We start from the raw sequence: 230686 nt of genomic DNA, 5'->3' as shown, positions 1-230686 counted from the left end.
CCCGTGACCGGATGGAAGTCATGACCAACGGAGTTCCGCACCCCGTATGTATAGACTTCGCGGGCGGTGCCATCGGTATTGATGCGGATGATGCCGCCAATCCCGACTTCGCGATACAGATCAAGCTTGTCTTCCGGTGCCACGTTAAACGGCTGACCGAGCGAGATATAAAGTTTCCCGTCCGGGCCGATTTTGCAGACACGCGCGGTATGGTTATAGCTTTCCTCAGTCGGTGGGATCAGGTCACCCTGCTTGACCACGTTAAAGGCCGCAACATCCGGGCTTTCATAGAAGAACTCGGCTGCCGGGAATACCAGAACGCGGTTCTGTTCGGCGATATACAGGAACCCGTCGGACGAGAAACACGGACCATTGGGAATGGCAAAGCGTAGCGACGGGGCAAAGTCCTTTACCTCGTCGGCGACCCGGTCCTTGTTACGGTCGGTTACGGCCCAGACCTTGTCCTTGCGCGTGCCGACAAAGGTCACGACCCCTTGGGGGCCGACTGCGATATGGCGGGCATCGGGGACAATGGCATACAGACCGATCTTGAACCCGTCAGGAAGCTTGATGCGTTCAAGGGTCTTTTTGATCCCCTCGGCATAATCCCCGCCCTGTTCGATGACGGTGAATTCTGTTGTCCCGGTTGATTGGAAGCTTGAGAGTTTTTCAAGATTGTCCGGAGCAGGTGCTTGCGCATAGGCGGTACCGGACATGGCAAGCGCAATGCTCGCCACTAGAAGGCGTTTCGTCATTACGTAGTCCTCCCGATTGTAGCGGATGCCATTGACCGGCATCCGTGCCGCGCGAATTTCCATATCCGCACGGCTTGTTCATAAGCATTGCGCCTAATCGGAATGAACGTCTAGGTTGATTTCACTATGTGGAATTGTGATTAATTGTTTTTGGTGGCAATGGCGGCTTCGTATTCCGCGGGTGTCATGGTTTTCAGTGCAAGCGCATGAACCCGGTCCTTGAGCAACGCATCAAGCGCGCCGTAAACAAGGCGCTGGCGGTTAACCCGGTTCTCGCCTTCGAATTTATCGGACACCACAAGAACGGAAAAATGGGACTCGCCGCGCGGGTCTGCACCGGCATGACCGGCATGTTTGGAGGAATCATCATTGATCTGTAGTTCGACCGGGGCGAATTGTTCGGTCAGGATGTCACGGATCTGATTGGCGACCTGCATGGTAAGGGCCTCTGTTCTATGGTGATGTTCGCAATGAGCTGCGAATTTGATGCGTGCGAACAAGTTCTGTCACGCGATGGCCGTTTTTCAAGCCTTTTATCGCATTTAAAGCGCCCGTATGATATTGCGCGCATCGAATTTTCAGAACATATAGACGCAAATGAACCGAGGACACCGCAACAAGCGCAAGACGCTTTACCACAATGAACCCGTTCTGCCGGCATGTGACTGGCCGGAATGTGACGGGCATGGGGAATTCCGTGCGCCCAAGGATCGCAAGTTGCGCGACTACTACAAGTTCTGTCTCGAACATGTCCGCGAATACAACAAGTCCTGGAACTATTACGAAGGCATGAAGGCCGAGGATATCGAAAGCGACATGCGTCGCGATACCCACTGGCAACGCCCGACCTGGCAGTTCGGCCATATCCGTGGTTCGAAAAAACCGTTCAATTTCAAATTCAAGGACGGGTTCGGCTTCTTTAACGAAGACGGCGATCAAACCCACCATGGCCCCGGCGCCGAGGACAAGGCGCGCGCAGAACGCCAACGCAAAACCGAAGAATCCCAACGCCGTGCTGGCGCACTTGGCATGCCTGCCGAACAGCAACAGGCGATGGCAACACTTGATCTCGGCTGGCCGTTTACCCGCGATGAGCTCAAGGCCAAATACAAGGCGCTTTCCAAAAAGTACCATCCCGATGCCAATGGGGGGGACAAGGCGGCCGAGGAACGCTTCAAGCGTATCAGTGCGGCCTATACGTCGCTTACCCAGTACATCCGTGATCTCGAAGCGCGGGTGACGCTTTAGTTTCCCGGCTAATTTTCTGCGAAATTCGATGAAAACCGGTCTATCTGGTTGCAGTTTGCGTACCGGTTAGGTCTTATCGAGTAAACCTTTTGCGATAATAGAGATTTTTTGCGCATCTTCCCTTTGTGTGATGCGCCATAACCGCTATTAATGAGCAAGTTTAACGAAACGACCGCGCCACCAGCGCCGGTCCGAAAAATGCGCGAGTACTTATGAGCCAAGGTTACGAAGCGAGCGGTGTAGCAGCTGAACATCCGCTCGATACACCCGATACCACCATTTCCGTGCGTGAAACGTTCGGGATCGATGTTGATATGGACGTCCCGGCCTTTAGCCAGGGTAGCGAACATGTACCGGCGATTGACCCAACCTATCGCTTTGACCGCGACACGACGCTGGCGATCCTGGCGGGCTTTGCCTATAACCGCCGCGTGATGATCCAGGGTTATCACGGCACCGGTAAATCGACCCATATCGAACAGGTGGCCGCACGCCTTAACTGGCCGTGCGTGCGTGTGAACCTTGATAGCCATATCAGCCGTATCGACCTGATCGGCAAGGATGCGATTGTGCTCCGCGATGGCAAACAGATCACCGAATTCCGCGAGGGCATTCTGCCGTGGGCGCTCAAACGTCCGGTCGCGATGGTGTTTGATGAATATGATGCCGGTCGCCCGGATGTGATGTTCGTTATTCAGCGCGTTCTGGAAGTTGATGGCAAGCTGACCCTGCTTGATCAGAACAAGGTCATCCACCCGCATTCGCATTTCCGCCTGTTTGCGACGTCAAACACGGTTGGTCTTGGCGATACCACGGGCCTCTATCATGGCACCCAGCAGATCAACCAGGCGCAGATGGACCGTTGGTCGATCATCGCGACACTGAACTATCTGTCGGTCGAAGATGAAACCAACATCATCGCTGCCAAGGTTCCGGCATTCGATGACGCCGAAGGCCGTCAGAAGATCGAGGCCATGGTTGCCCTTGCCAACCTGACGCGTCAGGGCTTTGTTGCCGGTGATATTTCCACCGTTATGAGCCCGCGTACCGTCATTACGCTTGCCGAAAACGCCAAGATCTTTGGCGACGTTTCCTATGCCTTCCGCGTAACGTTCTTAAACCGTTGCGATGAAGTCGAACGTCCGATCCTGGCGGAATACTACCAGCGTTGCTTTGGCGAAGAACTGCCCGAGGAAGCCATCAATGTGATGGTCCGCTAAGGCGTGACCCTCAAACAGATTGGTGAACTGGTTCCACAAGCGAGTAGTGCAATGAAGAATGATGAGGCTCTTTCCGGCTTCTTGCGCGGTACGGCAGCGACGTTTCGTGCGCTTGCCGGGCGCAATGATCTGGAAGTCGGCTTTGTCAAAGGCGGGCGTCCGGGGGGCTACGGTGAACATGTGCGTTTGCCAATGCCCAAACAGGCCATGCCCAAGGATGAAGTCGCCGATCTGCGCGGCATTGCCGATGGCTGGGCGCTTAAGATGCGCCACCATGACGCGGCCCTGCACGCCAAGCGCATGCCCGAAACGGCCGAGGCTCAGGCTGTTTACGATGCGCTTGAAACCGCCCGTGTCGAGGCGGTGGGATCACGCTATTTCCCCGGTGTGCGCAAGAACTTGCGCGATCATGCCGAACAGGATTGCCACGCCAAGAACTATCACCGTGTGACATCACGCGATGACGCCCCGTTTGCTGATGCGATCGGGATGTTGGCGCGTGAAATCTTTACCGGTGAAAAGGCGCCTGAATCTGCCGGGCCGCTGATTGATTTGTGGCGCTCGCATATCGAAGAAAACGCCGGTTCTGACCTGACCAATCTTCGTGATGTCATGGATGATCAGGATGCCTTTGCGCGCGGTATGCGCAAATTGCTCGATCACCTGTCGCTTGAAGACGACCTTGATGATGCTCCGCCCGAACAGGAAGGCGAGGACGAAGATCAGCAGGAAGGCGAAAACGATCCCGATCAGGAAGACATGGAAAGTCAGGGCGGCCAACAGGGCCAGAATGACGATTCAGATCCTGATGGCAGCGATGATCAAACCGATGCCGGTTCCGAAGAAGCCGAGGCTGGCGAAGGCGACATCGATGATCAGCAGCTTGAAGCCATGTCGCAGGAAGAAAAGCCTGCCGGCCCGGGCGAGCAGCCAGAGTTTGACGGCCGCAACGAGCCGGTCGAGCGCGGTTACGAGCCGTTCACGCGTGAGTTTGACGAGGTCGTCACGGCAGATGATCTGTGCGAAAATCTTGAACTGTCTCGTCTGCGTGCGATGCTTGATAAGCAGCTCGCCAATCTTCAGAACGTGGTGTCACGCGTTGCCAACCGTCTGCAACGTCGCCTGATGGCGCAGCAAAACCGCGGTTGGGACTTCGACCTTGAAGAAGGCATTCTCGATGCCGCAAAGCTTGCACGTATCGTTTCCACGCCGTCGACTTCGCTGTCATTCAAGCAGGAACAGGACACCGATTTCCGCGATACGGTGGTGACGCTTCTGATCGATAATTCCGGCTCCATGCGCGGTCGTCCGATCACGATTGCAGCCCTGTCGGCAGACATTCTGGCGCGCACGCTGGAACGTTGCGGGGTGAAGGTCGAAATTCTGGGCTTCACCACCCGCCAGTGGAAAGGTGGTCAGTCGCGTGAAAGCTGGGTCGAGGCAGGCAAGCCGCCGAAACCCGGTCGCCTCAACGATCTGCGTCATATCATCTATAAGGCCGCCGATACGCCGTGGCGTCGGGCGCGCAAGAACCTTGGCCTGATGCTGCGCGAAGGGCTGCTTAAGGAAAACATCGATGGCGAAGCACTGCTTTGGGCGCATGAACGTCTTCTGGCGCGGAGCGAACAACGCCGGATCATGATGGTGATTTCCGATGGTGCGCCGGTCGATGATTCGACCCTTTCGGTGAACTCCGGAAATTATCTGGAACGCCATCTACGTGAAGTGATCGAATGGATTGAAACCAGATCACCGGTCGAATTGCTGGCGATTGGTATCGGTCATGACGTAACGCGCTACTACCGTCGTGCGGTGACGATCAACGATCCGGAAGAGCTCGGTGGCACCATGTTGCGCGAACTTTCCGACCTGTTTGACGAGGAAGGCGCACGCCCGCCAAAACGCCCGATGCGTCATGTGCCTGCCGATACCGCGCAGGCCCGTGATCACGCCGCGGGTGACCGCGACCGCTGGTAAAGGCCAAGGTGTATCGAGGATGACCACCATCACCCGCTTTGCACCCAGCCCGACCGGATATCTTCATCTCGGCCATGCGGCCTCTGCCTTGTTTTCTGCAAAACAGGCCGGGCCGGATGGCCGTTTTTTTTTGCGGATCGAAGATATCGATCAGACCCGGTGTCGCCCGGAATATCTTGATGCGATCTATGAAGACCTTGCCTGGCTTGGGCTTGAATGGGAACAGCCGGTCCGGGTGCAGTCCGACCATTTTGCCGATTATCAGACGGTGCTGGATCGCTTGTCCGACATGGAATTGCTGTATCCATGCTTCTGCACGCGCAAGGACATTCAGGCTGAAATTGAACGTATCGGTAATGCGCCGCACGGCCCCGATGGTGCGCTTTATCCCGGCACCTGTCGGCATTGTTCATCATCTGAACGCGAAGATCGCATTGCAGCGGGGGAAAGCTATGCGCTGCGTCTTGATATGGCCGCTGCGATCAAACGGGTGGGGTGCGAGCTGACCTGGTTTGACAGGGCTGCCGGCAAACAGATCGCGACACCGGAAATCTTTGGTGATGTGGTGCTCGCGCGCAAGGACACCCCGACCAGTTATCATCTTTCCGTCACCCATGATGATGACTTGCAGGGCATCACCCTTGTGACCCGTGGTGAAGACCTGTTCTTTGCCAGCCATCTGCATCGCCTGTTGCAGGAACTTCTGGGCTATGACGTGCCGGAATATCATCATCACGGGCTTTTGACCGGCCCGGACGGCAAACGCTTTGCCAAGCGTGACAAATCCAAAACCCTGCGCGCGATGCGTGAGGAGGGGCTTGCACCCGAAGATGTCATCAAACTGGCCGATCAGTTTTGACCCGGCATTCTTGGGGCGGGTATTCCTGCGCAATATGACGGATCAGACATATTCCCGTTGGCTTAGGTTATTACCTATGTATAGGATATGTTGATCGTAGGACGATGTCAGAGGCACAAGACCAGATGAAAAAAAACGCTGGCTTGGTCAGGAGGATCGGTAAACGCGTTCTCGACCCGGGCATAGAGATAAATACCGGCGAAGAATTGGCCGGAAAGGTTCAGCGCGACCTGCTTGATCTCGCCTATCGCAATAATTGGGCAAATATTCTCGTCAATCTGGCCGCCGGGGTCAGCATGGTTGCGATGTTCTGGCTGCGCGGTGATTTGCGCGCTGAAACCGTGATCTGGCTTCTGGTCGTCACCGTGATTTGCTGTGTTCGCCTTTGGGGCGGCTATCTTTATCACCTGACGCGCGAAAACAGTACGGAGCTCTCTTCTGAGCTCCTGCGTAAATGGCGTTTTCGCTATCAGATCGGGGTGATCGTCACCGGTCTGTTGTGGTCTGTGGTCGGCGTGATTGAAATCCCCGCCGTCCAGGGCGAAAGCCAGTTTCTGACCATGATCATCATTGCCGGCATGGCGGGTGGTGCCACGGGTATTTTGGCCCCGGTGTTTCTCGTCGGGCGGTTTTATCTGTGTGCGTTGCTGTTACCACCAGCGGTGATTTTGTCGGTGATGGGGGATGCGAACTACATCCTGTCCGCTTTGGCGCTGGTGTTCCTGTTGGTGATGCTGGTTACCCATCGCAACAATCACGCGGTTTTGTTCCGATCCTTCGTCCTCAAACATCAAAACCAGGGCCTGATTGAGGACCTCAAACAGAAGAACCGGATTACCGAAGACTGGAACGCCACTCTTGAAGCACGTGTAGAGCAGCGCACCGAAGAACTGCAAAACCTGGTGGAGCATGATGCCCTGACCGGGGTGCTGAACCGTGACGGGATTGTTGCCTGGTTCGAGCGCAAGAAGCGCTCGGACGCGTTATTGGATTACGCGGTTTTGTTCATCGATCTCGACCGGTTCAAGCAGATCAATGATGGCCTTAGTCACGCAATCGGCGATGAAGTTTTGCGATCTGTGAGTATGCGGCTTAGTGAATGTGTGGATGATCATCACGCATTGGGGCGCTGGGGCGGCGATGAATTCCTGATCGTTCTGGCCGCATCAAGTGCCGAACTTCATCCTCTGGTCGAAACCGTTGTCGAACAGGCCCAGGAAGCGGTTAGCCAGCCGATCAATATTGTCGGCCATACGCTACATGTCGGGTTTAGTACCGGGGTTGCCTTTTCCTCTGGCCGGAACCCGTCAATCTCCGAGCTGATCCATTGGGCCGACCTTGCCGCGGCCGAGGTCAAGCGTTCCGGGCGGGGCAGTGTGCACAGCTACGACAAGACGCTGCTGCTTGAGCAGGAACGTCGTCTGAGTGTTACGCAGGCGCTTAGACGCGCCATGAGTGCTGACGAGTTTGATATTGAATACCAGCCGGTCATTGATGCCCATACAGGCGACATCATCGCCTATGAGGCGCTTTTGCGTTGGAACAGTGCCGTTCTAGGGCCTGTCGTGCCCGATGAATTCATCCCGATTGCCGAGGAAAGTGCACTGATTGTCGATATCGGCGAATGGTGCATGCGCAAGGCCTGCCGAACCATACAGGACGATGCCGACATCCCGGAAAGCACAAAGATCGCGATTAACGTTTCGATCCGCCAGATCGTCATGCCGAACTTCGCCCATATGGTGTCACGGGTTCTGACCGATACCGGGCTGGCATCGGGTCGGCTTGTTCTGGAAGTGACCGAATCAATTTTCGAAAAACGCCAGACAGCTCAGATCGCCACCGTGCTCGATCAGCTGCACAATATGGGGATCGAAATCTATATTGATGATTTCGGGACCGGCTATTCGTCCCTGTCGCGCCTGCATGAAATCCGCATTGATGCGGTCAAGATCGACAAGTCCTTTGTCTTGTCGATGGACGAGAATGCTCGTGTCGTGATCGAGGGGGCGATCCTGATTGCCCATCGCTTCGGGCTCAAGGTCATTGCCGAGGGGATCGAGACGTCCGAGCAGCGCGCCGAGCTGATGGCGATGGGGGTTGATGCCTATCAGGGATACTTCTTTGCCAGACCGGGCCAGATCCCCTGTCGTGACATTCACTGGAAAAACGAGCCCGACCAGCCAGCCTGATCGCGTATTTGAAATGCGCGCAAAAAAAAACGGCCTGTCGCAACAAGTGGCAGGCCGTCTCAGTACTGTTCTGCGGGGGGAGGCAGAATCAGCGGCTAAAATCGATCAGTACAAGGAAGCTGACCGGCACAAGCGCCAGCGCGACATAAATCCAGAAGGACGCGACCGGAACGCCGAGTGCGGCAAGAACATAACCGGCAAGGTAAAGTGCCAAGCCAATTACAGCGACCAGCAGAATGCCCAAAAGCGGCAGAGAAACTTTGCTATCTGATTTGAATTCCATGTCCCGTCATGCTCCCGAAACGGATTTTTTAACTCATGGTGTCGAACCTAGCATGCTGTGCACGTATGCGTTTTGATCCGTATCAATAAAGGATGCAGATTGAATGCGCATGGGGGCGCAAAGGCGATGACATTATATATATGTGCGGAGAATCGGTCGTGATAAATGGGTCGAACGCGCGCAATTGCCTGTAAATCGGGTCTTTGTTATTGTCGCCCCGGTTTGAAAAGCCAAAGATTCCGTGCGGTTGAGTTGGGCAAATACCGGCCCAAACCACGGATTATCGCCAAAACCGCTCGGATAAGCGTTTTTGTCGCGGTTTTCGGTTGATGAAGGCTTGACGACATTGGTCATAGGCAGTATTAACCCGCTTCCAAGCGCGGGCCTGCATGTTCAGGCCAAGCGTCCTTTTGCGAATTTATAGACCAGGAGATCAGGTCATGGCACGTCGCTGCCCGGTATCCGGCAAAGGCGTTTTGGTCGGCATGAATGTGAGCCACGCCCACAATCGTACCAAACGTCGTTTCCTCCCGAACCTGCAGCCGACCTCGCTGCTTAGTGAGTCGCTCGGTCGTTCGGTGCGTCTGCGTCTGACCACCAATGCTGTCCGCACCATCGAAAAACGTGGTGGTCTGGATGCATATCTGCTCAGCACTGCAAATGCAAAGCTGCCGGCAGATTTGGTGAAAATCAAACGCCAGGTCGCCAAAGCTGTTGAAGCAAAAGCTGCCTAATTCAGGCTTCTGCTTTACAGACAGAATTTACGAAGGCTCGCTTTTTAGCGGGCCTTTCGTTTTTCCAGGTCACCGTAATCGGTTGCGTCAGTTGTGACGCATAATCCATGCTGCCAGACAGGGTCGGGCGGCTTTTTTTGTGCCGGGCAGTATCGCATATGCCTAGGGGTTCCAAGGGTTGCGCAACGATGGCGCGGGATGAAACGCGACTCGGCGGAACACGGGCTTTGCGCTTTTGGAAATTTGCTCTATACTTTGCTCTATCAGTGGTTTACGTCGCCGTGTCGCCCGGTTTGGTGAAACGTCATGATATGTTCATCAACAGCGATTCCCGGACCTGCTAAATAAAGCTAGCGACTCGGTAAACACGGTGGAGCGGATGGTATGCATTTATCGCCCAATGCGTGTCCGGCACTTGTTCTTAACGCCGACTTTCGGCCGTTGAGCTACTTCCCGCTGTCTCTTTGGTCCTGGCAAGATACGCTCAAGGCGGTCTTTCTTGAACGCGTCGATGTTCTTTCCGAATACGACCGCGAAGTACGTTCCCCATCCTTTAAAATGCGCCTGCCCAGCGTTATCTCGCTCAAGGAATATGTCCCGCTCAAAAGCAGCCCGGCCTTTACCCGGTTCAACGTCTTTTTGCGGGATGAATTTTCCTGCCAGTATTGCGGCGATCGCCTGCCGACCAACGAGCTGACCTTTGATCATGTTATTCCGCGTGCGCGCGGCGGCCGCACGAACTGGGAAAACATCGTCACAGCCTGTTCTGACTGTAACCTTTATAAGGGCAGTCGATCGGTGCGCGAGGCGGGCCTGCGACTGCGCAGGACGCCGGGACAGCCCTCGATGCACGAACTCCAGACCACAGGACGCCGTTTCCCGCCAAACTATCTTCATGAAAGTTGGCGGGATTTTTTATACTGGGATACCGAACTGGAATACGACTTCTAGGCAGACGGTTTCAGGCCGACACAAACCAAAGAAAAAGCCGACGGCGATATCACCGTCGGCTTTGCTGTGTTTGGCGAACACGTCGCCAAGATCGTCAGATGATCAGAAATCCGCAGTCAGGGAGAACGTCGCGGTTAGCGGCTTGCCAACGGTCAAATACGTCCATTCGGTGCTGGCCGATTCCCAATAGTCATTATCGGTCAGGTTTTCGACATTGGCGCGGAAGGTTACCGGATAGTCGTAAAGTTCCGTCACGTAGCGTGCGCTCATATCGAACCGCGTCCAGGACGGAATTTCAACCGTGTTGCCGGTATTGACATATTGCGAGGCGGTATGGATCAGGCGACCGCCCACTGTCGCACCATCAAGGAATGGCAGGTCATATTCAGCCCCAAGCGTTGCCTGATATTCCGGGACACCCGGTGCGGTGTTGCCATCGTTGGTGCCGTTCTGGGTTTTAGTCAGTTCAGCATCAACAAAGGTAATTCCGCCCAGAATGCGGGTGCCAATAACCGGCTCACCGAATGCGGTCAGTTCAAGGCCACGGTTACGCTGTTCCCCGTCGGTGGTATAGACGTTGCTGGAATTCAGGAAGGCCGATGGCTTTTCAGCCTGGAACAGGGCAATACCACCGCCAAAGGTGCCAAAGTCAAACTTCGCGCCGATCTCCATCTGCTCGGTCTTGAAGGGGGCAAGAACCTCGCCACGGTTGACGGCCGTGCTGCTGGTAACAGTCTCGCCCTTTGCCAATCCTTCGATATAATTTGCATAAAGCGAAATTTGATCCGTGACATTGCCAACAATCCCTACCATCGGAGAGTTGGCAGAAGAATCATAGTTGGAGGTTTTTGCTCCGGTTGAGACGTCGTAGCCGCGTGATTTGACATTCTGTCGACGGACCCCGCCCGTCAAATGGATTTTGTCATCCATGAAGCTCAGGGTGTCGGCGATGAAGTAGCTGGTCAGGATGGTGCGCGCGTTGAGTTCGGCATCTCCGGCATTGCCAAAGGTAACTGTCGACGGACCACTATTATAGATGTTCCCCGCGACGTCAGAGCCGGAACTCCAGTTCGTTCGTTCTTCCTGCCACATTGCTGTTGTTCCGGCATTTAGTTCGTGTTTAACCGGGCCGGTTTCAAATTTCTGGCGAATTCCGGCAACACCGCTGACATCATCGCGCTCATAAACCGAGGCGAGACTGCCGAAATTGCTTGAACCATCCGTACCGGTCAGAGTGACAGATGAATAATCACCGATTTCATCGGAATTATGTGCGCCGATAGCAGTATACAGCATCGTGCTATCGGTAGCGTCATGTTCAAAACGGAGCTGAGCAAACTTGTCTTCGAGATCGCTATAGGTGCCATCTGCGGCAAAGTTGTGCGAACCGGAAGGTGCATCAGGTAAAGAAGTCAAAGTGCCGGTCCTGACGGTCGGCCGGCCTTCCTCAACACGCAGCTTGTTTAGAGCAGCATCAAAGGTGATGCGAGTGTCGTCACCGCGAAAATCAAGGGCGACTGAGCCAAGCGAGGTTTCGCGATCTTCGTCCTCGATGGAAGCTTCACCGGCCCTGTGCATGATATTGGTGCGCACGCCAAACTGATCATCAGCACCAAAGCGACGACCAAAATCAAAATGCCCACCAAATTCGCTGGTTGCGCCATAGCTACCGGTGAAGCTGGTGACAGGACTATCTCCCGCCCGTTTCGGTACAAGATTGATGTTGCCCCCAAGCCCGCTGGCACCAGGTGCCATACCATTCAAGAAGCCCGAAGCACCCTTGATGACTTCTACACGATCAAACATTTCAATTGCGACCGACTGGCGTGGTGCAGTGCCATAAAGTCCGTCAATAGAGACGTCGTCAGATTTTAGGTCAAAGCCACGAATGGTGAAGCGGTTGGCAAAGGTGCCAAATCCGTTGCCGTTGATCACCGATGGGTCGTTATCCATCACATCGGAAATGTCGCGTGCCTGTTGGTTCTTGATCAGCTCGCTGGTGTAGCCGGTCGCAGCAATCGGCGTGTCCATGGTGTCCTTGTTGCCAAACGCACCAAGACGCGTGCCGGTGGCAACCTGTCCTCCCGCATAAGCCGGCGGGGTTGGGTCACCGGCCTCGACTGTGGCTTCGCCTTCGATGATCAGTGCTTTAGTGGTTTCGCCTTCGCTTGCTGTCGCATCATCTGCGGACTGCGCCAGTGCAAAATGAGGGGCGGCAAAAACCAGCGCCAGTGCCGTACCCAGCAAAAGGGTTGAAGACAATTTCTGTCCTGTAAAACGCATTTGGGATTCCCTGTATCGGTTGTCTTTGACGACGACCTGTCGGGCGGGAACCGGCGGGCCATCTCTGATGATGGCCACTCGATATCACGCGGTGGGGGATGGAATATTGAACCGGATTTCGGCGTATTGAACGGATTTTGGCTTAATTTACGCGATCTGTTCCTTGCGCCAGGCACCGGGGGTGGTGCCAACGACTTTGCGGAACACACGTGTTAAATGCGCCTGATCGGCAAAGCCAACCCGAAGGGCGACTGACGCCAGCGGTGTTTCGCGATCCTTAAGCAGGCTTTTGGCCCGCTCGACCCGGGCTTTCATCTGCCACTGTTGCGGCGGCATGCCGGTGCTTTCGCGAAAGGCTGAGCAGAAATAGGACTGCGACAAACCGGTCAGTTGCGCCAGTTCATCAAGGCGGATGGTCCGCCCGCAATTCTGTTCAATATAGTCGACCGATTTCCGCAGGTGATAGGGGGCCAGTTTGCCGCGTCTGCGTTGCGGTTCCATGACTTCGCGCGGTTGCAGAAGGGCTGCGGTCAGAGCGCTGATCAGACCTTCGCCATAAATCTGCGAGCTCGGGTGATCGCTTTCGAGATCATCGGCAAGCAGTCGCACAAGCGTATTTATACGCGGGTCGCAAAACCCGATACGTGGGGTTGCTAGAACCGAGCGATCAAGCGTTTGCCCCATCATGTGTTCAAGGGCATCGACATCAAGATGGATATCGAGATGGCGCAAGCGGCATTCGCCAAGCACCTTTGACGAAACCTCCATCCCGGCTGGAATATAGGACAGGCAGCCTTGGCTGCGGCGTTCTGGCTGGGGCTTGCTATCGGACGAGCTTACCTCAATCCGGCCATCACCCACGCAATCAAGGATCGCCACCAACCTTGGTGCCTGCGAGGTATAAGTTCCCCCGGCCTGGGGGCCACATTCGACATGCCACAGATCCGAGATCGCTGCGTTCCAGCGTCGGAAGCGCAGCTCATCAAGAAGGGAAATACCTTCGATCCGGCTGGTCATATGCGGATGGAATGCCATGGCAGTCACGACAATGGGGTCCTTCGTGCAGAGGGAAGTTGGTGGTGCGAATGGATCTCAATATAACCGGGATTTTTCTGCAAACAATAACAATTCTCATTATCAGGCGAAGAATTGTTGGATTCCTGAACAATTGTTCGCCTGAATGGCGAGGTGTGGAAAAGCAAAAACCGCCTGACGTGTCAGACGGGCTTTGGGAAAAGCTTGAGCAGGGCGGGATCTGCAGTATTCGCCGTTATTTCTTCATCCAGCGCGATGGTGCGATCAGGCAGAAAACAGTCAGTGCTGCCGAGAAGAAGACGTTCACCGTCGGCATGGTAATGCCAAACAGGGTCCAGTCGATCTTGTCACAACGAATGATCGGTTGGGCCATCAACTGCGCCTTGAGATCGGCAATCGATCCAGCCCCGCTTTGAACCCCGCCACACATGGCAGGCCCTTCCCACCACAGTTCCTGTACGCCAACATGATAGAACGCGATGAATGTGCCAACCGCGAAGGTTGCGGCACACAGGTAAACCACGGCCCGTGCCGCCGCCGGAAAACGGATGAGCAGAAGTGCAATCACCGAAAGACCGGCAACCACATAGAACGGTACGCGCTGATACAGGCACAGCACACAAGGCAGCAGCTTCTGGACATATTGCGCATAAAAGGCAAAGCCGATGCTGCCCGCTGAAATCAACAGCAGGGCGAGGGGCGGAAAGGCCGGGATGAAGCGGGGGCGCAGCAGTTTGAACATCAGACGGTCCGTTTATCTTCTTCCATAAAACTTTGGGTGCGAATCACCCATGCGGGATCAGCTTGAGTGCGGCAAACCCACCAACAAGAACCACGATAAATATGGTGAAAACGAGGCCCAGTCGCTTTTCGATGAAGTCGCGGATAACCGGGCCGAATTTCCAGATAAGGGCTGTGATAACAAAGAACCGTAAGCCACGCGCCAGGATCGATGCAATCGTGAAGACAATCGGATCAAGCGCGGTCACACCCGACAGAATCGTGATCACCTTATAGGGGAATGGCGTTACGCCTGCGATAAAGACGGCCCAGGCACCCCATTCATTATAATAGTCGCGGAACTGATCAAATTTGCCTGCATAGCCATAAAGCTCAAGCACCGGACGGCCAACCGTTTCAAACAGGAAGAAGCCGATGCCATACCCGACCAAGCCGCCCAGTACTGATCCGACAAGGCAGATCAGCGCATAACGCCAGGCCCGCGTCGGGGCTGCGATAATCATCGGGATCAGCAGAATATCTGGTGGGATCGGAAAGACAGAGCTTTCAATAGCGGCAATGAAAAATAATGCCCAGCCAGCATGACGGTGGCTGGCAAGGGTCATGGTCCAGTCATAAAGGCTGCGGATCACGGCAAGGACGCCTTATCGATAAAGTTTGCGGTTGGAGTGCGGCGCTTGGCCTTGAAAACAGGCCAGATCAAACCCCATTTTGCCCGCAATCGCAATGACGCAGTTTATCAGGCTTTGTAGCAACGCATTTTTGCACAAAGCCCCATTGACCCGGCGAAATTTACAGCTATTATCCCGCCCGTCGATGGACGGTGCGCACATGCACCCGTATTGCCTGCCCCTGTGGCGGAATTGGTAGACGCGGCAGACTCAAAATCTGTTTCACTTAGTGAGTGGGAGTTCGATTCTCCCCGGGGGCACCATCGATTTTCCATTGTTTTATAATGACTTAACGAACGTTCAAAGTTGGTTGTGTACCTATTGTGTGTACCAATCAGGTGTTCCTTATGTCATTGGCTACAAACGTAGTTAGGATTGCTGGCAGATATTATTTTCGTTGCCGCATCCCAGAAGACATCAAACCTTACCTAAAACGTCAGACTTACAAGATTGCATTGCGAACAGCAGAACCTTCCAGTGCAAGGCGAAAGGCTGCTATCGTATCTCGACACATGTTGATGTTTTTTGATGAGATACGAATGTCTGACAAATCAGAGAAAGAACAACTCCAAGCCAAATTGGAAGAAATGCTTGATGAGAAGCATAAAGGGCTTGCTAAAATTCTGGCTCAGAAAATTATCATGGATGAATATTCAGCAGAAATGCAGCTACGAATAGTTGAGTTGAAAAATCTCGATTTGTATCTTCAGAACGTCCTTCAGGATGCGGAGCTCAAGCGGCAAACATATTACAGCAATCAGAAATCCAGAAAATTAGAAAAGGTTGGTGATGACCTGAAATATGAAAAGAGAAAGCTGAAAGAAATTGAAGACGGAAAACTGGATATAAAAAAGAGAAATCCAGAGGCAAACCAGAAGCTGATGTACTTTGTTGATAAGGTTGAAAAAAACAAGAAAGGCAAAATTCTAGACCATAGCCTGCCTCAATATCGAAGGGCGGTAAGCCTCTTTACAGGTCTGGTTGGGGACAAACCAGTTCATGAATATAAACTGTCAGACTTTGAAGAGTATCAGTCCCTCTTTCTGAGGGTGCCGCTAGACTACCAGAAAATTGCGTCAGGTAATCCGCTGAAAGCAATTGAAGTTAATGACAATTTACCTGATGGGCAAAAATACGACACTTATAAATGGAAAACATTTAAAGGTAAGCATGCTAGCTCTATCAGGGTTGTTTTTGATTATATTAAAAAACATAAAATATTGGAATATAACCCAATGAATGACTTTAAGTTGGAGGAGCCAGTATATGATTATACAGCTACCAGAAGAAAGCCTAAAAGGTCATTCAAGAATGAAGAGCTTGTTAAAATATTTAACGTTCCTCTTTTTCATTCCTGCCTGAATTCGGTTAACTGGATGACACCGGGGAATTATCCAATCAGGGACTTTAAGTTTTGGGGGATATTGATTGGATTATTTACCGGAGCACGTTCAAGTGAAATCGGTCAACTCCTTGTCATGGATGTTGTCAATTATAATGATATGCCCCATTTCCATATCGTGGATAAATATACCTATGAAGATGTTTTGGATTATGATTTGAATATCAGCGAAGAGGAACTGGATGAAATAAACAAGAGAACCAAGAACAAAAAGTCAGTTCGGTTGGTTCCAGTTCATAACGAATTAATTAAAATGGGTTTTCTCGATTATTTAGAAAAACGGAAATCAGAATGTCAGAGCCATTCGGAGCAGTTATTTCCCGATTGGTACGCAGACAAGTATGGTAGGCATTCTACCTTGATGGCTGAAAGGTTTTCATATCTTCTTGATAAATCGGGAATAAAAACACAAGCTATTTCATTCCATAGTTTCCGTCATACTTTCAAAGACGCAATGAGGCGTGCAGATTTGCCCTATGGTGTTCAGAGGAAATTCATGGGACATTCTTTGAATGATGTTAATGAGGAATATGGAATTGATAAACTTCAGAAAAAGCATTCTGAGGAAATAAATAATATCAGCTATGATATGCTGGATTTTTCCCACCTTTATATGAAGTAAAATACTCTACATCGGATTCTCCGGCAGGTGTAATTTCTGAAACCCAATGCATATAAGGGGGCCAGAAGCTTAATATGTTTTGTTGTTATATTGTTGCTTTTTGCATTTATTTTTATTAATTTTAAATAAACATTAAAAAAGGAAAATATAATGGCAAGTATCAGAAAGAGGAAAGGTAAATTTACAATCACAATTAATGTACCGAAAGATTACCCATATAAGGTATATGCAAAAACTTTCTCAAAAACTTTTAATAGTAAAAAAGATGCCCTGTTTTGGGCAAGACACACTCATGATTCAATGAAGTTGGGTTCTTGGAGAGATCCAAGGCTTCTTGATGAAGATAAAGAACAGGATACCTTGTTTAAGGATGTTCTGAACCGATACCTCAAAGAGGTCAGTGTCCATAAGAAGGGGCATGATAAAGAAATCGGTCGTATCAAGAAATATATGGCTCATCTGATTGGGCAGAAATTTCTATATAAAATTAAATCTTCTGACATTGCTGATATTCGTGATGAATTGCTCAAGCAGGGCAAAGCAGCATCAACCGTCAGAAATGAAATTTTCATTCTGTCCAATGTGTTTCAGGTGGCCAAGTTTGATTGGGGCTATTCCAGTTTGGAAAATCCTGTCGAGATATTACGACAAAGAAAGAATAGCTTGCCCAAACCGGCTCCAGGCCGTGAGAGAAGGCTTGAAGGTGATGAAGAGTATCGTCTCATGGAAGCCATCGAGAAGGGGCATGATAGCCATGAAATGAAGGCTATCATCATAGTTGCCCTGGAAACCGGAATGAGACTTGGAGAAATCCTTGGGGCCAAACGAGCATGGCTTAAGGGTGATGTTTTATCCCTACCGGATACCAAGAACGGCACCAACAGAGATGTCATACTCTCACCCAAGGCATTAGATGCTATCCAAAACCTTCATTTAAGGCTCTCTGGTGACATCTTTGGCTTGAATAAGGACAAAGTGGAGTACAGATGGAAAATGGCACTCAGAGAGGCTGAAATCAGCAATCTGAGAATTCATGACCTGAGACACGAAGCTCTAAGCCGTATGGTTGCCAAAGGAGCAAACCTCAAAATCATCATGAGACAGTCAGGACATAAATCCGTTGATATGCTCATGAGATATACACATCCAACCAATGACGATGTTAGGAAGATGTTGGTGGGGTGAGCTATTGAATGCAGTCTTATGCGCTTTGTTTATTCAAATTATTAAAACACACTTAGAAAATTTTTCTTTTTTTTCTTGTTCCAATGCTCTTCGACGAGCCAGTAATAATTTTCGAATGCTTCGTTGTCACTATCACGATACGTGCATATTATACGGGAGAGTTTATTGTATGTTGACTTGAAAACATCCTCCAATGTTTCCCGCATAAGGGCGTCATCTAAATCACCTTCTTTGATGGCTGAAGCCAGAAACTCATAATAATTACAGACGTAAATTATGGATTCAGCCAGTGGGAATTTTATTTTGTCACAATCATCACCTATAGAGTAATTATCTTTGTTTAATCTTTCGTCCATTATTTGAGAAACATCTTGGTCTGGTATTTGATGCGTATGGGGATATCTGCTAAAAATATTTATTCGATGTTTGTTGAAAATCTCACTGTGTCGCATTTGAGTTAATACATTTAGAGTATGCTGTTTTCGGCTGATTTCTAATGCGACTTGCCTCTGGGACAGCCAGCCTATGGTCGCGAGACTTGCGGTAATGCAAGCGATAAACGCAGTTTTATTTTCGAAGACGTAGATAGATCCAGCTACACCCAAAAATATTATAATTGGGGAAATGTATTTGGCGCTATTAATTCTTTTCCTAGTATTCTTAGTGGATCTCTCGTAAATATCTACAATTGATAGCGGGGCTATAAATAAGAGAACTATTGCGGTTATAGCTTCAAGCTTTTGTTCTACAAAAAATGCTAAAACTTCAGAAAAGGAGAATTGGTATAAGAAGAATATACTAACTGATAATAAAAAAACTATTTGAACAACAATCATTTCCCTGCCCCCGCAACCAATTGTTCAAAATAGAAAAGGCCCGCGAACGGGCCTTTTCGTCTTGGGTGTATGTTAGATAACACCAACGATATGTCGTTTCATGCTTATCTCCTTCCCGTAGAAATACGTAGTATAGACTATCTATTTTGACGGTGTTGTCAATAAGAAAATGAGTTTTCCCAATGAGCAAAGATATTCAAAACCAATAAGTTACGGCGATTGTTATCTGGATCATTATGTTGAGCGATTAATGTTCTGCCTTATGGGCATCATAGTTCGGATGCTCAGGATTCAGGTACTCAGGGTCGTTCTTGATATCTTCAACAGATACACCCTTTTCCTCTGCTACACGTAGCACCCAAGCGATAACGCGACCACGACCAGTCCAGGTTTCATCATGGTTATCTGGATTGCGATATTTGGGGGTTATCGACTGTTTGGCTTTGGGGCTAGATACCGAAGTCGTGCCAGAGAATTTGAAAATCTCAGGATAGAGTTCACGAATTGAGAAACCGGCATCATGGAGTTTCTGGTCAAATTCTCCACGAAGGTCTTTAATCGCTTGTTCCTTACGATTTTCGACTTCGTTCTCAGCTTGTTCCATTAAATCTTTGAGTTCCTGGTAGCTGAGTTTTGAAATATCAACTTTAGTCATGATTTTCTCCAAAAATAACTAATATACGCTAAGATTTATTGTTTTATATTATCATTTCTCACAGTTCAATGTTGGATTTCTCATTAGATTTTGCTGCTGCTGGATATTTAATCCAGAGCGTTCTCTGTGAGTAAAATAGACTGAATATCCAGGGCACGGTTAACGCTAGGCTTCCCAGGAGAAATAATTGTGAGATTATAATGCTGATATAGGAGTGCTGCTCATCAGCGAGAGAAAAGCTATTCCAAAAAGAGATTTTCAGGGAGCTCTGCTGTTCTGGGATTATCAAGTGTAGAAAAATCAAGATTAAGCACGAAAATGATAAGTATGATGCCTTCTGCATGTTGGAATGTTCGTTTTCGTGTGTTTCCTTTTCCTTTTCTAGAATCTGAAAAGCTATGCTGTCTTGAGTTTTCTGAGCATAATCCAGAAGCTCATCTTCGTTGACATAGGAATATTTTGATGGGCGGTCATGTAGAATGAGTGGTATTTTAAAAATCATGAAAATCGAAATGGCAAACCAATCAACTATCACCTTTGTCACGCTGACAAAACACGACATAAAAATCGAGTATCCGATTATAAATAAAATTATATAGCCAATATTTAGGGATGTTCCAAAATCATCCAGTCGCAGAGCGGCCAAGTTTCCTTTGCCGGTTATTGCCAAAGTCAGGTCGCTAAAAAGAGCCAAGCTGGAGAGCGCCAGGCAGAAGGAAAATTTTGTTGATTGTTCTGTGAGGCCGATAAAGCCTTCGTAAGTTTTTTGTATCAGTGACATTTGCTCTGCCGTTGCACGTGAACTCATACATATCAATCAAATAATTGATATAAATAGTAAATTTAGAAATGCATTGCTGTCAAACTTCTTTGGATAGAATGGTTCAAGCCGAGAAATTGGGATAAATTGAACCTATCGAAGGGTTACAGCTTGTCCAGTGCCTCTGCCAGCTTCTTGATATCGGTCGTCATGCTGTCCAGTGTCTCGTGTAAATCAGTGTATGTATCCTCGTCAGTTTGCTTCCAGCTTCCATCATAAAACTTCATTTCGAATTTGTTGGTTGTGCTCCTTAAGGAAAGAACTAGAAGCTCAACCTCATGTTCAAATCTTTTAATTCTCTTTTTTGAAAATATATCCATATTATTTTATCCTTTTTTATTAATTGATTTTTATTATAATTTAATATATGATTAAATCAATAATAAAAAGGAGCTTTAAATGGTCGCGTTATTAAAATCAGAAAATGTGTTGCAAATAGAGGACTTTAAGTATCCAGAAGGTGGTATGTTTGCAACCCTGCAAAAAACACAAAAGGGAATGTTTCAAAAATTTTACCATATGAAACAGATGCCTTTCATATATGAGAACAAGCAGAATTTGAATGATTTCTATATCACTCAAAGTGTATTTGACGGGAAAAGCAGGAAGAAGATAAATCTGAAGTATTTCAATCACGCTTGGGTGGATATTGATTATTATAATGTTCCGATGCTTTTGGGGTTATCCAAGGACCAAGTGGTTGGGCAGATTATCGATTTTATCCGTGATGAAGCTATTCCTTTTCCTACGAGCATTATCGATTCCGGGAGGGGGATATATTTGAAATGGGCATTTTCTAGCTATATTCAGAAACAGGCTGGCAGAAAGCTGGAGGCCCTCAATAAGGCATTAATTAAAAAATTTTCACAATTCGGTGCGGACCCAGCGGCATTTGATGTGTCCAGGGTTCTTCGTGTCGTTGGAAGTATCAATACGAAGACCGGCGCTGCAGTCAGAATTCTTCATCAAACTTCTGAATTCCATGATTTTGAAATGTTTTGTGACGAGGTTTTTGAGCCATATGAGGCTTCTTCAGAGTCGAAGCGTTGTAAGGTTGTTTCCTACAAGAGTGAAAAGGCCAAAAGACGAGTTATTTCTGCCGGGAATTTCACACGACAAGACTTCGCGTGGAAGGTTTTGTGCGATATTGAAAGCTTGATTAAAGCCCGTTTTGGAGGGGCTACGGTTCCCGAGAGATACAGAGACCTCTATGGTTTTACCGGGGCCTGTCAGATAGCTACAGCCCTTGCTGACGACAAGGCGGCTGACGTTAAGCAAGAAATACTCACTTGGGCTAAACAGTGGCTTTCTTGCAGTTATGTTGATGATGAGTTTCAACACTATCTGTCCAGTCTTCTTGACCGAGTGTCTCGTCATAGAAGAGGCGAAAAAGTCGAGTTCAGGGGTAGGTTAATTACGCCGGTTTACACCTACAAGAAGGATACTCTGATAGATAAACTTAAGGTCGAAAGCTCTGAAATGAATGGGCTTAATTTAAATGTTTTGATTGATACCAGAACAAAATACGAAAGAAAAAATCTGAAAAGAAGGAAAACAAATAACATTGAGCTTATAAGGGCGGCTGTTGGCAGAATTATTGCAAATGGTGGAGACGCTACTGTGGATGCTATTGCAGCGGAATCAGGCGTATCAAAAAGCACCGTTATTAGAAATATCGATAAATTATTATAAACCGTTTTGATTTGTTTATGATATTTAATTGTTCTGTATGTGTTGGTTTTGAATGTTTTCAGCGTATTTATTTTATCACATGTTATGTTTGTGGTGTCAAATATGGCCTGTAACTAATAAATATGCGAAGCATAGGAGGAGAATAACCTCCGGTGGTTACGTAATAAATATCAAGATATGATTTGTTGTTTTTAATTGTTTGATTTGAATCCTGATATAAAATAATGATGATTCCAATGTTGTGGTAAATGTTTTAGAAAATGTTTTAGGAAATATAATTAGGTAACCATTGTTTGTCTAATTGGGTTTTTGAAAGGGAGGTTCCGGCCTCCTCTTCAGGGTAGGGGTGTTAGTCCTGCAACGGGGCATGTCAGCAAAACAGAGTGAGATAACGGATAACCGGTATCTTTTAGGTTGCAAAGACTGTCTACGTTATGATGCTGTCATCTTATCTTTCGAATAGAGAGAGCAGACCGTTTCAAGGTCATACTATTATCTGGGGAAGATTGAAGCTCTCCAATACCCTTAGTTCTGTGACACCTTATTCTTTAAGAAGCATCAAGCTCACCAAGGACCAAAGAAGAATGAATATTGCTGAAATTGAAATGGCTCTGGCTACCATCGCAGAACACGAATTTGATAAGGCAGGGTTCCCATTTCAGTTCATCGAGTGTTTTAAGGTCCCAAAAGCAACTGTCACGAAGCTCAAAGGAACCATGAATAAGGCTGCGGGGCAGGGGGAGCTCCTGTGGCCCAAGAAGCTGTACTGCAAGCCCTGTAAAGAAGGTGATGTAGAACAAGCGCTCGATGCCATGATGGATGAAGGTCTGACCAAGACCCATAAGCCACAGTATCTTTTGGTGACCGATGGGGTGAAATTCTCTGCCTATGACCGGAGTAGAGAAATTTATCAACATGGTGATTTTTCGGCGCTGAATGAGAGTTTCGACTTCTTCTTGTCGCTTGCCGGTATTGAGCGATACGAAGCTGTTGAAGAAGCTCTGGCGGATATCAGGGCCGCAGGCCGCCTGGCAAAGTTCTATGACGCTGTACTAGCCGATAATCCTGATTGGAACGATGAAGGACACGTTCACACGATAAACCTGTTTCTGACCCGGGTTCTGTTTTGCATGTTCGCAGAAGACACGGGGATTTTTGAGCAGGATTTATTCTCCAAATCGTTGAATGAATATACTGATATTAATGGTGGAGACGTAGGCCATTTTCTTGACCAGATTTTCACGGTCATGGATACGTCTGACAAAGAAAGAGTAAATCTTCCGGGCTTTGTATGTGCCTTCCCCTACGTAAACGGAGGATTGTTCAAAGACCGTATTGAAATTCCAAAGTTTACACGGCTGTCTCGCCGCCTACTGATTGAGGCAGCACGCCTAAACTGGCGGGAAATTAATCCAGATATATTTGGTTCCATGATTCAGGCGGTTGTTGAGCCTGGAATGCGTGGTGACTTGGGGATGCACTACACCTCTGTCCCCAATATTATGAAGGTGCTTCAGCCCTTGTTTTTGCTGGATTTGGAAAAGCAATTTGCAGACAGCCAGGACAGTGTAGGCAAGCTGAATAAGTTGCATCAAAGGTTGGCAAAAATACGAGTATTTGACCCCGCCTGTGGCTCTGGCAACTTCCTTATTATTGCCTATCGGGAACTCCGTAAGCTTGAATTGCGAATTTACAAGCGCCTCAGAGAATTAACCGGTGAACTGGGTTGGAAATGGTCAGAGGTTAAGCTTTCCAACTTTTATGGTATCGAATTTGCCGATTTTGCCTCTGAAACAGCAAAGCTGTCGCTCTGGATAGCTGAATATCAAATGAATCGGAAATTTGCTGATATCTTTGGGGATGCTCCTCCTGCTCTTCCTTTGACTGAAAGTGGCAATGTTTTTCATGGGAATGCATGCTTTCTTGATTGGGCAGAGATTTGCCCACCATCTGACATTCATGAAACTTATATAGCAGGTAATCCACCTTTTTTGGGGGCGAGAGAGCAAAAAACAGACCAAAAGAAAGATATTCGTCATGTTTTGAAGGGATACACAGGTGTAAATAGTCTGGATTATGTTTGTGCGTGGTTTGAAAAATCTGCCAAATATTTGCAGATTTCTGATGGGAAAGCTGCGTTCGTGGCAACGAATTCTGTGTGCCAAGGGCAGTCAGTATCTTTGTTTTGGTATGAATTATTTAAGCATGATGTTGAAATCGACTTTGCGCATACAACCTTCCAATGGAGTAATAATGCTAAGAAAAATGCTTCTGTTAAATGTGTGGTTGTTGGAATAAGAAGAAAATCTACGCAACCTAAATATCTTTACTGTGACGGTCAGAAATCATTGGTGGGTAATATATCCCCTTACTTGACAGCATCTGACACTATATTTGTCGGTAAAATTAGTGCCGCTCCGCCTGATAGACCCGAATTGGTTATGGGAAATCAGGCAATTGACGGGGGATTTTTAATCCTAGAATCAGACGAAAAGGATAATTTGGTTTCTGAATATCCAGAATCCGAGAAATACCTGCGCCCTGTCCAATCTGCTAATGACTTTATGTCTGGTATATCGAGATACGTTATTTGGTTAAATAAAGATGATTTAGCGGAAGCATTACTTATTCCACCAATTAAAAGAAGAGTCTTGTCTGTTAAGGAATATAGAGAGAATGGTGGAGAGGTTGCTCGGTCACTTGCCCACATTCCGTATCGTTTCAGATATATACATGAGGCTACAGACTCGATGATTGTTGTTCCTAGAACAACATCGGAAAACAGATTTTATCTTCCAATTGGGTTAGTGTCTTCAGAGACAATATTAACCGATGCACTTCAAGTGATTTACGACCCGGAAATATATATCTTCTCTGTATTGTCTTCGAAAATTCATATGGTTTGGACATTAGCAGTTGCTGGACGCCTTAAATCTGACCCTAGGTATTCGAATACACTAGTTTACAATACCTTTCCTCTCCCCAAACTCTCAGAAGGAGAAAAGGAGACTCTTGAAGGCTTGGCTTGGGAAATTATCGAAGCGAGAGGTGCTCATGCAGGAAAAAACCTGAGAAGCTTGTATGACCCTAAGAAAATGCCTGAGGACTTACTGAAGGTGCATCGAAAACTCGATGAGGTTTTTGAGGCTATGTATCGGGACGAGCCATTTAAAAACGATACGGAGCGCCTTGAGCACCTTTTCAAGATGTATGCGAAAATGACCAGGAAAAAGGCTGGATAGATGCAGGATTTCGTCAGAGTGAATTATGCCAGGTCTGGAGAAAGCCAAGCCTCTAATAAGATGGGCATGAGGGCAATGCAGGCCAGAGTTTTTCAAAACAGGCATTCCCAGTATCTTCTCGTGAAAGCCCCACCTGCATCAGGCAAATCCCGTGCATTGATGTTTATCGGTCTCGATAAGCTTGAAAATCAGGGCATTCGAAAAGTTATTGTAGCTGTTCCCGAGCGTTCCATTGGTTCTTCGTTCAAGAATACCAACCTGACTGAGCATGGATTTTTTAGGGATTGGCAAGTTGAAGATGAATGGAACCTTTGCAAGGCAGGCGGTGCAAAGGGCAAAGTTCAGTCATTTCTGAGTTTTATGGAGTCAGATGATGAAATTCTAGTGTGCACCCATTCGACACTGCGTTTCGCCTTTGAAGAAATCATAGCAACAAAAGGTATTGGTGCTTTTGATGATTGCTTGCTGGCAATTGATGAGTTTCATCATGTGTCAGCAGATGCGACCAGTAAGCTGGGCGAACTGGTAAGATTGCTTATTCAGGCAGATAATGCTCATCTGGTTGCAATGACAGGTTCTTATTTCCGGGGCGATGCTACGCCTGTTTTAAGGCCAGAGGACGAAGAAAAGTTCAATCGGGTTTCCTATACGTATTATGAGCAGTTGAACGGCTACAAGCACCTTAAAACGCTTGGAATAGGCTATCATTTTTATCGAGGCCGATATATCGACGCGATTAATGAAATTCTGGACCCGGACAAGAAAACCATAGTGCATATTCCTCATGTTGGTGGTGCAGCCGCATTGGGGGATAAATACTTTGAAACAGACAGTATCATTGACCATCTGGGAAAAATCCTGAGCCAAGACCCTTTGACCGGGTTCTACAGCGTTCAGACCAAGGATGGGGTTGTTATCAAAGTTGCTGACCTAGTTACGGAGGATGGGCGAGAGCAGGTTATTGAAGGCCTTCGGACAATTGAAAAGCGTGAAGACCTTGACGTTATTATTGCCTTGGGGATGGCAAAGGAAGGTTTTGACTGGATATGGTGCGAACATGCTCTGACCATTGGCTATAAAGGGTCGCTGACTGAAGTAATTCAGATTATCGGGCGAACCACCCGTGATGCCCCTGGTAAAGAACATGCACAATTTACCAATTTGATAGCCGAGCCTGATGCGACCCAGGACAGGGTGACTGATGCTGTTAACAATATGCTGAAGGCGATTGCAGCATCCTTGTTGATGGAGCAGGTGCTTGCGCCGAATTTCAAGTTCAAGACCCATAAAGGCGATGATGAAATTGATGGTTCCAAGCCCGATGTTGATGTTTCGACAACTGGTGATGGGCCGGAAATTGCGATTAAAGGCTTTAAGGAGCCAAGCAGTGACAAGGTGAAGCAAATCATTGAAAGTGATATTGCGGACCTTACAGCAGCAATTTTCCAGAATGAAGACGTTCTTCGGGCTGCGATGAATCCCGATGAAATTGCCCCGGAAGTTGTCAATCAGGTGTTCATTCCAAAGGTGATTGAGCAGAAATACAAAGATTTGACGGAGGAAGAGATTGAAGAAATCCGTCAACATGTCGTTGCCAATGCCGTTTTCACGAACACCAATGATGAAATTGATGATGAGGAAGCCAAGGCAAAGAAAGACCTTGGTTTCGTGCGGCTAGCAGAGAAATTTATCAATCTTGATGACCTCGATATTGATTTGATTGATAGCATCAATCCGTTCCAATTGGCCTATGAGGTCATGTCCAAATCTGTAGACGCTGCGGTTCTAAGTCGAATCCATCAAACTATTACTGCAAAGAAAATAGCAATGTCTAAGGAGGAAGCAGAAGTCCTCTATCCACGTATCAAAAAGTTTCACGCAGAGCATGGTCGTGAACCGGATTTGGCTTCGCAAAACCCAATGGAAAAGCGGATGGCTGAGGCCTTGGCCTGGATTAGGGAGGCCAAGCGGAAGAAGAAGGCTGCTGAGATGGCTGCAGGTTTGAACAATGCCTAAGATGTCTCTTGATGACATATTTGACGATGAGCTTGTTGGTGAGGTCGAGGTCAAGGTTAAAGAAGTTGACCCCGAAGCAACGCGGATTCTGTCAAGTTTCGAAGAGATAAACCGGTTTATTGACCGGTATGGCCATGTTCCTGGTGCAGGTGCAGTAAAGCCCTCTGTCTCGGAGAGAAATCTGCAGTTGCGCTTAAAAGGGCTTCTGAAAGACAGAAACGCACTTGAGATACTTGCATCTCATGACCGGCATAATCTGTTGAAGGATGTTGAAAAAAAAAATGCTGAAGTTCCTTCGGTAGGCTCGCCTGGCGAAGTTGAATTTCCAGCAATGAGTCTTGACGAAATTCTTGATTCTGATGACGAGCTTTTATCTACGGAATCAGATGACATTTTTAATATAAAAAATGTTCCAACCAGTGAGCAGAAAAAAGTATCCAAGGCTGATTGGAAATCGGAGCGTATAAAATGCGAGGATTTCGACAAATTCGAACCGCTGTTTGATGAGTGTATGAAAGACCTGAAGTCGGGTCGCAGAAAGGCCATTGAGTTTCAAAAAGAGCAAGAAATTCAAGCGGGCGAATTCTTCATTCTCAATGGGGTTACTGTCTTTGTCGCAGAAGTCGGTGAGACCCAAATCCGAAACGGAAAAAAAAACGCGCGTTTGCGTGTGATTTTTGACAATGGGATGGAGGGAAACAACCTTCTCCGGTCACTTGCTACCGAGCTTTACAAAGACCCGAATGGCAGGCGTATATCTTCACCCGTCAGTGGGCCACTTTTTGAGGATGTGGATGACACTGAAAAAGGTGTCCTGACTGGCGTTGTCTATGTCGTAAGAAGCCTCTCAAATGACCCGTCTATCAAGGCATTGGACGGAAATTTGTTCAAGATTGGTGTTACCAAGGGGACGCTTGAGGACAGGATTAGAAATGCGGTTGAAGATCCAACATTTTTAATGGCTCCAGTACATCCTTTGCGCAGTTTTGCGTTGATGGATGTTGACCCGATAAAGGTCGAAAACCTGCTGCATCGCTTTTTCAGCGAAGCAAGGCTTGATATCGAAATTCAGGACCGATTTGGCAGGTTTGTGAAGCCAAGGGAATGGTTCCTGTTGCCATTGCCCGTAGTGGAAAAAGCAATCCGGTTGCTGTTCGCGGGGACCATAGTTGATTATGAATATGACCCTGGAAATGGGGTAATTGTGCTTCGTAAAACTTGAGTTGTTCACTCTTGTTTTTGCTTCGCAAAGAACTCGACAACTTCGACATTTAAAGCCCCGGCAAGGGCGGCGAGTGTGGTTATTGTAGGGCTGCGTTTGCCGTTTTCAATCTGGCTTAAAAAGCTCGGGGCAAGGCCTGCCCGATGCGAAAGAGCCTCCTGACTCATACCGCTTTTAAGCCTTATCCGACGTAAGTTTGAGCCAACCGTCTCTCGTATGTCCATCGCGAGACGGTAGTGTTTTCAGTGGCCTTTAACCATTTACTATAGTAAAAGATTTGTGCTTTCTGATTAGATAATGAGTAACAATCTCAGAGGAGTATGAAGGTTGGAAAATGCGAGTGAATTTATCCCAGAGAAACGTAGTTGGTTGAAAAACCGATTGGTACTGCAGGTGATATTTCTTGTGGTGGTTGGTCCTCTGATGATTTTTCTTCTGGGGGGGCTATACGCTGAGATGCGCTGGTCACAGAGGTCTTTCTATGAGGCACCATTTACACCTTGGTTGATTACCGCCGCGCTGGTTTTATGGATGCCGTATCGACTGACCAGAAAGCCTTTGGAAAACAAGGTAGCCAATGACCCGCTTGCTAAAGTCGTAATCAGGGCAACCAAGCTCCATTTCGAAAAAGATATGAAAGGAAGTGGTGTTATTTTATGGGCGATGGCTGCGCTATTGGGCGGGCTTCTGCCGAGTTTGATACTTATCCCGATTACATCTCCAAACACCGAGATGGTGTGGTTTTTTGCCCTTCCAATGGTTTTGGGTTGGCGTTTCTTCATTCCCCAATGGTTGGAAAACCGCGAGGTCAGAAATGCTCTTACGGTGACAGCAAAGCTCAGAGAATTTCTTGGTGACGATATCGGCTACTACGTTGCCGGTGATAGAGGCGGCATAGCAATTTCTAGAGATAATCAGACGTTTGCATTTGTGCGCATGGACAAAAAGAAAATAGCCAAGTCTGGAACAGTCGCTTGGAATGACATTAGAAAATGGGGAGAGCGAGAGAGTGTTGCAAATACCATTCGGGCCATCGGCAGAACAACCACAACCGAAGCGATTGATGTTATGAGCTATAATGGTCAGGAGCATAACAAAGCGGCGCAGAACACTGGTTTGTATCTTGAATACGACCTTTCTGACCTTGAAAATGACCGCGTCGTAATACCCCTGAAAAGTTATCAGGCCGCAACTTGGAGTAAGATAATGAGCCGCTTGAAAAATGGCGAACTTGCAAGTGTTGTGGAGCCAGAGTTTGTTCCTGCCGCTCGGGTATCGTAATAAAAATAGGTGCTTATTTTAATGGAGCTCCCTTCTATTTGAAGGGAGCTTTTTTATTTCTTGTTCTATGCATAGGTTTTGCAATCCTAGCAAAATTAAGGTGCCTATTTTTGTAAGCCAGCCGTGTTAATCGTGCCCACGGCACTCAAACATTCTGGCAAGGGGCTCTGCCCCGTTGACCCCGAGTAGACTCCTTAAAACCAATAATAATAATGGAGGTACGTATTATGGTCGCAAGAAATAGGTTTCTAAAAATAAGGGTTAGTGAACAAGAAAAGAAATTATTCAAATCAGGGGCGAACACCTCTGGGATGAATTTATCAGTATGGGCCAGACAGTCTTTGGCCTTGGCAGCACGCAAGAAAACAATTGAGAGCTACAGGGAACTCATCCAAGCAATTTACTCAGTACAGACAGAGTTAAATTGTGTTGGCAACAACATCAATCAGCTTACCCGCTACGCACATAGCAAACATGAACAAGCTGACCTTGTATATATCAAATCCCAGCTTCAGGGGATGTCTGAAAAGATAAACAATCTGAGGTGACCTGATGATTTTGAATACGACGAGAATCAGGACTTCAGGCGGTTTTCGAAACCTCAAGAACCATCTGCTTCACAAAGGCTTGGAGAATGAGCGTATTGAGCTTCTTGCTGGGTGGGAGGGAGATTTTGAAAAGTTCCATCGAGAAGCAGAGTTTGATGGTTGCAAGTTCTCTATGAGGCACATTTCTATCAACGCTGGGCGTCCGATGGGCAATGAGAACGAGCATAGGGCCGTTGAACTTATCCTGAGTGAGTTTAATGCAAATGAAAGGCCTTACATCCTGGTTCGTCATACAAAGAAGTTGTCTGATGGAAGTCCTAACAATCATCTTCATCTGATTGTGCCGGAGAGATTTTTGGGAAGAACTATGGATTCAAAATTTTTCAAAGTGAGAAACGAAAAGATATCTAGGCTACTGGAACTGGAATTCGGACATCAGTTGACGGTTGGCAGGCATAACCGCGCTGTTGCGCAATTTCTATCATCTCAGGGGGATTGTTCAGCATCCCTTCTTCACATTGCAGAAACACCTCGCCCAGTGGCCTCTTTTGGGGCCGCAGAACATCAAGAACTTAAAAGGAAAGGTTTGCATCTTCCTGCCCTCAAACAAGAGGTAAAGCAGGCGTTCAGGGATGCATCTGACATCAGTGTTTTCTCAGAGAAACTGGGTGAAATGAATCTTGTGCTTAGGCGGGGAGAGAAAGCCTTTGTCATTGAGCATGAAAACGGCACGTTTGTTGGTGCCTGTCACAGATTACTAAAAATAAGAAAAATGGAGTTCGACAACTTAATGGAGGAACACAATGGCTCAATTGCAAAACGTCACAGGCACAATACAGAAGACGAAGAAAAATACAGACGACATTCTAAAAATCTTGGAGCAGGAAGATGGCGAGAGCCCACTCAATCTCATGATGGACCTGCTTGCCGAAATCGTCACAGGGCAAAGAATGATTTGTCAAAGGTTGGACTTAATCGAATCACAGATAGAAGGCTTGAAAAGAGGAAGAAGGAAATAGTTCGGCTCTTTACCTCATTGGGTGATAGGTCCCCTTTAGACGAGGAAACGTATCAAGCGGACTACGCCAGTTTTCAAGAAACATCATCTAGAGTTTTGGCAACTTACCAGAGTTTTAAAGATAGCCAGGGAAAGGGGGAGGTGTATCGGCTTATCAGGAATGTTGAGAATGCTATACGGGCTAGCGCGTTTCCTCTTGCTTCGTCGCAAGATAGTGCATCCCTTCAAGCGGAAACAACCGAGGATAAGGTTAGAACGATAAAGCCAGCCCCGAAGTTCTTGCCGCCATTTTGACCTTGCTATGCGTATCGGATGTGTGTACCAAAGACTCAATGAGCCGCACAAATCGGCTTTGAGTGTCGTTTAAATCGTTGTGAAACAACGAACATGATTGGTGTATAATATACTCATAGGGAGTTCGATTCTCCCCGGGGGCACCATCGCTTTTTTCCTGAATGCACAATCGTTGATCTGCAATCCAACTTTACGCTTCCGTCCGCCCAATGCCATGACATGTTTCTCAACATTTGCGGCCGAAGCAAAAAAAACGCCCCGGAACAGTCCAGGGCGCTTTCGTATCTTGTTTGGCGTTTTAATCAGAACACCACACTCGGCAACCAATTGGCGAGTGACGGCCAGAGCCAGATCACGAAGATGCCAAATAGCTGCAGGGCGATGAACGGGACCACACCCTGATAAATCTGGCCGGTGGTGATTTCCGGCGGGGCGGCACTGCGCAGGTAGAACAGCGAGAAGCCAAATGGCGGGGTCAGGAACGATGTTTGCAGGTTGATCGCAATCAGGATCGCCAGCCACACCGGATCGTGGCCCATCATGATCAGGCCCGGCGCAATCAGCGGCAGCAGGATCACCGTGATTTCAACGAAATCAAGGAAGAAGCCGAGAACAAAGATCAGCGCCATGCAAAAGATCAACGCACCCGTCGGACCGCCGGGCATGGATTCCAAAATCTCTGCCACATGGTCCTCACCACCCAGCCCGATAAACACCAGCGAAAACATGCTGGCTGTCAGGATGGTGGCAAAGATCATCGAGCTGACCGTCATGGTCGAGGTCAGGGCTGATTTCAGAATGTCGGTTTTCCATGCCTGACGCAGGCAGGCCAGGATCGCAACGATCCCGATGATCGCCAAGATGACGTAGCCAACACCAAGGGCATAATCAAAACCGGTCAAATCACTGCGCTGGAACCGCACCGGTGCTACCCCGGCCATGACGGCCAGGATTAAAAGTGCGACGGTTCCGGTCAGGACCAGATTGCGGTTCGCCCCCTGACGGACACCGGCCATCAGGATCGCACCAATCGCGCCGACCGATGCGGCCTCAGTCGGGGTGGCAACCCCGCCCAGAATGGCACCCAGTACGGCAATGATCAGAAGCACGGGCGGCAGAACCGCACCGACCACTTCGCCAAGGCTGGGCCGGCCATCATCACTTTGCACCGGCGGCATATCGGCCGGGCGGAACACGCCGCGCAGCAGGATATAAAGGATATAGATCGCAACCAGCGTCAGGCCCGGGGTCAATGCCCCGGCAAAAATCTGTCCGACCGAAATGGTTTCGATCGTGAACTTGCCCTGCTCATATTGCGCCTGCTGATAGGCCGACGACATCACGTCAGAGAGAATAATCAGAAGCGTTGAGGGCGGTATGATCTGACCCAAAGTACCTGCAGTACAGACAAGGCCAGACGCCATTTTGGGATTGTACCCCGTGCGCAACATGGTCGGCAGGGCAATCATGCCCATGGCAATCACGGTGGCACCAACGATGCCGGTCGAGGCCGCAAGCAACGCGCCAACCAGCACAACCGAAATGCCCAAGCCCCCGCGCAACTGGCCAAACAGACGCCCCATGGTATGAAGCAAATCTTCGGCAATGCGCGACCGTTCAAGGATCACACCCATGACAACAAACAGCGGAATGGCGATCAGAACATCATTGGTCAGCGTGCCGAAAACGCGCTGCCCGAAAGCCCCCATCAGGCCGATATTCATCGTATCGGTCAGCCAGCCGAGATAGCCGAAAATAATCGCCGTTCCGGCAATCGAAAATGACACCGGAAAGCCGAGCAGGATGCAGCCCATCAGGGCGGCAAACATCAAAAGATCAAGATATTCCATTACTTCGCACCACCTTGATCTTCAATATTCCCGCGCAGCAAAATCACCTGCCTCAGAAGACAGGCCACGGACTGGATAATCAGCAGAATACAAAAGGCCGGGATCAGCGATTTCAAAAGCCAGACAGCCGGAATGCCGCCGACCGAAATCGCCCCTTCCATCATCGAGATCGAATTGATCACCGACGGCCAGGTCCAGTAAAGCAGGGCCAGCATTGATGGAATTGCCAGAAACAGATAGCCAAAGGTATCAATCCGCGCCTTGGTCTTGTCGGTGGCAGCGGCATAGAAAATGTCCACCCGGACATGGCCATCAACCAACAGCGTATAGCCCGCCCCCAACATGAACAAAGCGGAATGCAGGTAAAGCACGCTTTCATTCAGCGCGATTGAACTGAACCCGAAAACATAGCGCAGCAAGACCACGGTAAACTGCAACAGAACCATCAGAAGTGCGAACCAGCGCACGGTCATTCCGGTCCAGGTGTTTATCTGGTCAAGTGCATCAGCAAGGCGTTGCATGACATCTCCCCGCGAAAGGCACGCCTGAAAAAAGTAACCGGTGCCGGATATTTCCAGCACCGGTCATAACGTCTATCAGAAGCCGAGCGCTTTGGCGCGTGCATTCATCTGACCGTTATCGGCATAGGTCATGTAACCACCGATCAGGTCACGATAGGCAACAAAGCTTTCGGTGACTTTGCGGGTCAGTGCATCGTCGCTTTCGCGAAGCTCTGCAATCACCTCTGCACCGGCGACAGCCATAGCTTCGACAACTTCATCCGGAAGCTTGCGAACCTGAACACCCTGTTCAGCAACAAGCTGTTTCAGTGCCATGGCGTGCTTGGTTTCGTACTCGGTCCAGACTTCGTTATAAAGGCTGTCTGCTGCGAACTTCACAACCGCCTGCAGGTCTTCCGGAAGGTCGGCGAAGGCTTTGGCATTAACCGCGCATTCCTCGGCCGAGGACGGTTCGCCAACACCCGGCCAGTAGTAGTTCTTGGCAACCTGATAGAAGCCAAGTGCGCTGTCACTCCACGGACCGATGAACTCACCGGCATCAAGGGCACCGGACTGCAGGGCCTGGAACATGTCACGACCGCCCATGGCCTGAACCGCCATGCCGAGTTTCGCACACATTTCCGAAGCCAGACCGGTGGTACGGAACTTAAGACCCTTAAGGTCATCGACCGAGTTGATTTCGTTGCGGAACCAACCTGCCCACTGCGGGCCGGAGTTGCCGCACAGGAACGGCTTCAGGCCGAACTGACCATAGATTTCGTCATAAAGCTCCTGACCACCGCCATAGTTCAGCCAGCCAACCTGTTCATCTGCACGCAGACCAAACGGCTGGGAGCCGAACAGAAGGATGCCTTTGGATTTCGAACCCCAATAGGCCGGAACCGCGTGATAGATCTCGGCCGTGCCTTCGGCAACTGCATCAAACACGCCATTGCCCGGTACCAGTTCGCCAGCGGCATGGAGTTTGACTTCAAGACGACCACCCGAAAGGGTCGTAATACGGTCTGCCAGTTTCTGCGCAGCGACACCCGGCCCAGGCAGGTTTTTCGGCCATGCGGTGACCATGTTCCACTGGCGCTTGTCCTGTGCGATGGCAGGGGTTGCGAATGTTGCAGCGGCCGCTGCACCTGCGCCGGCAACACCGGCGGTCAGAAATTCACGTCTTTTCATGTTAAGAAGCCTCCTTGAATGTACCCTGATAGGGCGATGTAAGGGCAATCGTCATTGCCCCTACGTGAAAGTTCGACTTATTTGCCGAGAATCCCGGGCAGGTTCAGCCCGTGTTCCCGTGCGCAATCCAGTGCGATGTCATATCCCGCATCCGCATGACGCATCACACCGGTTGCCGGATCGTTCCAAAGGACGCGTTCGACCCTGCGTGCGGCATCTTCCGTGCCGTCACAGCAAATCACCATGCCGGAATGCTGCGAAAAGCCCATTCCGACACCGCCGCCATGATGCAGCGAAACCCAGGTTGCCCCGGACGCCGTGTTCAGCAGCGCATTCAAAAGCGGCCAGTCACTGACCGCATCCGAGCCATCTTTCATAGCTTCGGTCTCCCGGTTCGGACTTGCAACCGAACCGCTGTCAAGATGATCACGCCCGATCACGACCGGGGCTTTCAATTCATCATTCTTGACCATTTCGTTGAACGCCATGCCAAGGCGATGGCGCTGCCCCAGACCGACCCAGCAAATGCGTGCCGGCAGCCCCTGGAAGGAAATGTGCTCGCGTGCCATGTCCAGCCAGTTATGCAGGTGCGGATCATCGGGGATCAGTTCCTTGACCTTCTGGTCGGTCTTGTAGATGTCCTCCGGATCACCCGAAAGGGCTGCCCAGCGGAACGGACCAATGCCCTTGCAAAACAGCGGGCGGATATAGGCCGGAACGAAGCCCGGGAAGGCAAATGCGTTCTCGAACCCTTCTTCAAGCGCCATCTGACGGATGTTGTTGCCGTAATCGACTGTCGGAATGCCCGCGTCGTGGAAGGCAACCATGGCTTCGACCTGAACGCGCATCGATGCGCGCGCGGCTCTGGAAACTGCCTTGGGGTCGGATTCCTGTTTTTCGCGCCATTCGGCAACGCTCCAACCCTGCGGCAGGTATCCATGTACCGGGTCATGTGCTGAGGTCTGGTCGGTCACAATATCCGGGCGAACGCCACGCTTGACCAGTTCCGGGAAGACATCGGCTGCGTTACCGATCAGGGCAACGGACTTGGCTTCGCCTGCCTTGGTCCAGCGCTCGATCATTTCAAGCGCCTCATCAAGCGAATGGGTTTTCTCATCGACATAGCGGGTGCGCAGGCGGAAGTCGGCACGGGTTTCATCGCACTCGACCGCAAGGCAGCAGGCACCAGCCATTACAGCTGCCAACGGCTGTGCGCCACCCATGCCGCCAAGGCCACCGGTCAGGATCCATTTGCCGGTCAGGTTGCCGTCATAATGCTGGCGGCCAGCCTCGACAAAGGTTTCATAGGTGCCCTGAACGATGCCCTGTGACCCGATATAAATCCACGACCCCGCGGTCATCTGGCCATACATTGCCAGACCCTTTTTATCGAGTTCGTTGAAATGGTCCCAGTTGGCCCAATGCGGGACAAGGTTGGAGTTCGCAATCAGAACACGCGGCGCATCCTTATGGGTGCGAAACACGCCAACCGGCTTGCCCGACTGCACCAGAAGGGTCTGGTCGTCTTCGAGTTCCTTGAGGCTGGCAACGATCTGATCGAAGTCTTTCCAGGTGCGCGCAGCCCGGCCAATGCCGCCATAGACAACCAGCTCATGCGGGTTTTCGGCCACATCCGGATGCAGGTTGTTCATCAGCATGCGCATCGGCGCTTCGGTCAGCCAGCTTTTCGCGGAAATTTCGCTCCCGGTGTCGGGATAAATATCACGCTGATTGTGACGCGGATTGTTGGTCATGACTTGCCTCTTAGTGCTGGGGCCAAATCGGCCAGTGTCTTCAGGATTTCGGTAAGATGCGTGCGCAGTTTTGCCGCACGGCTTTCGTCATAGGACCAAGGGGCTTCCTCGGCCGTCAGATAGGTGGATTGCGCCAGTTCCATCTGGATGGCGTGCTGATTGATCTCCGGGCGGCCATAATGACGGGTGGTCCAGCCCCCCTTGAAACGACCGTTCAGAACCGCACTGTATCCTGGGGCCTGCGAACAGATTTCGGATGTCAGCGTCTCGATCATCGGATCGCAGGTCGTGCCCAGATTGGTGCCGACATTGAAGTCCGGCAATGTGCCGTCAAACAGGAACGGAATGTGCGATCGGATCGAATGGCAATCATAGAGGATCGCCACACCATGCTTGGCGCGCACACGTTCAAGCTCGGCCGCCAGTGCCTTATGATAAGGCGTATGGAAGTTTTCTGCCCGATAGGCGATGTCATCTTCGGTCGGCGCCACGTCCCAGATGTTTTCGCCGTCAAAATCGGTTAACGGCACAAGGGTCGTGGTGTTCTGGCCAGGATAAAGGCTGACGCCTTCGGGATCGCGATTGGCATCAATCACATAACGATGGAATGTCGCACGCACCGTCGTCGCACCATCCAGTACCCCGTCATACAGGGTATGGATATGCCAGTCGGTATCGGCCAGTTCGCGGCCACGGTCATTCAGCTTTGTGGCAATATTATCGGGCACATAGGTGCCGGTATGGGGCAGGCCCAAAACAATCGGGCTATCACCGCGTTTGATTTCAACCGGGTTGGTCATGATTATGCAGCCTCTCCGACGACAAAGCCCGACAGCTTGGCGGCAGCCACAAGTGCGCCTTGACTGACAAGCTCGGCGGCCTTCGCCAAGTCTGGCGCCATGTAACGGTCTTCCTTAACGGTCGGGATATCGGCGCGCACGGATTTCAGAACATTCAAAAGCCCCGGGCTGGTCTTAAGCGGTGCACGGAATTCAACGCCCTGTGCGGCACAGATCAGCTCGACACCAAGGATGTTTGAAAGGTTGGCATTCATCCGTGCCAGTCGGCGTGCGCCGTGGGCGGCCATCGATACATGGTCTTCCTGATTGGCGCTGGTCGGTGTGCTGTCGGTCGAACACGGATTGGCCAGATGTTTGTTCTCACTCATCAGCGCTGCCGTCGTGACCTCGGCGATCATCAGACCGGAATTCAGGCCCGGCTCCGGGGTCAGGAATGGCGGCAGATCATGCGACAGGGTCGGGTCGACCATCAGTGCGACACGGCGCTGGGCAATCGCCCCGATTTCGGCAACGGCAAGTGCGATCTGATCGGCGGCAAAGGCGACCGGTTCGGCGTGGAAGTTGCCGCCCGAAACGATGCGGCCATCTTCCTTCAGAACCAGCGGGTTGTCGGTGACGGCATTGGCTTCGATTTCAAGCGTCTGACCGGCAAAGCGCAGCAAATCCATCGCCGCCCCGGTGACCTGCGGCTGGCAGCGGATGCAATAGGGGTCCTGAACGCGGGTATCGCCTTCACGATGGCTTTCGCGGATTTCCGATCCGGTCATCAGATCGCGCATCGCACGCGCGACATTGATCTGGCCCGGATGACCGCGAAGGGTATGGATTTCATCAACCAGCGGGGCGGTCGATCCCATGATGGCATCGGTCGAAAGCGATGCGGTGACGATTGAACTTGCCGCATTGCGCCATGCTGAAAACAGCCCGACCAGCGCGCAGGCAGTCGAAAACTGTGTGCCGTTAATCAGGGCCAGCCCCTCTTTCGGGCCCAGAACCACTGGCGTCAGCCCCGCTTTGGCGAGCGCTTCATTGCCAGGCAGGGTTTCGCCATCATAGTGGGCTTCGCCAGCCCCGATCATGACGGCTGCCATATGGGCAAGTGGCGCCAGATCGCCCGATGCGCCGACCGATCCTTGCGACGGCACAACCGGCGTCACGCCCTTGGCAAGCATACCCTCGATCAGTTCGATCAGGTCCCAGCGCACACCTGATGCACCGCGGCCAAGCGACAGCAGTTTTAGTGCCATCATCAAACGGGTGGTTGCGATATCAAGCGGTTCCCCCACGCCACAGCAATGGCTCAGGATCAGGTTGCGTTGCAGGGTTTCGGTATCTTCCGGGGCAATCTTGACTGAGGCCAGTTTGCCAAAGCCCGTATTCACACCATAGACCGCCTCACTGCCCTCGGCTGCCTTGCGGACCATCTCGCTTGCGGCTTCGACACCGGCACGGGCTGCGGGATCAAGTTTGACTGCGACCTGATCACGCCAGATGCGTTCAAGCTCTGCCAGTTTGACCGAAGCGGGGATAAGGGTGACAGTCATAATCTATCCTTAAGGGCACAGGTTGATGCGGTAGCGCAGGTGTCTTTGGGCTCAGACGGCGGTGCTTTCCCCGCCAACAATGCGTTCGAACAGCGGGTTGAAGCCGATGCGATATGAAAGCTCGGCCGGGTGTTTGGCGTTCCAGATGGCAAGATCAGCACGCAGGCCTGGTTTGATCCGCCCGGTATCGGACAGGCCAAGGGCGCGTGCGGCATGGGCGGTTGCGCCAACAAGCGCCTCTTCCGGGGTCAGACGGAACAGCGTGCAGGACATGTTCATGGTCAGAAGGATCGATGCCAGTGGCGATGTGCCCGGGTTGCAGTCGGTTGCAACAGCCATCGGCACGCCGTGTTTGCGAAACGCTTCAATCGGCGGCAGTTGGGTTTCGTGCAGGGTGTAAAACGCACCGGGCAGAAGGACTGCGACCGAGCCTGATTTGGCCATGGCAATCGCGTCTTCCTCGGTCGCGTATTCGACGTGATCGACGGAATGCGCGCCATACTCGGCGGCCAGCTTGGTGCCGCCGATGTTGGACAACTGTTCGGCATGCAGCTTGACCGGAATGCCAAGGGCGCGGGCAACCTCAAATACGCGTTTGATCTGATCGGTATTAAAGGCAATGCGTTCGCAGAAGCCGTCAACCGCATCGACCAATCCCTCGGCGTGGGCGGCTTTCAGGGTCGGAATGCAGACCTCATCAATATAGCCGTCCGGATTGTCTTTATATTCGACCGGCACGGCATGGGCGCCAAGGAAGGTGGTCTTGATCCGGACTGCGCGATGATCGGCAATCTTGCGGGCCGCGCGCAGCATGTTGAGTTCGGTCTCTTCGTTCAGGCCATAGCCCGACTTGACCTCGATCACCGACACGCCCTCGGCCAGCAGCGCATCGACGCGCGGCAGGGCAGATGTCAGAAGCTCATCAATCGATGCTTCGCGGGTGGCCTTCACGGTCGAAACAATGCCGCCGCCGGCACGGGCAACTTCTTCGTAGCTTGCCCCCTTCAGGCGCATTTCGAATTCGACCGCGCGGTCGCCGCCATGCACGACATGGGTATGGCAATCAATCAGGGCCGGGGTGATCAGGCGACCCTCAAGGTCGCGGATCTGATCATTTGGGGTGTCTTCAAGATATTGGGCGGGGATGGCGTCATCGGCACCGACCCAATTAATCAGACCATTACTGATGGCAATCGCGCCGCACTCGATCAGGCCATAGCTGTCCTGATCCTCAATCGTGACGATTTTTGCGTTTCGAAGCAGCATCGCGAAGCATCACCCCTTGATAAGTTTGTTATTAAAGATAATATGTACGTACATAATATTTCTGTCAAGACGGGTAGAGGCAATGAAGGTTCTTTGGGCAAATCAGGCACTTACGACAGCGGGCTGGCAAAGCAATGTCCGGATCGAGATCGATGAGAATGGCAGAATTGCTGCGATTCAGGCCGATTCTGCGGCCCCGTCAGATGCCACAAGTAAAACCGATATCCTTCTTCCGGCGATTTCAAACCTGCACAGCCACGCGTTTCAGCGCTCTATGGCTGGCCTGACGGAACGGCGTGGGCCCGATCCGCGCGATACCTTCTGGACCTGGCGGCAATTGATGTTCCGCTTCCTCGATCAGCTGACCCCGGATCACGTGGAGGCGATCGCAGCTTTCGTTCAGATGGAAATGCTGGAAGCCGGTTACGCTAATAATACCGAGTTCCATTACCTGCATCATCGCCCCGGCGGGCATTTGTATGACAATATCGCCGAGATGGCCGAGCGCATTGCCGCCGCCACCGAAATCACCGGCATCGGCCTAACCCTGTTGCCCGTACACTATCAATATGGCGGGTGTGACAAACGCCCGCTCGGCCCGGGCCAGATCCGCTTTGGCAATGATCCCGACCAGTTCATCAAATTGTATGAGGAGTCTGTTCGCGCGGTTAAAAACCTTCCCGCTGATACGGTGATGGGGGTTGCACCGCATTCTTTGCGTGCCGTTGGTCGCGAAGATCTGATTGCCACCAGCCTGCTTTCCAAGGACGGGCCCATTCATATGCATCTGGCCGAACAGCTAGCCGAGGTTGATGAGGTCCGTGACAGCTGGGGCAAGCGCCCGACGGAATGGCTGCTTGAGAATGCTGATGTGAACGCAAATTGGTGCCTGATCCATTGCACGCAGATGGAAGAACACGAAACTCTTGCTCTGGCCAAAACCGGCGCAGTTGCGGGCCTTTGCCCGATCACGGAAAGCAGCCTGGGTGACGGTATCTTTGATGGTGTGCGTTATCTCAATGCCGGGGGTGTGATTGGCGTGGGATCGGATTCCAATATTCGTATCTCGCTTTCGGAAGAACTCCGCACGCTGGAATACAGTCAGCGCCTGCGGGATAATTCCCGCGCGGCTTTGGCAACCGAACAGAAATCAACCGCACGGCGCATTTATGATGCGGCGGCCAAGGGCGGTGCACAGGCGGCCGGGCGTGACGCCGGCCGGATCGAGGTCGGTGCACTGGCCGATTTGATGGCGCTGGATGGTTCGGCGGTTGACCTGATCGGCCGGACAGGCGATACGATCCTCGATACATATATCTTCGCCGGAGATGATCGCATGGTGCGTGATGTCTGGTCGGCCGGTCGCCACGTCGTGACCGAGGGCCACCACATCGCCCATGACGCGATCACCAGCCGGTATCGCAAAGTGATGAAACAACTCAAGGAAGCAGTGTGAGCAGCCTGGAACAGCAAAGCTGGCAATCGGTCCATGACGAGGTTCTGCGCCGCATTCACACCCGTGAGTGGAAACCCGGCGATCTGATCCCCAAGGAAGTCGAACTTGCCGAGCAACTTGGCTGTGCACGCGCCACGGTAAACCGTGCGCTGCGTGAACTGGCATCCGAAGGTTTCCTTGATCGCAGGCGTAAGGCTGGCACACGCGTGGCCGCCCACCCGGTGCGCCGTGCGAAACTTGATATTCCGGTGATCCGCCTTGAGATCGAAGGGCGCGGGCAGAAATATGCCTATGGCCTGCTGTTTAGCGAACGGCGCACACCGCCGCCGGAAATCTGCGCCAATCTGGGCGTGACGGCGGAAAGTGATATGCTGCATATCACCTCGCTCCATCTGGCCGATGGCAAGCCGTTCATGTTTGAAGATCGCTGGGTATCCATTGCGGCAACCCCGACCATCCTTGATGCTGATCTTGATAAAATCAGCGCCAATGAATGGCTGGTTCTGCATGCGCCCTACACGCGCGGGGATATCTATTTTTCCGCGGTCAATGCCAGCGAGACCGAGGCCAAGGTGCTGCGCACCGATCCCGGCACATCGCTTTTCCTGATGGAACGTACCACCTGGGAAAATAATACCGGCATTACATCGGCCAGACTTCTGTTCGCGCCGGGCTATCGCAAGCATTCTGCGATTTAAAACTTCTCCGGCAAGTAAGCATGGTTGTTCCTAGCTGCTACGGCGTGATCACCCGGATCGGTTTGGCTTGTTGCCAAGCCAGAATGGCGTCGACCGTCTGGCCATAAAACACCTTCCAGGTGTTGCGGATGACATAGCCGAGATGCGGACTGAGCAGCAGGTTCTCGCAATGGCGCAGGGGATGGTCGGCGGGTAGAGGTTCCTCGACATACACATCAAGGGCGGCGCCAGCAATCTCGCCGGTATTGAGGGCCTTGATCAGAGCGGTGTCGTCAATGATTGGACCGCGGGATGTGTTGATGAGATAGGCCGTCGGCTTCATAAGCTTGAAATCCGGTTCACTGATCAGCCCGCGGGTGCGATCCGACAGGCGTTGGTGGATGGTGATGAAGTCCGAGGCTTGCAGCAAATCTTTCTTGCTGGGCATGAAAGTTACGCCGAGTTCTTCGCAGCGTTCTGGTGTCAGGTTGGCGCTCCAGGCGCAGACATTCATGTCAAAGGCTTGAGCCATTTTGGCGACCTTCGCACCCAAACGGCCAAGGCCGATAACGCCCAGGGTCGACCCGGCAAGGTCCTGACCGATCCCGACCTGCCAGCCGCCCGCGTGCATGGAAGCGTTTTCGGCAACGATGTTGCGCGCAAGGGCGAGCATCAGGGCAAAGGTGAGTTCCGGCGTTGCGGTGGACGGGGATTCCGTGCCGCAGACCGTAATGCCCAACTCGCTTGCAGTCGCGACGTCAACGGCATCATTGCGTTTGCCGGTGGTGACGATCAGGCGCAGGTTTGGAAGAGCACGCAGAAGATCGCCCGGAAGCGGGGTGCGTTCGCGCATGACACATAGGATCTCAAACGGTCTAAGACGCTCGATCAGCGCATCACGATCCGTAAGGGGGTCGTTGAACACCGTGATCTCGCCGAATTTCTGGACTTCGGACCAGTCGTCGGATTGCAGGGCGAGGTTCTGACAGTCGTCGAGGATGGCAATGCGCATGGTGGCGTGTGTCCTGAAGGATGAAGGTCGATCCCGGTTGTGTTAACCCGCCAGATGTTGGGCCAGGAATTCAACGGTGCGGGCATGCGCCACTTCGGCGGCCGATGCGACGTAGGAGGGGCGGGCTTCGTTGGCAAACGCATGGCCGGCTTCGTACATGTGAACTTCCATGCCGGGCAGGGCAGCCTTGGCTTCCTCAATCATTTCGACCGGGACATGATCATCGGACAGGCCAAAATGCCCAAGGAACGGAACCGAAAGCGGTTTATCAAGATACTGGTCCAGGCGCGTGCCATAAAATGAAACGCCTGCTGCGACATCAAGGGTTTGCGCCGTACGAAGAGCCAGCCCGCCACCCCAGCAAAAACCGATCACCGCGACCTTGCCACCATTTGCAGCCAAGGCCTGAATGGCGGCACCAATATCCTTGAGATTGTTGGAAAGATCGGATGCCATCATCAGGCTGCGGGCGCGCTCAAAATCATCAAACGCCACGACCGACCCGCGCTCGATCCGGTCAAACAGAGCGGGGATGGCGACTTCATAACCAAGGGCGGCATATTTCCTTGCAACGTCCTTGAGTTGATCGGTGACGCCAAAGATTTCCTGAAGGATCACGATCCCGCCGAGCCGTTTGCCAACCGGCGCTTCAAACCAGCAATCAAGAATGTGGCCGTCTGAGGCGGTAATGATCTGCATCATGTCTTTATCCTTTGGGGCGTGGTGGGCTTTGTGGTGATGATATCTAATTGCGGGGCCAGAACAATCATGATGGTTGCAAGCCGGTATGATTTTCCAATTGGCTTGCACTTTGTCAGCCGGATGTGACATCACTATGGTATGAGGAATAAGTCATTCTTTTTGCGGGATTTGCACAGTTGCAAGGCCGGAAGTGATTACGCCACGCCATCAGGAGAAATCAGATCATGAAGCTTTTGCGTTATGGCCCCAAGGGGGCGGAAAAACCCGGGCTTTGTGATGCGGGTGGTGTCATGCGCGATCTGTCAGGGGTGATTGGTGATATTGATCCGACCACAATTTCGGACGAAACGTTCGCACGCATTGCCGCAATTGATCCCGAAAGCCTTCCGGTGGTTTCAGGCGATCCGCGCATCGGGCCCTGTGTCGGGCGTCCGGGCAAGTTCATTTGCATCGGGCTTAATTATTCCGACCACGCCGCAGAGGCCGGGATGGAGCTGCCGCCCGAACCGATCGTGTTTTTCAAGGCAACCTCAGCCGTGTGTGGGCCGAATGACAATATTGAAATCCCGCGTGGCTCGACCAAGACTGACTGGGAGGTCGAGCTTGGCGTGGTGATTGGCAAGCAGGCCAAGTATGTCGATGAGGCCGATGCGCTTGATTATGTCGCAGGCTATTGCCTGACCAATGACATCTCCGAGCGGGCCTTTCAGCTTGAGCATTCCGGTCAGTGGGTGAAGAAGGGCAAAAGTGCCGATACTTTCGGCCCGATTGGCCCGTGGCTGGTGACCCGTGACGAGGTTCCTGATCCGCAAAACCTTGCCATGTGGCTTGATGTCAATGGCAAGCGCTATCAGGACGGCAGCACCAAAACCATGGCCTATGGCGTGGCATTCGTGATCAGTTATCTGTCCCGTTTCATGAGCCTGCAGCCCGGTGATATCATTTCGACCGGAACGCCCCCGGGTGTTGGCATGGGACAGAACCCACAAGTCTTCCTCAAGCCCGGTGACGTGATGGAATTGGCAATCGACGGGCTTGGGGCACAGCGCCAAAGCGTCGTTCAGGGCTAAGCAACCCAGCCATGCAAATAGCGGGAAGCATAAAGCAGGGCCATTTCACACCAATGTGATCTCGGACACATGCCTTTGTAAGTGCGAGGTTTTCTGTCGAAATTTGCGTAATTCTGCGGATGTACTGCTGAGAATTTAGGAAAATCTCAGCCGGAAGACTTGCAGCTTGCCCGATTTCTAACATTTTTGTCATCACAAAGTGCATTGACGTTGTCCTGAGTTGTGCAATAAATGACCAATATTCATTATTGTTCAGCGCTGTAAGCAATGTGAAATGCGTGTCCAAGGGGTATGGGGATACCGTGCGCATATTGCGCCCTTAAAGGATTGGTGATGCACATGTCTAACCTGGCGATCAAAGTGAACGACGCTTGGCCCGATGCGGTCAAATCATTGGATGTTTCGGGTGATCAGACCTCCCCTGCTGCCCATACGTCCAAACAGCAGAGCGACGCCGATAGCTTCGCATTCGCGGATATCTATCTGCGCAGCGCGCCCTGCTACCTCAAAGGTCTGATGCTGCAGGCACGTAGCGAAGACGTAAAAGCAACCCTGCGCAAGCCCGATGCCGGAATTCTGGCGTTTGAAAAAGGCGCATGCGAGCTGAGCGCGACCTCGCTGTTTCTGACTGTCGCAATGTCAGCAGCCGACGAAGACAGCCTTGCTGAAATGCAGGCCTATTTCGAAGACAAGCTTCGGACCCTGTCGCCGAAGACCAGTTTCGAAATTGATTGGCGCAATAAGTGACCGATGGTCAAGTATTGTTGATTTAAAAAGCCCGTTCAGAACTGAACGGGCTTTTATTTTGTTTGCTCGGTCGGAAATTGTTGCTGATTACGCCCCGTTCCGGGCGATCAGGATATTGTTTAAAAACGCACTGAGCGCCCCATAGGCATCAAGCGGCAGGACATGGGAAATATACTGATCCGGACGGACCAGAACCATGCAGCCGTGATCATGATCAATGCCGCGCATGTCAAAGATGTCGTCCCCTGATTTCAGATCCGGGCAATAGATCTTTTCATAATCAACCAAGCCATATTTGCCTTTGCGCGGCAGCAGTAGCTTTGGCATGGCTTCGATCGCAAGGCTACGGTGGGGCTGTTGGAAGATCGCGCGGACATCAAGAACGCCGTCTTGGTCATCACCCTTGCGGTTGAACTTCACCATTGGCGAAATCGGGGCGGTTTGCAGGAAATCACACAGTGCATGAATATCTGATCCCGGCTGCCCCCGATCATCCTTGCTGGCAAAGGCATAAAGACGCCAGCGCCCGTCGGCCTTGGCGCAATGTCCAAGATGTACCGGCTTGGCATCCGACAGGCGTACGACCGGTGCGGAGTGGAAACGCATGCCAATGACAAGCCCTTTTGCCAGCTCCTGATGGGTATCCGGCCCGGTCAGGACGGATGGCGTATATCGGGTGGCGGTGCCGGCGGTAAAGCGGCCCTGCTGGACGAAGTATTTCTGGAATTCCTTCGGATCAACGCCATTGCTATCAGCTTTGCCATCCTCGTTCGGACGGGCGCTGAACATCTTGGCGAACTTGCCGTCAAAATCGATTAGTTCCTTGGCGATCGTTTGGCGTTCCTCGGAATAGCTGTGGAGGATTTCCGGCTTGATCCGGCCTTCCAGAACACCCGCCAGTTTCCAGCCAAGATTAAAGGTATCCTGCATCGAAACATTCATGCCCTGACCGGCCTTGGGGCTATGGGTATGGCAGGCGTCACCGGCAATAAACACATTCGGAATGCGGGTGGCGGATGCCTCGCCATTGAGGTTGTCGAACTTGTCACACAGACGCTGCCCGATTTCGTAGACCGACCACCAGGCGATTTCCTTCACATCAAGCGTATAGGGATGCAGGATGCGCTGGGCGGCAGCAATCAGATGGTCTGATGTGATGTTGCGGCTGGCAACGCGTTCGCCCTCGGTCAGTTTGTCGAGCTCGACATACAAACGCACCAGATAACCGCCTTCGCGCGGGATGATCAGGACGTTGCCCTCATTGGCGGAATGAATGGTCGCCTTTTTGCGGATGTCGGGGAAGTCGGTGACGCATAACACATCCATAACCCCCCATGCCTGATGGGCGGAATCCCCGCGCAACTCGCGGCCCAATGATTTGCGCACGGCACTGCGCGCCCCGTCACAGCCAACAACATAGCGCGCCTTGACGGTTTCGCGCTGCCCGGCGTGATCGGGATCGGTGCGCTCCAGAGTCACAGTTACCGGGTGGCTGGGGCTGCTTTTGGTGCCCGCCTTCGGATCAATGGCAACATCAATCACCTGGCGGGAATAATCCGGCTCCAACCGGTTTGGGGCATTGCGCATGACATCAAGATAGAAATCATGCACGCGCGCCTGGTTAAGGATGAGATGCGGGAACTCCGAAAGACCATCTTCGGTGTCCTGAATGGTATCAGTTCGGGTAATCTTGCTGCGATCTGCCGGATCGGGCTTCCAGAAGGAAACCTCATTGACCCAATAGGCTTCTTTCAATACCCGCTCGGCAAATCCGAAGGCATTGAACATCTCGATCGTGCGACAAGCAATGCCATCGGCCTGACCCAATTCCATCGGACCATCTTTCTGATCAACGATACGGGTCGTGATGTTGGGGAAGGCTGCCAATTGCGCGGCAAGGGTCAGGCCCGCCGGGCCGTTGCCAACAATCAGGACATCCACCTCCTTGGGCAGGGCGTCGCCTTGCAACGCATTGCTTTGCGTGTTGACCGGTTCGATGGTCGGGTCACCAGCGCGAAAACCGTCGAGATGGAATTGCATGATTGTTCCTCCGAATTGGACAAATCTCCGAAGTTGCGAAATAACAGGCACTACGGATTGTTATATAATTTGTATACTAATGATAAGTATGCTTACTATTAATCGGGCTGTCAAGTTAACGGCCCGATCAGGAGGTGCGCGTGAGTGAAGTGGATCAGATGCCAGGCCATCTTATCCGGCGTTTTCAACAGATTGCTGTGGCAATCTTCCACGCCGAGGTCGCCAAGACCGGGGTCGACCTGACGCCGGTGCAATATGCCGCCATGGCCAAAATCGCCGAGATTGATGGTGTGGACCAGGCGACTCTGGCTGGCCTGATCGCCTATGACCGCGCGACCATCACCGGCGTCGTCGACCGTCTGGTGCAGAAAGGCTATATCGAACGCGTTGTTAGCACCCGCGACCGCCGTGCCCGCGAACTCCATCTGACCGACACGGGCTGCGACATCTTCGCCAAAGTCAGCCCCGCCGTCCTGCAAGCCCAGAAAAGCATGCTGGCCGGTTTGGATGGGGCAGAGCAGTCAGAACTGCTGCGTTTGATGGCGAAGGCCATTGCTGCAGGGAATGAGCAGAGCAGGGCGCCACTGAAGACTGATTGAGCTGCTGGAGGGTTTTCGCCTGCAATTGGAGCTATGTAAATCTAGGGTTTGAATCCTGTCCCGACACAATCATCTAGTTTTCGATGGAGTAGCGAAATCAGAGACAAATAGTCGGCTGCATCATCTTCGCCTTTCCAAAGCAGTTTTGGTTCGTGAGCTAAGGGGTTTCGCACGGCGGCAAAGCAGCCCTTCAACAGGGATGCAAATCCTTTATGTTCTGATTTTTCTGTCTCAGAAGTAAGTGTGTTGAAAGCTAATATCGGGCGCTCTACCGAGAATACTTTGTCAACTAGCGCGGCCCCATCACCATCTATACCGGAAAGCTCTCTTATCCGTTGAGCTAGTCCCTTAGAGGCTTCAAACACCGCGTGAAAATAATTTTGTTGCAGGAGTTCTGGGCGGCAATATTTCTCTACCTCTGCATGAATCCGTCGTCCGCGAAATTTACCCTGCAATGTTTTGGCTCGTTGGTGAGCCTCATCAATCGTCTTTGCAGCGGTGGTATGGTGAAAATCTCCTTCTTGGGTGTAGTGCGGGCCAGAGAACGCCAAGACTGCATTTAGTTTTTGTCGGGTATCTTCAAAAAGATCAGAGTCATCTACGAAGCCAGCAGGGTTCAAGACACTGCGAACATAATCAATAAGCTTACTCCCAGCTCCATCTCGCCGTTTGTAGTGCAGAAAAATATGATTGAGCCTTCGCCATTTTGTGCTTTCTGACGACGTGTCTTCTATTCCGAGTGCTGTCAGAGTAGACGTAATTTTGGAGCCTGAAGAGATGTCTCCCAAGATGCGACTAATTTGTTCAATTTGGTTTGCAGAAAAGTTTGGAACTGACGCCATCGGGGTAAACTCCAGATTTTACAATCTCGACTATATTGATGGTATCCTTGGTCGCTGCCAATTGGTGCATGGTATGGTTTCGTATAATGACGGGCTTAGCCTATCACAAACCTATCACGTGCCCCACGCACGACCCGCGTTATATGCTCGGCAATCGCAGCAACACTCCGCGTGTCCTTGGTATCGGGGTGCTGGAGCATCCAGTAGTTGCGGGTAAAGCGGATTTCGGGGAGCAGGCGGACTAGGTCGGGGATGCCTTCGGTGGCGTAGTCGTGCAGGATGCCGATGCCATATCCGTTGCGCACAGCCTCCATCTGGGCGACCACGCTGCCGCATTCAAAGCGGCGTTTCATCAGCTTGCCAAGGCGGGCGGCGTAATCGAGCGCACGGCTGTAAATCAGGTCTTCGATATGGGTGACAAACAGGCGGTCTGTCAGATCGGCCTCGGTTTCAACCGCGCCAAAGCGTTCGATATAGGATTTGGTGGCATAGACGCTAAGCGTGTAGTCGGTGAGTTTGCGGATCACCAAGCGGCCCTGTTTGGGGCGATCAAGGGTGATGGCGATATCGGCTTCGCGTTGGGATAGTGAAAATGTCCGGGGCAGCGGCACCAGCTGAATGACAAGGTCCGGGTGGTTGGATGCAAAGTGAGCCAACTCACTTGCCAGAAAATAGTTACCCAATCCATCAGGGACGCCGACGCGGACGGTGCCACTGATGAGTTCGGACTGGTTTGAAACGGCGGTGCCAGCACGCAGGAAGGCAGATTCTGCGGCCTCTGCCGCCTGCATCAATTCCTGTCCTGCCGGGGTCAGGTCCGATCCGGTGGTGCGCCGTTCGATCAGCTTGGTGCCAAGTTCCTTCTCAAGGGCGGTCAGTTGGCGGCCCACTGTTGCGTGGTTGAGGCCAAGCTGGCGGGCCGCCGCCAAAATCTGACCATGTCTGGCGACAGCGAGGAAGATGCGGAAGCGATCCCAATCCATGACGGGTGTGGTCCTGCGGTGACTTTAATTTCTGCACATCGAATTTGCGGAAATGATAATTGATGTGCATCCCTGTGCATAGTCATAATGCGATCAGGTTATTAGGGTCAGGACCTATTAATTTGATTTGAATGGCAGACGTTATATTTGCGAAATCCAAGGAAAAGCCCGCCGGTCGGGTCGGCATCCCGGACAAGGGGTTTGACGCTGGAGTTTGCAAATATAACGTCTGTCCTCCGGATTAATCGGATTTGCACGGGCTGCTTTGTCGTAAAACTTTGAAAGATAAATATCTTCCTGCAGTTTTACTCCGCGTATCCGCACAAATCTGTTTAACCATTCAAACCAAATTAATAGGTCCTGACCCTAGGGGAAAAGCCCCCACTTATATTAAGATCGTCCCACTGATCATCAGGTTTATCGGGAGAAACCCAATGGCAACCCAACTTACCCATTATATCAACGGCAAACGCGTTGCCGGCACGTCCGGCCGTTCCGCACCGGTCTTCAACCCGGCAACGGGGGCAGAGAGCGCGACCGTGGATCTGGCATCCAAGGCCGAAGTCCGTGCCGCTGTTGAATCCGCATCGGCTGTTGCAGCCGAATGGGCCGCAACCACGCCGCTGCGCCGTGCGCGAATTCTGAATAAATTCCTTGGTATCCTCGAAGAGCGTTCCGAAGAACTTGCTGCCGCCATTACGGCCGAGCATGGCAAGGTTCTGTCCGATGCGCTGGGTGAAGTCACCCGCGGGATCGAGGTTGTTGAGTTCGCAACCGGTGCACCGCAGTTGCTTAAGGGTGAGTTCACCGAGAATGTCGGGACCAAGGTTGATAGCCACTCAGTCCGTCAGCCGCTTGGCATCGTTGCCGGTATCACGCCGTTCAACTTCCCGGCCATGGTGCCGATGTGGATGTTCCCGGTCGCCCTTGCGTGCGGTAACTGCTTTATCCTGAAGCCGTCGGAACGTGATCCGTCTGCGTCGCTTCTGCTGGCAGAATGGCTGACCGAAGCTGGTCTCCCGGATGGCGTGTTCAACGTTGTTCAGGGTGACAAGGAAGCCGTTGATGCGCTTCTGTTTGATCCGGACGTATCAGCCATCAGCTTTGTCGGCTCCACCCCGATTGCCAAATACATCTATGAAACTGCGACAGCCCAAGGCAAACGTTGCCAGGCGCTGGGTGGTGCGAAAAACCACATGATCATCATGCCGGATGCCGACATGGATCAGGCGGTTGATGCCCTGATGGGCGCTGCTTACGGTTCGGCTGGCGAGCGTTGCATGGCGATTTCGGTTGCCGTTCCGGTCGGTAAGGAAACCGCCGATACCCTGATCGAGAAACTGGTTCCGCGTATCAATGAACTGCGCGTCGCACCGGGTACGGATCCGGCGGCTGAAATGGGCCCGCTGGTGACTGCCGCACATCGCGACAAGGTTGTTGGTTATATCAACAAAGGTGTCGAAGAAGGTGCCAAGCTCGTGGTTGATGGCCGAGACATCAAGCTGCAGGGCTATGAAGATGGCTACTTCGTTGGTGGCACGCTGTTTGATGACGTCACCCCGGATATGAGCATTTATAAGGAAGAGATCTTTGGCCCGGTTCTGTCGGTTGTTCGTACCGACGACTTCGAAACCGCTGCCAACCTTGTTGATGACCATGAATATGGCAACGGTACCGCGATCTTCACCCGCGATGGTGACACCGCGCGTGAATTTGCGGCCCGTACCCAGACGGGCATGGTTGGCATCAACGTGCCGATCCCGGTCCCGATGGCCTTCCATTCGTTTGGTGGCTGGAAAGCATCGCTGTTTGGCGATCATCACATGCATGGTCCGGAAGGTGTACGCTTCTATACCAAGCTTAAAACCATCACTTCGCGCTGGCCGACCGGCATTCGCAAGGGTGCTGAATTCGTCATGCCCACCATGAAGTAAGTGATGAAATAAGCATTGCGATCATCGCAATAAGGAAAGGCGCGCAAGGTTTGCTTTGCGCGCCCTTTTTGATTCGGAAAGCCAAATTACTTGGCGAAGCTATCGGGCTTGGCAGGATCAACCGCCTCCATCATCTCGCCGGGGATGAAGACGCGGAAGGTGGCACCATGGCCTGCCGGGCTTTCGGCCCATATCTTGCCCTGGCAATGTTCCACGACATGCTTGGCGATTGCCAGACCAAGGCCAGAGCCAGACGGCTTTGGTTTGTCATCGGCGTATTTGCCGCCGCGCGAGAATTTGTCAAAGATGATCTCAAGCTCGTTGGCAGCCACACCCTTGCCGTTATCGGTGATCGACACCAGATAGCCGCCATCCATAGCCTCACCGCGTACAGATACCTCGGGATGATCGGGGTCGGAGAATTTGGCGGCATTTGACAGCAGGTTGATAAAGACCTGTGTCAGCCGGTCGCGGTCGACATGCAGCAACACCGAATTGCGGGAGTATTCCTTGGTCAGCACGACACCCTTGGCGTCAAATACGCCTTTGACAGCCTCAATGCTTTCATCAAGGACGGTACGCGGATCGACGTCCACGGCGCGCCAGTCGGAATGACCGGCTTCAAGGCGGGCAAGGTCGAGATGATCATCGATCAGGCGCGTCAGACGTTCGCTTTCACGGACAATGATTTCAAGGAAACGGTCGGTCTGTTTCGGATCAAGGTTCGGGGAATCGACCAGAATTTCCGAAAATGACCGGATCGAGGTCAGCGGTGTTCTGAACTCATGGCTGACCATGGTCAGGAATTCATCCTTGAGCCGGTCCAGTTCCTTGAGCCGTTCGTTGGCAGCGCGCAGTTCGGCAGCGGCCTGTTCAAGCTCATGGGATTTCTGCTCAAGGCGTTGGGAATATTCGATGACGTGCGATGTTTCTTCAAGGATCTCAAGCACTTCATCAAGGCTGACCATTTCGCCCTTGGCAACAGATGACACCATCACACGTGCCGATGCTGCACCGATTGAGCCAGCAAGTAACCGTTCGGTAAAGGCGATCATGTCGGCATTGGCTTCGCCCTTGCCGCGCCAGGTGGGATCAATGCTTTGATCAAACTGACGGAAGGATTGATAGGCACGATCGCGGCCCAAAAACCGTTCGACCAGTTCATAAAGATCATTGGCCGATGCCGAGGAGCGCCAGATGACGGTATCCTGACCTTTGCGCGAAAAGGCATCGACAAACAGGGTTGCCTGAATGCGTTCCAATGCGCTTGGTTCAGTAAACAGACTGATCACGACATATGCCGCCGTGTTGAGTGAGATCGACCAGATCAACGCATGGGTCAGAGGGGCGAAATCGGTCAGGCCAAACAGGCTTTCGGGACGCAGCCATGGATGACCAAAGGCGCCATTGAGAATAAGCGACGGGTCCATCCATCCACTATCGGCAAGCGAGGGTAGCAGAAGCGTATAGCCCCAAACCGCAAACCCGATGGTGAGTGCCACCTGCGCGCCGGTGCGGGTCCCGCCCTTCCAGTAAAGTCCGCCAATCATGATCGGGATGAATTGGGCGATTGCGGCAAAGGAAATCAGACCGATTTCAGCCAGGGCATCACTGGCCCCGGCGGAGCGATAATAGGCAAAGCCCATAAACACCACGACAACGATGGAGGCGCGTCGGATGAAAATCAGAAGCCCGGTCAGATCATCGCGTTCGGTCAGGCGTAGCGGGCGAATGCGCAAAAGCGCCGGGACGATCAGGTCGTTACAGACCATGGTCGAGAGCGCAATGGTCGCGACAATCACCATGCTGGTACTGGCCGACAGGCCACCAACATAGGCCAGAAGGGCCAGCATCGACTGGTTTTCAAAAAGGGGTACGGAAATCACAAAGAAGTCCGGGTCTGACCAGACCGGAAGCGCCCCAAGCCCAGCCAGTGCAATCGGCAGGACAAACAGGTTCATCGCCAGAAGATAAAGCGGAAAGGCCCAGCTTGCGGTGGCGAGGTGACGTTCATCGACATTTTCAACAATGATGACCTGAAACTGGCGCGGCAGACACAGGATGGCGGCCATGGAGAGCATCATCAGTGTCAGCCAGCGCGAACTGCCATCTTCAGGCAGGACCAGCAGTTTTGCCGTATCCGCATTTGCAGCAGACTGGGCAAACAGATCCCCAAGCCCGTCATACATGATAAAGCAGACAAAGAACCCGACTGCCAAAAGGGCGAAAAGTTTGACTAGGCTTTCAAAGGCGATGGCAGCCACCATGCCTTCGTGATGTTCATCGGCATCAATGAAGCGCGTGCCAAACAGAATGCCAAACAGCGTCAGGCCAACGGCGGCCCAAAAGCCACTATCGGAAAAGATGCTGACGGTTTCGCGCACCGGTTCGATCATGCCGTGATCCCAGACCGTCAGGACGGTGTAACTGGTGGCAATCGCCTTGAGCTGAAGCGCGATATAGGGCGTGGTGCCGATCACCGCGATCAGGGTGACAAGGACGGAAAGCTGCGTGCTTTTGCCGTAGCGTGAAGAGATAAAGTCGGCGATCGAAGTAATGCGATGCGCCTTGGAAATGCGCAGCATCTTGCGTAGCAGGAACCACCAGCCCAAAAAGATCACGGTCGGGCCAAGATAGATCGTCAGATACTCAAGCCCGTTGCGTGCGGCCGTGCCGACCGCGCCATAAAACGTCCAGGACGTGCAATAGACCGCGATGGACAGGGTATAGACCGTCGGGTTGCGGACCCAGGAATGGCCATCGCGTGCGCGCTTGTCACCCCACCATGCAATCGCATAGAGCAGGCCGACATAAATCAGCGAGACAAGGATGACCAGTTCCGAGGATAGCATGGGCTATTTCCTCTCGGTCTGGGCGGCGTGGCGAAGTGCGCTTGTCAGAATGGCGCATAGCGCGATCAGGATGCCCCAACCGGCAAAGAAATAGACAAACAGGATCGGCAGGCCAAGGATGGTGCCATCGAGTGAAAACATCCCCACAATCGGCGGCAGCCAGATAATCAAGGCCACCAGCATCAGCGCAAGGGCGCGTTCGGTAAGTCTGCGTGGTGGTGTGATGGGGGCCTCCTGCCGGTTGGAGAAGAACGCGAAACCGCGTTTCAGTTTGCCGCGCGTTCAAGCAGGGCCTTGACCCGGGAAACGACGTCGCGGGTCGAAAACGGCTTGGTGACAAAGTCATCCACGCCAAGTTCAAGCCCCTTGCGGCGGTCGACTTCGCGGGTTTTGGCGGTCAGCATCATGATTGGAATTTGCCGGGTATTGGGATCGTTACGCGTTGCGCGCACGACTTCAAACCCGTCACAGACGGGCATCATGACATCGAGCAACACCATATCCGGGATGTCGCGCGCGATCATGGAAATCGCCGTGCGGCCATCGGTGGCAACGCTGACGTCATAGCCTTCCTTTTCCATCAGAAAGCTGAGTGATTCGACAATGGTTTCCTCGTCTTCGGCAATCAAGACCTTTGGTCTCTCATTCAAGGACGTTCTCCCGATTTTTCGGATTGTTATATTCCCAATCCTAACGGCTTATGACCCGAATGATAATGCTACTTTGGGGTTGTATACATAAGGCAACGCTTGTGATCGCCTTTGCGGACCAATTGCGGCTTATTTCGAAACTGTTTTCGGCGTGCCATCGGACATTTCATAGGCGCGTTGGGCACAGTCATCGCGCGGGCACTGACGGCATGAAATCCCGACGGGAACAGCGGATTCCGGGCGATCAAGCGATAACCGGTCGCCATAGACCACATCACTTGAAAAGGCCGTGTCACAGCCGATCATCACCGAATGGACCGAGCGTGGTACGCCATACCCGCCGGCACCTGATCGCAGGGCACGGGCGACAAACAGATATTCGCTGTTGTCGGGCAGGCGGACAAATTGCGGGATCACACGTTCTGGCGCGGTATAGGCTTCATGCACGACCCAGCGCGGGCAGGCACCGCCATAACGCGGCAATTGCAGGCCAGATGCCGAGAACCGTTTGGAAATGTTACCGGCAATGTCGGTGCGTACAAGATGGAATGGAATGCCTTCTGCCCCTGGACGGCGGAGTGTGGTCAGGCGGTGGCAGATCTGCTCCCAACTGGCGGCGTAACGTTGCTGCAGAAGTTCGATGTCATGGCGCATGCTGCGTGCATCATCCAAAAACAGGTCATAGGGCAGCAACAAGGCGGCCGCGGCATAGGATATCAGGGCCTCCGACGCACGCACGCGCCCGGCCTTGCTGCCGATCTGGACGCGATCAAGGATTTCATTGATCGGATCAGCTGCCTCAAGTCGGCAGATGGTGCGCGCCGCCTGAAAGCGGGCCGAGGTGATCGGCAAGGCACGTGAAATGCGCAGGCTGTTACGTTTGGCATCCCATTGATAGCCGCTTGTCAGGAAGTCCTCGGACGGCAGGCGTTCGATCCGTGTCTTGTGCGTGTCTTCGAGGTAATTGATCAGATCGGTCAGATAAAGCCCGCCCTCAGGATCAATGATCGGGCGCATCTTGTTGGCGTGGTCTTCGAGTGTCGGGAAATGGTTGGCATTGTCATAGAGCAGATCATCGACTTCCTCGGCCGGGCTGGCGGCCGGACGGCCGGCCTCGCCACGTTCTAGGAAGTTGAAAATCTCGGTCGCGGATTCTGCAAGGCGCTGGGATTCCCGCACCAGTGTCGCGTTAAAGCGTGCGCGCTGATCGGGTGACAGATCATCATAATCATCGAAAATCTCGGCCACCGTGCGGATGGAGGTAATGCGCGTCAGGATTGAATGGCTGGCCTCGGTCAGGAAGGGATCGTGGCTAAGCCGTTCTGACAAGGCATCGATATCATCAAGACCACTGCGATAGGCGCGATAGAGCGACAGGAAGGCCGTGATCATACCGGGGGCGGCGGCGATCATGGCCGGGAATTCGCGGCTTTCAACCGGGGTGGTGCGAAACACCGGGTCCGAGACGGCCTCGGCCAGATCAGACAGCAATCGGCTTTCCTCGGAGCCTGATAATGAGTGCGGGTGAATTTCAAGCGCCTCGGCAATCCTCATCAGCAATCCGCCCCCGATCGAGCGGCGGTTATGTTCGATCAGATTAAGGTAGGAGGCCGAGATCCCCGCAGCTTTCGCCAGGGCATTCTGGGTCATTCCGATGTCTTTTCTGCGACCGCGAATGCGGTGTCCGATGGGGGCCTGGCGCGCCATACTAAAGTGTTACCTGTTGACAAGATTTACTAATTTTCACATTGCTCATCTATATATTTACAAAAAAGTTGTTTTATATCAACTAGGTGTTGATTCATTTTCAATTGCTCCTCATTGTTTTGACAGGTCGACAAAAAAACGAACCAGAAAACAGGCCTCAGATTTCTCTGAAACAGATCCCAAGACATTGGGGAGGAAAACCATGTCGGAGACTAAGCTTATCGGAAATGTATCTCGTCGTACGATCCTGAAGGGATCCGCGGCAACTACGGGTGCAGCCCTCATTGGCGGCACTTTCCCGATGCATTTCATCAAGAACGCGCATGCCCAGACCTTCCGTGGCGATCCGGGCAGTGCTGCCAGCGTCAAACTCGGTTTCAACGTGCCGCAGACCGGCCCGTATGCCGATGAGGGTGCTGACGAATTGCGTGCCTATCAGCTTGCAGTCAAGCACATCAACGGCGAAGGCGACGGTGGTATGCTCAATACCATGAAGCCGCTTGAGCTCAAGGGTAACGGCATCCTCGGCAAGAAGGTCGAGTTCGTGACCGGTGATACCCAGACCAAGTCCGATGCTGCGCGTGCTTCTGCCAAGCGTATGATTGAAAAAGACAATGTGGCGATGGTCACCGGTGGTTCGTCCTCTGGTGTGGCAATTGCCGTGCAGGGTCTTTGCCAGGAAATGGGCGTCATCTTCATGGCGGGTCTGACCCACTCGAACGACACCACCGGTAAAGACAAAAAGCGTTATGGCTTCCGCCACTTCTTCAACGCTTACATGTCCGGTCAGGCGATCGCGCCGGTTCTGCTTGATGAGTACGGCAATGAGCGCCGCGCTTACCACCTGACGGCCGATTACACCTGGGGCTGGACCCAGGAAGAATCGATCAAGGCCGCGACCGAGAATATCGGTTGGGAAACTGTGAACACCGTTCGTACCCCGGTTGGTGCAGGTGACTTCTCGCAGTACATCACCCCGGTTCTGAACTCTGGCGCAGATGTCCTAATCCTGAACCACTATGGTAAGGACATGGTCAACTCCCTGACCCAGGCCGTTCAGTTCGGTCTGCGTGACAAGCAGGTGAATGGCAAGAACTTCGAAATCGTTGTTCCGCTGTATTCCCGCCTGATGGCACAGGGTGCTGGCGAAGCCGCAAAAGGTATCCTTGGTACCACCAACTGGCACTGGTCGCTGACCGACGCCGGCTCGCAGGCCTTTGTCAAATCGTTCGGTCAGGAATACGGCTTCCCGCCGTCCCAGGCTGCCCATACCTGCTACGTTCAGACGCTGCTTTATGCAAACGCCTGCGAAATGGCCGGTACCTTCGCACCTTGGGAAGTCATCAAGCAGCTCGAAGGGTTCGAGTTCGATGGCGCGGGCAACGGCCCGACCCTGTACCGTGCAGAAGACCACCAGTGCTTCAAAGACGTTCTGGTTGTGCGTGGTAAAGAAAACCCGCAGTCCAACTTCGACCTTCTTGAAGTCGTTAAAAACGTTCCGCGTGCTCAGGTCGAATATCCGGCCGATATGTTCGGCGGGGAACTGGGTCCGTATCAGGTCTGATACTCCCGACATTGATGCAAGCAGGGCCGGCCATCTCCCAATGGTCGGCCCGTTTGCCCTCTGGCCTCGGCCTGTACGACTTTTGACTAAGTCCCCTTACGAATACGCGGCGGATAACTGATGGACGCTATATTTCTTCAAATCCTGAACGGTCTGGACAAGGGCGGTGCCTATGCACTGATTGCGCTTGGCCTGACCCTGGTGTTCGGCACGCTTGGCGTGGTGAACTTCGCGCATGGCGCCATCTTCATGATGGGCGCATTCTGCGCGGTAACCCTCGAAAAACTTTTGACCCTTTCGGTCAAGGTCAAGGATGAGTCGGTCACCTTCTTTGATGCCTACAAGGAAACGCCTTACCTCGAACTGTGGTTTGGCGATACCGGTACGGCGATCATTGACTGGTCGGTGCCGTTATCGATCATCCTGGCAATACCGGTGATGTTGCTTATCGGCATTGTCATGGAACGTTTCCTCATCCGACATTTCTACAAGCGTCCTCACGCCGAGCAGATTCTTGTGACCTTTGGTCTGGCCATTGTTCTTCAGGAAGTGGTCAAGGCCGCCTTTGGCGCAAACCCGATCCCGCAAGGGGCACCTGATATTGTGTCGGGTTCTGCAGCCGTTGGTGCGCTGTTTGGTCTTGGTGAAGCCGTGGTCTATCCGTGGTGGCGTCTGATTTATCTGGCGTTCTCGCTCATGACCATTGGTCTTGTGTTCTCGTTCCTGCATTTCACCACCTACGGGATGGTGGTGCGCGCCGGGATGGCCGACCGCGAAACGGTCGAACTTCTGGGCATCAATATTGAACGTCGCTTTACGATTGTGTTTGGCATCGCGGCCGTGGTCGCGGGTCTGGCAGGCGTGATGTACACGCCGGTTCTGCCCCCGGATTACCATCTGGGCATGGACTTCCTGGTGCTGTCATTCGTCGTGGTTGTTGTGGGTGGTATGGGCTCTTTGCCCGGTGCGGTGGCCGCTGGCTTCCTGCTGGGGATCCTGCAGTCCTTCTCGTCCATGACCGAGGTGAAAGACATCTTCCCCGGGATTGACCAGATCATCATCTACCTTGTTGCCGTCGTCATTCTGCTGACCCGTCCGCGTGGTCTGATGGGACGCCGGGGCGTGATGGAGAGCTAAAAAATGTCAAATACAAAAATCGTCTCGCCCAAGAAAGATATGATCTTCATGGCCATCCTGTCGGCCGTGGTCCTGACCATGCCGCTGTGGCTGCAGCCCTTCGGGGCGGCCTATCCCGATCTGATGCAGAAGTTCATGATCTTTGGCATCTTCGCCATCGGCTATAACATTCTGTTTGGTCTGACCGGCTATCTGTCCTTTGGTCACGCAGCCTTTCTGGGTGTCGGGTCCTACACCGCCGTCTGGTCGTTCAAACTGCTTTCGATGAATGTCATTCCGGCATTGATCTTTGGCACGGTCCTTTCGGGTCTGTTTGCACTGGCGATCGGCTTTGTGTCCTTGCGTCGTTCGGGGATTTACTTCTCGATCCTAACACTGGCCTTTGCACAGATGTCCTATAACCTGGCCTATTCGGTGCTGACCCCGATCACCAATGGTGAAACCGGTCTGCAGCTTGAACAGGCTGATCCGCGTGTTCTTGATCGTATGTCGGGCATCGTTGCTGATGGATCGCTTCCGACACCGAACCTGTTCGGGATTGAAGGCATCGGTTACTCGGGCTTCTATATCTGTGCGGCCCTGATGCTGATTTCGTTCTTCATTTACTTGCGTATTTTCCGCTCGCCCTTCGGGCTTAAGCTGCGCGCGATCAAGTCGAACCAGAACCGCATGGGCTATACCGGGTTCAGCACCCGTCCGTATCTGATGACCGCCTTTGTCATCTCTGGCATGTATGCCGGTTTGGCCGGTTCGCTTCTGGCGGTGACCGATCCGCTGGCAGGGGCAGAGCGCATGCAGTGGACTGCATCGGGCGAGGTCGTTCTGATCACGATCCTTGGTGGTGTCGGTACGCTGATTGGTCCGCTTCTGGGGGCTGGTATCATCAAGTATTTCGAGAACATCTTCTCGGCCTTCAACGATACGGTTCTTTTGAATGCCTTTTCCTTCCTGCCGGACTGGCTAGCACATCCGGTGGCATCACTGGTCGGCCTGTTTGTCGGCGAAGGCTGGCATTTGACCCTTGGCCTTGTCTTCATGCTGATCGTGATCTTCCTGCCGGGTGGCATCATGGAAGGTATCAGTCGCCTGTCGCGCCTGGTCACCAACCGTGGCAAATCCGACAGCCATGAAAACAAAGAAAAAGAACAAACATCGGCGGGGGAGGTCTGATCCATGTCCGAATACATTCTTGACGTCACCGACGTCGACAAGAACTTTGGCGGTCTGCAGGCGCTTTCCGATATCAACCTTCGGGTCAAGGAAGGCACCGTGCACGCGATCATCGGGCCGAACGGTGCTGGCAAGTCGACATTGCTCAACGTGATTGTTGGCCGTCTGGCACCAAGCCGGGGGCGTGTGCTTCTTGGCGATCAGGTTCTGACTGGCAAAGAACCGCACGAGATCAATCAGCTTGGTGTTGCGCGTGTTTTCCAGACGCCGGAAATCTTCCCGGAGCTGTCGCTTCTGCAAAACGTGATGGTCCCGGCCTTTGCCAAGCGTGAAGGCATCTTCAAGATGAACTTCATCAAAAGCCTGTTCTCGGAAAACGAAGTCCGCGAGCATGCCGAACACCTTCTTGAGGATGTCGGGCTGATTGACCACAAGGATCATCTGGCCGGTTCCATGTCGCGTGGTGACAAGCGCCGTCTGGAGCTTGCCATGTGCCTTGGTCAGCATCCGAAACTGTTCCTTCTTGATGAACCGACGGCGGGCATGGCGCGCCATGACACCAACCGCACGATTGATCTTCTCAAGCGGATCAAGGAACGCGGCATGACCAAGGTGATTATCGAACATGACATGCATGTTGTGTTCAGCCTGGCAGACCGCATCAGTGTTCTCGCACAGGGGGCCATCATTTGCGAAGGTACCCCGGAAGAAGTCCGCAATGACCCACGCGTCAAGGAAGCCTATCTCGGAGGGGAAGCAGAATGAGCCCGTTGCCAAAACAGGAACCCGTCCGTAAACAGGGTGGCGATCCGGCCTTTTTCTCGGTCTATGACATCCACGCCTATTACGGCGAAAGCTACATCGTTCAGGGGCTGTCCTTTGACATCCGCGAGGGCGAAATTCTTGCCCTTCTCGGACGTAACGGGGCGGGCAAGACATCAACGCTTCGCACCCTCGCGCGCATGGGCGACCCGGAACTCAAGCATGGCGAGATCTGGCTTGATCACCAGCCATTGCACGAAATGAAGGCATGGCAGGCAGCCCGTCTGGGCCTGCAGCTTGTGCCAGAAGATCGTCGCATCATTCCGGGCATGACGGTTGAGCAGAACCTCGAACTTGCTCAGATCGCCGAGCCGCATGGCTGGTCGATCCAGCGCATCTATGAACTGTTTCCGCGCCTTGGCGAAAGGGCGCAACAGGAAGCGATCACGCTTTCAGGCGGCGAGCAGCAGATGTTGGCCATCGGGCGCGCACTTGCCCGTGACATCAAGATCCTGCTGCTTGATGAACCGTATGAAGGCCTCGCACCGGTCATTGTTCAGGAAATTGAAAAGACCCTGCAAAACGTCAAGAAGCTCGGCATAACGACGATTATTGTCGAGCAGAATGCGATTGCAGCCCTGAAACTGGCCGACCGCGCGATCATCATGGATAGCGGCGAGATCGTCTTTGACGGGACCGCGCAGGCTGTTCTCGATGACGAGGAACTGCGTGACCAGTACCTTGCGATCTAGATCCATCTAGCATCTTTTGCATGGGGGGAGTTTCCGGAGCTTAATTGTAAGGGGAGCTTCGGAACAGGTAAGGCCGTGCCTATGGGGCGCGGCCTTTTCCGTTGTATGGGCAACGGCTCAGACGCCGATAGCCATACCATCGCTGCGCGGATCATGCGCCCCGTCGACAAATCCATCCCGATCAATGCGGATGATCCCGGCTTGACCGGCAAGCGCACTTTGCGGCTCAATCGCGCGCAGGATATGACCGCGTGCGGCCAGCTCATCAAACACATCATCACCGGCATCAACTTCAAGCTTCAGGCTGTCATTGGTATCGGAAAACGTCTTGCCCAGCAGGAAACGCGGCTTGGTAAGGGCGCCTAGCGGGGACAGGCCAAAATCAAGCATGCGGGTGAGCAACATGGCAAGGGTTTGTGGTTGTCCATCAGCCCCTTGCGTCCCATAGAGCAAGTGCGGCTTTCCGTCCTTGAGTGCCAGACCGGGGTTGAGCGTATAGAAGGGAAGCTTGCCCGGTGCGAAGGCATTCGGATGGTTTGGATCGGTGCTGAACGCGGCCCCGCGGTTTTGCCAGACAATGCCGGTGTCACCGGCAACAACCCCACTTCCCCAGTCGAAATAGGTGCTTTGCAGGACACTGGCGCAATTGCCATTGGCATCCTTGGCGGCAAGAAAGACCGTATCGCCATGGCGGAAGGGATGCGGCCAATCAAGCGCTTTGCTGGTTGAGATGTCTTTGGCATCGGCTGCCAAGGCGGCTTGATCGAGAAGGGCTGTGAAATCGGTGCTGGTGAAGTCAGGGTCGGCAATCTGATCGCGCTTCAGAAACGCGCGTTTGATGGCCTCGACCACCAGATGATAGTGATCGGCTGTGCCTTCGGCCCATTCCTTTGCGCCCAGTTCGCGCAAGACGCCCATGGTCATCAGGGTTGCCAAACCTTGCGTCGGGGCCGGCGGGGCGAACAGGGTGACATCCCCATACTCAAGCGATACCGCATCGACTGTCCGGGTGCGGGTTTTCGCCAGATCCGCCTTGGTGATCGGGGAGCCGACGGCAGACAGGCCTTTGACGATTTGGTCGCCAAGGTCACCTTCGTAAAAGTCACGCGCGCCAAATTCAGCAATACGTTTCAGGCTGCTGGCCAGTTGTGTTTGACGGAAGATTTCACCGGCATGGGGCATGCGCGCATTCGGGGTGAAAATTTCCATGAAGCCCGGCCAGTTGGCGATTTCTTCCTTGCGGAAATCAAGCCAGAAACACTGCGACGGGCTGATGGAAAAACCGTGTTCTGCCAGATCAATTGCCGGCGTGATCAGGTCTGCCAGGGTTTTGCGCCCACCCCAGTGTTTTGTGGAGTGATCCAGCGCATGCTGCCATGAATCCACCGTGCAGGCGGTCGTCAGGGTTGAGCCCGGACCGCGCAGCGGGATCGGTTTGTTGGCGGTAAAGGTCTTCTCACCGTTTTCAGCCGCCTGACCGATACCGAGGAAAGATTGCACCTTGCCGCTGTTATCGGAAACCATCCAGACTGCATCGCCGCCAATGCCGCAGAAATGCGGATAGGTCACCGCCAGAACCGAGGCGGTGGCAACCACGGCTTCGATCGCGGTGCCGCCATCACGCAGAACCTTGGCCCCGGCTTCGCTGGCTGCGGTGCTCGGGCTTGTGACCATGGCGCGGTATTTTGAGGCAGTCTGGTCTTCGGTCATAGGTATGGGTCTTTCAGCCAGGATGGTTGATTTCAAATGGTTTCGGGCTTTGCATGCATCGGTTGTGGCGAAATTGCATGCAATCCTTTATACAAGCGTAAAAGATAAACGGATCCAAACAAGAAACTCGGCGGGCAGGGATGAAAGCAGCGGACAAGGCAAAACATCGCACAGACATGATCAGTTCGGCATTGCGTTCGGCAATTCTCGAACGTGTTCTGATGCCCGGCATGAAGCTGCCAGAAGATTCCCTTGGCGAGCGGTTTGGCGTCAGCCGTACCCTTATTCGCCAGTCGCTTGAACGGCTTGCCGCCGAAGGACTGGTTGAGCTTAGGCGTAACAAGGGCGCGATGGTCGCCAGACCCAGCCTTGAAGAAGCCCGCGATCTTTTTGAACTGCGCACCCAGATCGAAGACCTGGTCATCAGCCGAGTGGTCAAGAATATGAGCCCGGAAATTCTTGGCGAGCTTGAATCCCACCTTGCCAAGGAAGTCGAAGCCGAACACGCGTCCGAGCCTATTTCGATCCGGCTTGCTACCGAATTCCACATCCTTCTCGCACGCCTTGCCGGAAGCCCGGTTTTGCTGCGCTATGTCGAGGAAATCGGTTATCGCTGTGGTCTGACTCTGTCGCTTTATGCTCGCCCGCATTCGACCGATTGCGGCATTCAGGAACATCGCCAGATTATCGATGCCCTGGCCAAGGGGGACGAGGACACTGCGCGCAAACTGATGCGTCATCACCTGACCGCGGTTGCCGACCGGGCCCTGTTCCGGACCGAAGAAGGTGGACCGCTTTTGTATCTTGATGCGCTTGAACCCTATGCCAAAAAGGTGCGCGACGGCGGCGCCTGACGCAGGCGGCGCATCATGCGAAGCTCGACGCCCACACAGATACAGGACGGTGCGCGTCATAAACTGATGCCGGGCGGGTCGTCCTGACTGCATGGTTCGGGTTCCTGCGGAAATCAGGCCTTGATGCCCTTGCGGATCAAAATGCGTTCCGCACTTTCATTCCAGACATCCATTTTGACGATCTTGCCGTTTTCAATCACGAAACGGTCAATGTAACGGTTGCCTTCAAACGGGGTGCCGTCCGGCCATTCGCCGTACAGCCAGCCGGTGCTGTAAACAACGGTCTGGCCGTTGGTGTGGGCGACGTCAAACTGACCGAACTTCTTTTTCACCCATTTATAGCGCGCGGCATTGAATGCCGTGGTGCCCGACGGATGGTCGTATTTCTGACCGTCGGTAAAGGTGATGACGACATCATCGGACATGAAAGTCGCCGCCAGTTCCGGGTCGGGCTTCATGGATGCATCAAGAAAATCACGCACGGTTTGGGCCTCGGGCGGCAAGGTGTCGAGCACATTTTCCGTGGTTTGGTCGGTCATTTGGAAACCCTCTGTTCGCAGGAATTGATCTGTCTAAAGCATAAACGGTGCGCATAAAATTTGCATGCATTAATTTTATGCAAAAATTGCATGCAATCTGCGTATACATGAGGCAATCACGGCTTTAGAGATGGCAGGAAATCTTCTAACTATCTGATTTTTAATGTTTCTGATTCTTGGCACGTCCCTTGCTGCAGTGCGGTGACTATTTGGTGCGCATCACGAATATGCGACGCCGGACGACGCAGTCACATAATCAGGGAGTCTCACATGCCTATTTCTTCGCCTTTCCCGAAAATAACACGCCGTGCTGCCCTTCTCGGGGCTGCTGCGGCGCTGATGTTTTCGGCCGCCTTGCCTGCCCATGATGCCCGTGCAGATGACACCGTGAAGCTTGGCCTTGTTGCCGCGCTGAGCGGTCAGTCGGCCAAATCGGGTGAAGCGATCACGCGTGGTATCACGCTTGCGATTGACAAGATCAACGCCGAGGGCGGCGTTCTTGGCAAGCCGCTTGAACTTGTTTCGCGTGATGATGAAAGCAACCCGGGCAAGGGGCTGGTTGCGGCTCGTGAACTGACGCAGCGCGAAGGCGTTGCCGCACTGATCGGTGGTCTTGATACGCCGGTCTCCTTTGCCATCGTGCCTTATGCCAACCAGCAGAAAATTCCGTTCATCGGTCCGTGGGCTGCTGGCACCGGGATCACCAAAAACGGTGCAGAGGAAAACTATGTCTTCCGCGTTTCCGCCGTTGATGAATATGTCGATGAAGCAATCACCGAATATCTGATTGCCAATTACGGTGCCAAGAAGCCGGGTATGATTCTGATTAACAACCCGTGGGGTGAGTCCAACGAGAAGGGCTTGCTCAAGGCGCTTGAAAAGCGTGGCATGGAACATGCCGGGATTGAGAAGTTTGAATCAAACGACGTTGATGTTGTCCCGCAGCTGACCCGTCTTAAGGAAAACGGTGCGGACTCCCTGTTTGTTGTTGCCAACGTTGCCCCGACCGCACAGGTGATCAAGTCGCTTGATCGTATGGGCTGGGATGTTCCGATTTCATCGCATTGGGGTCCGGCCGGTGGCCGCTTCACCGAACTTGCTGGCAAGTCGGGTGAAAAAGTCCACTTCATCCAGACCTATCTGTTCACCGACCCGGCAAACCCGATGTTTGTCAAACTTCAGGAAAAATTCCCGGAAATCGAAACCCTTGCCGACGTGACCCCGGCAACGGGTATTGCCAACGCCTATGACGCGACCCTTCTGATTGCAGCGGCGATTGAAAAAGCCGGTTCGACCGAAGGTCCGGCCATCCGTGAAGCGATGTACGAGATCAGTGGTGTCGAAGGCATGATCAAAACCTATGACACGCCGTTCACCCCGGACGATCAGGATGCGCTTGGTCCGGAAGATTACACCTTCGCGCATTTCGTCGAAGGTCAGATCATTCCGATCAAATAAGCGATCTATTCAACCCGAATGGCGTGTTCCCAATGCGCGCCATTCGGTGATTTATCCATTTTAATGATGCACTTACGTGCACGGCATAAGCAGGCAACGGGCAATGACGTTATTTATCGCAGCTCTGATTACCGGGATCGGTCTGGGCAGTATGTACGGGCTGATCGCGCTTGGTTTCCAGATCACCTATTCAGTGTCCTCAAAGGTCAACTTTGCCCAAGGATCGATGGTGATGCTGGGCGCTGTTCTGGGTTTTGTGTTCTGCGAACGATATGGTTTTCCCGTCATTGTCGGTTATCCGCTGGCTATTCTATGCTGCGGGCTTGCCGGTATTCTTGTTGAATTTTTCCTTGTCCGGCCCTTTGCCATTCGCAATTCCGAAGCCTGGCTGATGGCGACTGTTGCGGGCGGCATTTTGCTTGATAACGCGGTCCTGTTCACCTTTGGCAATGAGCCCCGCACCCTGCCATCTGCCTTGGTTGGGGAAAGCTGGAATGTGTTTGGCACGGGTGTTTATCCGCAACAAATTCTGATCCCGGTTGCTGCCATTGGCGTGGCACTCGCACTTCATGCTTTGTTCCGTCATACCCGTCAGGGGCGTGCGCTTCTGGCTGTGGTGCAAAACCTTCAGGCGGCCAAGCTGATGGGGATCAACACCACCTTGATGGTGACCGGATCCTTTGCCATCTCATCAATGCTGGCCGGCTGTGCCGGGCTTTTGATTGCGCCGCTGTTTTCGGTGCATTCCGATATGGGCACGCTTTTCGGGCTTAAGGCCTTTGCAGTTGCCATTCTGGGCGGGATGACATCGGCCTATAGTGTGATGTTGGCTGGCTTTATCTATGGTCTGGTTGAGGCCGGCGTGACCACCTATCTCGGATCTTCCTACACCTTCATCGTCGTGTTCGCGCTTGTGATCGCGGTTCTGACCGTCAAACCAAGCGGCCTGTTTGGCCGTGCTGCGATCAAGAAGGTCTGATGATGAAACGCGATATGAAATTCAAAAATCCGATGCCCAAGCTCAATAAACCTGTCGCCCTTGATGGTGTGATCCTGGTGGCCATCATCGCCGGTTTGATCGGTGTGACGATGACGGGCGGCTATACCCAGTTCGTCATCGGCCTTGTCGCCATCACCACGGTTTTGTGCGTGGGACTGAACGTTCTATACGGGCTGACCGGACTGGTTTCGCTGGGCCAGGTCGGCTTCTTTGCCATTGGTGCCTATGCCAGTGCGATCCTGACCTTGGCCGGGCTTAATTTCTGGTTCGCGCTGATTGCAGCAACCGTGATTGCCGGATTGGCCGGGTGTGTTTTGGCACTGTCGGCTGTACGGATGGCGGGGCCATTCCTTGCCATGGTGACGATTGCCTTTGCCTTTATTGTCGAACATGGCGCGATTGAATGGCGGGCGTTGACCGGCGGGCAAAACGGCCTGATGGGCTTCCCGATGCCCGAGCTGTTTGGCTATATGTTTAGCGAGCGCGATCTGGTGATGCTGTGCGTCGTTCTGGCCGGTATTGCGCTGTTTGCCTTCCGCCGTCTGGCGACAAGTGGCTGGGGCATGGCAATGACCAGCATGCGTGATGCGGAAATTGCCGCAAGCTCGCTTGGCTATAACGCCTTTGCCGTCAAGGCATCAGGCTTTGCAATTGCGGCCGCCATGGCCGGTCTTGCCGGGGCATTGTTTGCGCCGCTTATGATGTTTATCGCCCCTTCGAACTTCCCGCTCAGCCAGTCGATCCTGTATCTGTTTGCCGTCATTCTGGGCGGTGCAGGCACGGTTCTGGGGCCGCTGGTCGGCGCATCGGTTTCGGTGCTGCTGCCGGAGCTTCTGGCCGACTTTGCCGAATATCGCCTGCTGATCTTTGGTGCGCTTTTGATCGTCGTGTTGTTGATCGCACCGCGCGGGATTGTTGGCGTGATTGAACGTTTCATCCCGCTTGCCAAGCGCGGAGTGACGGCAATCCCGGCAGCCGAAATCGAAGCCGGGCTTAAGGATTACGCCAAATCAGATGGTCTGGTGGTTGAAAACCTGTCGATTGCCTTTGGCGGGGTGAAGGCGGTCAATTCCGTCTCCTTTACTGCCAAGCCGGGTGATGTCACATCCATCATCGGTCCGAACGGGGCCGGTAAAACCACCCTTTTGAACATCATCAGCGGTTTCTACAAACCGACCGAAGGAACGGTGCACATCGGCGATCAGGACATCGCCGGCAAGCCGACCGATTTTGCTGCGCGTAATGGTATCGCGCGCACCTATCAGGCGACCCGTCTGTTTGAAAACATGTCGGTGATTGATAACGTGATTGCCGGTATCCCGGTTGGCCGGTTTGGCAAACCGTTCAGTGCGATTGCATCGGACGCAAACCGCAACCACGCTGCCGGGCTTCTGGCCTTTTGCGGCTATCACGGCGATATCGATGCCCGCGCCGGTGATCTGCCGCATGTGGACCGCAGGCTTGTTGAAATTGCACGGTCGCTTGCGACCAAGCCCGGTGTGCTGTTGCTTGATGAACCGGCCGCTGGTCTGATGCATGCCGATAAGGTGTCGCTGGCCAAATTGCTGCGCCAACTGGCTGATGCAGGTATCACGGTGGTGCTGGTCGAACATGACATGGAAATGGTCATGGGCATTTCCGATCAGATCCTGGCTGTGGATGCCGGCACCCCGATCATCTTTGATACCCCGCAGGCCGTGCAGAGCGACCCGCAGGTCATCGCGGCCTATCTTGGGGACGGCGAAATGAAAGCCCGCCCGCGCCCGATCCCGTTCGAGGCCGGGGACTCACCAGTCATCGAAACCCTGCGCCTGACCGCGGGCTATGGGGCGGCACCGGTTCTGCATTCCATCGACCTTAAGGTCCGTCAGGGCGAAATGGTTGCGCTTCTGGGGGCCAACGGTGCGGGCAAGTCGACCTTCCTGACAGCACTTGCCGGCTTGCTACGCCCGGTAGACGGTAAGATCGTTTTGAATAACGAATATATCCATGACCTTGCCCCGCATCAGATCGTGGAACAGGGTTTGGTTCTGGTGCCCGAAGGCCGTCAGGTCTTCCCGGAACTGACCGTGCGCGAAAACATCGAACTGGGGGCTTACAAGCAACCCAAGCCGGTCAGTTCTGATGAGCTTGAAGCCATCCTGAAACGTTTCCCGCGTTTGCGCGATCGCATCAACAGCCCGGCTGGTCTTCTGTCCGGCGGCGAGCAGCAAATGATGGCGATTGCCCGTGGTCTGGTTGCCAAGCCAAAGGCGCTGTTGCTCGATGAGCCGTCCCTTGGTCTGGCGCCTGCCATGGTCGAGGAACTTTACGCCATTCTGGGCGAGTTGCGCGATGAGGGTGTGACCATCCTTCTTGTGGACCAGATGGCAACCATGGCGCTTTCGGTCGCCGATTATGCCTATGTCCTTGAGCAGGGGCAGGTGGTTGCCGAAGGCAAGGCATCGGACCTTCGTCAGGATGAACGCCTGATTGCGGCCTATCTCGGCGGTGCAGAACAGGGTGACAAAACCCCAAAAGACAAAAAACCGGAACAGGGAGCACATGAGAATGCTTGATTATCTGGTGAGGAACGCCTGCCTGCCTGGTGAGAATACGCTTGTCGATCTTGCCGTTGCAGACGGAAAGATTGCTGAAATTGCCCAGTCGATTGCCGGTGATGGACCAAGCTTTGATGCTGCCGGTCAGCTGATCAGTTGCGGCTTTGTTGAAAGTCACATCCACCTTGATAAGGCCTGCATCCTTGATCGTGCCAAGAATGAGACCGGTACGCTGCAGGGGGCGATCAGTGCGGTCGCCAATGCCAAAAGCGGCTTTACCGAGGATGACATTTACGCGCGCGGTGCCCGCGTGATTGAAAAGGCAATTACCGAAGGCACCAACGCGGTGCGCACTCATGTCGAGATTGATCCGGGCATCGGTTTGGCGGGTTTTAACGCCATCAAGCGGCTGAAGGCCGATTATGCCTGGGCGATGGATATCGAGATTTGCGTCTTCCCGCAGGAAGGGCTGTTTAACTATCCCGGGACAGAGGAGCTTCTGCGCGAGGCGCTTGATAACGGTGCCGATTTGCTGGGCGGCTGTCCTTATATGGATACTGATCCGAATGGGCAGATCCTGCGTCTGTTTGAAATGGCGCGCGAGTATGACGTCGATCTGGATTTCCATCTTGATTTCGATCTTGATGCCAGCTGGCGTCATCTTGATGAGGTTGCCAAACAATCCATCGCCTTTGGCTGGCAGGGCCGGGTGATGATCGGGCATGTGACCAAGCTGTCGGTCCTGCCGAAATCCGATCTTGAGGACACGATTGCCATCATGCGTGATGCCGGGATTGGTTTGACGGTACTTCCGGCGACCGATCTTTTCCTGACCGGGCGCGATCATGATCATTCAGTACCATGTGGCGTGGCCCCGGCGCACAAGCTGGCCGCACACGGTGTGTGCTGCACGATTGCGACCAATAATGTGCTCAACCCATTCACGCCTTACGGCGATTGTTCGCTGTCACGCATGGCAAACCTGTATGCCAATGTCAGCCAGCTCGCGACCGAGGCCGAACTAGAAAACTGCTTTGCCATGGTGTCCGACGCCCCAGCAAAACTTCTGGGCCGATCGAACAAGATCGCGGTTGGCGAAGCCGCAAGCTTCATCGTCCTGCCAGCTCAAAGCCGGGCACAGGTAGTTTCCGAAATCAGTCGCCCGATCTGGGGTATGAAAGACGGGCGGGTAACCTTCGAACACCCGGCCGCAAAGCTTATTCGGCCATAAGTCAGACCATTAAAAAAGGGCAGCGTATGGGCTGCCCTTTTTGTCTGATGATTGAGTTGCGATCAGCCGTGCGCGATCATGATGTGACGGGCAGCGGTGTAATCCTCAAGCGCGTAATGCGACATGTCCTTGCCATAGCCGGACTGTTTCAGGCCGCCATGCGGCATTTCATTGACCAGCATGAAGTGGGTATTGATCCAGGTGCAGCCATAGCGCAGACGCGCACTGGTTTGCATGGCGCGCGAGATATCCTTGGTCCAGACCGATGACGCCAGGCCGTAATCGGAATCATTGGCCCAGGTGATGGCTTCTTCGACATCGGTAAATCGGGTGATGGATGCAACCGGTCCAAAGACTTCACGCCGAACGATTTCGTCGGTCTGCAACGCACCGGCAATCACGGTCGGCTGATAGAAGAAGCCGGGACCGTCATGCAGTTTTCCGCCGGTGGTGATTTCCATGTGTTTTTGTTCGGATGCACGCGCGACGAAGCTTGCCACACGGTCACGCTGGCGTTCGGAAATCAGCGGGCCGATTTCGTTTTCACTGTCATCGGCACGGGCGTAAGCAATGCTTGAAACCGCAGATGACAGATCCGCGACCAGCTTGTCATGGATTTTCGGGCCGGCATAAATCCGGCAGGCCGCAGTGCAGTCCTGACCAGCATTGTAGTAGCTAAATGCGCGCAAGCCTTCGACGACAGCATCGACATCGGCATCATCAAAGACGATCACCGGGGCCTTGCCGCCCAGTTCAAGATGGGTGCGCTTGACCGATTTCGCGGCAGCCTGAAGCACCTTCTTGCCTGTTGCGACATCACCCGTGATCGAGACCATGTCGACCTTGGGATGGTTGATCAGGGCATCGCCCACGGTCGCACCGCGCCCGAGCACGATATTGACCACACCTTCAGGCAGGATGTCGGCAAGAATGGTCGCCATCTTAAGTGCGGTCAGCGGGGTCTGTTCGGATGGTTTGAAGACGACCGTATTGCCACCGGCAATCGCCGGGGCCAGTTTCCAGGCCATCATCATCATCGGATAGTTCCACGGCGCGATGGAGCCTATCACCCCGATCGGATCGCGACGGATCATGGAAGTATGGCCTTCCATATATTCACCGGCAATCGATCCCTGCATGCAGCGGACAGCGCCGGCAAAGAAGCGATAGCAATCAACGATAGCGGGAATTTCATCGTCGCGGACCGCATTGATCGGCTTGCCGCAGTTCAATGATTCCAGTTTGACGAATTCTTCGGCTTCGGTCTCGATCCGGTCGGCAATTTTCAGAAGGTAGTTTGACCGTTCTGCCGGGGTGGTGCGCGACCATGACTGGAAGGCGTGTTCGGCCGCGCTGACTGCACGGTCGATCTGTTCCATGGATGCTTCGGGCAGCATCATGATGGTTTCGCCGGTCTTGGGATTGATGATGTTCTCTTCGGCTTCGACGCCCATTTCAAGGCTGCTGCCGATCAGCATCTTGGTATCCATAGTAAGCTCTCCCGTTGGTAGCGTTATCGCGTGCTGTTATTTCCCCGATCCGGCCACCTGATCGCCATCGCGTGTCAGGTAATAGGCCGCCAGGATCGGCAGGACAGTGACCAGAACCACCACCATCGCCACCACGTTGGTGACAGGGCGCTGGCGGGGTCGAACAAGTTCTTCAAGCATCCAGATCGGCAGGGTCGACTGCTGTCCGGCGGTAAAGGTTGTGACAATCACCTCGTCAAAGGACAGGGCAAAGGCCAGCATGCCACCGGCCAAAAGGGCCGTGCCGATATTGGGCAAAATGACATGGCGGAAAGTCTGAAAACTGTTGGCGCCCAAATCCATCGACGCTTCGACAAGTGATCCCGACGTCCGTCTGAACCGCGCAACTGCGTTGTTATAGACAACCACCACACAAAAGGTCGCGTGACCCAGAATGATCGTCCAGATCGAAAACGGAATGTCGGCGATGCTAAATGCCGAGCGAAGGGCAATACCGGTAATGATGCCCGGAAGCGCAATCGGCAGGATCACCAGAAGCGAGATGGTCTCACGGCCAAAGAATTTGGTGCGTGATACCGCCGCCGCACAGAGTGTTCCCAGAACCATCGCGATCAGGGTCGAAACAGTTGCGGTCTGCAGCGACAGTTTCAGTGCTTCCCACACATCCGGTCGGTTCCAGGTCACTTCAAGCCATTTCAGGGTAAAGCCGGGCGGTGGCCACTGATAGGATTTGTCTTCTGTCGTAAAGGCATAGACAAAGATCAGCGCGATCGGCAAATGCATGAAGGCAAGGCCAAGACCGGCGGCAAGTTTCAAACCCCACGGGGCGCGTTGTTTCCCATCAGAGCGCATCGAAAGCCCCCATCCGTTTGGCACCCCAAAGATAGAAGCCCATGATGACGATGGGTACGACCGTAAAGGCCGCCGCCAACGGAATGTTGCCCGCCGTTCCCTGCTGGGCATAGACCGCCTGACCGATAAACAGTCGCGAGGATCCGACGATCTGCGGAATGATGTAATCGCCCAGCGTGAGTGAGAAAGTAAAGATCGAGCCTGCAACAATGCCCGGCAAGGCCAGCGGGAAAATCACATGACGGAATGTCTGACCCGGTGTGGCACCAAGATCGCCGGATGCCTCGATGAAGCTGCCGGGGACGCGTTCAAGGGCGGCCTGCACGGGCAAAACCATGAACGGCAGCCAGACATAAAGGAATACAAGGAAGGTTCCGGTATAGCTGACCGAAAGCGAATAGCCGCCAATGATCGGGATCGTCAGCCACGCTTCAAGCAGCCAGGTCAGATGCAGTTTGGTGAAAATCCAGGTCAGGATGCCTTCCTTGGCCAGGATCAGCTTCCAGGCATAGACCTTGACCAGATAACTTGACCAAAGCGGCAGCATCACCCCGATGTAAAACAGGGCCTTCCATTTGCCGCGCGCATAGCGGGCAGCGAAATAGCCAATCGGAAACGCAACGCAAGCGGCGGCAAGTGTCACGATGACTGCCATCGAAACCGTGCGAATGATGATGTCGAGATTGGCCGGGCGGAACAGTTCGCCATAGGTTTTCAGCGTCAGTTCATATTGAACCATGCCCGAAAACTCATCGATCGAGAAAAAACTTTGCGCGAGCAGCGCGAACAAGGATCCCAGATAGATGATACCAAGCCAAAGGGCCGGTGGGGTCAGCATCAGGATCAGAAGAAGTTTCGGATTGCGCCAGAACTTGTCAGACAAGGCGCCGGTGATGCCGCCCTGTCCGGGAAGAACAGCACTTTCTCTTTGAACCGTTGTGGCGGGTGACGCGCTTGTCGTCATTGCGCCCCCTCCATCAGATGCAGGTCGCTTTCCTGCCAGCTGATCTGAATAGTACTGCCGGTTTCCGGAACATTCTGATCAGCCGGGATCAGCGCACTGATCCGGATATCGCCAAGGGCGAGGGTGATGCGCGTGTTGCCGCCGAGATAACTGTTGCCCGTGACCGTTGCGCTGTGACCATCGGCGGCAACGATGCGGATTGCCTCTGGTCGCAGGCTGGCGAAGCTTTCCTTGCCAGTCAGTTGTTTGACAAAATCCGGTTCCAGCACGTTGGATGAACCGACAAAATCGGCGACAAAGCGGCTTTGCGGACGTTGATAGATATCTTGCGGGCTTCCGACCTGCTGGATTTTACCGTCATTGAAAACGGCGACACGGTCAGCCATCGAAAGCGCTTCGCCCTGATCATGGGTGACGAAAACAAACGTGATGCCAAGCTTGCGTTGCAGGGTTTTAAGTTCTTCCTGCATCTGTTCGCGCAGTTTGAGATCAAGCGCGCCAAGTGGTTCATCAAGCAACAGCACTTTGGGTTTGTTGACCAGTGCGCGGGCCAATGCGACGCGCTGGCGTTGACCACCGGAAAGCTGGCCCGGGCGGCGTTCGCCGTATCCCGGCAGGGCGACGAGTTCAAGCGCCTCGTTCGCAGCGGCATGACGGTCGGCCTTGTTCATGCCGCGGATCATCAGGCCATAGGCGACATTGTCGATGATGTTCATGTGCGGGAACAGGGCGTAGTCCTGGAACACCGTATTAACGTTGCGGCGATAGGGCGGGACATGTTCGACCGTGGTGCCGAAAATTTCGATATGGCCGCTTGTGGGTTGTTCGAAGCCGGCAATCAGGCGCAGACAGGTGGTCTTGCCCGATCCGGACGGGCCAAGCATGGCGAAAAATTCGCCCTCGGCAATGGACAGGTCGACATCATCAACAGCGCGAACCGCGCCGAAATGTCTTGAAACCTTTGCGAAGGAAACTGCAGTCGTCATGGATCAACCAGTTGTTTGAAATCCGCGCTTCAGTCGGATTTCGGGAAGCAAGGAATGTTGGCGGGTATTTGGGCAGATGGGCGTTGGCGATTGATCAGCGGCAATGACACCTTCCGGGTCCCCCCGGAGTCCGGAAGTCACGTGACATTGCCACCGATCAGTTTGGGGGCGCATTTCGCGTTGGGTGTGGCAACACGCCATGCGCATCCCCTTGCCCGATCAGGCTCACAAGGGTGGGGGAGCCTGATCGCAGGGTCGCTTAGCGGCCGCCAATCACGCCGATATAGTCGGAAACCCAACGATAATAGGGCACGCATTCACCCTGGCTTTCGCATTTCGAAACCGGGGTCTGCCAGAAGCTGACACGTTCGAAATCATCAAAGCCGTTGGTCGCACAACCTTCATCGCCCAACAGGGCATTACCGGTGCAGGCTGCCGGAACAGCCGGGTTGGAACCAAACCAGGCGGCAAGGTCACCCTGCACTTTTGGCGACAGGGAATGTTCCATCCAGAGATAGGCGCAGGTCGGGTTTTCGGCCTCGGCATGGAGCATGGTGGTATCTGCCCAGCCGGTCACACCTTCTTCGGGGATGGTCGATGCAATCGGAAGGCCTTCGGCCTTCAGAAGGTTGACCTGGAACGGCCAGGAACCGGATGCGACCACGCCTTCGTTCTTGAAATCATCCATCTGGATGAAGGCATCATGCCAATAGCGCGATACCAGTTCGCGCTGCCCGCGCAACAGATCAAGGGCGGCGGCATATTGATCGGCATTCAGCTCATACGGGCTTTTGATGCCAAGTTCAGGCTTGTGCGCCATCAGATATTGCGCGGCATCGGCAATGTGGATCGGGCCATCATAGGCCTGAACGCGGCCCTTGTTCGATTTGCCATCGGCGAGGGTCATTTCCTCGAACACGACGTTCCAGCTTTTCGGTGCTTCGGCAAAGGCTTCGGTGTTGTACATCAAAACGTTCGGGCCCCACTGATAGGGGGTGCCGTAATGAACGCCATCAACCGTGTGCCAAGGCGCGCTTTTCAGGCGGTCGTCAACCGTGCTCCAGCTTGGGATCAGGTCGGTATTGATCGGCTGAACGCGCTTGCCGGCAATCATGCGAAGCGATGCGTCGCCAGATGCAGTTACAAGGTCAAAGCCGCCTTCGTTCATCAGGGCGACCATTTCATCGGACGTGTTGGCGGTTTTGACATTCACCGCACAGCCGGTTTCCTTTTCAAAGGACGTCACCCAGTCAAAATTGGCGTCAGTCTCGCCGCGTTCGATATAGCCCGGCCAGGCAACGATATTCACAGAACCTTCTGGCGTGCCAAGTTCGGTCATCATGTCAGCGGCAGCCGCCTGACTGGCGGCAAAGGCAAGCACGACCATCACGGACGTACCTGATTTTAGTAGCGATTTCATTGTGATGTCTCCCAGTTGCAGGACGTCAGTTCGCGTGACTTTTATTTCCCAACGGCAAGCGTACGCCGATCCTGAGCATTCACAATTTCATTTATCAGAAATACGTTATCGGTTTTTCCGATATCTACCGCAGCGCAGCAAAAATGCCGGGTTTACGGTGGGTTTCACGTTTTGATGGAAGCGGGGCTGATTTCTTAGCGCAGACGCGTGGCGCGATGGGCCTGTGCCAGGCCGATAAAATCACGTGCTGCCTGTGACAAAGGGGATCCTTTGCGCCAAACGACACCGACCTGAACCATCGGAAGGGTGCCCGAGACATCACGACTTTCAATCCGGTCACCCTCAAGCGACCAGGGACGATATACCAGATCGGGCAAAAGCGATAATCCGGCCCCGGTGGCAACAAGGCTTCGCACTGCTTCCACCGATCTTGTCCGGAAGGCGACCCGTGGACGGGTGCCAAGTGCGCCCAGCAATTTACCAGTTGCTTCCTCGATCTCGTCGATGGTCAGCATGATCAGCGGTTCGGATGTGACGTCGTCAAGGGTGATGCTTTGCGCGGTGGCAAGCTTGTGACCAAGTGGTAGCCATAGTCGATAGGGCGAGACTTCAAGAATTTCAGATTGGAGTGCCAAACGATCCCGCAGGTTGGAAATCACCATGACAGCAACGTCGATCTCGCCACCGATCAGAAGATGTTCAAGATAATCGCCATTATCCTCGGTCGCACTGACCGTGATCTGCGGATAGGCACGGCGATAGCGTGCGAGAATATCGGATAGCACGTAACCCGCGACCAGCGATGTAACGCCCAGATGCAGCTCGCCCTTCTGGGTTTGGGCGGTTTCCTCAAACGCCTGCTTGGCGTCCGAGACACTGGCAAGGATGGTGGTGGCATGGCGCAGGAACTGATGGCCGTTATGGGTGATGTTAAGCCCGCGCGAATGGCGATCAAACAGGGCAACACCCAGATCTGCTTCAAGTTCCTTGATCGCCTCGGTCACGGCTGATTGCGAAATCGACAGAATATGCGCCGCCCCCGATACAGTTCCCTGTTCGGCCACGGCAACAAAATACTGAAGCTGTCGAATGGTAAAAGCCATGATGCCATCACGATAGGTGATACCAGATAGCTTGTCGCGGTTTTTTCGATAGTTTCTTTGCCGGACCGCAAGGTCGACCTTAGCTTTGGCGGCCTTCCCGGCAAATGATATCGATATCCCGGCGCTCGATCCCGATGTCTTCAAGCCTTTCGCGTGGGGCTGCGCGGAGAAATTCCATATCACGGGACAGTTTCCGGGCATTGACCCATTTGCGGGCAAAAAGGGCAAGCCAGCGCCAAACAGATGCGCCCGAAACCGGCGCGATATTGGTGGTGGCGACGAGGGGGGTATGTGTCATCTGTGCTGGCATGATGCTGGCTCGCGAGTTTGTTTTGCTAAAAGGGACCAATGTTTCCTTCGAACCCATAGACAATCTACGCTTCAATTGTGTGAAACAGCGCGCAAATTTCGCAAATCCGTGCGAAATTTTCGCAATGATTTGACAAAAACGATTTTCTTTCGCGGGCCGCATCGGTCATGTTTATCCGAAGGATATTACAGCGTGGTTTGGGATATTAGACCTTGGCGGAACTCGATAAATTTGATTATCAGCTTCTTGAATTGTTGCAGGAAAACAGTCGCTTAACGGGCAATGATCTGGCTGAAAAGGTCGGGTTGTCGTCGGCGGCCTGTTTGCGCCGGGTGCAGCGCCTGCGTGAAACCGGGGTGATTGAGCGCGACGTGGCGATTGTGTCGCCCAAGGTATTTGGCAAGAAGATGATGGTGATCGTGCTTCTGACCATGGAGCGCGACCGACCGGATCGTTTTATGCTGATGCGTGATGAATTCGGCAGAATGCCTGAAGTTGTGCAGTGTCACCATGTGACAGGCGCACATGATTTTGTGCTGCGCGTTCAGGTCAGTGACATGGAAGAATACAGCGCATTTGTCGAGCGGGTGTTTCATGTCCCATATATCAAACGCTATGAAAGTCTGGCGGTTTTAGGGTCGTTGAAATAGCCGCAAAAGGGGCTTTTGGGGTGTTCACTTAAAATGAATAACCAAGACCATTATTCAGCATTGGTGAAAAATAAGACAGCAGGTTGATCGCCCGATGTTGGACGCCATTTTAATTGTATGAGGATTGAAATGACGTCCAAGTCGGAATACCGGCATGGGCGTTTCATCATGCCGGGATGGTTTTTTCCGAGGCGTCGAACAGGTGAACATCGCGTGACGCAAAATGCAGGCCGACCGTGTCGCCCTCGACCGCGTCGGAATGGCCGACGATGCGGACCGTGAACAGGCCGACATCGGGCACATTGACATAGGCAAAGCTGTCGGAGCCGAGATGTTCCATGACATCGATCTGGCCGGTCAGGATGGCCTTGGTGGTATTACTGGTGTCATTGGCGTCACAAAGCGCCATATGTTCCGGGCGAATGCCCATCTTGGTCGCCCCATCTGTATTGCGGGCAATATCGGATGTGTTGCCGTTGCCAAATGTCAGTGACGTGCCTGTGCCCGTGCAATCGACCACATTCATTTTCGGCGAGCCGATAAACTGGGCGACGAACAGGTTGCCCGGATGGCGATAGAGATCAAGCGGAGAGCCGATCTGTTCGATCTGACCTGCCTGCAGAACGACGATCTTGTCGGCAAGCGTCATGGCCTCGACCTGGTCATGGGTGACATAGACCATGGTGGCACCGAGTTTTTGATGCAGGCGGGCGATTTCAAGGCGCATCTCGACACGCAAGGCAGCATCAAGGTTAGACAGCGGTTCGTCAAACAGAAAGGCCTTGGGTTCGCGCACAATCGCACGGCCAATGGCGACGCGCTGGCGTTGGCCGCCCGACAGGGCCTTGGGTTTGCGATCCAGATAGTCTTCAAGTTTCAGGGTCGCGGCGGCTTCATCGACCTTTTGGGTGATTTCCGCCTTTGGCATGCCGGCCACGGTGAGCGCAAAGCCCATATTTTCGCGCACGGATTTGTGCGGATAGAGCGCATAGGACTGAAACACCATCGAAAGCTCGCGCTCCGCCGGGGGCTTGCCGGTGACGTCATCGCCATCAATCAGGATCTGGCCGTCGGATGCCTCGACAAGACCCGAGATCAGACGCAAAAGCGTTGATTTGCCGCAGCCGGACGGCCCGACGAAGATCACCAGTTCGCCTTCATTGATTTGAAGGTCGATGCCCTTGATGACGTCAACACCACCAAATGATTTGCGGATGCCTTTAAGTTCGATCTGGCCCATTTTATGTGTTCTCCTGATCTGCGGTGCCGGTTTGCGAAAGGTGCGGGGCGATTGGCAAGATTTCGGGACGGGCGGCCCAATAAAGCGACATGGATGCCGTCCACGAGAAATCAGTACCACCCCCGCCACGGCCGGTTACCGGGCAGAAATATTCACGAAAATCGGATTGTTCGATAAGTGCCTGTGTATTGATGCGGATACGTTCGGCAAGTTCGGTTTTGCCATGTTCTGTCAGTCCAGTGGCGATCATCCAGTTGATCATGGCCCAAACCGGCCCCCGCCAATAACGGATGGAGTCAAACAGTTCATGTTCTGGATCGAAGCTGGGAACGCCATGTTTGACCTGCGACAGCCAGTGGGTGAGGGTTGCCGCCATCTTGCCCGCACGGGCCGGTTCGACAGGCCCGGCAAACATCGCAAGCCAGCTTCCCGATGTCAGGCCGGTGGCGTGTTCATCCCGCCTGAGATCAAGCGTGACATAGCCACCAACCGGTTCAGACCAAAGCAACTCAAATCCGGCATCGAGACGGGCGAGGCGGGCGGTGGCGCGGTCGGCGATATCATCCTGACCCAGAAGCCTTGCCATATTGATCAGGTCGCGTTCGGCCCGGCGCAGGATGGCATTCATGCCCGGTTCAGCGACCCAGAACGGGCAATCGCGGGCAATGATTTCTGTATCCCAATTGCAATCACGACCAAACCTGACCAACGCCATGTAGTGATCATAGTCGTTGTTTTTCGGGCGTTCGTCCTGATTGACGATATCGGTGTCGCGGCGGTGATAGGTACCAATCCCGGTGGTATCAACAAACGATAGCGGGCGATCCCAATCGGGCAGGTTATCGCGGCCACTTTCCCACGGATGCATGATCGCAACCACACCGCGCCCATCCGGGTCACGGGCATCGAGAAACCATTGATGCCAGCGATCAAGTTTGGGCAGAAGTTTTGCCGCGCGATCGCGATGGGCATTGATATCCGCCGCCAGAAGCCGTTCCATCACGGTTGCGGCAACGGGGGGCTGGGTGATGCCCGATGTTGGCGGGCTTTTGGCGATGTCGGTCGTGCCCCACTGTTCCGGTCCGGGGAAGTAGCTTTTTTCCTCTTTCCAGAAAATGATGTGCGGCACCATGCCGTTGTCCCATTGCGCGGAAAGCAGACTTTCGACTTCCTGCCAGGCGCGATCAGGATCAAACACCGAAAATCCAAGCGCCACCAGCGCACTGTCCCAGTTCCACTGGAACGGATAGAGCTTGGCACTGGGCACGGTATAGCCGCCGCGATCATTGCCGATAAGGATGTCGGCCGCACGTCTGTTAGTACCCGTAAGCTGATCGAGTGAAAGGCTGATCTGACTCATCCCTTGACACTCCCGGCGGTCAGGCCCTGCACAAGGAAGCGTTCAAACCACAGGAAGATAACAAGGATCGGAACGGTTGCGATCACCGCACCGGCCATCAGATGTTGACGCGGGACTTCGGATGAGTTGAGCGACACCACCCCACGTGACAGGGTGAAGATGTCGGGATCATCAAGGAACATGAAGGCAAACAGGAATTCGTTCCAGGCGATCATGAAGACATAAAGCGATACCGATGCCAGGGCTGGCAAGGCAAGTGGCAGGGTGATTTTCCAGATCACGCCAAGGCGCGACAAGCCATCCATCAAACCGGCTTCTTCCAGTTCGGCCGGAAGACCGCGGAAGTATCCCTGAAGCATGTAAAGGGCAACCGGGACCGTGGTGGCGGGATAGACGATCAGAAGGCCAACCACCGTATTGCGCAGGCCAAGTTGGCTAAACACGGCATAAAGCGGGATGACCAGAACGATCATCGGCACGAGATAAATCAGCAAGATCGAGCTTGAAAGCACCGTTTGTCCGGGGAATTTCAAACGCGCCACCGCATAGGCACCGGGGATCGAAAAGGCCAGCGTGATCAGAACCGTGGAGACCGAGACGATGGTTGAAATCAGAAGGAAGCGGCCAAAATTGAACTTGGTGAACAGTTCGACATAGCTGTCAAACAGGCTTGCTGCACCCTGTGTCAGATCAATCGACAGATCGAGCGGGTTCAGGAACAGATCCTGCTGGTTCTTGAGGCTCGTCATCACCATCACATAGAAGGGCAGGATGACGATCACGCTAAAGAACACAAAGCCAAAGCCCTTGAGTGTTCGGACAATCACCAGATCAATCGCATACCGCTTGAGCATGCCCGACTGAATGTCGATCAGGACTGCGCGGTTGGCAAAGGTCACGGCAAGCGCAATCAACCCGACGCCGAAGGCCTGAATAAGCGAACTTTCAGAGAAGGCCAGACTGAACGGTGCGCCAAAGGAGACCAGCATCATGGCTATGATGACGCCAGCAAAGGCGACAAGGTAAAGCCCCGGTGTGCGATCGGCGGGTGCGCGCAGCAAGATGATGGCGGCATTGACGGCCCCGCCAAGTGCACCTGCCGATATGATCGGTGTTGCCGGAAGGCCGGTGATCAGGGTTAGGGAAATGCCGGTGAGGGCAACCGCAATCGTGCCCCAAAGCAACCCGGTCAGCAGACCCAGAAGAAGACCCGTACCGATACGCATTACGAATCCTCCCGATGGACGAATTTGAAATAGAACACGGCAAACACCAGAAGCAGGATGAAGATGGCAACCGCCACCGCCGCCCCGGCGCCAAGATTCGACAGGGCAAAGCCCTGTTCATAGACATCGACCGTGAGTGTGCGCGTACCTGCCGCCCCGCCGGTCAGAAGGAAGATGTCGTCAAACTTGTTGAACGTCCAAATGAAGCGCAGCAGGAATAGCGTGGACAGAATGCCCAGAAGTTGCGGCAGGGAAATGTGCCAGAACTGTTGCAAGGGCGTGGCACCATCGACCTCGGCGGCCTCGTACATGTCTGATGAAATCGACTGCATCCGGGCCAGAATGAACAGGAAGGACAGCGGGAAATAGCGCCAGGCTTCAAAGGCAATCACGGTTGCCAGTGCAAGCGGGAAATCGATGGTGAGCCCGAAAACATCAATGGGAATGTCGCGCTGACCAAAGAAGTTTACGCCCTCGTCGGCTATGTTCATGCGCTGCAAGATGGCATTGAAGGTGCCGTTGAACGGATCAAGCAGGATCACCCAGGTAAAGGCGACCGCGATCACGGGTGCCACATAGGGAAACAAGAAAAGCCCGCGAATGATCGACCGCCCGGCAAAGGGTTTGTTGAGCATTTGCGCGGCAAACAGGCCCAGCACCAATGCGCCCAGCGTGCCAAAAACCGTATAGGTAATCGTCACCCACAGCACCGACCAGAATTCGTGGGAATCAAATATCCGCGCGAAGTTATCAAGGGTGAATTCACTGTTGGTCAGGATGTTGTCGGATGTGCCGGTGATGGTGGGTTCGCTATCGCGCGGGGAAACCGGATTGGCGGCAAAGCTTTCATCTGAAACAGCCGTCATTTTAAGCCGGGTGCGTTCGCCAGCCGGAAGACCATCAAGGGTACAGCGGACCTCGGCCCCCGTGACCGTACAAACATCCCCCGGATCAATGACCGTAATGCCCGCGGGCAATGTATCGGTCAGGACGACGTCGGTGATATCGCCGTCGCGCGATGAATTGCGCAGGCGATACTGGATTTCAAATTCCTGCCCGGCAATTTCAAAATCGCCCCGGACCCGTTCGGACACCACCGGGGTTGGCGGGCGCAAATCCGACAGTGTGACCGGCTTGACCGAAATCCAGAAATTGGCCAGCAACGGAAACAGGACAATGCCCATGACAATCAGAAATGTCGGGGCCAGCATCCAAAGGGCAAGCCGTGCTTCGCGCCGGGCCATCGGGCCCAGTTTGCCTTTGCGCGGCGGGCTGGTTGCCGGGGTTTGAGCGGTTGATTTGGAAGGGGCCATCGTCTTGAAATCCGTTGTGAAAGTCGGAAATCCGGGGCGCGGCGAAAAAGCTGCGCCCCGGATCAAGATCGCTTATTCGATGTTGCTGATTTCTTCGTTGATCAGATCAGCAGTTGCATCGGCATCACGTTCGCCATCGATGAATTCGCGCACACGGCGGTTGATGACCTGACTGTTGATGATGCGCGATGCCTTGGCCAACTGACCTTCGGCAACACCCCAACGGTTTGCGGTTTCAAGACCGGAAACGATGTCAGTGATGACGGCCGGGTCATAAAGCTCTGACAGCGGCTTTTTGCGGTCCACACCGACCGGCAGGGTGGCCCATGCCTTGACAAATTCATCCGCATTGTCGGCGGTGCCATGACGGACCGGGAATTTACCCTCTGGCGCGATGGAAAGGGTGCTGGTGTAACCTTCGCCCATCGAGAATTTGACAAATTCCTCTGCCGGGTCGGTATCGGCATCGTTGGTGATGCCGAAATAGCGAATGTCACCCCAGGCGGCCCCATTCGGATTGGACGGGCCCATCAGACGGGTGACAACACCGGTTTTCGAGGCCAGTTCACCCGAGGTCGGGTCATTGTTGATGGTGGGCGGGGCGCTGTCGCGCAGGCCCGCCAGTTCATCAAGGATGAAGGGCGACCAGATAATCATCGCTGCTTTGCCCGCGAAGTAAACCTCGCGCGACTGTTTCCAGTACAGATCGCCGGGGGGCGATGCATCGGCGAGTTTTTTATAAAACTCAAGCGCCTCGACGAGCTTTGCCTTGTCAAAGCCGACCGAGCCATCGGCGGCCACCGGGGTTGCGCCGTTTGCCAGGAAGACATGCTCGAGCACCTGGCTCATGAAGTTTTCATCGATCTTGGTCGCGGCGACAAAGCCATACATTTCTGGCGGGTTGTGCAGTGCCTCGATCGCCTTGACGATATTGGCATACGTGTTGGGGGCCTCAAGACCGGCTTCGTCAAACAGGTCCTTGCGATAGAGCACCATCTGGGTCCAGCCATCAGACGGGACCGCGGCAACTTCGCCGTCGAAATCAGCCATGCTAAGCGCTGCCGGGGCGAAAGTATCCCTGCCCAGCTGGTTGACAACTTCGTTGTTTGCTTCGGTATCCAAAATGCCGGCCTCTGACCAGGGCAGGACATATTGCAGGGTTAGGTAAATGACGTCTGGCAAGTCACCGGCGGCGTAGGCCGCGGTGGCACGCGTGCCAAGTTCGGTTTCAGTGACCGGAATGACTTCGACGGCTGTGCCGGTTTTGGCTTCGAACTCCTTGGCCATTTCTTCTTGTTTGGCCAGTCGTTCGGGTTGTTCTTCGGTGGTCCAGAACCGCAGTTGCGCACTGGCGATGCTGGTGGAAACCAGCAGACCAGCGGCAGCGAGCGTTAAAGCACGCGTAAACCTTGTTTTCATGAGATGCCTCCCTTGGCATTGGCGGCCAGCTTTAATGCTGGCGGGTTGGCTGACCCACGGACGGTCAGCGATGCTTCCCACAGAATTTGGGAAAACTCGGATGAAGGCGAATTTGCCTCGTTTGTCTTGTTTGCTTGGGCAACAACGATCCGGCCGACTTCGCGGCCGATCTGATAGCTGGCCTGGCTCATGGTGGTCAGGCCGGGATGGATGGCCTCGCCCATGGGCAGGCCATCAAAACCAATCACGGACATTTCCGATCCGACGTCGATACCGGCATGGGCCAGCGCATGGATCGCGCCGATGGCAACCGCATCGGTGACGCACAAAATGGCGGTCGGATGATCGGGGAGTTTGAGAATTTCCAAAACGGCTTCGCGGGCGGCCAGTTCGTTGGTGATGCCGTCATGCATATAGCCCGGCAGAATGTCGCAGCCCTTGGCCTTGGTCGCGGCAAGATAACCGGCACGCCGTTGCCAAGCGTAATTCAGCTCCGGATCGCCGCCGAGAAACGCGATCTTGCGATGGCCAAGGCCGACGAGGTAATTCACCGCATCGACAAAGGCCTTTTCATTGTCTATATCAAGCCATGCGTAATCATCGCAGTTTTCGGTGCGGCCTTGCGCGACAAACGGGATGTGGGATGTGCGCAGGAAATCGATGCGCGGGTCATGGCGTTTGGTGCGGGCAACAACAAAGCCGCCAACCTTGCCCGATTGGATCAGGCGGTCCATGACTTCGACCTCGTCATGACCATCGGGGACGGCGGAAACCAGCAAGTCCCAGTCAGACAGGGCCAGTTCGGTGGCAAGCCCGTCGAGAATTTCGGCCAGAAACGGATCAATCTGATGACCATCACGCGCAGGCAGGACAAAGCCGATGGTTTCAACAACACCACGTGCAAGACGTCGGGCGGTGGTTGATGGGCGATAGCCCAACTCATCAGCGGCCTTGCGCACACGGGCAACGGTCTTTGCAGCGATATCGGGATAATTGTTGAGCGCGCGCGAAACGGTTCCCTCGGACAAACCAAGATGTTTGGCCAGCCGGGCAATCGACATGGTTTCGTTTTGCTTCCGAACGCGCGGCACGGAACCTCCCTGAGTGTCTTTCTTGTGCTTTTCACCGCCTTTTTGACGGTGTTTGGTGTTCCGAAACCGCTTTCGGAACAGGGAAACGCTATCCGAAACCGCTTTCGGTTGTCAAATAGTTGATTTTTAAGGGGTTGTTTTTGCGGTGCGGTGGCAGGTTGAGGTTGCTCGTAAGTATGGGAAGTGATCTGCTGTCCACCTTGTCCTGAGGCCGACATGCATAAATCCACCAACCAAAGGTATAGTTCTTTGCGAGGGTGACTTTTTGCGATGCACATGAGTTCGGCAATATGTCAATAAGACAGAATCCTCACCATAAGGTCAGTACGCGGATATAAAAATGGCGGGCAAAAGTGCCCGCCATTAACCAGATGATTATGTTGCCGGTTAAGGCCGCTTAGCTGAAATCAAGGGCGCGGTCGCCATTGGCATCCTTGATGCGGGTCGGAAGGCCCATACCGTTGAGCAGGTTCAGGAACGGTTTGGCTGGCAAGTCTTCAACGTTTGCCATCTTCTTCACATCCCATTCACCGGTCGCGATCAGCATGGCTGCTGCAACCGGCGGAACGCCGGCTGTATAGGAAATGCCCTGGCTGCCGACTTCATTGTAGGCATCCTTATGGTCCGCCACGTTATAGATCAGGACTTCGGTTTCCTTGCCGTCCTTCGTACCCTTGACCAGATCACCGATGCAGGTCTTGCCGGTATAATCTGGTGCGAGCGAGCTCGGATCGGGCAGGCAGGCCTTAACAACCTTGAGCGGTACGACTTCAAGACCCTCGGCGGTGGTAACCGGTTTCTCCGACAGCAGGCCAATGTTTTTCAGAACCGTGAACACATTGACGTAGTGATCGCCAAAGCCCATCCAGAAGCGGACATTGGGAACATCAAGGTTCTGGGAAAGCGAATGCACCTCGTCATGGCCGGTCATGAAGGTCTGGCTTTCACCGACAACCGGCATGTCCCAGATCTTTTTGATCTCGAACATCTTGTTGGACTGCCATTTGCTGTCCTGCCAGGAATAGACCGTGCCGGTGAATTCGCGGAAGTTGATTTCCGGATCGAAGTTAGTGGCAAAGTATTTGCCGTGGCTGCCAGCATTGATGTCGATGATGTCGATCGAGTCAATTTTGTCGAAATAGTCTTCAACCGCCAGCTTGGCATAGGCGTTCACCACACCCGGGTCAAAGCCGACACCCAGAATGGCGGTCGTGCCGGCGGCTTCGCATTCCGCGCGGCGCTTCCATTCATAGTTGGCATACCATGGCGGGTTCTCGCAGATTTTGTCCTGCTCTTCATGGATGGCGGTATCAAGATAGGCGACACCGGTTTTGATGCAGGCCGACATGACCGGCATGTTGATGAAGGCAGATCCGACATTGATGACGATCTCGACGCCGGTTTTTTCGATCAGGGCCGCAGTTGCATCCACATCGGTGGCATCCAGTGCATGACCTTCAAGAACGCCGGGGTTTTTGAGGTTTTTCTTTTCATGGATGCTGTCGATGATTGCCTGGCACTTCGATGCCGTCCGCGATGCGATATGAATATCGCCAAGCACGTCGTTATGTTGTGCGCATTTATGTGCAACGACCTGGGCGACGCCACCTGCGCCGATAATCAGAACATTCTTTTTCATGTCGGGCCAAAAACTCCCCTGTTTTGAGAGGTGGAGCACATCGTGCTCCGGTTCGCTATGAAAAGTGCCTTTTCGTATTTTTACGAAAGGCTCGAAACGTAGTCGTCAAAGGTGAACTCACGCACAACGCGCTCTGTTCCGTCGAGTTCCCGGATCACGATGGACGGCATGCCGACCCCGTTAAACCAGTTCTTTTTGACCATGGTGTAACCGGCCGCATCGTCGATGGAGATGCGGTCACCCACCTTGATCTCGTTTTCGAAATCGAATTCGCCAAAGACATCACCCGCAAGGCAGGACTTGCCACAGATCATATAGTGATGATCACCTTTGTTCGGCAGCACCTTGGCATTTTCGCGATAGATCAGAAGATCAAGCATGTGCGCTTCGATCGAGCTATCGACGATGGCAAGGTTCTTGCCGTTAAACAGGGTATCAAGCACGGTGACCTCAAGGGTGGTGCTTTTCGTGATCGATGCTTCGCCGGGCTCAAGATAAACCTGCACACCGAATTTCTCGGAAAACGCCTTGAGCCGCGCACAGAACTTATCAAGCGGATAGTCATCACCGGTGAAATGGATGCCGCCGCCGAGGCTGACCCATTCAACACGCGATAGCAGCGATCCGAACTTTTCTTCGATATTGCCCAGCATCTGATCAAACAGATCAAAGTCGGCATTTTCGCAGTTATTGTGGATCATGAAACCGGAAATACGGTCCATTACCGCTTCGACCTTGGTGACGTCCCATTCACCCAGTCGCGAAAACGGGCGGGCCGGATCAGCAAGATCAAAGCTTGAGGTCGAGACCTGCGGGTTCAATCGAAGCCCGCGCACAATACCGGATGCCTGATCGGCAAAGCGGGTCAGCTGGCTGATTGAGTTGAAGATGATCTTGTCGGCATTCTCGATGACTTCGGAAATCTCGTCATCGGAATAGGCGACACTATAGGCGTGAGTCTCTTTGCCGAATTTCTGACGGCCCAGCTTGACCTCATGGAGCGACGAGGAGGTCGTGCCATCCATATAGTCCGACATGAAGTCAAACACCGACCAGGTCGCAAAGCATTTCAGCGCCAAAAGTGCTTTTGCGCCAGAATGTTGGCGCACATATGCGATCTTTTCCATGTTGCGCAGCAGCTTGGACTTGTCGATCAGGTAATAGGGCGTTGCGGGCATGGGCGGCTCTCTACAACTATGTCAGGGGAATGCGGATGAACTCGGAATGCGCGATCAGGCGTCTTTCGTTCCGGGTTTGGGCAAAATCACCATCAAGGTGGAAGGCAAGCGGCTTCTAGTGGTCAGCCTGGCGGTGCGTCATCCAATAGACGGAGACAGATAAACTGTATTCATTCATCAGATGCCTCCATCCTTCGGGTTGTTGCCAATGGCGCAGGCCATCATGTGTGGCGTGCGCGTGATCTTGCATGTTTGCCGCGTCCCAATAGCAGTGCGGGTGGGGACGGTCAATACTGCAATGTCGCCTTTATTAGGCGATTTTCGATATCTCTGCATGTTGTGGTTTCATGACGCTTTGATCAAGGGGCAATCGCATTGATTTTCCCGCGCGATTTACCCATCTGTTTATCACGGGCAGCGTGCAACCGGTTGATGCCCTGCCCGAAAACGAGACCCGGATCGTGCGCTGTTTGGGGCCGGTTGCGAAGGTGCCAATCAGTGCAGATATGGATCCGGCGATAGGATGTTAAGGATCAAACCTGACGGAGGAGCCCCATGTCACCTGCACCTGTAAGTCGGGCCGTACCCGGATGATCCGGAAATGCCAGATGATGTGTTTCATATCGGGCTGCGCTGTGCCGCCCCGCGTGATGTGATCGCCTGGCAAAACCACCTGTTCCAGCACAAGGTCGTTTACCATAATGAGGATGACGGCAAATCCCGGCGTCTGTTCGTTCGTGATCCCAACGGTATCCGGTTTGAAATCTTTGCATCCGAGCAGGCCCGTTCAAGTGAAGATCACTAAGAAAAGGCACGCGCAGTCATGGGCGAATGGCATAGGTGACGGGCCGCAAACACTACGAACACTGCGGCGATCATGTCACAAAGATCGTGCATTCAGCAAAAGGTTGAATTACCAGAGACACACACCTTTCGCTGATAGGAGCCCCCATGCCCAACTTCAAAAAAATAAACCGCCGCCTTCGTCTGGGTATGGTTGGCGGTGGGCAAGGGGCCTTTATTGGCGCTGTGCACCGGATCGCCGCCCGGCTGGATGACCGATATGAGCTGGTTGCTGGTGCGCTGTCCTCAAAGCCCGATGTTGCAGCGGCCTCGGCTGCTGAGCTTTTTATTGCGCCGGACCGAAGCTATGACAGCTTTGAAGACATGGCCAAGCAGGAAGCTGCGCGCGAAGACGGCATTGATGTCTGTGCGATTGTCACCCCCAATCACCTGCATTTCCCCGCCGTGATGGCGATGCTTGATGCCGGTATTCACGTGATTTGCGACAAGCCGCTGTGCCTGACTGTGCAAGAGGCCGAACAGATCGAAGCCAAAATTGCCGAGACGGGCCTTCTGTTTGCGCTGACCCATAACTACACCGCCTATCCCATGGTGCGCGAAGCACGCCAGATGGTGGCGGATGGCAAGCTTGGCAAGATCCGCCTTGTTCAGGTGGAATATGCCCAAGGATGGATGGCCACAAGGGTCGAGGATACCGATAACAAGCAGGCCAGCTGGCGTGCTGATCCGGCAAAGGCCGGTATGGGCGGGGCGCTGGGTGATATCGGAACCCATGCCCATAACCTTGCCAACTTTGTTTCCGGGCTTGAGATCAGCGAGCTGTGCGCCGATGTCGATGCCATCGTTCCAGGCCGCAAGCTTGATGACAATGTCCAGATCCTGCTGCGCTATGCCAATGGGGCGCGTGGGATGTTATGGGCAAGCCAGGTCGCGGTTGGTCATGAAAACGGTCTGCGTCTACGGATCTATGGCGATAAGGGCAGCATCGAATGGGGGCAGGAACAGCCCAACCAGCTGCTTTTCCGCAAACTCGATGAACGCCCGGAACTGATCACGCGCGGCGGACCGGGTAATGGTGCTGATGGACAGCGCAATATCCGCGTCCCGTCTGGTCATCCGGAAGGCTACCTTGAAGGCTTCGCCAGCCTGTATACAGACTTCGCTGATCAGCTGACGGCACATCTGAGCGGGGCAAAAATTGACCCGGCCAGCTGCCTTGTACCCGGTGTTCAAGAGGGGGTTGATGGCATGAAATTCGTCGAGGCCGTCGTGCGATCCGGTCAGGATGGCGCGGTTTGGGTTAAAATGTGAGGATTCCTCACAATCTACAATGCGGATGACCGAGCTGTCTTCGAATATTGTCGGGTTCTGAAATTCTTTGAGTTTTTGGCATGGCCGCTGTCTTTTGATGGCGGCCATTTTTCTTTTCTGGTGACCCCATCAAATACCGATTTTATGAATTAAAATCAGTATATTAGCAAACCAAATGCGCGTGTGATGGTGTTCACGTTTAATCATTGGTTTTCCACGAAGTGAAAAAGAGTTGCGGCTTGGTTGATCGCCTATTGATGGATTTTCCGTATAGGTGTTTCCTTAGGGTCAGTACCCATTACTTTGATTTGAATGGCAGACGTTATATTTGTGAAATCCAAGGAAAAGCTCGCAGGGTCGGCTGGGGCCCGGGCAAGAGGTTTGACGCCGAAGTTTGCAAATATAACGTCTGTCCTTCGGATTAACCGGATTTGCACGGGCTACTTTGTCGTAAAACCTTGAAAGATGCATATCTTCCTGCGGTTTTGCTTCGCGTATCCGCACAAATCCGGTGAACCATTCAAACCAAAGTAATGGGTACTGACCCTAGACCATAAAAAATAACACTACTTTCAGGGAATTCACCGGGAGCGTCCGCATGCCCGAGAAGCCAAAGCTTCTGATAACGCGACGATTGCGTGATGCCGTTCAGGCACGCGCCGCGCGGGACTACCAGGTTCTGACCAACGCCGAGGACCGCGTTTTCACGCGCGCGGAACTGATCGAGAAATGCCAGCAGGTCGATGCTGTCCTGCCGTGCCATTCCGAGCATTTCTCGGCTGATGTCATTGCGAAACTGCCCAAAAGCCTCAAGATCATTGCCAACCATTCGGTTGGTGTCGATCACGTGGATCTGGCTGCTGCCAAGGAGGCCGGGATTGTCGTGACCAATACGCCCGATGTGCTGTCCGATGCCACGGCCGAGATCGCCATGCTGTGTATGCTGGGGGCTGCACGGCGCGGGGCCGAGGGCGATGCCATGGTGCGTGCCGGCAAGTGGGATTTCTGGTCACCGGCCTTCATGGTTGGTCGGCAGGTGTCTGGCAAACGGTTTGGTGTGCTGGGCATGGGCCGGGTTGGTCAGGTCGCCGCAGAACGCGCGCGCGGATTTGGCATGGAAGTCCATTACCACAACCGCAAACCATTGCCGGATCATCTGGCCAAGGGTGCTGTTTTCCACGACACGATTGAAGACCTGTTTGCCCATTCAGATGTGTTGTCGCTGCATTGCCCGTCGACCCCGGACACCAAGGGGATCATCAATAGCAAGACCATCGCGATGCTGCCCGATCGGGCTATCCTTGTGAATACAGCGCGCGGTAATCTGGTTGATGAGGATGCGCTGGTAGCGGCCCTTGAAAGCGGCAAGCTGTTTGCCGCCGGGCTTGATGTGTTTTGCAATGAACCTGGTGGAAATCAACGCATTAGCGCGTTGAATAACGTCTTTCTGTTACCACATATAGGCTCTGCAACCGAAGAAACGCGCGATGCGATGGGCTTTCGCGCACTTGATAATCTTGATGCTTATTTTCAGGGAAAAGAACCGGGCGACCGGGTGGCATAAAAGGCGGGAAAACCGCCGGAATTCAGTTCGTTCAAGTCTTTAGGGTCAGGGCCTATTAGTTCGATTGGAATGGCAGTGCTTATATTTGTGAAATCCAAGGAAAATACCGCCAAGCGGGTTGGTATCCCGGTTAAGGGATTTGACGCGGGAGTTTGCAAATATAAGCACTGTCCTTCGGATCACTCAGATTTGCACGGGCTACGTTGTCGCAAAACCTTGAAAGATGAATATCTTCCTGCGGTTTTGCTTCGCGTATCCGCACAAATCTGAGCGACCATTCAAAACGAAGTAATAGGTCCTGACCCTAACAATAACAAAATGCGTGCCGTTTTTTTAGGGTCCCGGAACGGGGCAAGCGCATCAAAAATGGTCTTGGATATCAAGATCAGGGGCTTTTGAAGGCTGACAGTTACCGCTTGTTTCCCGCCAATGGTTGGCGGCAAGCGACGGTATATCTGGGAGGAAAAATGGAAATGAAAACCAAATCTGAAGACGTGAAGTCCAAGGAAGTATCCCGTCGTTCGTTCCTGACCAAAGGGGCGACTGGCGTGGTTGCTGGTGGTGCTGCGGCAGCAGGCGTTTTTGCTGCACCGGCTGTTCATGCACAACCGGCACCGATGGTGCTGAAAATGCAGACTTCCTGGTCGTCGTCCGACATCTGGATGACCTTTGCCCAGCAGTATGTTGATCGTGTTGAAGCGATGTCCGGTGGTCGTCTGAAAATCGATCTTCTGCCGGCAGGTGCGGTTGTTGCGGCATTCCAGGTTCTGGATGCTGTCAATGATGGTCTGATCGATATCGCCCATTCCGTGCCGGTTTACTGGTACGGCAAGAACAAGGCTGCATCGCTGTTTGGTACCGGTCCGGTCTTTGGTGGTTCTGCAACCACCATGCTGAGCTGGTTCTATGCCGGCGGTGGTGAAGAGTTCTATCGCGAACTGACCCAGGACGTGATGGGCCTTGACGTTGTTGGTCTTCTTGGCTTCCCGATGCCAGCACAGCCGTTTGGCTGGTTCAAGGGTCAGGTCAACACCGTTGCCGATATCGAAGGCTTCAAGTACCGCACCGTTGGTCTGGCAGCAGACCTTCTGCAGTCGATGGGCATGTCGGTCGCACAGCTTCCGGGCGGCGAAATTGTGCCTGCCATGGAACGTGGCGTGATCGACGCGTTCGAATTCAACAACCCGTCTTCTGACATGCGCTTTGGCGCACAGGATGTTGCGAAGAATTACTATCTGTCTTCGTATCATCAGGCATCTGAAAGCTTCGAATTCCTGTTCAGCAAATCGATGCTTGAAGATCTTGAGCCGGACCTGCAGGCGATCCTGCGTCACGGTGTCGAAGCTGCTTCGACCTCGAACACCGCACTCGCCATGGATAACTATTCGTCCGACTTGCAGAAACTGCAGTCCGAAGGTGTCGAAGTACACCGTACGTCGAAAGAAATCCTCGCTGGTCAGCTTGATGCCTGGGACAAACTGATCCCGACGCTTGAAGAAGATCCGTTCATGAAGCGTGTTCTTGATAGCCAGCGTGCCTGGGTCGAGCGCGTGACCTACTACGAACTGATGAACTCGCCTGACTATGTGCTCGCATATAATCACTACTTCCCGGGCAAACTGAAACTCTGATCACCCGACCGGGTTTAGAGTTTTGATGATCCTGACTGCTCCGTTGGTTCTCGCTTTTGAACTGGCGGAGCAGTCAATACGCGAACGGACAGGATTTCATGATCGGATTTATTGAATTCGCGGACAAACTGTCAGCCTGGTTTGGCAAGGCCTTTGGCTGGCTGATCATCCTCATGACGCTTGGCATGAGCTATGAGGTGATCTCGCGATACCTATTTAACGCACCAACCACCTGGTCACTTGATGTGTCCTTTATCATGTATGGCACGCTGTTCATGATGGGTGGGGCCTATACCCTGTCACGTGGCGGGCATGTCCGCGGCGATTTCCTTTATCGCCTGTGGAAGCCGACGACCCAGGCCAAAGTCGACCTGGTTTTATATATCTTCTTCTTCTTCCCCGGTGTGACCGCACTGATCCTGGCAGGCTGGAAATATGCCGCCCGGTCATTCGGATACGGGGAAGTCAGTGTGAACAGCCCGGCGGGTGTTCCGATCTTTCAATTCAAGGCGGTGATTGTCGCGGCCGGTATTCTTTTGTTCATCCAGGGCATCGCACAGGTGATGCGCTGCATTCTGTGTATCCGTGAAGGGTACTGGCGCAATGCGGATGACGATGTTGAAGAAACCGAAGAGCTGCTGATGAAGCAGCGCGTGACCAAGGAAGACTGATCTCATGACAGTTCCTGGTTCATACGCGAAACACGCCCTCGAACGGAGCAGCCAAAGTGATTGACGCACATGTCGCCCTGATGATGCTGGGCATCTTTATTTTACTGGTATTTCTCGGTTTTCCGGTTGCCTTTACCCTGATGGCGCTGGGGATCGGATTTGGCTATTACGCCTATTTCGATGCAGGCCGCATGTGGCGGGCCTTTAACCGGCTGGCCGAAGACAGCGATACGTTGACCTCGGCGATAACCTGGTTCGAAGGGGCATTTAACAACCGAATATTCGATCTATTTATCAACCAGACATACACGGTGATGTCCAACGAGGTCCTGACAGCGGTGCCGCTGTTCCTGTTCATGGGCTATATCGTTGAACGTGCCAACATCGTGAACCGTCTGTTTTCCACCCTTAACATTGCCGCACGCAATATCCCCGGGTCGCTTGGTGTTGCAGCCCTGATTACCTGTGCGCTGTTTGCGACCGCGACCGGGATTGTGGGTGCGGTTGTGACCCTGATGGGGATGCTGGCGCTGCCCGCGATGTTGAAGGCCCGCTATGACAAAAGCTTTGCGTCGGGCATCATTTGTGCCGGCGGTACGCTTGGCATTCTGATCCCGCCATCGATCATGCTGATCGTTTATGCAGCGGCCTCGGGTGTTTCGATCGTGCGTCTTTATGCCGGTGCGCTTTTGCCGGGGCTGACGCTTGTTGGATTGTATCTTCTCTATGTCATGGGCCGTGCGATGTTGCAGCCCAAGGCGGCCCCACGTCCGAGCAGTGATGAAATTCCCGAAGTGCCGCTGCCCAAGGTTCTCTGGATGCTGGCAACCTCGTTCTTCCCACTGGCTTTCCTGATTTTGGCGGTGCTTGGTTCGATCCTGTTTGGTCTGGCAACCCCGACCGAGGCGGCATCGATCGGGGCGCTGGGCGGTATGGTTCTGGCGGCTGCCTATCGGGCGCTGACCTTTGATCGACTGCGGGAATCGGTTTATCTGACGGTGCGGACATCGGCGATGGTGTGCTGGCTGTTTGTCGGGTCCTACACCTTCTCGTCTGTGTTCTCCTATCTTGGAGGGGAGCATGTGATTGCCGAGTTTGTCGGTGGTCTTGACCTGACACCGCTGCAGTTCCTGTTGCTCGCACAGCTGATCATCTTCCTGCTGGGCTGGCCGCTGGAATGGTCGGAAATCATCATCATCTTTGTTCCGATCTTCCTGCCGCTGCTGCCGCTGTTTGATATTGATCCGCTGTTCTTTGGCATTCTGGTGGCGCTGAACCTGCAGACCTCGTTCCTGACTCCACCCATGGCCATGTCGGCCTATTACCTCAAAGGGGTGGCACCTAACGGGATATTGTTGACCGATATCTTCAAGGGGATCATGCCGTTCCTGTTCATGGTGATTGTCAGCATGGTTTTGATGTACGCTTTCCCACAGATCGTGTTCCATCTGCCGGATCTGTTCTACGGCGCACGCTAAGGGGATTGCCTGAATGAGTAACATCAACCCGTTACTGACACTTGATGTCGTCGAGTTGCGTGACCGCCTTGCCAGCGGGGCGGTCCGCGCAGTCGAATATGTCGAGGCCTGTCTGGAACGTATTGTCGAAGTCGAACCCCAGGTTCAGGCATGGGCGTGGCTTGATAGCGATCATGCCATTGCCCAGGCCCGGGCGCTTGATGCAAGGCGTCAGGCCGGGGCACCGATTGGCCCGCTGCATGGTTTGCCGGTCGGTCTGAAGGATGTGATTGATACGGCCAATATTCCGACCGCCAACGGCACGGTGCTTGACGAAGGCCGCGTGCCAAGCGAAGACGCGGTCCTGGTATCGCGTCTGAAGGCGGCCGGGGCGATCATTATGGGCAAGACGGTTTCGACCGAGCTTGCCTTCATGCATCCGTCCAAAACACGCAATCCGCACAATCCGGATCATACACCCGGTGGATCATCTGCCGGATCGGCCGCCGCCGTTGCCGCAGCCATGATCCCGCTTGCAGTGGGTACGCAAACTGGTGGGTCGGTGATCCGGCCAGCCTCGTTCTGTGGGGTGGTTGGTTTCAAGCCAAGCTTTGGCGCGATTGCCCGGACCGGTGTTCTTAGCCAAAGCCCGACCCTTGATACCATTGGTGTATTCGCCAATTCGGTCGACGGGGCGGCGATGGTGGCCGAAAGCCTGTTTGGCTATGATGCGGGTGACCCGGCAACCACGCCAAGCCCGACGCCACGCTTGCTCGATACCGCCAAGGCAACCCCGCGCGTCACGCCGACCTTGGCCTTTGTCCGTCCGCCGCAATTTGACGAACTTGCTGACGAAGAAACCGTAATGGCGTTTCGCGAGATCACCGACATGCTCGGTGATCAATGTTTCGAGGCACCCTTGCCAAATGCGTTTGACGATGCAGCCGCATTGCGGGCCCGGATCAATTTTGCTGAAATGGCCAAGGACTATTACGGCTATGAAAAGCGGGGCCGGGATCAGTTGTCACCAGAAATTCGCGAGGCCCTTGATAAAGGCAATGACGTCAAGGCGCGTGACTATCTCGCCGCCCTTGATTGGCGCAAGGTTCTGAATGCCGGGTTGGAAGAGGTGTTTAAACGCTGTGATGCGATCATTACACCGGCGGCACCCGGACCGGCACCGGCCAATCTTCAGACCACCGGCAATGCGATCTTTAACGGTCTTTGGACATTCTGTGGCACGCCAGCTGTGACCATCCCGTTGTTATGGTCACAAAGCGGGATGCCGATGGGAATTCAGCTTGTCGGGCGGGTTGGTGATGATGCGCGGCTGATGCGCACGGCAAACTGGCTCAAAACATATCTTGGTAATCAGGAGGACGCGTGATGGAAAACGTTCTTTTAAATCGTGCGATGGCCTTGTTGGCCTTTATCGTCCTCGCGGCATCTGTCGTAACGCTTGTGGTCTATGTCCCGCGTTGGGACCTGGCGATCATGGTCGGGTTCACCCTGCTTCTGGCAGGCTGGGACATGTGGCATGTCGCCATGGGCCACAAGGAAGACACACACTGATCCAACGGGGGCAAACCCCTGTGGATGCAAGCCGAACTTCGGGGCAGGAAGCACTTCCTGCCCCATTTTTCTTAGCCCTTCCAGGCAATCAGGGCGGCTCCGCCACCGATCATCGTGACACCAATCCAACTGATCATAGTCAGTTTTTCACCGAGAAAAATCGCACCGAACACTGCGACCAGAACGACGCTAAGCTTGTCAATCGGGGCGACTTTGGCGACTTCGCCAATCTTGAGCGCACGGAAATAACAAAGCCATGACGCCCCCGTTGCCAATCCCGACAAGATCAGGAAGTACCAAGTCTTTGCGGGAATGCTTGAAGGGCTTTCCCATGCACCTTTGGCAAGCACGATGATCCAGACCATAAGCAGGATAATGATGGTTCTGATGAAGGTCGCAAAATCGGAATTGATATTGGCAACACCCACCTTGGCAAAGATCGCGGTCAGTGCTGCAAAACATGCTGCCAGCCCGGCCCAAAGTTGCCAACTGTCGATCAGTTCTTTCATCTTACCGTCCTGTCAAAAGGCATATGGCGAACAGTCCATACGGAACTGTCCGCCATATTATAGTGCCTGTTCGTTAAGACGGCTCAAACGCCGCTATTTGCGTTCGGGCGGAGCAACAAGGTTCTCGATCGGCGGGATCGGTGTGGTTTTGACCTTTTTGGTGACGATATAGGTGAAATACCGATCAATCCCGATATTGGACACCAGAAGGCCGTCAATCATGCGCTGATAGGCATCAACGTCATGACACAGAACCTTGAGCATGTAATCCACGCCGCCGCCAAGGGCATAGCATTCGACGATCTCCGGGATGTCCTGGACCGCGCGTTCGAAAATCTGGAAGTCATCATGCTGGTGATGACGCAGGGTAACTTCGGTCAGAACCAGCGTCGGTTTGACCAGCTTTTCCAGATTGATATGGGCGTGATAGCCCGAGATGACGCCAAGATCCTCAAGCCGTTTGAGCCGTTCCCAACACGGGCTTGGCGAAAGGTTCACCGCCTCGGCCAGTTTGACCTTGGTAATGCGCCCTTCGCGTTGCAGGGTTTTGAGGATTTTCAGATCCAGCTCATCAAGCCTGATCATGATCAGAGCACCTCGGCAATCACAATCAGGCAGTCGCCCGTTTTGATCAGACCCTGGAAGTGTCGGCAGGACACAATGCCCGCGCGTGGGGCGTAATATTCACGCGGCGGGGTGCCGGTGCGTTCCACATCATAGATACGCGCAATCAGATCGCCTTCCTTGACCAAGTCGCCCAGATCAACGCAGGGCTCAAACAGGCCGCTGGCCTCGGACGCGACAAAGCAACGGTCATCAGGCATATCAAGCATGGTCGTGCCGGTCGGAGAAGGTTCAATCTCGCCCTTAAGGATGCCTGCATGAATAAGGATGTTGCGCACACCGCGATCGGCAATCGCCACACGTTCTGCGGTGGTTGATCCGCCACCACCGAGTTCTGTGGTGACAAAGGTTTTGCCAGCTTCCTCGACCACGGTGTCAAACATGCCAACCGCATCGAGTTCAAGCATCATCATCGAATAGGGCGCGCCAAATGCCTTCATGGCCGCGACACAGCGTGCTTCCTGCTCCTTGTCGGGCAGAACGTGGGCGGCTGAGAACGGAATGAAATCAAGCGTCTTGCCGCCGGAATGGATATCCAGAACGATATCGGCCTCAGGCACCAGATACCGGAAAATGTAATCGGCGATCTTTTGCGTGACGGTGCCATCGGGTTTGCCCGGGAAGGACCGGTTCATGTTGCCCGCATCAATCGGGGATGTGCGGGACGCATTGCGAAACGCCGGGTAGTTCATGGCCGGCAGAATGATCACGCGGCCATTGATTTCACCAGCCGAGAGCGATTCAGCAAGTTTGAACAGCGACACCAGACCTTCATATTCATCGCCATGGTTGCCGCCGGTCAGAAGCGCCGTCGGGCCATTGCCATTGCGGATCACGGTGATCGGGATCATCACGGCACCCCACGCGGAATCATCACGCGAATAGGGCAGCTTTAAAAAGCCGTGGTGAATGCCATCCTGATCAAGCGGGATCGTCGGGCTGATGGGTGATGGTTTTGTCATGGTCGTATCCTTAAAAAGCCTGACTTCGCGACCGTCGTCGTCAGGCTGTGGCATCTGGCAGCGCCCGACATGATCCAATGCCATGGCGGGCGCTGCGGTTTTGGGCAGGGCTCAGTTTTTGACAAACAGCTGTCGTGGATAGCTGGTCAGGGTTTTCGACCCGGTTTCGGTGATCATCATGCTTTCGGTGATCTCGATCCCCCAGTCATCGAACCAAAGGCCCGGCATGAAGTGGAAGGTCATGCCCGGTTCAAGAACCGTGCGGTCACCGGGGCGCAGGCTCATGGTGCGTTCGCCCCAGTCCGGCGGATAGGAAAGCCCGATCGGATAGCCACAGCGGCTGTCTTTTTCGATGCCGAATTTCTGCAGGACCCCGAAGAAGGCCTTGGCGATGTCTTCGCAGACATTGCCCGGTTTGGCAGCTTCGAGACCGGCCTGAAGACCTTCGATCAGGGCACTTTCGGCATCCAGGAAGCGTTGATCCGGATCGCCAAGATAGATCGTGCGTGACAGCGGCGCATGATAGCGGCGGTAACAACCGGCAATTTCAAAGAAGGTCCCAGCATTGCCCGGAACGGGTTTTTCATCCCAGGTCAGATGCGGGGCACCTGCATCCTGGCCGGACGGTAGAAGCGGCACAATGGCAGGATAGTCGCCCCCAATGCCATCAATACCGGCGATCCCGGTACGGAAGATTTCCGCAACCAGTTCGTTCTTTTTCATGCCCGGCTCAACGATTTCGAAAATGCGTTCATGCATGTTTTCGACAATGCGGGCGGCTTGGCGCATATAGAAAATCTCGGTCTCGGATTTCACCGCACGCTGCCAGTTCACAAGTGCGGTGGCGTCGGAAAACTTGGCGTTCGGCAAATGGGTCTGAAGCTGCAGGAAGGCCTTGGCAGAGAAATAGTAGTTATCCATTTCCACACCAATGCGGCGCGATGCCCAACCGCGATATTCAATCACCTCGGCGAGGTAGTCCATCGGGTGATGGGTGGTCGATTGCACATAGTAATCCGCATACGGGATGATGCGGTCATGCGGCATATAGACCGTGCGTTTGGCCCCGTTGGCATCCTGCGAACGCCCGAACCAGATCGGGTCGTCTTCTATGGGTACCAGTACACATTGATGGACATAGAACGACCAGCCGTCATAGCCGGTCAGCCAGGCCATGTTTGACGGATCGGTCACGATCAGAAGATCGATGCCCTTTTCCACCATGGCTTTTTTGGTTTTCTCCAGGCGTTCGGCATATTCCTCACGCGTGAAATTCAATTCTACCTGGCTCATCGCAGGCCTCCAGAAAAAGGTGGGTCCAGACCCTGTTTCCCTTTGTTGTTACGAGATGACCTCGGTTCCGGCGGATGCTGCTTCGCAGCGTCCCCGGGCGAGGGTGGCGATTGCGGTGTCCTGAACACCGGTTCCGGTCAAATCACAGACCGTAATCTGACCCGCAGTTGTTCTGCCGGTCAAGGATTTGGCGATGATCTGGCCGAGTTCGGGTAATGTCGCGTCAGCAGCAACAATACCGGCATCAATAGCGTGATGAAGTTCGCCAAGAATGCGGGTCTGTGCCTGACTGTCGCTGACATAAAGGTCGGCCTGCCCGATCAGGGCAGGTTCAATTTCGTTTTTGTGTTCGGCATCCGATCCCATGGCGGTCACATGCGTGCCCGGTTGGACCCAATCGGCCATCAGTACCGGTTCGCGCGCAGGCGTCGTGGTGACGATGATGTCAGCCGTTGCAGCCGCATCCTTGCCATCCGTTGTCGCACTCACCGGAATGCCCAGTTCAAGCGATGCCTTTTTCGCGCAGGCCTCGGCCTTGGCAAGGTCACGTGCCCAGATGGTGGCGGACGTAATATCGCGCACCAGTGTCAGCGCCTTGAGCTGCAAGCCAGCCTGCACACCGGCACCATAGATCGCGGCATGTTTGGCGTCGTCGCGGGCGAGATGTTTGGCGGCAACACCGCCCGCAGCCGCTGTGCGCACATCGGTCAGATAGCCGTTATCAAGCAACACGGCCTCAAGCAGGCCGGTCTTCGATGAAAACAGGTTCATCAAGCCGTTGACGGATGGCAGGCCGAGTTTAGGGTTGTCAAAAAAGCCCGGGCTGATCTTGATCGCGAAGCTGTCGATGCTTGGCACATAGGCGGTTTTGACATCGACCTCACCATTAAACTCGTCAATATCGAGACGCAGGATCGGGGGCATGCGGACATCCTGCGTGGCAAGCGCCTTGAAGGCGCCCTCGACGCAGTCAATTGCATCCATGTCCAGATCAATGACCTTGCGCAGGTCGGTTTCGGTCAGAATTCTGATCGAGGGCATTCAGGTTACTCCGCCATCAGGTCGACGTCTTCGCCGCCAACAATGCGTTTATGCAGATCCATGTCGATATTGCATCCCGTCGTCAGGACAACCGTACGGCCCGGGTTATCGACCAGACCGGCCCGAAGGGCGGCAATACCAACCGCACCGGCCCCCTCGATCACCTGTTGGTCGTCAAGATAGGCTGCGCGGATGCCATCGGCGATTTGGGCTTCGTTGACCAGAACGAAATCGTCTGTCAGATCGCCGCACATATCAAACGTGTACTGGTTGTTCTCACCAATGCCGCCGCCCAGACTGTCGGCCAGTGTCGGCAGTTCCTTGACCGCGGTCGGTTTGCCTTCCTGAAGGCTTGTGATCATGGCACAGCCACGTTCCATAGTGATGCCGACAACCCTGATCATCGGATTGACCGACTTGGCGACCAGTGCCACACCGGCCAGCAACCCGCCACCGGACAACGGCACCAACAAGGTGTCCACTTCGGGAAGGGCTTCTATGATTTCAAGACCAAGTGTGCCTTGCCCGGCAATGACATCGGCATGGTCAAAGGGCGGCAGCATGGTCATGCCGTCTTCTTTGACCAGGCGGTCGACTTCATGCTGGGCCTCGTCCTGTGACTGTCCGATGATGCGGACTTCCGCCCCCTGGGCACGGATGCCATCGACCTTGTTCTGGGGCACCAGTTCTGACATGCAGATCACCGAACGCACACCTGCATTGCGCGCGGCATAGGCAAGCGCTCGGCCATAGTTACCGGTCGAAACACCAACAACACCCTTGGCTTTTTCCTCGTCGCTCAGGCGCAGAACCGCATTGGCGGCACCGCGCAGCTTGAAGCTGCCGGTATATTGTTGCTGTTCGCATTTAAGCCAGACGGGGCTTCCGATAAGATCCGTCAGGCTTGCTGACGGGCGCAATGGCGTGTGGATCACATGGTCCGCAATGGTTTTACGGGCAGAAAGAACATCAGCAAATGTGATGGGGTCTTTCATGGGACCTCGACTTCGTTCGTTGGTTTCGGGGCCTGATCAAACAGGGTACCAAACCCCGTGATCGGTTTTTTGTACTCAATCAGGTTCAAGGCGTGCCAGACCAGTGCCTGATTGCTGGTGATGACAGGCTTTTTAAGCTGGCGTTCGGCTTCTGCGATGATTTCGGCTGACCGGATCGCCGTGCAGGAAATAAACACCGCATCGGCATCTTCTGTATCGACCTTGAGTGCGCCTTCAAGGATCGCCCTGGGCGGCAGGGCGGTCATGTCGAAATCATTATCCAGACCAAAGCCCATCACATTGGTGACCTCAAAGCCCTTAGCGGCAAATCCGTCGGCAACGGATTGGGTCACGGCCGGAAGATACGGGGTCAGGATGGCAATTTTTTGCGCACCAATAGCCCGCAGGGCAAGTTCACTTGCCAGCAGCGGATTGGTGACCTTGGTGCCGGGCATGCCTTGATTGATCAGTGCGGCGATTTTGTCAGATCCGGTCACAGCCGTCCCCGATGTACAGCCGAAAATGGCAACATCAACGCCATAGCCGGGCAGAAGGGTTTTGGCCGCGCGCGGCAAATCTGCCGCCATGGCCTGCAGGTTTTCGACCGTCACAGGATTGGCGTTTTCAATGCGCGTGGTGAACAGGCGCAAATCACCCGGCAGGATGGTGCGCAGATCATCCTCGCTATTGAAATCGGTTGCCAGTGTGATGAGGCCGATCCGTCCTGCCGGTCCGACCGGGTCAGGGGAATAGGGCACATCCACCGGCTCTGGCGTGACCGCACGGGATACGGACATTATCCTGAACTCCAGAGGCGGGCCGTCCCGATGATGATCAGGACGACCCGGTCGTTTTAATTTTCAATATGCTTCCGGGCTTACCCGGAAATTGTGGGCCAGTGCTTGCTTAACGGAAGGCAAGCTCTGGCAGGAACAGTGCGATCTGCGGAACGAAGATCAAAATCACCGCTGCCAGCAGCAGCATGAAGATGAAGGGCGGCGTTCCACGGATCACTTCGGCATAGGGCCGCCTGAAGATTGCGATGGCTGTAAAGATGTCACACCCGAAAGGGGGCGTGGCAGAGCCAATGGCAACCTGAAGCGTCACCAACGTACCGACAAGAACCGGGTCCAGACCGGCCGAATTCACAAGCGGCATGAAGATCGGGGTCAGAACCAGAATGACAACAATCGGGTCAACGAACATGCAACCGATAAAGAAGGCAATGCAGATCGCCGCCAGAATGATGTAGGGGTTTGCGCCTTCGAGCCCCAGCGCACCAATCACGTGCTGCGGGATCTGGGCAAAGGAAATCACGAACGAGAATGTCGTGCCGGCACCAACCAGAATGAACACAACAGCGGTGATCAGGCCGGTTGAGCGCGCAATCGACAGCAGTTCGGACCATTTGACCGACTTGAAAACCAGCACTTCAAGAATGACGGCATAGACGACGGCGACTGCGGCGACCTCGGTGGGGCTGACCCAGCCCAGATAGATGCCACCGACAATCAGAACCGGGAACATGATGGCCGGGCCGGCATTGATTACGGCCTTGCCGCGTTCAGCCCAGGTCATGCGCGGGATGGTCGGGATGTCGTTCTTCTTGGCGTAGTACATGCAATAGAGCGAGAACATCACCAAAATCAGGATGCCCGGACCGATCCCGGCCAGGAACAGCTCCCCGATCGAGACTTTGCCGACCACGCCAAACACGATCATGCCGATCGAGGGCGGGATCAAAAAGGCGATGTCGCTGGCATTGATGATCAGTGCCATGGCGAATTTGTCTTCATACCCCGCCTTGAGCATCTTGGGGCGCAGCGGACCGCCCATGGCAACCACGGTCGCCTGTGTCGAGCCCGATACCGCACCAAACATGGTGCAGCCAAGTGCGGTGGTGACGGCAAGGCCGCCACGGACATGCCCGACAAAAGTCATGGCAAGGTCAATCAGCCGGTTGGCCGTATGCCCCTTTGTCACGATATCGGCGGCAAAGATAAACATCGGCACCGCGATGAGGGCCACGGGCGAAATGCCCGTTACCATTTGTTGGATAAGGATGCGTTCGGGGATGGGCATGTAAAACATGAAGGCGACGACGCTGGCGGTTGCCAGCGGCACCATCATCGGGAAGCCCAGCACCAGCAGGACCAGCATCACCAGAAGGATTGAAGTACCTAAATCCATTTTTCCATTCCCCCTTACAGATGATGCTCGTCGGCGTCGTCAAACGTATCCTCAACCTGATAGGACAGGTGCGTCCCGGGTTTGAGGATGTTGGTCAACGCGGCCAGAACAAACTGGATGCCGGTAACGCAAAGGCCAAACGGCACGATCAGAACAGTCAGGTAATAGGGGATGCGCAAGGCCGGGGTCAGCCGGTTCGATGAGATCAGCGACGAGACGTAATCAATCGAATACCAGGCGAGCAGGAACAGCAGGCTGGCCGTGCCAAGCGTAATGATGATCATCATGATCTTGCTGGCGCGGGGCCCGAGCATATCGGTAAAGGCCGACATGCGGATATGGCGCCCCATGCGGGCAGCCTCGCTGATGCCGACAAATGTCACGAGAATGATCAGAAACTGATTGAGCTCTTCGGAAAAGAAGATGCTCGAATTGAAGCCGAGCCGCATGATCACATTGGCGACGGTGTTCACCGCCATGACCACGATGCTCCATCCAAGAAGCTGCCTTTCGACAACGGACAAGCCGTGGTCGAGTTTTCTCAGAATACCTAACGCCCCGCCACTCGGAGCGGGGGCCTCCCCGTTTGAACCTGACATAGAACCTCCTTGATGCGCGTGCGAGACATTTTTATGGAACGTTCTGTGTGGATGTTTGGTTCCCTCCCACACATGCTGTCATTCGCTTCACGCCGGTTCAGTCAGAATAAAAACGCTTTGTGATGGTTCAATCAGATTTTTGTCATGACACAAAATCAATACATCACGTCGAAGGCGTGAACGCCCGGCATCTGATCCATGGTATGGCGAATTTGGATCAGGGCATGTTGTACGGACGGCGTATCTGGCGCGCCGCCAAGGCAGATCCGCATGGCGTTTGGCCGGGGAACCTTCACGGTCATGAACGGGTCGGAAATCGTTACGGCAACGCCATTTTTCCGCAGTTCAGAGGCAAACCATTCCTCCTGCCAGTGTTCGGGAATGCGCACCCAGGCGGAAAGTGACGTCGGATGATGACGCACAACCGCATCGCCCAAAATCTCGGCGACGAGGGCCTGACGTTCGCGCATCAGGGCGCGCTGGACAGTGACGGCCTGATCGACCGTGCCATCGGCTATCCAGCGTGCGCCGATCTCTGCCATCAATGGAGTCCCCATCCATCCGGTGACACGTAAAACGCTGCTGGCGCGAATCGACAAATGCGCGGGAACCGTTAAAAAGCCGGTTCGAAGACCGGGCATAACCACCTTGGTCAGGCTTGAAACATGGAAGCCGAGCTTTGGCAGGAAGCTCGTGATCGGTGGCAGGTTTTCTTCAAGAAGCGGGCGATAGACATCATCCTCGATGACATAGACGCCGTAATGTTCGGCGATCTCAGCAATCCGTTTGCGCCGCTCCAGCCCCATCAGACAGTTGGTCGGGTTGGTAAAGATCGGTGTGACAACAAGTGCGCGGATCTGTCGGGTCTGACATTCGCGCTCAAAGGCATCGGGCAGGATACCTTCATCGTCGGTGGGAAGTGCACCCAACTTGAAGCGCAGAATGCTGGCCGATCCGATTACGCCATGATCGGTCAGGCTTTCGGTCAGGACAACGTCATCGGGCTGAATGACAGTGGAAAGGGCGGTAAAGACGCCTTGTGCCGCACCATTGGTGATCAGAAGGTTGGGGATATCTACATCAACCCCCATGCCGCCAAGCCAGTTGCGCCCGATTTCGCGATGATATTCAAAACCGGCGACCGGTCGGCAGCTTTCCATCCAGCTGTGATGGGGTTCCTCAGCCAGTTTGGCATGCATCTGGCGCGACAGGTCATTGTGAAAATCGGTATAAGCCGCGCGCACGATCGACAGATCGATCAGATCGGGTTGGCGGCTGTCGAGGATAAAGGACGAGGCACGGTCGGTCAGGCGGGCCTGGACAAAGGTTCCGCGACGGCGTTCGGATCGCAAATAGCCCTGGCGTTCGACCTCCTTGTAGGCGGCACTGACAGTCTGAACGCTAACTTTCAGGCGATAGGCCAGTTCACGGTGTGTTGGCATCCGGACATCGTGGCGCAGTCTGCCTGATTCAATGTCGGTAATGATCGCTTCGACCAGTGCCTTGTATTTCGGACCTGTTTCGCCGCTAAGGTCGATTTCAGGTAACCACATGATTTTGTTTCCATCCCTGATGTTTGGTCTGACCCTAACATGCCGGGCGGGGTCTGTGTAGGTGTTCGGGTTAATTTGTCATGAGACATAACTAGCATTGACCTGATGCAGGAACATTTCAAAACTTCGCTCGTTCATCACAGTGATGTTGAAATCAAGCGTTCCGATCCGCGCGCCATCGAAAGCGCTGGTGCAGTTCGTTGAGCGCGATAACACGGGAGACTTCGATATGAGTCTGAACAAACTCCTTAAAGCGACACTTTCTGCCGCTGCCCTGTTTGCAGTGGCCGGGACTGCTGCCCATGCCGAGGAATGGAAATTCGCCCACGAAGAAAGCCCGGGTGATGTTCAGGACCTGTATGCACAGGAATTCAAGCGCCTGGTCGAAGAAAAGACCAATGGCGATGTGAACGTAACCATTTACACCTATGGCCAGCTGGGCACCGAGAACGACATTACCGAGCTGACCGCAGCCGGTGCCGTTCAGTTCTCGAACGCGTCCCCGGGTCACCTTGGTACCTTTGTGCCGGAAATTCAGGTCTTTGGCGTTCCCTACCTGCTGTCGCAGGATAACGAGGTGAACAAGAAAGTTCTGTCGTCGAGCCCGACCATTTACGAAGGCCTTTCCCAGGATTTCGAGTCCAAGGGGCTGAAGCTTTATACCATGTATCCGGAAGGCGAAATGGTCTGGACCACCAAGAAACCGGTCGAAAAGCCTGCTGATTTCGATGGTGTGAAATTCCGCGTGATGACCTCGCCGATCCTGATCGAAACTTATGAATCTTTCGGTTCCGACCCGGTTGCCCTGCCGTGGGGTGAGGTTTATTCCGGTCTTCAGACCAGCGTGATTGACGCACAGGTTAACCCGATCTTCTTCGTTGAAAGTGCGAAATTCTACGAAGTGACCGATTATCTGGTCTATGCCGGTCAGCAGCAATACACCACCACCGTGGTATCGAACGCGGCCTTCTATGACGGTCTGTCTGACGAACGCAAAGCAATGCTGGCAGACGTGAAGGCTGAGCTCGATGACTTCATCTATGAAGCCCAGACCAAGGCCAATGAAGAAGCCCTTGCTCGCATCAAGGAAGCCAAGCCGGAAATCGAAGTCATTCGCCTGAGCGAAGAACAGCGTTCGGTCTTCAAGGAAGCGTCCAAAGGCGTTGGCGCAAGCCTTGTTGAAGAAGTTGGCGGTGACACCGAAGAAGTGCTGAAATCGCTTCGTGAAGAATTCGGTACCGCGATGTAATCGAAATTTCCCGACTTTAACGGGATTTCGCAAAACCCCCGCAGGCGATGCTTGCGGGGGTTTTGTTTGTTCTGAAAGGCTGCGTTTCCAAATCAAGGCTGAGCTCACAACTTCGGGCGTTCTGCGTCACCTACGTGCCCTGTTCGATGACTGGACGGTGGCGTTGAAACTGACGTGAAAGGATCTGGCTGTGAATATTTTCAACTTGCTTCAGGGGCTGCGCGATGCCCTTTTTCCGGCAATCATGTTTGCTTTGCTGTTGCTCGGCTCTGTTGTGACCTCGCCAAAAGCGGAAGTTTATCAGGGAGACGGGCGTGCCCCATTATCTTTGCTCAAGCAAACCGCTTCTGACGGCAAGATCACCGTCATTGACGTGCTGAAAGGATCGGCAGATCAGGACGTGGTTAAAGGTGCAACTAACCCAGGAGGAGAGCAGGGCAACAGCTATGATCTTGTCTTAGCCAATGGCGACGCGTGGCAAAAAGACAGTGATGGTGAGTTTGTCGTCGTGAAGGTTCTCTATATGGGATCCGTACAGAAAACATGCTCTGTCTATGCCGTTAAGGACGGTAGTGCCTATAAAACTAAGTGTCAGTAATCCTTGCTGTATTGGGGTGCAATGCAGCCGGGTGACACAATAAAACAGGGGCCGGTCATGGGCCCGGCCCCTGTGAACCGCCTGCGTCGGGAAGAAGGTATGACGCTGGCGGCAATATTTAACTGTGAGGTCAGGCTAGCTTATTTGCCAGCAGCGACTTCGTCGGCAACCGCATCAACAGCCTGTTTGGCAATGTCGATGACCTTGTCGACCTCGGCCTTGGTGATGCAAAGTGGCGGTGCAAAGCCAAGGATGTCACCATGCGGCATGGCGCGCGCAATCATGCCACGCTCAAGGCAGGCTGCGGAAACGCGCGGACCGATTTTCGCATTCGGATCGAAACGTTCCTTCTTGGTTTTGTCTGCGACAAACTCAAGTGCTGCCATCAGGCCAACGCCGCGGGCTTCGCCAACTAGCGGATGGTTGTCAAAGGTTTCATGCATCCGTTTCTGGAAGTAGCCACCGGTTTCTGCCGAGTTTCCGGTCAGATTTTCGCCATCAACGATATCGAGGTTTGCGTTGGCTGCTGCGGCGCAAACAGGGTGCGCTGAATAGGTCCAGCCATGGCCGATCGGGCCCATCTGATCTGAACCTTGTTCAAGAACTTTCCAGACGCGTTCGCCGATGATCACACCCGAAAGCGGCAGGTAGCCCGACGAGACACCTTTGGCGATCGTGATCAGGTCTGGCTTGATGCCGTAGTGCTGGGAACCGAAATAGGATCCGGTACGGCCAAAGGCGGTGACAACTTCGTCGGCAACCAGAAGAACATCATATTTGTTCAGAACCGCCTGGATGGCTTCCCAGTAGCCTTCCGGCGGGGTGATGATGCCGCCCGTACCCATGACCGGCTCGCCAATAAAGGCAGCAACGGTTTCCGGACCTTCGCGGAGGATCATTTTTTCCAGATCATCGGCACAGCGTTTGGCGAATTCTGCTTCGGTTTCGCCGGCCTCTGCATTCCAGTAATGGTGCGGGCAGGTGGTGTGCAGAACCGGACTGCGCGGCAGATCAAATGCGTTATGGAAGGCAGCAAGGCCAGTCAGGCTGCCGGTCATGATGCCCGAGCCGTGATAACCACGCCAACGCGAGATAATTTTCTTTTTCTGCGGCAGGCCGCGGATGTTGTTGTAGTACCAGATCAGCTTGATGTTGGTTTCGTTCGCATCCGAACCGGACATGCCGTAATAGACGCGCTGCATGCCTTCGGGTGCACTTTTGACGATACGATCGGACAGGCGAATGATCGCTTCGTTACTGTGACCAACATAGGTGTGGTAATAGGCCAGTTCCTTTGCCTGCGCATAGATCGCATCGGCAATTTCGGTACGGCCATAACCAATGTTGACGCAATAGAGGCCAGCAAACGCATCGAGGCTTTCCTTGCCTTCGGTGTCGTGGATATAGATGCCTTTACCGCCATTGATGATGCGGTTGGGGGTTTCACCCGCTGCGTGCTGACGCATGTGGGTCGAGGGGTGCATGAAATGCGCCCGATCCATTTCCTGAAGATCGGCTGTGGTGTTTTTGATGACATTCATTTTAATTCTCCCATGTGAATGCGGTTGATGCCTTTTGCGCGCTTTACGCTTTGTAAGCAGCGCAGACGTATTTCAGTTCGGTAAATTCTTCGAGGCCATGGCGCGATCCTTCGCGACCCAGACCGGATTGTTTCACACCGCCAAACGGGATCGGTGCACCGGTGATTTTCACGCAGTTCAGTGCGACCATGCCGTATTCAAGGGCGTTGGAAACGCGTGCGGCGCGGTCATAATCCTTGGTCATCAGGTAGGCAGCCAGACCATATTCGCTGTCATTGGCCTTGGTGACGACTTCGTCCTCGGTGTCAAAGGCCATGACCGGGGCGACCGGGCCGAATGTTTCTTCGCGGTAGATCTGCATGTCGTCCGTGACATCGGCCAGAAGGGTCGGGGCATAGAACAACCCGCCCATTTTCTTGCCGCCGGTCAAAACGCGAGCGCCCTTGGCGCGGGCATCTGCGACATGGTCTTCGCATTTGGCAACGGCACGGTCATGCATCAGCGGACCGATTTCGACATATTCCTCGATACCGTTGCCGACCCGCAATTCTGCGATGGCCTTGGCATATTTATCAAGGAAGTCGTCATAAATATCGCGCTGAACAAAGATGCGGTTGGCTGCCAGGCAGTCCTGCCCGCTGGTGGCGAATTTGGCATTCACCGCATGGGCAACCGCCTCGTCGAGATCGACGTCATCAAAGACGATGAACGGCGCATGACCACCCAGTTCCATCGACATTTTCTTGATCGTCTGCGCGCCCTGCGACAGCAGAAGACGGCCAACCTCGGTCGAACCGGTAAAGGACAATGCGCGAACTTCGGTATTGCCGCAAAGCTCGCCAACAACCGGGTTCGGATCACCGGTCACGATGTTAAACACGCCAGCCGGAATACCCGCACGCTCGGCCAGTTCAGCCAATGCGGTGGCCGAGAACGGCGTTTCGGTTGCCGGGCGGACAATCATGGAGCAACCAGCGGCAAGTGCAGCCGCAGCCTTGCGCGTGATCATCGCACACGGGAAGTTCCACGGCGTGACCGCAGCGGTGACGCCAATCGGTTCGCGCTTGACGGTCATGTTACGGCCGGGCAGGTGGGATGTGATGTTTTCGACATTCACCCGTTTGGCTTCTTCGGCGTAAAAATCGATGAAGCTTGCCGCATAGTCGATTTCACCGCGGGCTTCATTGATCGGCTTGCCCTGTTCAAGGGTCATCAGAAGGGCCAAGTCTTCCTTGTTTTCGATCAGAAGATCATGCCAGCGACGCAGTGCGGCGCCACGTTCCTGCGGCAGAAGGGCGGCCCATGCCGGGAAGGCTTCCTTGGCGCTGGCGATGGCCTTGCGGGTTTCGGAAACACCCATGTTCGGAACGGTGCCGATGAAGCTGCCGTCAAACGGGTTGGTGACTTCGATCACCTGAAGATTATCAGCCGAACACCAGCGGCCATCAATATAGGCATGTTCGCGCAGCAAACGCAGATCGGAAAGCTGGCTTAGCGATACGCAACGCTGTTCCTTTGATTGTGCCGTCATGGGGGCCTCCTTCCTTGGGCCTCGCGCGGGTTGCGCAAAGCGTGTCATGTGAACTGGAAGGAAGGTATCAATACCGGCTCAGAGGAGGTGTCCGAACTCCATGCCATTTGATGCGTTTTTTTTGGCAAGTAGTGGCAAAAAACGAATGTTTTTTCTGCCAGCGGTCAAAACCCGCAGAAAATCAGTCTTCTGCGCGATCAAGATATTTGCGCATTTCGCGTTTCTGGCGGCGTTTTTCGATGACGGTGCGGATGATGATGACCGTAAAGAACAGTACAACGACGCTGGTCGACATCGGGAAGGCGACCGGGATGCCAATGACAAAGACAAGCGCACCAATGACACTGCCGCCGACAAGGGCGATAAAGCCGCCCAGCATGACAATGGCAAGCAGTCCGGCAAGCAGGATGGAGGCGATTTTGTTCATCAGGCGCAGTTCATAAGGTAAGGCAAGGGCGGAAGGACGGAGCAGCCATGATGATGGTGCCCCGTCCAGATCGTTATTTATTGTCGTTATTGCGGTTGGTCAGCTGTTTGGTGGTCTGATCAAGCCGTTCGGCAAGAACACGGATCAGCTGGTTGGAGACCGCCTGGTCCTGTCGGACAAGACCAAGGAATTCGGCCTTGTCGAGTTTCAGGACCGTCATGTCCTCGACCGCACGGATGGTTGCCGAACGCGGTGCGTCGACCAGAAGCGCAATCTCGCCAATGACTTCCTTGGCATGGACGTCACGCAGTTTGAGCGTCTGGTGTTCATCGGTGGTCAGCCAGATTTCACCGCGCCCGGAAATGACGATAAAGGCCGCATCGCCCGGATCCCCCTGTTTGACGAGAACCTCGCCATGTTTGAAGGTCAGGCGCGGGCTGGTAAAGGCCAGCAGCTTGACGACACTGGGGTCGAGCCCGGCAAACAACGGAATGGTGCGTAGCAACCGGACTTCCTGATCGATGTCGCCACTTGCCAGTGCGGCTGCATCGTCTTCGCCGTCATCTGTGGTGGTTTCGCTGTCATCGGCCATGCTGCGGCGTTTGACCAGCTTGCCATTCGACATATGCAAAAGTGTGTCGAACTTTTCGCCGGCGTGATCATCGTCATCGACCCAGATCAGACTGGTATGATCGCTTTCACCGGTCAGATAGTTGATGATGCTTTCGCGGGTTTCGCGATCAAGTGCCGACAGTCCTTCATCGACCACAAGAAGATCCGGGTTCTTGATCAGTGCACGGACAAGGGCGATTTTCTGACGCAATGTCTGGGACATGCGACTACCGCCGACACCGACCTGACTTTCAAGGCCGAGTGCCACAAGCCCCTCGTAAAGTCCGCCTTCGTGGGCAATCTCAAACAGGACCTCGCCCACGCGTTCCTCAGAATTTGCACGGCCATAGGCAAAGCGACCAAACAGCAAGTTATCAAGGATCGGTGCGGCCGGGGCATAGCCATCGGCCTCGAAGAAGTCGATATAGCCTGCCAGTTCTTTGGGCAGGTTTGCGCGCACCTTGGGGCGGGCCTTCAGCACGAGGTCACGGAAATCGTCATCAATCACGCGCAGACGATGTCGGGCCGGGGTCAGATGCATGGCAACATCAAGAAGACGCAGCTGGTCTTCCTTGCGCATGTCATCGACCGCGACGCCTTCGGTCCGGCGCAGGATGTTTTTGACTTCGGGCATTTCATCGGCCGAGACAAAGCTGTATCGGTCAAAGAACTCATGCCCCGGGGGCAGGCCGGTAAACAGTTCGATCATCAGATCAAGCGTTTCACGGCCCATCTTGACCATCTTGTCGTACAGGCCGCTGTCGCGCAGGCTTTTCTGAATATAGGGATGCGACAGGAAATCAAACCGCTTGAATTCCGTGCGCGACGGTGTCCCGAACATGATGTTCACGCCGACCGGCGCGTTATCATTGTACTTTTCGAAATCATAGGGCTCGACAAGGTCAGACAACTGCCGTTCTGCAAGGATTTCCTTAAGACGCGGGCGCACGGTCAGAACCGACTGGACCAGTTCCGGGCGTTCTTCCGGGCTGATGCGGCGCAAAAGACCGATACGGTAAATGTCTCGATCAAGACCGACGACCTCAAGCAGGCGCATCAGTTCCTTTTGCAGGTCTTCGCGCGATGCAAAGCCCGGCCCGACATAATCAATCCACTCGGCCGACGGATCATAGGGGATATTCCCCGACATCTTGATCTCGTCATACATCTCGCGGGTCAGTTTCCACGGCAATTCGGCAGGATCGGCAAGTTCGATCACATCGACGAATTTTGGATCCGGAAAATGTTTTACCGCTTCGTGTTCCGCATTGGCGGGAACGACGTCTTTGCCGGTTGCGGTTTCTGATGGTGCCTCGTTATCGTTATCCTGTTCGAGCAGGACCGGACGATGTTTCAGGCCATAGAACAGGTTATCGGATATGCTGCCGTTAAACAGATAGGCATCGGCCCCGACATAGGCCAAACGTTGCCCGACGACTGCCGAGGGAAGGGTTGTGGCATCGAAATCGGCGAACTGGATCCGCCCGGTCGTCGGGTCAAGAATATGAGCAAGCAGGCGTGCAAGTTGCGATTTGCCGCTGTCAGAGGCCCCGGTCAAAAGGGCATTGCCCGGCAATTCCATGTTAAACGAAACGTTTTCGACAACGCGGGTGCCATCCTCGTCAGTCCATGACAGGGCACTGACATCAAGCGGGCCTTTCAATTTCGGTGAAAGCGGCGCAATAAGCTGGTGCTCGGGGGACAGATCAGGCAGCTCGAACTGTTCGTGCAACTGTTCGTACTTGATGTTGGCGTCTGCAAGGCGCTGATAATACGCAAGAAGCTCTTTCCAGGGTGCCGACATGTCCTTATAGGCGGCAAGAGCCGCGACAAGTGCCCCGAAGCTCAGATCACCGGTAATCACAAGATAGCCACCGATCGAGTAGAAGAAGAACGGTGTGATCTGGGCGATGAAGTTATTCAGGAACTTGATAAAGAACTTCCGGAAATAGATTTCCTTGCGGATCTCGAAAATCCGGCCAAGCCGCTGTGTGAAGTGGGTAAGCTCGAAGCCCTGCGTTTCATTGGCACGAATGTCTGTGGCACCGCCAACAGTTTCACCGATATGTTCGGACATGCGGCGCACGTTTTGTACGCGCTGTTTGCCAAGCAAATTGACACGACGCTGCAGCTTCGGAATCAGGTAGGCCTGTAACGGATAGAATGCGACTGCCGCCATCCCCATCAGAGGGTCCTGAATAAAGATAAAGGCCGAAATCGTGATCAGGATGCCGCCCTGATAAAGTGGTAGGGCATAAGCCTCGCCAAAGAAGCCACCCAGCGGTTCGGCTTCGGCGGTGATCATGGAAACGATTTCGCCCTGACTTGTCTTGCGGAAATGCGGCAGCGGGAAACGCAGGACGCGATCATAAAGCTCGTAACGCATGCGACGCAGCATCCGTTCGGCCATTACGCCCTGATAGACGTTGATGAAATATTTGAAGCCGCCATTCACAAACACAAGCGACAGGAAAATCGCCGAAAGTGCGAACAGATATTCGATCTGGTTGAGGTCAATACCCATGATGTCATAGGGCGACCCGGCACCACCGATGGCTTCGTTGACGATCTGTTTGGGCAGATCAAGCGAGTAATACAGGAACGGGAAAGAGGCCAGCGTGATCAGTGTGAGAATGATCTGCTGGAGGCGGCTATGACGCCAGATATAGGCAAAAACCGATTTTGGCATTCGCACGTCCCGTTTTGTGGATCTGGAACATTTTTGTCCCGTTTGCTCGTTTTATTGTTTGGGTAGTGTGCAGATTATGCGCCGGATGTCCGATCAACCAAGATCAAAACTTTGTTCCGGCTCAATGAATCCGCAAAATCCGTCTGCCACGGCGTCGGGCTTGTCATATGCCTGATAGTGATACAGCCACATCTTTGCCTTTACGTCGTCGGGCAGGGTCAAAAGTTCGTCGTAATGTGCATGCACCCCGGAATGACGGGGGCCAAGTTCGCAATCCTGAAAGATGATATCCGCCTTTTTGTAGAACGGCATATGGTCTTGTGGATTGAAAATCGCATCCGTGCTGAGGAAAAAGGACTTGTTCTTGCCGTGCCCGAACAGCGCATAGGAAAACATCGTGCTTTCCGGGGTGACGACATGGGGTACGGGGATGACATCGAAATGCATGCCGTTCCAGTCAAATCCGTCCTTGGTGGTCAGCGGTACCACATCGAAATAGGATGACAGCTTGCTGTTGCCATGGTCGCTGGTTTCAAGCCCGCCGCGCAGCGAATGTTCCCAAAGCGGGTCGAGCAGTTCATTGACAGCAAACAGTTCGACGCGATGGCCTTCGAAGACAAAGTAATTGGCCAGCGCCATCCATTCCAGACCACCGATATGGTCCGAATGCAGATGGCTGATATAAACGCCATGAAAGTCGTTTGGCATATAACCAAGATTGCGCAGCGAATGGCGCGCGTCCGAACCACAGTCAATCAGCAGGCGCTGTGGCTGGTCATTGCCCGACGGGGTCGTTTCCAGAACCATGTTGCTCTGAAAATTGTCGGCGGCCATACAAAAGGCCGAGCCTGTCCCCGCAAACGTTAGTCTCATTCCCCGATCTCCCGATATTTTGTCGAAAGATTAGACGAGGTTCGGGGCGTTTAACCACCCCCTTTTATAAGGAAAGTTCCAAATTTTGCAGGCAAGCCAATCCTGACCGGTCGATCAGGTGGTTTCTTTTGACCCGTTTTCGTCTGACGGTGTGGTGCCTGATTGCGGGTTCTGTGCTGCGGCCAGTTTGCTCATTTCTGCCCGAAGTGCGCGGAGTTCCGTCATGATTTCGCGGTGATCAAGTTCGATGACATCGCGTGTCTGGGTTTCTTCAACGTCAACATGGGTCGACATCGCATCCACCACGATTGCGATAAACAGGTTGAGCACCGCAAAGGTCGTAATCAGGATGAATGGCACGAAGAACATCCATGCCAACGGATAAGACTCCATCACCGGACGGACGATCCCCATCGACCAGCTTTCCAGCGTCATGATCTGGAACAGGGAATAAAGCGACGCGCCAATATTGCCAAACCAGTCGGGGAAACCCTGCCCGAACAGTTTGGTCGCCATCACGGCTGAGACATAAAACACCAGCGACAGCAGGGTCAGAACCGAAATCATGCCGGGAATGGCGCGCATCAGCGCTTCGACAACCTTGCGCATGGAAGGCACGGTTGAAATCAGGCGGAAGGCACGCAGGATACGCAGCGCACGCAGGACCGAAACCCCTTGGCCCGCAGGCAGCAGGGTGATGGCAACAATCGTGAAATCAAAGATATTCCAGGCGCGCTTGAAAAAGGCCAACCGGTAGACAACCAGTTTCATCAGAAGTTCGACGACAAAGATCGCAACGGCGATCTGATCAAGCGCATGCAGGAGCGTACCCGCAGCATCCATCACGGTCGGGGATGTTTCAAGCCCGAGGATGACGGCATTCAGCGCGATGACGGCGGTGATGAAATTCTGAAAACGGCTGGATTCAACGATCCGGCGAAGAAAGTTCATGATGCCTCCCGACCAAGTCGGAAAAGGGCGCTTCATTGTGCCGGATGTCACCGACGGACAGACTGCGCCGGAAAATAACAACAGGGCGCAGCATCGCTTTCGATGGTCTGCGCCCTGAATGGAAAATCAGTTCAGGCCTTTGCGGCCCATTTCAAGGAACTTGTCACGACGGCGGGCCTTGAGAACACCACCTTCGACATCGTCCATGCTTTCAAGGGCCTTGATGATCGCATTGCCAACCCGTTTGCAGGCTTCCTTGGCATTGCGCTGTGCACCGCCAAGCGGCTCGGGCACGATTTCATCAATGACGCCAAGCTGTAAAAGATCCTGTGCGGTCAGACGCAGCGCCTCGGCAGCTGTTTTGGCTTCATCGCCCGAACGCCACAGAATGGATGCACAGCCTTCCGGCGAAATCACCGAATAGATCGAGTTTTCAAGCATCAGTACCGAGTTTGCGACCGCAAGCGCAATCGCACCACCCGATCCGCCTTCGCCAATGATCACGGAGACCAGCGGTACCTTGATATCAAGGCAGGCTTCGATCGACCGTGCGATGGCTTCGGACTGGCCGCGTGCCTCGGCATCGGCACCCGGGAAGGCACCGGCGGTATCAACAAGGGTGACAACCGGAATGTTGAATCGTTCGGCCATGCGCATCAGGCGGATCGCCTTGCGATAACCTTCTGGACGGGCGGAACCGAAATTGTGTTTCACGCGGGTTTCGGTATCGCGGCCTTTTTCATGGCCAATCACCATCACCGTGCGGCCCTGCAAACGACCGAAACCACCGATGATTGCGGCGTCTTCGCCAAACTGGCGGTCACCGGAAAGCGGGGTGAAATCGTCAAACAGGTTGGCGATATAGTCGGTGAAATGCGGACGATCCGGATGGCGCGCCACCTGGGTTTTCTGCCAGGGGGTCAGCTTGCCATAGGTGCCCTGCAAAAGCTTGGTCAGCTTTTCCTGCAGGCGCGAGACTTCGTCTGCGATGTTGACTTCGTCATTGCCCGTCAGGTGACGGAGCTCTTCGATCTTGCCTTCAAGTTCGGCGATCGGCTTTTCAAAATCGAGGAAGTTATGCATCAGTGCATCATATCCGACTGGGAAACAATGGGGCGGAACATAGTATATCGACCCGCTACGTCAAGGGCGGAGCTAAGAGCAGTCCATATTTTCCGTTTACGTAAGAATTATGGCGTAGTGTTCACACATCACACCCGACAGTTTGCACGTGGAACCCCATGACGTCCAGTATCGAGATCACACTCATCGAAACCGCCGATGAAGTTTCGTTTGAGAGGCTTGTTGAAATTCTGCTTGCCGCCTTTGCCTTTCAGGACGGCATCGTTGATCCGCCAAGCTCGGCCAAATCGGTTTCGGTTTCCGAACTGCAATGGCGTTTCGCCCGCGACACGCTGTTTGTCGCCCGCGATGCCATGGGCAATGTCATCGGCCAAATCTGGATCGAGGATGTCGGCAAGGATGCCTATCTTTACAAGCTTTCGGTCGATCCGGCGCTAATGGGATCGGGTACAGGCAAGGCATTGGTCGAGGCAGCCTGCGCTTTTGCGCGAGATCGCGGTAAACAGAATATGCGCCTTCATGTGCGGATCGAGCTTGAAGACAATATCGCCTTCTTTAAATCGCGCGGCTTTGAAATTGCCGGCGAAGGTGTTCATGAGGGCTATGACAGAACGACCTTCTGGAAGATGGCGCGCAACCTTTTGCCTGCCTGAACAGAAAAGGGGCGCAGTTGTAATCTGCGCCCCTGCTAACCCGTCTTGGATCGGTTTGGAAAATCAGCCCGCGTCGCGTGCGGCGATGGCTTCGGCCTGGCGGACCATGACTTCGGCCTGTTTGATCGATGCGATATCAATCAGGCGACCATCAAGGGCGACGGCACCGGCACCCTCGGCCTGGGCCTTTTCCATGGCTTCGAGGATGCGTTTGGCCTTGGTGACTTCTTCTTCCGACGGTGAATAGACCTCGTTCGAAAGAGCGATCTGGCTTGGGTGAATGGCCCATTTGCCCTCACAACCCAGCACCATGGCGCGGGCTGCCTGTGCGCGGTAGCCATCAGGATCGGAGAAATCGCCAAACGGACCGTCAATCGGGCGCAGGCCATTGGCGCGTGCCGCGACCACCATGCGGGCGATGGCATAATGCCACATATCACCCCAGTGATAGTCACGCGGATTGTCGCCATCCTTGTCGGTCAAAACGCCGTAATGCGGGTTCGGGCCGCCAATACCAGTCGTCATTGCCTTGGTCGAGGCGGCGTAATCGGCCACACCGAAATGCAGGCTTTCATTGCGCGGGGAAGCCGCGGCAATTTCGTGGATGTTTTGCATGCCAAGGGCGGTTTCAATGATCAGTTCAAACCCGATGCGTTTTTTGCGGCCCTTGGCCGTTTCGATCTGGGTTGCCATCATATCAAGGGCGTAAACGTCGGCCGCCGTTCCGACCTTCGGGATCATGATCAGATCCAGTCGATCACCGGCCTGTTCAAGAACTTCGACAACGTCCCGATACATATAATGGGTATCAAGGCCATTGATGCGGACTGAGAGAACCTTGTCACCCCAATCGATGTCATTGATGGCGGCGATGATGTTCTTGCGTGCCTGTTCCTTGTCGCTGGGCGCAACGGCGTCTTCCAGATCAAGGAAAATGGCATCGGCCTTGGATTTTGCGGCCTTTTCAAACAGTTCGATCCGGCTGCCGGGAACAGCAAGTTCGGACCGATTCAGACGTGCCGGGGCCGGGGTCGGTGTGGTGAAGCTCATGGTAACGTTTCTCCAGAACCTGTCATTTCAATCAGTGCGTCGCAGGCGACGGATCATCAAGGGATCATCGCGCGAAGCATGTGGCGTATTATTGCGTCCCGTTTTCGGGATCGTACCGTGGCCGCCGTGACAGTTATGTGGTCTGCGAACATTGTGCGTCGCAGTAATCCTGTGGCTAATTTATGGTGCGGATGCGAATGGTGGCAAGTCTTAAAACGGGTATCGTTCTAGTGCTTTCGACGCAGACGCGTGGAACGGCATGGCTACTTAGGGTCAGAACTCATTCAGATAACTGACCCGGCAACTGATATGAGAGAAAAAGCTAGGAAAATGCCGAAGAGCGGGGTGATCCCCGGTCAAGGAATTTGACGACGAGGCTTTCTCTCATATCAGTTGTCCTTCGGATCACCCGGATTTGCACGGGCTATTTTGTCGCAAAATCTTGAAAGATATAGATCTTCCTGTGGTTTTGCTCCGCATATCCGCACAAATCCGGGAGACCGGGACAATTATGTGAATGAGTTCTGACCCTAAGAAAAACTCGAGATAAGCCGGATAAAGCAATAGCCCCTTAACCGGACTGTCGTTAGATTACCGACGATATCGGGAGCGCCGCCAACCGCGCGCCCGAAAGACCCCATCAGCAGGTAGTATCAAACGGCCCATGCGTCGCGCTTATTCCATCGTTGTTTCTGCCGGTCTGGCGCCTGCGCTTATCATGGGGGCGTGCCTTGTGCTGGCCGTTTCACCGACGCTGGTGCCAGCTGAGCTGTCTGGGCTTGTGCGATACGGGCCGTTTTTGCTGGCGGTTCTGGGCGGGGCGATTGGCTGGTGGTTTAACCGCGGACGTGCGGTTTTCGTCATGCTGTTGTTGCTGATTTGTTATTGGCTTCTGGTTGGCAACGGGGCTGGTATTTCGGCGGAGGGGCTGGCGTTCCTTCGGATCGCGACACTTTATCTGATCCCGATCAATCTGCTTTTGCTGGGCTTTACCGCAGAACGTGGCGTTTTGAACCCGCGCGGCATTGCCCGGATGCTGGTTCTGGGGTTGCAGATATTTGTCATGCTGATGCTGGCGGGGCAGCCCGATGTCGGATCGGCCCTGCATCGTGTGCTTGATACGCGTTTTTTTGTCAGTACCGGCATTCTTGGGGCGATGCCTCATCCGGCAATGATCATTTCGGTTGTCGCGGTGGTGTTGCTTTTAATCCGACACAAGCCGCTTGAGACCAGCTTTGCCGCCGCGATCATTGCGATTGATGTGGCAACCGTGATGGGGGCCGGGGTTATTCAATATGGATATCTGGCGGCGACCGGTGTGGTTCTAGCGGGTCTGGCGCAGGAGGCCTGGCGGATGGCGTTTGTTGATGATCTGACCGGGTTGCCGGGCAGACGCGCGTTGGGGCATGCGATGGCCGAGCTTGGCAATCAATATGCGATTGCGATGCTGGACGTTGATCACTTCAAAAAGTTCAACGACACCTATGGCCATGATGTTGGCGATATCGTTTTAAAAAAGGTGGCGCGTGAGCTGGCCCGTGTTGGCGGGGGTGGCAAGGCATATCGATATGGCGGCGAGGAATTTGCCGTGCTGTTTGCCGGACGCACAGCAGAACGCGCGCAAGAACCACTTGATGCCCTGCGTCAGAGGATTGCGGATAACAAGATCACTCCGCCGGAAAAAAACAAATCCGTTTCGGTCACCATTTCGGTTGGTGTGTGCGAACGCGACGAAGATACCACCGACCCGTGGGCGGTGCTAAAAAGTGCCGACCAGAAGCTTTATCAGGCAAAGCAATCCGGCCGAAATCGGGTTGTGATTTAGCCGGGTCTAAAGCTCATCAAACTTGAAGACGAGGCGCATCGATCCTGCGGTATTGGCAAGGGTCGCAAGGCAGTTCGCAGCCCGTTCCGGTGGGATGGCAACGGCGAAGCGCAGGGTATAGATCCGGGCATCCTTTTCATCGGTTGCTGATGCCGCCAGACGGACGATATTGGCGTTATATTCGATGAAGATTTCTGACAGACGGGCAATCAGGCCCGGCTGATCAATCCCCGAGCATTCAATAAGATGGGTTGCATCCGGTGCGGTCTTGAGTTCCGGTGCGGCCGCGATCGCCTCAACCGTGATATCGGCATTTTCCAGGGACAGTTCCCGAAGGCCGGTTTCACATTCAGTGATTGGGCAGTCCTCGGGCAATTCGCAGCTGGTTTCGAATTTGGCGGTGCCGCCATTTAGTGCAAATGAAGTCGGGCCCAGATTGGCACCGATATCAAAAAGCCGCCCGGTGATGTCAGAGACCAGTCCAACGCGGTCATTGCACGACACTGTAATGCGGGTATTGGCTTTCATCGCGGCACTCCTTGGAACGTGTTCGTCTTTTTGTGGGGTAAACGTTCAGAAGCTTAGCACCCTGAAATCGATGTTCCCATGTCTTTTGGTTGTGCAGCACGTCAAGCGGTTGTGTGCGAGGACTTTTGGCGATGAACATGGCCGGAAACGAACAAAGACCCGACGGATAACGTCGGGCCTTTGACTGGCGCGCCCGGAAGGATTCGAACCTCCGGCCTTCTGATTCGTAGTCAGATGCTCTATCCAGCTGAGCTACGGGCGCTTTTACGCTTGTATAAATGGTAAAGGCCCGACGCGGTGACGTCGAGCCTTTCACTGGCGCGCCCGGAAGGATTCGAACCTCCGGCCTTCTGATTCGTAGTCAGATGCTCTATCCAGCTGAGCTACGGGCGCTTTGCCTTATTTTCCGGCGGTTTGCAAAGGACTGCTCCCCGTCGGCGGAGCGGAACTTATGCAAACGAGCATGTCATTGCAAGCAGTAAATTTGAATTTTTGCCATTTTTTCGTAAGGCGCGGTTTACCTGACTGCTACGGCCCTGTTTTGCCCGGCTTTGTCCGGTTTGAAGTGAATAAGGACAAGACTCGGCAAAAAAGGGGCAAATGCGTCTTGTTCCATAAGTGGTCGTAGACTAAGATGCTTTCAATCCCGGGGGAGCAGGGGCTTGTTTCACCTAGATAAAAAGGCAAGCCCAGGGAGATTCGCATATTTCTACTTAGGTAATAGATCGAAATGGCCGTTCGTAAAACCTACCTCGCCGTAATCGGCACCGCCCTGATGCTGGGGGGATGTTCTTTTTCTTCTGAGGCCCTTTGGCCGACACTTGCCGGAGAAGAGGAAACGACGCAGGAAAACGTCGTTGCTTCCCAACCGACCGGTGCGACTGCCACCACCAGCTATACCGCTGCTGCTAGCACGGAACCGCTGACCGGTGTGTCTCAGACCGGAACCTTTGTCGGTTCCAAAGTCGAGAACATGCAGCAGGAGCTCAACCGTCTTAAGGGCGCTCTGAACCAGCATAACAACGAATTGCAGCAGCTTCGTGCACAGACTGTCGCGCATTCGCAGGCCTATCATGGCACTGTGGCGGCGATCAGCGCACGTCTGCAGGTTGGCACGACCCCGGGCAACCCGGTTCTGGTGCAGCAGTGGAACACCGCACAGGGTGAACTCGATCGTGTGAACGACGATATCGCCGCGCTGAACTCGCTGGCCAACAAGGTTGCTGCCGACAGCACGCTGTCGACCTTCCTGCTTGAGTCGGTTCGTTCGGCCTATCAGGTTTCCGGTGCTGTTGACGAAGATCACCGTCAGCTGGCCCTTCTCGAAGACGAAACCAACCGCACCACGGTGCTGATTGACCGTCTTCTGAACGAAATCAGTGAAAGCCTTGCCCGTCAGACGTCTTATGTCAGCACCGAGCGCGCAAACCTCAATGCGCTGGCTCTGGCTGTCAAAAACGGCGAAATCTTCGGGGATTCCCTTTCCAAACGTGTTTTCCAGTCACAGGCTGCGCCGGCATCGTCCGGTCAGCGTATGGCTGCCGCACCGAGTGAGCGTCCGCTTGTCGTGATCCGTTTCGATACGGCCAGCGTCAAGTACGAGCAGGCGCTTTACAATGCGGTTAACCGTGTTCTGGAACGTCGCCCGCAGGCAAGCTTTGATGTGGTTGCGGTGACGCCGAATCGTGGTACCCCGGCGCAGGTTGCGCTGAACGCCAACAAATCCAAGCGTAACGCGCAGGCAGTTCTTCGGTCCCTGACCGATATGGGCATGCCGAGCTCGCGTGTGCGTGCTTCCGATGCCACCAGCGCATCTGTTTCGGCTAACGAGGTGCACGTTTTCGTGCGCTAGTCCTGCCGGACACCAACGGATTTTAAGAACGGCTAACGGGTGCTTCGGGTTTCGAAGCGCCCGTTTTTTATTTCGGGTTTTGGTTCCCTCAGACTGACCGGTCAGGACGGCCTGTCTGGCAACAGAAGTGTGATATGGGCGATCTCGTCAATCTGCGTCAGGCACGCAAACGAAAACAGCGCGATGAAAAGTCCCGCAAGGCCGATCAGAACCGGGCCCTGCATGGTCGCACGCGCGGTGAACGCCAGCTTTCCGATCACGAACGCAAGAATGCTGACAAGCAGCTTGATGGGCACAAGCGTGTTGATACCGCGGCACCAGGCGCGGATGAAGCTGCCGACGAAGTCGCATCAGTGGCGGGGAGCGATGATGACGCCAAGTCGCCCGACAATGCCAAAAACAATGTGATTTCGATCTTTGCGCCGGACCGTCCGTCCGAGACCTGATTTCCCAAACTATGTTGATGATGATCCTGCATTGAGCGCCACGCTGCAGCCATAACGCGCGTGGAGAGCCCTTGCGTTGGCAAAAAGGGCGGGCGGTTCTAGGTGTTGGGATCAGGGGGTAAGGGTTCGCTGTCCATGATTGTAGCCCAGTGACAATGGCTTGATGCCATCGTTGCGGGTCAAACGGACAGGCTTTGGCCGTTGCACAAGCGGGCACGGCAACACCGGCGGGGCCGGGTCTTCAAATCACAGCACCAAAGTTCATGTTTCGGTGCCGGTCGCATATCTTTTGCGCAAGGCCGATTGGCCGGGCGCGGATCAGTTCAGAAGCGTTTCGGCTTCGCGTTTGGACTGATCAAGGGCCTCGTCCCAACCCATCAACCAGTCTTCATGGTCACGAGAGTCAGAGGGATAGGGGTTTTCCGTCAGGCGGTGGGCTTCGATACCGGCCGAGAAACCGGAACCATAGGCCGAGTTCGGCAGATGGCGTTCCTGAACCACCGGGGCATGGGTTTCATAGATGCTGTTGCGGAAAGCAGGCAGGGAGCAGAGCACACCATCATCAATGCCAAGCGGGTAAGCCAGCATCATGGCGGTGCCAAGCGAGGTAATTGAAAGTTCGTCCCTGGCTGTCATGCGGATCAGGCCAGCCAACTCAAGATGGGCAATGGCGTTATCAATCCGGCGCTGCAGGTCAGGGCCATCTTCAACGGCAATCTGGTTGCCATAGTCATCAGTACAGAAAAGAGACAGGACACGGCGCAGCAACATGCTGCGATCAAGATTTGCTTCCGCACTGCGAAGCACGGTCAGCATCAAGGCGGGATCGCCAGGCGCGAAATCCATAGAACTGGACATTCATGGGCCTCCGTTCGGGTCTAAACGAATTCCCTCCCAAGTCGGCAGCGGTTTGATCTCTCTCGGCCTTGCACGAGGGGCAAAGCCCTGCTGCCTTTTTCTTATTATAGTTTGCAGATATGTTGCCAACTTGTGAAGACAAGATTTCGCTTATGCGGAATTTTTTGTTCTTCGCAGTGAACAAAAACACTTTGCGCGGCTAATAAACTGAAATCCCCCGACAGATTGAGGGTGTTGCGTCGCAATAAAACTCAGCGAAAATTTTTCATGATCGGGGGGCAAATTCCAGCGGTGTGGGAAATTTGGACGGTTGTGCGACGTTCAGGTCGCATCCTTGCCGGTTTTTGCCGCTGTGGCGGGTGTCTTGCCATCCGGATTGCGCCAGACGCGCACGCGGTTACGTCCGCCTTCCTTGGCCGCGTAAAGGGCCTTGTCGGCTTTTTCGATGATTTGCTCTGTCGTGCGGCTTTTGGTCATTGGGGCCGCGCCGATCGACGCCGTGACCGGCAGGATGGTGTCGTCGCTGACGGTAACCGGGGATGCCTCGATCACGCGGCGCAGACGTTCAAGCACGCGCGCGCATTGCTTCATATCGGCATTGGGCAGGCAGATCAGGAATTCCTCGCCGCCATAACGATAGACCTTGTCAAAGGGGCGCACATGCGACTGCAGGATGCCTGCAACCGTTTGCAGGACCATGTCGCCAGCCTGATGTCCATAGGTGTCGTTAACCGACTTGAAGTGATCAAGGTCAACCAAGGCGATGGCAGTGGGGACTTCGGTACGGATCGCACGTTCGCGTTCGGCGTTAAGATCGCCCATCATGGTTTGCCGGTTATATGTGCCCGTGAGCGGATCGACATCCGACCGTGCCGTGCGGAAGGCGCGTTCAACACGGCGCAACTGGGCAAAGAACGATTCTGCACGCAGCGCCATCATGTCAAACTCGGCCGAATCGACTTCGCCGTCGACTTCACGTGCGGATAAAAGCCGCTTTGCCGAATCGTGAAGTTGCTGATGGGTTGTCGCCAGCGCATGCATGGCGGGCTGGTCAATCAGCCGGTTATGGCGATTAAGCGCGTACCAGGCCCCGAAATCGCAATCATGATCGTCATCGTCCGCATCCGGATCGACTGGCGAATCCGGCAGGGCCAGTTTGCGATTCCAGCGCAGCAACAGGGCGATATGTTCGCCAAGTGCCTTTTCAAGTTCGGCAAGAATATCGCGTTCGGCATCGGCCATCCCGCCATCGGCAACACTTTCGGGCATCTTGTGGCTTTTGGATTTGCCTTTGGCAGGACCCGCTATGGGCGCTGGTTCTGCCTTGGCCGGTTGCGACTTGTCACTCATGCGGAACGCCCGGGACTGGTGTTACGAAAATATTTCGCCAAAGGTCTGTTTTAACAGGCGATCCAGTTCGGCCATAGGAATATCGACGCCAAGATCGCGCAGGCTGGTGACACCATGTTCGGAAATGCCACATGGCACGATCCCACCAAAATGTGACAGGTCCGGGGCGACATTGATCGCAATGCCGTGGAACGTCACCCAGCGACGCACACGAACGCCAATGGCGGCGATCTTGTCTTCGCGCCCGTCATCGCGCACGACCCAGATGCCCACACGGCCATCCCGGCGTTCGCCCTTGATGCCGAGTAACGCCAGGGTGCGAATCACCCATTCTTCAAGGTTATGGACATAGGCACGCACGTCGCGACCGCGATTCTTGAGGTCCAGCATCAGATAAACCGTCCGCTGACCCGGTCCGTGATAGGTATATTGCCCGCCACGGCCGGCGTCATAGACCGGAAAGCGATCCGGGTCGACAAGGTCTTCGGCATGCGCGCTGGTGCCTGCTGTATAAAGTGGCGGATGTTCAAGAAACCAAACAAGTTCATGGGCTTCGCCAGCATGAATCGCTTCGGCGCGGGCTTCCATTTCGGCAAGGGCTTCGGGGTAGGAAACCAACTCCGGGGTGGTGCGCCACTCGGGGTTTTGCGCGGTTGGGGCGTTGCTTTGCATTTTTCCTGTCAAATAAGTGAAATGAGCCCTTGATCAGGGGATACCAATTTGCTATCTCCCTTTCCGCACCAAGGCAAGCCCACTTAAATACCTCAAGGGCTTTGCTGCAAAACATATGCGGTCGTGGCGGAATTGGTAGACGCGCAGCGTTGAGGTCGCTGTGGGCTAACCCCCGTGGAAGTTCGAGTCTTCTCGACCGCACCATTATCTGGCCTCCCGGCCAATCGGGAAGGTCACGAAAAGAGCCCGCCAGAAATGGCGGGTTTTTTCGTTTCTGGACCTTCCCCATATATCCCCTACAATGGTTTGCATCCGACACAGAATCGGTCGGCAGGTTGCATGACGCGCTTGCGGCATAACCGATTGATTTATTGTGCGGTGCGGCGTTGAAAATTACGCAATGCAGCCCATTGGCAGAGAATGACACTGAGTGCTTCAATCGCGGGCCAAACTCATTTAGTCTACCGGTCCCGCTAGAGTGAATTATCAGGATTTAACCGGTTAACGGTTAATTTATGTAAATACCTGAAATCAAAGGTATTATAATGGCAAATAGAAATGACAAGCTGCGCGAAGCAGCTTTGGACTATCACCGGTATCCCACCCCGGGGAAATTGTCCGTAACGGCAACCACCACCCTTGCCAACCAGCGTGACCTTGCCCTGGCCTATTCGCCGGGCGTTGCGTTCGCGTGCGAGGAAATCGTCAAAAACCCCGATACTGCCGCCGATTACACCGCACGCGGCAATCTGGTTGGTGTGATTTCCAACGGCACGGCGGTGCTGGGCCTTGGCCCGATTGGCCCGCTGGCCTCCAAGCCGGTGATGGAAGGCAAGGCGGTTCTGTTCAAGAAGTTCGCCAATATCGATGTCTTCGATCTGGAAGTGAACGAAACCGATCCGGAAAAATTCATCGATATCGTTGCCGCCCTGGAGCCGACTTTCGGGGGTGTTAACCTCGAAGACATTAAGGCGCCGGAATGCTTCATCATCGAGAAGGCATTGCGTGAACGCTGCAACATTCCGATTTTCCACGATGACCAGCATGGTACAGCAATCTGTGTGGCTGCTGCGGTCCTTAATGGTCTGCGCGTTACCGGCAAGGATATCAACAAGGTCCGCCTTGTGACATCGGGTGCCGGTGCGGCCGCACTGGCATGTCTGAACCTTCTGGTGTCCATGGGCCTGCCCAAACACAACATCACGGTCACCGACCGGTTCGGTGTGGTCTACAAGGGCCGGGCCGAAGAAATGGATCCGTGGAAGGCCGAATACGCGATTGAAACCAACGCGCGTACATTGAGCGACGTGATCGAGGGTGCTGATATCTTCCTGGGTCTGTCCGCTCCGAACGTCATGGGCGAGGAAGAGCTTCGCAAGATGGGCGAAGGCCCGATCATTATGGCGCTGGCCAACCCGACCCCGGAAGTTTCCCCGGAACTGGTTAAAGAAATCCGCCCGGATGCCGTGATGGCGACCGGTCGTACGGATTACCCGAACCAGGTGAACAACGTTCTTTGTTTCCCGTTCCTGTTCCGGGGCGCGCTTGATGTCGGTGCGACCGAGATCAACGAGGAAATGAAAATTGCCGCGGTCGAGGCGATTGCCGACCTTGCCAAGGCCGAAGTTTCCGACGTGGTGGCAACCGCCTATGGTGGAGAGGAGCTTAAATTCGGTCCGGAATATCTGATCCCGAAGCCGTTTGACCCGCGCCTGATGCTTGAAATCCCGCCGCGTGTTGCGAAGGCCGCGATGGATAGCGGCGTTGCCAAGCGCCCGATTGAGGATTTTGACGAGTATCGCCAGCAGCTTGAAGGCTTTGTCTTCCGCTCCGGTCTTGTCATGAAGCCGGTCTTTGACGTGGCACGGTCGCACAAGAAACGCGTTGTCTATCCCGAAGGCGAATCGCGTCGTGTTCTGCAGGCCTGTCAGGTGCTTGTCGATGACGGCATTTGCCATCCTGTTCTGATTGGCCGTCGTGAGGTTATCCTTGAACGGATTACCGAGCTTGGCCTGCGTCTTGTCCCGGACGAGCAGATCGAAATTCACGATCCCGATGATAATCCGCATTTCGAACAGGATTGGCAGGACTTCCACAACATCATGGGTCGTCGCGGGATCAACCCGGAATATGCCCGTGCGATTGTCCGTACCCGTCCGACCGTGATCGCGGCGCTGATGCTGCGTCGTGGGGAAGTCGATGCGATGCTGTGTGGCTGTCAGGGCGGTTTCCTGCGCCATCTGCGCTATGTCCGCAATCTTGTGGGCCTGCGTAAAGGTGTGACCGATTTCTCGACCGTCAACATGATGATCATGAAGCAGGGGACGTTCTTCCTGACCGATACTTATGTTTCGGTGGACCCGACCCCGGAACATGTGGCGGAAACCGCGATCATGGCAGCCGACGTGGTCAAGCGTTTCGGCATTACGCCAAAGGCCGCTTTGATTTCGCATTCCAACTTCGGCAGCCACGAAAACAAGTCGGCGTGCAAGATGCGTGATGCGCTTCAGCTGATCCGAACGCAGGCGCCTGATCTTGAGGTCGAAGGTGAAATGCATGCGGATGCGGCAATTTCCCAGCCGATCCGTGACCGAATCTTCCCGCATTCGATGCTGAGCGGTTCGGCCAACCTTCTGGTCATGCCGACCCTTGATGCTGCCAACATCTCCTATAATATGGTCAAGATGCTGGGTGATGGACTTCCGGTCGGGCCGATTCTGGTTGGTGCGGCCAAGTCCGCCCACGTTGTCAGCCCGTCGATTACCGTGCGCGGTATTGTCAACATGACGGCGATTGCCGTTGTTGATGCCGTAACGCGCAATCAGGAAGGCCAGTAAAACATAACGCCATCCCTGTTCCGTTTGCGGGGCAGGGATAGTGATTTGCCATCGGGCCCTTGACCGGGGCAATGGGATGGCGCAGAAACAGCCGTGTCGGGCATTGGAACCAAAAGCCCGGCACGGCGTTTGATATTTTGCAGGAAACAGCGGCAGCGCGTTAAGCAGGGAGGGGCAGATGACAGGTCAGGTTGAAGAACTCGACCGTCCGGCAGATACGTCTTCCGGCGATGAATATGTCGATCTTACTCCCGAATATGCCCGCGAAGTTTTCGATGCCCTCGGCGACGAGGATAGCAGCAAGGCAGCCGACCTTCTGGGCGAGCTGCACTTTGCCGATATCGCCGACCTTCTGGGTTGGGCCAGCTCCAATCAGCGTGAACAGCTTGTCGATCTGATCCGTCCGGATTTTGATCCGGAATTCCTTACCGAACTTGATGACGAACTTCGGGAAGAAGTCATTGGTCTTCTGGGCACCGACGTGGTGGCCGAGGCGATCACGGAACTTGATTCGGATGACGTCGTCGAGGTCATCGAGGACTTTGACGAAGAAGAACAACGCGAACTTCTTGGTGCGTTGTCCGATATCGAACGTGCCCGTGTTGAAGAGGCGCTTTCATATCCGGAATATACCGCCGGTCGTATCATGCAGCGCGAGCTGGTGGCGATCCCGGATTACTGGTCGGTCGGGCAAACCATTGACTTCCTGCGTTCGGCCAAAAGCCTGCCGGAAGATTTCTATGACATCATTGTCGTTGATCCGCGTTATAGCCCGGTTGGGATCGTGCCGCTGTCGCGTGTGATCCGGACCAACCGTCCGGTGCTGATTCGCGATGTCATGGAATCGGATGAAATGCGCACGGTCGTCGTGACCGAGGAACAGGAAAACGTCGCCCATTTGTTCCGTCAGCGTGACTTGATTTCCGCCCCGGTCGTTGATGATAGCGGACGACTGGTCGGTGTGATCACGGTCGATGACGTCGTTGACGTTATTGACGAGGAATACGAAGAAGACATGATGCGCCTTGCCGGTGTTGGTGAGGAAGATGACCTTTCAAGCGCCATTCTGGCGACCACGCGGTCACGCTTTACATGGCTTCTGGTTAATCTGGGCACTGCAATCATGGCATCGCTTGTGATCGGGCTTTTTGAAGGCACGATTGAAAAACTGGTGGCACTTGCGGTTCTGATGCCAATCGTCGCCTCCATGGGCGGGAATGCCGGTACGCAGACCTTGACCGTTGCGGTGCGTGCCATTGCCACCCGTGAACTTTCCAGCACCAACGCATGGCGCGTTATTCGCAAGGAAGTGGCGGTGTGTGGCCTCAACGGGATTGCCTTTGCCATTCTGTCGGGCGCTGTCACCTGGCTTTGGTTTGATGATATTCTGCTGGGGGCGGTCATCGGTGTTGCGATGATTATTAACCTGCTGTTTGCCGGATTGTTCGGGGCGTTGATCCCGCTTGGGCTGGAGCGCGCCGGTATTGACCCGGCGGTGTCGTCATCGGTCTTCCTGACAACGATTACCGATGTGGTCGGCTTCTTTGCCTTCCTCGGATTGGCGGCGGCGTTCCTGCTTTAGCATTGCCGTCTGATCGTTTAGACGTCGTCATGAAAAACAAAACCCCGCAGCCAGTTTGGTGCGGGGTTCTTGGTTTTCTGAACGGCAGGTCATCGCCGTTGGTATTTTAGCCGGACTTCTTGTCATCCGCCGGACCGGACGCCTTTTTCGGTGCTGGCTGGCTTGGCGCTTGGTGGATCAGAAGTTCTTGCGTATCTGCCGCATCGCGCGGGGCCGACAGCAGGAAGCCCTGGATCTCATCGCACTCGGCGGCCTGAAGTGAAGCCATCTGTTCTTCGGTTTCAACGCCGACGGCCACGACCTTGCGGTTGAGGCTTTTACACAGGCGGATGGCAGGTTGTAGCACGCTGTTTTCCGGCTGTTCATCAAGTGCCACGTTAAACAGCGACTTCGACAGCTTGATGCGCTGAACCGGGAAGCGTTTCAGATAACGAAGCGACGTGTTGCCCGCTGCAAAGTGATCGAGCGTCAGGCCAATACCGGCTTCGGAGAAGCGATAGAATTGACCAAGGGCGCGTTCCGGATCGCGCATGGCGATTTCTTCGGAAACCTCGATCTCGATCATCGCCGGATCAATTTCATGTTCGGCGGTCAGATCGGTGATGTTCTTGATCAGGTCGGCCTGAATGAACTGGCGGCTTGAAACGTTCAGCGCAATCGGTACCGGGACATAGCCCTGGCGCCGCCAATCGGCGACCTGCTTGCAGACGGTTTCAATGATCCAGTGACCCAGCGGGGACAGCAGACCGGTCCGGTCGGCAACCGCGATGAAATCGGGCGGCAGGCGGCGCTTTCCGCTGTCATCAATCCAGCGCAGCAGGGCTTCGAACCCGGTCAGCATGCGATCCGATGTGCGATAACGCGGCTGATATTCCAGAACAAAGCGCTTCTCATCGACCGCACGCCGAAGCTGCGTTTCCATCGACAGACGCGCATGCATGACGTTGTTCATCGTCTCGACAAAGAAGCAATAAGACGATTCTGCCGACTTCTGGGCGCGATACATCGCTGCATCCGCATTGGCCATTAATTGCGACGGCGCACGCGCATCATTCGGATAAAGCGCAACACCGACACTGACATGCAGGCGGATTTCATCGCCCGTGGTGGTCAGGATCGGTTGTGACATGGCCTCAACCACGCGTTCGGCAACCAATGCGGCACCCTCTGCTTCCGACAGGTCGGTCGCGATAATGGCAAACATATCGCCCGAGAACCGCGCACAGGTGTCCTTTTCACGTACTGTAGCGCGCAGACGACCGGAAATGGTGCGCAGCGTTTCATCGCCGACATCGGCACCGAACCGGTCATTAATCGCCCGGAAGTTGTCGATATCAACGACAAGAACCGACAGCAGCTTTTCATAACGTTTGGCGTGCGCCACCGCCTGATTAAGGCGATCCTCAAACAGGGCATGGTTGGGAAGACCGGTCAGCGGATCATGGGTTGCCAGATAGCGCAGGCGGTTGGCCGATGCATTGGCCGCCGGGTTGTGATGCAGGGTAATGTCAACGCAATCGGGATGGGTTGCCGACGGCTTCATCGCCAGATTGCAGACAACGTGAACGCCTTCGGCACTGCGGACAATCCACTCGCGCCGAAGTTCGTCATCACCACGGGTGATCGCAAGCAGCATCTTTTCCTGTGATCGGCGTGATGCGGTGCCATCGGACTGGAATTCCGGTGCGAGGTTATAGAACCGGATAAAGCCGTAATCCTCTTCGCGGAGGTCGAAGAACTCGGCGGTTTCCGGCGACATCGATTTCAGATGACCATCAAGCTTGGTAATCGAAAGCGACAGGTCATTGATGTCATCGCCGGCATTGATGTGATGAACCGTCCGGCGCAGGGCGGCCTTTTGCCGGTTGGTCAGCAAGAAGACGATGGTGGTGAACAGAACCGTCGTCAGCGCACCGAACATTACGATCAGTTCGGGATTTACTGTGCTTTGCGCCAGTTTGGGATCGGCAATAACGTCAACCTGCCATTGGCGACCGACCACATCAAACGGCACCGTGTGCTGCAGGGTTTCGTCATCCCCCTCGCCACGGATTTCAAATAGCACCGTGTCGCCTTCGCGCACACGGACGGTGTAATCCTCGACCTGTTCGGTATTGATGACCGAGGCCAGCATGGAGCGAATTCGAAACGCCCCGTTGATGATGCCGATAATCTCGCCATCGCGGCCCAAAACCGGGCTATAGGCCGCAAAACCACGCCCGCCCTGCATCAGCTCAAGGGTCGGGGTGATTTGTGTGCGGCGCTGATCAAGCGCAATATCGAGAACCGGACCGGCCAGCGGATGACGTTTAAGATCCGCCCCCATGGCCGGGACGTTGCCCTTGATCGGGGCGACATAAAGAATGATGTAGTTTGGCGTGATCCAGTTGATCGCCTGCAGGGCGGGGAACCGGCTTTCCAGCGGGGTCGCAACAGAGAGATATTCGCTCTCGTCCTCGGGCGGGCCGCCCTGCCAGTTGTCGGCAAAGCTTTCAAGAACAGCGAGGTTGTTGTTCACAATGCCTTTGACCTGCTGGGCGACGGCGTTGGCCGTGATCTGCCCGGCAGATTGCAAAATGGCCCGGCGGTTGTTTTCAACCGTTTGCCAGATCAGGAAAGTGGCTGTGACAAAGAAAGCCGCCGTCAGAAAACCCGCCGCCAAAGCCCGCTTTTTCAGGCGCGACGTTTGCTTGTTTGCGTTTTCCTCAGCCTGCTTTGTTTCTTCTTCCATGTCTCCCCCAACATAGTGACACGTCCTGATCCTCCCCGATCAGGCGGCGTGCCGATATCTGGCAATACCAGTTTCCACCAATGTTTTTCTGTCATTGATGGATGAAAAAAGGGCGCTGTCACTCTGATTGATCAAAATCGCTACCATTCTTTTATGGTGTTATTCTTACACGACTTTAAGGGGTTGGTCGCCTTCATTTACGCATTAATTTTCCCGCGTGATGACCAAAAAGCATTCCGTGACAGTGTTTTGAGGCAGGTTTGGCGATAATAAATCCGCTTAGCCCCTGTTCTGAAAACGTGAAGTGGTGTATCTCAGGCGGTAACCCGACACCCCGCAGACATCGTCGGTTTTCGTGTGACAAAGATCACCCCCAGAGAGAGTTCATGAAACACCATCACCGCAATCCCCGTGCCCGTGGGGGACGCAAACGTCAACCATCCCGTCGTGATCCACTGATCGGGTTTGAAGCAGACGTAACCATCGAACAGATCGGTGCGCGCGGCGATGGTATTGCCCATGTCACCGCGCCTGATGGCAAGTCGGTGCTGATCTATGTTGATTGCGTCCTGCCCGGCGATGAAGTGCGGGTCGCACTCCGCCAAAAGCGCGGCGATGGGTATGGGGCTGAGGTCGTTTCGGAAATTGCGCGCGCTGATGGCTATAGTGCGCCGCGCTGCGCGCATTTCAAGGAATGCGGTGGTTGCGCGCTACAGCACATGAACGATGATGATTACCGCACCTGGAAACGTGACAAGGCGCTGATCGCCCTTCAGCGCGCTGGCCTTGACCCCGAAGACGCCGACGATCTGGTCGGGGATGTTGAAATCTCGCCACCGGCAAGTCGGCGGCGCGCTGGGTTTTCGGTGCATGTCGGGGCGACAGGCGTTTTTGTCGGCTTCCATGGCCGGTTCAGTCACACCGTTCTGAATGTGCCCGATTGTGCGGTTCTGCGCCCGGAACTGATGGCGTTTCGCGAAGCATTTGTGATGTTTCTGGAAAACTGTCCGCCCGAGCATGCGCGCGATATCAAGGAAGTCTTTGTTACCCTGACCGATACCGGTCTGGATGTGCTGGTCCATGCCAGCAACGACCCGGACCTTGATATGCGACAGAATCTGGCGGAATTCGCCGATCATCAGAATATCGCCCGGCTAAGCTGGAAGAGTGGCGATCGTGCCGATGAGCCGGTTGCAGCCCGCCATACCCCGTTGGTCCGGTTTGAAGGGATCGATGTGCCGATTGCGCCGGGGGGCTTTTTGCAGGCAACCTGTGAAGGCGAACAGGCACTGGTTCGTGCCATCACCTCGGCCGTTTCTGATATTGCGCCCAAAAACGTTGCTGATCTTTTCTGTGGTGTTGGCAGTTTCACATTTTCACTGGCCCTGTCAGGCAAGCGCCGTTCGGTCACGGCGGTTGAAAGCGATCCGCGCGCGGTTGAGCTGCTGCAATATGCGGTGGGGCAATCAGGCAGCCCGATCAAGGTTGTGCGCCGCGATCTGTTTCGACAGCCACTTAGCGGGGATGAACTGCGCGGATTTGATCTGGTGGTGTTTGACCCGCCGCGTGCCGGTGCCCTTGCCCAGTGCGAGGCGCTGGCCGTTGATGGACCGGAGTGGGTTCTGGCGGTGTCATGCAATCCTGCGACCTTTAGCCGCGATATGCGCGTTCTGCGCAATGCCGGTTACGAGATCGAAAAAGTCGTGCCGGTCGATCAGTTCCTGTGGTCATCGCATCTGGAATTGTTCGCGGTCTTACGCTGTACGTCCAATGGCTAAGACCTAGTTCGCGCACTGGTTCGCTTTGGGGCTTAATTTTTCTTCACTGATATACTATACTAGTGGCTGGTATTTCCGCCGGACACCAGGATGGTCAGGTGGGCAATGGGTCGAAGACAATCGATCCGTTGTCCGTGCAGCACGTAGTTGCCTTGCCGGCTTGTTTGAGCGGAAAAGCAATGGAACCACTGGCCAGTCAGCTGCCGATCTATACCAACACTGCGCGTGCAATCGCACCGCAGAACAGGTTGATTGCGTCTGAAAGCAGCCAGTTTTCTGCTGACAGCCAGAGCTCAAACCGCAATTCCGACTCGGTTCGCAATGCCGGGTACACCAGCGCACAATTAAACGGCTCGCTTGGCAATGCGGGTGCACTTCTTGATCAGGCATCAACGGATCTTTCGCGGATCGGCAGTGCCTTGGACGAGATTGATGCGCTGGTCACGATTGCCGAAGAAAATACAGATCTTTCGACGCAGCAACGCGCGCAGCTGAATGCGCAGATCGAAGATTACCTGACCCAGATCGACGATATTGCCGCCAACAGCAATTTTGAGGGCCGTGACCTTCTGGCGTCTGATCAATCGATCACGTTGCAGGTTGGTACCGGCACATCATCGGACAATCGCATTGATATTGATCTGTCGGCATCAAGTGCCGAGGACCTGGCGACCGGTCTTTCGAACATTGATGTTTCCGACACTGCCGGTGTTACGAATGCGCGCACGCTAGTGGATGAAGCCCAACAAGCGCTGCGTGATCACGAAATCTCGCTGGCGGCGGATCAGGGCAGCCTTGGCACCGCACAGGATCAGAACCGGATTTCTCAGGTCGCGGGTGAGAACATCCTGCAGGCGCAACTGGCCGCATCTGAAACATCCGGTCGTGAAGATGCGCAGGCACGTATTTCGGAAAATCTGCAGGCGTATCTTGGCGACGTTTCGTCCCAGCTTGCCAGCCAGACAGTCGCCGTTGGTGGCATTACCCTGCCTGAACCGCGTCCGGACCCTGTTCCGGAACAGGAAGAAGATCCCTTCCTTGATGCGACAGCCGAAGAAGATGGCACCAATCCGGGGCAGGACTTCCTTGGCCAGTCGATTCCTGGCAGCGGGGCAGCACAGCCGTTCGCAACGCCAGCCTTTGGTGGATATGACAGCGGCGGCAATGGCACATTTGGCAGCAGCGGTGGCACAGGTGGTGCGGATCGTCCGACCAACCGGGTTTCTGTCGACGCCTGATTCCGGCTTTGAAATGATTTAGGGCGGCAAACCCGAAGGATATTATCCTTCGATGTTCTCGCCGTCATAGATACCCCAGAAGCCATGGCGGGGCGCCCAGCCTTCGAAATCACCAAAACGCAACTGACACCAGTCAACTGTTGTCGGGCAATCTTCGATGCGGCCGATCACGCTTGCCGAAACCAGTGCAATCTTGCGGGCGTTTTTGTCGGCTGCGGAATACAGCGTGATGTTTTCATCGGTAACGATGACATGGCGCGACCCGATCAGAAGGCTTTGATGCACCCAGCCTTCGCTGCCTTCCCAGTCGCGTACCTTGCGCCAGGTATCAAATTCCGACACCACTTCCATCGGCATGTTGCGACGATGATAAATCCAGACTTTCGGATACCGAAGGCCGGGGCCGGAGCGCAGGAACACCTTGTCAGAACGCAGTGCGACAAATCGCGGGATCGGCAGGCCCGATTCCTGTGCGCTGGCCACGATCGGCGTGGTCAGGCTCGTCAGAATCGCCAAGGCCATGAAGCGATACAGAAATTTGCGCAAATTCTGCGGCATCTTGTTGGTATTCCCTCGTTTATTCTCATTACGCGGCTTTTGTAAAAATTCGCGATTGCGAAATAAAATTACAAAAATTGCGTCAAAATCCTTGCTTTTGTACCTTGCGGCATGGCATCACTGCAGTGCGGCAGGGCACCAAAGTGCAACATGCCTTATTTTGTCTGAAAAAGAGTTAAAAGACCGCATAGGATCGGCACATGACCAAGAAAAAACCGCTTGTCGTCGTGACCCGGAAGCTGCCGGAAGCGATTGAAACCCGCATGATGGAACTGTTTGACGCACGTCTGAATATTGACGATGCGCCGATGAGCAAGCAGGAACTGATTGATGCGGTCAAGGAAGCCGATGTGCTGGTGCCGACCGTGACCGACAAGATCGACGCCGCGGTTCTGGCGCATGCTGGTCCGAACCTGCGTCTGATTGCCAATTTCGGCACCGGTGTTGACCATGTCGATCTGCAGACCGCACGGTCGCGCGGCATCACCGTCACCAACACGCCAGATGTCCTGACCGAAGACACCGCCGATATGACCATGGCACTGATTCTGTCGGTATCGCGCCGACTGGCTGAGGGCGAGCGTCTTATTCGCAAGGGCGAATGGGCTGGTTGGGGGCCGACGCTGATGCTGGGTCATCGTATCTGGGGCAAGCGTCTTGGCATTGTTGGCATGGGCCGTATTGGCCGGGCACTTGCGCGCCGGGCAAAGGGTTTTGGCCTGTCGGTGCATTACCATAACCGCCGTCGTGTGCACCCGGATATCGAAGAAGAACTTGATGCGACCTATTGGGAAAGCCTGGATCAGATGTTGGCCCATGTCGATGTCATTTCGGTCAACTGCCCGCATACGCCAGCGACCTATCACCTGCTGTCTGCGCGTCGTCTGAAACTGATGCAGCCGCATGCCATTCTGGTCAACACTGCGCGTGGCGAGATTGTTGACGAACCGGCGCTGACCCGGATGCTGGCGGACGGGGAAATTGCCGGTGCCGGTCTTGACGTGTTTGAGCACGAACCGGCGGTGAACCCGAAGCTGCTTGAGCTGCAAAATGCTGTTCTGTTGCCGCATATGGGATCGGCCACCATCGAGGGCCGCGTTGATATGGGCGAGAAGGTCCTGATCAACATCAAGACGTTTGTCGATGGTCACACCCCGCCAGACCGGGTAATCGAAGGATTGCTGTAATCCACAATTCATAACGATTTTAAAGGGGTGATACGGGTTGTATCACCCCTTTTTTCTTAAAGCATGTTGCATTCAATCTGCCTCATTTTGCCGGAGATAACCTTCCGTCTGGCAAGGAAAGGGCCGCCGAACGTAGCGGGGCTACGTTCAAGGGGCTTGACGCTGCGGGGCGGAAGGTTATCCCGGCCCGAAGGGTTTGTTTTTGGCGGCGTTTCGCAGCGTTACAGCGTTTGACCGATGCGCCGCATCGCTCTGCACACTGTGCCTTGCCAAACTGCACGCCAAAAACAAACAAAATGAAGCAGATTGAATGCAATATGCTTTTACTCCCCATATGTGGATATCGAAGTTCATCCGATATCGGCATTTTCCCCGGCGTTCACACCGAGCGATTTCGATTTCGGGAAATGCACACATGGTAAGACTGTCAAATACGATTGCTGCTGATCACGTTCTGGCGACCCCGGCCAATGGCGATGTTGCATCCTGTCTTGCGACCCGCGAAGTCGCGCTGCAGGGCCCTTGCGTGGTATCAGGCGTTCAAAGCCGCCATGCCGAGGAAATCGTGTTTATGCGTTCCGGAAATGTCGAGATTTCGGATGGTGACGGCAATGTGTTTGAAGGCCATGACAGCTGCATTTCGATCCTGCAGGGGCAGCGATACCATCTGCATGTCAATGCGGGTGAAACGGCACGGCTTCTGATCCTGTCTGTACCGCCGCTTCATGATCCGGAAAAGTTTTCTGTTCTTCAGGCCGCCAAGACCAAGGTCCGCGACATGATCCTGGACGAGAACTGGTGCTGATCGGATCGAATGACAGGCTTCCTGCAAAGCCATAATCGGCCCTCCTGACAATTCCTGACAATTCCTGACAGCAGAAGCGTTCCAACGCGTTTTGGTCGTTTCTTTCTGACCCGTGCTTGTTTATGACTGTGGGACAGTTTGAATAAACAACATGGGGTCATCATGAGTTTGATCTTTGACGCACCTGCACCGACGACCATTCCGGTTCAGGGCACGAACGACGTTTTCCCGGTAAATCGCATTTTTTGCATCGGCAAGAACTACGCCGAACATGTCCGCGAAATGGGATCGGATCCCTCTGACACCCCGCCTTGTGTGTTTATGAAGCCGACCGACTGCCTGGTTGTTGGCAATGGCGATCTGCCATATCCGTCGGGCACCGAAGATTTGCACTATGAAGGTGAACTGGTCGCAGCCCTGTCCAAGGGGGGCAAGGATCTGGATCGTGCTGCTGTCGAAGACGCCATTTTCGGTTATGCTGCCGGTCTTGATATGACCCGCCGTGATGTGCAGGCGGGCCTTAAGGAACGTCGGCTGCCATGGGATATGGCGAAGTCCTTTGATGGTTGTGCGGCCATTTCCGCGATCCAGCCCAAAGCCGATGCCGGCAACCCGCATGCGACCAATCTGAAATTGTCGGTTAATGGCGATGTCCGCCAGAACGACACCACGGAGAAGATGATCTGGCCGGTGGTCGATGCGCTGATGCATCTCTCGACCCTGATTGAACTGAAACCGGGCGATCTTCTGTTTACCGGAACGCCCGAAGGCGTTGGTCAGGTCGTGCGCGGCGATCGCATGGATCTGGTGATTTCCGATGTTGCGGAACTGTCCGTCACCCTGAAATAGGAACTTTCAGGGGATTGCGGGTCAGGAGCCCAACCTGAAAAGAACGAAAACGGAGTCCGTTTTGAAAATCGTAAGCTGGAATATCAATTCCGTTCGACTGCGCATTGAACAGGTCATCAAGTTCCTTGAAGACCAGCAGCCTGATGCGCTGTGCCTGCAGGAACTGAAATGCCCGGATGAACATTTCCCCCACGATGCCTTTGAGGCGGCGGGCTATGTTCATCGCCATAACCACGGCATGAAAAGCTATAACGGGGTGGCGATCATTTCGCGGCTGCCGTTTATCGAGACCGACATCAAGCATTTCTGCGGCAAGGAAGATCGTCGTCACTGCATGGCGAAGTTCGAAAACGGTGTCGAGCTGCATAACTTCTATATCCCGGCTGGCGGTGATGAACCGGACCCGGCGATCAACGAGAAATTCGCCCACAAGCTGTCCTTCATTGATGAAATGACCAGCTGGTGGGGCGAACGTCGCGCCGCTGATCCGGACCGTAAAGCGGTATTGGTCGGGGATTTCAACATCGCACCGTCGGAAAACGATGTCTGGTCTCATAAGCAGCTTCTGAAAGTGGTCAGCCACACACCGGTCGAGGTCGAAATCCTCGAGAAATTCCGCCAGTCCGGCGATTTCATCGACGCCGTGCGCGAAGTTGTGCCTGAACCCGAAAAGTTGTTTAGCTGGTGGAGCTACCGCGCACGCGACTGGCGCGCGAGCAACAAGGGCCGGCGTCTTGATCACGTCTGGATGACGCCGAATATGGCTGGAACGGTCCGCACTGCATCGGTTTATGACCTTGCCCGTGATTGGGAAAAGCCATCCGATCATGCACCCGTTGTGGTCGAGTTCAGTCTTTGAACCATCGATAATTGAAGACATCAAAACAGCGGATCAGGGAAACCTAATCCGCTGTTTTGTCATGTGAAATAACTTGATTGTCAGTCCGATCAGCGCAACTCTTCTGGTTGAACGAAACCGGACGCGTGCCCATTTGCCTTTCATGGCATAAAATTCGCGCAGTTTCGATGGCTCATTACGCAGGATACGGGCAATGAAAAAGATACTGATTGGTCTGGCCGCGATCATCGTTTTGGTCGTTGGCGGGCTTGTATATGTTTACGTCAATCTAGATGACATCGTGAAATCCACCATCGAAGAGGCCGGCACGCGTGTGACCCTGGCCGATGTCACGGTTGACGGGGTATCGATTGAAACAACGCAAAACACCGCCGCTATCAACGGGCTGGTGGTCGGCAACCCTGACGGGTTCAATACCGATTATGCGTTCTCGCTCGGCAATATTTCGGTGCGCCTTGATGGTTCGACCCTGACCAGCGATACCATCCGGATCATCGAAGTGGTGGTTGATTCACCAAGCGTAATTTACGAGCTGGGCAATGGCAGTTCAAACATCGCGACCATCCAGCGCAATGTTGAGGCATTTGTTCAGCGCGTCTCGGGCCCGACCGGTGCCGGTGGCGCGGATAGCGAAGCATCCGGTGATGCTGCCGACGAAGGCGGAACCAAGATCATTATTGATAATGTCTATGTCCGGAATGGTGATGTCGGCGTTTCAGCTGGCTTCCTGCAGGGCAAGAAGCTTTCGACCAACCTGCCTGAAATTCACCTGACCGATGTTGGCAAGGATGATGGCGGTGCGACCCCGGCCGAAGTAGCCGGTGAAATCCTGACCGCGATCAACACCTCTGTCTTCAAGGCGGTTTCCAGCCTGAATGTTGATGGGTTGCTGCAGGGTGTTGGCGATCTTGGCAAGGGTGTCGTTGGTGCCGTTGGCGGAGCTGCCAGTGGCGGTGGTACCAAGCTTAAGGAAGGGGCCGACGCGCTTGGTGGCGCGGTCAAGGGCCTGTTTGGTGGTTCTTCGGACTAAGCCATCATCTGATGGCAATCGCCTGAACTGATCTTTGGCCCGGCGGATTGACCATGATCCGTCGGGCCTTTGTGTTTGTGGGGCAAACCCACAAATTTTTTCTGTTGTTGATGCAGCGGGATGTTAGCGGGTTATGAATTTTCTCTATCCCACTGCTTTTTTTCATGAATTTGACTTCTATATATTTCTGGATAGGGATAAGTATATCCACAATCTGTGTTGTCTTGGGGGACTAGTCCAAGGACTTGGGACGGGTCAAAATCCGGGGTCAGGTCTTCTGATCTGATTGATGACAAGAGTGACATGGAAAAGACGGGCCAAAAGGCCTGCCATTTTGGCCAGACAAGACATTGGGAACAAATGTCGGCATGGCCAAAACATAATGGGATTGGGATCCCGACAGTCGGTCAGACCAAGGAGTAAAACCGATGAAAGCTAAACTGCTTGCCGTTGTATCCGCCGCTGCCTTTCTGAGCGCGTGCGCAAACATGAACATCCCCGGAGTACGCGAGATGGCCGACGAAGGGTCGGCTTTTGACGCGGCTCTTCACCAGAATTATGCCGACCTTGCCCAGGCAGAATATGACGAAGCCGATTGGTCGGATGCGCGTTATTTCACCAACCGTTCCAAGACCGCAGCCATGGGCATGGATGCCGGCCCGCAGGCCATTGCCGAGCGTAACCTTCCGGAAGGTTCTGTGGCCGAAGTCGAAGTTGCACGTGCTGATTTGATGTCGGCCCTTGAGGCCGGTGGTCGTGAAAAGGCTGCAAGTGCTGCTGCCCGTGCGCAGACCGGTTTTGATTGCTGGTTGCAGGAACTCGAAGAAAACATCCAGCAGGAAGACATCGATAACTGCCGTTCGGCATTCTATCAGGCACTGGCCATCGTACAGGCCGAACTCGACACCGGTCCGGCCCCGATGGCAGCAATGCCGATGCCGGTTCCGATGAATGTCTATTTCGGTTTCGACAGTGCCGCAATTGACGGCAAGGCGATGTCGGTCGTTGATGGTATCGTCGAGGCCTATGGCCGTTACGAGCCGAAAATGATCAGCCTTGTTGCCTATGCTGACCGTGCCGGTGATGCGATGTATAATGACATCCTTGCCAAGTCGCGTGTTGATGCGGTCGTCAAGGCACTGCGTGACGGCGGTGTTCCGGCAAGCAAACTTGCAATCAGCATCAGCGGCGAAGCCAATGTACCGGTTTCAACCGCAGACGGTGTGCCGGAGCAGGGCAACCGCGTTGTGACGGTCACTTTCGAAGACGGCATGTAAGCACGTCGAACCAAAAAGGGGATTTCATCCATGCGTCTATTGATCGCACTTATTCTGCCCTGGTTGCTTTTCTTTACCATCGGGCGTCCGATTGCAGGTGTTATCTGCCTGATTTTGCAGATCACCCTCGTCGGTTGGGTTCCGGCGGCAATCTGGGCGGTTTACTCGCTCAGTCAGTATAACACTGACAAGAAAATCAACAGCGCCATGGGTGGTGGTCAGGACTAACTGTCTGACCCTGTTCACCAGATCGGTGGACACCACAAACCCGAATAGCAAAGGCAGGCTTTTTAGCCTGCCTTTCTTTTTGCCTTGTATGTTCTTTACTGAAGTTTGCGCCTTACACCACCGATGAACCGGCGAATCAGGCGTGAGATAACAAAGCGCGTGATGAAAAAGGTCACGGCACTGGCAACGGACGGCCAATACCATGCTTCGATTTCCGGACGTGTGCTTTGATCAACAAGGCCATAGATGATCGCGGCCAACGCCCCTGCGCCCAGAAAGGCAGTGCGACGCTGGTAACGGTAAATAAAGTGACCAAACAACCACATGGCTTAATGCTGTCCGCCGCCGATATCACGCGCAAGGCGTGCGGCGAAATCATCGGTCATGCCCGATACGTAATCAAGAATGACCAGATACAGATCATAAAGCGGCGCCCCGATGGGCATCGCATCATTACCGATCAGTTCGCGCACCCGGCCAGTGCGATAGGATATATCGGCTTCCGACTTGGCATGATGGACATCAAGGGCGGTCTTGCAGAACGTTTCAAGCAGGGTTTCAAGATGGGCAAAGGCGCCGACCTCGATCTGGACCTTGCGCCGGTTAAGAATGATCTGCTTTTCCGAGAATGACTTCGCCTGCGTGATCAGATCGTTATAGGGGCCCTCAGCACAGGCCAGAAGATCGCCTTTCCATTCCCCGGCCAAAAGGGCTTCTTCGTTGGCGACAAACGCGTTGACCAAGGCGTCCAGAAGCCCGGTCATGATCTTGCCACGCAGGAAGGAAATTTTGCGGCTGGAATTAGGTTCGCGATGGTATTCGGCCGGAATTTCATCGGTGATGCAGGGCAGGAGCATCTTTTCCAGAACATCGAACTCGACCAGTTCAAGTTCCACGCCATCCTCGATATCGATCAGGGCATAGCAAACATCATCGGCCGCCTCGACCAGATAGACCAGCGGATGACGACAGAACGATTGATCACCGGTGCGGATCAGGCCGGTCGCATTGGCGACCTCTTCGAGCAGGGCGAATTCTTTTTGAAACGCCCCGAACTTCTTTTTCTGCGGGAAGGGACTTCCGGCTGCCGACCAGGGATATTTCAGGAAACTGGCCAAAGTCGCATAGGTCAGGCGCATTCCGCCGTCATACAGACCAGTCCGTTTGTTGGTGAGAAGGCGGAAGCCCTGGGCATTTCCCTCATATGTCGTCAGATCGGCGAACTGCTCGGCATTCAGGCTTTGGGTGAATTCCGGGGCGGCGTCGACGAACCACTGACGGATGGCGTACTCGCCGGCATGGCCAAAAGGCGGGTTGCCGATATCATGACAAAGTGCTGCTGCTTGGACGATGGCGGCCATGTGATCGGGCTCGATCGCGTCGGGCAGGCTGCCCTTTTCGTGCAGGCGATGACCAACCGTAAGCCCCAGTGATCTTGCAATGCAGGAAACCTCAAGACTATGGGTCAAGCGGGTATGGACATTGTCATTTTCCGGAAGGGGATGGACCTGCGTCTTGCGCTGCAGACGGCGAAAGGACGCCGAAAAGATGATGCGGTCATAATCCTTGTGGAAGTCAGATCGGCCAAATTGCCCGACACTGGAATGACGGGTGCCAAGGCGCGCCGGTGAAAGCAGTTTTTGCCAGTTCATCATCGCTGTCATCGTGTTTTGTGCCTTCCCGCCCGACTTCGGTTCTCTGATATCTGGGATGTTTATGCCGCTTGTTGGTAAATAAGCATTTTAAATTTTGCGCAAAACCAAAAGAAAACGGCGCATCTTATGATGCGCCGTTTTGCAAAGATCGGATCTTTTGGGGTGATTATGCACCCAGACCCTTTTCCATCACCAGATCAAGGCGACGGGCAAAGCTGACCGGATCGGGCAAGGCTTCACCTTCGAGAATGCGGGCCTGATCAAGTAGCAACAGGGCTGCGTCATTCAGGATCGGTGCCTTGGCATCCTTGGTGGCAATGTCAGACAGCTTTTTGATCAGGCTGTGCTTCGGATTGATTTCAAGGATGCGCGGGCTGATTTCATCAACACGGTTGTGCTGTTTCATCAGGCGTTCCATACGCAGATCCATGCCCATTTCATCGGCAATCAGACAGCAGGCCGAACTGGTCAGGCGATCTGACTCCCGAACGTCTTTTACACCATTGCCAAGGGCCAGTTTGATTGCGGCAATCAGGGCAGATGCATCGCTTGCGGCGTCATCCTTTTTGTCGTCCTTGTCGGCTTCCTTGTCGTCAGACTTGATGTCATTGAGGTCCGCACCGCCACGGGTGACCGATTTGAAGTCTTTTTCTTCAAACTGGCCAACCGACGGCATCCAGAATTCATCCACCGGATCGGTCAGAAGCAGAACCTCGATCCCCTTGGCGGCAAAGCCTTCAAGCTGTGGGCTGCGTTTAAGGGCGTCAATATCCTCGCCGCTGATGTAATAGATCGCCTTCTGGCCGTCCTTCATGCGTTCGACATAGTCGGCAAGGGTCGTCCAGCCATCGCCATGGGTCGAGCGGAACCGCGCAAGTTTCAGGATCCGATCACGGTTGGTCTGGTCTTCATACAGACCTTCCTTGACGACCGAGCCGAAGTTTTCCCAGAAGGTTTCGTAACCCTCAGCATCTTTCTTGGCTGCGGTTTCAAGTTCGGACAGGACCTTTTTGGTCAGACCGTTCTTGATCTTGGTCAGCAACGGATGGTCCTGAAGCATTTCGCGCGAGACGTTCAGCGGCAGGTCCTGACTATCGACCACACCGGAAACAAAACGCAGCCACGGCGGCAGAAGCTCATCAGCGCCTTCGGTGATGAAGACCTTGCGGACATAAAGCTTCAGATGGCCTTTGCGCTGCGGATCATAGAGATCGAACGGGCGCATGGTCGGCAGATACAGAAGGCCGGTATATTCAATCGCGCCTTCTGCCTGATAGTGGATGGTCTTCCACGGATCATCAAATGCGTGCGAGGTGTGCTTGTAGAATTCCTTGTACTGTTCGTCGGTGATTTCGCTTTTCGGGCGGGTCCAAAGTGCGGATGCCTCGTTCAGCGTTTCATCACCATCCCCCTTCATCAGGACCACCGGAATACCAATATGGTCGGAATAGGTTTTGACGATATGACGCAGACGATGCTCGTCTGTGAATTCCTTGTTGTCGTCGGTCAGGTGCAGGGTGATCTGCGTACCGCGACCTTCCATCTCGGCCTCGGAGATGGTGTATTCGCCCTTGCCGTCAGATGACCATTTCCATGCTTGGTCCTCACCCGCCTTGCGGCTGACGACTTCGACCTTGTTGGCAACCATGAAGGCGGAATAGAAGCCGACACCGAACTGGCCGATCAGATCGACATCCTTGGCATTGTCGGATTTGGAAACGGCATCCAGGAACTTGGCGGTGCCGGAATTGGCGATGGTGCCCAGGTTATCGACCAGATCTTCCTTGTTCATCCCGATCCCGTTATCGGCAATCGTCAGAACATTGCGGACATCATCTGTCAGAAGGCGCACCTTGAAGTCGGCATCACCAGCGAGCAAATCCGGTTTGGCAATCGCTTCATAGCGCAGCTTGTCGCACGCATCCGAAGCGTTCGAGATCAGCTCGCGCAGGAAGATGTCCTTGTTGGAATAAAGTGAATGGACAACGATATCGAGCAGTCGGCTAACCTCGGCCTCGAACCGCATTTTTTCTTCCGTCATGACCTCTTTTTTCTCCTTTGTTTCAAGCGTCTGTCAGTCTCCTCCGATATTGGCAGAAGAACTGACTCCTCAACGGGTTAAAGTTTACGTCCTTAAACTAAACCGAGCTTGATATGCGTCAACGCATCTTGCAGCGCAAGTCTTGTATCCTAAGTATAAAGAAAGACGGTTTTATTACAGGGGCGCAGACAGAATTTTGGAAGCGTTCCTGAAAGTCCCCGAGCCGTTAAAAAACAGGCCGGGTTAATCGGCAGGGTGCAATGCCCTGTCTTGCGTCCAAGGCTTTAAACAGGAGGCCGTACCATGAAGGTTCCCGTTCAAATCACCTACCGTGATGTTGATCAGTCTGATGCGCTGGATGAGCGCATCCGTTTCAAGGTGCAAAAACTGGAAGAAACCTTCGACCGCATGACCAGTTGTCATGTCGTGGTGGAGCGCCCACAATCTTCTCATGCGCATGGAAACCGCTTTGCCGTGCATTTCGGCATCAATGTACCGGGCAAGGAAATCATGGTGAAACGCGATAGCGCCGATCATGCCCATGAAGACGTCTATATCGCGCTGAAAAACAGTTTCCAGGCCGCACGTCGGCAGCTCAAGGAATATGCAGACAAGATGCGAAACCACTAAGGTTTCAGAACGTCTGAAAGACAAAGAAAACGGGGTGACCATCTGGTCACCCCGTTTTGCGTTAATGGCCCTTAATCGGGGAGCAAAGAGTGGTGCATCAGCCCGTCCCTGTCAGGGGTGGGGGGGCTGTTCAAACAGCGACAGGCTGATGCAAGGCCGACGGGTGTGACGCCGGTCAGGACGCGGTTCAGGACGCGATGGCTTCAAGCAATTGAAGCTTGGCATGCGGATAGCGGGCTTCACGAAGGGCACCGGCCCACCATTTCAGATCCGTCATCATGTGATGCAGGGCGGCATTGGTGCCTTCAAGATCCTTGGGCCGGCCCGTTTCATCGAACTTGTCATGGGCGTGGGCAAAGCTGATGACGTCGCGCATGGTGACAACATGCAGTTCGGCAAAGACAAGCCGCAGCTGCTCGACCGCACGCAGGCCACCCGACATCCCGCCATAGGACACAAAGGCAAGCGGTTTGCGCTTCCATTGCGGTTTGGCGGCATCAATCAGCAGCTTTAGCTCGCCCGTGAAGCTGTGGTTGTATTCCGGGGTGACGACGACAAAGGCATCGGCCTCTGCCAGTGCCGTTTGAAGTTCTGCAACACCGGGGTGTTCGGCCCCGACATGGCGGGATGGCAGATCAAGTTTCGCCGGATCGATCAGATCAACGGAAAGCTCCTGATCAGATCGCAGCGTTTCAACCGCCCAATTGGCCACTGTTTCGCCGAAGCGCCCTTCGCGGGCGCTGCCAAGGATGACGGCGACATTGTATGTCTCTTTCACAACGCTCACTCCTATTGTTTTCTTTTCAATGGTTCTTGTTCTAGAACCTCAACAAAGGTTAAGGTCAACCGTGAAAACGAAACTTTCTGATATGCCGTGCCGGGAGAGGGAAAATGGCGGAAAAAGGGGCGCTACAGCGTTATCTGAGCGTTGGTGAAGTCGCGAAAAGATGCGGGATTGCGGTTTCGGCCGTGCATTTTTATGAGCGCAAGGGCCTGATCAGTTCCATCCGAACGGATGGCAACCAACGCCGTTTCCATCGTGGTGTGTTGCGCAAGCTCGCGATCATCAAGGTCGCGCAGAAAACCGGTATCCCGCTTTCGGAAATCGGGGCGGCGTTGGATAAGTTGCCGCGCAACACCGTACCAACCGTCAAGGATTGGGAGCATCTGTCATCGCAATGGCGCGATGACCTGAACGAACGGATCGACCAATTGACCCGTTTGCGTGACCAGTTGGGGCAATGCATCGGGTGCGGCTGTTTGTCGATTTCGGCCTGCCCGCTTTATAACCCGAATGACGCACTTGGCGGCGATGGCCCCGGGGCCAGATTGCTCGAACTCGAAGATGAATAGGCAGCTTTGCGCGGGGCCCGGTGATCTTTAGGTTTTGAACCGCTTTGAGTGGGGCCTTAGATCGTGGGTAGAAAGCTTGACATCGCGCCGGATCGCGTGTTGAAAGGCCCAATGATTGCGATGGCCCGGATCATTGGGCTGTCGATTGGAAAAGTTTGATGCAGATTTCAACCCGAACCGGTCCTCGTATCCTTGCCATATTGGGGCCGACCAACACCGGCAAGACCCATCTCGCTATGGAACGGATGTTGGCACATACGACCGGGATGATCGGGTTCCCGCTCAGGCTTCTTGCACGTGAAAACTATGATCGCGCGGTCGCCAAGGTCGGCAAGGGCGCGGTGGCATTGATCACCGGCGAAGAACGCATCCTTCCCAAAACAGCCCGCTATTTCCTGTGCACGGTCGAGGCAATGCCGGTCGCCAAGCAGGTCGATTTTCTGGCGATTGATGAAATCCAGATGTGTGCCGATCCGGAACGCGGCCATGTCTTTACCGACCGGCTTTTGCATGCGCGCGGGCGCCATGAAACCATGTTCATGGGAGCTGAAACCATCCGTCCGGTGATCCGCAAGCTGGTGGATAATGTCGAATTTGACCGCCGGGAGCGTTTTTCGACTCTGACTTACAACGGGGCCAAGAAAATCCAGCGTCTGCCAGCCCAGTCGGCCGTGGTGACGTTTTCCGCCCAGGAAGTCTATGCCGTTGCCGAACTGGTTCGACGCCAGAAGGGCGGGGCGGCTGTGGTGCTTGGCGCGCTAAGCCCGCGTACGCGAAATGCCCAGGTCGAGATGTTCCAGAATGGCGAGGTCGAACATCTGATCGCGACCGATGCGATCGGCATGGGCTTGAACCTTGATCTCAACCACGTTGCCTTTGCGGCGATGACCAAGTTCGATGGCAAGTTCAATCGCGGCCTGACCGCGGCTGAAACTGCACAGATTGCCGGTCGTGCCGGTCGTCACATGAATGATGGCACGTTTGGGGTGACGGGGAACCTTTCGGGGATCGATCCCGACATTATCGAACAGATCGAAGAACACGAGTTCGAACCGCTTGCCAAGGTTTTCTGGCGTAATGCACGGCTTGATTTCCGAACGGTGGACGCGCTGCAGAAATCGCTGCGTCGGCGATCAGACGATCCGACCCTTATTCTGGCGCGCGAGCCGGTGGACGAGATCATGCTCGATCATCTGGCGCGCAACGAGGATGTCGCACGCATCGCAACCGCACCCGATCGGGTACAGTTATTGTGGGAAGTCTGCCAGATTCCCGACTTCCGAAATATCCATACCGATGCCCATCCGAGGCTGCTAACATCTATCTATCGCTATCTTGCGAAACCCGGAAGCAAACTGCCCATCGATTGGCTGGGCGAACAAATCTTGCGTCTGGATCGTTATGATGGTGATATTGATCAGTTGTCATCACGTTTGGCAGGTATTCGCGTCTGGACATATGTGTCGCACAAGCATCACTGGCTCGAAGATGCCAATCATTGGCAGGAACGCACGCGGGCCATTGAGGACAAGCTCTCAGATGTGCTACATGAACGCCTGACCCAAAGGTTCGTTGACAGACGAACCTCGGTTTTATTGAAAAGTCTCAAGGACAAGTCTGAACTCATGTCTACCATCACTGCGAATGGTGAAGTACAGGTCGAAGGTGAATTTGTCGGCCGTCTTGACGGATTCCGTTTCATTGCTGATGAAACCGATGCTGCTTTTGAAGGCAAGGCAATCGCCAGTGCCGCACGTCGCGCGTTGACCGGCGAAATTGCCCAACGTGTCAAACAACTTGAAACTGACGAAGACGACAAGTTCGCAGTTAACGGACAACTCGATGTGCTGTGGAACGGCGCACAGGTTGGTGTGCTGAAAAAAGGTGACACGGTGCTGTCGCCTGAAGTTCAGGTCATCGATAGCGAGTTCTTTGACGGTCCGACCCGTGAACGGGTGCGTACCCGCCTGCAGAATTTCATCAATGCCCATATCGAAACGCGTCTGAAGATGCTGACCCGCCTGCGTGATTGTCAGCTGTCCGGACCGATTCGCGGTCTTCTGTTCCAACTGAACGAAGGTCTGGGCTGTGTGCCGCGTTCGGAACTCGAAAGCCTGGTCAAGGACCTGTCTGACGAAGACCGTAAGGCACTTGCCAAACTTGGCGTGCGTCTTGGTGTTGAAACCGTCCATGTGCTTGATGCGCTCAAACCCGATCCGGTTGAGCTGCGCGGCATTCTTTGGGCCGTTGCACGCGAACTCGATGCGCTTCCGGAATTGCCACCGGCAGGCCGGACCTCGGTCCCGAACGACCGTGCGAATTCCAAGGGCTTCTACCTTGCGGCCGGTTACATGCCGGTAGGCCCGCTTGCCGCACGTGTGGATATGTTGGAGCGCTTTGCCGCTCTTCTGCGTCAGAAGGCGCGTGAAAACGATGGCAAGGTACGTCCTGATCCTGATCTGCTGTCACTTCTGGGCTGCACGGTCGAGCAGGCCGAAGGCGTGTTCACCGCCCTTGGCTGGCGCGCCGAGGTAACCAAGGTCAAGAAATCCGAACTTGATGCCAAGGAAGCCGAGAAAAAGGCCGAGGAAGCTGCCAAGGCAGCCAAGCCTGAGGCCGACAAGGCAGAAGGTTCTGAAGCCGCAGCAACCGAAGCCAAGGCAGACGCCCCGGCGGAGGAACCTGTACCAGCGGAAGCAAAGGCAGAACCGGCTGAAGCCGCTGCTGAAGCATCTGCGGCCTCGACCGAAGAAACAGCTGCTGAAGCCCCGGCGGTTGAAACCGATGCCGATGGTGACGAACTGGTCGAAGTCAAATACTTCGTCCGTGTCGATCGTCGCAAACGCGGTGGCGGTCAGAACCGTGGTCAACGTGGTGGCCCGCGCCAGGAAGCACGTGGCAAAGGCGGCCCGAAAGGCAAGGGTGGCAATCGTCCGAACCAGGGCGGCAAAGGTGGCCGTGGTGGCAAGCCGCGCGGTGGTCGCAATCAGGCACCGGAAAAAGCCAACCAGATCAACGAAGATTCGCCGTTTGCCAAGCTCAAGGAAATGCTTGAAGCCAAGGGCTGATCGTATCGGACTTTATGCATTGAACGGCGACCCTTGCGGGTCGCCGTTCTGCTTTCCAAGTGTATAATATCGTGTTGTTTGCAGGAATTCGGTGATCGTGACGGAACAGGCAGAGAAGCTTCGGATTGATAAATGGCTGTGGCATGCGCGGTTCTACAAAACCAGATCGCTTGCCAGCAAGGCATGCCAGTCCGGCCATATTGTCCTGAACGGTCAATCGGTATCAAAGGCCAGTGTTACAGTGGTTGCCGGTGATCGCCTGCAATTCTTTCAGGGGCCGCATTTGCGCGTGGTCGAGGTCGTCGCCCTTGGCGAACGTCGCGGTCCAGCGCCCGAGGCACAGACGCTTTATGTTGACCATTCCCCGCCGAGAGTTCCGAAAAAGGATGTCGCATCCGATATTCGCACCGCACCGGTTGGTGAACGCGAAGCAGGTGCCGGGCGGCCAACAAAGGCCGAACGTCGTGCGCTCGACCGGTTGCGCGGCGAAGACAGCAATGCATAATATGCGCTGGTATAGATAATCTTTATACCGTAACTGATCCAGACCCGCCGAGGCGGGGGTAAGATGGTTCACATCAGGTTGTATTTTCGCCACGATCTTCTTGCTTTGGATGGGGCGATCCGGTATGTATCCTATCTCATTGTATATGCCCTCCACTTTGGGGTGGTGGATTTTGTGAGGTTCGGGAGCTCGCCAGCCTGATGAGACGTCGGTCTCGATTGAATATCGGTACATTGTCGCACCTGCGTACAGGGCGGTTTGCGCTGTTGATCACGGCTTTGGTGATCAACCTGCTGACCCTTGCCTTGCCGATTACGCTTTTGCAGGTCTATGACCGTGTCCTGCCGCACAGCTCCATCCCGACGCTGACCCTTCTGATTTTCGGGGTTCTGGGCGCGCTTGTGCTTGAGGCGATCCTGCGTCTGGGGCGTGCTTATATCTCCTCGCTTTCGGCGGCGAAGTTCGAACATTACAGCTCTCAGCAGGCGGTTGGGCATTTGCTGTCGGCAAGTCTGACCGACTATGGCAAGACCGCACCGGGCCTGCACCTGCAACGGCTTAACAGTCTTAACATGCTGCGAGATTTCTATTCCGGGCAGGCGATCGGCGCGGTTGTTGATTTGCCGTTCATTGTTTTGTTCCTGGCCTTGATCGCGGTGATTGGCGGGCATCTGGTGTTCGTGCCGCTTGGCATTCTTCTGGTGTTTTTCCTGACCGCGATGTTTCTGGGGCGCGATTTGCGCGCAGCCCTTGATGACCGCAGCCAATCCGATGAACGGCGCTATAATTTCATCATTGAAACCCTGACGGGCATTCACACCATCAAATCGATGGCGATGGAAAACCTGATGATCCGTCGCCATGATCAGCTGCAATCCCAATGTGCCGGCGATGACCTTCGCGCGGCCCGTTCGGCCCATGCCGCGGTCAATGCCAGCGCGACCTTTTCGATGCTGACCATGGTGCTGGTAGCGGCCGTCGGTAGTGTGCTTGTGATCAATGGGCAGCTGACCGTTGGTGGACTTGCCGCGTGTACGATGCTGTCGGGGCGTTCGATCCAGCCGCTTCAGCGCGCGATGACCTTGTGGACGCAGTTCCAGAACATTCGCGTTGCCCGACAGCGGGTCAATGAACTGTTTGAAATCGAAGAAGAAGATGCCTTGGGCTCGGCCGATATGCCGTTGCTTGATGGCAAGATCGAGTTGCGCAATGTCGCCTTCTCGCATGCCGATGGCAAAAAGATCTTCGAGAACCTTGATCTGTTGGTCGAACCGGGTGATTCCATCGCGATTACCGGCGATAATGGTACCGGCAAGACAACGCTTCTGTGGTTGCTGATGGGGGCCTTGCGCCCGGATCGCGGCGAAGTGCTGCTTGATGGCAAGGACCCGGCTGATTACACCGCCGAATCCACCCGCCGTCAGATCGCCTATCTGCCCCAGCATGGCGTGATGTTCAAAGGCACGATCCTTGAAAACATCACCGGTTTCCGCAAGGAAATCGGCGTCGAGCGTGTGATCGAAATCGCCCGGCGTTTGGGCCTTGATGACATCGTCATGCGCATGCCCGAAGGCTATGACACCGAAGTCGGCGGGCAGGCGTCCGAAACCCTGCCACGCGGGGTAAAGCAGCGCATTGCGGTGGCGCGTGCCCTGATTGATTACCCGCGCATTGTCCTGTTTGACGAAGCCAACAGCTCGCTTGATATCGCGGGCGACAACATCATGACCAGCCTGATGGTGGAGCTTAAAAAGCACTGCACGCTGGTGATGGTGTCGCATCGCCCGTCGCTGATTGCGATGGCGAACAAGCAATACCGCCTGATCGACAAGCATCTGGTGCCGGTTCTGCGTCGCACGAACAAAACCACGGATGCGGCCAAGGATGCCGGGCGCCCGGCCGCAAGCGGAGCAGGGGCATGATCAAAAAACTCGAAAACATGGATTATGCGCTGAACTACCGTATGGGGCTTGCCAGCACCGACGCGCTTTCCGATTTCGATGCATGTGTCTGGCCACTGCTTCAGGCGCTGGGTTGGCGTGGTTTGCCGCGTCAGGTTGCCGAAGCCCTGCCGCATATGGATCAGGCGCTTGATCTGACCGATTTCCGCAATGTCATGGCGCATCTGAACTATCAGTCGCAGGAAATTGACGCGACGCTTGATCAGATTGATGAACGCCTTATGCCATGTCTGTTCGTCCCGGACGAGGGCACCGCCCTTGTCGTGATCCGACCCGAAGAAAACGGTGTTCGCGTTTTTGACGGCGGCACAGACCGCGAATTCGTCATCAAGCTTTCGGCTCTTCCGGGCAAGATTTATCAGTTCTCGTCGGCAGACCGGCGTGAACGCTATTTCGAAGATGACAAACGCGGCTGGTTTGGCGGTATTGCCGACCGGTTCTCTGGACTTGGCTATCAATTGCTGACCATGACGTTTGTTCTCAACATCATGGCGCTGGCAACCCCGATCTTTGTGATGGGGATTTATGACCGGGTTATCGGCACGCGATCGATTCCGATGTTGATCCAGTTTTCCATCGGTATTGGCATTGTCCTGATCCTGAGCTGGATCTTGCGCACACTGCGCAGCCAGATCGTCAGTCATTTTGGCGCGCGCCTTGATACGCTGGTCAGTGGTGCGATTTTCGAGCGCCTGCTTTCCTTGCCGCCGGCTTTTACCGAACGCGCACCGGTTGGTGTGCAGATTTCGCGTATTCGCGATTTTGAAAGCGTGCGTGAATTCTTCACCGGGCCTATGGCGCTGGTGATGATGGAAATGCCGTTTGTGCCGCTGTTCCTGATTGTCATGTTCTATCTTGGTGGTTGGCTCGCCCTGATCCCGATTGCTTTGATAGGGGTGTTTGCCCTGATTGGGATTGTCGCATTCCCGGTGGTGGCACGTCGGGTGTCAGAACTTGGCCGACATGGTGCGAACCGGCAGGAATTTCTGGTCGAAACCGTCGGCAAGATGTCTGCGCTCAAATACACCGCTTCGGAAAAACGCTGGTTGGCCCGGTTCCGTGATATTTCGGCGGATACGGCCCATGCCGGGTATCGGGTGGCGATGGTCAATAACGTGATCAATACATCTGCCCAGGTCCTGATGATTACGTCCGGCGCACTCGTTCTGGCCTTTGGTGCGCAGCGGGTGATGGATGCGCAGATGAGTGTCGGTGCGCTGGTGGCATCAATGATGCTGGCATGGCGCGTGCTAGGCCCGATCAATCAGGCGTTTCTCGGCATGCCGCGCCTCGCACAGCTGCGCGGCAGTGTGCGTCAGATCAACCGTTTGATGACGATTGCGCCTGAAGGTGACCTTGTCCCGCGCTCAGTCGAGCAGCATCGTTTTGAAGGTGCTGTGACCTTCTCACGTGTCAGTTTCCGCTACACGGCCGATTCCGATCCGGCCCTGATGGGGGTTAATTTCGATATCAAGCCGGGGCAGGTGGTTGCCGTGGTGGGGGCCAATGGTGCGGGCAAATCATCGCTGATCAAACTGATCGCGGGGATGTATCAGCCCCAGGCGGGGGCGGTTCTGATTGATGGGGCCGATATCCGCCAGATGGATCCGCAGACCCTGCGTCAGGCCATTTCATATGTGCCGCAGGATATCGAGTTCTTCCGCGGCTCCATCGCGCAGAACCTGCGGCTCGCCAATCCGGTGGCCTCAAGCGATGATTTGCGCATGGCTTGTATGGCGGCAGGTATTCTGGATGAGGTCGAGGCGCTTCCGAACGGGTTCAAGACCCGTGTCGGTGATCAGCATTCCTCGCGCTTCTCGGCCAGTTTCCTGCAACGTCTGGCACTCGCACGTGCGCTTGTGCGCGAAGCCCCGATTATTCTGTTTGATGAACCCACCAATGGTCTGGACCAGCGGGCTGATCGTGCCTTCCAAAGCACGATCAACCGCCTGCGTGGTGGTTCGACCATCTTTTTGATTACCCATCGGCCAAGTCATCTGGATTTGGCAGACCGCATTCTTGTTCTTGATGGCGGACAGTTGCGCGGGGACGGCCCGCCCGCCCGCATCAAGCAGCAAGTGATAGACGGAGGCTACCTATGAGTGACGCAGCAACTCAGGATACCGCGATTGAACGGTTCAAGCGTTCGCGGCGGATGGCGCGATATCTTTCGCATGCCGTGCTGCTCGAAGAGGGTGGCATTTCTGTCTTTGTGCGCTCGGCCATGGTGATGCTTTCGGTTGGGTTCCTGGCCCTCGTGGCCTGGTCGGCCACGACTGAAATCAAGGAAACCGCAATCACGTTTGGTCAGGTGATGCCGACCAGTGCGGTCAACAAGATCCAGCATCTTGAAGGCGGCATCATTGAACAGATCATGGTGCGCGATGGTGATCTTGTCGAAAAGGGTGAAGTGCTCGTTCGGCTCAAGGCTGACGGCGCACAGGCGGAGCTTTCCCAGACCGAAACCCGGCTTGGCAATTTGCAGCTTGAGTCTGAACGCTACCGTGCCCTTGCCGAAGGCCGCGAACCTGACTTCACTGCCTTGATGGTTCAGTATCCTGAACTGGCGCAAAATCAGGCGGAAATCTATCGCATTCAGACCGAACTTGATGCCAATCAGAACGAAATCCTTCAGGTTCAGATCAAGGAACGCAATGCCGAACTGGCCCAGCTGAGCGAGCAGGAAGCAACCCTTCGCAAATCGGTTGATCTTCTGAGCCAGGAAGTAACCATGCGTCGGTCGCTCTATGAGCAGGGCCTGAATTCCAAGGTGCTGTTTCTCAATATCCAGCGCGAACTGAACGAAGCGCAGGGCAATCTTTCTGGCGTGGTCGCCGAACAGGCGCGTGCACGCGAAACCATTGCCGAGGCAAATCTTCGACTCAATGAGCTTGAAAAAAGCCAGCGTGAAGAAGCGATTACCGAACTTGGTCGTCTGGGCGGTGAAATTGCTCAGGCCCGTGAGGCGCTGCGCAAATTGCGTGATCGGGTGGAACGTCTTGAAATCGTGGCGCCGACCCGTGGCTATATCAAGGGTCTGCAATTCACCACCATTGGTGGGGTGATTGCCCCGGCACAGATGGTGATGGAACTGGTGCCGGTTGATGATGTCCTGATCGCGGAAACCCGCATTTCGACCGAGGATATCGGCCATGTTCATCTCGGCCAGCCGGTGACGGTCAAGGTCAGTGCGTTTGACTTCATCCGCTATGGCGGGATTAGTGGTGAATTGGTATCGATTTCGGCCTCTACTTTTGTTGATGAAGATGGACGTCCGTATTATAAGGGCAAAGTTGCGCTCGACCACGACGCTGTCGGCGAAGGTGCAACAGCTCAGAAGATCATACCCGGGATGACGGTCCAGGCCGATATCCAGACCGGGGAGCGTACTCTCCTTCAATATCTGTTGAAGCCGGTTTATGTCTCGCTTGATCAGGCGTTTAGCGAACGCTGAGCAATTTTGGGTCCCGCTGGAAATGTAATCATTTCTACTGCCTGGCCGTACAATTCACTGGTGAAGATCAGTGTGTCTATACTATTGTATAGAAGTGTGGGGTGACCTATCCTGTCCCGCGCTTTACGGAGAATGGGTTAGATGGCGGACGATCGCAACGATACTGAAACTTCACGTCCTGATGATGGTGGTCACGGTGATCTTGACCATCAGGCCGCGCCAGAGGATCTGGAGCGCTCGCTAAGTCAGGATGGTGAGAGTGATGAACTGGTCGAATTGCATGACGATCAGGACAGTTCCGCACGTCCCCAGGAACAGGAATTGGGATCGGTGCATTACGGCACCCAGATCCGCAATCCGCAGGGTGAAGAACAGCAGGCCTTCCAGCGTCAGAACGCCGCTGCCCAGCGTCAGGAACGCGCTCAGGCACAGGAAGCCACTGAGCAGCAGACCATCTCGCTAAATGAAAATGCCGAGATTGAAAACAATCTCGATACCGGTGCCGATACCTTCCAAAGCAACCTTGGCAACGATGGCGCGGATGAAATCTCGCTGCAGTCCGAACCAAGTGCGGTAGAACTACCCGGCATTCCGCTGTCAACCAACGACACCAACGAGCTACGCGGTGATCGCGAAGATACCGGCCCGAATGTGGACGAAGGCCTGCAACCCGATTTCATTGCACCGGTCGAAGAAGCCCCGGCATCCGAAGCCGCAGTTGTCGAGGAAGACCTTGAAGAAGATGACGAACTTCTTCTCGAAGATGAAATCGATACCGAAGACGAGATCGAGGTTGAAGAACCCAAGGTCGCCGATGCGCCGACGCTGAGTGCTGGTGATGTCACCGGTGCTGAAGACAGCGCGATTACGCTGGACCTCTCGGTATCGCTCAATGATCAGGATGGTGGCAGCGAAACGCTCTCGATCACGATTTCCGGCCTGCCGGACGGGGCTGTTCTCTCGGCCGGGACGGATAATGGCGATGGTTCTTGGACCCTAACGCCGGGTCAGCTCAGCGGCCTGACCCTCACCCCGCCGGAAAACTTCAGCGGCAGCATTGATCTTGATATCTCCGCCACCAGCCGCGAAGCCAATGGCAGCGCCGCAACAAGCAGCTCAAGCTTCACCATTGATGTCACGGGTGTCGCCGACGGCGCAACGCTTGACGTTTCCGATGCAAGTGGCGCTGAAGACAGCGTGATCGCGCTTGATATCGACACGGAACTTCTCGACGGCAGCGAAAACCTCGCAATCACCATCGAAGGTGTGCCCGATGGCGCAACGCTGTCTGCCGGAACCGACAATGGCGACGGCACCTGGACGCTTGGTGCCGACCAACTCGAAGGCCTGACCATCACGCCAGCTGAAAACTTCAGCGGCGATATTGACCTTTCCGTCCTTGTATCGACCACGGACGGTGACGACACCGCCGTCGTGATGGAAAACCTCACAGTCGAGGTCGAGGGTGTGGCGGACGCCCCAACGCTTGAGGTGTCTGATGCTAGCGGCGGCGAGGGCAGTGCGATCGCGCTGGATATCGATGCAGCTCTCACAGATAGTTCCGAAACTCTGACCGTAACGATCAGCGGCGTGCCTGATGGTGCGACCCTGTCTGCGGGTACAGATAATGGCGACGGTACCTGGACGCTCGGCTCCGGCCAACTTGAAGGTCTGACGATTACGCCAGCTGAGGACTTCAGTGGTTCGTTTGATCTCGGTGTGACCGTGACGTCTGCGGATGGATCTGACGTTGCAACGACGGCCGGTTCGATCACGGTCGATGTTGCTGGTGTGGCTGATGCCCCGACGCTGGACGTATCTGATGCGTCGGGCAACGAAGACTCTGCGATTGCACTCGACATTGACGCCGGTCTGACGGATTCCAGTGAGACGCTGACCGTGACCATCTCCGGTGTTCCGGATGGTGCCACTCTGTCGGCTGGCACGGATAACGGTGACGGCACCTGGACGTTGGGATCAGATCAACTCGAAGGTCTGACCATCACGCCAGCCGAAGACTTCAGCGGCTCGTTTGATCTTGGTGTGACCGCGACGTCTGCGGATGGTTCTGATGTGGCAACCACGACGGGTTCGATCACGGTTGATGTGACTGGTGTCGCTGATGCTCCGACGCTCGATGTCAGCGATGCCTCCGGCAACGAAGACAGTGCGATCGCGCTCGACATCGACGCCGGTCTGTCGGACAGCTCCGAGACCCTGACCGTCACGATCAGCGGTGTTCCGGATGGAGCGACCCTGTCTGCCGGTACGGACAATGGCGACGGCACCTGGACGCTGAATTCAGATCAGCTCGAAGGTCTGACGATTACACCGGCTGAAGACTTCAGCGGCTCGTTTGATCTTGGTGTGACCGCGACGTCTGCTGATGGCTCTGATGTCGCGACCACGACGGACAGCATCACGGTTGATGTTGCCGGTGTTGCGGATGCGCCGACGCTGGATGTTTCTGATGCATCGGGTAATGAAGACAGTGCAATTGCGCTCGACATCGACGCCGGTCTGACTGATAGCTCCGAAACTCTGACGGTCACCATTAGCGGTGTTCCTGATGGTGCCACTCTGTCTGCTGGCACCGACAATGGTGAAGGCACCTGGACGTTGGGTTCGGATCAGCTTGAAGGTTTGACGATAACGCCTGCTGAGGACTTCAGTGGCTCGTTTGATCTTGGTGTGACGGCGACCTCTGCCGATGGTTCGGATGTTGCAACGACCACAGGCAGCATCACTGTTGATGTTGCTGGTGTTGCTGATGCGCCGACGCTGGATGTCAGTGATGCATCCGGTAATGAAGACAGTGCCATTGCGCTCGACATCGACGCCGGTCTGACTGATTCCAACGAAACCCTTACGGTCACCATCTCCGGTGTTCCGGACGGTGCGATCTTGTCTGCCGGTACCGATAACGGTGACGGTACCTGGACGCTGGGTTCGGATCAGCTTGAAGGTCTGACGATTACACCGGCCGAGGACTTTAGCGGCTCGTTTGATCTTGGTGTGACGGCGACGTCTGCCGATGGTTCGGATGTTGCGAGCACGACGGACAGCATCACGGTCGATGTTGCTGGTGTTGCAGATGCCCCGACACTGGATGTCAGTGATGCTTCGGGTAATGAAGACACGGCCATTGCACTCGATATAGACGCTGGCCTGACGGATAGCTCCGAAACTCTGACCGTAACGATCGGCGGTGTTCCGGACGGGGCAACTCTCTCTGCCGGGACGGATAACGGTGACGGCACCTGGACGTTGGGTTCTGATCAGCTTGAAGGTCTGACGATCACGCCGGCTGAGGACTTCAGTGGCTCGTTCGATCTGGGTGTGATGGCGACCTCTGCGGATGGTTCGGACGTTGCAACAGCGACCGATACCTTAACTGTCGAGGTGACTGGTGTTGCCGATGCGCCAACCCTTGATGTGTCGGATGCAAGTGGCAATGAAGATTCCGCCATTGCTCTTGATATCGACGCAGGTCTCACTGACAGCTCCGAGAGCCTCACCGTCACGATCTCCGGCGTTCCGGATGGCGCGACTTTGTCTGCGGGTACGGATAATGGCGACGGCACCTGGACGCTGGGTTCTGATCAGCTTGAAGGTCTAACGATTACGCCGGCCGAGGACTTCAGTGGGTCGTTCGATCTCGGTGTGACGGCGACCTCTGCCGATGGATCTGACGTTGCAACGACCACAGGCAGCATCACTGTTGATGTTGCAGGTGTGGCGGATACGCCGACGTTGGATATGTCGGATGCAAGCGGCAATGAAGATTCATCTATCGCTCTTGATATCGATGCCGCTCTCTCTGATAGCTCCGAAACTCTGACGGTCACGATTGGCGGCGTTCCGGACGGTGCAACCTTGTCGGCGGGCACGGATAATGGTGATGGCACTTGGACATTGGGTTCCGACCAGCTTGAGGGTCTGACGATCACGTCAGCTGAGGACTTCAGTGGTTCGTTTGATCTTGGTGTAACCGCGACTTCTGCGGATGGCTCTGATGTCGCGACCACGACTGGTTCGATCACGGTCGATGTTGCTGGTGTAGCCGATGCCCCGACGCTGGACGTCTCTGATGTGTCGGGCAATGAAGACAGTGCGATTGGACTTGATATAGACGCTGGCCTGACGGATAGCTCCGAGACCCTGACGGTGAGCATCTCTGGCGTGCCGGACGGTGCAACCTTGTCTGCCGGTACCGATAATGGTGACGGCACCTGGACGCTGGGCTCAGATCAGCTCGAAGGTCTGACCATCACGCCAGCCGAAGACTTCAGCGGCTCTTTCGATTTGAGCATTACGGCGGTCTCGGCCGACGGTGAAGATGTTGCCAGTGTGGGTGATACGATCACCGTGGATGTGGCCGGGGTTGCTGATACGCCGACGTTGGATGTCAGCGATGCTTCTGGGTCGGAAGACAGTGATATCGCGCTTGATATCGCAGCGGGGCTTTCGGATGCGTCGGAAGTTCTGTCTGTGACGATTTCTGGCGTTCCGGATGGTGCAACCCTGTCTGCAGGTACGGATAATGGTGATGGCACCTGGACATTGGGATCGGATCAACTTGAGGGCCTGACGATTACGCCGGCTGAAGACTTCAGTGGCTCGTTTGACCTCGGTGTGACTGCGACGTCGGCGGATGGCTCTGATGTTGCGACGACGACGGACAGCATCACGGTTGATGTTGCTGGCGTTGCGGATGCGCCGACCCTGAACGTCAGTGATGCATCCGGTAACGAGGATACCGCAATTGCGTTGAACATTGACGCAGGACTAGCTGATTCCAGCGAGAGTTTGACCATCACGATCAGCGGTGTACCAGAAGGTGCATCCCTGTCCGCCGGTACGGACAATGGAGACGGCACGTGGACTTTGACTGGTGGAGAACTGGAAGGCCTGAGCGTTACGCCTCCATCTGATTTCAGTGGTAGTTTTGACCTTGAGATCACGGCAAGTACTCAGGACGGAATTGATATTGCGTCGGTTACAGATACCGTCATGGTCGATGTTGCCGGTGTTGCGGATGCGCCGACCCTCGACGTCTCTGATGCGAGCGGTAGCGAAGACAGCGCGATTGCATTGGATATTGATGCAGGCTTGACGGATAGCTCCGAGACACTGACGGTCACCATTAGCGGTGTTCCGGATGGCGCGACCCTGTCTGCAGGTGCGGATAATGGTGACGGCACCTGGACGCTGGGTTCGGAGCAGCTTGAAGGTCTGACGATTACGCCGGCTGAAGACTTCAGCGGTTCGTTCGACTTGAGCATTACGGCGGTTTCCGCCGACGGTGAAGATGTTGCCAGTGTGAGTGACACGATCACTGTGGATGTGGCCGGAGTTGCTGATACACCGACTTTGGATGTCAGCGATGCTTCTGGGTCGGAAGACAGTGATATTGCACTTGATATTGCAGCGGGGTTTTCGGATGCGTCGGAAGTTCTGTCTGTGACGATTTCCGGCGTTCCGGATGGCGCCAGCCTGTCGGCCGGTACCGATAATGGCGATGGGACCTGGAGCCTGGCGCCGGCAGACCTTGAGGGGCTTACCGTTACACCGGCCGAGGACTATTCCGGATCGTTCGACCTTTCCGTCAGTGTGACTTCGACCGATGGCGCCGATACGGCGACGGTTAGCGATACCATCACCGTGGATGTTGCTGGCGTTGCCGATGCGCCGACACTTGATGTGTCGGATATCGCTGGTGACGAAGATACGGATATCGCGATCGATATTGATGCCGGCCTGACTGACAGTTCGGAAACCATGACCATCACGGTTTCCGGCGTGCCAGATGGCGCGAGCCTGTCGGCTGGGACCAACAATGGTGATGGCACCTGGACGTTGAGCCCGGGCGATCTTGAAGGCCTGACAATTACGCCAGCCGAAGATTATTCCGGTTCGTTTGATCTTGGTATCACGGTGACCTCGACCGATGGCAGCGATACCAACAGTCTCAGTGATACGATCACGGTTGATGTTGCCGGTGTGGCAGATACGCCAACGCTTGATGTCGAGGATGCCAGCGGGGACGAAGGCACCGCCGTTGCCCTTGATATCGATGCTGCGGTCACCGATTCCAGTGAGACCCTGACCGTCACCATTAGTGGCGTGCCCGATGGCGCAAGCCTGTCGGCCGGGACGAATAATGGTGATGGTACCTGGACGCTGACACCGGCCCAACTGTCGGGCCTGACGATTACGGCGGCCAGCGATTATTCCGGCACGTTCGAACTGACCGTTTCGGTCCAGTCGCGCGATGGCGAAGATACCGCGACCACGACGGCCATTCTTGAAGTCACCTTTGACGAAGTTCAGGACGAAGATGAAGTCATCTGGGACCCGAATGATGATGGTGAGATCGAAACCGGATCGGGCAACGACACCGTCGGTGGCAACAACGGTGATGACACGATTAGCACCAATGCCGGCAACGATACGATCTGGGCCGGCGAGGGTGATGACGTCATCTATGCCGGTGAGGGCGATGACAGCGTCACCGGCGATGGTGGTGACGACACGATCTATGGCGGTGGCGGGGATGATACCCTGCATGGCGGTGAAGGCCGTAACACCATCGATGGCGGCACCGGCAATGACTATATCACCGGCGGCAGTGACCGTGACACCATCACGTCAAGTGCTGGTGACAACATTGTTTATGCTGGTGAGGGCCGCAACTACATCGAAACCGGTGCTGGCGATGACAGCCTCTATGCCGGAAGTGGTGATGACACGATTCTGGGCGGCGACGGTGACAACTATGTCAGTGCCGGAGAAGGCCGCAATGACATCACCACCGGATCCGGCGATGACAGCATCCTCGCCGGTAGCGGCAATGACACCATCAGTGCCGGCGATGGCGACAACTATATCAATGTCGGTGAAGGCAAGAACACCATCACGTCCGGGATCGGTGATGACACCATCATGACCGGGTCGGGCGATGACGTGATCGACGCCGGGGACGGTGATAACACCGTCTATGGCGGAGGAGGCCGCAATACCATCGATACCGGCAGTGGTGATGACACCATCACGACCGGAAGCGACAAGGATACGATCTCCGCAGGCGACGGTAACGACAACATCGATGCCGGGGATGGCCGCAACACCGTCTGGGGCGGTGGTGGCGATGACTCGATCCACGGTGCCTGGGGCGATGACACCTTCTATGGCGGCGATGGCAATGACATCCTCAATGCAGATGGTGGTGATAACGAGTTTGACGGCGGTGCCGGTGATGACACCCTGACAGCCGGTTGGGGGGAAGACACGTTCTTTGGCGGAGCTGGCAACGATACGCTCGATGGTGGCGGTGGTGACGACACGCTCGATGGTGGTGACGGCAATGACAGCCTTCTGGGCGGTGCTGGCGATGACATGCTGATCGGCGGGGCTGGTAACGACATGCTGCTCGGTGGTGAGGGTGACGACACCCTGATCGGTGGCATTGGCGATGACAGCCTGTATGGCGGCGGTGGGTCGGATCTGTTCATCTTCAACATGGGCGATGGCAATGATCATGTTGATGGCGGTGCCAACGGCTGGACCACGGATACCATCGAACTGCACGGGGTCGGCGGCGGCGATATCGACTCGAGCGACTGGACACTGGTCCTTGATGAAGGCGAGATCACCAAGAGCAAGGGCAGCTCTTTTGAACTCAGCACCGATTCGTCGGGAACAATCGTATTTTCCGACGGTTCCGAGTTGACATTCTCCAATGTCGAACGTATCGAGTGGTGACGAATTCACTATTCGGATGCCGTCGGGACGAAATCCCGGCGGCATTGCCGGTTTTCTGGGGGTAAATGCCCTGTCACGAGTTGACAGCTCTGGTGTGAAGCCCTATACAGCGGACCTTGAATTTTATCGGATTACCTTATTTAGAACGGAGTAAGTGCAGTGAAGCGCACCTACCAGCCAAGCAAACTCGTACGGAAACGCCGCCACGGCTTCCGTTCCCGCAGCGCGACCGTCGGTGGCCGCCGTGTGCTGACCGCACGCCGCGCCAAGGGCCGCAAGCGTCTGTCGGCCTAATGTTGTGACCGTTTCGGTGGAACGCCTTAAAAAGCGGGCGGAGTTTCTCCGCGTTGCGGGCACCCGCCGGAAATGGGTTACACAGGGATTGATCCTGCAGGGCGCACCGCGGCCGGGGATCAAACCGGACATAGAATACGCCGGTGAAGACCGACTCGCACGAGTCGGGTTTACCGTCACCAAAAAGGTGGGAAAGGCCGTCGTCCGCAATCGCGTTCGGCGGCGTTTGCGTGCTGTGGCAGAGCAATTGATGAGCGAACACGCATTGCCCGGTTGGGATTATGTCGTGATCGGTCGTGCACAGACCATTGATCGGCCGTTTGAAAAGCTGATTGATGATATGCGTTTTGCCCTGCGTCGGGTTCCTGATGCCAAGCCGTCTGCGCCTGATGCGCGCCGTCCGAACAAAGGACGGGGCAACCGCAAGCCAGTCGGTTCGACGAAGGCAGGAGACCAGGGAAAATGACAGAAATGCGTGCTCCCGGTTTTTTTGCCCGTCTTCTTCAAGTCGCAGTTCGCGGCTATCAGCTGTTTTTGTCGCCATATATCGGGTGGTCGTGCCGTTATCAGCCGACCTGTTCGGCTTTTATGCTCGAAGCATTGGCCCGTCATGGTGCATTAAAAGGCGGCTGGATGGGATTTAAACGGATAATGCGTTGCCATCCATGGGGTGGTCATGGTTATGATCCCGTGCCCGGATGTGGCTGTGAACAGAACAAAGCGTCGTCGGATGGTGAAAACCAGTCCCCGGCGCTTTCGTCATGTAAATAGAATATGCGGTCGGCACCTGCTGGCTGAAAAAAGCGGAAAGAGGCGATGAACGAACAACGTAACCTGTGGGTAGCAATTGCATCGGCAGTTGTGATTCTTATCGGGTGGCAATTCTTCTTTGCGCCCGAGCCTGATCCTCAGGTTCGTGAAGCGCAGGTTCGCGAACAGCTGAATGCGGACGGAACCAACACGCCGCAGGTATCCGGTCCGGCCGTACCAGGCGGCCAACCCGCCGTTCCGGCCGTCAAGCGCGAAGACGCGCTGGCCAAGTCGCCTCGCATCAAGATTGATACCCCGCGTGTCGAAGGTTCGATTCGTCTTGTTGGGGGTGTGATCGACGATATCCAGCTTCAGGATTATCGCGAGACCGAAGAAGACGACAGCCCGCTGATCCACGTTCTGAACCCGACCGGCAGCAATGATGCCTATTTTGCGGAGTTCGGCTGGGTCGGTGCGAAAAGCGGTATGGCGCTGCCAAGCAGCGACACCGAATGGACCGCAAACAGCGAATTGCTGACACCTGACAGCCCGGTCACGCTGACCTGGGATAACGGTGAAGGCCTGACTTTCAAACGTGAGATCGCGATTGACGAGAACTATCTGTTCACCGTCAACCAGTCGGTCGTCAACAATACAGGCGGCGATGTCGTTCTGTATCCGTATGGCCTGATTTCGCGCAAGAACAAGCCGCAGACTGCCGGTTTCTATATCCTGCACGAAGGCCCGCTTGGTGTGATCGACGGTACGCTTACCGAGATCGATTATGACGATCTGGCCGATGACGGTGCGGTCGAGCAGAAAACCACCGGTGGCTGGCTTGGTATCACCGATAAATATTGGCTGGTTGCGTTGGCACCGTCCTCGGACGAGGAACTGACCACGCGCTTTAGCCACCATGTTGCGGAAAATTCCGACAAGTATCAGACAGACTACCTTGGTGCCCCGCGTACCATCGCATCCGGCTCCGAAGGTGTGGCGGAGACCCGCCTGTTTGCCGGTGCAAAGGAAGTCACCCTGCTTGATACCTATGCCAAAGATTACGGGATCACCAACTTCGATCTCGCGATTGACTTTGGCTGGTTCTACTTCCTGACCAAGCCGTTCTTCCTGTTCCTGCAGTGGCTCTATCATCTGGTTGGCAACTTTGGTGTCTCGATTCTGGTGATCACGGTCATCATCAAGGCGATCATGTTCCCGCTGGCCAACAAGTCGTACAAATCGATGAGTGCGATGAAAAAGCTGCAGCCGCAGATCACCGAGATGCGCGAGAAGTTCAAGGATGATCGTCAGCGTCAGCAGCAGGAAATGATGGCGCTCTATAAGCGTGAAAAGATCAATCCGGCGTCCGGATGCTTGCCGATCGTTGTTCAGATCCCGGTCTTCTTCGCGCTTTACAAGGTTCTGTTTGTCAGCATTGAAATGCGCCATGCGCCTTTCTTTGGCTGGATTCAGGATTTGTCGGCACCAGATCCGACCTCGCTGTTTAACCTGTTTGGTCTGATCCCTTGGGATCCGCCGCAGATGCTGATGATTGGTATCTGGCCGCTGATCATGGGTATTACCATGTTCCTGCAGCAGAAACTGAACCCGGCTCCGGCTGATCCGACCCAGGCGAAGATCATGATGTTCCTGCCGTTCATCTTTACCTTCATGCTGGCAAGCTTCCCGGCAGGCCTGGTGATTTACTGGGCATGGAACAACCTGCTGTCAATCGCACAGCAGCGCTACATCATGTACAAGATGGGGATGTAATCCCCATCTACCCTTCACGGGTTGACCTTCCCTTCGGGGAGCATCCCCGATCAATCGGGGAAGGAAAGACGATGACACAAGAAAACCTGCCGTCGGCAACTGCTATTCCGACGCATGAAGACTCAGTGATCGAAGCCGGGCGGAAGCTTTTTAGCCGCCCGGTTAACTTTGTTCTTGGTGTGGCTCAGCTTGAACAGCTCCCGCCTGAGGAAAAGACCGAGATTTGCTTTGCCGGTCGCTCGAATGTGGGCAAGTCCAGCCTGATCAACGCGATCACCGGGCGCAAGGATATTGCGCGTACATCGAACACGCCGGGGCGTACCCAGCAGCTGAACTATTTCGATCTTGATGGTGCCTGCTATGTCGTGGATCTGCCGGGCTATGGGTTTGCCCAAGCACCCAAGGACATCGTTGATACCTGGCATGCGCTGATCAAACAGTATCTGCGCGGGCGTGTTACGCTGCGCCGTGTATTTGTCCTGATCGATTCCAGACATGGCTTCAAAAAGGCCGATGAGGATATGATGAAGCTGCTTGATGAGGCCGCAGTACCTTATCAGGTTGTGCTGACCAAGTCAGACAAGCTAAAAAAGGGTCAGCTTGAAAAGCGGATCAAGGAAGTGGTCGACGGATTGGTCAAACATCCGGCCGCCATGCCACAGATTTTTGCGACTTCGAGCGAGAAAAATACCGGACTTGCCGAGCTGCGGGCAGAGATTTCCACTCTGCTCTGAGGCTGCCAGCTTTACCGTGCGACAAAATGGGGAAGTGAAATGAACGAAGAAATCCGTTCTGAAGAAGACAATTCGGAAGCCAGTGCCTATCGCATGCTGGCGCGCGCAAAAGTGCTTTCCGAGGCTCTTCCCTTTATGCGCCGGTTTAACGGTCAGAAAATCGTGGTCAAATATGGCGGTCATGCCATGGGTGATCCGGAGCTGGCGCGTTTGTTTGCGCTCGACATGGTGCTGCTCAAACAGGTTGGCATGAACCCGATTGTGGTGCATGGCGGTGGCCCGCAGATTGGTCAGATGCTCAAGCAGCTCAACATCCAGTCCGAATTCGTTGATGGCCTACGCGTAACCGATCAGCAGACCATTGACGTTGTCGAAATGGTGCTGGCGGGCAAGATCAACAAGGAAATCGTGTCAAACATCAATGCCGCCGGCGGCGTTGGCGTTGGCCTGTGTGGCAAGGATGCGAACCTGATTACTGCGCGCAAACTGACCCGCACCAAACGCGATCCCGAAAGCAATATCGAGAAGGTTCTTGATCTTGGTTTCGTTGGCGAGCCGGTGAAGGTCAATCCGCACGTTCTTGATTGCTTTGCAGATACCGACATCATTCCGGTGATCTCGCCTATTGGTGTGGGCGAAGATGGTCAGACCTACAATATCAATGCCGATACCGCTGCAGGTGCGATTGCCAAGGCCGTTGGCGCAAGCCGCCTTTACATGCTGACTGACGTAAAAGGCATCCTTGATCAGGACAAGAACCTTGTACGGGACGCCGACACCGCCCACATCAATGCTATGATTGCCGATGGCACCATTCAGGGCGGGATGATCCCGAAAACGGAAACCTGCATGGATGCCGTTGAAAACGGGGTCGAAGCCGCTGTGATCGTTGATGGGCGTGCACCGCATGCAGTTCTGCTTGAGCTGTTCACCGAACGCGGTGCCGGTACGATGATCCGGGGTAACTAAAGGTCGATGGTCGACCGACACTTTCGGTTAGTTTAATTCGACGTATATCTGGCTCCGCTGGGCAATTTGGGGTATGTTGAGGCCAATCATTATGCGGTTAACGCGTAACGCCTTGATATTTCTACTGAAAACACGAGCTCGGAGCACCCGTTGTGACCACAGCGGACCATCAGATTTCCCGCCATTGGGATCATGCCGAAGCGACGCTTAAGGCCCTGCGCGAGCGCGGATTGCGCCCGACGCCTGAGCTTTACCATGTCTGGTTTGTCTATTTCGCCGAGGAAAACCCGGAAATCCTTCGGGTGATTGATGCTGTGCAGGCCGGTGGTGATGAACTGGCCGAGGATATGCTGCTCCAGCTTTACTATCGCTATATCTTTGACCGCCAGGCTGCCGATTTCCTGCAGCGCGGGATAGAAGATTTTTCTGAGCTTGTAGAAAGCAGCGATGAATGCCTGACCACGGCGCGCAAAGGGTTCGAGGAATATTCTGCCTTGCTTGGGCGGTCTCTTGAAACGCTCAAGAACCACAAAGAAGTCAATCCGGTTCTTGGCGAGATTATTCAGAAGACCGACCAGATGCAGCAAGCCGTTGAAGGTTTGCATCAACGCCTTGATCGCTACCTTGGCAAGGTTGCGCGTTTGCAGCGCGAACTCGAAGAAGCGCGCGAGCGATCTTATACCGACGGCCTGACGCTTGTTTCCAACCGGATGTATTTCGAAGAGCAGCTCGGTTTGCTGGTGTCCGAATATGATTCGGCGAAGCAACCTGAATCGTTCTGTGTGATGATTGTCGATCTTGATCAGTTCAAGGCGGTTAACGATCGGTTTGGTCATCGCATCGGCGACGAAATTCTTGTGCTGATTGCCTCCATGCTGAAAGCCAACGTCAAAGGACGCGACATAGTTGCACGTTATGGCGGAGACGAATTTGCTATTCTATTGCCGCAAACGCCAGTAGCAGATGCCATGTTATTGGCAAATGATATGAGCAAGCGTATCGCGGCACGCGAAATCAAGGCCAAACAATCGGGCATTTCGTTTGGTCAGATGACCATATCGATCGGTGTTGCCGAATATGTTGCCAAGGAGGGCGGGGCCAAGCTTATTGATCGCGCCGACAGTGCCCTTTATCGCGCCAAGAAAGAAGGCCGGAACCGCAACTGCGCGGCCTAGTGCCTTGCGCGTGCGTATTTCCAACCTTTGATCGGATGTCAGGCGATGATTTGCGCGCCTGTTGCATGTGTGCCATGAGGGGCGCAGACTTGCATTGAAGCGTTCAAAAGCGTATGTAACCAGCGCCCGGCAAGGATAATGTCCTTGCCGGGCGTTCCGCACTTGCAGCATCCTTTTTGAATTGCGCTGGCGGAAATATTCCCGAATTCGAACTTTGGATCGCAGAAGACCGAGCATGAAAGAGCCGCGTGTCGTCACATTTGGTTGTCGCCTTAACACCTATGAATCCGAGGTGATGCGCGACCATGCCAAAACTGCCGGGCTTGATGATGCCATCATCATCAATACCTGTGCGGTCACGACCGAGGCCGAACGCCAGGCGCGCCAAAGCATTCGCCGTCTGCGCCGCGAAAACCCGGATGCCAAGATTTTTGTCACCGGCTGTGCGGTTCAGGTCAATCCGGACAAGTTCGCCAATATGGGCGAAATCGACCGCATCTTTGGCAACGATGCCAAGATGAAGGCCGAAACCTTCATGTTGCCCGAACATGAACGCGTTGTCGTCAACGACATCATGTCGGTCGAAGAAACCGCAAGTCATCTTGTATCCGGCTTTGAAGGCCGAGCACGCGCCTTTGTTCAGGTTCAGAATGGCTGCGATCATCGCTGCACCTTCTGTATCATTCCCTATGGCCGCGGCAATTCACGCAGTGTGCCGATGGGTGAAATCGTAAGCCAGGTCCGTGAACTGGTCGCCAATGGCTATGGCGAAGTGGTTTTGACCGGGGTCGACATCACGTCCTATGGTCATGATCTTCCGGGGCAGCCGACACTGGGCCAGATGTCGCGTCGTCTTCTGGCACAGGTGCCCGAACTGCCGCGTTTGCGTATTTCATCGATTGATCCGGTCGAGGTTGATGAAGACCTGTTTCGTCTGATCGAAACAGAGTCGCGCCTGATGCCGCACATGCATATCAGCCTGCAGGCCGGCGATGACATGGTGCTAAAGCGTATGAAGCGCCGCCATCTGCGTCAGGACGTTGTTGATTTCTGCAAAAAGGTCCGTGATCTGCGCCCGGATGTGACATTTGGCGCCGACATCATTGCCGGTTTCCCGACCGAGACCGATGAAATGGCGGAAAATACCCTGCGTCTGGTCGATGAATGCGGCCTGATTTATCTGCACGTCTTCCCGTATTCTTCGCGCCCGGGTACGCCGGCTGCCAAAATGCCGCAGGTGCCCAAGGACCTGCGCAAGGAACGCGCAAGTGCCCTTCGCGAAGCGGGTGAAGTTCAGCTCAACAAGTTCCTGCAATCGCGCATCGGGATGGTCGAGAATGTGTTGGTTGAAAAGGAAAATACCGGCCATACGGAGCATTTTGCTCCCGTTCTGCTGGATCGCGTGATAGAACCGGGCACAATAGCCAAGGCCAAGGTAACCGGCCTTGAAGATGGAAAACTGATTGCGGAGCTTGCGGGATGAGTGAAGAGGGGAAAAAAAGCTGGTTTAGCCGCCTGAAAGACGGGCTGAAACGGTCCTCCTCAAAACTGACCACCGGTATTTCTGATATCTTCACCAAGCGCCGTCTTGATGATGACGCGCTTGAGGAATTCGAAGATCTTCTGATCACATCCGACCTTGGTGTCACGACTGCTGCTAAACTGAGCGCGGAACTGGCCAAGACCCGGTTTGACAAGGAAGTCGATTCCGCCGAAATCCAGGAATTCATTTCCGAAGAAGTCGCCAAAATTCTTGATCCGGTGGCCAAGCCGCTGGTGATTGACTCTAATAAGAAACCGCATGTCGTGCTGGTTGTCGGTGTGAATGGATCGGGCAAAACCACAACGATCGGCAAGCTTGCCAAAACCTACAAGGATCAGGGCCTCAAGGTCATGATGGCAGCTGGCGATACGTTCCGTGCCGCCGCGGTCGAGCAGCTTAAAGTCTGGGGTGAACGTACCGATTGCCCCGTGGTTGCGCGCGACACAGGGGCCGATGCTGCCGGTCTGGCCTTTGATGCGATTGAGCAAGCCCAGCGTGAAAATTATGACCTGCTTCTGATTGATACGGCCGGGCGCCTGCAGAACAAGGCGCATCTGATGGACGAGCTTAAAAAGATCGTCCGCGTGATCAAGAAGCGCGATGAAACGGCCCCGCATGACACGCTTCTGGTGCTTGATGCCACTACTGGTCAGAACGCCCATTCGCAGGTCGAAACCTTTGGCGACGCAACCGCTGTTTCGGGGCTGATCGTGACCAAGCTTGATGGCACGGCAAAGGGTGGCGTTGTCGTCGCACTGGCCGAAAAATTCGGCAAGCCGGTGCATGCGATTGGCGTGGGTGAGGCGGCCGAGGACCTTCGTCCGTTCGAAGCCAAATCCTTTGCCAGAAGTCTGGCTGGTCTCGAAGACTGATCAAGACCCGCCGCGAGAATACGCAAAGCAAAAGACCGCCAAATGGTGGTCTTTTTTTTGTCGCTCAGAGTTGCTTGATGATATCGCCAAGATTGCCGTTGAAATGATCAATCTCGGCCGCAAGGGCCTTTACAGGGTCAGCGACATCGTTCGGCAGCTTATCTTGTGAAATCGCCGCAATCTCGCGCGTTAAAAGATCTGTACGGGCCTTGAGGCCATTGGCAAGGCGGGCATCGGCATTGCCCAGCAACCAACCCATGACCTTGTCGCGCAGTTCTTCAAGATTTTGCAGATCCGGGTCCGGTGACGCCGCATTGATGCCATAGGGGCGCAAGCCAAGCTCAAGCTTGCGGGCAATGCCGCGCAGATTGGTCGCACTATCGTGGCAGAGTGCCTTGAGGTCAGCATTTTGGGCGACGGGATAGATCGCCTCGAGACGCAGGGCAAAATCAACCGTGTCACGCATGATGTCGTTGATTTCGTTTCGCTGCGGCAGGGTTTTGTCTTCTGTGCTGTCAGTGCCTTCGATCTGATCGACAAAGCTGTTGGGCGCAAATACCGGCAGAATCCCGGCATGGATGGAAAACAGGGCAGGCAGCTCGCCAATGATTTCCCCATCAGCCAGAATCGGCGCGCCTTTTTCGCCTTCAACCTTGATGGTGTCGCATTGCATGGTGGTGGCATAGCTGCTGTCATCGACCGAGCCAAACAAAAGCTCGGCCGCGATATCAAGGCCGCTGAGCGTATCGACACTGTCGCGGATGGCAAACATATGCAAAAGACCGTCTTCGGGGCTTTTGGTTTCACTCGGGCGCAGACCGCCACCGAAATAGCGGCCATTGGTGATGGTCACTTGGCGCAGTTTCATCGCCTGTGGCTCCTCATCGCCGCAGGTAATGGTCAGATCAAGCGGATCCATTTCATGCCAGCTTTGCCAGTTGGCAACCGCATAGCTGATCGCCCCTAGGGTACGCTTAAGGTCCGGATTGATGCGTTTGCGTGCATCTGCCGGGACCCCGATGCTGGCTGCATTCACAAAGCTTTTTTCATTCACACTGCCGATATCAAGCATGCGGATCTGTCCGTGAATGGCCGCACGCGCGGCATCAATCAGATCATCGGGCAGGGTTAATGTGCGGGCAAAATCGTTTGCCGTGCCAAGCGGGATCGGGATCAGCACCACTTTCTGGGCGATGATGGCATCAAGAACGGCATTGATAGTGCCGTCACCGCCGCCAACAGCAACGATGTCACCAGCGGTGCAGGCGCTTTTGATCTGATCCTTGATGGCACCGGGATCGTCGCAAAGCGTCAGCTCGGTTGTGTAACCGGCGTCCTCAAACACGGTGCGCAGCGGCTGTGCGCCGTTACCGCGCCAGTCTTCGGGCAGCTTTCCCTTGGTCAGCAGAAGATGAACCTTGCCAGTCAGATCAGAGCTTTTCATGACGATGCACCATGGTTGATAGGGCACAAAAAAGAACCGGCGCCCGAAGGCGCCGGCGTATCATATCACATTGACATAATTAGGATATCGTCGCGCGCAACATCCATGCTGCTTCTTCATGGACACCGATGCGCTCGGTTAGCATGTCCGCGGTTTTGACGTCCTCGACGTCTTCGGCGGCCGCAACACCCTTACGGAGCAAACGGGCCATTTTTTCATGGTCGTCGACCAGTTCCTTGACCATGCCTTCGGTCGGAAGCAGTTCCGTCTGATCATCGATCACGGAATTGTTCATCATCTCGCTCAAGCCGGTCGGTGCCGAGAAGCCGATTGCACGAATGCGTTCTGCCATATCGTCAATCGCGGTGTTGAGATCTTCGTAATGCTCCTCGGTCATCTTGTGGAGCGAATAGAAGGTCGGACCAACCACGTTCCAGTGAACGCCACGAATTTTGGCATACAGTACATGCGACGATCCAACGATCTGCGTCAGCATTTTCGCCAGTTCGCGACGATCCTTGCGGTCCACGCCAGTCTCGACGGGAAATTCCTTCGCAACGGTCTGCATACTGCTATGTGCCATAACTAAAACTCCTTTTGTTTACTGCGCGCCCGTGAAATCGGTGAATGCATCATGGTTGATACGTCGTACCCCGCTTCGTGTGTGGGCGCTTACTAGTGAAAACGTCGATTTCGACAAAAGGTTCCATGAAATAAAATCAACACAATCGGAACATTCTTTCGCACCATCCGTTGTTCAGTGTAAGCAGCGCGCAAGTAATTGTGCTGCACTTGTTTAATAAGGAGGTTGTGATGCTGAACAAGAATATGCTGATGATCGGTACTGTACTTATGTCTGTTTCTGTTATGGCGCCGGCATATGCCGGGTCTGCTTCCTCAGATGACACGATGAAAACCGATGATGCATTGAAGTCCGATGCCAACGAACTGGGCAACGAGATTGCCGCACAGTATGAAGACGCCAAGGACTTTACGTTCGAGCAGAAAGAAGATTTTCTTGCCTGGGTCGACACCAAGACCGACCAGCTTGGCGAGCAGTATGACGATGTTTCCGCACGGGTCGCCGACGACAGTGAAGAAGCCGTCGACGAGCTGGCAGAAGCATGGGATAGCGCAAGTGACGAGCTGAGCGATGCGCTTGAAAATGCCAAGGATGCATCTGCGGAAACCTGGGAAGATGTGAAGGCCAATACCGTAAATGCGCTTGAAGATGCGCAGAAGGCCATCTCGGACAGTCAGACCGCCGAATAAGACGTCACAATCTGAACTCGGCGGTTTGACGTCCGAGGTTAGCAGCCCGCCCGGCTTCGGGCGGGCTGCTTTTCGTTTGGGGCAGGAAGACGCTAATAAGGAACAGTGAATGTCGAGCGATGAGAAACAATCAGGACAACGGATAAGGCGTGCGTTCGATTATGCGCAGACCCGTCTTGCGAAACTTGCCGAAGGCCGCAAGGGACTGGGTGGTATATCCGTGGCATCGTTCCTTGAAACCACCATTATCCCGATCCCGATCGAAGTCATTGTCGCCCCGATCATGGCGGCATCGCGTACGCGCGGCTTTATTGTTGCAACGGTAACATTGGCGGGCAGCGTGCTGGGGGCATTGGCACTTTATCTGCTGGCCTGGGTTCTGTTTGATGAATTTGCCCAGCCGCTTATTGATATGGTCGGTGGGCAGCAGCAATTTGATGATCTGCAAGGCCAGTTTGAAGAAGGTGGCTTCTGGGTGGTGTTTGCCATCAGCATTACACCGGTCCCGATGCAGATCGCAGCCCTTGCCGCCGGGGCGACGTCTTATCCGTTCTGGCTGTTCGTGATTGCGATTACGGTGTCACGCGCACTCAGATATTATGGATTGTGGTTGCTGGTTCTGGGGTTTGGTGCGGGAATTGCCCGAATCTTTGAAGGGCGAAAGCCCGAACTCGGGCGCGAAAGCCCGTGATTTCGGTTTAAAACATATGCGAAATACAAAAATCCCCGGCTTTGGCCGGGGATTTTTGTTGGGGAAATCAAATTTTTTATTCCGGCTCGATACGGAAATCGCTGGTGCTTTTGCCCTCGGTATCGGGATCTTCGACGTCCTCAGAGATCAATCCACGGCGAATAAGTTCGCGAATTGCGGCCGCGCGGGTTGGCATCCGGTGGTCAAATCGCCAGTCATCAATGACCTTCAGCTCGTCATCATCAAGCATGATCTGGAGCTTTTCTGTTCTCTTCGACGTTGGCACGTGGGGATTCCTGTCAATTTAAGCGGTTCTGAAAACTGCCTGAAATCATTGAAAATCAATAGATTCGAGAATTTTGGAGTAAGTTACGTTACCGCTGTTTGTTCCATAACACAACCATCTTGCTGAATATGTGTCAGTTCGATAGTTGATGTAAGTAATGTAAAGTAATGGTAAGCCGTAAATAAGGTAAAATAATCAAGTTAATTTAGTTGTGTAAGGTAAGTGTGTTCATAGTGTTGTGTAGTATATGTGTGTTCCTTGTGTTGCCTAAGTGGAGCATACGATTTTACTTTTATTTTTATTTTTGTTTGTTACGGTCAGCTCATCCGAACAAGGAGGTTGTGATGTCTGAACAAGTGATGAACGAAATCGAAGATCATGTCCCTGCGCTGCGCCGTCATGCGTATCGCCTGACCGGCAGCACCGATATGGCACAGGACCTGGTCCAGGACACGCTGTTGAAAGCCATCAGCAAAAAGGACCAGTTCGAAGAGGGCACCAGCCTGAAAGCCTGGTTGCACCGTATTCTGTTCAACACGTTCATTTCGGGAAAACGTCGTGAAAAGACGCGTGGCCCGCAGGTCGATTGGGACGACCTTGGCGACGTCTATGGCCACGGCAGCAATCAGATGGCCCGTCTGCAGCTTCGTGATGCGGATCGCGTGCTTGAAAGCCTGCCCGAGCAGGAACGCGAAGCCATCATGCTGACGGCCGTTGATGATGTGTCCTATCAGGACGCCGCCGATCAGATGTCAGTCGAGATCGGTACCGTTAAGTCCCGCGTGGGCCGGGCGCGTCGCAAGTTGCGCGCATCGGTTGGTCGAATCGAAGCCCGCGAACACGCATCCCGTTATGTCTCGGAGGCAGCATGATATGAGCCCAGTTCTTGCGATATATGGCAAAGAGCACATTCTTGCCTATGTACGCGGGACGCTTGAAGACGACGAAGAAAAACAGGATATCGAAAGTTTGGTCGAAAGTGACCCACGTGCTGCGAAGATTGTGCTTGAGTTGGAGTTTGCCGAATTAGGTGACCCATGGGCACTTGATGGCGCTGTGCAGCGACGATTGAAAAAGTTGCAGCAGATCGCAGACGAGCACCGATATTCTGGTTTGATGCCAGGGGATGATAAAATAGATCATGCATCAAATTAAATTGACACAAATGACCAGTGGTCATATAAAGATTGCACATCAGGGTTGATCGTCTTTTCCCTCAACGTCTAAGACCCTTCCCTGAAATTGCCGAAACCGTCCCCCGGTTTCGGCATTTTTTTTGCCTGCGTTTCCGAACCGCGCCGATTTATGCGGGTGTTTTTATGAACACCGGGTCGGTTATGGCAGGCTCCTCAAAACTGTCATTTGGAATTTTTGAAAATAAATCCGACATATAGGTCATAAGCTTCTGAAACTTCCGGGAAAGGTTTGATCTGATATCCTTTCGATTGTCTCAAATCCGGCGTTTTGACCTCAGGATTGAACGAGATGGCAAAGTTTTCGGTTGTCAGAAGACGGGCGGGCGGTGATAAATCTCTCGCTCCAAGGGCTTTTGTCATTGATCCGTCGCTGTTTTATGCTTCGTGATCTGGCAGACGACCCAAACAACAATAACAAAAAGGAGCATCCAATATGGTTTCTGAAGTCCACGGATCGGTACGCGATCTGTTTGAATTTACCGACGCTGACAAGGCACTTGCGCGCATCAAGGACATTTATGTGACCGGTGCCAATGCCGTCCAAGAGGCCTTTAACCGTTTCGGTCAAGGTCAGCAATCTTCCCCGGTACGTGCCTATTATCCGTATCTCGGCATTGAAGTGCCGCCGGAAAAGCTGCATGTCGAAAGCACGCTTTCATTCGGCGCACCGCGCGATCCCGGTGTTTATGGCACGACCCTGACCCGTCCGGACCTGTTTGAAGAATATTACCGCGAGCAGATCGAACTTCTGCTGAAAAACCATGACGTTCCGGTCGTGGTAGGTGTATCGGACCGCCCGATCCCCTTGCCGTTCCTTGTTGAAACCGCAACCGACAGCATTGGCCCGAACGATATTCGTCCGATGCAGTTGATCTTTGATATGCCGGATCTGGCGCGCACCGATGACGATATCGCCAACGGCGTTCATTACGGATCGAACGCAACGCCGGGGCCAAAGCCGCTGTCGCTGTTTTCTGGTGAACGTGTGGATTACTCGCTCGCACGTCTGCGCCATTACACGGCAACCGCACCCGAACACTTCCAGAAATTTGTCCTGTTCACCAACTATCAGCGCTATGTCGATGAATTCATCGAATTCGCCAAGGAACAGCTCGAAGACCCGAAAAGCCCCTATGTCGCCTTTGTCGAGCCGGGGCCGAAGGTTAGCGTGCGCAAAAACGCACCAAAGGGCTGGGTGGAAAGTGGTGAAGCGGTCAAGCAACTGCCGCAAATGCCATCCTATCACCTGATCCGCGAAGACGGTCTTGGTGTTACCCTGGTCAATATCGGTGTCGGTCCGTCAAACGCCAAAACCGCCACGGATCATATCGCGGTTCTGCGGCCGCATTGCTGGTTGATGCTGGGGCACTGTGCCGGTCTGCGGCGCAGCCAGTTGTTGGGTGATTATGTGCTGGCCCACGGTTATGTCCGTGATGACCATGTGCTTGATTCCGACCTGCCGCTGTGGATTCCGGTGCCGCCGATTGCCGAGGTGCAAGTCGCACTGGCAGATTCGGTCACCAAAATCACCGGGCTTAAGGGTCGCGAAATGAAGGCCCGCATGCGCACCGGCACGGTGGCCACCACCGATAACCGGAACTGGGAATTGCGTTATAGCGAATTGTTTGTCCGCCTGAACCAGTCGCGTGCCATTGCTGTTGATATGGAAAGTGCGACCATTGCTGCCAATGGTTTCCGCTTCCGCGTTCCTTATGGCACGCTTTTATGTGTGTCGGACAAACCGGTGCACGGCGAGTTGAAATTGCCGGGCATGGCCAACAATTTCTATCGCCAGCGCATTGGCCAGCATTTGCAGGTCGGGCTGGATACGATTGATACGCTTCGTCAGGACGTCAATCAGCTCCATTCCCGCAAGCTGCGCTCGCTTGATGAGCCGGCCTTCCGCTAGGCACTTTTCGGGCAATACGTCCGGACGTTAAAAGTAAAGCCCCGCCTGTAGCATCAGACTGCAGGCGGGGTTTTTGTTATGAAATTATGACGAATGACCACAGGGCTGCTTTTGGCTTTGCCGCCTTTCGCGGATTGCGTATGGTCAGGCAAAATCAGGGTAGGGCAGGAAAACACATGCCAAACGCGACGTCACAAACCGAAACCTCAGGCGGTCCTGGGGGTAGCCAAACCTCATCATTGCCGGTGGGCGGCGTTGGTCTGTGGCAGATATTCCTGATTTTCCTGCGACTGGGACTGACCAGCTTTGGTGGGCCGGTCGCCCATATTGGTTACTTCCGTGAAGAGTTTGTGGCGCGTCGCAAATGGCTGAGCGATGCGCGCTATGCCGATCTGGTCGCACTCTGCCAGTTTGTGCCGGGGCCAGCCAGCTCGCAAGTTGGTATGGGCATTGGCATGGCGCTGGGTGGTTTGCGCGGGTCCTTGGCAGCCTGGCTTGGCTTTACCATGCCCTCTGCCATTGTGTTGGCAGCCCTTGGTATGGCGTTTGTCGGGTTCGATCTGGGCAGTGTCGAGGGCATCATTCGCGGCCTGAAGCTGGTGGCAGTTGGTGTGGTGCTGCATGCACTTCTGGGCATGGCGCGCAGCCTGTGTCCGGATGTGACCCGTGCGATTCTTGCTGTTCTGGCAGCTGCGATCATGATTGCCAGCGATACGGTTCTGGCCCAGTTTGGTGTCATCCTTGGCGGCATGCTTGCCGGTTTCGTGTTGTTGCGTGGCAAAGTTGCCGGGGATGCCGATTCCAGTCATGCGCCGCGTTCGACCACGGGGGCGGTGATTGCCCTTTGTGTGTTCTTTGCCTTGCTGGTGATGTTGCCGGTTCTGGCGGAAATTGATCCCACCGGTTTGTTTGCCGTGATTGATGGCTTCTATCGCAGTGGTGCCTTGGTGTTTGGCGGTGGGCATGTGGTTTTGCCACTGCTTGAAAATTCCGTGGTTGCACCGGGCTGGGTGGATGCGGAGACCTTCCTTGCCGGCTATGGCGCGACGCAGGCCGTCCCCGGCCCGATCTTTACCTTTGCAGCCTATCTCGGTGCGGCGCTGCATACCGGTTCAGGTGGCAGTGGCTTGGCGATCAGTGCGTTGACGTCGCTTGTGACCCTGATTGCGATTTTCTTGCCGGCTTGGCTGTTGGTCGTGGGGCTTTTGCCGTTCTGGGATCGCGTGCGGCATGTGCCGTCGATGCGCGCTGGCTTGATGGGGGTGAATGCCGCCGTCGTCGGTTTGCTGGCAGCGGTTCTATATGACCCGATCTGGACGGGTGCCAATCTGGATATCTTTGATATCGGCTGTGTTGTGCTGGTCTTTGCCATTTTGCAGTGGCGGATCGCACCGGTCTGGGCTGTGGTCGGGGCCGGTGCGATGATCGGCTATCTTGTCGGGATTTTTTAGCGCTAGCCGTCATTTACTTCGGTTGCCGCGTCTTGCCCGCCTTCCGGATTTTCGGCATCAGGTTGCGGCAGATTAGCTTTATCCGGGAATACTGCTGTCAGATCGGCAATGAACTTGCGCAGGTCAAAGGCACTGCGATTGCGCGTCACCCCAAAGCGGACAACCACCAGATCGCGTGACGGAATGACCGTCATCGATTGACCATCATGACCAAGCGAGAAAAAGGCGTCTTCTGGCAGTTGGGTAATATCATCGCGCGGGGTGCCGTCTTCGTTCCGGCTGCCGGGCAGATCAAGCCACCAATGCGCCCCATAAAGACCATACGGGTCTTCTGCCGCCGGGCTGGTGGAATAGCCAACCCAGCCTTCCGGCAACAGGCGTTCGCCATCCCATACGCCATCTTGCAGGAACAGCTGGCCGATCTTAGCCCAGTCGCGTGCGGATGCATGCATGAAGCTTGAAGCGATAAAATAGCCTTCCGGGTCGGTTTCAATCACCGCACTGCTCATGCCCAGCGGACGGAACAGAAGTTCGGTCGGGCGGCTGAGGTAGGTGGTGCGAGACCCGCTCAGATTGCGGATCGCAGCGGACAGGATATTACTTGCCCCGGAATTATAGGCGAAATTGCTGCCCGGCGTATGTTCGAGCGGCATGGAAACGGCATAGCCCGCCGCAGCCGGTTCGATAAACAGCATCTGGACCACGTCGGATAGCGGATTGGCATAGCTTTCATCAAACTCAAGCCCGCTTCGCATGCGAAGCAAATCATCATAATTGATGGTCGCGCGCGGGTCGTTTGGTTCTGCCTGCCATTCATTGATCAGAACCGGGTCCTGAAGATGGGAAATCATGCCCTCATACCGCATGCGGCCAAGGATGACATTGAAAACGCTTTTGGTCATTGACCAGCCGGGAAGCGGCGTGTCGGCAGTAATCCCCTCGGCATAACGTTCGGCGACCACCTTGCCATCATGCAGGATGACAACCGCGCGCGTGCGGCGTTCCGGGTGCAGGCCCGGCTCATCCATGACATCAAACAAGATGTTATTCAGCGCCCGGCGATCCACATTGGCCGGCGGCGGGGTCGTCAGAAGCGGCTTGGCCGCGACCGGTTTCATCACCGGGGTGGCGTTGCGCAACTGGGCAATATGATCGACGTCATCGGCCAATGTGCAGCCCAGATTCGGGCGGTAGACCGCAAAGCGCTTGCGAAAGCCAAACGCATGGGCGCTGACGGTCTGATTGCGCAAATCTACATTGGTCGTAATCAGCGATAACAGGGGATTATTGTCGGCAAGAATATCGACATCACGTGCACGGGTGGATGTCAGGCCATTTACAAAAATGGCAGAGCACATGATCTTTGCGCTATAGGCCGCACCGACGGGTGCCAACCAGATGAAAAACACAGCCAGAACAGACAGGCCGATCAATATCAGTCCGATAAAGATGGCCTTGATCAACTGCATTCCACTTCCCTAAATCTTTTTGACTTTGTTGGGGTTGGAAGGGTCGCCTGCTTCGCGGAATAGGTCAAGCCACCGTATCGTATAGTTTCAAAATGAATTTCGTCTAATGAACACTGCCTAATCCTGCTTGCGCAGCGAGATCAGGAAGCCGGCAACGTAAAACCCGCCCAAAACCGCCGCTGCCCCGGCCCAGCCATTCTGATCAATCATCGCCCCGGCAAAAGGCGGCACGATGACGACAAAAATCTCGGCAAACTGGGCCAGCATGCCCTGCAGGGCCGGCATCGAAAGGCCGTCCTTGGCGATCTTTGGCAATAGCGCAAAGCAGGTCCCGGCAACCGCACCCTGACAGATGTTAAAGATGATCAATGCGGTGATGCTGATCGGGACCGATGTGCTGACAAACAGGGTTGAAATCGCAATGGCCATAGCTGGCAAGAACAGCATCAGGATCGTCCTGCCCGAAACATCCCGGCCCAAAACGGTGCCAGCCGCAACACTACCAACGACATTGCCGGCAATTGCGGTGGTGCCGATGATCCCGGCCGAGAGCGCGATGCCGATATCAAGATTATCGGCCAGCATGGCGGGCATGAAGGCAAGGGCGGCTGACGTTGCCCCGGCAAAGGCGGCAAAGGTCAGTGCAACCTGAAGGGCGGCACGGGATTTCAAAACACCGATCACACCCAAAAGCAGCGATCTGCGCGTGCTGCCGGTTTCAGGTTTATCCATAAAGGCCAGAAGCGGCAGCAAAACAAGGATCGGTAGGGTGCAGGCGCCAACCGCAAGGCGCCAGTCAAGCCAGGTCACCACAGCCGCACTGATCCAGTTGCCCAGCGCAATACCGACCGGAATGAAGGTGCCCCAGATGCTCATGGCCATGGCAACCAGTTTCGGGTTCTTGAATGCGGCCATCCAGCTTGGCGCACCAACAACAATCAGAAGATAGCCAACACTGGTGACCAACCGCCCGACATATAAAAGGGAGCTCACGCTTGCGGTGGCAAAGATCAACGCGCCCAAAATCATCATCGCGCCGCCAAGCACCATCGACTTGCGCAGGCCCGCGCGTGCGGCCCACACCCCGGCGGGGATGGCACAAAGTGCGCCTGCTGCCGTGATCAGCGATGCCACCAAGCCAAATTCCGCCTGACTAAGCCCGAAACCTGCGTGCAAATCGGGTGCAATCGGCCCAATCAGCCCGACCTGCATAGAGGCGGTCAGTCCCAGTCCATAAAGAACAATAACAGCGGTGATAGGCGGCATCGGTCAATTCCGTGGGGCAGGGAGGGCAGCGGAGCGAGTGAATTGATTACCCGATTTGACGCACGGAACGCCACGTATGAAATATGCGTGCCGCGATCAGACGTGATTTGGTTGCTGATCAAAGCCCGTAGTCAGACGAACCGCCGTGCCGTCCGAGAGGAAAAAACGCTCCCACAGGATATAGCTGTCAACAATCCGCAACGGATCGCCATCCCGGCGGGAGTTCTCAAAGGTGAGATGATCAGTCTGATCTTCATGCCAGCCCAGATCATGCAGGCTTTTTTCGGCCGATGCGATTTCCGGCGTGGCAAACCGCCAGAGTGAGGTGCCCAGCAAGGGGGCGGCATCGCGTTGCCATTCGGCCTCGCGCGGGCTTGAGACACACAGCAAGCGATGCGACCGATCTTCGATCAGATGCACGCGCTGGGATGAATGCATCACCAGCCGTTTGATCGCGTGATCCAGACGGAAATTGCGCTTTCGCGTCATCATCTGATGGATCAGGTTATATTGCAGTGGGGCCGGGCTTTGCGCACCGCTTTCCCAGCGCGATACGGTTGCCTGGGTTACGCCTAGAATATCGGCCAGACGCGATTGCTTGATATCGCTTGTGCGTCGCCATTGGCGCAAAAGGCGACCAAAATCCTTGTCTGGTGCGATGGCTTCAGGCAGGCGTTTCATATCGATCAACCAATTCAGAAGATCTTCAAATCTAACACAGAATGAACCGCACGGCAGTAACGCCGGGATCAGGCGGAAAAACGGCCGATATCAATCTGGCAACGGCCATATTTGCGACTGTCACAAAGATCAAACCCATCAAGGCTGATCTCCGGATCACGTGGATCGCGTTCGGCAACAATCAGGGTGTTGCCATCAATCCAGCCGGCCTTGGCGAGGGCTGTGATGCTGGGCGCGATCAAGTCTTTGCCATAAGGCGGATCAAGGAAGACCATGCTGGCAGGCTGACTGGCGCGCGGCGGCTTGGTTGCGTCTGCACGCTGGGCGCGGGCCTGATCGGAAATGCGAAGCGCCTCGATATTCTGTTCAATAATCGCAATCGCCTTGCGGTCATTATCAAAGAACACGGCCTGATCGGCTCCACGTGAAATGGCCTCAAGGCCAAGCGCGCCGGACCCGGCAAAGGCATCAAGGATGATGCCGTCATAAAGCGGATTGAAGTCGTCCTCATACCAGCGCGATGCGTGGGAAAGGATGCTAAAAAGCGCCTCGCGCACGCGATCAAGCGTTGGGCGTGTGTCGCGTCCTTCCGGCGCGCTCAAGACCCGCCCGCGATGGGTGCCGCCAACAATCCGCATTGGCCTTAGTCCTTCTTGCCGCCGCGCGGGCGGTTGCCGGCAGGCTTGCGACCGGTGGGTTTGCCGCCGGGTTTGTTGGCTTGCTTACCACGTGCGCCATCAGGGCCGCTATTGCGTCCGGCCCCGCGTCCGGCGTCACGTCCACCATCCCGACCAGCAGCAGCCTTGCCATCCGCACTGTAACGACCACGGCCCTTGTTGGTCGGGCGTGCTGATCCGCGTTCTTCGCGCATATCGCGTTCCTGCCGACCCGCGCCGGATGCCGGTTTGCCGCGTCCACCTGCGCGCGGTGCTGCACCGATACGCGGCCCCTTGCGGGCCGAACTGGAACGTTCACGGGTTTCGCGTTGTTCGGCAGTGTCATCGGCATTAGCATTGGTACTCGGGCCGCCTTGCGGGCGTTTGCGCTGCGCCGGTTGGCCAAAGACCGTGCGGGGTGCCTTCGGGCGCGCGGTGCCGCCACGGGCAACCGATTTCTTTTCGGAAACCTTGGAATAGTCGCCCTTGAAGAAGGCAGCGAGCTGTTCCTTCATTACCTTGCCAGTGACTTCCTCGCACTCGCCAGGCGCCAGGTTGCCCAGCTGGAACGGTCCATAGGAAACACGCATCAGACGCGTCACCGGCCAGCCAAGATGTTCCATGACACGGCGGATTTCACGGTTCTTGCCTTCACGCAGTGTTACGGTCATCCAGGCATTGGTGCCTTTTTGAACATCAACCTCGGCATGGATGGAGCCGTAATTAACCCCATCGACCGTGACACCGTCTTCAAGCTGTTTGAGCTTTGCTTGGTCGATCTGACCATGCACGCGCACGCGATAACGGCGCGCCCAGCCGGTGGCAGGCAGTTCAAGATAACGGGCAAGCTCGCCATCGTTGGTTAGCAACAACAACCCTTCGGAGTTCAAATCAAGTCGCCCGACCGAAATCACGCGCGGTACATAGCTTGGCAGATGTTCGAATACCGTATCGCGGCCCTGTTCGTCGCGGTGGCTGGTGACCAGACCGCGCTTTTTAAACAGGCGCCAAAGACGCGGCTTTTCCTTTTCCGGCAGCGGCTTGCCATCAACGATGATCTCGTCTTCGTCGGTGACGGTCACGGCCGGGCTATCAAGCTTCTTGCCATTAAGGCGCACGAGACCTTCGGCGATCATGCGTTCGGCATCGCGGCGGGAGCAAACACCGGAACGCGCAATGCGCTTGGCAATGCGTTCGGGCTTGTTGTCATCCGGGGTGGTGTTTTTGTCGCTCATTGGCGGGCCTCGGAAATCAGGGCGTCGAAAATCTTCGCATCGCCCGAACTGATATGGAATTCGGGATGCCACTGGACCCCGAGACAATAACGATATTTCGGATGCTCAATCCCCTCGATCACGCCATCGGGCGCATAGGAATTGATGATCACATCCGGGCCAACCCCCTCAACCGCCTGATGGTGGGCGGAATTGACCGACAGTGTTTTCACATCGCCAACGATTTTGGCCAGAAGCGTATTCGGTTCAACTGTCACATCATGGCCCGGCTCGTTGCGTGGGTTTGGCTGTTCGTGCGGCAGGCAGTTCTCAACGCTATCGGGGATATGCTGGATCAGCGATCCACCCAGAATAACGTTCAATAGCTGCTGACCACCGCAAATGCCCAGAACCGGCATGTCGCGTTTAAGCGCACCTTCGGCCATCGCCCATTCAAATTTGGTGCGCCGATCCTTGGTGACAACCGTGTCATGGGTTTCTGTTGCGCCAAACAGGGTCGGGTCAACGTCAAACGCACCGCCCGTCACGACCAGCCCGTCAATCAGGTCCAGCAGATCGGGCACCAGTTCAACTTCATGGGGCAGGGGCATCGGAATGCCGCCAGCCTCGGTCACGGCACCGGCATAGTTTTCACGCAGCGCATACCACGGGAATTTGGAATATCCGCCCGGTTCTTCGGAATCGAGTGTGATACCAATGATCGGCTTGCGCGTGGTCATGATGAAAACAACCTTGGTGCTGGAGAATTAAAGTTAGCGGGAAACTACCTGTGTAACCCTTTAAGGGCAACGGCAATTCACGCCGATGGTCCATGCGTTCTGTGCAAACAGTCACTGGTTGCAAGCCATGGCGATACGCCTTGATGATGGCTTGACCGAATATCTGCTTGCTAGCACTTTGGACCTTAACGCCCTAAAATGAAGTAAAAGCAGGATCAGCCGCAAGGCGGCGGTATCCTGTCACAAGGCACAAGCGGGATGGAAAGATCATGAGTGCAGACAGCTATATGGACATGGCGCTTGAAGAAGCCCGTGCCGCCGCCCGGCGCGGCGAAGTGCCCGTCGGTGCCGTTCTGGTCGATGCTGATAGTGGCGAGGTGCTTGCGCGCGCCGGTAACCTGACCGAGGAAATGAACGATCCGACTGCGCACGCCGAAATCCTCGTCATCCGGGCGGCCGCCGGGGCCAAGGGCGAACCTAGGCTTCCCAATTGCGATCTTTACGTCACACTTGAACCCTGCCCGATGTGCGCGACCGCCATTTCATTTGCCCGTCTGCGGCGTGTCTATTTCGGGGCCTACGACCCCAAGGGCGGCGGGGTGGATCACGGCCCGCGCGTGTTTGAAAGCACAAGCTGCCATCACCGCCCGGAAGTCTATGGCGGCATTGGCGAGGTCGAAGCTGCCAAGCTTCTGAAGGACTTCTTTGGGTCGCTGCGTTAACTCTCCATCGTATTCGAAATTACGAAATGTCAAATATCATCAGTATGTTAGCGGGGCTGCATGAAAAAGCCATTTGACCTATTTGGTGAGTACGCAAAGTTCGGGGTGGAGCAAAAAGTCTCGCTTCATGATCCAAGCACAAAGTCAGCTTTTTCTGCTCACGTCGAGAAGGCAATCGAACAAGGACTACAAGACGATATCCTGTTGTACGGACAGAGAGTCGAGGCAATGTTTATGTCGACGTTGGTGAGCTTAGGTGAGTTCAAACTCTTAAAGCACGAGGACGTTGGAAGGGTGTTTCCAGAAGAGTCCTATATTGCGCCGGATATCAGAGTGGTGCTGAAGGACGGTAGGCAGTGGCTAGTCGAAGTCAAAAATGTCTTCGAAAGAGAGCACGGCAACAAAAAAAGACGGTTGATGACAGCCTCATATTTTAACAGACTTAATGCTTACTCACAGGAAACTGGTGCTGAACTTAAACTCGCAATTTATTGGGCGAAGTGGCGCATATGGACAGTGATTTCACCAGATAAACTTCTAAACGAATCTGGTGATTTGAAGTTAAGTATGTGTGATGCACTGTTGGTTAACGAGTTCTCTGAATTGGGCGACCGCCAGATAGGAACACGTTCCCCGTTAAGGTTACGGGTCTTGGTGGATCAGAGCAAACCGAGCAACATTAACGAACATGATCAAGCATCCTTCACAATCGGTGGCGTTAAGTTATTCAGTGAGGACAGAGAGATTCTTGATGCAAACGAGCAAGAGGTGGCATTGACATTAATGTTCTACGGCGATTGGCTGGAGAAGCCGCCAACGGCAGTTATGGAGAATGATGAACTGATTGCCGTCGAATATGAGAGCTATGCTGGTGAGCCTCCTCAATACGGCCTTAACACTATTGGCACCTTGAGTTCTATTTTCTCAAGGTATTACACAGAAAAAACTGTCGCTGATAATAAGGTTGTTCAATTGCTTGCTGTTCAGCGGCCAAATTGGCTTAATCCCCTTGTGAGTAAGGAATACAAAAGTGGGCAGTTGCCAATATGGCAATTTGTCCAGCAGCCAAACTTTGATGCTTTGGACAAGCGCTCCTAGCGTCTCTAAATGATTTGTTTGCTTCTTTAATTATCTTATGTGCGGTTAGCTTCCCTAAGATTAAGCTATTGGTGTTGCTGATTACTCAGTGCCGGCAAATGCTGGAACATCCAGGTTTCGCTGAGTGGTGCGTCGCCGCGTTTCAGATACATCCGCAGGTCAACCGGATCGGTGCCAGCCGCCTTAAGGTCAAAGGCCGCGCGCCAGATGCGGGTATCCATGATCGGTTCGATCTTGGTGCGGACAATCTCGCCGCGCGAGGATGTCACAACCACTTCCGGGAATTCACCATAGGCAAGGGTTCCAAGAACCTCGCCTTCGAACTCGACGGAAAACTTGATCTCGTCTTTCGGGCGGTTAGTGCCGGGCTCCCCGCCGCGGCCCATGCGGGTAGCAGTGGCAGTTGCCAGTTCCGTGACCGGGAATGGGTTTTGGGCCTGCCAGTGCAGGCGGTATTTAAACTGATAGCTGTTGCCCGCCTTGGCTTCGCCATTCGGTACCCAGAAGGCCGCGATGTTATCGTGGATTTCATCGTCGGTCGGGATTTCGATCAGCTGAACAGCACCATCATTCCACTCGCCTTTCGGTTCGACCCATAGGCTCGGGCGGCGGTGATAGCGCACACCATCCAGATAGTTTTTCACATCGCGATCTCGCTGCATCAGGCCAAAACCGCGCGGGTTATGATCGCCAAAGGCCGATGCGCGGATGGTTTCGGGGTTATTGAGCTGTCGCCAGATGCGCTCGCCACCACCGGTCCAAAGTTCCAAGCCGTCGCTGTCATGCACTTCCGGTCGCCAGTCAAAGCGGAACGATTTGTTCTGTTCGGAATACCAGAACATGCTGGTCAGTGGTGCGATGCCAAGGCGTTCGATGTCTTTTCGGACAAACAGATGTTTTTCGACATCCATCGTCACCCCTTCGCCGCGATACAGCAGGAACTTATAGGCACCGGTGATGCTCGGCCCATCCAGCAGGGCATAGACCGTGACCGGATCTTCGGGATTTTTCGCAGGCTCGATAAAGAACTGACGGAAATCGGGGAATTCTTCCGGGGTCGAGGTTGCGGTATTGACCGCGATGCCACGTGCCGATAGGCCATATTGGCCCTCATCACCGATGGCGCGGAAATAGGATGCACCAAGGAACGCCGCCCAGTCTTGCGTTTTCCAGTCATCACGCGCCTGATTCTCATGCAAGCGGAAACCGGCAAAGCCGCTGTTGGCGGGCAGTTGGCGGGCAATGCTGTCTTCGGGCATGTCAAAGTAATCGGGCTTATAGATCACTTCGCGCGCTTGCCCGTTTTCCAGAAGATACATATGCACGGGCTTCGCGAAATACATACCAAGATGGAAGAACGTCAGCGGATAGGTGCCTGATCCATCGGAAAACGGCGAATGGTCGCGTTTGTAATGCAGCTTGCCATGGGTGTCGTAATCAATACGCCCGACAATTTCCGGGTTTGGCGCAACGGGTGCTTCATAGGGTTCGGTCGCCATTCCCTTAGCGCGTTCGATCAGGCTGGTAAAGTCAAAGCTTTGCGCATTGCCCAGATCAAGCCCGGGGACCTCGGCCATCGCATGGCTGTAAAGCGACATGCCCGGCAGGATCAGGCCGGCGGCGGCGATGGATTTCAAAAAGCGTCTGCGTTCCACGGAAGTCGTCATTTTCACCATATTCCGATGATTGCGTTACCCGGCAAAGCATACCGGGCAGTGTGGAGGTAATCGGGACGAATGATGGCAAATTCAAGGTGACGATCCGCTTGCCTGATGTGAACGCGAAGCGCTTGACGGACAGTGTTATCTGTGTGAAATCAAATTCCTGTCGGTATCCGAACTTCGGATAAAGGGAATTCGATGTGATCCGGTTTTGCCAGACCATTGACCGAAGCTGCCCCCGCAACTGTAGGCGGTGAGCATTTTCTGATTTTGCCACTGGGTGATGCCCGGGAAGGCCAGAAAATGTAGTGACCCGTGAGCCAGGAGACCTGCCGACATGAACACGACGGACCGGGCGGGGTGCCCCGGAGGATGTCGGTACATGTCGCGTTATGCGCAGGTTGGAACTTATTCAATCGGCGTTTAATCCCGAACATTTCCCGTCATTTTTCAGCACGCAAGCCAGTCCCTTGACGATAGTAACTGTTATGTTATGTTATAACATAACATAACATTCATTGAAGTGAGTTGATTCCATTCCAAAGGAAGGGTTTTCGATCTGCCTCCGTGAAAGGACAATGACGTGAATATAATGAACAGACAGGGTCTGGCAGTCGGGGTGATTGCTGCTGGACTGGCATTCATCAGTGCGGGCGCGCAGGCGACCGACTATCCGCTGACGCTTGAGAATTGCGGACGGAGTGTGACTTTTGAAAAGGTGCCGGAACGGGTTGTCTCGCTGGGGCAAAGTAATACCGAAATCCTGTATCGGTTGGGACTGGCAGACAAGGTTGTCGGCACCGCCGTCTGGTTCAATCCGGTGGCGGAAGAATACCGCGAAGCCAATGCCAAGGTGAAGCGCCTAGCTGATAACGATCCCAGCTTTGAAAGCGTTGTTGGCCAGAAGCCCGATCTTGTGACCAACCAGTATCAGTGGCATGTCGGCCCGAACGGTGCGGTCGGCACGGTCAAGCAGTTCAACGAACTTTCCATTCCGGTCTATACCGCACCTGCCGATTGTGTCGGCAAGGATAACAGCACGGGTGGGGATGGTACGCGCCTTGATGCGTTTTCGATGGATCTGATCTATCAGACGATCAGCGAAATGGCCTTGATCTTTGACGTTGAAGATCGCGGCGAAAAGCTTGTCGCAGACCTGCGTGCACGTGAACAGGCGGCGCGGGTAACGGTTGAAAGCATTGATGGTAGCGGTATCAGCGCGCTTTTCTGGTTCTCAAGTGCCGAGATCGATGTTGACCCTTACGTTGCCGGGCAAAAAGGCGCACCGGGCTATATCGCCAATATCCTCAATGTCCGGAATGTCATCGAAAGCGATGACGAATGGCCGAAAGTCGGTTGGGAAACCATCGCAAGTGCCAATCCCGACATCATCGCAATTGGCAAAATGGCACGTCGCCGGTTTCCGGCGGATGATTGGGAACTGAAAATGAAGTTCCTGAAATCTGATCCGGTGACCAGCCAGATGGATGCGGTTCGTAACGACCGGATCGTGGTGCTTGATGCGATGTCGATGAACCCGACCATTCGCACCATCGATGGTATTGAACTGATGGCCAAGGCGGTGGTCGATCTGCGCCAGAGCCAAATCAATTGATCGCCCTGTTGTCTTCGGTAACCGGACGTCGCACCAGCGCAGCTTTTGCTGCGCTGGTGTTGCTTGGCCTCTCGCTTGCCTTTGCTGCATCGGTTGGTGAAACATCGATCCCGCTAAAAACCGTGATCGACACCATTGCCAATCATGTGTGGGGTGCGGGGCATGCGGTTGATCCGATTGATGAAGGCATTATCTGGAATTATCGCCTGAGCCGCGCGGTTGTTGCCGCATCCTGCGGCGCTGCATTGGCGCTGTCTGGCGCCGTGTTGCAGGCGCTTTTGCGCAATGCGCTTGCCGATCCCTATTTGCTGGGGATTTCTGCCGGGGCGTCCACAGGTGCGGTCAGTGTTGCCATTCTGGGTGTCGGGGCGGGGATATTTGGCATGTCGGTGGGCGCATTTATCGGCTCGGTCGTGGCATTTGCCTTTGTCTCGCTGCTGGCGTTGCAGGCCGGGCGCGGGACGGGGGCGATCATTCTGGCCGGTATTGCAGGTGCCCAGCTTTTTAACGCCCTGACGTCGTTTATCGTCACAAAGTCTGCGAGTGCCGAGGAAGCGCGGGGCATCATGTTTTGGCTTTTGGGCAACCTTAGTGGTGTGCGCTGGCCGGATGCGTCGCTTGCCCTGCCGGTCACCATTGTTGGCTTGCTGGTGTGTCTTTGGCATGCGCGTGCGCTTGATGCCTTTACATTCGGGCGGGATTCGGCGGCATCACTTGGCGTGCCGGTGCGTCGTGTTTACGTCATCCTGATTGGTATCTCCGCCCTGATGACGGCGGTGATGGTGAGCATCGTAGGCTCCATCGGATTTGTCGGGTTGGTTATCCCGCATGCGGCCCGCTTCTTTGTTGGCAATCGTCATGGGCTTTTGTTGCCGCTATCAGCCCTGATCGGCGCGCTTTTCCTGGTCGGGGCGGATGTGATTTCCCGGGTGATTGTCCCCGGTCAAGTTCTGCCAATCGGGGTGATTACGGCCCTTGTGGGCGCGCCGGCCTTCGCGCTTATTCTCTGTCACGGAAGGGTTTTGCGATGACGTTGGAGCTTCGCAATGTCGCGTGGTCCGTCGGGTTTCGAAAAATCGTGCGCGATGTAAGTTTGCGTGTCGAGCCCGGTGAATTTCTTGGCGTGATCGGGCCAAACGGATCGGGCAAGACCAGCATGATGTCGGTGCTGGCGGGCATTCGTGCGCCAAGCGATGGCGTGGCATTGCTTGATGATCAGCCGATGGGCAAAGTCGGGCGGCGTAATCTGGCGCGCCGGATCGGTTTTGTCGAACAGCAGGCCGATACCATTGATCGCATCACCGTGCGCGAAGCCGTATCACTTGGGCGCACACCCTATCTTAGTTTGCTGTCCCCATGGTCCGGGATGGATGACGAAATTGTCGCCAACGCCCTTGAAAGCGTTGCGATGGGCGGCATGGCCGATCGAATCTGGCACACATTGTCCGGTGGGGAAAAACAACGGGTGCATATTGCGCGCGCACTGGCACAGCAACCCGATTACCTGCTGCTTGATGAGCCGACCAACCATCTTGATATCCGTCACCAGCTAGGACTTTTGGAACTGGTCCATGATTTGCCGGTGACGGTGGTTGCCGCCTTGCACGATCTTAATCACGCAGCGCTGTTTTGTGACCGGATCGCGATGATGGATGGCGGGAGGCTGATCGCGATTGGCACTCCGGCCGATATCCTGACCAGCAAGAACTTGCGCGACGTCTTTGGTGTTGAGGCCGATATCGAAACCGCAAGTGACGGTCGCTATCACATTCGCTATCGGGTCGGTGGCGCGATGGATATGGATGCTGAAACGAAAAAAGGCCGGGTTGCGTGACCCGGCCTTTTTATCTTGGTCTTTAATCAGATTATTTCTGTTCGCGGGCAACCGCGCGCCAGCCGATATCACGGCGGCAGAAACCACCTTGCCAGTCAATCGCATCAACTGCTTCATAGGCACGTTTCTGGGTTTCGGTCACAGTCGCACCACGTGCGGTAACGCCAAGAACGCGGCCACCGGTGGCGAGCAACTTGTCGCCATCCATTTTGGTGCCGGCATGCAGGACCTTGACCTTGTCCATTGCGTCAGCTGCGGTGACGTTTTTGATCTCGGTGCCTTTTTCATAAGACCCCGGATAGCCCTTTGCAGCCATGACAACGACCATGGCGGTTTCGTTGTGCCATTCCGGTTTGACGGTATCCAGCGTGCCGGTTGCTGCACCATCCAGGATATCAAGCACGTCTGATTTCAGGCGTGTCATCAGAACCTGACATTCCGGATCGCCAAAGCGGATGTTGTATTCGATCAGTTTCGGATTGCCTTCATCAATCATCAGGCCGGCAAACAGCACGCCCTTGAACGGGTGGCCCTCATTTGCCATCCCCTTGACGGTCGGGATGATGATCTGATCCATGACCTTGGCTTCGACCGCATCGGTGAAGACCGGGGCCGGGGAATAGGCACCCATGCCGCCCGTATTCGGGCCGGTATCGCCTTCGCCAACCGCCTTGTGGTCCTGGGCTGCGACCAGCGGAATGACGTTTTCACCATCACAAACTGCAAAAAATGAGGCTTCCTCACCTTTAAGGAATTCCTCGATCACGATTTCCGCACCGGCATCGCCAAACTTGCCGCCCACCATGCATTCTTCAATCGCAGCAAAGGCTTCGTCATTTGTCATACAAATGGTGACACCCTTGCCAGCAGCCAGACCATCGGTCTTGACCACAATCGGTGCGCCCTGCTTTTCAACAAAGGCCTTGGCGTCCTTGGGATCGGTGAAACGGCCATAGGCTGCAGTAGGCACACCAAACTTTGCCACCATGTCCTTCATGAAGCCCTTGGAGCCCTCAAGCTGGGCCGCGGCCTTTGAGCAGCCAAAGGATTTGATGCCTTCAGCGTCCAGCGCATCGACAAGGCCAGCAACCAGCGGCGCTTCCGGGCCAACAACGACCAGATCAACTGCGTTGTCCTTGGCGAATTTTACCAGACCATCGATGTCGCTGTCTGAAATCGCAACGCATTCGGCCGAATCCGCAATGCCGGCATTGCCCGGTGCGCACCACAATTTGGAGATGCGCGGGCTGCGCGCAATCGCCCAGCACAGAGCGTGTTCACGTCCGCCGCCGCCAACGACCAGAACCTTCATGACTTTATCCTTCGACTTGTCCGATTGCTTGATGGTCTATGCGTGATGAACTAGGCTAGAGCCAATTGCCACCCCGCAAAATTATTAGGCGGGCTTTTAGCATAAAGTACCCTTGATGACGCAAGATTTGTTCGACCCTTATGCCCCGGTTCCTGAAACGCCTGCAAAATCGGGAAATACGCCCGAATTTTCGGTTTCCGACCTGTCAAACGCGCTGAAACGAACGGTCGAGGATGCCTTTTCCTTTGTCCGGGTGCGCGGTGAAATTTCCGGGTTCAAACGGGCCAGCAGTGGGCACATGTACCTTGCGCTCAAGGATGACAAGGCGGTGCTCGATGGCGTGTGCTGGCGCGGGCAGGCGGCCAAGCTTGGCCTGGTGCCCGAAGACGGCATGGAAGTCATCGTCACCGGGCGGCTGACGACTTTCCCGGGCCGGTCAAAATACCAGATCGTGATCGAGACGATGGAAGTCGCAGGCGAAGGCGCGCTTCTAAAGCTTCTGGAAGAACGCAAAAAGAAGCTCGCCACCGAAGGCCTGTTTGAGGCTGATCGCAAAAAGCCGATCCCGTTCCTGCCTGATGTCATTGGCATTGTCACATCGCCCACCGGGGCTGTGATCCGCGATATCATGCATCGCCTGCGCGATCGTTTCCCGCGCCGGGTTTTGCTGTGGCCTGTCCTTGTGCAGGGGCAGGGGGCGGCTGATCAGGTGGCCGAAGCGGTTCGGGGATTTAATGATCTTCTGCCCTATGGCCAGATCCCGCGCCCCGATGTGCTGATTGTTGCGCGCGGTGGCGGGTCGCTTGAGGATTTGTGGTCGTTTAACGAGGAAGTTGTCGCCCGTGCGGTGGCAGAATCTGATATTCCGGTGATATCGGCCGTCGGGCATGAAACCGACACCACCCTGATTGATTTTGTGTCCGACCTGCGCGCCCCAACCCCGACCGGGGCGGCAGAAAAGGCCGTGCCGGTACGAAGCGAACTGATCGGGCAGGTTGAGGAAGATGGTCTTCGTCTGGCCCAAGCCGTCCGGCGTTTGGGTGTTGAAAAGAAAACCGCCCTTGAAAGTCTGGCGCGTGGTTTGGGTGATCCCAAACGCATGCTCGAAGAACGCAGTCAGACCCTTGATAACTGGGCGGATCGGTTGCCGCGCGCAGCAGTCAATGTCACGCAGCAGGCACGTGCGCGCTTGAATGAAGCCAGTGCACGACTGGTCAGTCCGCGTGAACAGCTTTCGGAAAAACGCGGACGTCTGGAAAATGCAGCCCTTCGTCTGGATGGGGCGATGAAGTCTGCCCTTCAGATGCAGCAGTCGCGCCTTGATCGGGCAACCGCGGGCCTGCGCCCCAGCGATGCAAAACGCGATATCGCACGCGCCGACAAGCAGATCATTGATCTGGCCAGCCGCCTGCAGGGGGCAGTTCGCAATACTCTGACGCGGGAGGCCGAAGGGTTGGCGCGTTATGACAGGCTTCTGGAAAGCTATTCCTATCGCAATGTGCTCAAACGCGGGTTTGCGGTGGTGCGCGATGGCGCAGGTAACCTGATTGGCAAGTCTGCCGATATTATTGCTGGCGAGGGTTATGATCTTGAAATGGGCGATGGCGTTACGCGGGTAACTGCAGGCGAGGGTGTCGATGTCAAAGCCGCTTCTGAAGCAGGCGGAACAGTAGATGCTGCTAACACAGCGACATCCACCGAACCGGCAGCTGCGAAGGCCGAAAAGCCCACCAAGCCAAAACCTGCGAAGAAGAAACACCCTCGTCCTCAGGACGATGACAGGCAAGGGAGCCTTCTGTAATGCGTAAGATCATTTCCGGCATGCTCGCCGCTGCGGGGCTTTTGGTGGTTGGGATCTCTGCCGAGGCCGCAGAGCCGACCTATCAGGGACAGTTTGTTCAGGGCGGGATTGTGTTCGGGCAAACGGACGCCGGATCGAAGGTGCTGCTGGATGATGTGGCGATTGACACAATCGCACCGGATGGCCGTTTTGTTCTTGGCTTCCCGCGTGATTACGAAGGCCCGGCGCGCATCAGCATTCAACATGCCGATGGCAGCATCGAAGCGTTCAGTTACGAGATCGGCGATCGTGAATTCAACATTCAGCGGATCGATGGCCTTGCACCGAAAATGGTTAACCCCGACCCGGAGGTCGTCAGCCGCATTCAGGATGATTCGCGTCAGGCCCGTGAAGCCAGGACCGAACGCTTTAACGAGGATTTCCTGCAGAGTGGTTTTATCTGGCCAGCCGTTGGTCCGATCAGTGGTGTTTATGGATCACAACGGATTTTAAATGGCGAGCCACGCGCGCCGCATTGGGGGGTTGATATAGCCCTTCCGACCGGAAGCCCGGTTGTCGCTCCGGCCGATGGGATCGTTACCCTTGCGCACCCGGATATGTATTTTTCCGGTGCGACACTGTTTATCGACCATGGTCTTGGCGTGGTCTCGGCCTTTTTGCATCTGTCGGAAATTGATGTGCAGGTCGGTGATGTGGTTCGGCAGGGCGATCTGATCGGCAAAATTGGTGAATCCGGTCGTGCAACCGGCCCGCATCTTGATTGGCGGGTCAATGTCGGGGCGGCACGGGTCGATGCCCAGTTGCTGGTCCCACCCATGGAAGAAGCACAAAAGACGGCAAACGCCAATAACTGACGGGAAAGCAGGATCATGAAAACCCACGGGGCCGTTGCCGCAGGACATTCTGTTACCGCAAGTGCGGCGGCCCGCGTGCTTGAAGAAGGCGGCAACGCCTTTGACGCGGTGATTGCCGCGATGTGGGCGGCCTGTGTGGCGGAACCGGTTCTGGCATCCCTTGGTGGTGGTGGTTTTGTCATGGCCCGGCCCGCTGGGGAAACGCCAAGGCTTTATGATTTCTTTGTCGAAACCCCGCTTGAAAAACGATCACGTGAAAACCTTGAATTTGAAAGCCGCCTCGCGACCTTCACCGGTGGTGTGACGCAGGAATTTCACGGTGGCTATGGATCGGTTGCGACACCGGGTGTGGTTGCCGGTCTTTTTGCCGTGCATGACGATCTTGCCAAACTGCCGATGGCCAAATTGGCCGAGCCGGCAATTGAGGCCGCAAAGAGTGGCGTCAAACTTGATGCGTTTCAGCGCTATGTCATGGGCATTGTCGAGCCGCTTCTGGCGTTCTCGCCGGACAGCCGTCAGGTGTTTGGCAAGGCGGGCAAAACTGATCCGAACAGTTTCGAGTTGCTGGATGCCGGTGTGCCCCATCGCCAGCCGGACCTGGCCGATAGCATTGCCTATCTGGTCGAAAGCGGCGCAGCAGGATTTTATGAGGGCGACCTCGGCGCCAAGCTTGCGTCTGAATGTGCTGAACATGGTGGCTACCTGACAGAACAGGATCTTGCCAGCTATCGCGTGCTGGTGCGTGATCCCCTTTTAATAACCGGGCGCAAGGGGCGGTTTGTTTTAAACCCGCCACCAGCTTCGGGCGGGGTTCTGGTCGGGTTTGGTTTAAAGCTTGCGCGGGAAATGGCACTGGGTGCGTTTGGTTCGGAACGCCATCTTGAGGCGATGTCTCGGATCATTCACGCCACCGGTCTTGCCCGTGGGGAGCATGGGGCAAGTCCCGCCATTCTTGGTGATGAGCTGTGCGAACGCTATCGTTCGATGATTGGCGAACGCCCGCTTAGTCAGCAGGGGACGACCCATATTTCCGTCGTGGATGCGGATGGCAACCTTGCCGCTGCGACCATCTCAAACGGATCGTCATCGGGCCGTGTTGTGCCCGGGACCGGGATCATGATGAACAACATGCTGGGCGAAGCCGATCTTTCACCGGACGGTTTTCATAACTGGCCGTGCGGCGTTCGGATGACCTCTATGATGACGCCGGCCCTTTATCTTGGCGAAGACGGGGCGTCGGTTGCACTCGGATCGGGGGGATCAAACCGGATCCGCTCAACCATGTTACAGGTGTTGCTCAATATCGATGCCTTTGACATGACCCTGCACGGGGCGATTTCCGCACCACGTATGCATGTTGAAGATGACCTTTTGTCGGTTGAGCCCGGATTTGATGGTGCACTGCTTGATGGGCTGAGCCTTGCCAATCAGCATCGCTGGGATTGTGAAGACATGTTCTTTGGCGGGGTGCATGCCGCCAAGGTCAGTGGCGATGGGGATGTGCTTTCGGCGATTGGCGACGGTCGACGCAATGGCCATCAGCTCATCGTGGGTCAGAGCGGAATGTGACCTATCTGAAACGCTGAACAACGGCAAAAATTAGCGAGAAGATCGCAACCAGAATGATGGCAACGGTGGCGATCAGAAGCGCCTGCTTGGTGCGGAGTTCATAGGCCTGCTTGCGCTCGACATAGACAATCACGTCGCGACGCAACTGATCCATTTCCGGGGCAACATCAAGGCTGTTGAGATAAAGCTTGGCGCCCGCACGGGCCAGAAGGTCGTTTGTCTTGTTCATTTCACGGGTGAACAGGGCAAAGCGTTCCTCGGTATCGGCCAGATCATCAAGAAGATTGGCGTCATCCTGCCCGGCAGAGGCAATTGTGATGGTGGTCCGGGTCAGATCGCGGGCATCAACCTCGACGCATTCTGAGAGGGTCTTGCGCGGTTGGTCTGATGTGCATTCGACTTGTCGGGTGCCGAATTCCTCAAGCGCACGCCTGAGATGCTCCTTGAGTTGCTGGTCCAGTTCCGAAATCCGCAGCCGGATATCGCGCGCCGTATCGCGAATGGTCGTATCATCCTGATCAAGCGCCATCGTTGGCCACGCAACAAAGAGCGACCCTGCAAGGATAAGGCACATTATGATCAGCAAGCGGCGCAAGAAAGGTGGGCTCCTAAGACGCGGTCGACAGGCGATGGACAGTCAGTCTGCGTCAACAGGGTTCCTATTCGGTTAATGCCCCGATCAATTCACTTGCAGGAGAATTTACTTCGGCCAGCGCCGATGCAGCCAAAGCCATTGTTCCGGTCGTTCGCGGATCCAGGATTCCATCGTAGCATTCACATCGGTCATGATAGCGAGAATATCTGCACGTCGATCCCCGGTTTTGGTGACTTCAAGTGCTGGATAGAAGGTGACGCGGAAATGCGCACCTTCCAGACGTTCTGAACGAACTGGAATAATCGGTGCATCGTACTTGATCGCAAACTGTGCCAATGCCGGGGCTGTCATCGCGTCTCTGCCAAAAAATGGCACGGCGATACCATCGGTCATTTTTTGATCTACCAGCATGCAGGCATGGCCGCCGTCTTTCAGGTAACGTGTTAGCTTGCGCGCACCTTCTGGACCCTTTTTGACCAGTTTGCCTTTGAAGGTTTTTCTCGCCCGCATGAACAGGTTCTCGACCCAGGGATTATCCGGTGCGCGATAGACACTCATCATATCCATGCCAAGTGCTTCGGCGATGCACATGGTTGCTTCCCAGTTCCCGATGTGACCGGAAAAGAACAGGCCGGGCTTGTCGTCGGTTTTGCTCGCAAGGCCGTTTTCAAGACCGACCACCTCGATTCGCGGCCCGCCCGGCCGCATCTTGTGTAAATGCGGGATTTCCGCAATCGAACGGCCAAGATTGTCCCACATACCGATAATAATCTGATCGATCTCTTCGGGGGATTTTTCCGGGAAGGCGGCGACCAGATTGTTGCGTGCCTTTTTCGTCTGGCCGACCTTGGGGCCAAGTGTACGCAAAAGCCAGCCGCCAAAGGCCGATGCCATATCAATCGGCATCAGCGCAAACATCCAATAAGCCAGATACGCCCCAAACCCCTGCAGCGGGTGAGACAGGTATTTTTGGCGCATTTTGTAGAGTTTGCTGTTCTTATCCATCGGCAAGTACTGAGGTCACGATACGGGCAAGCTGATCTGGTGCGTCAAACACCAAACGAATGTCGAGACTGCTTATGCCGTCCCGCTCCGATATTGGCAAGCGCATCAGATCTTTTTGCGTAGTGACAAGTTTGGCACCAAGCCTTGTGGCGTCTGCACGCAAGGTTGTCAGTTCCTCAGACGTGAAGGGATAGTGATCGGCGAAATCACGGGTTTCAACAATCTGCGCACCAGTCTGTCTGAGGCTGTCATAGAATTTGGATGGCCGCCCAATACCGGCAAAGGCCAGAACGCGGGCCCGATCGAATTCTGCCGCATTGGTTGGCTCAACTGCCGCCCGTAACACCGGGACAGAAGCAGGCAGGTGGGTGATGAATTCCGGTGTCTGATCGCCAATCAGAATGATCGCGCGCACCTTTTCCAGACCACTGATCAGCGTTTCACGCATCGGTCCGGCGGGCATGACGCGGCCATTGCCGATGCCATAACTGCTGTCGATGACCGCAAAGCTGCAATCCTTGATCAGGGTCGGGTTTTGCAAACCGTCATCAAGAATGATCGCATCAGCCCCGGCATCGCGGGCCATTTCCGCCCCCAATGCGCGGTTGCGTGAAATCCAGGCCGGGCCGTGTTGGGCAAGCAGTAGCGGTTCGTCGCCAACCTTGGCGGCAGTATCGGTGTTTGCATCAACCCGGTGCGGCCCTTCAAGGGATCCGCCATAGCCGCGGCTGACAAAATGTGGGGTACGGCCAAGGTTTGTCAGGAGCTCATAAAGCGCGACTGCAGTCGGGGTCTTTCCGGCGCCACCTACAGTGAAATTGCCAACGCAAAAGACCGGGCAACCCGGATGACGTGGGGTGGTGGTCAGTTTGCGAAAACAGGCACCGGCCCGCCAAGCGGCCGAAAGCGGGCTAAGGAGTTTCGGGATGATACCGTCATGTTGCCAGAATTCCGGATCACGCATGATCCACCTCTTTGATGTCCTTTTGCGCCATCAGGGGGCGCAGGGCATCCATGGTGCGATCAAGAACTTCGGCCTTGGAATTTGCGTAATCCAGTGCGGCCTTGGCGATTTTCCCGGCGGTTTCCGGTTCACGCAGAAGGGCGGCAACCTGACGCGCCAAATCATCGGCGTCTGCTGCCGGGCGGCAGGCGCCACAGGCCAACATCTCGCTGCTGATCGCGGCAAAGTTGCTCATATCCGGGCCATGCAGGATCGCACAGTTAAGCCGTGCCGGTTCAAGCGGGTTCTGACCGCCACTGGCACAAAGCGTCTTGCCCATGAAGACAATCGGCGCAATGCGGTAAAACAGGCCAAGCTCACCCATGGTATCGGCAAGATAAACATCGGTGCCCGGCGTGATGTCATGGCCAAGACTGCGACGTGATACCTGAAGTCCCTGCGCAATCAGGTCGGCTTCAATGTCATCTGCCCGATCGGGATGGCGCGGGACGATGATGGTCAAAACACCGCTGTGGTCCTTGGCGAGTTTCTTGTGTACCTCGCCGGCAATATGTTCTTCGCCCTTAAATGTGCTTGATGCCAGCCAGACCGGACGACTGCCGATCTGTTCCTGAAGCTTTGCCAGTTCGATCTCATCGGCGGGCAAAGGCGGGGCGGCAAATTTCAGATTGCCGACAGCCTGCACGGAACCTGCGCCAAGGCTTTCAAAGCGGGTGGTTTCGTCATCCCCTTGGGTCAGGATCAGATCAAAGGCAGAGATCACCGGACGAATGAACGATGGATAGCGGGAATAGCCCTTGAAACTCTTTTCCGAGATACGGCCGTTCAAAAGGGCCAGCTTGACGCCAGCCTTTTTTGCCTTGGTCAGAAGGTTGGGCCAGAAATCGCTTTCAAGCCAAAGCGCAACATCGGGTTTCCAATGATGCAGGAACCTTGCGACACAGACCTGTCGATCAATTGGCACGAACTGATGAATGACGCCCTTGGGCAGGCGGGCATGCATCATGGTTGCCGAGGTGACTGTGCCGGTAGTGACCAGAATGGAAGCTTCTGGGTATCGACGGCGGATTTCATCAATCACCGGCAGGGCCGAGAGGGATTCACCAACACTGGCGCCATGTATCCAGACCAGATGACCTTTCGAGCGGGCGGCACCGGGATGCCCAAAGCGTTCACCAATGCGGCCGGCATCTTCCTTGCCACGGTTCTTGCGCCGGTTGAGATAAAGGTTCACGACCGGGCCGAGAAGACGGGTGGCGGCGCGATAAGCATAAAACAGGCTCATGACCCGGTATCCCCCGCCGCCATGGCAGATCGCTTTTGCTTGGGCAATTCATCGGGCGCTGCTGGCGGGATTGGTTCAAGGCCAAGCTTGCTATCGGTGTCCTGGGTAAGCCGGGTAAGCGCGTCTTCAAGCTCAATCCGCTTGGCTTCAAGGCCTACTTCATCAAGTTTTCGGTCGACAAAGACCGGCGCGCCCCAATGAAATACACCGCGCGAAAAAGGCAGCGGCAGGACAAAGCGATCCCAGCTTTGAAAGATCTTCCGACTGGAAGCGGAATAGGTCAGCGGAAAAATCGGCACGCCGGCCATGCGGGCTGCCTGAATGACGCCGTCAGAGGCGCGCATGCGCGGTCCGCGCGGGCCATCCGGCGTCATGCCGACGACGTCACCTGCCTTAAGCGCCTTGAGGATCTGGCGAAGTGCGGCGGCACCACCTTTGCCAACACCGGTCGATCCGGCGATGGTATCAATCCCGAAATAGGCAACGGTGCGTGAGATAATTTCGCCATCGCGATGCGATGAAATCAGCATCCGGAACGGATGATCACCACCGACCGAGCGCCAGGTATAGGGCATCATCAAAAGACGCTGATGCCAGAAGGCAACGATGAACGGTTTGCCTTCTGCCAGATATTGCGTAGGCAAATCGCCACCATCGGTACGCCAACGGCCGGTCAAACGCACAAGACGCACATAGCCAGCCGCAAGCCAGCACATGAAGCTGCGCATTGTGTCGCTTTTTATGATCCGTTTATGCCACTGCACGCCCGATTGTCCCGAAGTTGCCCGGATCAGTTTCCGTTTTCTTCCGAGAATTGCAAGTTATAGAGATGGGCGTAAGCCCCTCCCAGTTCGAGCAATTCTTCGTGTTTGCCCTGTTCGGTCACGCGACCGTTGCTGATCACGCAAATCTTGTCGGCATCAACGATGGTCGACAGACGGTGTGCAATCACAAGCGTGGTGCGCCCCTTCATCAGTTCGGCCAAAGCCCCCTGAATATGGCGTTCGGATTCCGTATCAAGGGCGGATGTGGCTTCATCAAGCAACAAGATCGGAGCGTTTTTGAGCATCGCACGTGCAATGGCGATACGCTGGCGCTGCCCACCCGAAAGCTTTACGCCATGTTCACCCACAATGGTGTCATAGCCGTGTTCAAGCTGACCGATGAAGTCATGGGCTGCTGCCTGTTTTGCGGCCTGCTCAATCTCTGCATCGGATGCACCGGCCCGGCCATAGGCGATGTTGGCGCGCACGGTATCATCAAACAGGGTGATTTCCTGACTGACAAGGGCGGTCGCCTTGCGCAGGCTTTCAAGCGTCACATTGCGGATATCCTGACCATCGATGGTGATCGCACCCTGACTAATGTCATAGAAACGCGGGATCAGGTTCAGAATGGTTGATTTACCAGCACCTGACGGGCCGACAAGGGCCACGGTTTCGCCCGCCTTGATATCGAGATCAATCTCGCGGAGTGCCGTGATTTCCGGGTTGTAGGAAAAGGCAACGTTCTTGAAGTTGATGTTGCCACCCGAAACGACAAGGTCCTTGGCATCCGGGGCGTCCTTAATTTCAGGTTCGATATCCAGAACCGTAAAGACACGCTGGGACGCAGCAAGGCCCTGCTGCAAGGTGATGTTGATATTTGCCAGACGCTTGACCGGCTCATAGGCCAGAAGAAGGGCGGTGATAAAGGCAAAGAAGCTGCCCGGGTCACTCGCACCATCGATCACGCGGCTGCCGCCATAAATGATGATTGCGGTAATCGCCGCACCACCCAGCGTTTCCATGATGGGGGACGACCGTGCGCTGACGGTCGATGCCTTGAAGCTCAGTTTGAAGACGGTTTCAACCAGCTTGCCCATGCGCGAACATTCATAGGGCTCCATACCGTATGCCTTCACATGGCGAATGCCCTGGAAGGTCTGTTCAAGCAGGGTGGCGAATTCGCCAATCTGTTGCTGGGTATTGGCGGAAACCTTGCGCATACGTTTACCCAGTCGCGCAATCGGATAGATCGCAGCGGGGAATACGGTAAAGGCAATGATCGCAAGCAGCCAGTCCTTGTAGAACATCACACCGATCAGCACCGTGGCGGTCAGGAGATCCTTGCCAAACCCGGTGAGCGAGTTTGAAACGGCTGCGCGCATCGCGGTGATGTCATTAGTGAAACGCGTGATCAGCTTGCCGGTATTGGTGCTATGGAAGAAACCGATATCAAGCCGAATGACATGTTCATAAAGACTGTTTTGCAGATCAGCCAGAATACGCCCGCCGACATAGCTCATCAGGACCGTTTGGCCATAGTTGGCAAAGCCCTTGAGCGCGAAGGATCCAAGAACAGCCGCCCCGACCGGCACAAGCATGTTTTCCTGCTTGCTGATGAAAACATCGTTGATGATCGGATCCATCAAAAGCGCATAAAGGCCGGTCGCACCGGCCATCGCCGCCATACACAGAAGCGCAAGAAGGATCTTGCCGAAATAGGGTGCCACAGCATCCTGAACGATGCGTTTGACCAGCGGCCATGTGCCCCAATGTTCTGCGGTATGGTCGAGGGAATTCTTGGGCAATAATCTGTTCCTGATCTTCGAAGCCATTTCCACGTTGTATCAACGTGATACTATCTCTATGGATATGGCTGCAAAATATGATTTAAGTGCACGCGCTGTTGCTATCATGACCGGCCATAGGCGGCAAGCCGCAGCGCGCGTATTCGGGACACAAAATCGACTGTGCATGCGGTGACCGCGCAGCGACATATAAGACAAATAAATGAACGAGCAACTCCACGCACTTGTCGAACATACCCTTGCCCAGGGCGTGGGTGCACGCGTTTTCCCGCTGCGCTGGGAGAACCGGCGCATCTGGGTGAAGCAATCGGTCCCTGCCAAGCACAAGGTCTGGCATCGTGTTCAACGCTTTGCTGCCAACATTACCGGCATTCCATTGCTGCGCCCGACAGTGTCGCCTGGCGGGCAAGAAGGACTTGAAAGCGAAGCGGCAACCTTGCGCAAGCTCACCGCCCTTGGCGTGCTGGTTCCCGACCTGATTGATGTTGGCGAAAATTGGATTGCCATCGGCGATAATGGCCGCATCTTGCAAAGCTGCATCGATGATGACGTGCAAAAGGGCGATGATGACGCCATCCGTGCCCATGTTGTCGCGGCGGGTACAGCGCTCGCACGTCTGCACGGCGAAGGCATCGCACATGGTGCGCCGCTCTTGCGCAACATGACCCTGCGTGAAGATGGCCAGATAGGATTTATTGATTTCGAAGAAGATCCGAACGCCCGCATGCCGTTGATTGACGCGCAGGCGCGTGATGTTTTGCTGTTTGTCTTTTCAATCCAGCGCGAATTCAAAAAACGCCCGGAACTGCTGCGTGCCGGCTGGCAGGCGTATGTGCAGACCGCCGGCGAAGATGCCCCGCAACTGGTGCCGCTCCGTAAGGTGATCCGGCTCCTGCGTCCGGTTTATCTGTTACTGCGTCCGTTCCGGCGTTGGCTGGGCACGGATGCGCTTAACGGTCTTTGGGCATACCGCACCTTGCGTAAAAGCCTTTATCGCTAATCAAGCATGCAGCCTATTGGGCGGGTTGCCCAATAGGTGCCTTGCCTGCGGTGGTGTCCGCATCATGATCCGGGGCAGCTGCCGTTGATGTTGGTGTGCTTGCGTTTGCCGCGTCATCCAGTGAAATACGGATGGCCTCAATGCCGTCAAACCCGCCGGAAAACGGTGCGAGATTGTGCAGGAACTGGTTGGCGGAATTGCGCCAGCTATATTGTTCTGCCAGTGCGCGGGCATCTTCGCTTTTTAGCTCTAGGGCTGCGAGGGCGGCTTCACGCAGATCGGCGTCAATTGCACCGGCCTTGGTGCCGCGTACGATGTCGGCGGGCCCCTGCACCGGGAAGACGGCAACCGGGGTGCCCGATGCCAGTGCCTCAAGGATCACAAGGCCGAATGTATCGGTCTTGCTTGGGAAGACAAAAACATCAGCCGCAGCAAAGGCGGTAGCAAGTTCTTCGCCAACCTTTTTGCCCAGAAACTGCGCGTTGGGATATTTGCCCTTAAGCTCGGCCAGTTGTGGTCCATCCCCCACCACGAACTTCGTGCCGGGCAGGTCAAGATCAAGGAAATGGCCGATATTCTTTTCTACCGCCACACGGCCGACAAACAACCAGTGTGGTTTCGGGAAGTCGCCAAAGCTGGCCTCTGGCCGAGGGCGGAACAGATCAAGGTCCACACCGCGCGACCAGATATGAAGGTTCGGGAAACCCCAGTCCGCCAGTTCCTGACGCAGGGTTTCGGTTGCCACCATCACCGATTGCGACTTGCCGTGGAAATGCTTCATGCCGCGATACAGGATCGAAAGCGGCAGGCGCCAGCGGGCATGAATATATTCCGGGAAGCGCGTGTGATAGGCGGTCGAGAACGGAATGTTGTTTTTCAGGCAATAAGCACGCGCTGCCTGACCCAGGGGGCCTTCGGTTGATATGTGAATGGCAACCGGATGAAGGGCCTCAATCATTTTGGCCATTTTGCGTTTGGCAAACAGGGCCAGCCGGATTTCCGGATAGGTCGGGCAGGGGATGGTCTTGAACTGATCGGGCGAGATGACATGAACATCATGCCCCATCTCGCCCAGCTCGCCGCGTACGGTTTCAAGGGTACGGACAACACCGTTGACCTGCGGATACCAGGCATCGGTTACGATCAGTATTTTCATGCAGTCTTTCCAATCGGTGCATCATTGCCCTTTTTCGAAGAACCCGATGCAGAGTTGCCCGCGCTGTGGGCGGTGCGGAATATGGAAATCAGTTTGCCAAGACCAAGTGACGGTGCGCCAACAGCGTCGTGGCCAGGGCTTGAATGGCTCATCGCCATCTGGCGCATTTCAGCCCAGTGCAGCAGTTCAAGCTTGCCATCCTTGTCTTCGACAAGGGCGGTGCAGCTTTCGACCCAGTCACCGTCATTGCAATACAGGACATCGCCGATCTCGCGTTTTTCCGCGTGATGGATATGCCCGCAGACCACGCCATCCACCTTGCGTTTGGCGGCTTCGTGGGCGACGGCATTTTCGAAATTGCAGATGAACTGAACCGCGTTTTTGACCCGGTTCTTGAGATAGGCCGAAAGCGACCAGTACCCGTACCCGAGACGGCGGCGAATGCCGTTAAAATAGCGGTTGAGTGCGATGGCCAGGTTGTAGGCCGTGTCACCAAGGTAAGCCAGCCACTTGGCATATTTGACGACCCCGTCAAATTCATCGCCGTGAATAACGAGAAGGCGCTTGCCATCTGCGGTGACGTGGATATCGTTCATTCTGACGTCGACATGGCCAAATGTCATATCGACAAATTCGCGGGCAAATTCATCATGGTTTCCGGGGACGAAGATGACTTTGGCGCCATTCTTTGCCTTTTCCATGATTGTCGTGATCACGGCATGATGGCTTTCCGGCCAGTACCAGCTTTTCTTGAGGCGCCAGCCGTCAATGATATCACCCACCAGATAATAGGTGTCTGCCGTTACTTCATTGAGGAAATCCAATAGAAGGTCTGCCTGACATCCACGTGTCCCCAGATGGACGTCTGAAATCCAGACCGTGCGGTAATGCGGTTGCAGCGTCATCGCTGTCATTGCCGCTCCTCCGTATCCTGCCAAAAGGATGGCTGGAATTCGACAATTTGTCTTGCCGAATACTGTCCCCAACCAGTATCCGTTTAAAACAAATCGATCGATTATATAACCCGTTCACAGAAATTTCGCGGTTCTGTAAAGCAACTGTTACATGTTTTATTTCATATGATAGAGCGCATGAAAAATTTATTTCATTTTTATTTCGGAAGTAGGTCCAAATGACCGAAGCGGATGTGACTGTCATCTTCAATCCACGCGCAGGGGGCAATAAACAGCGGTTCTTGTCCCAGATATTGCAGCATGCCGGTATCAAGGTGGAATTGCTTCAGACCACTCATCCCGGTCACGCCCGTGAACTGGCGCGCAAGGTCCGTGCTCATCAACGCCTGTTTGTTGCTGGTGGCGACGGGTCCCTGAACGAAGCCCTTAACGGGTTGCTTGACGCCCAGATTGAAGGCCACGAAGTGCCGCCATTGGGCATCATCCCACTTGGGACCGCCAATGTTCTGGCGGTTGAGGTAGGGCTTGAAATTAAGGCACGTGCGATTGCCGAGTATATCAACAATCCCGGCATGGTCTGGGTGCGCCCGGGGCTGGTCAATGGTCGGGCTTTCTTTTTGATGGTTGGCATGGGGGCCGATGCCGACACAGTCGCCAATGTGTCGCTGCGTCTTAAACGTCTGATCGGCAAGGGGGCCTACGTCCTTGAAGGCCTAAGGAATATCTTCTTCCCGCGCCATCGCGATTTTGAAGTCAATATCGGTCGGGAAAATTATCGGGTATCTGGCGTTGTTGTAACCCATGCGCGCCATTATGGCGGCGCGTTCATTATCTCGCCCGACGCCAGCCTGACCGCCAACAGTCTTGATGTGGTGATGATGCCAGGCAACGGTATTGGGGCCTTGTCGCGTTATGGTCTGGCACTGACACTCAATCGGTTGCATGCCCAAAGTGACGTTTCGGTGGTCCGCTCTGAGCGCATCACGATCACAAGCCATTGCGGCCCAGCTCCGCTTCAGATTGACGGGGAAAGTGCTGGCAAACTTCCCTGTGAAATCAGTTTGTCACCCTATCCGGTGCGCTTGATGGTACCGCCAGCCTATGCTGATTTGACCGCCAAAACAGACCAGCCGGCGCAAGATATGCTTCGGATCGCTGCGGATTAGGCACCAGGAAATATTTGAATTTCAAAAATTTTAACGCGCTTCCTGCGCGGCTGCCATCCCGTGCGCGGATCGGTCGCGAACCCTTGTGTTGTGTAGCTTATGATCTTTTTGTGATGCAAAAGTTTTGGGTCCTTGAAGTTGAATTTCCTTTTCCCACCTTAATCTTAAGGCAATGCAGAGAATGTTGCCTCCTCATTTGAGGATATTGGGAGCGGGGGAAATTCCATTAGATCGCAGCAGTGAGCGTAGACGAATGTCGCGCCTTCCAAGGAGTTTGACGATGGTTTCGGGGTCCTCTGCTTTGGTTCTCAACACAGGTATGTTGGCTAACATGCAAATAAAATCAAAAATTCTGGCCGGTTTTGCTGTGGTTCTGGCAATTCTGATTGCCGCACTTGGCTTTGCTTACTTTACCTTCGTCGCGGTATCACACGATGTGGACGAATATGCCCTTTACGTCGAAGAGGCATCGCTGATCGGCGAGATCGAAACCCAATTCCTGCGCTTTAACAGTCATGCGCGCGAATTTGCCAACACCGCCCATCCCGAAGATGCCGAAGCGGTGTTTACCTATGCCAAGCAGCTTGAATTGATGCTCAAAGACGCGCAGTCACAGTTCGTGGCTGAAGAGCACCGCCAGCGGATCGAACATATTGCCCACGAACTTGATGTATATCTTGCCAGCTTCACTGCGGCCAAAAGCCTGAGCGACGAATATCATTCCCTGATCCTTGATCGCCTTGAACCGGACGGGATCAAGATCGTTGCCGATCTCGACAAGCTTGTAACCCATGCGCAGAACACCGGCGATATGGAGCTTCTCAAACGCGCTGTCGCAGCACGTGAGCATGCCCTTCTGGCACGGCTTTACGCCAATATCCTGATTGGCCGACAGGATGACAGTTTCGGTGTCAAATCCGCTGATGAATTTGCCAAGCTTGAAACCGCACTGACGCGCATCGGCGATCAGCCGCTTTCTGGTGACCTTTCTGCTGTCCTTGAGGACGCCAAGGAACTGTTTGCCGATTACCGTCAGGTATTTGACAAGGTGCGTGCCGACGAGCTTGAAATTGTCGCCACCGTGCATGGCACGATGCGTGAAGCATCCGAAGGCATCATTGCCGATGCGGAATCTCTGAAACACGAACTCGTCGTTGCAGAACACAACGTCTTTGAAAAGGTCGTTGCCGAAATCATCCTGGCCGAAAACGAAATCCTGATCGCCTCGATCAGTGGTGCAGTCCTTGGCATGATCCTGGCCTGGGTCATGGGGGATCGTTTGTCACGCCCGATTGTTGCCATCACCGGGATCATGCGCAAACTCGCCGATCATGACCTTACGGTCGATATCCCGGGGCAAACCCGCAAGGACGAAATTGGTCAGATGGCAAAAGCGGTTCAGGTTTTCAAAACCAATGCCCTTCGCAATGACGAACTTGAAGCCGAAGCCCGTGCACAGGAAGCGCGGACCAAGGAACAGCAGCGTCTATTCATGAACCAGACCGCGGATAGCTTTACCACCAGTGTCGGCAGCATCATCGAAGCTGTTGCGGCCGCCGCGGTGGAGCTGCAGGCAACCGCAACCGGCATGTCGCAGATCGCAAATGCCGCGTCCGAGCAGACAACGGCTGTCGCATCCGCCAGTGAACAGGCAAGTGGCAATGTCGACTCTGTTGCGTCTGCGACCGAGGAGCTCAATTCCTCTATCGAGGAAATCAACCGTCAGGTTGTCTTTTCGACCGAGGTGGCCAAAAAAGCGGTTGATCAGGCGCGTGAAACCATGCGCGGTATTCAGGAGCTGGTCGAAGCATCGAACAATATTGATCAGGTTCTTAAGCTGATCAGCGATATCTCCGATCAGACCAATATGCTCGCGCTGAACGCGACGATCGAGGCATCGCGTGCCGGTGATGCTGGCAAGGGCTTTGCGGTTGTTGCCAACGAAGTCAAAACCCTGTCAGCACAGACCGCCAAGGCGACCGAGGAAATCCGCGCGCAGGTCAACAGTGTTCAAAGCCGTACCGGTTTTGCTGCCAACCAGATTGACATGATCAGCAAAACCATCAGCGAAATGGAAGGCATTGTTGCGTCGATTTCCTCTGCTGTGGAACAGCAGTCGGCAGCAACCCGCGAGATTGCCTTTAACATCGAACAAGCCGCAACCGGTGCAACGGTTGTGAGCTCCAACATCGTTACGGTTTCTCAGGCCGTAACCGAGGCGGGCACAGCGTCAAGCGACGTTCTGACCGCTGTAAGCACCTTGTCTGAGAACTTTACCACCCTGAAAGGTGCGACTGACAGCTTTGTCAGTACCATTCGGGCAGCGTAGGTCACCACCCCGACCGGGCTACCCGAAACTCCCAAGTACCCGAACTGAAAACGCCCGGCCAAATGGACCGGGCGTTCTTTTTTGATCAGATGGCAACAAAGGCCGGTGCTATTGCCCGGCCAGCGTCATGCCATCAATGCGAAGAGTGGGCGCATTGGTGCCGTATTTGAAGGTCAGGTCACTTGCGGGGACAACCGTCTTGAACATGTCTTTCAGGTTCCCGGCCACGGTGATTTCTGACACCGGATAGGCCAGCTCGCCATTTTCAATCCAGTAACCCGACGCACCGCGTGAATAGTCACCCGTGACGCCATTGACACTGCTGCCGATCATCTCGGTGATATAAAGGCCCGATTTGATGTCCTTGATCATGTCCTCGGGCGAAATGGTGCCCGGTTCCATGTAAAGGTTGGTGGTCGACGGCCCCGGCAGGCTTCCGGCACCACGCGATGCGTTACCGGTTGACTTCAGACCCAACTGACGGGCCGAACGCAAATCCATGATCCAGGTTTTCAGAGCCCCGTTTTCGATCAGGTGGCGTTTCTGGTTTGCCACCCCTTCGGCATCAAACGGTTTGGAGCGAAGCCCGCGTTTGCGATGCGGATCATCAATGATGTTGATATGGGGGGCAAAGATCTCGTTGCCCATGGCATCAAGCAGGAAGCTGGTACCACGCGCAATGCCTGATCCGTTGATCGCACCCGACAGATGCCCAACGATCGAGGCCGATACACGCGGATCATAAATCACCGGCACCTGCGCGCTTTTGACCTTACGCGGGTTCAAGCGACGCAGGGTCTTTTCAGCCGCCTTCTTGCCGATATCGACCGGATCGCGCAGGTCGGTCGAAAAGACCGCGCTGTCATAATCGTAATCGCGTTCCATGCCCGTACCGGTGCCCGCCAGAACGGAGACCGAGATATGGCTGCCCGACCCGGCATAGGAATTGGCAAATCCGTTGGTCGCAGCCAACGTGATCTGATGGCGACCCCAACCGGCTTCGGATCCTTCGGAGTTGGTGATGCCCTCGACCGAGCGGGCGGCTTCTTCACAGGCGCTGGCCCATTCGATCAGTTTGTCCTGATCAACTTCGCCCGGTTCACAAAGCTCAAGTGCCTCGACATCAAAGCTTTCGGCAAGCTCGCTTGAGTCGGCGATCCCGCAATAGGGGTCTTCCGGCGCATTTTTTGCCATGGCGACGGCGCGTTCGACCAGCTCATTCAGCGCTGCGTCACTGGTATCAGATGACGATACCACTGCCTGCTTCTTGCCGATCAGAACCCGCAGGCCAAGATCAGCACCTTCTGAGCGTTCAAGCTTCTCCATCTTGCCCAGGCGCTGGGCAACCGAAAGCGATGTGCCTTCGACATAAACGGCATCCGCATCGTCTGCACCGGTTTTCTTTGCCTGTGCCAGAAGGTCATTGATGCGATCAAGTGTCATGTCGGTCTTGGGCATGGAGGCTCCCTTGTCTCGAAATGGGTCTTTGAATGAATTTCTTACGTTATAGGCGGCGAGATCGCATTCGCATAGGGGCGAAACACAAACCCCGTTTGCAAGCGCGATCGACGACCTGTGACAAAGGTGGTTTTCGTTTCGCGTACGGGCAAGGGTGAAGGCGATGCTGATTTCGCCAATGCTTCTGATATAGTGGGCGACAACACACAAGATGGGCGCCAAAGATGCCATGGCACGGGGACGAGATGACGAAGCGATTTTTAAGACAAGGCCTGATGGCTGGCACTGTTTCGGTGATGTTGACCGCGTGCAATCACACACAGGCAGAACCGGTAACCGCGCAGCCCGAAACCAGCACAGATAGCGGTGTTTGGGAGCTTAATGCCAACGGTCAGACCGACCCGGTATCAAGCGCGCAGCTTTATAGCGAGATGCGCTGGCAGGGCGGGCAATATGCCCGGAACTATCGCCATCAGATGCTGATCGGTGATTTCACCTGCGATGATGTGGTCGACCGGATTGCCGGCTGGGTCGATCTTGATAGTCCCGAAGGGCCGCAATTCGCCCTGTTGTTTGTGACCAATCATGGGGGCATGGCGCAAAGCGAAATTCGCTACATTCCGTTCGAACAATCCGAACAGTTCGCGCTGTGCGTTTACGATGAAACGGCCCCACCCGTGATGAGCTGGCAGGAAAACAGCACGGAATATATGGCTGAAATCATGGGGGATGCGGACATGTGCAATTTCGCCATCCGCATTGATGATTTCATGTGCGATGCGCCGCAGTTCTACTATTCCGAAAAGCCCGATGAAAACGGCGATCACTGGATGTTTTTCAGAAATTGAGCTTAAAGCTGTTTACTGATAAAATATGCGCATAAATATGCACATGGAGTTTGCGAAATGACGGCAGACGTTAAAGCCAAACTGCGCAAGCCAACGAATGTCAGTCTTGATGCTGAATTGTTGAAAGAAGCCAAAAAGCTCGGGATCAATATTTCGCGCTCTGCTGAGTCAGGCTTGCGCGATGCCATTTCGATGAAACGTGCGGAGCTCTGGAAAGAGCAAAACAAGGCAGCCCTTGAGGCGAGCAATAGGTATGTCGCGAAAAACGGCATACCGTTATCCCATCACCGGAAATTCTGATGGCCAAGGGGGATATTTGCTGTTTCGAGGATGGCTATATCGTCGATGTGCAGTCAGATTTTCTATCTGAATTGCAGACACGTGTGGTCGTGCCTCTGAAACCACTTGCCGAATATACCATCCCGGCCGACCGGCTCAATCCCGTCATACGTATCAGTGGCGATGACCGGGGTGAAGACTGGGTTTTGCTACCGCAGTTTGTTGCGACGGTTGGACTGGCTGAAATCGGTGAAAAAGTTGGTGAGTTCGAAGACGTTTTCGCCCTCACCAACGCACTCGATATGGTGTTTCACGGCTTTTAGGGATCAGTCCCGCCAGATTTTCTTGCCCGAGCCGGGCAGGCCGTAGCGTTCCCATTTCTGATCGACACGGTCGATGATGTCATCTTCCATAAAGATCTTTTCGCCCCATTCGCGGTTGGTTTCACCGGGCAGCTTGTTGGTGGCATCAAGGCCAAGCTTGCCGCCAAGACCGGAAACCGGCGATGCGAAATCAAGGTAGTCAATTGGGGTTTCGGTGACGGTCGTGATATCACGCACCGGGTCCATCCGGGTCGAGATCGCCCACATCACGTCCTTCCAGTCGCGCACATCGATATCGTCATCCACAACGATGACGAATTTGGTGTACATGAACTGACGCAGGAACGACCAGACGCCCATCATCACGCGCTTGGCATGGCCAGCATAGGCCTTCTTCATCGACACAACCGCGATGCGATAGCTGCATCCCTCTGGCGGCAGCCAGAAATCGACAATTTCCGGGAATTGCTGCTGGAGAAGCGGCACAAACACGTCGTTGAGCGCCTCGCCCAGCACCGACGGCTCATCTGGCGGACGACCGGTGAAGGTCGATAGATAGATCGGCTTTTTGCGCATGGTGATCGCGGTGACGGTAAAGACCGGGAAGTCTTCGACCGAATTGTAATACCCGGTGTGATCGCCATACGGGCCTTCGGGCGCGTATTCATCAAGCGACACATAGCCTTCAAGAATGATCTCGGCCGTGGCTGGTACCTTGAGCGGGACGGTCTTGCAGTCGACCAGCTCAACCTTTTCCCCGCGCAGAAGACCGGCAAACTGGTATTCCGAAAGGGTGTCGGGAACTGGCGTGACAGCGGCCAGGATCGTCCCGGGATCAGCGCCCAGAACGATGGCGGCCGGCAGCGGATCACGCTTTTCCTTTTTCCAGCGTGCATGATGCTGTGCGCCACCGCGATGTTTCAGCCAGCGCATGATGGTCTTGTTTTTGCCAAGTACCTGCATGCGGTAAATGCCAAGGTTAAAGACATCGCGCTTGTCGCCACCCTTTTCACCAGCACTTGGGCCTTGGGTCACGACCAGCGGCCAGGTGATCAGCGGGCCGGGTTCGCCAGGCCAGCAGGACTGAACCGGGATTTTCGAAAGATCGACGTCATCGCCTTCAAGCACGATTTCCTGACAGGGGGCTTTTGAAACCGTTTTGGGCTTCATCGCCATGACGGTTTTGGCAAGCGGCAGCATCGAAAACGCTTCGCGGATGCTGGCCGGTGGTTCGGGTTGTTTGAGGAACGCCAGCGTTTCACCGACTTCGCGCAGTTCTTCAGGCTTGCGGTTCATGCCCGCGGCCACACGATCGACCGTGCCAAACAGGTTGACCAGAACCGGCATGTCATATTTTTTGCCGTCATCGCCTACGACATTTTCAAACAGAACGGCCGGGCCGCCTTCGGCCAGAAGGCGGGTCTGGATTTCTGTCATTTCAAGATTGGGGGAAACCGGTTCGGTGACGCGGACAAGGCGGCCGGACTTTTCCAGCGCATCCATGAAGTCACGAAGGGATTGATAGGGCATGGCACCTGTCATCTGCAAAGCTTTGAAACCTGATTGTCTTCATACGCCGCGGAGCGGGACGGGACAACCTTGCTGTTGTCAAATACGTCATTTGTAACCGGATCGATCCATCCCTACATGAAGGATCAATGCTGCGTTGCACGGGGATGCATAATTTTGCGGTTTTGGTCTGCGCATCATTTGGTTATACATGGGCAAGGAATTGAGTCGCGTGACCCACAACACGCGATCAGGCAACTCACCAAAAGCATGAAGGACGCACAGATGGCCAAATACTGGGTTATCGGGGGCACCTATCAGGATACCGGTTTCGAAAAGCCAATTGGCGAAGAAACCAAGATTGGTCCGTTTGGCAGCTTCGAAGACGCGGAACAGGAATGGTCGAAAATGGCCTGGCAGTCGGTTGACGACGCAAATTCGCGTTATCGTATCGAACGCCTTGAAGAATACTGGGTTGTTGGTGGCGAATATGAAAGCACCGATTTTGAAAACCCGGTTGGTGGCGAAGAAGAACGCCACGGCCCGTTCGCGACTTTCGGCGATGCAGAAAAAGCATGGTCGAAACTGGCGTGGCAGCATGTTGATGACTGCAACTATCGCTATCGCGTCGTAGAAGGCTGAGCCGGACCGACCAGACATGTTTTCGTTATCTGATGCGCAACTCGTCACGGATCCCGTGCTGCGCGAACAGATCGAACAGCATCCACGCGCGCAGGAACTCCTGCGCGCGTTTTTGTATCCCTATGCGGCACCCGATCATGACTTTTTGTTCAAGGGTGGGGCGTATTCCAAGATCCGCGCGGACGAGGTGTCAGACCTGATCAGGGGCCGTACCCCGGTTCTGGCCGTCGGATCAAATCGCGCACCGGTTCAGCTCAGCCGGAAATTCACCCATCAGAACCTGTCTGATGAAATACCGGTCACCCATGGCTGGCTTAAACATCATGACATTGTCTATTCCACGCACTTGACCGGTTATGGTGCGGTTCCGGCAACATTGGCACCGTCACCGGGCACACGCGTGCGGGTTTCAATAACCTGGCTGACAGCCCGGCAGCTTGCCCATATGCACGTGACCGAATCAGTCCCTGCCCATTACAGTTATCAGCAACTGCATGGCCGTGATCTTGAACTTGATTGCGGTGTGCGGCCCGATCACATCGGGATGTACCAGTCCGTGCGCGGGCATGTTTTCGGGCATGGTGATATTTATGCGCTGTCTGCCATTCGCGCGGAAAACAGGCGTTATCCGGTCAAAGCCCAATGGGAAATCATGGTGCTTTTCGCAAAACGGGCAAAGCAAGCCATGCGGGCCGAGTTCATACTACGTATGATTGATGATCAAGCCGCGCGCAACGCGCTGGCCGGGCAATTTACAATAAAATAAATCACCCCCTTTTTATCCTTGAAGTAGCTCCCATATGTATACCGCTGAAGGTATCAAATAACTCATTAAGTGCTTGATATAATTCTGATAATTTATGGTTTGTGACTTATTCGGAGTTGTTGGGTCAGGTCGGGTTAACCGTCCTTGGGACCTTGTTCAAAACTATCAGTTAAAAATTAAATCCCGTCGGCACCGGACGCTTGAGGGTGCTGGCAATTGCTGCAGCTCTTTTGGGGGAGCTGGTCGCGCAGTATGTCCACGCTGCGCGTAAGTCTGTGTGTTCTTATAAGGGGGACAGCCATGTTCGGCTTCCAGTCCGATGATAAAAACGTCATCAATGCGATCAACAGGTCGCTTGCGACGATCGAGTTCAAGGTTGATGGCACGATCATCACCGCAAATCCGAATTTCCTCAAGCTAATGGGCTATGAGCTTGAGGAAGTGCGCGGCAAGCACCACAGCATGTTTGTTGATCCGGAATTCGTTAAAACCGAAGACTATCAGAAGTTCTGGACGAATATGGAGGCTGGGGCCTATTTCACGGCCGAGTATCAGCGCTTTGCCAAGGGTGGGCGGGAAGTCTGGATTCAGGCGACGTATAACTCGGTCGTAAACAAGGCTGGCAAGACTTACAAAGTGATCAAGATCGCAAGCGATATCACCGCGCGTAAACTACAGGCCACCGACTATGCCGGACAGATTGAGGCCATTGGTAAATCGCAGGCAGTGATCGAGTTCGACCTTTCGGGCAATATCTTGAGCGCCAATGTGAACTTCCTCAATGCGATGGGCTATACGCACAAAGAAGTGGTCGGCAAGCATCACAGCATGTTTGTGACCCCTGAATACGCAAACAGTGCGGAATATCAAGATTTCTGGGCGCACCTTCGTGCCGGTGAGCATCTTTCTCGCGAATTCCAGCGTTTTGGCAAGGATGGCAAGGAAGTCTGGATTCAGGCCAGCTACAACCCTATCATGGATATGTCCGGTCGGCCGTTCAAGGTCGTGAAATATGCCACGGACATTACGGCCAACAAATTGCAGGCGGCCGACTACGCCGGGCAGATTGATGCCATCAACAAGTCGCAAGCCGTGATTTCGTTCGACCTCGATGGCACCATCCAGACGGCCAACGAAAACTTCCTCAAGACGATGGGCTATAACCTGTCCGAAATTCAGGGCAAGCATCACAGCATTTTCGTAACCCCACAAAATGCCAAAAGCCCCGAATACAAAGCATTTTGGGAAGAATTGCGTCGTGGTGAATACAAGGTGGCTGAATTCCAACGCGTTGGCAAAGGGGGACGTGAAGTCTGGATTCAGGCGAGCTATAACCCGGTGATGGACATGAATGGACGGCCATTCAAGGTCGTCAAGTTCGCGACCGATATCACCAAACAGGTTAAGGCTCGCCGTAAAGTCAAAGACCTTTCCGAGACATCAAGCTCAAGTGCCGAAGCCGTCGCCAGCGCGTCTGAAGAAATGCTGGCAGCTATCCAGGAAATCAGCGAAAGCATGCAGCGCTCACAGGTGGAGATGCGCGACATCGTCGCCAAAACCAGCGAGGCGAATGAAGTTCGCGGGGATCTTGAAACAACCTCGGAATCAATGGCGGGTGTCGTGCAAATCATTCGTGATCTGGCCGAACAGGTGAACCTGCTTGCGCTTAACGCAACGATTGAAGCGGCCCGTGCGGGCGAGGCTGGCAAGGGCTTTGCAGTGGTTGCAAACGAGGTCAAAAACCTTGCCAATCAGACTGCGCGTGCGACCGACGAGATCGAAACCCAGATTCAGGCGATGATCGACATCACGCACCGTGTTGTCGCCTCGACCCAGGGCATTTCCTCGTCTGCAGATACCGTAAGCGATTATGTCAATTCCATCGCCTCGGCGGTTGAAGAGCAGACAAGCGTTACACAGGATATCTCGAAGAATATCCAGTTTGTGTTTAGCGGCATTTCCGAACTGAACGAGTGCGTGAGAAGTCTCGTCAAGTAGGACAGTCAGACGCAGATATACAAAAGCCCGGCATGCCGATTGGTCTGCCGGGCTTTTGTTTTGACTGGGAACTCAGGCGCGGTCGGGGAGCAACTGCCAAATCCGGGTGAACTTGCTGTCAGTGTCTTCGACTGCGACGTCGACCGGCACGTCATAGGTTTCAAGTTCGTCGATATTGTGTGTCGGCGCGTATGTCCGGCCGGGATCGGCCAGAATGACCTTGGTGCCAAGGCGGGCTTCGGCCATCAGCCAGTGCAAGACAGCATTTGCCATATCCTGCTGGTAACAGACGTCACCGGCAAAAATCACATCCCAGCGCTTTTCCGGGGCCGATGTTCCCACAAGGTTTTCGGTCGTAGTCGGGATTTCGACACCATTATGCTTGGCGTTGAGCCGGGTCGCGGTAATGGCGACCGGATCGATGTCATTGGCAAGAATTTCTGCTGCCTCGGCCTGAACGCAGGCAATCGCCTGCATGCCACCGCCACAGGCAAAATCAAGCACCCGCTTGCCGCGCACCAGTTCCGGGTGATCAAGGATATAGCGCGTGATGGCCTGTCCACCCGGCCATGCAAAGGCCCAATAGGGCGGCGGGATATCGAGCACGCCCAAAATATCCTCGGTCGCCTGCCAAAGCGGGGTGATGTGGGTTGCCAGATACATCTCGATTTCCGGTGCCAAAGGCACCCGGGCCGGGACGGTGAATGTCTCGATCAGATCGGCAAATTGCGGATCATCGACATCAGGTACCAGTGCATCGGCAAAGACATTGTCGCTCATGAGCGGTTCACCTTGAAAGGGGGTATGCGTTTAGGCAACGGCAATCAGATGCGAAAGCACGATGGCAACAAGGACCAGCAATCCGTAATCGCGGTTGGACTTGAACCGCTTCAGGCAATTGGCCGCATCATCAAGTTTGACGGAGGCAACCTGCCAGCCAAGGTGAATGCCAGCTAAGCCCAGCAACACGAAATAGGACCAGTGCAAATCGGCCAGCATGCCAGAAATGCCCAGCAAAAGCGTGGTCAGGGTATAGAACCCCTTTGCCCATTTCGGGGTGGCATCGCCCAGACGTAGTGCCAGTGATTTCAGACCGATCTTGGCATCATCATCCTTGTCCTGGTGGGCATAGATGGTGTCATAGCCAAGCGTCCAGAAAAAGCCCGCCGCGTACATCGAAATGGCAGCCGGTTCGACCGTGCCGGTGACGGCCGCCCACCCGACCAACGCACCCCAGTTAAAGGCAAGGCCAAGGCAGGCCTGCGGCCAATAGGTGATCCGTTTCATGAACGGATAGGTGATGATGATCGGGATCGAACAGATGCCGACGATGATCGCCTCAACGCGGAACTGCACAAGAATGCCAAGCCCCAGCAACATCATGAAGCCAAGGAACAGCAAAGCCTGCCAAACCTTGACCTGACCGCTTGGCAGCGGGCGTGTGGTGGTGCGTTCAACCTTGCCATCAAAATTGCGATCTGCCAGATCGTTGATCACGCAGCCAGCACCACGCATGATGATCGCGCCAATCCCGAACAGGGCCATCATGATGACGATCTGCTTGGCATCAATATCGTCAGACAGGCCGCCTGCCATGGCGGTGGACCACCAGCAAGGCAGCAGCAAAAGCCAGGTGCCAATCGGGCGATCGAGGCGCAGCAGTTTCAGATAGGGGCGCACAGGTTCGGGCATGAAGCGATCAATCCAGCCATCCTGTGGCATATCGTTTTTGGACGTCTGTATTGGCTGGTTGACCTGTGTCATAATTGGCCTATCTGATAAAAAACTTTTTCAAGATGCCGTAAAACGGCTTTGGGGACCTTTATGACCGCTGATGCCACGCGTGCCCGCCAACGCCTTTTCGTTCGTGATCCTATCATGGCCGATAGCGAAATCGAACTTGCGCCTGAACAGTCTCATTACCTCGAACATGTCATGCGCCTCAAGCCCGGAACGCCGGTAAAAATTTTTAACGGCCTCGATGGGGAGTGGCTTGGCACGATCAGCGAGCTTCGCAAGAAGAAGGGTAGCGTCGCAGTCGAGCGCCAATTGCGCGAACAAGGCAATGAGGTCGGTCCGACTCTTGTTTTTGCACCGATCAAAAAACAACGTCTTGATTTCCTGATTGAAAAGGCGGTCGAGCTTGGGGTTGAAAGATTGCAACCGGTCATCACCCAGCATGGCATCACTGACAAGGTCCGCCTTGATCGTTTGCAGTCACAGGTTGTCGAGGCGGCTGAGCAGTGCGAGCGCCTGACTGTGCCTGAGGTTTGCGAACCTGTGCGTCTTCTCGACTGGGTCGCAAATGTGCCGGAAAATCACCATCTGCTGTTTTGTGATGAAACCGGTTCCGGGTCACCAATTGGTGAAGTGCTAAGTCAACTATTGGCAAAGGGCTCTGGCTCGTTTATCGACAATATCAATGTTGTTAACCATGCAATCGTGATTGGACCCGAGGGCGGCTTTAGCGCCGACGAACTTGAACGTATCCGCAAACAGCCTTTTGCAACGCCTGTAAGTCTCGGTCCGCGTATCTTGCGTGCCGAAACGGCCGCAATCGCAGCTTTGACCGTATTTCAGGATCGTATCGGCGATTGGTCGCACCGACCCGTTGCGAGAGATTAGGGGAAGCCCTTATGACTGTCAGCGCCTCCACTGGCGATAGCCCGGTAATCGAAAGCCGACGCCAGCTTGTCGAATGGTTCGAGTCCGGCTGTACGCCGAAAAAAGACTGGGCCATCGGCACCGAACACGAAAAATTCGCTTTCACCCGCGATGACCTTCGCCCCATCCCCTATGAAGGGGAACGCGGCGTCAAAATGCTGCTTAACGCCCTGGCCGAGCATTATGACTGGGAGCCGATCATTGAGAACGGCAATGTCATCGCGCTGACCAAGGACAAATGTTCAGTCTCGCTTGAACCAGGTGGGCAGATCGAGCTTTCCGGTGCGCCGCTTAAAAACATTCACCAGACCTGTGGTGAAGTGCACACGCACCTGCACGAAGTGCGCGAGATTTGCGACGGGCTTGGCATTGATATGCTCGGCGTCGGTCACAATCCGAAATGGAAGCGTGAAGACATCCCGTGGATGCCCAAAGGCCGCTACAAGATCATGGGTCAATATATGCCCAAGGTCGGAAGCCTTGGTCTGGACATGATGCTGCGAACCTCGACCATTCAGGTCAATCTCGACTTCAGCTCCGAAGCCGACATGATCAAGAAGTTCAAAACGTCGCTGGCGCTTCAGCCGGTGGCGACCGCTCTGTTTGCGGCATCCCCGTTTGTTGACGGCAAGCCAAGCGGCTTCATGTCGGCACGTTCGAACGTCTGGACCGATACCGACCCGGATCGTTGCGGCATGCTGCCGTTCGTGTTCGAAGAAGGTTTCGGCTTTGAACGTTATGTCGACTACATGCTCGATGTGCCGATGTATTTCGTTTATCGCGACGGCAAATACATTGATGCGGCAGGCAAGTCGTTCCGTGATTTCTTGGATGGCAAGCTTGACGTGGTGCCGGGCGAACGCCCGACCATGAATGACTGGTCAGATCACATGACCACGGCCTTCCCGGAAGTACGCCTTAAGAAGTTCCTTGAAATGCGTGGTGCTGATGGTGGCCCGTGGAAGCGCATCTGTGCGCTGCCGGCCCTTTGGGTTGGTCTGCTGTATGATGACGCCGCCCTTGATGCCGCATGGGATCTGGTCAAGGACCTGTCGGTCGAGGAACGCGAAGCCCTTCGCAATGATGTTCCGCGCACCGCCCTTGCCACCAAATTCAAGAACGGCACGGTTCAGGACCTGTCCAAAGAGGTTCTGGCGATTTCCCGTCAGGGCCTTAAAAACCGTGGCCGCATGGATGGCTACGGCGATGATGAAAGCCACTTCCTTGACAGCCTTGATGACGTTGCCGAAAGCGGCCGGACTCTGGCTGAGGAATTCCTTGATAAGTATGAAACCGAATGGAACGGATCAGTTGATCCGCTGTTCAAGGAATATGCTTATTAAGGCAAAGTGAAACAAGAAACCAGCATCGCTTCTGCGCAATCTGGCGCAAAGAGACTTGCTGTAATGCAAAAAAAGCCGCCCCTGATGGAGCGGCTTTTTTGATGATCTATCCTGATCTTGCTCAGGCGATATCGGCTGGCAGAACATCGGTCGGGATGTTCTGATAGCAGACCGGACGCAGGAAACGGCGGATCGCCATCGTGCCAACAGAGGTCGCCCCGAAGTTGGTCGAGGCCGGGTATGGCCCGCCATGCACCATGGTGTCAGATACTTCCACACCGGTCGGGAAACCGTTGGCCAGAACGCGACCTGCCTTGTGTTCAAGGATCGGCAGAAGCGAACGGGCATCAGCAGCATCGGCTGCATCAAGATGCAGGGTGCAGGTCAGCTGACCTTCAAGCGATTTGGCGATCTTGCGCATTTCCGCGACATCCTTGACCCGAACCACAAGACCAAGCGGACCAAAGACCTCTTCGCCGAGTTCATGGTTGGCAAGCCAGTTTTCACCGGTCGTTTCAAACAGATATGGCGTAGCATTGCGCAGATCACATGACGTGGTCAGAACTTCTTTCACACCCGACGTCGCGGCAACGCGTTTTGCCCCGGCGCGATAGGTTTCCGCCATGCCATCGGTCAGCATGGTCTGCGGGCCAACACCCGAAAGACCTTCTGTGGCTGCGGCAACGAATGCATCCGCATCCGGACCTTCGATCACAACCGCGATACCCGGATTGGTGCAGAACTGGCCCGCGCCCATGGTGAGCGACCCTGCCCAGCCCTTGCCGATTTCAGCCCCACGTGCCTTAACAGCATTGGGCATCAGGAACATCGGGTTGACCGAGCCGAGCTCGCCAAAGAACGGGATCGGCTCCGGACGGGCCGCACACAGATCATAAAGCGCACGACCACCGCCAAGCGATCCGGTAAAGCCAACCGCCTTGATCAGCGGATGCTGCACCAAGCTTTGGCCGACATCGCGTTTACCACCCTGAATGAGGCTGAAGACACCCGGATGCACACCGCATTTCTTGATCGCGGCATCAATCGCCTGTGCGACAATCTCGCCCGTGCCCGGATGGGCGGAATGCCCCTTGACCACGACCGGGCAACCAGCAGCCAGGGCGGATGCGGTATCACCACCCGCGACCG

General features: G+C 54.7%; 198 protein-coding genes, 4 tRNA genes and 1 riboswitch (1 of these 203 cut by a window edge). Of the genes, 102 read left to right on the top strand and 100 right to left on the bottom strand.

Features of this window, described 5'->3' with window-relative positions:
* Positions 1–755, bottom strand: the 5' portion of a protein-coding gene (locus tag UF64_RS03020) for a sorbosone dehydrogenase family protein (protein WP_044827315.1). It extends 499 nt beyond the left edge of the window; the window shows 755 of its 1254 coding nt (coding positions 1–755); the start codon lies at positions 753–755; its stop codon lies off the left edge, out of view.
* A 140-nt stretch (positions 756–895) separates the two neighbouring features.
* Complete coding sequence (locus UF64_RS03015) at positions 896–1192, bottom strand: BolA family transcriptional regulator (protein WP_044827128.1); 297 nt, start codon at positions 1190–1192, stop codon at positions 896–898.
* 160 nt (positions 1193–1352) lie between these two features.
* On the opposite strand from UF64_RS03015, the gene UF64_RS03010 reads away from it, so the two are divergent.
* From UF64_RS03010 to UF64_RS02990, 5 genes are all read left to right on the top strand, one after another.
* Positions 1353–2003, top strand: a complete 651-nt coding sequence (locus UF64_RS03010; RefSeq protein ID WP_044827127.1) for a DnaJ domain-containing protein — start codon at positions 1353–1355, stop codon at positions 2001–2003.
* Positions 2004–2215: 212 nt separating this feature from the next.
* The gene (gene cobS, locus UF64_RS03005) at positions 2216–3223 is read left to right on the top strand and encodes a cobaltochelatase subunit CobS (protein ID WP_044827126.1); all 1008 of its coding nucleotides are present in this window, start codon (positions 2216–2218) and stop codon (positions 3221–3223) included.
* Positions 3224–3274: 51 nt separating this feature from the next.
* Positions 3275–5200, top strand: a complete 1926-nt coding sequence (gene cobT, locus UF64_RS03000; RefSeq protein WP_044827125.1) for a cobaltochelatase subunit CobT — start codon at positions 3275–3277, stop codon at positions 5198–5200.
* A gap of 19 nt (positions 5201–5219) precedes the next feature.
* The gene (gene gluQRS, locus UF64_RS02995) at positions 5220–6059 is read left to right on the top strand and encodes a tRNA glutamyl-Q(34) synthetase GluQRS (RefSeq protein WP_044827124.1); all 840 of its coding nucleotides are present in this window, start codon (positions 5220–5222) and stop codon (positions 6057–6059) included.
* A gap of 125 nt (positions 6060–6184) precedes the next feature.
* Entirely contained in the window at positions 6185–8251 is a 2067-nt protein-coding gene (locus UF64_RS02990) for a bifunctional diguanylate cyclase/phosphodiesterase (protein ID WP_235284942.1), read from the top strand.
* 88 nt (positions 8252–8339) lie between these two features.
* Here the strand turns inward: UF64_RS02990 and UF64_RS02985 are convergent, their stop codons facing one another.
* Positions 8340–8534 (bottom strand): hypothetical protein, encoded by a 195-nt coding sequence (locus tag UF64_RS02985; RefSeq protein WP_044827122.1) that lies wholly within the window; start codon positions 8532–8534, stop codon positions 8340–8342.
* Positions 8535–8974: 440 nt separating this feature from the next.
* Between UF64_RS02985 and rpmB the strand changes: the two genes are divergently transcribed.
* Together rpmB and UF64_RS02975 are read left to right on the top strand one after the other, a co-directional pair.
* Positions 8975–9268, top strand: coding sequence for a 50S ribosomal protein L28 (gene rpmB, locus UF64_RS02980; RefSeq protein ID WP_008889909.1), 294 nt, complete (start codon positions 8975–8977; stop codon positions 9266–9268).
* Between the two features lie 384 nt (positions 9269–9652).
* Positions 9653–10219, top strand: a complete 567-nt coding sequence (locus tag UF64_RS02975) for an HNH endonuclease (RefSeq protein ID WP_044827121.1) — start codon at positions 9653–9655, stop codon at positions 10217–10219.
* A 102-nt stretch (positions 10220–10321) separates the two neighbouring features.
* On the opposite strand, the gene UF64_RS02970 is transcribed toward UF64_RS02975, so the two are convergent.
* The 4 genes from UF64_RS02970 to UF64_RS02955 form a co-directional block, all read right to left on the bottom strand.
* The gene (locus UF64_RS02970) at positions 10322–12481 is read right to left on the bottom strand and encodes a TonB-dependent siderophore receptor (RefSeq protein ID WP_161794592.1); all 2160 of its coding nucleotides are present in this window, start codon (positions 12479–12481) and stop codon (positions 10322–10324) included.
* Positions 12482–12649: 168 nt separating this feature from the next.
* Entirely contained in the window at positions 12650–13537 is an 888-nt protein-coding gene (locus UF64_RS02965) for an AraC family transcriptional regulator (protein WP_044827120.1), read from the bottom strand.
* 235 nt (positions 13538–13772) lie between these two features.
* Positions 13773–14279 carry a disulfide bond formation protein B gene (locus UF64_RS02960; RefSeq protein ID WP_044827119.1) on the bottom strand — a complete coding sequence of 169 codons (507 nt, stop codon included), beginning with the start codon at positions 14277–14279 and terminating at the stop codon, positions 13773–13775.
* 43 nt (positions 14280–14322) lie between these two features.
* A complete protein-coding gene (locus UF64_RS02955) occupies positions 14323–14910 on the bottom strand; it encodes a YqaA family protein (RefSeq protein WP_044827118.1) in 588 nt (195 codons plus the stop codon).
* Positions 14911–15126: 216 nt separating this feature from the next.
* Here UF64_RS02955 and UF64_RS02950 point away from each other — a divergent pair.
* The 3 genes from UF64_RS02950 to UF64_RS02940 all read left to right on the top strand — a co-directional run bounded on the left by UF64_RS02950 (position 15127) and on the right by UF64_RS02940 (position 18158).
* A tRNA-Leu gene (locus UF64_RS02950) sits at positions 15127–15212 on the top strand.
* 84 nt (positions 15213–15296) lie between these two features.
* Positions 15297–16973 (top strand): site-specific integrase, encoded by a 1677-nt coding sequence (locus UF64_RS02945; RefSeq protein ID WP_082049476.1) that lies wholly within the window; start codon positions 15297–15299, stop codon positions 16971–16973.
* A 150-nt stretch (positions 16974–17123) separates the two neighbouring features.
* On the top strand, positions 17124–18158 hold the full coding sequence (locus tag UF64_RS02940; RefSeq protein ID WP_052657426.1) for a site-specific integrase: 1035 nt from the start codon (positions 17124–17126) through the stop codon (positions 18156–18158).
* Positions 18159–18199: 41 nt separating this feature from the next.
* Here the strand turns inward: UF64_RS02940 and UF64_RS02935 are convergent, their stop codons facing one another.
* From UF64_RS02935 to UF64_RS21050, 4 genes are all read right to left on the bottom strand, one after another.
* Entirely contained in the window at positions 18200–18994 is a 795-nt protein-coding gene (locus tag UF64_RS02935) for a DUF4760 domain-containing protein (protein WP_044827116.1), read from the bottom strand.
* A gap of 247 nt (positions 18995–19241) precedes the next feature.
* The gene (locus tag UF64_RS02930; RefSeq protein ID WP_052657425.1) at positions 19242–19649 is read right to left on the bottom strand and encodes an H-NS family nucleoid-associated regulatory protein; all 408 of its coding nucleotides are present in this window, start codon (positions 19647–19649) and stop codon (positions 19242–19244) included.
* Positions 19650–19707: 58 nt separating this feature from the next.
* On the bottom strand, positions 19708–20457 hold the full coding sequence (locus UF64_RS02925) for a hypothetical protein (RefSeq protein ID WP_044827115.1): 750 nt from the start codon (positions 20455–20457) through the stop codon (positions 19708–19710).
* A 116-nt stretch (positions 20458–20573) separates the two neighbouring features.
* Entirely contained in the window at positions 20574–20696 is a 123-nt protein-coding gene (locus UF64_RS21050) for a hypothetical protein (protein WP_255353078.1), read from the bottom strand.
* A gap of 172 nt (positions 20697–20868) precedes the next feature.
* On the opposite strand from UF64_RS21050, the gene UF64_RS02915 reads away from it, so the two are divergent.
* The 4 genes from UF64_RS02915 to UF64_RS02900 all read left to right on the top strand — a co-directional run bounded on the left by UF64_RS02915 (position 20869) and on the right by UF64_RS02900 (position 28641).
* Positions 20869–22161, top strand: a complete 1293-nt coding sequence (locus UF64_RS02915) for a hypothetical protein (RefSeq protein WP_044827113.1) — start codon at positions 20869–20871, stop codon at positions 22159–22161.
* A 584-nt stretch (positions 22162–22745) separates the two neighbouring features.
* Positions 22746–25403: a DNA methyltransferase gene (locus UF64_RS02910; RefSeq protein WP_044827112.1), complete on the top strand. Its 2658-nt coding sequence runs from the start codon at positions 22746–22748 to the stop codon at positions 25401–25403.
* Positions 25404–27419, top strand: a complete 2016-nt coding sequence (locus UF64_RS02905; RefSeq protein WP_044827111.1) for a DEAD/DEAH box helicase — start codon at positions 25404–25406, stop codon at positions 27417–27419. It begins immediately after the preceding gene.
* A gap of 1 nt (position 27420) precedes the next feature.
* Positions 27421–28641, top strand: coding sequence for a GIY-YIG nuclease family protein (locus UF64_RS02900; RefSeq protein ID WP_052657424.1), 1221 nt, complete (start codon positions 27421–27423; stop codon positions 28639–28641).
* A gap of 5 nt (positions 28642–28646) precedes the next feature.
* On the opposite strand, the gene UF64_RS21130 is transcribed toward UF64_RS02900, so the two are convergent.
* Positions 28647–28865, bottom strand: coding sequence for a helix-turn-helix domain-containing protein (locus tag UF64_RS21130; RefSeq protein WP_044827109.1), 219 nt, complete (start codon positions 28863–28865; stop codon positions 28647–28649).
* Between the two features lie 103 nt (positions 28866–28968).
* Here UF64_RS21130 and UF64_RS02890 point away from each other — a divergent pair, with 103 nt between their 5' ends.
* From UF64_RS02890 to UF64_RS02880, 3 genes are all read left to right on the top strand, one after another.
* Positions 28969–29922, top strand: coding sequence for a hypothetical protein (locus tag UF64_RS02890; RefSeq protein WP_044827108.1), 954 nt, complete (start codon positions 28969–28971; stop codon positions 29920–29922).
* A gap of 212 nt (positions 29923–30134) precedes the next feature.
* Positions 30135–30470, top strand: coding sequence for a plasmid mobilization relaxosome protein MobC (mobC, locus tag UF64_RS02885; protein ID WP_044827107.1), 336 nt, complete (start codon positions 30135–30137; stop codon positions 30468–30470).
* 4 nt (positions 30471–30474) lie between these two features.
* A complete protein-coding gene (locus UF64_RS02880) occupies positions 30475–31782 on the top strand; it encodes a hypothetical protein (protein ID WP_044827106.1) in 1308 nt (435 codons plus the stop codon).
* Positions 31783–32084: 302 nt separating this feature from the next.
* Here the strand turns inward: UF64_RS02880 and UF64_RS02875 are convergent, their stop codons facing one another.
* From UF64_RS02875 to hutI, 7 genes are all read right to left on the bottom strand, one after another.
* A complete protein-coding gene (locus UF64_RS02875) occupies positions 32085–33632 on the bottom strand; it encodes a TRAP transporter large permease subunit (RefSeq protein WP_044827105.1) in 1548 nt (515 codons plus the stop codon).
* Positions 33632–34153 (bottom strand): TRAP transporter small permease subunit, encoded by a 522-nt coding sequence (locus tag UF64_RS02870; RefSeq protein WP_044827104.1) that lies wholly within the window; start codon positions 34151–34153, stop codon positions 33632–33634. Before UF64_RS02870 ends, UF64_RS02875 begins: the two co-directional genes overlap by 1 nt.
* Positions 34154–34228: 75 nt before the next feature.
* Positions 34229–35323, bottom strand: a complete 1095-nt coding sequence (locus tag UF64_RS02865) for a TRAP transporter substrate-binding protein (protein ID WP_044827103.1) — start codon at positions 35321–35323, stop codon at positions 34229–34231.
* 77 nt (positions 35324–35400) lie between these two features.
* Positions 35401–37077 carry a urocanate hydratase gene (gene hutU / locus UF64_RS02860; protein WP_044827102.1) on the bottom strand — a complete coding sequence of 559 codons (1677 nt, stop codon included), beginning with the start codon at positions 37075–37077 and terminating at the stop codon, positions 35401–35403.
* Positions 37074–37877, bottom strand: coding sequence for an N-formylglutamate deformylase (hutG, locus tag UF64_RS02855; protein WP_044827101.1), 804 nt, complete (start codon positions 37875–37877; stop codon positions 37074–37076). Before hutG ends, hutU begins: the two co-directional genes overlap by 4 nt.
* A gap of 2 nt (positions 37878–37879) precedes the next feature.
* Complete coding sequence (gene hutH, locus UF64_RS02850) at positions 37880–39421, bottom strand: histidine ammonia-lyase (RefSeq protein WP_044827100.1); 1542 nt, start codon at positions 39419–39421, stop codon at positions 37880–37882.
* 51 nt (positions 39422–39472) lie between these two features.
* Complete coding sequence (hutI, locus tag UF64_RS02845; RefSeq protein ID WP_044827099.1) at positions 39473–40687, bottom strand: imidazolonepropionase; 1215 nt, start codon at positions 40685–40687, stop codon at positions 39473–39475.
* Positions 40688–40769: 82 nt separating this feature from the next.
* Here hutI and UF64_RS02840 point away from each other — a divergent pair, with 82 nt between their 5' ends.
* Both UF64_RS02840 and UF64_RS02835 read left to right on the top strand, forming a co-directional pair.
* Positions 40770–42143 (top strand): formimidoylglutamate deiminase, encoded by a 1374-nt coding sequence (locus UF64_RS02840; protein WP_044827098.1) that lies wholly within the window; start codon positions 40770–40772, stop codon positions 42141–42143.
* Entirely contained in the window at positions 42140–42841 is a 702-nt protein-coding gene (locus UF64_RS02835; protein WP_044827097.1) for a GntR family transcriptional regulator, read from the top strand. The genes UF64_RS02840 and UF64_RS02835 overlap by 4 nt, the downstream gene beginning before the upstream one ends.
* Before the next feature lie 37 nt (positions 42842–42878).
* On the opposite strand, the gene UF64_RS02830 is transcribed toward UF64_RS02835, so the two are convergent.
* Both UF64_RS02830 and UF64_RS02825 read right to left on the bottom strand, forming a co-directional pair.
* Positions 42879–43832, bottom strand: a complete 954-nt coding sequence (locus UF64_RS02830) for a D-2-hydroxyacid dehydrogenase family protein (protein ID WP_044827096.1) — start codon at positions 43830–43832, stop codon at positions 42879–42881.
* A gap of 42 nt (positions 43833–43874) precedes the next feature.
* Entirely contained in the window at positions 43875–44534 is a 660-nt protein-coding gene (locus tag UF64_RS02825) for a dienelactone hydrolase family protein (protein ID WP_052657423.1), read from the bottom strand.
* Positions 44535–44758: 224 nt separating this feature from the next.
* Between UF64_RS02825 and UF64_RS02820 the strand changes: the two genes are divergently transcribed.
* Together UF64_RS02820 and UF64_RS02815 are read left to right on the top strand one after the other, a co-directional pair.
* Entirely contained in the window at positions 44759–45604 is an 846-nt protein-coding gene (locus UF64_RS02820; protein ID WP_044827095.1) for a fumarylacetoacetate hydrolase family protein, read from the top strand.
* A 360-nt stretch (positions 45605–45964) separates the two neighbouring features.
* A complete protein-coding gene (locus UF64_RS02815; RefSeq protein ID WP_235284941.1) occupies positions 45965–46351 on the top strand; it encodes a DUF2218 domain-containing protein in 387 nt (128 codons plus the stop codon).
* 87 nt (positions 46352–46438) lie between these two features.
* Here the strand turns inward: UF64_RS02815 and UF64_RS02810 are convergent, their stop codons facing one another.
* Positions 46439–48391, bottom strand: a complete 1953-nt coding sequence (locus tag UF64_RS02810; protein ID WP_044827093.1) for an FAD-binding monooxygenase — start codon at positions 48389–48391, stop codon at positions 46439–46441.
* Between the two features lie 140 nt (positions 48392–48531).
* On the opposite strand from UF64_RS02810, the gene UF64_RS02805 reads away from it, so the two are divergent.
* Positions 48532–48990 (top strand): MarR family winged helix-turn-helix transcriptional regulator, encoded by a 459-nt coding sequence (locus tag UF64_RS02805; protein WP_044827092.1) that lies wholly within the window; start codon positions 48532–48534, stop codon positions 48988–48990.
* 41 nt (positions 48991–49031) lie between these two features.
* On the opposite strand, the gene UF64_RS02800 is transcribed toward UF64_RS02805, so the two are convergent.
* Together UF64_RS02800 and UF64_RS02795 are read right to left on the bottom strand one after the other, a co-directional pair.
* Complete coding sequence (locus UF64_RS02800; protein ID WP_044827091.1) at positions 49032–49832, bottom strand: TIGR02391 family protein; 801 nt, start codon at positions 49830–49832, stop codon at positions 49032–49034.
* 95 nt (positions 49833–49927) lie between these two features.
* A complete protein-coding gene (locus UF64_RS02795; protein ID WP_044827090.1) occupies positions 49928–50815 on the bottom strand; it encodes a LysR family transcriptional regulator in 888 nt (295 codons plus the stop codon).
* A gap of 434 nt (positions 50816–51249) precedes the next feature.
* Between UF64_RS02795 and UF64_RS02790 the strand changes: the two genes are divergently transcribed.
* Positions 51250–52749, top strand: a complete 1500-nt coding sequence (locus UF64_RS02790) for a CoA-acylating methylmalonate-semialdehyde dehydrogenase (RefSeq protein WP_044827089.1) — start codon at positions 51250–51252, stop codon at positions 52747–52749.
* Positions 52750–52835: 86 nt separating this feature from the next.
* On the opposite strand, the gene UF64_RS02785 is transcribed toward UF64_RS02790, so the two are convergent.
* The 4 genes from UF64_RS02785 to UF64_RS02770 form a co-directional block, all read right to left on the bottom strand.
* Complete coding sequence (locus UF64_RS02785; protein ID WP_044827088.1) at positions 52836–55601, bottom strand: sensor histidine kinase; 2766 nt, start codon at positions 55599–55601, stop codon at positions 52836–52838.
* A 3-nt stretch (positions 55602–55604) separates the two neighbouring features.
* Positions 55605–55784, bottom strand: a complete 180-nt coding sequence (locus tag UF64_RS20490; RefSeq protein WP_044827087.1) for a hypothetical protein — start codon at positions 55782–55784, stop codon at positions 55605–55607.
* Positions 55785–55867: 83 nt separating this feature from the next.
* Complete coding sequence (locus UF64_RS02775; RefSeq protein WP_044827086.1) at positions 55868–56251, bottom strand: response regulator; 384 nt, start codon at positions 56249–56251, stop codon at positions 55868–55870.
* 129 nt (positions 56252–56380) lie between these two features.
* A complete protein-coding gene (locus UF64_RS02770) occupies positions 56381–57958 on the bottom strand; it encodes a helix-turn-helix domain-containing protein (RefSeq protein WP_044827085.1) in 1578 nt (525 codons plus the stop codon).
* A 202-nt stretch (positions 57959–58160) separates the two neighbouring features.
* Here UF64_RS02770 and UF64_RS02765 point away from each other — a divergent pair, with 202 nt between their 5' ends.
* From UF64_RS02765 to UF64_RS02745, 5 genes are all read left to right on the top strand, one after another.
* On the top strand, positions 58161–59522 hold the full coding sequence (locus UF64_RS02765; RefSeq protein ID WP_082049473.1) for an ABC transporter substrate-binding protein: 1362 nt from the start codon (positions 58161–58163) through the stop codon (positions 59520–59522).
* Between the two features lie 120 nt (positions 59523–59642).
* Positions 59643–60659, top strand: a complete 1017-nt coding sequence (locus UF64_RS02760) for a branched-chain amino acid ABC transporter permease (RefSeq protein ID WP_044827084.1) — start codon at positions 59643–59645, stop codon at positions 60657–60659.
* Between the two features lie 3 nt (positions 60660–60662).
* The gene (locus UF64_RS02755) at positions 60663–61829 is read left to right on the top strand and encodes a branched-chain amino acid ABC transporter permease (RefSeq protein WP_044827083.1); all 1167 of its coding nucleotides are present in this window, start codon (positions 60663–60665) and stop codon (positions 61827–61829) included.
* A 3-nt stretch (positions 61830–61832) separates the two neighbouring features.
* Positions 61833–62594, top strand: coding sequence for an ABC transporter ATP-binding protein (locus tag UF64_RS02750; protein WP_044827082.1), 762 nt, complete (start codon positions 61833–61835; stop codon positions 62592–62594).
* On the top strand, positions 62591–63343 hold the full coding sequence (locus tag UF64_RS02745; protein ID WP_044827081.1) for an ABC transporter ATP-binding protein: 753 nt from the start codon (positions 62591–62593) through the stop codon (positions 63341–63343). The genes UF64_RS02750 and UF64_RS02745 overlap by 4 nt, the downstream gene beginning before the upstream one ends.
* Positions 63344–63460: 117 nt before the next feature.
* Here the strand turns inward: UF64_RS02745 and UF64_RS02740 are convergent, their stop codons facing one another.
* Positions 63461–65053, bottom strand: a complete 1593-nt coding sequence (locus tag UF64_RS02740) for a gamma-glutamyltransferase family protein (protein WP_082049471.1) — start codon at positions 65051–65053, stop codon at positions 63461–63463.
* A gap of 140 nt (positions 65054–65193) precedes the next feature.
* Here UF64_RS02740 and UF64_RS02735 point away from each other — a divergent pair, with 140 nt between their 5' ends.
* Positions 65194–65907, top strand: coding sequence for a GntR family transcriptional regulator (locus UF64_RS02735; RefSeq protein WP_044827080.1), 714 nt, complete (start codon positions 65194–65196; stop codon positions 65905–65907).
* Positions 65908–66020: 113 nt separating this feature from the next.
* Here UF64_RS02735 and UF64_RS02730 read toward each other — a convergent pair whose 3' ends face one another.
* Positions 66021–66446, bottom strand: coding sequence for a nuclear transport factor 2 family protein (locus UF64_RS02730; protein ID WP_044827079.1), 426 nt, complete (start codon positions 66444–66446; stop codon positions 66021–66023).
* Between the two features lie 270 nt (positions 66447–66716).
* Here UF64_RS02730 and UF64_RS02725 point away from each other — a divergent pair, with 270 nt between their 5' ends.
* The 4 genes from UF64_RS02725 (at position 66717) to UF64_RS02710 (ending at position 72675) form a co-directional block, all read left to right on the top strand.
* Positions 66717–67904 (top strand): ABC transporter substrate-binding protein, encoded by a 1188-nt coding sequence (locus UF64_RS02725; protein WP_152630586.1) that lies wholly within the window; start codon positions 66717–66719, stop codon positions 67902–67904.
* 103 nt (positions 67905–68007) lie between these two features.
* Entirely contained in the window at positions 68008–68883 is an 876-nt protein-coding gene (locus UF64_RS02720) for a branched-chain amino acid ABC transporter permease (protein ID WP_044827078.1), read from the top strand.
* Between the two features lie 14 nt (positions 68884–68897).
* The gene (locus UF64_RS02715) at positions 68898–71462 is read left to right on the top strand and encodes a branched-chain amino acid ABC transporter ATP-binding protein/permease (protein ID WP_235284939.1); all 2565 of its coding nucleotides are present in this window, start codon (positions 68898–68900) and stop codon (positions 71460–71462) included.
* A complete protein-coding gene (locus UF64_RS02710; RefSeq protein WP_235284938.1) occupies positions 71449–72675 on the top strand; it encodes an amidohydrolase family protein in 1227 nt (408 codons plus the stop codon). Before UF64_RS02715 ends, UF64_RS02710 begins: the two co-directional genes overlap by 14 nt.
* Before the next feature lie 62 nt (positions 72676–72737).
* On the opposite strand, the gene UF64_RS02705 is transcribed toward UF64_RS02710, so the two are convergent.
* The 7 genes from UF64_RS02705 to UF64_RS02675 all read right to left on the bottom strand — a co-directional run bounded on the left by UF64_RS02705 (position 72738) and on the right by UF64_RS02675 (position 79788).
* A complete protein-coding gene (locus tag UF64_RS02705) occupies positions 72738–74165 on the bottom strand; it encodes a gamma-aminobutyraldehyde dehydrogenase (RefSeq protein WP_044827076.1) in 1428 nt (475 codons plus the stop codon).
* A gap of 36 nt (positions 74166–74201) precedes the next feature.
* Positions 74202–75017 carry an ABC transporter permease gene (locus tag UF64_RS02700; protein ID WP_044827075.1) on the bottom strand — a complete coding sequence of 272 codons (816 nt, stop codon included), beginning with the start codon at positions 75015–75017 and terminating at the stop codon, positions 74202–74204.
* Positions 75007–75981, bottom strand: a complete 975-nt coding sequence (locus tag UF64_RS02695; protein ID WP_044827074.1) for an ABC transporter permease — start codon at positions 75979–75981, stop codon at positions 75007–75009. The genes UF64_RS02700 and UF64_RS02695 overlap by 11 nt, the downstream gene beginning before the upstream one ends.
* The gene (locus UF64_RS02690) at positions 75978–76967 is read right to left on the bottom strand and encodes an ABC transporter ATP-binding protein (protein ID WP_044827073.1); all 990 of its coding nucleotides are present in this window, start codon (positions 76965–76967) and stop codon (positions 75978–75980) included. The genes UF64_RS02695 and UF64_RS02690 overlap by 4 nt, the downstream gene beginning before the upstream one ends.
* A 259-nt stretch (positions 76968–77226) precedes the next feature.
* On the bottom strand, positions 77227–78387 hold the full coding sequence (locus UF64_RS02685) for an ABC transporter substrate-binding protein (RefSeq protein ID WP_044827072.1): 1161 nt from the start codon (positions 78385–78387) through the stop codon (positions 77227–77229).
* A 194-nt stretch (positions 78388–78581) separates the two neighbouring features.
* A complete protein-coding gene (locus UF64_RS02680) occupies positions 78582–79490 on the bottom strand; it encodes a LysR substrate-binding domain-containing protein (protein WP_044827071.1) in 909 nt (302 codons plus the stop codon).
* A 79-nt stretch (positions 79491–79569) separates the two neighbouring features.
* Entirely contained in the window at positions 79570–79788 is a 219-nt protein-coding gene (locus UF64_RS02675; RefSeq protein WP_152630585.1) for a hypothetical protein, read from the bottom strand.
* Between the two features lie 224 nt (positions 79789–80012).
* Here UF64_RS02675 and UF64_RS02670 point away from each other — a divergent pair, with 224 nt between their 5' ends.
* Complete coding sequence (locus UF64_RS02670) at positions 80013–80450, top strand: Lrp/AsnC family transcriptional regulator (RefSeq protein ID WP_044827069.1); 438 nt, start codon at positions 80013–80015, stop codon at positions 80448–80450.
* Between the two features lie 166 nt (positions 80451–80616).
* Here the strand turns inward: UF64_RS02670 and UF64_RS02665 are convergent, their stop codons facing one another.
* From UF64_RS02665 to nspC, 8 genes are all read right to left on the bottom strand, one after another.
* Positions 80617–81690 carry an ABC transporter ATP-binding protein gene (locus UF64_RS02665; RefSeq protein WP_044827068.1) on the bottom strand — a complete coding sequence of 358 codons (1074 nt, stop codon included), beginning with the start codon at positions 81688–81690 and terminating at the stop codon, positions 80617–80619.
* A gap of 1 nt (position 81691) precedes the next feature.
* Complete coding sequence (locus UF64_RS02660; protein WP_044827067.1) at positions 81692–83050, bottom strand: amylo-alpha-1,6-glucosidase; 1359 nt, start codon at positions 83048–83050, stop codon at positions 81692–81694.
* Positions 83047–84276, bottom strand: coding sequence for a carbohydrate ABC transporter permease (locus tag UF64_RS02655; RefSeq protein ID WP_044827066.1), 1230 nt, complete (start codon positions 84274–84276; stop codon positions 83047–83049). The genes UF64_RS02660 and UF64_RS02655 overlap by 4 nt, the downstream gene beginning before the upstream one ends.
* Complete coding sequence (locus UF64_RS02650) at positions 84276–85589, bottom strand: sugar ABC transporter permease (RefSeq protein ID WP_200892627.1); 1314 nt, start codon at positions 85587–85589, stop codon at positions 84276–84278. The genes UF64_RS02655 and UF64_RS02650 overlap by 1 nt, the downstream gene beginning before the upstream one ends.
* A gap of 72 nt (positions 85590–85661) precedes the next feature.
* On the bottom strand, positions 85662–87008 hold the full coding sequence (locus UF64_RS02645) for an ABC transporter substrate-binding protein (RefSeq protein WP_044827065.1): 1347 nt from the start codon (positions 87006–87008) through the stop codon (positions 85662–85664).
* Positions 87005–88099, bottom strand: a complete 1095-nt coding sequence (locus UF64_RS02640) for a substrate-binding domain-containing protein (RefSeq protein ID WP_152630584.1) — start codon at positions 88097–88099, stop codon at positions 87005–87007. The genes UF64_RS02645 and UF64_RS02640 overlap by 4 nt, the downstream gene beginning before the upstream one ends.
* A gap of 397 nt (positions 88100–88496) precedes the next feature.
* Complete coding sequence (locus tag UF64_RS02635; protein ID WP_044827063.1) at positions 88497–89738, bottom strand: saccharopine dehydrogenase family protein; 1242 nt, start codon at positions 89736–89738, stop codon at positions 88497–88499.
* A gap of 80 nt (positions 89739–89818) precedes the next feature.
* Positions 89819–90916, bottom strand: coding sequence for a carboxynorspermidine decarboxylase (gene nspC, locus UF64_RS02630; RefSeq protein WP_044827062.1), 1098 nt, complete (start codon positions 90914–90916; stop codon positions 89819–89821).
* Between the two features lie 601 nt (positions 90917–91517).
* On the opposite strand from nspC, the gene UF64_RS02625 reads away from it, so the two are divergent.
* The 8 genes from UF64_RS02625 to UF64_RS02590 all read left to right on the top strand — a co-directional run bounded on the left by UF64_RS02625 (position 91518) and on the right by UF64_RS02590 (position 99926).
* Positions 91518–91721: a VOC family protein gene (locus tag UF64_RS02625; RefSeq protein ID WP_235284937.1), complete on the top strand. Its 204-nt coding sequence runs from the start codon at positions 91518–91520 to the stop codon at positions 91719–91721.
* A 146-nt stretch (positions 91722–91867) separates the two neighbouring features.
* On the top strand, positions 91868–93031 hold the full coding sequence (locus tag UF64_RS02620) for a Gfo/Idh/MocA family protein (RefSeq protein ID WP_152630583.1): 1164 nt from the start codon (positions 91868–91870) through the stop codon (positions 93029–93031).
* Between the two features lie 598 nt (positions 93032–93629).
* Positions 93630–94595 carry a D-glycerate dehydrogenase gene (locus UF64_RS02615; protein WP_044827060.1) on the top strand — a complete coding sequence of 322 codons (966 nt, stop codon included), beginning with the start codon at positions 93630–93632 and terminating at the stop codon, positions 94593–94595.
* Positions 94596–95068: 473 nt separating this feature from the next.
* Complete coding sequence (locus tag UF64_RS02610; protein ID WP_152630582.1) at positions 95069–96226, top strand: TRAP transporter substrate-binding protein; 1158 nt, start codon at positions 95069–95071, stop codon at positions 96224–96226.
* Positions 96227–96324: 98 nt separating this feature from the next.
* Complete coding sequence (locus tag UF64_RS02605; protein WP_044827058.1) at positions 96325–96897, top strand: TRAP transporter small permease subunit; 573 nt, start codon at positions 96325–96327, stop codon at positions 96895–96897.
* 56 nt (positions 96898–96953) lie between these two features.
* Positions 96954–98375 carry a TRAP transporter large permease subunit gene (locus tag UF64_RS02600; RefSeq protein WP_044827057.1) on the top strand — a complete coding sequence of 474 codons (1422 nt, stop codon included), beginning with the start codon at positions 96954–96956 and terminating at the stop codon, positions 98373–98375.
* 13 nt (positions 98376–98388) lie between these two features.
* Complete coding sequence (locus UF64_RS02595; protein ID WP_044827056.1) at positions 98389–99741, top strand: amidase; 1353 nt, start codon at positions 98389–98391, stop codon at positions 99739–99741.
* Positions 99741–99926: a hypothetical protein gene (locus tag UF64_RS02590; RefSeq protein WP_044827055.1), complete on the top strand. Its 186-nt coding sequence runs from the start codon at positions 99741–99743 to the stop codon at positions 99924–99926. The genes UF64_RS02595 and UF64_RS02590 overlap by 1 nt, the downstream gene beginning before the upstream one ends.
* 71 nt (positions 99927–99997) lie before the next feature.
* Here the strand turns inward: UF64_RS02590 and UF64_RS02585 are convergent, their stop codons facing one another.
* The 10 genes from UF64_RS02585 to UF64_RS02540 all read right to left on the bottom strand — a co-directional run bounded on the left by UF64_RS02585 (position 99998) and on the right by UF64_RS02540 (position 109692).
* On the bottom strand, positions 99998–100435 hold the full coding sequence (locus UF64_RS02585) for an EamA family transporter (RefSeq protein ID WP_044827054.1): 438 nt from the start codon (positions 100433–100435) through the stop codon (positions 99998–100000).
* Between the two features lie 93 nt (positions 100436–100528).
* Positions 100529–101020 carry an Lrp/AsnC family transcriptional regulator gene (locus UF64_RS02580; RefSeq protein ID WP_044827053.1) on the bottom strand — a complete coding sequence of 164 codons (492 nt, stop codon included), beginning with the start codon at positions 101018–101020 and terminating at the stop codon, positions 100529–100531.
* 2 nt (positions 101021–101022) lie between these two features.
* Positions 101023–102021, bottom strand: a complete 999-nt coding sequence (gene doeB, locus UF64_RS02575; RefSeq protein ID WP_044827304.1) for a N(2)-acetyl-L-2,4-diaminobutanoate deacetylase DoeB — start codon at positions 102019–102021, stop codon at positions 101023–101025.
* 111 nt (positions 102022–102132) lie between these two features.
* Positions 102133–103314 carry an ectoine hydrolase DoeA gene (gene doeA / locus UF64_RS02570; protein ID WP_044827052.1) on the bottom strand — a complete coding sequence of 394 codons (1182 nt, stop codon included), beginning with the start codon at positions 103312–103314 and terminating at the stop codon, positions 102133–102135.
* 48 nt (positions 103315–103362) lie between these two features.
* Entirely contained in the window at positions 103363–104355 is a 993-nt protein-coding gene (eutC, locus tag UF64_RS02565) for an ectoine utilization protein EutC (RefSeq protein ID WP_044827051.1), read from the bottom strand.
* A 5-nt stretch (positions 104356–104360) separates the two neighbouring features.
* Entirely contained in the window at positions 104361–105350 is a 990-nt protein-coding gene (gene eutB / locus UF64_RS02560; protein ID WP_044827050.1) for a hydroxyectoine utilization dehydratase EutB, read from the bottom strand.
* On the bottom strand, positions 105347–106147 hold the full coding sequence (locus UF64_RS02555; RefSeq protein WP_044827049.1) for an aspartate/glutamate racemase family protein: 801 nt from the start codon (positions 106145–106147) through the stop codon (positions 105347–105349). The genes eutB and UF64_RS02555 overlap by 4 nt, the downstream gene beginning before the upstream one ends.
* Positions 106148–106256: 109 nt before the next feature.
* On the bottom strand, positions 106257–107540 hold the full coding sequence (locus tag UF64_RS02550) for a TRAP transporter large permease (RefSeq protein ID WP_044827048.1): 1284 nt from the start codon (positions 107538–107540) through the stop codon (positions 106257–106259).
* A 14-nt stretch (positions 107541–107554) separates the two neighbouring features.
* Entirely contained in the window at positions 107555–108019 is a 465-nt protein-coding gene (locus UF64_RS02545; protein WP_052657421.1) for a TRAP transporter small permease, read from the bottom strand.
* 275 nt (positions 108020–108294) lie between these two features.
* Positions 108295–109692, bottom strand: a complete 1398-nt coding sequence (locus tag UF64_RS02540) for a PLP-dependent aminotransferase family protein (protein WP_044827046.1) — start codon at positions 109690–109692, stop codon at positions 108295–108297.
* A gap of 229 nt (positions 109693–109921) precedes the next feature.
* Between UF64_RS02540 and dctP the strand changes: the two genes are divergently transcribed.
* Together dctP and UF64_RS02530 are read left to right on the top strand one after the other, a co-directional pair.
* Positions 109922–110941, top strand: a complete 1020-nt coding sequence (dctP, locus tag UF64_RS02535) for a TRAP transporter substrate-binding protein DctP (RefSeq protein ID WP_044827303.1) — start codon at positions 109922–109924, stop codon at positions 110939–110941.
* A 190-nt stretch (positions 110942–111131) separates the two neighbouring features.
* Complete coding sequence (locus UF64_RS02530; protein ID WP_044827045.1) at positions 111132–111539, top strand: hypothetical protein; 408 nt, start codon at positions 111132–111134, stop codon at positions 111537–111539.
* Positions 111540–111679: 140 nt separating this feature from the next.
* Here the strand turns inward: UF64_RS02530 and UF64_RS02525 are convergent, their stop codons facing one another.
* The 7 genes from UF64_RS02525 to UF64_RS02495 all read right to left on the bottom strand — a co-directional run bounded on the left by UF64_RS02525 (position 111680) and on the right by UF64_RS02495 (position 121246).
* Positions 111680–113080 carry an aspartate aminotransferase family protein gene (locus UF64_RS02525; protein WP_044827044.1) on the bottom strand — a complete coding sequence of 467 codons (1401 nt, stop codon included), beginning with the start codon at positions 113078–113080 and terminating at the stop codon, positions 111680–111682.
* A gap of 43 nt (positions 113081–113123) precedes the next feature.
* Positions 113124–114611, bottom strand: coding sequence for an NAD-dependent succinate-semialdehyde dehydrogenase (locus tag UF64_RS02520; protein WP_044827043.1), 1488 nt, complete (start codon positions 114609–114611; stop codon positions 113124–113126).
* A gap of 181 nt (positions 114612–114792) precedes the next feature.
* Positions 114793–115038, bottom strand: a complete 246-nt coding sequence (locus UF64_RS02515) for a hypothetical protein (RefSeq protein ID WP_044827042.1) — start codon at positions 115036–115038, stop codon at positions 114793–114795.
* Positions 115039–115111: 73 nt separating this feature from the next.
* Positions 115112–118339, bottom strand: coding sequence for an ABC transporter transmembrane domain-containing protein (locus UF64_RS02510; RefSeq protein ID WP_044827041.1), 3228 nt, complete (start codon positions 118337–118339; stop codon positions 115112–115114).
* 93 nt (positions 118340–118432) lie between these two features.
* Entirely contained in the window at positions 118433–119212 is a 780-nt protein-coding gene (locus tag UF64_RS02505) for an MBL fold metallo-hydrolase (RefSeq protein ID WP_044827040.1), read from the bottom strand.
* Positions 119213–119326: 114 nt separating this feature from the next.
* Entirely contained in the window at positions 119327–120163 is an 837-nt protein-coding gene (locus tag UF64_RS02500; RefSeq protein WP_044827039.1) for an ion transporter, read from the bottom strand.
* A gap of 126 nt (positions 120164–120289) precedes the next feature.
* Positions 120290–121246, bottom strand: coding sequence for an acetyl-CoA carboxylase carboxyltransferase subunit alpha (locus UF64_RS02495; RefSeq protein ID WP_044827038.1), 957 nt, complete (start codon positions 121244–121246; stop codon positions 120290–120292).
* A 158-nt stretch (positions 121247–121404) separates the two neighbouring features.
* Between UF64_RS02495 and UF64_RS02490 the strand changes: the two genes are divergently transcribed.
* Entirely contained in the window at positions 121405–121899 is a 495-nt protein-coding gene (locus tag UF64_RS02490) for an N-acetyltransferase (RefSeq protein WP_044827037.1), read from the top strand.
* Between the two features lie 63 nt (positions 121900–121962).
* Here UF64_RS02490 and UF64_RS02485 read toward each other — a convergent pair whose 3' ends face one another.
* Positions 121963–122949 carry a CoA ester lyase gene (locus UF64_RS02485; RefSeq protein WP_044827036.1) on the bottom strand — a complete coding sequence of 329 codons (987 nt, stop codon included), beginning with the start codon at positions 122947–122949 and terminating at the stop codon, positions 121963–121965.
* A 664-nt stretch (positions 122950–123613) separates the two neighbouring features.
* Between UF64_RS02485 and UF64_RS02480 the strand changes: the two genes are divergently transcribed.
* Complete coding sequence (locus tag UF64_RS02480; protein ID WP_044827035.1) at positions 123614–124774, top strand: diguanylate cyclase; 1161 nt, start codon at positions 123614–123616, stop codon at positions 124772–124774.
* Positions 124775–124780: 6 nt separating this feature from the next.
* Here UF64_RS02480 and UF64_RS02475 read toward each other — a convergent pair whose 3' ends face one another.
* The 3 genes from UF64_RS02475 to UF64_RS02465 form a co-directional block, all read right to left on the bottom strand.
* The gene (locus UF64_RS02475; protein ID WP_044827034.1) at positions 124781–125302 is read right to left on the bottom strand and encodes a glycine cleavage system protein R; all 522 of its coding nucleotides are present in this window, start codon (positions 125300–125302) and stop codon (positions 124781–124783) included.
* A 185-nt stretch (positions 125303–125487) separates the two neighbouring features.
* Positions 125488–125564 (bottom strand) — tRNA-Arg (locus UF64_RS02470).
* Positions 125565–125618: 54 nt separating this feature from the next.
* Positions 125619–125695, bottom strand: a tRNA-Arg gene (locus tag UF64_RS02465).
* Positions 125696–126032: 337 nt separating this feature from the next.
* Between UF64_RS02465 and UF64_RS02460 the strand changes: the two genes are divergently transcribed.
* The gene (locus tag UF64_RS02460) at positions 126033–127154 is read left to right on the top strand and encodes a hypothetical protein (RefSeq protein WP_044827033.1); all 1122 of its coding nucleotides are present in this window, start codon (positions 126033–126035) and stop codon (positions 127152–127154) included.
* Positions 127155–127288: 134 nt separating this feature from the next.
* Positions 127289–127600 (top strand): DUF4169 family protein, encoded by a 312-nt coding sequence (locus tag UF64_RS02455; protein WP_044827032.1) that lies wholly within the window; start codon positions 127289–127291, stop codon positions 127598–127600.
* Between the two features lie 318 nt (positions 127601–127918).
* Here the strand turns inward: UF64_RS02455 and UF64_RS02450 are convergent, their stop codons facing one another.
* The 3 genes from UF64_RS02450 to lipB all read right to left on the bottom strand — a co-directional run bounded on the left by UF64_RS02450 (position 127919) and on the right by lipB (position 130480).
* The gene (locus tag UF64_RS02450; RefSeq protein ID WP_235284936.1) at positions 127919–128458 is read right to left on the bottom strand and encodes a hypothetical protein; all 540 of its coding nucleotides are present in this window, start codon (positions 128456–128458) and stop codon (positions 127919–127921) included.
* A gap of 321 nt (positions 128459–128779) precedes the next feature.
* A complete protein-coding gene (locus UF64_RS02445) occupies positions 128780–129808 on the bottom strand; it encodes a diguanylate cyclase (protein WP_235284935.1) in 1029 nt (342 codons plus the stop codon).
* A gap of 21 nt (positions 129809–129829) precedes the next feature.
* Positions 129830–130480, bottom strand: coding sequence for a lipoyl(octanoyl) transferase LipB (gene lipB / locus UF64_RS02440; protein ID WP_044827030.1), 651 nt, complete (start codon positions 130478–130480; stop codon positions 129830–129832).
* 117 nt (positions 130481–130597) lie between these two features.
* On the opposite strand from lipB, the gene UF64_RS02435 reads away from it, so the two are divergent.
* From UF64_RS02435 to mgtE, 3 genes are all read left to right on the top strand, one after another.
* Positions 130598–130684 (top strand) — tRNA-Leu (locus tag UF64_RS02435).
* A 341-nt stretch (positions 130685–131025) separates the two neighbouring features.
* Complete coding sequence (locus UF64_RS02430; RefSeq protein WP_044827029.1) at positions 131026–133317, top strand: NADP-dependent malic enzyme; 2292 nt, start codon at positions 131026–131028, stop codon at positions 133315–133317.
* 178 nt (positions 133318–133495) lie between these two features.
* Positions 133496–134899, top strand: a complete 1404-nt coding sequence (gene mgtE / locus UF64_RS02425) for a magnesium transporter (protein ID WP_044827028.1) — start codon at positions 133496–133498, stop codon at positions 134897–134899.
* Between the two features lie 106 nt (positions 134900–135005).
* Here mgtE and UF64_RS02420 read toward each other — a convergent pair whose 3' ends face one another.
* Complete coding sequence (locus UF64_RS02420) at positions 135006–137630, bottom strand: EAL domain-containing protein (protein ID WP_044827027.1); 2625 nt, start codon at positions 137628–137630, stop codon at positions 135006–135008.
* A 386-nt stretch (positions 137631–138016) separates the two neighbouring features.
* On the opposite strand from UF64_RS02420, the gene UF64_RS02415 reads away from it, so the two are divergent.
* Together UF64_RS02415 and UF64_RS02410 are read left to right on the top strand one after the other, a co-directional pair.
* Positions 138017–139408, top strand: coding sequence for a class I SAM-dependent RNA methyltransferase (locus UF64_RS02415; protein WP_044827026.1), 1392 nt, complete (start codon positions 138017–138019; stop codon positions 139406–139408).
* A 179-nt stretch (positions 139409–139587) separates the two neighbouring features.
* Complete coding sequence (locus UF64_RS02410) at positions 139588–140646, top strand: hypothetical protein (protein ID WP_044827025.1); 1059 nt, start codon at positions 139588–139590, stop codon at positions 140644–140646.
* 42 nt (positions 140647–140688) lie between these two features.
* Here the strand turns inward: UF64_RS02410 and UF64_RS02405 are convergent, their stop codons facing one another.
* Positions 140689–141204, bottom strand: a complete 516-nt coding sequence (locus UF64_RS02405; protein ID WP_044827024.1) for an SH3 domain-containing protein — start codon at positions 141202–141204, stop codon at positions 140689–140691.
* A gap of 200 nt (positions 141205–141404) precedes the next feature.
* On the opposite strand from UF64_RS02405, the gene UF64_RS02400 reads away from it, so the two are divergent.
* The 7 genes from UF64_RS02400 to UF64_RS02370 all read left to right on the top strand — a co-directional run bounded on the left by UF64_RS02400 (position 141405) and on the right by UF64_RS02370 (position 147439).
* Positions 141405–142391, top strand: a complete 987-nt coding sequence (locus tag UF64_RS02400; protein WP_008890071.1) for a D-glycerate dehydrogenase — start codon at positions 141405–141407, stop codon at positions 142389–142391.
* Positions 142392–142806: 415 nt separating this feature from the next.
* Entirely contained in the window at positions 142807–143196 is a 390-nt protein-coding gene (locus UF64_RS02395) for a hypothetical protein (protein WP_044827023.1), read from the top strand.
* Positions 143197–143358: 162 nt separating this feature from the next.
* On the top strand, positions 143359–144045 hold the full coding sequence (locus tag UF64_RS02390; RefSeq protein ID WP_044827022.1) for a fumarylacetoacetate hydrolase family protein: 687 nt from the start codon (positions 143359–143361) through the stop codon (positions 144043–144045).
* A gap of 61 nt (positions 144046–144106) precedes the next feature.
* Entirely contained in the window at positions 144107–144904 is a 798-nt protein-coding gene (xth, locus tag UF64_RS02385) for an exodeoxyribonuclease III (RefSeq protein WP_044827021.1), read from the top strand.
* Between the two features lie 193 nt (positions 144905–145097).
* Positions 145098–145934: a hypothetical protein gene (locus UF64_RS02380; protein ID WP_044827020.1), complete on the top strand. Its 837-nt coding sequence runs from the start codon at positions 145098–145100 to the stop codon at positions 145932–145934.
* 428 nt (positions 145935–146362) lie between these two features.
* Positions 146363–147211, top strand: a complete 849-nt coding sequence (locus UF64_RS02375) for an OmpA family protein (protein WP_044827019.1) — start codon at positions 146363–146365, stop codon at positions 147209–147211.
* Positions 147212–147241: 30 nt separating this feature from the next.
* Positions 147242–147439, top strand: coding sequence for a YqaE/Pmp3 family membrane protein (locus UF64_RS02370; RefSeq protein WP_044827018.1), 198 nt, complete (start codon positions 147242–147244; stop codon positions 147437–147439).
* A 95-nt stretch (positions 147440–147534) separates the two neighbouring features.
* Here UF64_RS02370 and UF64_RS02365 read toward each other — a convergent pair whose 3' ends face one another.
* The 3 genes from UF64_RS02365 to htpG all read right to left on the bottom strand — a co-directional run bounded on the left by UF64_RS02365 (position 147535) and on the right by htpG (position 151135).
* Complete coding sequence (locus tag UF64_RS02365; protein ID WP_044827017.1) at positions 147535–147765, bottom strand: hypothetical protein; 231 nt, start codon at positions 147763–147765, stop codon at positions 147535–147537.
* A 3-nt stretch (positions 147766–147768) separates the two neighbouring features.
* A complete protein-coding gene (locus tag UF64_RS02360; protein ID WP_235284934.1) occupies positions 147769–149103 on the bottom strand; it encodes a deoxyguanosinetriphosphate triphosphohydrolase in 1335 nt (444 codons plus the stop codon).
* Positions 149104–149260: 157 nt separating this feature from the next.
* Entirely contained in the window at positions 149261–151135 is a 1875-nt protein-coding gene (gene htpG / locus UF64_RS02355; protein WP_044827016.1) for a molecular chaperone HtpG, read from the bottom strand.
* A 303-nt stretch (positions 151136–151438) separates the two neighbouring features.
* Here htpG and UF64_RS02350 point away from each other — a divergent pair, with 303 nt between their 5' ends.
* A complete protein-coding gene (locus UF64_RS02350; protein ID WP_044827015.1) occupies positions 151439–151765 on the top strand; it encodes an HPF/RaiA family ribosome-associated protein in 327 nt (108 codons plus the stop codon).
* Between the two features lie 187 nt (positions 151766–151952).
* On the opposite strand, the gene UF64_RS02345 is transcribed toward UF64_RS02350, so the two are convergent.
* Entirely contained in the window at positions 151953–152543 is a 591-nt protein-coding gene (locus UF64_RS02345) for an NADPH-dependent FMN reductase (RefSeq protein ID WP_044827300.1), read from the bottom strand.
* A 113-nt stretch (positions 152544–152656) separates the two neighbouring features.
* Here UF64_RS02345 and soxR point away from each other — a divergent pair, with 113 nt between their 5' ends.
* The 16 genes from soxR to ftsY all read left to right on the top strand — a co-directional run bounded on the left by soxR (position 152657) and on the right by ftsY (position 177980).
* Complete coding sequence (gene soxR, locus UF64_RS02340; RefSeq protein WP_044827014.1) at positions 152657–153118, top strand: redox-sensitive transcriptional activator SoxR; 462 nt, start codon at positions 152657–152659, stop codon at positions 153116–153118.
* A 158-nt stretch (positions 153119–153276) separates the two neighbouring features.
* Positions 153277–156186: a helicase-related protein gene (locus UF64_RS02335; protein ID WP_044827013.1), complete on the top strand. Its 2910-nt coding sequence runs from the start codon at positions 153277–153279 to the stop codon at positions 156184–156186.
* A 97-nt stretch (positions 156187–156283) separates the two neighbouring features.
* Positions 156284–156691 (top strand): RNA-binding S4 domain-containing protein, encoded by a 408-nt coding sequence (locus tag UF64_RS02330; protein ID WP_044827299.1) that lies wholly within the window; start codon positions 156284–156286, stop codon positions 156689–156691.
* Between the two features lie 200 nt (positions 156692–156891).
* Entirely contained in the window at positions 156892–158613 is a 1722-nt protein-coding gene (locus UF64_RS02325; RefSeq protein WP_052657419.1) for a peptidase domain-containing ABC transporter, read from the top strand.
* Positions 158610–160754, top strand: a complete 2145-nt coding sequence (locus tag UF64_RS02320; RefSeq protein WP_052657418.1) for a peptidase domain-containing ABC transporter — start codon at positions 158610–158612, stop codon at positions 160752–160754. The genes UF64_RS02325 and UF64_RS02320 overlap by 4 nt, the downstream gene beginning before the upstream one ends.
* Positions 160751–162106 carry an HlyD family type I secretion periplasmic adaptor subunit gene (locus UF64_RS02315; RefSeq protein WP_044827011.1) on the top strand — a complete coding sequence of 452 codons (1356 nt, stop codon included), beginning with the start codon at positions 160751–160753 and terminating at the stop codon, positions 162104–162106. Before UF64_RS02320 ends, UF64_RS02315 begins: the two co-directional genes overlap by 4 nt.
* 141 nt (positions 162107–162247) lie before the next feature.
* Positions 162248–169870, top strand: a complete 7623-nt coding sequence (locus tag UF64_RS02310; RefSeq protein WP_052657417.1) for an Ig-like domain-containing protein — start codon at positions 162248–162250, stop codon at positions 169868–169870.
* A 159-nt stretch (positions 169871–170029) separates the two neighbouring features.
* Entirely contained in the window at positions 170030–170164 is a 135-nt protein-coding gene (gene rpmH, locus UF64_RS02305) for a 50S ribosomal protein L34 (RefSeq protein WP_007091264.1), read from the top strand.
* Between the two features lie 4 nt (positions 170165–170168).
* A complete protein-coding gene (gene rnpA / locus UF64_RS02300) occupies positions 170169–170630 on the top strand; it encodes a ribonuclease P protein component (RefSeq protein ID WP_044827010.1) in 462 nt (153 codons plus the stop codon).
* The gene (gene yidD, locus UF64_RS02295) at positions 170627–170935 is read left to right on the top strand and encodes a membrane protein insertion efficiency factor YidD (RefSeq protein WP_044827009.1); all 309 of its coding nucleotides are present in this window, start codon (positions 170627–170629) and stop codon (positions 170933–170935) included. The genes rnpA and yidD overlap by 4 nt, the downstream gene beginning before the upstream one ends.
* 45 nt (positions 170936–170980) lie before the next feature.
* The gene (gene yidC / locus UF64_RS02290; protein WP_044827008.1) at positions 170981–172687 is read left to right on the top strand and encodes a membrane protein insertase YidC; all 1707 of its coding nucleotides are present in this window, start codon (positions 170981–170983) and stop codon (positions 172685–172687) included.
* A gap of 71 nt (positions 172688–172758) precedes the next feature.
* The gene (gene yihA / locus UF64_RS02285) at positions 172759–173421 is read left to right on the top strand and encodes a ribosome biogenesis GTP-binding protein YihA/YsxC (protein ID WP_044827007.1); all 663 of its coding nucleotides are present in this window, start codon (positions 172759–172761) and stop codon (positions 173419–173421) included.
* Between the two features lie 39 nt (positions 173422–173460).
* A complete protein-coding gene (gene argB, locus UF64_RS02280; protein WP_082049467.1) occupies positions 173461–174390 on the top strand; it encodes an acetylglutamate kinase in 930 nt (309 codons plus the stop codon).
* Positions 174391–174542: 152 nt separating this feature from the next.
* Positions 174543–175565: a GGDEF domain-containing protein gene (locus UF64_RS02275; protein WP_044827006.1), complete on the top strand. Its 1023-nt coding sequence runs from the start codon at positions 174543–174545 to the stop codon at positions 175563–175565.
* A 235-nt stretch (positions 175566–175800) separates the two neighbouring features.
* A complete protein-coding gene (mtaB, locus tag UF64_RS02270) occupies positions 175801–177048 on the top strand; it encodes a tRNA (N(6)-L-threonylcarbamoyladenosine(37)-C(2))-methylthiotransferase MtaB (protein ID WP_044827005.1) in 1248 nt (415 codons plus the stop codon).
* Positions 177045–177980 carry a signal recognition particle-docking protein FtsY gene (gene ftsY / locus UF64_RS02265; protein WP_044827004.1) on the top strand — a complete coding sequence of 312 codons (936 nt, stop codon included), beginning with the start codon at positions 177045–177047 and terminating at the stop codon, positions 177978–177980. The genes mtaB and ftsY overlap by 4 nt, the downstream gene beginning before the upstream one ends.
* Positions 177981–178044: 64 nt before the next feature.
* Here the strand turns inward: ftsY and UF64_RS02260 are convergent, their stop codons facing one another.
* Together UF64_RS02260 and UF64_RS02255 are read right to left on the bottom strand one after the other, a co-directional pair.
* Positions 178045–179424: a diacylglycerol kinase family protein gene (locus UF64_RS02260; protein ID WP_044827003.1), complete on the bottom strand. Its 1380-nt coding sequence runs from the start codon at positions 179422–179424 to the stop codon at positions 178045–178047.
* Positions 179425–179503: 79 nt separating this feature from the next.
* Complete coding sequence (locus UF64_RS02255; protein WP_044827002.1) at positions 179504–180007, bottom strand: Dps family protein; 504 nt, start codon at positions 180005–180007, stop codon at positions 179504–179506.
* Positions 180008–180237: 230 nt separating this feature from the next.
* Here UF64_RS02255 and UF64_RS02250 point away from each other — a divergent pair, with 230 nt between their 5' ends.
* Together UF64_RS02250 and UF64_RS02245 are read left to right on the top strand one after the other, a co-directional pair.
* On the top strand, positions 180238–180696 hold the full coding sequence (locus UF64_RS02250) for a hypothetical protein (RefSeq protein WP_044827001.1): 459 nt from the start codon (positions 180238–180240) through the stop codon (positions 180694–180696).
* 109 nt (positions 180697–180805) lie between these two features.
* On the top strand, positions 180806–181387 hold the full coding sequence (locus UF64_RS02245; protein ID WP_052657416.1) for a YqaA family protein: 582 nt from the start codon (positions 180806–180808) through the stop codon (positions 181385–181387).
* Positions 181388–181463: 76 nt separating this feature from the next.
* On the opposite strand, the gene UF64_RS20705 is transcribed toward UF64_RS02245, so the two are convergent.
* Complete coding sequence (locus UF64_RS20705; protein WP_152630581.1) at positions 181464–181673, bottom strand: hypothetical protein; 210 nt, start codon at positions 181671–181673, stop codon at positions 181464–181466.
* 344 nt (positions 181674–182017) lie between these two features.
* On the opposite strand from UF64_RS20705, the gene UF64_RS02240 reads away from it, so the two are divergent.
* Both UF64_RS02240 and UF64_RS02235 read left to right on the top strand, forming a co-directional pair.
* Entirely contained in the window at positions 182018–182545 is a 528-nt protein-coding gene (locus UF64_RS02240; RefSeq protein ID WP_044827000.1) for an RNA polymerase sigma factor, read from the top strand.
* Position 182546: 1 nt separating this feature from the next.
* A complete protein-coding gene (locus UF64_RS02235) occupies positions 182547–182828 on the top strand; it encodes a hypothetical protein (protein WP_044826999.1) in 282 nt (93 codons plus the stop codon).
* A 203-nt stretch (positions 182829–183031) separates the two neighbouring features.
* Here the strand turns inward: UF64_RS02235 and UF64_RS20090 are convergent, their stop codons facing one another.
* Positions 183032–183229 (bottom strand): hypothetical protein, encoded by a 198-nt coding sequence (locus UF64_RS20090; protein ID WP_152630580.1) that lies wholly within the window; start codon positions 183227–183229, stop codon positions 183032–183034.
* Positions 183230–183302: 73 nt separating this feature from the next.
* On the opposite strand from UF64_RS20090, the gene UF64_RS02230 reads away from it, so the two are divergent.
* Both UF64_RS02230 and chrA read left to right on the top strand, forming a co-directional pair.
* Positions 183303–184778 (top strand): AMP nucleosidase, encoded by a 1476-nt coding sequence (locus UF64_RS02230; protein ID WP_044826998.1) that lies wholly within the window; start codon positions 183303–183305, stop codon positions 184776–184778.
* A 176-nt stretch (positions 184779–184954) separates the two neighbouring features.
* Entirely contained in the window at positions 184955–186229 is a 1275-nt protein-coding gene (chrA, locus tag UF64_RS02225) for a chromate efflux transporter (RefSeq protein WP_082049465.1), read from the top strand.
* 2 nt (positions 186230–186231) lie between these two features.
* On the opposite strand, the gene UF64_RS02220 is transcribed toward chrA, so the two are convergent.
* From UF64_RS02220 to UF64_RS02195, 6 genes are all read right to left on the bottom strand, one after another.
* The gene (locus tag UF64_RS02220) at positions 186232–187698 is read right to left on the bottom strand and encodes a serine hydrolase (RefSeq protein WP_052657415.1); all 1467 of its coding nucleotides are present in this window, start codon (positions 187696–187698) and stop codon (positions 186232–186234) included.
* Positions 187699–187815: 117 nt separating this feature from the next.
* Positions 187816–188964: a CynX/NimT family MFS transporter gene (locus UF64_RS02215; protein WP_044826997.1), complete on the bottom strand. Its 1149-nt coding sequence runs from the start codon at positions 188962–188964 to the stop codon at positions 187816–187818.
* Positions 188965–189060: 96 nt separating this feature from the next.
* Positions 189061–189645: a helix-turn-helix domain-containing protein gene (locus UF64_RS02210; protein ID WP_044826996.1), complete on the bottom strand. Its 585-nt coding sequence runs from the start codon at positions 189643–189645 to the stop codon at positions 189061–189063.
* Between the two features lie 68 nt (positions 189646–189713).
* Positions 189714–190283, bottom strand: a complete 570-nt coding sequence (rsmD, locus tag UF64_RS02205; RefSeq protein ID WP_044826995.1) for a 16S rRNA (guanine(966)-N(2))-methyltransferase RsmD — start codon at positions 190281–190283, stop codon at positions 189714–189716.
* Positions 190284–190288: 5 nt separating this feature from the next.
* The gene (locus tag UF64_RS02200) at positions 190289–191536 is read right to left on the bottom strand and encodes a pseudouridine synthase (RefSeq protein WP_044826994.1); all 1248 of its coding nucleotides are present in this window, start codon (positions 191534–191536) and stop codon (positions 190289–190291) included.
* Positions 191533–192255 (bottom strand): gamma-glutamyl-gamma-aminobutyrate hydrolase family protein, encoded by a 723-nt coding sequence (locus UF64_RS02195; protein ID WP_044826993.1) that lies wholly within the window; start codon positions 192253–192255, stop codon positions 191533–191535. The genes UF64_RS02200 and UF64_RS02195 overlap by 4 nt, the downstream gene beginning before the upstream one ends.
* A gap of 269 nt (positions 192256–192524) precedes the next feature.
* Between UF64_RS02195 and UF64_RS02190 the strand changes: the two genes are divergently transcribed.
* On the top strand, positions 192525–192977 hold the full coding sequence (locus UF64_RS02190; RefSeq protein WP_044826992.1) for a nucleoside deaminase: 453 nt from the start codon (positions 192525–192527) through the stop codon (positions 192975–192977).
* A gap of 60 nt (positions 192978–193037) precedes the next feature.
* Positions 193038–194075 carry a hypothetical protein gene (locus UF64_RS02185; protein ID WP_044826991.1) on the top strand — a complete coding sequence of 346 codons (1038 nt, stop codon included), beginning with the start codon at positions 193038–193040 and terminating at the stop codon, positions 194073–194075.
* A 65-nt stretch (positions 194076–194140) separates the two neighbouring features.
* Here the strand turns inward: UF64_RS02185 and UF64_RS02180 are convergent, their stop codons facing one another.
* Positions 194141–195742 carry a glucan biosynthesis protein gene (locus tag UF64_RS02180; protein ID WP_044827292.1) on the bottom strand — a complete coding sequence of 534 codons (1602 nt, stop codon included), beginning with the start codon at positions 195740–195742 and terminating at the stop codon, positions 194141–194143.
* Positions 195743–195886: 144 nt separating this feature from the next.
* Positions 195887–196088, top strand: a riboswitch (cobalamin riboswitch).
* Positions 196089–196328: 240 nt separating this feature from the next.
* Here UF64_RS02180 and UF64_RS02175 point away from each other — a divergent pair.
* From UF64_RS02175 to UF64_RS02165, 3 genes are read left to right on the top strand one after another with little or no spacing between them, the layout of a single operon-like run.
* Entirely contained in the window at positions 196329–197351 is a 1023-nt protein-coding gene (locus UF64_RS02175) for an ABC transporter substrate-binding protein (protein WP_152630579.1), read from the top strand.
* Between the two features lie 5 nt (positions 197352–197356).
* Positions 197357–198382, top strand: a complete 1026-nt coding sequence (locus tag UF64_RS02170; protein ID WP_200892633.1) for an iron ABC transporter permease — start codon at positions 197357–197359, stop codon at positions 198380–198382.
* Entirely contained in the window at positions 198379–199185 is an 807-nt protein-coding gene (locus UF64_RS02165; RefSeq protein WP_044826990.1) for an ABC transporter ATP-binding protein, read from the top strand. Before UF64_RS02170 ends, UF64_RS02165 begins: the two co-directional genes overlap by 4 nt.
* Before the next feature lie 31 nt (positions 199186–199216).
* Here the strand turns inward: UF64_RS02165 and purD are convergent, their stop codons facing one another.
* Entirely contained in the window at positions 199217–200497 is a 1281-nt protein-coding gene (gene purD / locus UF64_RS02160; protein WP_044826989.1) for a phosphoribosylamine--glycine ligase, read from the bottom strand.
* Positions 200498–200612: 115 nt separating this feature from the next.
* Here purD and xseA point away from each other — a divergent pair, with 115 nt between their 5' ends.
* Genes xseA through UF64_RS02145 form a run of 3 tightly spaced genes read left to right on the top strand, consistent with a single transcriptional unit; the run spans position 200613 to position 204721 of the window.
* Positions 200613–202298: an exodeoxyribonuclease VII large subunit gene (gene xseA, locus UF64_RS02155; protein ID WP_044826988.1), complete on the top strand. Its 1686-nt coding sequence runs from the start codon at positions 200613–200615 to the stop codon at positions 202296–202298.
* Positions 202298–203152 (top strand): M23 family metallopeptidase, encoded by an 855-nt coding sequence (locus UF64_RS02150; protein WP_044826987.1) that lies wholly within the window; start codon positions 202298–202300, stop codon positions 203150–203152. The genes xseA and UF64_RS02150 overlap by 1 nt, the downstream gene beginning before the upstream one ends.
* A gap of 15 nt (positions 203153–203167) precedes the next feature.
* Complete coding sequence (locus UF64_RS02145; protein WP_052657414.1) at positions 203168–204721, top strand: gamma-glutamyltransferase family protein; 1554 nt, start codon at positions 203168–203170, stop codon at positions 204719–204721.
* Between the two features lies 1 nt (position 204722).
* Here the strand turns inward: UF64_RS02145 and UF64_RS02140 are convergent, their stop codons facing one another.
* The 6 genes from UF64_RS02140 to UF64_RS02115 form a co-directional block, all read right to left on the bottom strand.
* Positions 204723–205250 carry a hypothetical protein gene (locus UF64_RS02140; RefSeq protein WP_235284933.1) on the bottom strand — a complete coding sequence of 176 codons (528 nt, stop codon included), beginning with the start codon at positions 205248–205250 and terminating at the stop codon, positions 204723–204725.
* A gap of 171 nt (positions 205251–205421) precedes the next feature.
* Positions 205422–206321, bottom strand: a complete 900-nt coding sequence (locus UF64_RS02135; RefSeq protein ID WP_044826984.1) for a lauroyl acyltransferase — start codon at positions 206319–206321, stop codon at positions 205422–205424.
* The gene (gene lpxK, locus UF64_RS02130) at positions 206314–207285 is read right to left on the bottom strand and encodes a tetraacyldisaccharide 4'-kinase (RefSeq protein WP_044826983.1); all 972 of its coding nucleotides are present in this window, start codon (positions 207283–207285) and stop codon (positions 206314–206316) included. Before lpxK ends, UF64_RS02135 begins: the two co-directional genes overlap by 8 nt.
* Complete coding sequence (locus UF64_RS02125; RefSeq protein ID WP_044826982.1) at positions 207278–208570, bottom strand: 3-deoxy-D-manno-octulosonic acid transferase; 1293 nt, start codon at positions 208568–208570, stop codon at positions 207278–207280. The genes lpxK and UF64_RS02125 overlap by 8 nt, the downstream gene beginning before the upstream one ends.
* Positions 208567–209298, bottom strand: a complete 732-nt coding sequence (locus UF64_RS02120) for a lysophospholipid acyltransferase family protein (protein WP_044826981.1) — start codon at positions 209296–209298, stop codon at positions 208567–208569. The genes UF64_RS02125 and UF64_RS02120 overlap by 4 nt, the downstream gene beginning before the upstream one ends.
* Before the next feature lie 62 nt (positions 209299–209360).
* On the bottom strand, positions 209361–211169 hold the full coding sequence (locus tag UF64_RS02115) for an ABC transporter ATP-binding protein (RefSeq protein WP_044826980.1): 1809 nt from the start codon (positions 211167–211169) through the stop codon (positions 209361–209363).
* Between the two features lie 175 nt (positions 211170–211344).
* Between UF64_RS02115 and UF64_RS02110 the strand changes: the two genes are divergently transcribed.
* Positions 211345–212142, top strand: coding sequence for a hypothetical protein (locus UF64_RS02110; RefSeq protein WP_044826979.1), 798 nt, complete (start codon positions 211345–211347; stop codon positions 212140–212142).
* 13 nt (positions 212143–212155) lie between these two features.
* Here UF64_RS02110 and UF64_RS02105 read toward each other — a convergent pair whose 3' ends face one another.
* Positions 212156–213298: a glycosyltransferase family 1 protein gene (locus tag UF64_RS02105; RefSeq protein WP_044826978.1), complete on the bottom strand. Its 1143-nt coding sequence runs from the start codon at positions 213296–213298 to the stop codon at positions 212156–212158.
* Entirely contained in the window at positions 213295–214212 is a 918-nt protein-coding gene (locus tag UF64_RS02100; RefSeq protein ID WP_044826977.1) for a UDP-2,3-diacylglucosamine diphosphatase, read from the bottom strand. Before UF64_RS02100 ends, UF64_RS02105 begins: the two co-directional genes overlap by 4 nt.
* A 218-nt stretch (positions 214213–214430) precedes the next feature.
* On the opposite strand from UF64_RS02100, the gene UF64_RS02095 reads away from it, so the two are divergent.
* Together UF64_RS02095 and UF64_RS02090 are read left to right on the top strand one after the other, a co-directional pair.
* The gene (locus tag UF64_RS02095) at positions 214431–215378 is read left to right on the top strand and encodes a diacylglycerol kinase family protein (RefSeq protein ID WP_044826976.1); all 948 of its coding nucleotides are present in this window, start codon (positions 214431–214433) and stop codon (positions 215376–215378) included.
* 331 nt (positions 215379–215709) lie between these two features.
* Positions 215710–217707 carry a methyl-accepting chemotaxis protein gene (locus UF64_RS02090; RefSeq protein WP_052657413.1) on the top strand — a complete coding sequence of 666 codons (1998 nt, stop codon included), beginning with the start codon at positions 215710–215712 and terminating at the stop codon, positions 217705–217707.
* A 108-nt stretch (positions 217708–217815) separates the two neighbouring features.
* Here UF64_RS02090 and UF64_RS02085 read toward each other — a convergent pair whose 3' ends face one another.
* Positions 217816–219165, bottom strand: a complete 1350-nt coding sequence (locus UF64_RS02085; protein WP_044826975.1) for a TldD/PmbA family protein — start codon at positions 219163–219165, stop codon at positions 217816–217818.
* 275 nt (positions 219166–219440) lie between these two features.
* On the opposite strand from UF64_RS02085, the gene UF64_RS02080 reads away from it, so the two are divergent.
* From UF64_RS02080 to UF64_RS02070, 3 genes are read left to right on the top strand one after another with little or no spacing between them, the layout of a single operon-like run.
* Positions 219441–220013, top strand: a complete 573-nt coding sequence (locus UF64_RS02080) for a hypothetical protein (RefSeq protein WP_200892626.1) — start codon at positions 219441–219443, stop codon at positions 220011–220013.
* Positions 220014–220070: 57 nt separating this feature from the next.
* Positions 220071–220313, top strand: coding sequence for a type II toxin-antitoxin system CcdA family antitoxin (locus UF64_RS02075; protein WP_044826973.1), 243 nt, complete (start codon positions 220071–220073; stop codon positions 220311–220313).
* Positions 220313–220615, top strand: coding sequence for a CcdB family protein (locus UF64_RS02070; protein WP_044826972.1), 303 nt, complete (start codon positions 220313–220315; stop codon positions 220613–220615). The genes UF64_RS02075 and UF64_RS02070 overlap by 1 nt, the downstream gene beginning before the upstream one ends.
* A 3-nt stretch (positions 220616–220618) precedes the next feature.
* On the opposite strand, the gene UF64_RS02065 is transcribed toward UF64_RS02070, so the two are convergent.
* On the bottom strand, positions 220619–222145 hold the full coding sequence (locus UF64_RS02065) for a UbiD family decarboxylase (protein ID WP_044827288.1): 1527 nt from the start codon (positions 222143–222145) through the stop codon (positions 220619–220621).
* A 249-nt stretch (positions 222146–222394) separates the two neighbouring features.
* On the opposite strand from UF64_RS02065, the gene UF64_RS02060 reads away from it, so the two are divergent.
* The 3 genes from UF64_RS02060 to UF64_RS02050 all read left to right on the top strand — a co-directional run bounded on the left by UF64_RS02060 (position 222395) and on the right by UF64_RS02050 (position 225530).
* Positions 222395–222766 (top strand): DUF4170 domain-containing protein, encoded by a 372-nt coding sequence (locus tag UF64_RS02060; protein ID WP_235284932.1) that lies wholly within the window; start codon positions 222395–222397, stop codon positions 222764–222766.
* Positions 222767–222782: 16 nt separating this feature from the next.
* Positions 222783–223532, top strand: coding sequence for a hypothetical protein (locus UF64_RS19565; RefSeq protein ID WP_052657412.1), 750 nt, complete (start codon positions 222783–222785; stop codon positions 223530–223532).
* A 300-nt stretch (positions 223533–223832) separates the two neighbouring features.
* The gene (locus UF64_RS02050) at positions 223833–225530 is read left to right on the top strand and encodes a PAS domain-containing methyl-accepting chemotaxis protein (protein ID WP_044826971.1); all 1698 of its coding nucleotides are present in this window, start codon (positions 223833–223835) and stop codon (positions 225528–225530) included.
* 72 nt (positions 225531–225602) lie between these two features.
* Here the strand turns inward: UF64_RS02050 and UF64_RS02045 are convergent, their stop codons facing one another.
* Positions 225603–226310: a methyltransferase gene (locus tag UF64_RS02045; protein WP_044826970.1), complete on the bottom strand. Its 708-nt coding sequence runs from the start codon at positions 226308–226310 to the stop codon at positions 225603–225605.
* A gap of 30 nt (positions 226311–226340) precedes the next feature.
* The gene (ubiA, locus tag UF64_RS02040) at positions 226341–227294 is read right to left on the bottom strand and encodes a 4-hydroxybenzoate octaprenyltransferase (protein ID WP_044826969.1); all 954 of its coding nucleotides are present in this window, start codon (positions 227292–227294) and stop codon (positions 226341–226343) included.
* Positions 227295–227354: 60 nt separating this feature from the next.
* On the opposite strand from ubiA, the gene UF64_RS02035 reads away from it, so the two are divergent.
* Together UF64_RS02035 and UF64_RS02030 are read left to right on the top strand one after the other, a co-directional pair.
* Positions 227355–228155, top strand: a complete 801-nt coding sequence (locus UF64_RS02035) for a 16S rRNA (uracil(1498)-N(3))-methyltransferase (protein WP_044826968.1) — start codon at positions 227355–227357, stop codon at positions 228153–228155.
* Positions 228156–228166: 11 nt separating this feature from the next.
* Complete coding sequence (locus UF64_RS02030) at positions 228167–229537, top strand: glutamate--cysteine ligase (protein ID WP_044826967.1); 1371 nt, start codon at positions 228167–228169, stop codon at positions 229535–229537.
* 121 nt (positions 229538–229658) lie between these two features.
* Here the strand turns inward: UF64_RS02030 and UF64_RS02025 are convergent.
* The coding region (locus tag UF64_RS02025) for an aldehyde dehydrogenase (NADP(+)) (protein WP_044826966.1) at positions 229659–230686 on the bottom strand (1028 nt) is incomplete at its 5' end.

This window comes from Thalassospira sp. HJ, from assembly GCF_000948415.1.
Lineage (GTDB): Bacteria > Pseudomonadota > Alphaproteobacteria > Rhodospirillales > Thalassospiraceae > Thalassospira.
Note: the sequence above shows the minus strand (reverse complement) of the source record. Positions and strands in the feature narration are given on the sequence as shown.

Bases quoted from the DNA above. Each gene is read 5' to 3' on its own strand.
- UF64_RS02480 (WP_044827035.1), top strand. From the start codon at position 123,614: ATGCGTCGCGCTTATTCCATCGTTGTTTCTGCCGGTCTGGCGCCTGCG.
- yidD (WP_044827009.1), top strand. From the start codon at position 170,627: ATGACAGAAATGCGTGCTCCCGGTTTTTTTGCCCGTCTTCTTCAAGTC.
- doeA (WP_044827052.1), bottom strand. From the start codon at position 103,314: ATGAGCCAGGTAGAATTGAATTTCACGCGTGAGGAATATGCCGAACGC.
- UF64_RS02035 (WP_044826968.1), top strand. From the start codon at position 227,355: ATGACCGCTGATGCCACGCGTGCCCGCCAACGCCTTTTCGTTCGTGAT.
- UF64_RS21130 (WP_044827109.1), bottom strand. From the start codon at position 28,865: ATGGACATACGAGAGACGGTTGGCTCAAACTTACGTCGGATAAGGCTT.
- UF64_RS02495 (WP_044827038.1), bottom strand. From the start codon at position 121,246: ATGCATAACTTCCTCGATTTTGAAAAGCCGATCGCCGAACTTGAAGGC.
- UF64_RS02675 (WP_152630585.1), bottom strand. From the start codon at position 79,788: ATGACACATACCCCCCTCGTCGCCACCACCAATATCGCGCCGGTTTCG.
- rpmB (WP_008889909.1), top strand. From the start codon at position 8,975: ATGGCACGTCGCTGCCCGGTATCCGGCAAAGGCGTTTTGGTCGGCATG.
- UF64_RS02190 (WP_044826992.1), top strand. From the start codon at position 192,525: ATGAGTGCAGACAGCTATATGGACATGGCGCTTGAAGAAGCCCGTGCC.
- UF64_RS02610 (WP_152630582.1), top strand. From the start codon at position 95,069: ATGAAAACCAAATCTGAAGACGTGAAGTCCAAGGAAGTATCCCGTCGT.
- UF64_RS02925 (WP_044827115.1), bottom strand. From the start codon at position 20,457: ATGAGTTCACGTGCAACGGCAGAGCAAATGTCACTGATACAAAAAACT.
- soxR (WP_044827014.1), top strand. From the start codon at position 152,657: ATGGCGGAAAAAGGGGCGCTACAGCGTTATCTGAGCGTTGGTGAAGTC.
- UF64_RS02485 (WP_044827036.1), bottom strand. From the start codon at position 122,949: ATGAGCTTCACCACACCGACCCCGGCCCCGGCACGTCTGAATCGGTCC.
- UF64_RS02240 (WP_044827000.1), top strand. From the start codon at position 182,018: ATGTCTGAACAAGTGATGAACGAAATCGAAGATCATGTCCCTGCGCTG.
- UF64_RS02230 (WP_044826998.1), top strand. From the start codon at position 183,303: ATGGTTTCTGAAGTCCACGGATCGGTACGCGATCTGTTTGAATTTACC.
- UF64_RS02960 (WP_044827119.1), bottom strand. From the start codon at position 14,279: ATGTTCAAACTGCTGCGCCCCCGCTTCATCCCGGCCTTTCCGCCCCTC.
- UF64_RS02690 (WP_044827073.1), bottom strand. From the start codon at position 76,967: ATGACGACTGCAGTTTCCTTCGCAAAGGTTTCAAGACATTTCGGCGCG.
- UF64_RS02635 (WP_044827063.1), bottom strand. From the start codon at position 89,738: ATGAAAAAGAATGTTCTGATTATCGGCGCAGGTGGCGTCGCCCAGGTC.
- UF64_RS02765 (WP_082049473.1), top strand. From the start codon at position 58,161: ATGTCGGAGACTAAGCTTATCGGAAATGTATCTCGTCGTACGATCCTG.
- UF64_RS02110 (WP_044826979.1), top strand. From the start codon at position 211,345: ATGAACGAGCAACTCCACGCACTTGTCGAACATACCCTTGCCCAGGGC.
- UF64_RS02605 (WP_044827058.1), top strand. From the start codon at position 96,325: ATGATCGGATTTATTGAATTCGCGGACAAACTGTCAGCCTGGTTTGGC.
- UF64_RS20490 (WP_044827087.1), bottom strand. From the start codon at position 55,784: ATGCTGGTGGCCTTGATTATCTGGCTGCCGCCGATTGTGGGGATGTTT.
- UF64_RS19565 (WP_052657412.1), top strand. From the start codon at position 222,783: ATGTTTTCGTTATCTGATGCGCAACTCGTCACGGATCCCGTGCTGCGC.
- UF64_RS02360 (WP_235284934.1), bottom strand. From the start codon at position 149,103: ATGACAGCGATGATGAACTGGCAAAAACTGCTTTCACCGGCGCGCCTT.
- UF64_RS02685 (WP_044827072.1), bottom strand. From the start codon at position 78,387: ATGAAATCGCTACTAAAATCAGGTACGTCCGTGATGGTCGTGCTTGCC.
- cobS (WP_044827126.1), top strand. From the start codon at position 2,216: ATGAGCCAAGGTTACGAAGCGAGCGGTGTAGCAGCTGAACATCCGCTC.
- UF64_RS02750 (WP_044827082.1), top strand. From the start codon at position 61,833: ATGTCCGAATACATTCTTGACGTCACCGACGTCGACAAGAACTTTGGC.
- UF64_RS02430 (WP_044827029.1), top strand. From the start codon at position 131,026: ATGGCAAATAGAAATGACAAGCTGCGCGAAGCAGCTTTGGACTATCAC.
- UF64_RS03015 (WP_044827128.1), bottom strand. From the start codon at position 1,192: ATGCAGGTCGCCAATCAGATCCGTGACATCCTGACCGAACAATTCGCC.
- UF64_RS02525 (WP_044827044.1), bottom strand. From the start codon at position 113,080: ATGAATGTCATCAAAAACACCACAGCCGATCTTCAGGAAATGGATCGG.
- UF64_RS21050 (WP_255353078.1), bottom strand. From the start codon at position 20,696: ATGAAGTTTTATGATGGAAGCTGGAAGCAAACTGACGAGGATACATAC.
- UF64_RS02710 (WP_235284938.1), top strand. From the start codon at position 71,449: ATGAGAATGCTTGATTATCTGGTGAGGAACGCCTGCCTGCCTGGTGAG.
- UF64_RS02965 (WP_044827120.1), bottom strand. From the start codon at position 13,537: ATGGCATTCCATCCGCATATGACCAGCCGGATCGAAGGTATTTCCCTT.
- UF64_RS02445 (WP_235284935.1), bottom strand. From the start codon at position 129,808: ATGAGTGACAAGTCGCAACCGGCCAAGGCAGAACCAGCGCCCATAGCG.
- UF64_RS02395 (WP_044827023.1), top strand. From the start codon at position 142,807: ATGGTAAGACTGTCAAATACGATTGCTGCTGATCACGTTCTGGCGACC.
- UF64_RS02150 (WP_044826987.1), top strand. From the start codon at position 202,298: ATGCGTAAGATCATTTCCGGCATGCTCGCCGCTGCGGGGCTTTTGGTG.
- UF64_RS02910 (WP_044827112.1), top strand. From the start codon at position 22,746: ATGAATATTGCTGAAATTGAAATGGCTCTGGCTACCATCGCAGAACAC.
- UF64_RS02455 (WP_044827032.1), top strand. From the start codon at position 127,289: ATGGGCGATCTCGTCAATCTGCGTCAGGCACGCAAACGAAAACAGCGC.
- chrA (WP_082049465.1), top strand. From the start codon at position 184,955: ATGCCAAACGCGACGTCACAAACCGAAACCTCAGGCGGTCCTGGGGGT.
- UF64_RS02975 (WP_044827121.1), top strand. From the start codon at position 9,653: ATGCATTTATCGCCCAATGCGTGTCCGGCACTTGTTCTTAACGCCGAC.
- UF64_RS02505 (WP_044827040.1), bottom strand. From the start codon at position 119,212: ATGAGACTAACGTTTGCGGGGACAGGCTCGGCCTTTTGTATGGCCGCC.
- UF64_RS02715 (WP_235284939.1), top strand. From the start codon at position 68,898: ATGAAATTCAAAAATCCGATGCCCAAGCTCAATAAACCTGTCGCCCTT.
- UF64_RS02245 (WP_052657416.1), top strand. From the start codon at position 180,806: ATGTCGAGCGATGAGAAACAATCAGGACAACGGATAAGGCGTGCGTTC.
- UF64_RS02175 (WP_152630579.1), top strand. From the start codon at position 196,329: ATGAACAGACAGGGTCTGGCAGTCGGGGTGATTGCTGCTGGACTGGCA.
- UF64_RS02930 (WP_052657425.1), bottom strand. From the start codon at position 19,649: ATGACTAAAGTTGATATTTCAAAACTCAGCTACCAGGAACTCAAAGAT.
- UF64_RS02615 (WP_044827060.1), top strand. From the start codon at position 93,630: ATGCCCGAGAAGCCAAAGCTTCTGATAACGCGACGATTGCGTGATGCC.
- UF64_RS02420 (WP_044827027.1), bottom strand. From the start codon at position 137,630: ATGGAAGAAGAAACAAAGCAGGCTGAGGAAAACGCAAACAAGCAAACG.
- rsmD (WP_044826995.1), bottom strand. From the start codon at position 190,283: ATGCGGATTGTTGGCGGCACCCATCGCGGGCGGGTCTTGAGCGCGCCG.
- nspC (WP_044827062.1), bottom strand. From the start codon at position 90,916: ATGCCCGCAACGCCCTATTACCTGATCGACAAGTCCAAGCTGCTGCGC.
- UF64_RS02325 (WP_052657419.1), top strand. From the start codon at position 156,892: ATGAGACGTCGGTCTCGATTGAATATCGGTACATTGTCGCACCTGCGT.
- UF64_RS02315 (WP_044827011.1), top strand. From the start codon at position 160,751: ATGAGTGACGCAGCAACTCAGGATACCGCGATTGAACGGTTCAAGCGT.
- UF64_RS02095 (WP_044826976.1), top strand. From the start codon at position 214,431: ATGACCGAAGCGGATGTGACTGTCATCTTCAATCCACGCGCAGGGGGC.
- UF64_RS02590 (WP_044827055.1), top strand. From the start codon at position 99,741: ATGGAAAACGTTCTTTTAAATCGTGCGATGGCCTTGTTGGCCTTTATC.
- UF64_RS02830 (WP_044827096.1), bottom strand. From the start codon at position 43,832: ATGCGCATTGCCATCCTCGACGACTGTCAGAACCTCGCCCTGCAATCC.
- UF64_RS02380 (WP_044827020.1), top strand. From the start codon at position 145,098: ATGAAAAAGATACTGATTGGTCTGGCCGCGATCATCGTTTTGGTCGTT.
- UF64_RS02165 (WP_044826990.1), top strand. From the start codon at position 198,379: ATGACGTTGGAGCTTCGCAATGTCGCGTGGTCCGTCGGGTTTCGAAAA.
- UF64_RS02790 (WP_044827089.1), top strand. From the start codon at position 51,250: ATGGCAACCCAACTTACCCATTATATCAACGGCAAACGCGTTGCCGGC.
- UF64_RS02510 (WP_044827041.1), bottom strand. From the start codon at position 118,339: ATGCCAAAATCGGTTTTTGCCTATATCTGGCGTCATAGCCGCCTCCAG.
- UF64_RS02080 (WP_200892626.1), top strand. From the start codon at position 219,441: ATGGCTGGCACTGTTTCGGTGATGTTGACCGCGTGCAATCACACACAG.
- UF64_RS02755 (WP_044827083.1), top strand. From the start codon at position 60,663: ATGTCAAATACAAAAATCGTCTCGCCCAAGAAAGATATGATCTTCATG.
- UF64_RS02870 (WP_044827104.1), bottom strand. From the start codon at position 34,153: ATGCAACGCCTTGCTGATGCACTTGACCAGATAAACACCTGGACCGGA.
- UF64_RS02945 (WP_082049476.1), top strand. From the start codon at position 15,297: ATGTCATTGGCTACAAACGTAGTTAGGATTGCTGGCAGATATTATTTT.
- UF64_RS02700 (WP_044827075.1), bottom strand. From the start codon at position 75,017: ATGCGCTCTGATGGGAAACAACGCGCCCCGTGGGGTTTGAAACTTGCC.
- UF64_RS02210 (WP_044826996.1), bottom strand. From the start codon at position 189,645: ATGAAACGCCTGCCTGAAGCCATCGCACCAGACAAGGATTTTGGTCGC.
- UF64_RS02785 (WP_044827088.1), bottom strand. From the start codon at position 55,601: ATGCTATCCTCGGAACTGGTCATCCTTGTCTCGCTGATTTATGTCGGC.
- UF64_RS02410 (WP_044827025.1), top strand. From the start codon at position 139,588: ATGGAACCACTGGCCAGTCAGCTGCCGATCTATACCAACACTGCGCGT.
- UF64_RS02875 (WP_044827105.1), bottom strand. From the start codon at position 33,632: ATGGAATATCTTGATCTTTTGATGTTTGCCGCCCTGATGGGCTGCATC.
- UF64_RS02145 (WP_052657414.1), top strand. From the start codon at position 203,168: ATGAAAACCCACGGGGCCGTTGCCGCAGGACATTCTGTTACCGCAAGT.
- UF64_RS02250 (WP_044827001.1), top strand. From the start codon at position 180,238: ATGCTGAACAAGAATATGCTGATGATCGGTACTGTACTTATGTCTGTT.
- UF64_RS02105 (WP_044826978.1), bottom strand. From the start codon at position 213,298: ATGAAAATACTGATCGTAACCGATGCCTGGTATCCGCAGGTCAACGGT.
- UF64_RS02795 (WP_044827090.1), bottom strand. From the start codon at position 50,815: ATGGATTGGGATCGCTTCCGCATCTTCCTCGCTGTCGCCAGACATGGT.
- UF64_RS02940 (WP_052657426.1), top strand. From the start codon at position 17,124: ATGGCAAGTATCAGAAAGAGGAAAGGTAAATTTACAATCACAATTAAT.
- UF64_RS02060 (WP_235284932.1), top strand. From the start codon at position 222,395: ATGAAGGACGCACAGATGGCCAAATACTGGGTTATCGGGGGCACCTAT.
- UF64_RS02085 (WP_044826975.1), bottom strand. From the start codon at position 219,165: ATGCCCAAGACCGACATGACACTTGATCGCATCAATGACCTTCTGGCA.
- UF64_RS02665 (WP_044827068.1), bottom strand. From the start codon at position 81,690: ATGGGCCAGATCGAACTTAAAGGCATCCGCAAATCATTTGGTGGTGTT.
- UF64_RS02100 (WP_044826977.1), bottom strand. From the start codon at position 214,212: ATGACAGCGATGACGCTGCAACCGCATTACCGCACGGTCTGGATTTCA.
- UF64_RS02810 (WP_044827093.1), bottom strand. From the start codon at position 48,391: ATGCAATTCCATCTCGACGGTTTTCGCGCTGGTGACCCGACCATCGAA.
- UF64_RS02195 (WP_044826993.1), bottom strand. From the start codon at position 192,255: ATGACCACGCGCAAGCCGATCATTGGTATCACACTCGATTCCGAAGAA.
- UF64_RS02220 (WP_052657415.1), bottom strand. From the start codon at position 187,698: ATGCAGTTGATCAAGGCCATCTTTATCGGACTGATATTGATCGGCCTG.
- UF64_RS02915 (WP_044827113.1), top strand. From the start codon at position 20,869: ATGGTCGCGTTATTAAAATCAGAAAATGTGTTGCAAATAGAGGACTTT.
- UF64_RS02645 (WP_044827065.1), bottom strand. From the start codon at position 87,008: ATGAAAACAAGGTTTACGCGTGCTTTAACGCTCGCTGCCGCTGGTCTG.
- UF64_RS02215 (WP_044826997.1), bottom strand. From the start codon at position 188,964: ATGCCGCCTATCACCGCTGTTATTGTTCTTTATGGACTGGGACTGACC.
- UF64_RS02555 (WP_044827049.1), bottom strand. From the start codon at position 106,147: ATGTCCGTATCCCGTGCGGTCACGCCAGAGCCGGTGGATGTGCCCTAT.
- UF64_RS02235 (WP_044826999.1), top strand. From the start codon at position 182,547: ATGAGCCCAGTTCTTGCGATATATGGCAAAGAGCACATTCTTGCCTAT.
- UF64_RS02365 (WP_044827017.1), bottom strand. From the start codon at position 147,765: ATGTGGTTGTTTGGTCACTTTATTTACCGTTACCAGCGTCGCACTGCC.
- hutG (WP_044827101.1), bottom strand. From the start codon at position 37,877: ATGACCAACCCGGTTGAAATCAAACGCGGTGATAGCCCGATTGTTTTG.
- UF64_RS02415 (WP_044827026.1), top strand. From the start codon at position 138,017: ATGAAACACCATCACCGCAATCCCCGTGCCCGTGGGGGACGCAAACGT.
- UF64_RS02475 (WP_044827034.1), bottom strand. From the start codon at position 125,302: ATGAAAGCCAATACCCGCATTACAGTGTCGTGCAATGACCGCGTTGGA.
- UF64_RS02695 (WP_044827074.1), bottom strand. From the start codon at position 75,981: ATGACGACAAGCGCGTCACCCGCCACAACGGTTCAAAGAGAAAGTGCT.
- UF64_RS02760 (WP_044827084.1), top strand. From the start codon at position 59,643: ATGGACGCTATATTTCTTCAAATCCTGAACGGTCTGGACAAGGGCGGT.
- UF64_RS02580 (WP_044827053.1), bottom strand. From the start codon at position 101,020: ATGATCAGGCTTGATGAGCTGGATCTGAAAATCCTCAAAACCCTGCAA.
- UF64_RS02135 (WP_044826984.1), bottom strand. From the start codon at position 206,321: ATGGATAAGAACAGCAAACTCTACAAAATGCGCCAAAAATACCTGTCT.
- UF64_RS02050 (WP_044826971.1), top strand. From the start codon at position 223,833: ATGTTCGGCTTCCAGTCCGATGATAAAAACGTCATCAATGCGATCAAC.
- hutI (WP_044827099.1), bottom strand. From the start codon at position 40,687: ATGCTGCTTCGAAACGCAAAAATCGTCACGATTGAGGATCAGGACAGC.
- UF64_RS02115 (WP_044826980.1), bottom strand. From the start codon at position 211,169: ATGGCTTCGAAGATCAGGAACAGATTATTGCCCAAGAATTCCCTCGAC.
- hutH (WP_044827100.1), bottom strand. From the start codon at position 39,421: ATGACTGTCACCCTTATCCCCGCTTCGGTCAAACTGGCAGAGCTTGAA.
- hutU (WP_044827102.1), bottom strand. From the start codon at position 37,077: ATGACCAACAATCCGCGTCACAATCAGCGTGATATTTATCCCGACACC.
- xseA (WP_044826988.1), top strand. From the start codon at position 200,613: ATGACGCAAGATTTGTTCGACCCTTATGCCCCGGTTCCTGAAACGCCT.
- UF64_RS02650 (WP_200892627.1), bottom strand. From the start codon at position 85,589: ATGGCCCCTTCCAAATCAACCGCTCAAACCCCGGCAACCAGCCCGCCG.
- yidC (WP_044827008.1), top strand. From the start codon at position 170,981: ATGAACGAACAACGTAACCTGTGGGTAGCAATTGCATCGGCAGTTGTG.
- ubiA (WP_044826969.1), bottom strand. From the start codon at position 227,294: ATGACACAGGTCAACCAGCCAATACAGACGTCCAAAAACGATATGCCA.
- UF64_RS02705 (WP_044827076.1), bottom strand. From the start codon at position 74,165: ATGGATACCAAGATGCTGATCGGCAGCAGCCTTGAAATGGGCGTCGAA.
- UF64_RS02725 (WP_152630586.1), top strand. From the start codon at position 66,717: ATGCCTATTTCTTCGCCTTTCCCGAAAATAACACGCCGTGCTGCCCTT.
- UF64_RS02070 (WP_044826972.1), top strand. From the start codon at position 220,313: ATGGCCAAGGGGGATATTTGCTGTTTCGAGGATGGCTATATCGTCGAT.
- UF64_RS02935 (WP_044827116.1), bottom strand. From the start codon at position 18,994: ATGATTGTTGTTCAAATAGTTTTTTTATTATCAGTTAGTATATTCTTC.
- UF64_RS02310 (WP_052657417.1), top strand. From the start codon at position 162,248: ATGGCGGACGATCGCAACGATACTGAAACTTCACGTCCTGATGATGGT.
- UF64_RS02490 (WP_044827037.1), top strand. From the start codon at position 121,405: ATGACGTCCAGTATCGAGATCACACTCATCGAAACCGCCGATGAAGTT.
- UF64_RS02985 (WP_044827122.1), bottom strand. From the start codon at position 8,534: ATGGAATTCAAATCAGATAGCAAAGTTTCTCTGCCGCTTTTGGGCATT.
- UF64_RS02030 (WP_044826967.1), top strand. From the start codon at position 228,167: ATGACTGTCAGCGCCTCCACTGGCGATAGCCCGGTAATCGAAAGCCGA.
- UF64_RS02990 (WP_235284942.1), top strand. From the start codon at position 6,185: ATGAAAAAAAACGCTGGCTTGGTCAGGAGGATCGGTAAACGCGTTCTC.
- UF64_RS02655 (WP_044827066.1), bottom strand. From the start codon at position 84,276: ATGCGTATCGGTACGGGTCTTCTTCTGGGTCTGCTGACCGGGTTGCTT.
- UF64_RS02770 (WP_044827085.1), bottom strand. From the start codon at position 57,958: ATGGCGCGCCAGGCCCCCATCGGACACCGCATTCGCGGTCGCAGAAAA.
- purD (WP_044826989.1), bottom strand. From the start codon at position 200,497: ATGAAGGTTCTGGTCGTTGGCGGCGGCGGACGTGAACACGCTCTGTGC.
- UF64_RS02375 (WP_044827019.1), top strand. From the start codon at position 146,363: ATGAAAGCTAAACTGCTTGCCGTTGTATCCGCCGCTGCCTTTCTGAGC.
- ftsY (WP_044827004.1), top strand. From the start codon at position 177,045: ATGAGTGAAGAGGGGAAAAAAAGCTGGTTTAGCCGCCTGAAAGACGGG.
- argB (WP_082049467.1), top strand. From the start codon at position 173,461: ATGAACGAAGAAATCCGTTCTGAAGAAGACAATTCGGAAGCCAGTGCC.
- gluQRS (WP_044827124.1), top strand. From the start codon at position 5,220: ATGACCACCATCACCCGCTTTGCACCCAGCCCGACCGGATATCTTCAT.
- UF64_RS02585 (WP_044827054.1), bottom strand. From the start codon at position 100,435: ATGAAAGAACTGATCGACAGTTGGCAACTTTGGGCCGGGCTGGCAGCA.
- mtaB (WP_044827005.1), top strand. From the start codon at position 175,801: ATGAAAGAGCCGCGTGTCGTCACATTTGGTTGTCGCCTTAACACCTAT.
- lpxK (WP_044826983.1), bottom strand. From the start codon at position 207,285: ATGCGTGATCCGGAATTCTGGCAACATGACGGTATCATCCCGAAACTC.
- UF64_RS02545 (WP_052657421.1), bottom strand. From the start codon at position 108,019: ATGGCGGTGAACACCGTCGCCAATGTGATCATGCGGCTCGGCTTCAAT.
- UF64_RS02730 (WP_044827079.1), bottom strand. From the start codon at position 66,446: ATGACCGACCAAACCACGGAAAATGTGCTCGACACCTTGCCGCCCGAG.
- UF64_RS03010 (WP_044827127.1), top strand. From the start codon at position 1,353: ATGAACCGAGGACACCGCAACAAGCGCAAGACGCTTTACCACAATGAA.
- UF64_RS02460 (WP_044827033.1), top strand. From the start codon at position 126,033: ATGGCCGTTCGTAAAACCTACCTCGCCGTAATCGGCACCGCCCTGATG.
- UF64_RS02405 (WP_044827024.1), bottom strand. From the start codon at position 141,204: ATGCCGCAGAATTTGCGCAAATTTCTGTATCGCTTCATGGCCTTGGCG.
- UF64_RS02520 (WP_044827043.1), bottom strand. From the start codon at position 114,611: ATGACGGCACAATCAAAGGAACAGCGTTGCGTATCGCTAAGCCAGCTT.
- yihA (WP_044827007.1), top strand. From the start codon at position 172,759: ATGACACAAGAAAACCTGCCGTCGGCAACTGCTATTCCGACGCATGAA.
- UF64_RS02075 (WP_044826973.1), top strand. From the start codon at position 220,071: ATGACGGCAGACGTTAAAGCCAAACTGCGCAAGCCAACGAATGTCAGT.
- UF64_RS02390 (WP_044827022.1), top strand. From the start codon at position 143,359: ATGAGTTTGATCTTTGACGCACCTGCACCGACGACCATTCCGGTTCAG.
- mobC (WP_044827107.1), top strand. From the start codon at position 30,135: ATGGAGGTACGTATTATGGTCGCAAGAAATAGGTTTCTAAAAATAAGG.
- UF64_RS02350 (WP_044827015.1), top strand. From the start codon at position 151,439: ATGAAGGTTCCCGTTCAAATCACCTACCGTGATGTTGATCAGTCTGAT.
- UF64_RS02255 (WP_044827002.1), bottom strand. From the start codon at position 180,007: ATGGCACATAGCAGTATGCAGACCGTTGCGAAGGAATTTCCCGTCGAG.
- lipB (WP_044827030.1), bottom strand. From the start codon at position 130,480: ATGCAAAGCAACGCCCCAACCGCGCAAAACCCCGAGTGGCGCACCACC.
- UF64_RS02900 (WP_052657424.1), top strand. From the start codon at position 27,421: ATGTCTCTTGATGACATATTTGACGATGAGCTTGTTGGTGAGGTCGAG.
- eutC (WP_044827051.1), bottom strand. From the start codon at position 104,355: ATGCCCTCGATCAGAATTCTGACCGAAACCGACCTGCGCAAGGTCATT.
- UF64_RS02865 (WP_044827103.1), bottom strand. From the start codon at position 35,323: ATGAAAAGACGTGAATTTCTGACCGCCGGTGTTGCCGGCGCAGGTGCA.
- UF64_RS02625 (WP_235284937.1), top strand. From the start codon at position 91,518: ATGCCAGATGATGTGTTTCATATCGGGCTGCGCTGTGCCGCCCCGCGT.
- UF64_RS02680 (WP_044827071.1), bottom strand. From the start codon at position 79,490: ATGGCTTTTACCATTCGACAGCTTCAGTATTTTGTTGCCGTGGCCGAA.
- UF64_RS02825 (WP_052657423.1), bottom strand. From the start codon at position 44,534: ATGATGCAGATCATTACCGCCTCAGACGGCCACATTCTTGATTGCTGG.
- UF64_RS02660 (WP_044827067.1), bottom strand. From the start codon at position 83,050: ATGAGTCAGATCAGCCTTTCACTCGATCAGCTTACGGGTACTAACAGA.
- UF64_RS02620 (WP_152630583.1), top strand. From the start codon at position 91,868: ATGCCCAACTTCAAAAAAATAAACCGCCGCCTTCGTCTGGGTATGGTT.
- UF64_RS02840 (WP_044827098.1), top strand. From the start codon at position 40,770: ATGAAGGTTCTTTGGGCAAATCAGGCACTTACGACAGCGGGCTGGCAA.
- doeB (WP_044827304.1), bottom strand. From the start codon at position 102,021: ATGACAAAACCATCACCCATCAGCCCGACGATCCCGCTTGATCAGGAT.
- UF64_RS02125 (WP_044826982.1), bottom strand. From the start codon at position 208,570: ATGAGCCTGTTTTATGCTTATCGCGCCGCCACCCGTCTTCTCGGCCCG.
- eutB (WP_044827050.1), bottom strand. From the start codon at position 105,350: ATGAAAGACCCCATCACATTTGCTGATGTTCTTTCTGCCCGTAAAACC.
- UF64_RS02550 (WP_044827048.1), bottom strand. From the start codon at position 107,540: ATGGATTTAGGTACTTCAATCCTTCTGGTGATGCTGGTCCTGCTGGTG.
- UF64_RS02820 (WP_044827095.1), top strand. From the start codon at position 44,759: ATGAAGCTTTTGCGTTATGGCCCCAAGGGGGCGGAAAAACCCGGGCTT.
- UF64_RS02745 (WP_044827081.1), top strand. From the start codon at position 62,591: ATGAGCCCGTTGCCAAAACAGGAACCCGTCCGTAAACAGGGTGGCGAT.
- UF64_RS02880 (WP_044827106.1), top strand. From the start codon at position 30,475: ATGATTTTGAATACGACGAGAATCAGGACTTCAGGCGGTTTTCGAAAC.
- UF64_RS02370 (WP_044827018.1), top strand. From the start codon at position 147,242: ATGCGTCTATTGATCGCACTTATTCTGCCCTGGTTGCTTTTCTTTACC.
- UF64_RS02500 (WP_044827039.1), bottom strand. From the start codon at position 120,163: ATGAACTTTCTTCGCCGGATCGTTGAATCCAGCCGTTTTCAGAATTTC.
- UF64_RS02140 (WP_235284933.1), bottom strand. From the start codon at position 205,250: ATGGCGCTTGATCAGGATGATACGACCATTCGCGATACGGCGCGCGAT.
- UF64_RS02065 (WP_044827288.1), bottom strand. From the start codon at position 222,145: ATGCCCTATCAATCCCTTCGTGACTTCATGGATGCGCTGGAAAAGTCC.
- UF64_RS02735 (WP_044827080.1), top strand. From the start codon at position 65,194: ATGAAAGCAGCGGACAAGGCAAAACATCGCACAGACATGATCAGTTCG.
- dctP (WP_044827303.1), top strand. From the start codon at position 109,922: ATGAGTCTGAACAAACTCCTTAAAGCGACACTTTCTGCCGCTGCCCTG.
- UF64_RS02200 (WP_044826994.1), bottom strand. From the start codon at position 191,536: ATGAGCGACAAAAACACCACCCCGGATGACAACAAGCCCGAACGCATT.
- UF64_RS02595 (WP_044827056.1), top strand. From the start codon at position 98,389: ATGAGTAACATCAACCCGTTACTGACACTTGATGTCGTCGAGTTGCGT.
- UF64_RS02720 (WP_044827078.1), top strand. From the start codon at position 68,008: ATGACGTTATTTATCGCAGCTCTGATTACCGGGATCGGTCTGGGCAGT.
- mgtE (WP_044827028.1), top strand. From the start codon at position 133,496: ATGACAGGTCAGGTTGAAGAACTCGACCGTCCGGCAGATACGTCTTCC.
- UF64_RS02800 (WP_044827091.1), bottom strand. From the start codon at position 49,832: ATGGCGTCAGTTCCAAACTTTTCTGCAAACCAAATTGAACAAATTAGT.
- UF64_RS02740 (WP_082049471.1), bottom strand. From the start codon at position 65,053: ATGACCGAAGACCAGACTGCCTCAAAATACCGCGCCATGGTCACAAGC.
- UF64_RS02260 (WP_044827003.1), bottom strand. From the start codon at position 179,424: ATGAAAAGCTCTGATCTGACTGGCAAGGTTCATCTTCTGCTGACCAAG.
- UF64_RS02335 (WP_044827013.1), top strand. From the start codon at position 153,277: ATGCAGATTTCAACCCGAACCGGTCCTCGTATCCTTGCCATATTGGGG.
- cobT (WP_044827125.1), top strand. From the start codon at position 3,275: ATGAAGAATGATGAGGCTCTTTCCGGCTTCTTGCGCGGTACGGCAGCG.
- UF64_RS02185 (WP_044826991.1), top strand. From the start codon at position 193,038: ATGAAAAAGCCATTTGACCTATTTGGTGAGTACGCAAAGTTCGGGGTG.
- UF64_RS02045 (WP_044826970.1), bottom strand. From the start codon at position 226,310: ATGAGCGACAATGTCTTTGCCGATGCACTGGTACCTGATGTCGATGAT.
- UF64_RS02120 (WP_044826981.1), bottom strand. From the start codon at position 209,298: ATGCGCAGCTTCATGTGCTGGCTTGCGGCTGGCTATGTGCGTCTTGTG.
- UF64_RS02540 (WP_044827046.1), bottom strand. From the start codon at position 109,692: ATGTGGTTACCTGAAATCGACCTTAGCGGCGAAACAGGTCCGAAATAC.
- UF64_RS02450 (WP_235284936.1), bottom strand. From the start codon at position 128,458: ATGTCCAGTTCTATGGATTTCGCGCCTGGCGATCCCGCCTTGATGCTG.
- UF64_RS02515 (WP_044827042.1), bottom strand. From the start codon at position 115,038: ATGAACAAAATCGCCTCCATCCTGCTTGCCGGACTGCTTGCCATTGTC.
- UF64_RS02180 (WP_044827292.1), bottom strand. From the start codon at position 195,742: ATGACGACTTCCGTGGAACGCAGACGCTTTTTGAAATCCATCGCCGCC.
- UF64_RS20090 (WP_152630580.1), bottom strand. From the start codon at position 183,229: ATGACAAAAGCCCTTGGAGCGAGAGATTTATCACCGCCCGCCCGTCTT.
- UF64_RS02320 (WP_052657418.1), top strand. From the start codon at position 158,610: ATGATCAAAAAACTCGAAAACATGGATTATGCGCTGAACTACCGTATG.
- UF64_RS02400 (WP_008890071.1), top strand. From the start codon at position 141,405: ATGACCAAGAAAAAACCGCTTGTCGTCGTGACCCGGAAGCTGCCGGAA.
- UF64_RS02090 (WP_052657413.1), top strand. From the start codon at position 215,710: ATGCAAATAAAATCAAAAATTCTGGCCGGTTTTGCTGTGGTTCTGGCA.
- htpG (WP_044827016.1), bottom strand. From the start codon at position 151,135: ATGACGGAAGAAAAAATGCGGTTCGAGGCCGAGGTTAGCCGACTGCTC.
- UF64_RS02905 (WP_044827111.1), top strand. From the start codon at position 25,404: ATGCAGGATTTCGTCAGAGTGAATTATGCCAGGTCTGGAGAAAGCCAA.